Annotated in this window: 223 protein-coding genes, 1 tRNA gene and 1 pseudogene (1 of these 225 cut by a window edge); 156 read left to right on the forward strand and 69 right to left on the reverse strand. The window is 55.8% G+C overall.

Annotated elements, in window-relative coordinates; all coding sequences use genetic code 11:
• Positions 1-136: 136 nt before the first annotated feature.
• From CLV44_RS00010 to CLV44_RS00140, 27 genes are all read left to right on the forward strand, one after another.
• Positions 137-1291 carry an acetyl-CoA C-acetyltransferase gene (locus CLV44_RS00010; protein ID WP_106590051.1) on the forward strand — a complete coding sequence of 385 codons (1155 nt, stop codon included), beginning with the start codon at positions 137-139 and terminating at the stop codon, positions 1289-1291.
• A gap of 97 nt (positions 1292-1388) precedes the next feature.
• Positions 1389-2273 (forward strand): SDR family oxidoreductase, encoded by an 885-nt coding sequence (locus CLV44_RS00015; RefSeq protein ID WP_106590052.1) that lies wholly within the window; start codon positions 1389-1391, stop codon positions 2271-2273.
• 11 nt (positions 2274-2284) lie between these two features.
• Complete coding sequence (locus tag CLV44_RS00020) at positions 2285-3070, forward strand: SDR family oxidoreductase (protein WP_106590053.1); 786 nt, start codon at positions 2285-2287, stop codon at positions 3068-3070.
• A gap of 10 nt (positions 3071-3080) precedes the next feature.
• Positions 3081-3551, forward strand: a complete 471-nt coding sequence (locus tag CLV44_RS00025; RefSeq protein ID WP_106590054.1) for a MaoC family dehydratase — start codon at positions 3081-3083, stop codon at positions 3549-3551.
• A gap of 10 nt (positions 3552-3561) precedes the next feature.
• Positions 3562-4767, forward strand: coding sequence for an acetyl-CoA C-acyltransferase (locus CLV44_RS00030; protein WP_106590055.1), 1206 nt, complete (start codon positions 3562-3564; stop codon positions 4765-4767).
• An 86-nt stretch (positions 4768-4853) separates the two neighbouring features.
• On the forward strand, positions 4854-5609 hold the full coding sequence (locus CLV44_RS00035; RefSeq protein ID WP_106590056.1) for an SDR family NAD(P)-dependent oxidoreductase: 756 nt from the start codon (positions 4854-4856) through the stop codon (positions 5607-5609).
• A 36-nt stretch (positions 5610-5645) separates the two neighbouring features.
• Entirely contained in the window at positions 5646-6299 is a 654-nt protein-coding gene (locus CLV44_RS00040; protein ID WP_106590057.1) for a TetR family transcriptional regulator, read from the forward strand.
• The gene (locus CLV44_RS00045) at positions 6296-7948 is read left to right on the forward strand and encodes an electron transfer flavoprotein-ubiquinone oxidoreductase (RefSeq protein ID WP_106590058.1); all 1653 of its coding nucleotides are present in this window, start codon (positions 6296-6298) and stop codon (positions 7946-7948) included. The genes CLV44_RS00040 and CLV44_RS00045 overlap by 4 nt, the downstream gene beginning before the upstream one ends.
• Positions 7949-8395: 447 nt before the next feature.
• A complete protein-coding gene (gene mraZ, locus CLV44_RS00050) occupies positions 8396-8848 on the forward strand; it encodes a division/cell wall cluster transcriptional repressor MraZ (RefSeq protein WP_106590300.1) in 453 nt (150 codons plus the stop codon).
• A 21-nt stretch (positions 8849-8869) separates the two neighbouring features.
• Complete coding sequence (rsmH, locus tag CLV44_RS00055) at positions 8870-9808, forward strand: 16S rRNA (cytosine(1402)-N(4))-methyltransferase RsmH (RefSeq protein WP_106590059.1); 939 nt, start codon at positions 8870-8872, stop codon at positions 9806-9808.
• Complete coding sequence (gene ftsL, locus CLV44_RS00060; RefSeq protein ID WP_106590060.1) at positions 9805-10218, forward strand: cell division protein FtsL; 414 nt, start codon at positions 9805-9807, stop codon at positions 10216-10218. The genes rsmH and ftsL overlap by 4 nt, the downstream gene beginning before the upstream one ends.
• Positions 10205-11929 (forward strand): peptidoglycan D,D-transpeptidase FtsI family protein, encoded by a 1725-nt coding sequence (locus CLV44_RS00065; protein ID WP_106590061.1) that lies wholly within the window; start codon positions 10205-10207, stop codon positions 11927-11929. Before ftsL ends, CLV44_RS00065 begins: the two co-directional genes overlap by 14 nt.
• Positions 11926-13440, forward strand: a complete 1515-nt coding sequence (locus tag CLV44_RS00070; protein WP_106590062.1) for a UDP-N-acetylmuramoyl-L-alanyl-D-glutamate--2,6-diaminopimelate ligase — start codon at positions 11926-11928, stop codon at positions 13438-13440. Before CLV44_RS00065 ends, CLV44_RS00070 begins: the two co-directional genes overlap by 4 nt.
• Positions 13437-14810: a UDP-N-acetylmuramoyl-tripeptide--D-alanyl-D-alanine ligase gene (locus CLV44_RS00075; RefSeq protein ID WP_106590063.1), complete on the forward strand. Its 1374-nt coding sequence runs from the start codon at positions 13437-13439 to the stop codon at positions 14808-14810. Before CLV44_RS00070 ends, CLV44_RS00075 begins: the two co-directional genes overlap by 4 nt.
• Before the next feature lie 4 nt (positions 14811-14814).
• Positions 14815-15897 carry a phospho-N-acetylmuramoyl-pentapeptide-transferase gene (gene mraY, locus CLV44_RS00080; protein ID WP_106590064.1) on the forward strand — a complete coding sequence of 361 codons (1083 nt, stop codon included), beginning with the start codon at positions 14815-14817 and terminating at the stop codon, positions 15895-15897.
• 12 nt (positions 15898-15909) lie between these two features.
• Positions 15910-17268 carry a UDP-N-acetylmuramoyl-L-alanine--D-glutamate ligase gene (gene murD, locus CLV44_RS00085; protein WP_106590065.1) on the forward strand — a complete coding sequence of 453 codons (1359 nt, stop codon included), beginning with the start codon at positions 15910-15912 and terminating at the stop codon, positions 17266-17268.
• Entirely contained in the window at positions 17265-18491 is a 1227-nt protein-coding gene (gene ftsW, locus CLV44_RS00090; RefSeq protein ID WP_170069226.1) for a putative lipid II flippase FtsW, read from the forward strand. Before murD ends, ftsW begins: the two co-directional genes overlap by 4 nt.
• Positions 18488-19570 carry an undecaprenyldiphospho-muramoylpentapeptide beta-N-acetylglucosaminyltransferase gene (murG, locus tag CLV44_RS00095; protein WP_106590067.1) on the forward strand — a complete coding sequence of 361 codons (1083 nt, stop codon included), beginning with the start codon at positions 18488-18490 and terminating at the stop codon, positions 19568-19570. The genes ftsW and murG overlap by 4 nt, the downstream gene beginning before the upstream one ends.
• A 41-nt stretch (positions 19571-19611) precedes the next feature.
• Positions 19612-21024 carry a UDP-N-acetylmuramate--L-alanine ligase gene (gene murC, locus CLV44_RS00100; protein WP_106590301.1) on the forward strand — a complete coding sequence of 471 codons (1413 nt, stop codon included), beginning with the start codon at positions 19612-19614 and terminating at the stop codon, positions 21022-21024.
• Positions 21017-21961: a D-alanine--D-alanine ligase gene (locus CLV44_RS00105; RefSeq protein ID WP_106590068.1), complete on the forward strand. Its 945-nt coding sequence runs from the start codon at positions 21017-21019 to the stop codon at positions 21959-21961. The genes murC and CLV44_RS00105 overlap by 8 nt, the downstream gene beginning before the upstream one ends.
• A gap of 2 nt (positions 21962-21963) precedes the next feature.
• The gene (locus CLV44_RS00110; RefSeq protein ID WP_106590069.1) at positions 21964-22716 is read left to right on the forward strand and encodes a cell division protein FtsQ/DivIB; all 753 of its coding nucleotides are present in this window, start codon (positions 21964-21966) and stop codon (positions 22714-22716) included.
• Positions 22706-23995 carry a cell division protein FtsA gene (gene ftsA, locus CLV44_RS00115; protein ID WP_106590070.1) on the forward strand — a complete coding sequence of 430 codons (1290 nt, stop codon included), beginning with the start codon at positions 22706-22708 and terminating at the stop codon, positions 23993-23995. The genes CLV44_RS00110 and ftsA overlap by 11 nt, the downstream gene beginning before the upstream one ends.
• A 69-nt stretch (positions 23996-24064) precedes the next feature.
• Positions 24065-25249, forward strand: a complete 1185-nt coding sequence (gene ftsZ / locus CLV44_RS00120; RefSeq protein ID WP_106590071.1) for a cell division protein FtsZ — start codon at positions 24065-24067, stop codon at positions 25247-25249.
• Between the two features lie 105 nt (positions 25250-25354).
• On the forward strand, positions 25355-26269 hold the full coding sequence (gene lpxC / locus CLV44_RS00125) for a UDP-3-O-acyl-N-acetylglucosamine deacetylase (protein WP_106590072.1): 915 nt from the start codon (positions 25355-25357) through the stop codon (positions 26267-26269).
• Positions 26270-26478: 209 nt separating this feature from the next.
• Positions 26479-29238, forward strand: a complete 2760-nt coding sequence (secA, locus tag CLV44_RS00130) for a preprotein translocase subunit SecA (RefSeq protein WP_106590073.1) — start codon at positions 26479-26481, stop codon at positions 29236-29238.
• Positions 29239-29272: 34 nt separating this feature from the next.
• Positions 29273-30490 carry a bifunctional glutamate N-acetyltransferase/amino-acid acetyltransferase ArgJ gene (gene argJ, locus CLV44_RS00135; protein WP_106590074.1) on the forward strand — a complete coding sequence of 406 codons (1218 nt, stop codon included), beginning with the start codon at positions 29273-29275 and terminating at the stop codon, positions 30488-30490.
• Between the two features lie 3 nt (positions 30491-30493).
• On the forward strand, positions 30494-31429 hold the full coding sequence (locus CLV44_RS00140; protein WP_106590075.1) for a Nudix family hydrolase: 936 nt from the start codon (positions 30494-30496) through the stop codon (positions 31427-31429).
• 50 nt (positions 31430-31479) lie between these two features.
• Here CLV44_RS00140 and CLV44_RS17195 read toward each other — a convergent pair whose 3' ends face one another.
• Positions 31480-32109 carry a 4'-phosphopantetheinyl transferase family protein gene (locus CLV44_RS17195; RefSeq protein ID WP_146139962.1) on the reverse strand — a complete coding sequence of 210 codons (630 nt, stop codon included), beginning with the start codon at positions 32107-32109 and terminating at the stop codon, positions 31480-31482.
• A gap of 43 nt (positions 32110-32152) precedes the next feature.
• Entirely contained in the window at positions 32153-32593 is a 441-nt protein-coding gene (locus CLV44_RS00150; RefSeq protein WP_106590077.1) for an excinuclease ATPase subunit, read from the reverse strand.
• A gap of 172 nt (positions 32594-32765) precedes the next feature.
• Here CLV44_RS00150 and CLV44_RS00155 point away from each other — a divergent pair, with 172 nt between their 5' ends.
• The 18 genes from CLV44_RS00155 to CLV44_RS00240 all read left to right on the forward strand — a co-directional run bounded on the left by CLV44_RS00155 (position 32766) and on the right by CLV44_RS00240 (position 47956).
• Positions 32766-33509 (forward strand): beta-ketoacyl synthase chain length factor, encoded by a 744-nt coding sequence (locus CLV44_RS00155; protein ID WP_245912558.1) that lies wholly within the window; start codon positions 32766-32768, stop codon positions 33507-33509.
• Complete coding sequence (locus tag CLV44_RS00160) at positions 33499-34326, forward strand: lysophospholipid acyltransferase family protein (protein WP_245912544.1); 828 nt, start codon at positions 33499-33501, stop codon at positions 34324-34326. Before CLV44_RS00155 ends, CLV44_RS00160 begins: the two co-directional genes overlap by 11 nt.
• Entirely contained in the window at positions 34271-34534 is a 264-nt protein-coding gene (locus CLV44_RS00165; RefSeq protein WP_106590080.1) for a phosphopantetheine-binding protein, read from the forward strand. The genes CLV44_RS00160 and CLV44_RS00165 overlap by 56 nt, the downstream gene beginning before the upstream one ends.
• Before the next feature lie 5 nt (positions 34535-34539).
• On the forward strand, positions 34540-34785 hold the full coding sequence (locus tag CLV44_RS00170; RefSeq protein ID WP_106590081.1) for an acyl carrier protein: 246 nt from the start codon (positions 34540-34542) through the stop codon (positions 34783-34785).
• A 5-nt stretch (positions 34786-34790) separates the two neighbouring features.
• Positions 34791-35330 carry a COG4648 family protein gene (locus CLV44_RS00175; protein WP_106590082.1) on the forward strand — a complete coding sequence of 180 codons (540 nt, stop codon included), beginning with the start codon at positions 34791-34793 and terminating at the stop codon, positions 35328-35330.
• Complete coding sequence (locus CLV44_RS00180; protein WP_106590083.1) at positions 35327-37021, forward strand: ApeI family dehydratase; 1695 nt, start codon at positions 35327-35329, stop codon at positions 37019-37021. Before CLV44_RS00175 ends, CLV44_RS00180 begins: the two co-directional genes overlap by 4 nt.
• Positions 36999-37766, forward strand: coding sequence for a glycosyltransferase family 2 protein (locus tag CLV44_RS00185; protein ID WP_245912545.1), 768 nt, complete (start codon positions 36999-37001; stop codon positions 37764-37766). The genes CLV44_RS00180 and CLV44_RS00185 overlap by 23 nt, the downstream gene beginning before the upstream one ends.
• The gene (locus tag CLV44_RS00190) at positions 37759-38736 is read left to right on the forward strand and encodes a lysophospholipid acyltransferase family protein (protein ID WP_106590085.1); all 978 of its coding nucleotides are present in this window, start codon (positions 37759-37761) and stop codon (positions 38734-38736) included. Before CLV44_RS00185 ends, CLV44_RS00190 begins: the two co-directional genes overlap by 8 nt.
• Positions 38737-38748: 12 nt before the next feature.
• Positions 38749-39156: an acyl-CoA thioesterase gene (locus CLV44_RS00195; protein WP_106590086.1), complete on the forward strand. Its 408-nt coding sequence runs from the start codon at positions 38749-38751 to the stop codon at positions 39154-39156.
• Positions 39153-39716: an outer membrane lipoprotein carrier protein LolA gene (locus CLV44_RS00200; RefSeq protein ID WP_106590087.1), complete on the forward strand. Its 564-nt coding sequence runs from the start codon at positions 39153-39155 to the stop codon at positions 39714-39716. Before CLV44_RS00195 ends, CLV44_RS00200 begins: the two co-directional genes overlap by 4 nt.
• Complete coding sequence (locus tag CLV44_RS00205) at positions 39713-42052, forward strand: MMPL family transporter (RefSeq protein WP_106590088.1); 2340 nt, start codon at positions 39713-39715, stop codon at positions 42050-42052. The genes CLV44_RS00200 and CLV44_RS00205 overlap by 4 nt, the downstream gene beginning before the upstream one ends.
• Positions 42027-43259 carry an NAD(P)/FAD-dependent oxidoreductase gene (locus CLV44_RS00210; protein WP_106590089.1) on the forward strand — a complete coding sequence of 411 codons (1233 nt, stop codon included), beginning with the start codon at positions 42027-42029 and terminating at the stop codon, positions 43257-43259. The genes CLV44_RS00205 and CLV44_RS00210 overlap by 26 nt, the downstream gene beginning before the upstream one ends.
• The gene (locus CLV44_RS00215) at positions 43247-43801 is read left to right on the forward strand and encodes a DUF3261 domain-containing protein (protein ID WP_106590090.1); all 555 of its coding nucleotides are present in this window, start codon (positions 43247-43249) and stop codon (positions 43799-43801) included. Before CLV44_RS00210 ends, CLV44_RS00215 begins: the two co-directional genes overlap by 13 nt.
• Positions 43798-44967, forward strand: coding sequence for a beta-ketoacyl-[acyl-carrier-protein] synthase family protein (locus CLV44_RS00220; RefSeq protein WP_106590091.1), 1170 nt, complete (start codon positions 43798-43800; stop codon positions 44965-44967). Before CLV44_RS00215 ends, CLV44_RS00220 begins: the two co-directional genes overlap by 4 nt.
• On the forward strand, positions 44964-45416 hold the full coding sequence (locus CLV44_RS00225) for a hotdog family protein (RefSeq protein WP_106590092.1): 453 nt from the start codon (positions 44964-44966) through the stop codon (positions 45414-45416). The genes CLV44_RS00220 and CLV44_RS00225 overlap by 4 nt, the downstream gene beginning before the upstream one ends.
• Positions 45413-46138, forward strand: coding sequence for a 3-ketoacyl-ACP reductase FabG2 (locus tag CLV44_RS00230; RefSeq protein ID WP_106590093.1), 726 nt, complete (start codon positions 45413-45415; stop codon positions 46136-46138). Before CLV44_RS00225 ends, CLV44_RS00230 begins: the two co-directional genes overlap by 4 nt.
• Positions 46138-47364: a beta-ketoacyl-ACP synthase gene (locus tag CLV44_RS00235; protein WP_106590094.1), complete on the forward strand. Its 1227-nt coding sequence runs from the start codon at positions 46138-46140 to the stop codon at positions 47362-47364. The genes CLV44_RS00230 and CLV44_RS00235 overlap by 1 nt, the downstream gene beginning before the upstream one ends.
• A gap of 136 nt (positions 47365-47500) precedes the next feature.
• Positions 47501-47956 (forward strand): Sbal_3080 family lipoprotein, encoded by a 456-nt coding sequence (locus CLV44_RS00240; protein ID WP_106590302.1) that lies wholly within the window; start codon positions 47501-47503, stop codon positions 47954-47956.
• Positions 47957-48166: 210 nt separating this feature from the next.
• Here CLV44_RS00240 and nadC read toward each other — a convergent pair whose 3' ends face one another.
• On the reverse strand, positions 48167-49012 hold the full coding sequence (gene nadC / locus CLV44_RS00245; protein ID WP_106590095.1) for a carboxylating nicotinate-nucleotide diphosphorylase: 846 nt from the start codon (positions 49010-49012) through the stop codon (positions 48167-48169).
• Positions 49013-49115: 103 nt separating this feature from the next.
• On the opposite strand from nadC, the gene ampD reads away from it, so the two are divergent.
• The 18 genes from ampD to CLV44_RS17280 all read left to right on the forward strand — a co-directional run bounded on the left by ampD (position 49116) and on the right by CLV44_RS17280 (position 67041).
• A complete protein-coding gene (ampD, locus tag CLV44_RS00250; RefSeq protein ID WP_106590096.1) occupies positions 49116-49670 on the forward strand; it encodes a 1,6-anhydro-N-acetylmuramyl-L-alanine amidase AmpD in 555 nt (184 codons plus the stop codon).
• Positions 49671-49729: 59 nt separating this feature from the next.
• Positions 49730-50794 carry an ABC transporter ATP-binding protein gene (locus CLV44_RS00255; RefSeq protein WP_106590097.1) on the forward strand — a complete coding sequence of 355 codons (1065 nt, stop codon included), beginning with the start codon at positions 49730-49732 and terminating at the stop codon, positions 50792-50794.
• Between the two features lie 149 nt (positions 50795-50943).
• Positions 50944-54351: a hybrid sensor histidine kinase/response regulator gene (locus CLV44_RS00260; RefSeq protein WP_106590098.1), complete on the forward strand. Its 3408-nt coding sequence runs from the start codon at positions 50944-50946 to the stop codon at positions 54349-54351.
• Positions 54348-55259: a response regulator gene (locus CLV44_RS00265; RefSeq protein ID WP_106590099.1), complete on the forward strand. Its 912-nt coding sequence runs from the start codon at positions 54348-54350 to the stop codon at positions 55257-55259. Before CLV44_RS00260 ends, CLV44_RS00265 begins: the two co-directional genes overlap by 4 nt.
• Positions 55260-55999: 740 nt before the next feature.
• Positions 56000-57052 carry a ComEC/Rec2 family competence protein gene (locus CLV44_RS00270; protein WP_106590100.1) on the forward strand — a complete coding sequence of 351 codons (1053 nt, stop codon included), beginning with the start codon at positions 56000-56002 and terminating at the stop codon, positions 57050-57052.
• A gap of 1 nt (position 57053) precedes the next feature.
• On the forward strand, positions 57054-58355 hold the full coding sequence (locus CLV44_RS00275) for an ABC-three component system protein (RefSeq protein ID WP_211298034.1): 1302 nt from the start codon (positions 57054-57056) through the stop codon (positions 58353-58355).
• Entirely contained in the window at positions 58339-58878 is a 540-nt protein-coding gene (locus tag CLV44_RS00280; RefSeq protein WP_106590102.1) for an ABC-three component system middle component 1, read from the forward strand. Before CLV44_RS00275 ends, CLV44_RS00280 begins: the two co-directional genes overlap by 17 nt.
• Positions 58868-61999, forward strand: coding sequence for an AAA family ATPase (locus tag CLV44_RS00285; RefSeq protein WP_106590103.1), 3132 nt, complete (start codon positions 58868-58870; stop codon positions 61997-61999). The genes CLV44_RS00280 and CLV44_RS00285 overlap by 11 nt, the downstream gene beginning before the upstream one ends.
• Positions 62000-62315: 316 nt before the next feature.
• Entirely contained in the window at positions 62316-62648 is a 333-nt protein-coding gene (locus CLV44_RS00290) for a hypothetical protein (RefSeq protein WP_106590104.1), read from the forward strand.
• 43 nt (positions 62649-62691) lie between these two features.
• Positions 62692-63051 carry a gamma-glutamylcyclotransferase family protein gene (locus CLV44_RS00295; RefSeq protein ID WP_106590105.1) on the forward strand — a complete coding sequence of 120 codons (360 nt, stop codon included), beginning with the start codon at positions 62692-62694 and terminating at the stop codon, positions 63049-63051.
• Positions 63052-63252: 201 nt separating this feature from the next.
• Positions 63253-63525: a DUF6966 domain-containing protein gene (locus CLV44_RS17765; protein ID WP_483869512.1), complete on the forward strand. Its 273-nt coding sequence runs from the start codon at positions 63253-63255 to the stop codon at positions 63523-63525.
• Positions 63526-63755: 230 nt separating this feature from the next.
• Complete coding sequence (locus CLV44_RS00305; RefSeq protein ID WP_106590107.1) at positions 63756-64277, forward strand: hypothetical protein; 522 nt, start codon at positions 63756-63758, stop codon at positions 64275-64277.
• 29 nt (positions 64278-64306) lie between these two features.
• A complete protein-coding gene (locus CLV44_RS00310) occupies positions 64307-64729 on the forward strand; it encodes a hypothetical protein (RefSeq protein ID WP_106590108.1) in 423 nt (140 codons plus the stop codon).
• A 230-nt stretch (positions 64730-64959) separates the two neighbouring features.
• Positions 64960-65244 carry a hypothetical protein gene (locus CLV44_RS00315; protein WP_106590109.1) on the forward strand — a complete coding sequence of 95 codons (285 nt, stop codon included), beginning with the start codon at positions 64960-64962 and terminating at the stop codon, positions 65242-65244.
• Between the two features lie 229 nt (positions 65245-65473).
• A complete protein-coding gene (locus tag CLV44_RS00320; protein WP_106590110.1) occupies positions 65474-65932 on the forward strand; it encodes a hypothetical protein in 459 nt (152 codons plus the stop codon).
• 86 nt (positions 65933-66018) lie between these two features.
• Positions 66019-66363 carry a hypothetical protein gene (locus CLV44_RS00325; protein ID WP_106590111.1) on the forward strand — a complete coding sequence of 115 codons (345 nt, stop codon included), beginning with the start codon at positions 66019-66021 and terminating at the stop codon, positions 66361-66363.
• A gap of 21 nt (positions 66364-66384) precedes the next feature.
• Positions 66385-66831 (forward strand): hypothetical protein, encoded by a 447-nt coding sequence (locus CLV44_RS00330; protein ID WP_146139964.1) that lies wholly within the window; start codon positions 66385-66387, stop codon positions 66829-66831.
• A gap of 48 nt (positions 66832-66879) precedes the next feature.
• Complete coding sequence (locus tag CLV44_RS17280; RefSeq protein WP_170069218.1) at positions 66880-67041, forward strand: hypothetical protein; 162 nt, start codon at positions 66880-66882, stop codon at positions 67039-67041.
• A 13-nt stretch (positions 67042-67054) separates the two neighbouring features.
• Here the strand turns inward: CLV44_RS17280 and rlmF are convergent, their stop codons facing one another.
• Positions 67055-67981, reverse strand: a complete 927-nt coding sequence (gene rlmF, locus CLV44_RS00335) for a 23S rRNA (adenine(1618)-N(6))-methyltransferase RlmF (protein WP_106590113.1) — start codon at positions 67979-67981, stop codon at positions 67055-67057.
• A 265-nt stretch (positions 67982-68246) separates the two neighbouring features.
• Here rlmF and urtA point away from each other — a divergent pair, with 265 nt between their 5' ends.
• From urtA to CLV44_RS00410, 15 genes are all read left to right on the forward strand, one after another.
• Positions 68247-69533: an urea ABC transporter substrate-binding protein gene (urtA, locus tag CLV44_RS00340; RefSeq protein ID WP_106590114.1), complete on the forward strand. Its 1287-nt coding sequence runs from the start codon at positions 68247-68249 to the stop codon at positions 69531-69533.
• A gap of 65 nt (positions 69534-69598) precedes the next feature.
• On the forward strand, positions 69599-71215 hold the full coding sequence (urtB, locus tag CLV44_RS00345) for an urea ABC transporter permease subunit UrtB (RefSeq protein WP_245912547.1): 1617 nt from the start codon (positions 69599-69601) through the stop codon (positions 71213-71215).
• On the forward strand, positions 71212-72357 hold the full coding sequence (urtC, locus tag CLV44_RS00350; RefSeq protein WP_106590116.1) for an urea ABC transporter permease subunit UrtC: 1146 nt from the start codon (positions 71212-71214) through the stop codon (positions 72355-72357). The genes urtB and urtC overlap by 4 nt, the downstream gene beginning before the upstream one ends.
• Positions 72354-73187: an urea ABC transporter ATP-binding protein UrtD gene (urtD, locus tag CLV44_RS00355; protein WP_106590117.1), complete on the forward strand. Its 834-nt coding sequence runs from the start codon at positions 72354-72356 to the stop codon at positions 73185-73187. The genes urtC and urtD overlap by 4 nt, the downstream gene beginning before the upstream one ends.
• A complete protein-coding gene (gene urtE, locus CLV44_RS00360; protein WP_106590118.1) occupies positions 73184-73879 on the forward strand; it encodes an urea ABC transporter ATP-binding subunit UrtE in 696 nt (231 codons plus the stop codon). The genes urtD and urtE overlap by 4 nt, the downstream gene beginning before the upstream one ends.
• 10 nt (positions 73880-73889) lie before the next feature.
• A complete protein-coding gene (locus CLV44_RS00365; protein ID WP_106590119.1) occupies positions 73890-74777 on the forward strand; it encodes an urease accessory protein UreD in 888 nt (295 codons plus the stop codon).
• Positions 74778-74816: 39 nt separating this feature from the next.
• Positions 74817-75119 carry an urease subunit gamma gene (locus CLV44_RS00370; protein ID WP_106590120.1) on the forward strand — a complete coding sequence of 101 codons (303 nt, stop codon included), beginning with the start codon at positions 74817-74819 and terminating at the stop codon, positions 75117-75119.
• Positions 75120-75132: 13 nt separating this feature from the next.
• Complete coding sequence (locus CLV44_RS00375; protein ID WP_106590121.1) at positions 75133-75465, forward strand: urease subunit beta; 333 nt, start codon at positions 75133-75135, stop codon at positions 75463-75465.
• Entirely contained in the window at positions 75465-77171 is a 1707-nt protein-coding gene (gene ureC / locus CLV44_RS00380) for an urease subunit alpha (RefSeq protein ID WP_106590122.1), read from the forward strand. Before CLV44_RS00375 ends, ureC begins: the two co-directional genes overlap by 1 nt.
• 24 nt (positions 77172-77195) lie before the next feature.
• A complete protein-coding gene (ureE, locus tag CLV44_RS00385) occupies positions 77196-77645 on the forward strand; it encodes an urease accessory protein UreE (protein ID WP_106590123.1) in 450 nt (149 codons plus the stop codon).
• Positions 77620-78294, forward strand: coding sequence for an urease accessory protein UreF (locus CLV44_RS00390; protein WP_106590124.1), 675 nt, complete (start codon positions 77620-77622; stop codon positions 78292-78294). The genes ureE and CLV44_RS00390 overlap by 26 nt, the downstream gene beginning before the upstream one ends.
• 34 nt (positions 78295-78328) lie before the next feature.
• Positions 78329-78976, forward strand: coding sequence for an urease accessory protein UreG (gene ureG, locus CLV44_RS00395; protein WP_106590125.1), 648 nt, complete (start codon positions 78329-78331; stop codon positions 78974-78976).
• Positions 78977-78996: 20 nt separating this feature from the next.
• Positions 78997-79590, forward strand: a complete 594-nt coding sequence (locus CLV44_RS00400; RefSeq protein ID WP_106590126.1) for a HupE/UreJ family protein — start codon at positions 78997-78999, stop codon at positions 79588-79590.
• 36 nt (positions 79591-79626) lie between these two features.
• The gene (locus tag CLV44_RS00405; protein ID WP_106590127.1) at positions 79627-80547 is read left to right on the forward strand and encodes a LysR family transcriptional regulator; all 921 of its coding nucleotides are present in this window, start codon (positions 79627-79629) and stop codon (positions 80545-80547) included.
• 72 nt (positions 80548-80619) lie between these two features.
• Positions 80620-80952, forward strand: a complete 333-nt coding sequence (locus CLV44_RS00410; protein WP_106590128.1) for a DUF7352 domain-containing protein — start codon at positions 80620-80622, stop codon at positions 80950-80952.
• Positions 80953-81021: 69 nt separating this feature from the next.
• On the opposite strand, the gene CLV44_RS00415 is transcribed toward CLV44_RS00410, so the two are convergent.
• Positions 81022-83634 (reverse strand): DUF349 domain-containing protein, encoded by a 2613-nt coding sequence (locus CLV44_RS00415; RefSeq protein WP_106590129.1) that lies wholly within the window; start codon positions 83632-83634, stop codon positions 81022-81024.
• A 265-nt stretch (positions 83635-83899) separates the two neighbouring features.
• Positions 83900-84328 (reverse strand): YchJ family protein, encoded by a 429-nt coding sequence (locus CLV44_RS00420; protein ID WP_106590130.1) that lies wholly within the window; start codon positions 84326-84328, stop codon positions 83900-83902.
• Between the two features lie 88 nt (positions 84329-84416).
• On the opposite strand from CLV44_RS00420, the gene sbcB reads away from it, so the two are divergent.
• Positions 84417-85871 (forward strand): exodeoxyribonuclease I, encoded by a 1455-nt coding sequence (sbcB, locus tag CLV44_RS00425; RefSeq protein WP_106590131.1) that lies wholly within the window; start codon positions 84417-84419, stop codon positions 85869-85871.
• Positions 85837-86442 carry a hypothetical protein gene (locus tag CLV44_RS00430; RefSeq protein ID WP_146139965.1) on the forward strand — a complete coding sequence of 202 codons (606 nt, stop codon included), beginning with the start codon at positions 85837-85839 and terminating at the stop codon, positions 86440-86442. Before sbcB ends, CLV44_RS00430 begins: the two co-directional genes overlap by 35 nt.
• A gap of 21 nt (positions 86443-86463) precedes the next feature.
• Here CLV44_RS00430 and CLV44_RS00435 read toward each other — a convergent pair whose 3' ends face one another.
• A complete protein-coding gene (locus CLV44_RS00435) occupies positions 86464-89304 on the reverse strand; it encodes an insulinase family protein (RefSeq protein ID WP_106590133.1) in 2841 nt (946 codons plus the stop codon).
• A gap of 143 nt (positions 89305-89447) precedes the next feature.
• Between CLV44_RS00435 and CLV44_RS00440 the strand changes: the two genes are divergently transcribed.
• From CLV44_RS00440 to CLV44_RS00460, 5 genes are all read left to right on the forward strand, one after another.
• Entirely contained in the window at positions 89448-89831 is a 384-nt protein-coding gene (locus tag CLV44_RS00440) for a DUF6394 family protein (RefSeq protein WP_106590134.1), read from the forward strand.
• Positions 89832-89835: 4 nt separating this feature from the next.
• Positions 89836-91536 carry a potassium channel family protein gene (locus CLV44_RS00445; RefSeq protein ID WP_106590135.1) on the forward strand — a complete coding sequence of 567 codons (1701 nt, stop codon included), beginning with the start codon at positions 89836-89838 and terminating at the stop codon, positions 91534-91536.
• Positions 91536-92432, forward strand: a complete 897-nt coding sequence (locus CLV44_RS00450; RefSeq protein ID WP_106590136.1) for a DMT family transporter — start codon at positions 91536-91538, stop codon at positions 92430-92432. Before CLV44_RS00445 ends, CLV44_RS00450 begins: the two co-directional genes overlap by 1 nt.
• 9 nt (positions 92433-92441) lie before the next feature.
• Positions 92442-93305 carry a Tim44 domain-containing protein gene (locus CLV44_RS00455; protein WP_106590137.1) on the forward strand — a complete coding sequence of 288 codons (864 nt, stop codon included), beginning with the start codon at positions 92442-92444 and terminating at the stop codon, positions 93303-93305.
• A 205-nt stretch (positions 93306-93510) separates the two neighbouring features.
• Positions 93511-95661: a methyl-accepting chemotaxis protein gene (locus CLV44_RS00460; protein WP_106590138.1), complete on the forward strand. Its 2151-nt coding sequence runs from the start codon at positions 93511-93513 to the stop codon at positions 95659-95661.
• A 9-nt stretch (positions 95662-95670) separates the two neighbouring features.
• Here CLV44_RS00460 and yaaA read toward each other — a convergent pair whose 3' ends face one another.
• From yaaA to CLV44_RS00475, 3 genes are all read right to left on the reverse strand, one after another.
• On the reverse strand, positions 95671-96453 hold the full coding sequence (yaaA, locus tag CLV44_RS00465; protein ID WP_106590139.1) for a peroxide stress protein YaaA: 783 nt from the start codon (positions 96451-96453) through the stop codon (positions 95671-95673).
• Between the two features lie 74 nt (positions 96454-96527).
• Complete coding sequence (locus CLV44_RS00470; RefSeq protein ID WP_106590140.1) at positions 96528-96761, reverse strand: DUF2789 domain-containing protein; 234 nt, start codon at positions 96759-96761, stop codon at positions 96528-96530.
• Between the two features lie 85 nt (positions 96762-96846).
• Entirely contained in the window at positions 96847-97125 is a 279-nt protein-coding gene (locus CLV44_RS00475) for a hypothetical protein (RefSeq protein ID WP_106590141.1), read from the reverse strand.
• A gap of 164 nt (positions 97126-97289) precedes the next feature.
• On the opposite strand from CLV44_RS00475, the gene CLV44_RS00480 reads away from it, so the two are divergent.
• The 8 genes from CLV44_RS00480 to CLV44_RS00515 all read left to right on the forward strand — a co-directional run bounded on the left by CLV44_RS00480 (position 97290) and on the right by CLV44_RS00515 (position 104575).
• Positions 97290-98564, forward strand: coding sequence for a tryptophan--tRNA ligase (locus CLV44_RS00480; protein WP_106590303.1), 1275 nt, complete (start codon positions 97290-97292; stop codon positions 98562-98564).
• Between the two features lie 25 nt (positions 98565-98589).
• Positions 98590-99516: a Dyp-type peroxidase gene (locus CLV44_RS00485; protein WP_106590142.1), complete on the forward strand. Its 927-nt coding sequence runs from the start codon at positions 98590-98592 to the stop codon at positions 99514-99516.
• Positions 99517-99748: 232 nt separating this feature from the next.
• Positions 99749-100174: a DUF3010 family protein gene (locus CLV44_RS00490; RefSeq protein WP_106590143.1), complete on the forward strand. Its 426-nt coding sequence runs from the start codon at positions 99749-99751 to the stop codon at positions 100172-100174.
• A gap of 64 nt (positions 100175-100238) precedes the next feature.
• Positions 100239-100835, forward strand: coding sequence for a pentapeptide repeat-containing protein (locus CLV44_RS00495; protein WP_106590144.1), 597 nt, complete (start codon positions 100239-100241; stop codon positions 100833-100835).
• 27 nt (positions 100836-100862) lie between these two features.
• Entirely contained in the window at positions 100863-101081 is a 219-nt protein-coding gene (locus CLV44_RS00500) for a VF530 family protein (protein WP_106590145.1), read from the forward strand.
• A gap of 278 nt (positions 101082-101359) precedes the next feature.
• Positions 101360-103282, forward strand: coding sequence for a S8 family peptidase (locus CLV44_RS00505; RefSeq protein ID WP_106590146.1), 1923 nt, complete (start codon positions 101360-101362; stop codon positions 103280-103282).
• A 60-nt stretch (positions 103283-103342) separates the two neighbouring features.
• Positions 103343-104251: a patatin-like phospholipase family protein gene (locus CLV44_RS00510; RefSeq protein WP_106590147.1), complete on the forward strand. Its 909-nt coding sequence runs from the start codon at positions 103343-103345 to the stop codon at positions 104249-104251.
• Between the two features lie 111 nt (positions 104252-104362).
• Positions 104363-104575: a hypothetical protein gene (locus tag CLV44_RS00515; RefSeq protein ID WP_245912548.1), complete on the forward strand. Its 213-nt coding sequence runs from the start codon at positions 104363-104365 to the stop codon at positions 104573-104575.
• Between the two features lie 66 nt (positions 104576-104641).
• Here the strand turns inward: CLV44_RS00515 and cysK are convergent, their stop codons facing one another.
• Positions 104642-105610 carry a cysteine synthase A gene (cysK, locus tag CLV44_RS00520; RefSeq protein WP_106590149.1) on the reverse strand — a complete coding sequence of 323 codons (969 nt, stop codon included), beginning with the start codon at positions 105608-105610 and terminating at the stop codon, positions 104642-104644.
• Between the two features lie 175 nt (positions 105611-105785).
• On the opposite strand from cysK, the gene CLV44_RS00525 reads away from it, so the two are divergent.
• Positions 105786-106277 (forward strand): tetratricopeptide repeat protein, encoded by a 492-nt coding sequence (locus CLV44_RS00525; RefSeq protein ID WP_245912549.1) that lies wholly within the window; start codon positions 105786-105788, stop codon positions 106275-106277.
• Here the strand turns inward: CLV44_RS00525 and CLV44_RS00530 are convergent.
• The 8 genes from CLV44_RS00530 to CLV44_RS00565 all read right to left on the reverse strand — a co-directional run bounded on the left by CLV44_RS00530 (position 106267) and on the right by CLV44_RS00565 (position 113306).
• Positions 106267-107688, reverse strand: a complete 1422-nt coding sequence (locus CLV44_RS00530) for a DUF4139 domain-containing protein (RefSeq protein WP_106590150.1) — start codon at positions 107686-107688, stop codon at positions 106267-106269. The two genes, CLV44_RS00525 and CLV44_RS00530, sit on opposite strands and share 11 nt — an antisense overlap.
• 13 nt (positions 107689-107701) lie before the next feature.
• Positions 107702-109807 carry an SUMF1/EgtB/PvdO family nonheme iron enzyme gene (locus CLV44_RS00535; protein WP_106590151.1) on the reverse strand — a complete coding sequence of 702 codons (2106 nt, stop codon included), beginning with the start codon at positions 109805-109807 and terminating at the stop codon, positions 107702-107704.
• 82 nt (positions 109808-109889) lie between these two features.
• A complete protein-coding gene (gene kdsA / locus CLV44_RS00540) occupies positions 109890-110738 on the reverse strand; it encodes a 3-deoxy-8-phosphooctulonate synthase (protein WP_106590152.1) in 849 nt (282 codons plus the stop codon).
• Between the two features lie 35 nt (positions 110739-110773).
• A complete protein-coding gene (locus CLV44_RS00545) occupies positions 110774-111178 on the reverse strand; it encodes a hypothetical protein (RefSeq protein ID WP_106590153.1) in 405 nt (134 codons plus the stop codon).
• 76 nt (positions 111179-111254) lie between these two features.
• A complete protein-coding gene (locus CLV44_RS00550; RefSeq protein ID WP_106590154.1) occupies positions 111255-112181 on the reverse strand; it encodes a GIDE domain-containing protein in 927 nt (308 codons plus the stop codon).
• 6 nt (positions 112182-112187) lie between these two features.
• The gene (locus tag CLV44_RS00555; protein WP_106590155.1) at positions 112188-112760 is read right to left on the reverse strand and encodes a LemA family protein; all 573 of its coding nucleotides are present in this window, start codon (positions 112758-112760) and stop codon (positions 112188-112190) included.
• A gap of 60 nt (positions 112761-112820) precedes the next feature.
• Complete coding sequence (locus CLV44_RS00560) at positions 112821-113030, reverse strand: DUF2788 domain-containing protein (protein WP_106590156.1); 210 nt, start codon at positions 113028-113030, stop codon at positions 112821-112823.
• An 84-nt stretch (positions 113031-113114) separates the two neighbouring features.
• A complete protein-coding gene (locus CLV44_RS00565) occupies positions 113115-113306 on the reverse strand; it encodes a CopG family transcriptional regulator (protein WP_106590157.1) in 192 nt (63 codons plus the stop codon).
• A gap of 124 nt (positions 113307-113430) precedes the next feature.
• On the opposite strand from CLV44_RS00565, the gene dauA reads away from it, so the two are divergent.
• Entirely contained in the window at positions 113431-115185 is a 1755-nt protein-coding gene (dauA, locus tag CLV44_RS00570) for a C4-dicarboxylic acid transporter DauA (RefSeq protein ID WP_106590158.1), read from the forward strand.
• Here dauA and CLV44_RS00575 read toward each other — a convergent pair.
• Entirely contained in the window at positions 115172-117790 is a 2619-nt protein-coding gene (locus tag CLV44_RS00575; RefSeq protein ID WP_106590159.1) for an EAL domain-containing protein, read from the reverse strand. The two genes, dauA and CLV44_RS00575, sit on opposite strands and share 14 nt — an antisense overlap.
• A gap of 175 nt (positions 117791-117965) precedes the next feature.
• On the opposite strand from CLV44_RS00575, the gene CLV44_RS00580 reads away from it, so the two are divergent.
• A complete protein-coding gene (locus CLV44_RS00580) occupies positions 117966-119198 on the forward strand; it encodes an NnrS family protein (RefSeq protein WP_170069219.1) in 1233 nt (410 codons plus the stop codon).
• 37 nt (positions 119199-119235) lie between these two features.
• Here the strand turns inward: CLV44_RS00580 and radD are convergent, their stop codons facing one another.
• Positions 119236-121011, reverse strand: coding sequence for a DNA repair helicase RadD (gene radD, locus CLV44_RS00585; protein WP_106590161.1), 1776 nt, complete (start codon positions 121009-121011; stop codon positions 119236-119238).
• A 127-nt stretch (positions 121012-121138) separates the two neighbouring features.
• On the opposite strand from radD, the gene arsS reads away from it, so the two are divergent.
• From arsS to CLV44_RS00620, 7 genes are read left to right on the forward strand one after another with little or no spacing between them, the layout of a single operon-like run.
• Complete coding sequence (gene arsS, locus CLV44_RS00590) at positions 121139-122098, forward strand: arsenosugar biosynthesis radical SAM (seleno)protein ArsS (protein ID WP_106590162.1); 960 nt, start codon at positions 121139-121141, stop codon at positions 122096-122098.
• A 3-nt stretch (positions 122099-122101) separates the two neighbouring features.
• A complete protein-coding gene (locus tag CLV44_RS00595; RefSeq protein WP_106590163.1) occupies positions 122102-124249 on the forward strand; it encodes an FAD-dependent oxidoreductase in 2148 nt (715 codons plus the stop codon).
• On the forward strand, positions 124246-125061 hold the full coding sequence (locus CLV44_RS00600) for a sterol desaturase family protein (RefSeq protein WP_106590164.1): 816 nt from the start codon (positions 124246-124248) through the stop codon (positions 125059-125061). Before CLV44_RS00595 ends, CLV44_RS00600 begins: the two co-directional genes overlap by 4 nt.
• A complete protein-coding gene (locus tag CLV44_RS00605; RefSeq protein ID WP_106590165.1) occupies positions 125048-125821 on the forward strand; it encodes a TIGR04283 family arsenosugar biosynthesis glycosyltransferase in 774 nt (257 codons plus the stop codon). Before CLV44_RS00600 ends, CLV44_RS00605 begins: the two co-directional genes overlap by 14 nt.
• Complete coding sequence (locus tag CLV44_RS00610; RefSeq protein WP_106590166.1) at positions 125821-126450, forward strand: TIGR04282 family arsenosugar biosynthesis glycosyltransferase; 630 nt, start codon at positions 125821-125823, stop codon at positions 126448-126450. The genes CLV44_RS00605 and CLV44_RS00610 overlap by 1 nt, the downstream gene beginning before the upstream one ends.
• Positions 126447-127055, forward strand: a complete 609-nt coding sequence (locus tag CLV44_RS00615; RefSeq protein ID WP_245912550.1) for a sigma-70 family RNA polymerase sigma factor — start codon at positions 126447-126449, stop codon at positions 127053-127055. Before CLV44_RS00610 ends, CLV44_RS00615 begins: the two co-directional genes overlap by 4 nt.
• Complete coding sequence (locus tag CLV44_RS00620) at positions 127042-127230, forward strand: zf-HC2 domain-containing protein (RefSeq protein WP_106590168.1); 189 nt, start codon at positions 127042-127044, stop codon at positions 127228-127230. The genes CLV44_RS00615 and CLV44_RS00620 overlap by 14 nt, the downstream gene beginning before the upstream one ends.
• Here the strand turns inward: CLV44_RS00620 and CLV44_RS00625 are convergent, their stop codons facing one another.
• Entirely contained in the window at positions 127231-128328 is a 1098-nt protein-coding gene (locus CLV44_RS00625) for a tRNA-queuosine alpha-mannosyltransferase domain-containing protein (RefSeq protein WP_106590169.1), read from the reverse strand.
• 109 nt (positions 128329-128437) lie between these two features.
• On the opposite strand from CLV44_RS00625, the gene CLV44_RS00630 reads away from it, so the two are divergent.
• The 6 genes from CLV44_RS00630 (at position 128438) to CLV44_RS00655 (ending at position 138482) form a co-directional block, all read left to right on the forward strand.
• Complete coding sequence (locus CLV44_RS00630) at positions 128438-129136, forward strand: SDR family oxidoreductase (RefSeq protein WP_106590170.1); 699 nt, start codon at positions 128438-128440, stop codon at positions 129134-129136.
• Positions 129137-129201: 65 nt separating this feature from the next.
• Entirely contained in the window at positions 129202-132609 is a 3408-nt protein-coding gene (locus CLV44_RS00635; protein WP_106590171.1) for a GGDEF domain-containing phosphodiesterase, read from the forward strand.
• A 113-nt stretch (positions 132610-132722) separates the two neighbouring features.
• Positions 132723-135611, forward strand: a complete 2889-nt coding sequence (locus tag CLV44_RS00640; RefSeq protein ID WP_245912560.1) for a bifunctional diguanylate cyclase/phosphodiesterase — start codon at positions 132723-132725, stop codon at positions 135609-135611.
• A gap of 82 nt (positions 135612-135693) precedes the next feature.
• Positions 135694-136824 carry a hypothetical protein gene (locus tag CLV44_RS00645; RefSeq protein WP_106590173.1) on the forward strand — a complete coding sequence of 377 codons (1131 nt, stop codon included), beginning with the start codon at positions 135694-135696 and terminating at the stop codon, positions 136822-136824.
• On the forward strand, positions 136808-137716 hold the full coding sequence (locus CLV44_RS00650) for a metal ABC transporter substrate-binding protein (protein WP_245912551.1): 909 nt from the start codon (positions 136808-136810) through the stop codon (positions 137714-137716). The genes CLV44_RS00645 and CLV44_RS00650 overlap by 17 nt, the downstream gene beginning before the upstream one ends.
• A complete protein-coding gene (locus tag CLV44_RS00655; protein WP_106590175.1) occupies positions 137703-138482 on the forward strand; it encodes an ABC transporter permease family protein in 780 nt (259 codons plus the stop codon). The genes CLV44_RS00650 and CLV44_RS00655 overlap by 14 nt, the downstream gene beginning before the upstream one ends.
• On the opposite strand, the gene CLV44_RS00660 is transcribed toward CLV44_RS00655, so the two are convergent.
• Genes CLV44_RS00660 through CLV44_RS00675 form a run of 4 tightly spaced genes read right to left on the reverse strand, consistent with a single transcriptional unit; the run spans position 138443 to position 141498 of the window.
• Entirely contained in the window at positions 138443-139009 is a 567-nt protein-coding gene (locus CLV44_RS00660; RefSeq protein ID WP_106590176.1) for a DUF3299 domain-containing protein, read from the reverse strand. The two genes, CLV44_RS00655 and CLV44_RS00660, sit on opposite strands and share 40 nt — an antisense overlap.
• Before the next feature lie 16 nt (positions 139010-139025).
• Positions 139026-140282 (reverse strand): ABC transporter permease, encoded by a 1257-nt coding sequence (locus tag CLV44_RS00665; protein WP_106590177.1) that lies wholly within the window; start codon positions 140280-140282, stop codon positions 139026-139028.
• Positions 140276-140965, reverse strand: coding sequence for an ABC transporter ATP-binding protein (locus CLV44_RS00670; protein WP_106590178.1), 690 nt, complete (start codon positions 140963-140965; stop codon positions 140276-140278). Before CLV44_RS00670 ends, CLV44_RS00665 begins: the two co-directional genes overlap by 7 nt.
• Complete coding sequence (locus CLV44_RS00675) at positions 140962-141498, reverse strand: DUF2796 domain-containing protein (protein ID WP_106590179.1); 537 nt, start codon at positions 141496-141498, stop codon at positions 140962-140964. The genes CLV44_RS00670 and CLV44_RS00675 overlap by 4 nt, the downstream gene beginning before the upstream one ends.
• A gap of 183 nt (positions 141499-141681) precedes the next feature.
• On the opposite strand from CLV44_RS00675, the gene CLV44_RS00680 reads away from it, so the two are divergent.
• The 3 genes from CLV44_RS00680 to CLV44_RS00695 all read left to right on the forward strand — a co-directional run bounded on the left by CLV44_RS00680 (position 141682) and on the right by CLV44_RS00695 (position 147081).
• Positions 141682-143415 carry an autotransporter assembly complex protein TamA gene (locus tag CLV44_RS00680; RefSeq protein ID WP_106590180.1) on the forward strand — a complete coding sequence of 578 codons (1734 nt, stop codon included), beginning with the start codon at positions 141682-141684 and terminating at the stop codon, positions 143413-143415.
• A 5-nt stretch (positions 143416-143420) separates the two neighbouring features.
• A complete protein-coding gene (locus CLV44_RS00685) occupies positions 143421-146639 on the forward strand; it encodes a translocation/assembly module TamB domain-containing protein (protein ID WP_106590181.1) in 3219 nt (1072 codons plus the stop codon).
• A 196-nt stretch (positions 146640-146835) separates the two neighbouring features.
• Positions 146836-147081, forward strand: coding sequence for a Rho-binding antiterminator (locus tag CLV44_RS00695; RefSeq protein ID WP_106590183.1), 246 nt, complete (start codon positions 146836-146838; stop codon positions 147079-147081).
• Positions 147082-147091: 10 nt separating this feature from the next.
• Here CLV44_RS00695 and CLV44_RS00700 read toward each other — a convergent pair whose 3' ends face one another.
• The 3 genes from CLV44_RS00700 to CLV44_RS00710 all read right to left on the reverse strand — a co-directional run bounded on the left by CLV44_RS00700 (position 147092) and on the right by CLV44_RS00710 (position 150810).
• Positions 147092-148255 carry an HD domain-containing phosphohydrolase gene (locus CLV44_RS00700; protein WP_106590184.1) on the reverse strand — a complete coding sequence of 388 codons (1164 nt, stop codon included), beginning with the start codon at positions 148253-148255 and terminating at the stop codon, positions 147092-147094.
• Between the two features lie 194 nt (positions 148256-148449).
• Entirely contained in the window at positions 148450-149310 is an 861-nt protein-coding gene (locus tag CLV44_RS00705; RefSeq protein ID WP_106590185.1) for a universal stress protein, read from the reverse strand.
• Between the two features lie 9 nt (positions 149311-149319).
• Positions 149320-150810 (reverse strand): SulP family inorganic anion transporter, encoded by a 1491-nt coding sequence (locus CLV44_RS00710; protein WP_106590186.1) that lies wholly within the window; start codon positions 150808-150810, stop codon positions 149320-149322.
• A 263-nt stretch (positions 150811-151073) separates the two neighbouring features.
• Between CLV44_RS00710 and CLV44_RS00715 the strand changes: the two genes are divergently transcribed.
• The 7 genes from CLV44_RS00715 (at position 151074) to CLV44_RS00745 (ending at position 158227) form a co-directional block, all read left to right on the forward strand.
• Complete coding sequence (locus CLV44_RS00715) at positions 151074-151430, forward strand: metalloregulator ArsR/SmtB family transcription factor (protein WP_106590187.1); 357 nt, start codon at positions 151074-151076, stop codon at positions 151428-151430.
• Positions 151431-151455: 25 nt separating this feature from the next.
• A complete protein-coding gene (gene arsB, locus CLV44_RS00720) occupies positions 151456-152475 on the forward strand; it encodes an ACR3 family arsenite efflux transporter (RefSeq protein WP_106590188.1) in 1020 nt (339 codons plus the stop codon).
• 56 nt (positions 152476-152531) lie between these two features.
• A complete protein-coding gene (locus tag CLV44_RS00725) occupies positions 152532-153533 on the forward strand; it encodes an ArsJ-associated glyceraldehyde-3-phosphate dehydrogenase (protein WP_106590189.1) in 1002 nt (333 codons plus the stop codon).
• The gene (arsJ, locus tag CLV44_RS00730) at positions 153534-154778 is read left to right on the forward strand and encodes an organoarsenical effux MFS transporter ArsJ (protein WP_106590190.1); all 1245 of its coding nucleotides are present in this window, start codon (positions 153534-153536) and stop codon (positions 154776-154778) included.
• Positions 154778-156097: a permease gene (locus CLV44_RS00735; protein WP_106590191.1), complete on the forward strand. Its 1320-nt coding sequence runs from the start codon at positions 154778-154780 to the stop codon at positions 156095-156097. Before arsJ ends, CLV44_RS00735 begins: the two co-directional genes overlap by 1 nt.
• A gap of 10 nt (positions 156098-156107) precedes the next feature.
• Positions 156108-156338 carry a thioredoxin family protein gene (locus tag CLV44_RS00740; RefSeq protein WP_106590192.1) on the forward strand — a complete coding sequence of 77 codons (231 nt, stop codon included), beginning with the start codon at positions 156108-156110 and terminating at the stop codon, positions 156336-156338.
• 113 nt (positions 156339-156451) lie between these two features.
• Positions 156452-158227, forward strand: coding sequence for an SLC13 family permease (locus tag CLV44_RS00745; RefSeq protein WP_106590193.1), 1776 nt, complete (start codon positions 156452-156454; stop codon positions 158225-158227).
• Between the two features lie 54 nt (positions 158228-158281).
• Here the strand turns inward: CLV44_RS00745 and nhaB are convergent, their stop codons facing one another.
• Positions 158282-159787, reverse strand: coding sequence for a sodium/proton antiporter NhaB (gene nhaB / locus CLV44_RS00750; RefSeq protein WP_106590194.1), 1506 nt, complete (start codon positions 159785-159787; stop codon positions 158282-158284).
• Positions 159788-160170: 383 nt separating this feature from the next.
• Here nhaB and CLV44_RS00755 point away from each other — a divergent pair, with 383 nt between their 5' ends.
• Positions 160171-160623 carry an NfeD family protein gene (locus tag CLV44_RS00755; RefSeq protein WP_106590195.1) on the forward strand — a complete coding sequence of 151 codons (453 nt, stop codon included), beginning with the start codon at positions 160171-160173 and terminating at the stop codon, positions 160621-160623.
• 37 nt (positions 160624-160660) lie between these two features.
• Positions 160661-161521, forward strand: coding sequence for an SPFH domain-containing protein (locus CLV44_RS00760; RefSeq protein WP_211298036.1), 861 nt, complete (start codon positions 160661-160663; stop codon positions 161519-161521).
• Position 161522: 1 nt separating this feature from the next.
• On the opposite strand, the gene CLV44_RS00765 is transcribed toward CLV44_RS00760, so the two are convergent.
• Both CLV44_RS00765 and CLV44_RS00770 read right to left on the reverse strand, forming a co-directional pair.
• Complete coding sequence (locus CLV44_RS00765; RefSeq protein ID WP_106590196.1) at positions 161523-163775, reverse strand: putative bifunctional diguanylate cyclase/phosphodiesterase; 2253 nt, start codon at positions 163773-163775, stop codon at positions 161523-161525.
• A 187-nt stretch (positions 163776-163962) separates the two neighbouring features.
• Positions 163963-164046 (reverse strand) — tRNA-Tyr (locus CLV44_RS00770).
• A 441-nt stretch (positions 164047-164487) separates the two neighbouring features.
• On the opposite strand from CLV44_RS00770, the gene nrdA reads away from it, so the two are divergent.
• From nrdA to yfaE, 3 genes are all read left to right on the forward strand, one after another.
• Entirely contained in the window at positions 164488-166752 is a 2265-nt protein-coding gene (nrdA, locus tag CLV44_RS00775; RefSeq protein WP_106590197.1) for a class 1a ribonucleoside-diphosphate reductase subunit alpha, read from the forward strand.
• Between the two features lie 87 nt (positions 166753-166839).
• On the forward strand, positions 166840-167970 hold the full coding sequence (gene nrdB / locus CLV44_RS00780) for a class Ia ribonucleoside-diphosphate reductase subunit beta (protein ID WP_106590198.1): 1131 nt from the start codon (positions 166840-166842) through the stop codon (positions 167968-167970).
• Between the two features lie 11 nt (positions 167971-167981).
• Positions 167982-168248, forward strand: coding sequence for a class I ribonucleotide reductase maintenance protein YfaE (gene yfaE / locus CLV44_RS00785; RefSeq protein ID WP_106590199.1), 267 nt, complete (start codon positions 167982-167984; stop codon positions 168246-168248).
• A gap of 290 nt (positions 168249-168538) precedes the next feature.
• Here the strand turns inward: yfaE and nth are convergent, their stop codons facing one another.
• The 11 genes from nth to cysD form a co-directional block, all read right to left on the reverse strand.
• A complete protein-coding gene (nth, locus tag CLV44_RS00790; RefSeq protein ID WP_106590200.1) occupies positions 168539-169174 on the reverse strand; it encodes an endonuclease III in 636 nt (211 codons plus the stop codon).
• Between the two features lie 35 nt (positions 169175-169209).
• Positions 169210-170184, reverse strand: coding sequence for a GGDEF domain-containing protein (locus tag CLV44_RS00795; protein ID WP_106590201.1), 975 nt, complete (start codon positions 170182-170184; stop codon positions 169210-169212).
• On the reverse strand, positions 170184-171215 hold the full coding sequence (locus CLV44_RS00800; RefSeq protein ID WP_245912553.1) for a response regulator: 1032 nt from the start codon (positions 171213-171215) through the stop codon (positions 170184-170186). The genes CLV44_RS00795 and CLV44_RS00800 overlap by 1 nt, the downstream gene beginning before the upstream one ends.
• Positions 171216-171295: 80 nt before the next feature.
• Positions 171296-172000, reverse strand: a complete 705-nt coding sequence (locus tag CLV44_RS00805) for an electron transport complex subunit E (protein ID WP_106590202.1) — start codon at positions 171998-172000, stop codon at positions 171296-171298.
• Positions 171997-172653, reverse strand: a complete 657-nt coding sequence (rsxG, locus tag CLV44_RS00810; RefSeq protein WP_106590203.1) for an electron transport complex subunit RsxG — start codon at positions 172651-172653, stop codon at positions 171997-171999. The genes CLV44_RS00805 and rsxG overlap by 4 nt, the downstream gene beginning before the upstream one ends.
• On the reverse strand, positions 172650-173705 hold the full coding sequence (gene rsxD, locus CLV44_RS00815) for an electron transport complex subunit RsxD (protein WP_106590204.1): 1056 nt from the start codon (positions 173703-173705) through the stop codon (positions 172650-172652). The genes rsxG and rsxD overlap by 4 nt, the downstream gene beginning before the upstream one ends.
• 48 nt (positions 173706-173753) lie before the next feature.
• Positions 173754-175877: an electron transport complex subunit RsxC gene (rsxC, locus tag CLV44_RS00820; RefSeq protein ID WP_106590205.1), complete on the reverse strand. Its 2124-nt coding sequence runs from the start codon at positions 175875-175877 to the stop codon at positions 173754-173756.
• Positions 175877-176476, reverse strand: a complete 600-nt coding sequence (rsxB, locus tag CLV44_RS00825; RefSeq protein WP_106590206.1) for an electron transport complex subunit RsxB — start codon at positions 176474-176476, stop codon at positions 175877-175879. The genes rsxC and rsxB overlap by 1 nt, the downstream gene beginning before the upstream one ends.
• 13 nt (positions 176477-176489) lie before the next feature.
• Positions 176490-177071 (reverse strand): electron transport complex subunit RsxA, encoded by a 582-nt coding sequence (gene rsxA, locus CLV44_RS00830; RefSeq protein WP_106590207.1) that lies wholly within the window; start codon positions 177069-177071, stop codon positions 176490-176492.
• A 159-nt stretch (positions 177072-177230) separates the two neighbouring features.
• Complete coding sequence (cysN, locus tag CLV44_RS00835; RefSeq protein WP_106590208.1) at positions 177231-178892, reverse strand: sulfate adenylyltransferase subunit CysN; 1662 nt, start codon at positions 178890-178892, stop codon at positions 177231-177233.
• A gap of 201 nt (positions 178893-179093) precedes the next feature.
• Entirely contained in the window at positions 179094-180011 is a 918-nt protein-coding gene (gene cysD, locus CLV44_RS00840) for a sulfate adenylyltransferase subunit CysD (protein WP_106590209.1), read from the reverse strand.
• A 277-nt stretch (positions 180012-180288) separates the two neighbouring features.
• Here cysD and CLV44_RS00845 point away from each other — a divergent pair, with 277 nt between their 5' ends.
• From CLV44_RS00845 to CLV44_RS00855, 3 genes are read left to right on the forward strand one after another with little or no spacing between them, the layout of a single operon-like run.
• A complete protein-coding gene (locus tag CLV44_RS00845) occupies positions 180289-181947 on the forward strand; it encodes a nitrite/sulfite reductase (RefSeq protein WP_106590210.1) in 1659 nt (552 codons plus the stop codon).
• Positions 181931-182407 (forward strand): DUF934 domain-containing protein, encoded by a 477-nt coding sequence (locus CLV44_RS00850; RefSeq protein WP_106590211.1) that lies wholly within the window; start codon positions 181931-181933, stop codon positions 182405-182407. The genes CLV44_RS00845 and CLV44_RS00850 overlap by 17 nt, the downstream gene beginning before the upstream one ends.
• 14 nt (positions 182408-182421) lie before the next feature.
• Complete coding sequence (locus CLV44_RS00855; RefSeq protein ID WP_106590212.1) at positions 182422-183045, forward strand: phosphoadenosine phosphosulfate reductase domain-containing protein; 624 nt, start codon at positions 182422-182424, stop codon at positions 183043-183045.
• 86 nt (positions 183046-183131) lie between these two features.
• Here the strand turns inward: CLV44_RS00855 and CLV44_RS00860 are convergent, their stop codons facing one another.
• Positions 183132-183521, reverse strand: coding sequence for a universal stress protein (locus CLV44_RS00860; RefSeq protein WP_106590213.1), 390 nt, complete (start codon positions 183519-183521; stop codon positions 183132-183134).
• A 259-nt stretch (positions 183522-183780) separates the two neighbouring features.
• Positions 183781-184311 carry a phage integrase N-terminal SAM-like domain-containing protein gene (locus CLV44_RS00865; RefSeq protein WP_106590307.1) on the reverse strand — a complete coding sequence of 177 codons (531 nt, stop codon included), beginning with the start codon at positions 184309-184311 and terminating at the stop codon, positions 183781-183783.
• 236 nt (positions 184312-184547) lie between these two features.
• On the opposite strand from CLV44_RS00865, the gene CLV44_RS00870 reads away from it, so the two are divergent.
• From CLV44_RS00870 to CLV44_RS00910, 9 genes are all read left to right on the forward strand, one after another.
• Entirely contained in the window at positions 184548-185054 is a 507-nt protein-coding gene (locus tag CLV44_RS00870; RefSeq protein WP_106590214.1) for a hypothetical protein, read from the forward strand.
• Between the two features lie 97 nt (positions 185055-185151).
• On the forward strand, positions 185152-185784 hold the full coding sequence (locus CLV44_RS00875) for a DUF998 domain-containing protein (RefSeq protein ID WP_106590215.1): 633 nt from the start codon (positions 185152-185154) through the stop codon (positions 185782-185784).
• 75 nt (positions 185785-185859) lie between these two features.
• A complete protein-coding gene (locus CLV44_RS00880; protein ID WP_106590216.1) occupies positions 185860-186402 on the forward strand; it encodes a hypothetical protein in 543 nt (180 codons plus the stop codon).
• Positions 186403-186458: 56 nt separating this feature from the next.
• A complete protein-coding gene (locus tag CLV44_RS00885) occupies positions 186459-186893 on the forward strand; it encodes a hypothetical protein (RefSeq protein WP_010323070.1) in 435 nt (144 codons plus the stop codon).
• Positions 186894-186998: 105 nt separating this feature from the next.
• Positions 186999-187409, forward strand: a complete 411-nt coding sequence (locus tag CLV44_RS00890) for a DUF4279 domain-containing protein (RefSeq protein WP_106590217.1) — start codon at positions 186999-187001, stop codon at positions 187407-187409.
• Between the two features lie 103 nt (positions 187410-187512).
• Positions 187513-187914, forward strand: coding sequence for a hypothetical protein (locus CLV44_RS00895; RefSeq protein WP_106590218.1), 402 nt, complete (start codon positions 187513-187515; stop codon positions 187912-187914).
• Positions 187915-188043: 129 nt separating this feature from the next.
• Positions 188044-188625 (forward strand): hypothetical protein, encoded by a 582-nt coding sequence (locus CLV44_RS00900; protein ID WP_106590219.1) that lies wholly within the window; start codon positions 188044-188046, stop codon positions 188623-188625.
• Positions 188626-188937: 312 nt separating this feature from the next.
• On the forward strand, positions 188938-189405 hold the full coding sequence (locus tag CLV44_RS17680) for an HNH endonuclease (protein ID WP_106590308.1): 468 nt from the start codon (positions 188938-188940) through the stop codon (positions 189403-189405).
• A gap of 3 nt (positions 189406-189408) precedes the next feature.
• Positions 189409-190002: a hypothetical protein gene (locus tag CLV44_RS00910; protein ID WP_146139967.1), complete on the forward strand. Its 594-nt coding sequence runs from the start codon at positions 189409-189411 to the stop codon at positions 190000-190002.
• Between the two features lie 34 nt (positions 190003-190036).
• Here the strand turns inward: CLV44_RS00910 and CLV44_RS00915 are convergent, their stop codons facing one another.
• Positions 190037-190405 (reverse strand): transposase, encoded by a 369-nt coding sequence (locus CLV44_RS00915; RefSeq protein WP_425436387.1) that lies wholly within the window; start codon positions 190403-190405, stop codon positions 190037-190039.
• A 327-nt stretch (positions 190406-190732) separates the two neighbouring features.
• Here CLV44_RS00915 and CLV44_RS00920 point away from each other — a divergent pair, with 327 nt between their 5' ends.
• The gene (locus CLV44_RS00920; protein WP_106590221.1) at positions 190733-191149 is read left to right on the forward strand and encodes a VOC family protein; all 417 of its coding nucleotides are present in this window, start codon (positions 190733-190735) and stop codon (positions 191147-191149) included.
• A 33-nt stretch (positions 191150-191182) separates the two neighbouring features.
• A complete protein-coding gene (locus CLV44_RS00925; RefSeq protein ID WP_106590222.1) occupies positions 191183-192031 on the forward strand; it encodes a mechanosensitive ion channel family protein in 849 nt (282 codons plus the stop codon).
• Between the two features lie 203 nt (positions 192032-192234).
• On the opposite strand, the gene cspE is transcribed toward CLV44_RS00925, so the two are convergent.
• From cspE to minC, 5 genes are all read right to left on the reverse strand, one after another.
• A complete protein-coding gene (gene cspE, locus CLV44_RS00930; RefSeq protein ID WP_106590223.1) occupies positions 192235-192441 on the reverse strand; it encodes a transcription antiterminator/RNA stability regulator CspE in 207 nt (68 codons plus the stop codon).
• A gap of 286 nt (positions 192442-192727) precedes the next feature.
• On the reverse strand, positions 192728-194818 hold the full coding sequence (locus tag CLV44_RS00935) for a methyl-accepting chemotaxis protein (protein WP_106590224.1): 2091 nt from the start codon (positions 194816-194818) through the stop codon (positions 192728-192730).
• A gap of 203 nt (positions 194819-195021) precedes the next feature.
• Positions 195022-195270 carry a cell division topological specificity factor MinE gene (gene minE / locus CLV44_RS00940; RefSeq protein ID WP_106590225.1) on the reverse strand — a complete coding sequence of 83 codons (249 nt, stop codon included), beginning with the start codon at positions 195268-195270 and terminating at the stop codon, positions 195022-195024.
• Entirely contained in the window at positions 195270-196082 is an 813-nt protein-coding gene (gene minD / locus CLV44_RS00945; protein ID WP_106590226.1) for a septum site-determining protein MinD, read from the reverse strand. Before minD ends, minE begins: the two co-directional genes overlap by 1 nt.
• A gap of 33 nt (positions 196083-196115) precedes the next feature.
• Positions 196116-196865, reverse strand: coding sequence for a septum site-determining protein MinC (minC, locus tag CLV44_RS00950; RefSeq protein ID WP_146139968.1), 750 nt, complete (start codon positions 196863-196865; stop codon positions 196116-196118).
• 159 nt (positions 196866-197024) lie between these two features.
• On the opposite strand from minC, the gene CLV44_RS00955 reads away from it, so the two are divergent.
• Complete coding sequence (locus CLV44_RS00955) at positions 197025-197396, forward strand: glutaredoxin family protein (protein WP_106590228.1); 372 nt, start codon at positions 197025-197027, stop codon at positions 197394-197396.
• 100 nt (positions 197397-197496) lie between these two features.
• Positions 197497-198900 (forward strand): siroheme synthase CysG, encoded by a 1404-nt coding sequence (gene cysG / locus CLV44_RS00960; protein ID WP_106590229.1) that lies wholly within the window; start codon positions 197497-197499, stop codon positions 198898-198900.
• Between the two features lie 17 nt (positions 198901-198917).
• Here the strand turns inward: cysG and nhaD are convergent, their stop codons facing one another.
• Entirely contained in the window at positions 198918-200159 is a 1242-nt protein-coding gene (nhaD, locus tag CLV44_RS00965; RefSeq protein ID WP_170069221.1) for a sodium:proton antiporter NhaD, read from the reverse strand.
• 95 nt (positions 200160-200254) lie between these two features.
• Here nhaD and CLV44_RS00970 point away from each other — a divergent pair, with 95 nt between their 5' ends.
• Both CLV44_RS00970 and CLV44_RS00975 read left to right on the forward strand, forming a co-directional pair.
• Positions 200255-200536, forward strand: a complete 282-nt coding sequence (locus CLV44_RS00970) for a GIY-YIG nuclease family protein (protein WP_245912554.1) — start codon at positions 200255-200257, stop codon at positions 200534-200536.
• A gap of 48 nt (positions 200537-200584) precedes the next feature.
• Positions 200585-200881, forward strand: a complete 297-nt coding sequence (locus CLV44_RS00975; RefSeq protein ID WP_106590232.1) for a hypothetical protein — start codon at positions 200585-200587, stop codon at positions 200879-200881.
• A gap of 15 nt (positions 200882-200896) precedes the next feature.
• Here CLV44_RS00975 and purT read toward each other — a convergent pair whose 3' ends face one another.
• The 3 genes from purT to CLV44_RS00990 all read right to left on the reverse strand — a co-directional run bounded on the left by purT (position 200897) and on the right by CLV44_RS00990 (position 204943).
• Entirely contained in the window at positions 200897-202078 is a 1182-nt protein-coding gene (purT, locus tag CLV44_RS00980; protein ID WP_106590233.1) for a formate-dependent phosphoribosylglycinamide formyltransferase, read from the reverse strand.
• 193 nt (positions 202079-202271) lie between these two features.
• Positions 202272-204032, reverse strand: a complete 1761-nt coding sequence (locus CLV44_RS00985; RefSeq protein WP_106590234.1) for a DEAD/DEAH box helicase — start codon at positions 204030-204032, stop codon at positions 202272-202274.
• A 140-nt stretch (positions 204033-204172) separates the two neighbouring features.
• Positions 204173-204943 (reverse strand): hypothetical protein, encoded by a 771-nt coding sequence (locus CLV44_RS00990; protein ID WP_106590235.1) that lies wholly within the window; start codon positions 204941-204943, stop codon positions 204173-204175.
• Between the two features lie 226 nt (positions 204944-205169).
• Between CLV44_RS00990 and CLV44_RS00995 the strand changes: the two genes are divergently transcribed.
• Together CLV44_RS00995 and CLV44_RS01000 are read left to right on the forward strand one after the other, a co-directional pair.
• Complete coding sequence (locus CLV44_RS00995) at positions 205170-205883, forward strand: nucleotidyl cyclase domain-containing protein (protein WP_106590236.1); 714 nt, start codon at positions 205170-205172, stop codon at positions 205881-205883.
• Positions 205880-207970 carry a tRNA(Met) cytidine acetyltransferase TmcA gene (locus tag CLV44_RS01000; protein ID WP_106590237.1) on the forward strand — a complete coding sequence of 697 codons (2091 nt, stop codon included), beginning with the start codon at positions 205880-205882 and terminating at the stop codon, positions 207968-207970. The genes CLV44_RS00995 and CLV44_RS01000 overlap by 4 nt, the downstream gene beginning before the upstream one ends.
• Here the strand turns inward: CLV44_RS01000 and CLV44_RS01005 are convergent.
• On the reverse strand, positions 207967-209334 hold the full coding sequence (locus CLV44_RS01005) for a methyltransferase (protein WP_106590238.1): 1368 nt from the start codon (positions 209332-209334) through the stop codon (positions 207967-207969). The genes CLV44_RS01000 and CLV44_RS01005 overlap by 4 nt on opposite strands.
• Positions 209335-209450: 116 nt before the next feature.
• On the opposite strand from CLV44_RS01005, the gene CLV44_RS01010 reads away from it, so the two are divergent.
• A complete protein-coding gene (locus CLV44_RS01010) occupies positions 209451-210002 on the forward strand; it encodes a hypothetical protein (protein ID WP_106590239.1) in 552 nt (183 codons plus the stop codon).
• Between the two features lie 38 nt (positions 210003-210040).
• On the opposite strand, the gene CLV44_RS01015 is transcribed toward CLV44_RS01010, so the two are convergent.
• The 4 genes from CLV44_RS01015 to CLV44_RS01030 all read right to left on the reverse strand — a co-directional run bounded on the left by CLV44_RS01015 (position 210041) and on the right by CLV44_RS01030 (position 213887).
• Positions 210041-211441, reverse strand: coding sequence for a sigma 54-interacting transcriptional regulator (locus CLV44_RS01015; protein WP_106590240.1), 1401 nt, complete (start codon positions 211439-211441; stop codon positions 210041-210043).
• Positions 211442-211444: 3 nt separating this feature from the next.
• On the reverse strand, positions 211445-211948 hold the full coding sequence (locus tag CLV44_RS01020) for a hypothetical protein (protein ID WP_106590241.1): 504 nt from the start codon (positions 211946-211948) through the stop codon (positions 211445-211447).
• Between the two features lies 1 nt (position 211949).
• Complete coding sequence (locus CLV44_RS01025; protein ID WP_170069222.1) at positions 211950-213374, reverse strand: sensor histidine kinase; 1425 nt, start codon at positions 213372-213374, stop codon at positions 211950-211952.
• Positions 213375-213680: 306 nt separating this feature from the next.
• Positions 213681-213887, reverse strand: coding sequence for a dodecin (locus CLV44_RS01030; protein ID WP_106590243.1), 207 nt, complete (start codon positions 213885-213887; stop codon positions 213681-213683).
• Between the two features lie 196 nt (positions 213888-214083).
• On the opposite strand from CLV44_RS01030, the gene CLV44_RS01035 reads away from it, so the two are divergent.
• Positions 214084-214995, forward strand: a complete 912-nt coding sequence (locus CLV44_RS01035) for a hypothetical protein (protein WP_146139969.1) — start codon at positions 214084-214086, stop codon at positions 214993-214995.
• Between the two features lie 3 nt (positions 214996-214998).
• Here the strand turns inward: CLV44_RS01035 and CLV44_RS01040 are convergent, their stop codons facing one another.
• The 3 genes from CLV44_RS01040 to CLV44_RS17285 form a co-directional block, all read right to left on the reverse strand.
• The gene (locus CLV44_RS01040) at positions 214999-215487 is read right to left on the reverse strand and encodes a DnaJ domain-containing protein (RefSeq protein ID WP_106590245.1); all 489 of its coding nucleotides are present in this window, start codon (positions 215485-215487) and stop codon (positions 214999-215001) included.
• A gap of 51 nt (positions 215488-215538) precedes the next feature.
• Positions 215539-217257, reverse strand: a complete 1719-nt coding sequence (olsF, locus tag CLV44_RS01045) for a bifunctional ornithine lipid synthase OlsF (protein WP_106590246.1) — start codon at positions 217255-217257, stop codon at positions 215539-215541.
• A gap of 90 nt (positions 217258-217347) precedes the next feature.
• Positions 217348-217518 carry a hypothetical protein gene (locus CLV44_RS17285; RefSeq protein ID WP_170069223.1) on the reverse strand — a complete coding sequence of 57 codons (171 nt, stop codon included), beginning with the start codon at positions 217516-217518 and terminating at the stop codon, positions 217348-217350.
• A gap of 64 nt (positions 217519-217582) precedes the next feature.
• On the opposite strand from CLV44_RS17285, the gene dinB reads away from it, so the two are divergent.
• Positions 217583-218677, forward strand: coding sequence for a DNA polymerase IV (gene dinB / locus CLV44_RS01050; RefSeq protein ID WP_106590247.1), 1095 nt, complete (start codon positions 217583-217585; stop codon positions 218675-218677).
• On the opposite strand, the gene CLV44_RS01055 is transcribed toward dinB, so the two are convergent.
• Together CLV44_RS01055 and CLV44_RS01060 are read right to left on the reverse strand one after the other, a co-directional pair.
• A complete protein-coding gene (locus CLV44_RS01055; protein ID WP_106590309.1) occupies positions 218678-219034 on the reverse strand; it encodes a HopJ type III effector protein in 357 nt (118 codons plus the stop codon).
• 32 nt (positions 219035-219066) lie between these two features.
• A complete protein-coding gene (locus CLV44_RS01060; RefSeq protein WP_106590248.1) occupies positions 219067-220023 on the reverse strand; it encodes a ketopantoate reductase family protein in 957 nt (318 codons plus the stop codon).
• 109 nt (positions 220024-220132) lie between these two features.
• On the opposite strand from CLV44_RS01060, the gene CLV44_RS01065 reads away from it, so the two are divergent.
• From CLV44_RS01065 to CLV44_RS01080, 4 genes are all read left to right on the forward strand, one after another.
• Positions 220133-220453 (forward strand): DUF6482 family protein, encoded by a 321-nt coding sequence (locus tag CLV44_RS01065; RefSeq protein WP_106590249.1) that lies wholly within the window; start codon positions 220133-220135, stop codon positions 220451-220453.
• A 139-nt stretch (positions 220454-220592) separates the two neighbouring features.
• Complete coding sequence (locus CLV44_RS01070; protein WP_106590250.1) at positions 220593-221006, forward strand: hypothetical protein; 414 nt, start codon at positions 220593-220595, stop codon at positions 221004-221006.
• 70 nt (positions 221007-221076) lie between these two features.
• A complete protein-coding gene (locus tag CLV44_RS01075) occupies positions 221077-221637 on the forward strand; it encodes a YbhB/YbcL family Raf kinase inhibitor-like protein (RefSeq protein WP_106590251.1) in 561 nt (186 codons plus the stop codon).
• Between the two features lie 86 nt (positions 221638-221723).
• Positions 221724-222251 carry a M48 metallopeptidase family protein gene (locus CLV44_RS01080; RefSeq protein ID WP_106590252.1) on the forward strand — a complete coding sequence of 176 codons (528 nt, stop codon included), beginning with the start codon at positions 221724-221726 and terminating at the stop codon, positions 222249-222251.
• Between the two features lie 83 nt (positions 222252-222334).
• Here the strand turns inward: CLV44_RS01080 and metG are convergent, their stop codons facing one another.
• Positions 222335-224377, reverse strand: coding sequence for a methionine--tRNA ligase (gene metG, locus CLV44_RS01085; protein WP_106590253.1), 2043 nt, complete (start codon positions 224375-224377; stop codon positions 222335-222337).
• Positions 224378-224498: 121 nt separating this feature from the next.
• Positions 224499-224630 (reverse strand): annotated as a pseudogene (locus CLV44_RS01090) (class I tRNA ligase family protein); the annotation flags it as partial.
• A gap of 149 nt (positions 224631-224779) precedes the next feature.
• On the opposite strand from CLV44_RS01090, the gene trmA reads away from it, so the two are divergent.
• Entirely contained in the window at positions 224780-225865 is a 1086-nt protein-coding gene (trmA, locus tag CLV44_RS01095) for a tRNA (uridine(54)-C5)-methyltransferase TrmA (RefSeq protein ID WP_106590255.1), read from the forward strand.
• A gap of 40 nt (positions 225866-225905) precedes the next feature.
• The gene (locus tag CLV44_RS01100) at positions 225906-226349 is read left to right on the forward strand and encodes a DMT family transporter (protein WP_106590256.1); all 444 of its coding nucleotides are present in this window, start codon (positions 225906-225908) and stop codon (positions 226347-226349) included.
• Between the two features lie 35 nt (positions 226350-226384).
• Here CLV44_RS01100 and rlmE read toward each other — a convergent pair whose 3' ends face one another.
• On the reverse strand, positions 226385-227005 hold the full coding sequence (gene rlmE, locus CLV44_RS01105; protein ID WP_106590257.1) for a 23S rRNA (uridine(2552)-2'-O)-methyltransferase RlmE: 621 nt from the start codon (positions 227003-227005) through the stop codon (positions 226385-226387).
• A gap of 157 nt (positions 227006-227162) precedes the next feature.
• Between rlmE and CLV44_RS01110 the strand changes: the two genes are divergently transcribed.
• Genes CLV44_RS01110 through CLV44_RS01120 form a run of 3 tightly spaced genes read left to right on the forward strand, consistent with a single transcriptional unit; the run spans position 227163 to position 230396 of the window.
• Positions 227163-228791, forward strand: a complete 1629-nt coding sequence (locus CLV44_RS01110; protein WP_106590258.1) for an NAD(P)/FAD-dependent oxidoreductase — start codon at positions 227163-227165, stop codon at positions 228789-228791.
• A complete protein-coding gene (locus CLV44_RS01115; protein WP_106590259.1) occupies positions 228788-229510 on the forward strand; it encodes a TrmH family RNA methyltransferase in 723 nt (240 codons plus the stop codon). Before CLV44_RS01110 ends, CLV44_RS01115 begins: the two co-directional genes overlap by 4 nt.
• On the forward strand, positions 229494-230396 hold the full coding sequence (locus CLV44_RS01120) for a DUF1853 family protein (protein ID WP_106590260.1): 903 nt from the start codon (positions 229494-229496) through the stop codon (positions 230394-230396). The genes CLV44_RS01115 and CLV44_RS01120 overlap by 17 nt, the downstream gene beginning before the upstream one ends.
• Here the strand turns inward: CLV44_RS01120 and CLV44_RS01125 are convergent.
• Positions 230385-230686, reverse strand: partial view of an HD-GYP domain-containing protein gene (locus CLV44_RS01125; RefSeq protein WP_106590261.1) — the final stretch only. It continues 880 nt past the right edge of the window; 302 of the gene's 1182 nt are visible here — the last part of the coding sequence; the start codon falls outside the window, past its right edge; the stop codon is at positions 230385-230387. The genes CLV44_RS01120 and CLV44_RS01125 overlap by 12 nt on opposite strands.

The following is a 230686-nucleotide window of genomic DNA, read 5'->3' on the forward strand; positions in this document are numbered from 1 at the left end:
TGCAGATGTTCATGAAACGGACCTGGGCGCTGGAAGCCTCCTGGGGCGACCGTGGATTCCATAAGGCGCGCATCAGTGACGCCATCTTTGCTGACGACGCGCCGCTGGGCCCGGGTCAGACATTCGGGAGGTCATAATGGCTGAAGCTTATATTGTCGATGCTCTGCGTACGCCCACCGGGCGGCGCAAGGGCGGGTTGTCTCAGGTACACGCCATCGATCTGGGTGCGCATGTGCTCAAGGCGTTGGTCGAACGCAACGCCATTCCGGCTGACGAGTACGATGACGTCATCTTTGGCTGCGTCGATACCATCGGTTCTCAGGCCGGTGATATCGCCCGCACCAGCTGGCTGGCCGCCGGTCTGCCGCTGAATGTGGCAGGCACCACGGTAGACCGTCAGTGCGGTTCCTCACAGCAGGCGCTGCACTTTGCTGCGCAAGCGGTGATGAGCGGCACCCAGGATGTGATCGCCGTCGGTGGTGTACAGACCATGACTCAGATCCCGATCTCGTCGGCGATGCTGGCCGGTCAGCCGCTGGGCTTTACCACGCCCTTTGCCGAGAGCAAGGGCTGGCAGGCACGCTTCGGCGATGCCCCCGTCAACCAGTTCTATGCCGCTCAGCGCATCGCTGATCACTGGGGCATCAGCCGTGCCGACATGGAAGTGTTCGCGCTGGAAAGCCACCGTCGCGCCATCGCGGCGAGCGAAGCCGGTTACTTCGATCGTGAGATCGTGCCGCTGGAAGGGGTCGAGCGTGACGAAACGCCGCGTCAGACTACGCTGGAAAAAATGGCCGAGCTGGAGCCGGTTGATCCGGAATACCCGTCCATTACGGCAGCGGTATCGAGCCAGACCTGTGACGCATCGGCCGCAATGCTGGTGGTCTCGGAGCAGGCGCTCAAGCGTTACAACCTGACTCCGCGTGCCCGCATTCACCACCTCAGCGTCTGCGGTGATGATCCGATCTGGCATCTGCGTGCACCGATTCCGGCGACCGAAGCGGCACTGAAGAAAGCCGGTATGAGCATGGATCAGATCGACCTGGTCGAGATCAACGAAGCGTTTGCGTCCGTGGTCATGGCCTGGCAGCAGGAAACCGGTTACAGCCTCGACAAGATCAACGTCAACGGCGGCGCAATTGCTCTGGGTCACCCGTTGGGTGCGACCGGTGCACGTCTGATGACCGGCTTGCTGCATGAGCTGGAACGTCGCGGCGGCCGCTTTGGCCTGCAGACCATGTGCGAAGGCGGTGGCCAGGCCAACGTGACGATCATCGAGCGTCTGGGCTGAGTGTGACCCCGGGCACTCCATGTTTTGCCTGGGGACGATCCGAACTGAATTGACGGCTCGCGCTGCGGCGCAGCCATGACAGGTTGATGGGGAAGTTATGTCTATATTGGAAGGCCGAGTGGCCATTATTACCGGCGCTGGCGGCGGCTTGGGTGCTGCCCACGCAAAAGTACTGGCAGCTGAAGGCTGTGCGGTTGTGGTGAATGATATCAATGAAACCGCTGCACAGGCGGTGGTTGAAGAGATCACGGCGGCGGGCGGTAAGGCGGTGGTCAACACCTCTGACATCACCAACTACGAAGACAGCGCCCGCGCGGTGCAACAGGCGATCGATACTTTCGGTGACCTGCATGTCGTGTTGAACAATGCGGGCGTTAACCGTGACCGCATGTTTGCCTCCATGACCGAGCAGGAGTGGGACACCATTATGGCTGTCCACCTGAAAGGTCATTTCTGCATCACGTCCCATGCCGTGCATTACTGGCGTGATCAGGCCAAAGCCGGTAAAGCGGTCAGCGGTCGCATCATCAACACCACCTCCGGTGCCGGTTTGCAGGGTTCCATTGGCCAGTCCAACTATGCCGCCGCCAAAGGCGGTATCGCGGCACTGACACTGAACCAGGCGGCGGAGCTGGGTCGCTATGGCATCACCGCCAACGCTGTTGCTCCGGCAGCGCGTACCGGCATGACCACTGCGGTTGAAGCGATGGCTACCCGCATGGCCAAGCCGGAAGACGGTAGCTTCGATTACTGGGCACCGGAAAACGTCTCCACGCTGCTGGCCTGGCTGGCATCCGAGGAAGCGGGCGATGTCACCGGCAAGGTGTTTGAGTCTGAAGGCGGCCGCATCTGCATCTGTGACGGCTGGCGCACCACCGAAGGCGTCAACAAGAACGAGCGTTGGGAGCCGTCCGAGCTGGGCGAAGTGGTACACAAAATGATTAAAGACGCCGTTCCGGCACAAAAAGTCTGGGGCAGCTGAGGAGCACGCACATGAGCAAGATTCCGACATACGTTGAAGGTCACGGCCTGCTGAAGGGCAAGTCTGTACTGATTACTGCTGCGGCCGGTGCCGGCATCGGTTTCTCCGCCGCCAAGCGTGCGGCCGAAGAGGGCTGCCGGGCGTTGATGATCTCCGATATCCATCCGCGTCGTCTGGAAGAGGCCGTTGCGGCACTCAAGCAGGAAACCGGACTGGATGCCATCTACGGTCAGCTGTGTAACGTGACTGTAGAAGAAGAAGTACAGACCCTGATCGCCGAGGCGGAAGCCAAGCTGGGTGGTGTGGATGTACTGATCAACAACGCCGGTCTTGGCGGTCAGAAAACCGTCGTTGAGATGACCGATGAAGAATGGCATCGCGTGCTGGATATTACCCTCACCGGTACTTTCCGCATGACCCGCGCCATGCTGCCGCACATGCAAAATCGTGGTGCTGGCGTGATCGTTAACAACGCCTCTGTACTGGGCTGGCGTGCGCAGAAAGAACAGGCGCACTATGCCGCAGCCAAGGCCGGTGTCATGGCGCTGACCCGTTGCAGCGCACTGGAAGCGGCTGAGCATGGCGTGCGTATCAATGCGGTATCACCGTCAATCGCGCTGCATGACTTCCTCAAGAAAGCGTCCAGCGAAGAACTGCTGGCGCAGCTGTCCAGCCGTGAAGCGTTCGGCCGTGCGGCTGAAGTATGGGAAGTGGCCAACGTGATGATGTTCCTGGCCAGCGATTATTCCTCCTATATGACCGGCGAAGTGGTATCGGTCAGTTCCCAGCAGGCGTAAGGACTTCGAGATGGCGAACCAGATTTTTGCCAGTGCCGACGCACTGTTGGCGGCTCAGGGCATGGACCTGGGCTGCAGTGAATGGCTGGAGATCACTCAAGAACGGATCAACCTGTTTGCTGAAGCAACCGGTGATCACCAGTGGATTCACGTGGACCCGGTGAAAGCCGCTGACGGCCCGTTCGGCAAGTGCATTGCCCACGGCTACCTGACCCTGTCGCTGGTTAACCTGTTTCTGCCCCAGCTGATGGCGGTCGAGAACCTGCAGATGGGCGTCAACTACGGCTGCGACAAGGTACGTTTCCCGGCAGCCGTGCCGGTAGGCAGCCGCATTCGCGGCCGTGGCGAAGTGGTAGCTGTTGAATCGGTCAAGCAGGCGGTGCAGGCGACAGTCCGCGTCACCGTTGAGATCGAAGGCAGCGACCGTCCCGGTTGCGTTATCGACACCATCAGCCGTTACACATTCAATCCGGCTCAATAAGGAGAATAAGATGAGCGAAGCAGTCATTGTATCTACGGCGCGTACTGCGCTGACCAAGTCGTTCCGCGGCTCCTTCAACGATACCGAAGCCCCGGTGCTGGGTGGCCATGTGGTCCGTGCAGTCGTCGAACGTGCCGGTATCGAGCCGGAAGCGGTTGAAGACGTGATCATGGGCGCAGCGGTGCAGCAGGGTACCCAGGCCTACAATATCGGCCGTCTGTGCGCCTACACCGGCGGCCTGCCGGACAGCGTGCCGGGCATGGCACTGGATCGCATGTGCGCGTCCGGCCTGATGACCATTGGCGTTGCCGCCAAGAACATCATTGCGGGCGAGATGAAAGTCGCCATTGCCGGGGGCGTCGAGTCTCTGTCGCTGACCCAGACCAAGCACAAGAACACCTACCGTGCCCAGTCCGAGGCGGTCAAGGAGATCGCTCCGAGCGCTTACATCCCGATGATCGAGACCGCCGAGCTGGTCGCCGAGCGTTACGGTATCAGCCGTGAAGAGCAGGATCGCTATTCCCTGCAGAGCCAGCAGCGTACGGCAGCGGCACAGGAAGCGGGTCTGTTTGATGACGAGATCGTGCCGCTGACCGCTCAGCAGTTGGTGTTCGATGCCGATCGCAAGCCGGCCGGTCACAAGGAAGTTGTTGCCGACCGTGACGAGTGCAACCGTCCGCAGACCACCTATGAAAGTCTGGCAGGTCTGGTACCGGTCTGGAAAGACGGTCAGTGGATTGCCGAAGGCAAGCATGTCACCGCCGGTAACGCGTCCCAGTTCTCTGACGGTGCGTCTGCTGCGCTGGTGATGAGTCGCGAAGAAGCGGACCGTCGTGGTATCGCACCGCTGGGTGTCTATAAAGGTATCGCGGTTGCGGGCTGCAAGCCGGAAGAGATGGGTATTGGCCCGGTCTATGCCATTCCCAAGTTGCTGGAACGCTTCAACCTCAAAGTGGACGATGTCGGTCTGTGGGAAATCAACGAAGCTTTTGCCAGTCAGGTGCTGTATTGCCGTGACACGCTGGGCATCGCCAACGATCGCCTGAACGTGAACGGTGGCGCGATCTCTATCGGTCACCCGTTTGGCATGTCCGGTGCGCGCATGGTCGGTCACGCCCTGATTGAAGGCCGTCGCCGTGGCGTCAAGTATGTGGTCGTTGCCATGTGCATCGGTGGTGGTATGGGTGCAGCCGGTCTGTTTGAAGTCTGCCCCTGATGTGTAGCCTCTGACATGAGGCTGCAGCGGTGCTGCCGTTAAGCGCGGCACCGCCATTATCAACGCTCAAGAATAAGGACAATGACATGAGCCAGAAATTGTTTGAACTCGACGGCCAGGTTGCCCTGGTTACCGGTGCCGGTCAGGGCATGGGGTTGGGTGTCGCCCGTTCGTTGGCGACTCAGGGTGCCCGGGTTGTGGTCAACGACTACTATCCGGAACGTGCCGAAAGCGCCGCAGCCCAGCTACGCAGCGAAGGCTTTGAAGCCTGTGCCGCGCCGGGTGATATCACCTCGGCTGAGGTGCGTGACAGTATCGTTGCCACCGCCGAGCGTGAATTCGGTACGGTCAGCATTCTGGTCAACAACGCCGGTGTACCGCCGGGCATGCCGGACTCGCTGCGCCAGTTCAAGGATCTGGCGGATGAAGATTTCGAACTGCAGCTGGATCTGAACCTGCGCGCTATTCTCGGCCTTACCCGTCGTGTAATGGACGGCATGGTTGAGCAGGGTCATGGTCGTATCATCATTATCAGTTCCGAATCCTGGCGTACCGGCCTGCAGTTTGGCCTGACCAACTATGCTGCGGCCAAATCCGCCGCACTGGGCTTCATGCGCCACCTGGCACACGAAGTCGGCCGCAAGGGCATCACCGCCAACGCCGTCTCTCTGGGCACCATGAACAACTTCGGGGACTATGCCGAGTATGCCAAGGCAACGGCCGTTGGCCGTACCGGTACACCGGAAGATGTGGGCGCTGCCGTGGCCTATCTGGCCTCGCGTGAAGCGTCCTGGATGTCAGGCCAGGTGCTGCCGCTCAACGGTGGTTCAATCACGGCCTGATATCCAGGCACGGGTGGCGAGGAGGCGAGAAGCGATATGCGTCGAACCAAAGAAGAAGCCGAGCTGACCCGACAGGTGATTATGGGGCGCGGACTGGAACTGTTCGCTGAACAGGGCGTTGCCGCGACCCGCCTGAGCGATATTGCCAAGGCTGCGGGTTTTACCCGCGGCGCGATCTACTGGCATTTTAAAAACAAGTGGGATCTGTTCGATGCCATTTGTGAGTTTTACTCGCAGCCGTTCAAAACCCTCAGCGATGCCTGCCTGTCTGATCAGGAGCAGGACCCGCTGGGCAAGCTGCGTGAGCTGCTGGTACGCCTGTTGTGCAAGGTAGAGCAGGACCGCAATTTCTGTCGCATGATGTTGATGTTTATCCGTGAAAGCTCCGGTGTCACCGCCGGCGGCACGGCTGAGCCGGTGGCCCGGTTCATGGAGTATCAGCATCAGCGCCGCCTGGGTGTTATTCACAATGCCATTCGACGTGGCCAGCTGCCGCCCACGGCGGATGCTGAAGCCGCATCCTGGTTGATCAAGGCGATGGTAGACGGGTTCGTTACCAGTTGGCTGCAGCGGGCCGAGTATTTTTCGATTTCAAGCAATGCAGACGTGTTTGTGGATACGGTGATCGCCAGCCTGAGTGCGCTACAACCGGTTCCGGACTCTGTCGATGATGAGGTATGTGCAGTATGAGTCGTGAATCGATGGAATTTGATGTAGTGATCGTCGGCGCGGGCCCTGCGGGTTTGTCGGCGGCCTGTCGGCTGATGCAGCAGGCTGCGGCGGCAGAGCAGGAACTGACCGTCTGTGTAGTGGAAAAAGGCTCCGAGGTTGGCGCACACATTCTCTCGGGTGCGGTGATGGAAACCCGTGCGCTGGATGAGCTGTTCCCCAACTGGAAAGAGCTGGGCGCACCGCTGAACACGGCGGTGACCGAGGATCGGGTGGTACTGCTCAAAAATGCCGAGAGTGCGGCCAAGATCCCCAATGCGTTTGTGCCGAAGCCGATGCACAACGACGGCAACTACATTGTCAGCCTGGGTAATGTCACCCGCTGGCTGGCGGAACAGGCTGAAGGGCTCGGGGTTGAAGTGTTCCCCGGCTTTGCCGCCGCCGAAGTCCTGTTCAATGACGATGGCAGCGTCAAGGGCATTGCCACCGGTGACATGGGTGTCACCGCTGCAGGCGAGCAGGGTCCCAATTACATGGAAGGCATGGAGCTGCATGCCAAGTACACCATCTTCTCTGAAGGCTGTCGTGGTCATTTGGGCAAACAGCTGATCAGCCGCTTCAAGCTGGATCAGGATGCCGACCCTCAGCATTACGGTATCGGTATCAAGGAGTTGTGGGATATCGATCCGGCCAAGCACCAGCCCGGTCTGGTGGTGCACGGGTCCGGCTGGCCGCTTAGCGATGCCGGTGCCAGCGGTGGTTTCTTCCTCTATCACACCGATGACAATCAGGTTGTCGTGGGACTGATCACCGACCTGAACTATGCCAACCCCTGGCTGAGCCCGTTCGACGAGTTTCAGCGCATGAAGCACCATCCCGAGATCAGCCAGATTCTCGAAGGTGGCAAGCGGGTGGCGTACGGTGCCCGCGCCATTACCAAGGGCGGTTTCAATGCGTTGCCGAAGATGACCATGCCCGGTGCGCTGCTGCTGGGGTGTGATGCCGGTACGCTGAACTTCTCCAAGATCAAGGGCACGCACACGGCGATGAAGTCGGGCATGCTGGCGGCGGAAGCGATTACCGAGACTCTGTTCTCCGGTGATCAGGGCGGCCGTGATCTGAGTGGCTTTACCGACAAGTACAAGGCTTCATGGTTGTTCGACGAGCTGTATCGCTCGCGTAACTTTGGCCCGGCGATGCACAAGTTCGGTACCTGGGTGGGCGGCGCGTTCAACTACATCGACCAGAACTGGTTCGGCGGCAAAATCCCGGTCACTCTGCATGACCGCCACGAAGACCATGCTCAGCTGAAACCGGCCAGCGAGTGCGCGCAGATCGAATATCCGAAGCCGGACGGCATCTTGTCGTTCGACAAGCCCTCATCGGTGTTCCTCTCCAACACCAACCATGAGGAAGATCAGCCCTGTCACTTGCAGCTCAAGGATGCCAGCATCCCGATTGCGCATAACCTCAAACTTTATGCGGAGCCTGCGCAGCGCTTCTGCCCGGCAGGGGTTTATGAAGTGGTAGAAAGCGAGAGCGGCCCCCAGTTCCAGATCAACGGACAGAACTGCGTTCACTGCAAAACCTGCGACATCAAGGACCCGGCCCAGAACATCACTTGGGTGGTGCCGGAAGGGGCGGGCGGGCCGAACTACCCGAATATGTAAATATCGGCTGCGGTATGGTTATTCGTCATGACTCGAGTGCGAAACGCTCTTTTGGTCGAATATCCATGACGTTTTGAATATGCCACGACACAGGGTCGGCTTTCATGCTGACCCTGTGTCGTTTTGCGTTAGTGGCTGAGCGGGTGCTATCGGTCGACTTAAACGGGCATTTTAACCCACTGTTTCATTTATGAAACCAGGTCTGTTTCACCTGTTAAACATAGCTAGGCTGTTGCTCTCCTTACGACTTTTTTGTTTTGCCCTGTGTGTCGTTAAGTCCATGTTAAATAAAGATATTAACTGTTTTTTTCGAGCTTTTTAAAAGTGTCGGAAATTTGTCATGCCTGCTTTACATCACCTTGCATCTACTGTGCTTACTACCTATAGTGTCGCGTAGTGGGAAAAAGTGGATAAAAGTGGGTGAACTTGGGGGTTGCGGTGGGCGTCATGTTCCGCGGAGTCAATCCGATCAATCTCGATGCCAAAGGCCGCATGGCCCTGCCGGCTCGCTATCGCGAATCGGTGCGGGAGCATTCTGAAGGCCGCATGGTGGTGACGATTGATACGGAAGACCAATGCCTGCTGCTTTACCCACAGCCTGAATGGGATGAAATCCAGGCCAGGATTGATGCGTTGCCCAGTTTCAACAAGGCGGTGCGCCGTATTCAGCGCCTGCTGACCGGTCATGCGACCGATCTGGAGCTGGATACCAATGGGCGCATGCTATTACCGGCACCTCTGCGTGAGTATGCCGGACTGGACAAGAAGATCATTCTGCTTGGTCAGGGCAATAAATTTGAAATCTGGAGTGAAACACTCTGGAGCAGCACTCGAGACGCGTACCTGCAAGCGGATGATGGCGACGAGATCCCCGCCGAATTGCAGACGTTGTCGCTTTAACTGACAAGATAGCGGAGCAACATGAGTCAGACATTCAGTCACATTACAGTGCTGCTCGACGAAGCGGTTCGCGAGCTGGTTCACGATCCGGATGGGTTCTATATAGACGGTACGTTCGGACGTGGCGGTCACAGTGCTCTGGTGCTTGAGCAGCTGTCGGACAAGGGCCACCTGATGGCCATCGATAAAGATCCGGAAGCGGTCCGCCACGCGCACCAGCGTTTTGCCGATGAACCCCGGTTCAGTATCGAGCACGGCTCCTTTGCGCAGCTGCAGTCCTTTGTCGAAGAACGTGGCCTGATGGGCAAAGTCAGCGGTGTGCTGCTTGACCTGGGTGTCAGTTCCCCTCAGCTGGATGACCCTGAGCGCGGCTTCAGCTTCATGAATGACGGCCCGCTGGATATGCGGATGGATACCAGTTCAGGCGAAAGTGCAGCCGACTGGATCAATCGTGCCTCTGAAACCGAGATTGCCGATGTGATCTACCAGTATGGCGAGGAGCGTTTTTCCCGCCGTATGGCGAAGGCCGTTGTGGCGGAGCGCGAGCAGGCACCGATCACAACCACAGGGCGGCTGGCGAAAATCATTACCGAAGCCAATCCGCGCTGGGAAAAGGGTAAAAACCCTGCAACGCGCGCTTTTCAGGGTATCCGTATCCACATCAACCGTGAACTGGCGGATGTGGAAGCCTGTCTTGATCAAGCATTGGAAGTGCTGGCCCCAGGCGGCAAGCTGGTGGTGATCAGCTTCCACTCATTGGAAGACCGGATCGTTAAACGCTTTATTCGGCGTCATGTAAAAGGTGATGAGCACTTGCCGCAGGGAATACCGTTTACCGATGCAATGCTTAAACGCCGATTGAAGTCCGCAGGGAAAGCGGTGCGCGCAGGTAAGGATGAATTGGATGAGAACCCCCGGGCGCGCAGTGCTGTGATGCGTGCCGCTATCAAGCTGGCATGATACTCACCCGCTTCAGTATCGGTAAGGCCGACCTGCGTGCGGGCTGGTATGCGCTGGTTTCCAGGGTGCAGGCGCGGCTGCCGCAGCGAGCCGTGGTGCCGCAGCCGACTACGATGTTGAGCGGCGCGCAGCTGCTGGGTCCGATACTGGCGGTAACCATTCTGATGCTGTTGGTAATGGGCAGCGCGATGGCCGTGATCTCTTCGGCTTACGAATATCGCCGCTTGTTCAATCAGCATCAGGTGCTGGTGCGGCAGTGGGATGATTTGCAGGTCGAGTGGGGCCAATATCTGCTGGAGCAGAGCGTGTGGTCGGCACACCATCGCGTTGAGGCATTGGCGGCTGATCAAATGAGAATGGTAGTGCCTGCAACTGAAGCGATTGAGATTGTGCGCTATGAGCAGCCGTAAAAATACACGCAAAGACACAGATGCCCATGCGGCTCGGAGCTGGCGTATTTGGCTGGTTTTGTCTCTGCTCGTACTGATTGTTGCTGCCATCACGTCCAAGCTGTTTTCACTGTACGTAGACGATCAGGACTTCCTGCGCAGTCAAGGCGATGCGCGTGCGCTACGTACCATGCTGATCCCGGCACACAGGGGTGTTATTACCGACCGCAACGGCGAACCCTTGGCCGTGAGTGCCCCGGTGGCAACCGTATGGGCAGATCCGTTACGGACTGACCTGCAGCATGCTGCATTGCCGCGCTTGGCTCAATTGCTGGGACAGCGCCCTCAGGCGCTCATGGCCGAACTTGCCGCCAATCATGAGCGTCGCTTCCTCTATCTCAAACGTCAAATTACCCCAGAGCTGGCCGAGTCCATTGAAGCTCTGGGCGTTGCCGGTATTCACGTCGACCGAGAATACAAACGTTACTACCCGGCAGGTGAAGTCAGCACTCACCTGGTTGGATTTACCAATGTAGACGGTGAGGGTCAGGAGGGGCTTGAGCTGGCCTACAATCACAGCCTGCGCGGGGAGCCCGGGCGCAAGCTGGTGCTGCGGGACCGGGTCGGGCGCACCGTTAAACATATTCGTTCATTGCAAGATGCCAACCCCGGCGACGATCTGCAGCTGAGTATCGACCTGCGGGTCCAGTACATGGCTTACCGTGAGCTTAAAGCGGCGGTTGAAGTGCATCAGGCCGACTCCGGTTCGGCGGTTGTATTGGATGCCCGCACCGGTGAGGTGCTTGCGCTGGTGAATCAGCCGTCTTACAACCCCAATGACCGTTCTGGCCTCAATACCGGAGCCTTGCGCAACCGCGCCTTGACCGACCTGTTTGAGCCCGGCTCGGCAATCAAGCCGCTGACCATTTCGGCGGCCATGATGAGCGGCGACTACACCCGCGACTCCATTATCGACACATCGCCTGGCTACATCCGAGTGGCGGGTGCCAGCATCAAGGATCATCGCAATTACGGTGAGCTGGATCTGACCGGCATTATCACCAAATCGAGCAATGTGGGTGTCACCAAGCTGGCACTGGCGATGGAGCCGGATGCCGTGCGCAACCTGTTGCACAATGTCGGGCTGGGGCAGGATACCGGCACCGGTTTTCCGGGTGAGCGTAGCGGCGTGTTGCCCTACTTGAAAGCACGTCAGCATGTTGAGCGCGCCACGATGTCCTATGGCTATGGGCTGTCGTCAACCCTGCTGCAGCTGGCCCAGTCCTATCTGCCGCTGGCGGCCGATGGTGTGCTGCATCCGGTGACATTGCTCAAGCAGGATCAGCCGAGTGCGGGGGTTCGGGTGATGCCGCCGGGGATCGCGCCGCAGGTTCTGGAAATGCTGGAAACGGTTGTCGGTCCACGCGGGACAGGACGGAGAGCCGCGGTTGAGGGTTACCGCGTCGGCGGTAAAACCGGCACCGTACACAAGGCCAGTGGTGGCGGCTACGCCGATGACAAGTATGTATCGGTCTTTACCGGTGTGGCACCGATCAGCAAGCCCAGGCTGGTGATTGCCGTCATGGTGGATAACCCCAAAGGGCAGGAATATTACGGTGGACTTGTGGCGGCACCGGTCTTTTCACGGATTGCGGCAGGCTCTCTGCGCTTGCTCAATGTGCCGCCGGACCGCTGGCCTGAAACGTCTTCAACACAGGTGGCACGGAAATGAGCCTTTATACCCAGTCACTTCTGACCCTGTTGCCGCAAGCGGCCGCCACGCTGGCGGCACTGCCTGTTGATGCGCCGGTGACGATTTCCGGGCTGACCCTGGATAGCCGTCGGGTTGAGCCCGGCTATCTGTTCTTTGCTCGTAACGGCGTATCCAATCGCGGTGCGGACTTTGTCGCGGAGGCGCAGCGACGCGGTGCCACCGCCATTATGGTTGAATCAGGGGAGCTGACGCCTGCCGAGCGAGCATCGGTACAGGTGCCGCTGCTCGAGGTTTGCGGGCTTGATAAGGTGATCGGTGAAGTGGCCAGCCGTTTTTACGGCCACCCGAGCCACCATCTCAATGTAATTGGCATTACCGGCACTAACGGCAAGACTTCCTGCAGCAGTTATCTGGTGCAAGCACTCGAGCTGCTGGGGCATCGCGCCGCCATGATAGGTACTTTGGGCAACGGTTTTTTGAATGACCTCAAAACTGCCACGCATACCACGCCGGATGCGATTGCCCTGCAGGCCTTGCTGGCGGAGTTGCGTCAGGCCGGGGCCGATCATGTAGTGATGGAAGTGTCCAGCCATGCGCTTGATCAGCAGCGGGTCAGCGGGGTGCGTTTTGCTGCAGCCGGCTTTACCAACCTGACCCGTGATCATCTGGATTACCACGGCGACATGGCAGCCTACGGTGATGCCAAGGCCCTGCTGTTTACCGCGCATGCACCGGCATTGCAGGTGATTAATCTGGATGACGTCTTTGGTCGCGCATTGTGGCAGCGTCTGCAACCGATGCGCGCGCAGGTGCGCAGTTTTGCCCTCAGTGAGCCGGGGGCCGATGTGCGTGCCGATCATTTGGTGTTCACACCGGAAGGTGTCCGGTTCGAGCTGGTGACCGAAGCAGAGACTGTTGCGGTACAGACAACCTTGATGGGTGGCTTCAATGTCAGCAATCTGCTGTTGTGCGCGACCGTGCTGCAGTTGCTGGGTTATCCGTTATCAACGGTGGCTGATGTGCTGGGGCAGGTGCAGCCGGTTGATGGGCGCATGCAGGCGCTGCCCGCCGTGCCGAGCGCGCCGACGGTGGTGGTGGATTTTGCCCACACCCCTGATGCTCTGGCTCAGGCGCTGCAGGCGCTGCGTTTGCACCGCCCGGTGTCGGGACGCCTGATCTGTGTGTTCGGCTGTGGCGGTGACCGTGATGCCGGTAAGCGCCCTGAGATGGGGCGTGTTGTGGCCCAGTTGGCTGACCAGGTTGTTGTTACCAGTGATAACCCGCGTTCCGAATCGCCCGGTGCGATCATCAATGACATCCTTGCCGGTGTGCCGGAGACAGCGACAGTCCATGTGGAGTCGGACCGTGCTGCCGCGATCCGCTGGGCGCTGACGCATGCTTGTGCGGACGACATGGTACTGATTGCCGGCAAAGGGCATGAGCGTTATCAGGAAATAAACGGGGTTCGTGAGCCCTTTGATGACTGTCAACAGGCATGGCATGTATTGCAAGAAGGAGCTGAGGTATGATGCGCGCCTTTGAGCTGAATGAGCTTCAGCAGGTGCTGAACGCACGGCAGCAGGGTGATAACTGTACGATCCATCGGGTGGTGACGGACAGTCGTCTGCTGACGGCCGGTGATCTGTTTGTCGCGCTGCGCGGGCCGAATTTTGACGGTCACGATTTTGTCGGTGCTGCCGAGTTGAAGGGGGCTGCGGCGGTGGTGGTAGACCATCAGGTCGACACTCGTCTGCCGCAGTTGGTTGTCACCGACACCCTTACGGCGCTGGGGCAGCTGGGCGGTTTTAATCGCTCGCTGTTCCATGCTCCTGTCTTTGCTGTCACCGGTAGTGGTGGCAAAACCACGGTTAAGGAGATGCTGGCCAGTTTATTGGCAAGCAAGGGTGAGGTGCTGGCAACTGAGGGCAACCTCAATAACGAGATTGGCGCACCGATGACCTTGCTGCGCCTGGCACCGGAGCACCGTTCGGCGGTGATCGAGCTTGGGGCGAGTGGGCAAGGTGAAATTGCGCGCACGGTGGCGTTTACCCAGCCGGATGTGGCGGTGTTGAACAACGTCATGGGCGCGCACCTTGAAGGTTTTGGTGGCCTTGATGGTGTGGTTCGTGCCAAGGGCGAGATTTTTACCGGGCTCTGTTCCGGCGGTGTGGGGGTGGTCAATATGGACTCACCGTACGCATCGGTCTGGATCGAACGCCTGCACCGGTTGAAACGGCGCGTCTTTACCTTCGGGGTCGAAAACGGTGCGGCGGATATCAGTGCCAGTCTTTTGCAGATGAACGCTGACGGCAGTTGGCGTTTTGTGCTGGATGACGGCACTGATCAGTTGCCGGTCAGCCTGCAGGTGCTGGGTCGACATAATGTGGCCAACGCCACGGCTGCGGCGGCCGCGTGGGTTGCGGCAGGACAGCCGTTGACGCAGATTGCCGGAGTTCTGGACCGCTGTACGCCCGTGTCCGGCCGGCTCAGTCCGCACCCGCTGAGCAGCGGTGCGCTGGTGATTGATGACAGTTACAACGCCAATGCCGATGCGATCAAGGCGGCAACCGATCTATTGGCACAGCTGCCGGGCGAACGTGTACTGGTGCTGGGCGACATGGCTGAGTTAGGGGAAGACTCGCCCCGGCTGCATGCCGAGGTGGGTCATTATGCCGCCGAGCGCGGTATCGAACGGTTGCTGGCCACCGGGCCCAAAATGCAAGCGGCAGTGGATGCCTTTACTGCGCTCAGGGTTGGGGCGGAACACTTTACGGAACAAGCGACATTGATTGAACGACTGAAAACACTGCTGGCACCCGAGCTCACCGTACTGGTCAAGGGATCGCGCAGCGCGCACATGGACAGGGTGGTGACAGCCCTGATTGAAGGGGAACACTGACACCATGCTTTTGTTACTTGCAGACTACCTGTCCCAGTTCCATACCGGCTTCGGGGTGTTCCGCTATATCACTCTACGCGGCATTATGGGTATTTTGACTGCGCTGGGGATCTCCCTGTTCATGGGGCCCTGGCTGATCCGCCGCCTGAAAGAGAAGCAGATCGGCCAGGCGATACGTGATGATGGCCCGCAGTCGCACTTGAGCAAGGCGGGCACACCGACCATGGGCGGAGCCTTGATTCTGCTCTCAATCGCCATCAGTACCCTGCTGTGGAGTGACTTGAGCAGCCGTTACGTCTGGGTGACCTTGATTGTAACGTTGATCTTTGGTGCGGTCGGCTGGGTCGATGACTGGCGCAAAGTAGTGGAAAAGAACCCGCGTGGCCTACCGGCGCGTTGGAAGTACTTCTGGCAGTCGGTGGCAGGTATCGGTGCTGCTGTGGTGTTGTACATGACCGCGCAGTCGCCGGTGGAAACCCAATTGATCCTGCCGTTCTTCAAAGACGTGGCGATCGACATGGGAATCTTCTTCATTGTCTTCACTTATTTCGTCATCGTCGGCAGCTCCAATGCGGTGAATCTGACCGATGGTCTTGATGGGCTGGCGATCATGCCAACGGTGATGGTGGCTGCGGCTCTGGCCGTATTCGCCTATCTGAGTGGCCATCTGCAGTTCGCCAACTATCTGCAAATCCCGTATGTGGCCGGCTCCGGTGAGCTGATCATCTTCTGTGGTGCCATCGTCGGTGCCGGGCTTGGCTTCCTCTGGTTCAACACCTATCCGGCCCAGGTATTCATGGGCGATGTCGGTGCGCTATCGCTGGGTGCAGCGCTGGGTGTGGTGGCCGTCATTGTGCGCCAGGAATTGGTGTTGGTGATTATGGGCGGTGTGTTCGTGATGGAGACTGTTTCGGTCATTCTACAGGTGGCATCGTTCAAGCTCACCGGACGCCGCATCTTCCGCATGGCACCGATCCATCACCATTTTGAACTCAAGGGCTGGCCTGAACCGCGGGTCATCGTACGTTTCTGGATTATCACGGTGGTGCTGGTGCTGATTGGCCTGGCCACACTGAAGATTCGATAACAGGAGAGCAGGGTGAGTCTGATCACGACTGACAAACAGCGCATTATTATCGGTCTGGGCCAGACCGGACTCTCCTGTGCGCGTTATTTTCAGCGCGCAGGTGTTCGCTTTGCCGTGTGTGATACCCGTGAAGCACCAGCCGCAGCGGTGTCATTCCGCTCCGAGTTTCCAGGCGTAGATCTGCATCTCGGTGAGCTGGATGCCGACTGGCTGGCGCAGGCGCAAGAGCTGGTGATCAGTCCCGGTATCGACAAACGCCATCCGGCCATTGAGGCGGCAGTGGCTGCCGGTGCATCGCTGATTGGTGATATTGACCTGTTTTGCCGCGAAGCCGTGGCTCCGATTGTGGCCATTACCGGTTCCAATGCAAAAAGCACGGTAACCACGCTGGTGGGCTTGATGGCCGAGCAGTCGGGTATGGCGGTGGGTGTTGGCGGCAATATTGGCACGCCTGCGCTGGATTTGCTGATGCAGCCAGCCGAACTTTACGTATTGGAGCTGTCCAGTTTCCAGCTGGAAACAACCCATGAGCTGCGTGCAGCGGCTGCGACGGTACTCAACGTCAGCCCGGACCATCTCGACCGCTATACCGGCATGCAGGACTACACCCTGACCAAACAGCGCATCTACCGGGGGGCATCTGTTGTGGTTGCCAATCGCCAGGATCCGCTGACCCAGCCGCTGATGGCGCAGGGTGTCGAACAACGTACTTTCGGGCTGAATGCACCGGATTTGAAGCAGTACGGCGTGCTCGAACACGACGGCGAGGCCTGGCTCGCCTGCGGTCTTGAGCGGCTGTTACCGGAACGCGCACTGAAAATACGCGGACGACATAACCTGGCCAATGCGCTGGCGGCGTTGGCGCTGGCGGATGCAGTGGATGTTCCGCGAGAGGCATCCTTGCAGGCACTGCAGGCGTTTGCCGGTCTTGAGCATCGTTGCCAATGGGTCGCCGAGATTGATGGGGTCAGCTTTTTCAATGACTCCAAGGGCACCAATGTCGGTGCCACATTAGCGGCTCTTGAAGGGCTAGGGGCAACGTTGCCTGCAGGCAATCAACTGATCCTGATTGCGGGCGGAGTGGGCAAGGAGCAGTCCTTTGCCGGGCTCAACGCACCATTGAAGCGCTACAGTCGCGATCTGGTGCTGATGGGCCGGGATGCTGGCCTGATTGCGGCCGAAGTTGATGGGCCGAGTGTTCACATGGCGGCGTCATTGCCGGATGCGGTCATGCGTGCGCAGGCACTGGCCAGCGCAGGGGATATTGTGCTGCTGTCACCGGCCTGTGCCAGTTTCGACATGTTCAGTGGTTACACCGAACGCGGTGATGTCTTTGTTCAGGCCGTGGAGGGCATCGCCACGTGCGCATGAATTTCCGGTTGCCATTGCCGGCACTGCCGACGCGATTGCAGGTACCCACGGGCGTGGCCCCGGTAGACCCGCTGTTGCTGTGCTGTGCGCTGGCATTGATGTTGATCGGACTGGTGATGATCACGTCTGCATCAATGGATGTGGCAGCACGGGATTTTGGTTCGCCGCTGTATTTCATTGTGCGTCATGGCAGTTTCTTTGTATTGGCCCTGGTGGCTGCAGGTCTGGCGTTGATGGTGCCTGTGCGGGCCTGGAAGCAATACGATGTGGTATTGCTGCTCTTTGGCGCAGCGCTGCTGGTGCTGGTGCTGGTGCCCGGCATCGGGCGCGAGGTCAATGGCTCGCGGCGCTGGATCGGCCTCGGGCCGGTCAACCTGCAGGCATCCGAAATTGCCAAGATGTGCATGGTGATCTTTATCAGCGGCTATCTGGTGCGGCGTCTGGCCGAAGTACGCAGCAGCTGGTGGGGCGTGATCAAACCGGCATTGCCGATGGGCGTTTACGGTGCCCTGTTGCTGGCAGAGCCTGACTATGGCGCGCTGGTGGTGATGGTGGGAACTGTCGCAGGCATGGTGTTTTTGGGCGGCATGCAGTTTGCCCAGCTGGTCGTTGTTGTACTGGGTGGCGGAGGACTGATTGCGGTGCTGGCGTTTGCCCAGCCGTACCGCCTTGAGCGTCTGAAAAGTTTTACCGACCCCTGGGCGGACCCGTTCGGTGCCGGATATCAGTTGTCACAGGCGCAGATCGCATTTGGCCGTGGTGACTGGTTTGGTACCGGGCTGGGGAACAGTGTGCAGAAGCTGTTCTATCTGCCGGAAGCGCATACGGATTTTGTCTACTCGGTACTGGCTGAAGAGCTGGGGCTGGTCGGGGCGGTCCTGATCATCGGTCTGTACGTGCTCATGGTGGCGCGTACCTTTCTGATTGGTCGTCAGGCCGAGAAGCAGCAGCGGTTTTACATGGCATACCTGACCTATGGTTTCGGCTTCATCATTGCCGGCCAGGCTCTGATCAACATCGGCGTTAACGTTGGTGCGTTGCCGACCAAGGGTTTGACCCTGCCTCTGCTTAGTTATGGCGGCTCTAGCCTGTTGGTATGTGCCGTCATGATCGCAATCGTGTTGCGGGTGGATTACGAATTGAAGTGTCAGCGGTTAAAGGTGCAGCCGCGTGAGCTGCCCTGGCTGCGGCGGTTATTGAGACTTGAGGAGAAGGTGGCATGAGTATCCGGGGACGCAAGGTGCTGATCATGGCGGGCGGTACCGGTGGCCACGTGTTTCCCGCACTGGCGACGGCCGAGAAACTGCAGCAGCAAGGTATTGACGTTGAATGGCTGGGCAGTATGGCCGGTATCGAGAACGATATTGTGCCAGCAGCAGGTATACCTTTGCATAGAATTTCCGTGACCGGCCTGCGTGGCAAGGGGAGGTTAAGCTTACTGCTGGCACCCTTCCGGCTCGCTAAAGCGTTGGGGCAGGCGTTGGCGGTTCTGCGTCGGGTGCGCCCTGATGCCGTATTGGGCATGGGTGGTTTTGCGTCGGGCCCCGGTGGGTTGGCAGCCTGGTTGCTGCGGGTGCCGCTGGTAGTGCATGAGCAGAATGCCATTCCGGGCATGACCAACCGGACGCTGGCGCGGCTGGCGACACGGGTGCTACAGGCCTTTCCGCAAGCGTTTGCCGGTCGTTCGGGCGTTGAAACCACAGGTAATCCGGTACGTGGACCGATTTTAGAGCTGCCGGCACCGGAGCAGCGCTTATCCACGCATGAGGGCGCGCTGCGTTTGCTGGTAGTCGGAGGAAGTCTGGGCGCGTTGGCAATCAATACGATCATGCCGCAGGCGTTGGCCAAATTGCCATCCGAACAGCGACCGCAAGTGTGGCACCAGACTGGCAAGCGGCATTTGGATGTGACCCGGCAGGCTTATGCTGATGCTGGTGTGGACGCTAACGTGGTGCCGTTCATTGACCGGATGGATAAAGCGTACGGCTGGGCCGATCTGGTGTTGTGTCGCGCGGGCGCATTGACCGTCAGCGAGATTGAGATTGCCGGTCTGGGGGCGATTTTTGTGCCGTTTCCACATGCGGTAGATGACCACCAAACGGCGAATGCACAACATTTGCAGCAGGCAGGTGCCGCTCAAGTGATTCAGCAGAGTGAGCTCGATGCCGACCGGTTGGCTGAGTTGTTACAGACACTGAACGAACGAGAACAACTTATGGATATGGCGAAGCGTGCACGACAGCAGGCACGCCCTGATGCCAGTGACAGGGTAGCAGCGGTCTGCCTGGAGGTAATGAAGTGAAGGTGCTCAACCGCAGTGTAAAAGTGTACGAAGTGCCCGAGATGCGCCGAATTCGTCGCATCCATTTTGTTGGTATTGGTGGCGTGGGCATGTGTGGCATTGCCGAGGTGCTGCTGAATCAGGGGTATGAGATCTCCGGCTCCGATATCCGGCCTTCAGCAACGACCGAGCGGTTGCAGGCATTGGGTGCTGAAATCTTCATGGGTCATGCCGAAAGCAATGTGGCACGTGCCGACGTAGTGGTGACCTCGACGGCGGTCAAGGCAGAAAATCCTGAAGTTGCGGCGGCGCGGGAGTTGCGTATTCCGGTTGTGCGCCGCGCCGAAATGCTGGCCGAACTGATGCGCTATCGTCACGGCATCGCCGTGGCCGGTACCCATGGCAAGACCACGACTACCAGCCTGATGGCATCGATTATGGCCGAAGCCGGGCTGGACCCGACGTTCGTCATTGGCGGTCGGCTCAACAGTGCCGGTACCAATGCCCAGCTGGGAGGCAGTCGTTATCTGGTCGCCGAGGCAGACGAGAGCGATGCGTCATTCCTGCATCTGCAGCCCATGGTAGCAATCGTCACCAATATTGATGCTGACCATATGGAAACCTATGGCGGTGACTTCGGCAAACTGAAGCAGACCTTCATTAACTTCCTGCATAACCTGCCGTTTTACGGTCTGGCGGTGCTGTGTACCGATGATCCGGTCGTGCGCGAGATTTTGCCGCGGGTGAGCCGCCCAGTACTGACCTATGGCTTCCATGAGGGCGCAGACTACCGTGCCGTGGAGCTGCAGCAGGATGGCATGCTGACCCGCTTCAAGGTGGAGCGCCCGGGGACGCAAAAACCTCTGGATATCAGTTTGAACATGCCGGGCCGGCACAATGTACTGAATGCATTGGCCTGCATTGCTGTCGCCTCGGATGAAGGTATCGACGAAGATGCCATTACCCGTGCGCTGGCGCGTTTCGAAGGTGTGGGGCGGCGCTTCCAGGTGTTGGGGCAGCTGCCGATCGAAGGTGGCGAAGTCACTTTGGTCGATGATTACGGCCACCATCCGACCGAAGTGCAGGCGGTGGTCAAGGCGATCCGTGAAGGCTGGCCTGAGCGCCGTCTGGTCATGATTCATCAGCCGCACCGCTACACCCGTACCCGTGATCTTTATGAAGATTTCGTGCAGGTGCTGTCGGAGGTCGATCAGTTGCTGTTGATGGAAGTCTACCCGGCCGGTGAAGAGCCGATTCCGGGGGCCGACTCACGCAGTCTGTGCCGCAGTATCCGCCAGCGGGGCGTCGAGCCGATGTTTGTTGAAGGGCCGGACGGTGTGGTCGATATTCTGCGCAATATACTGCAGCCGGGCGACCTGCTGTTGACGCAGGGCGCGGGAAATATCACCAGCCTGGCACATCAGCTGGTTAACGAGTCCCTTCTGCGTGAAGGGGCAGCCGTACGTGATGAGTAACATGAAGGACACTATCGACATGACCGCATTTGGCCGCGTGGCCGTGATTATGGGGGGTACCTCCGCCGAGCGTGAAATCTCACTGCGCAGCGGCACTGCAGTGCTCAAAGGATTGCAGGTTGCCGGTGTCGACGCTTTTGCCATTGATCTGGGCGGCGACGGTGCGAATCCGGTTGCTCAACTGCTGGAAAGCACATTTGATCGTGCGTTTCTGATTTTGCATGGACGTGGCGGTGAAGACGGGACCATTCAGGGCGTGCTGGAGATGATGGGCAAGCCATATACCGGCAGTGGTGTGGCTGCGTCTGCACTGGGGATGGATAAATTACGCTGCAAACAGCTGTGGCAGGGTGCGGGTTTGCCGACACCGGCATTTGCGGTACTGGATGCCGAAGTGGATCTGCCTGCCGTGGCCGCTCAGCTGGGCTATCCGATGATGGTCAAACCGGTGCATGAAGGTTCCAGCATCGGCATGAGCAAGGTGCGAAATCTGGATGAGCTGGAAGCCGCCTTTGCCGCCGCCCGTGAATACGACAGCTGCGTTATTGCCGAGCAGTGGGTCAACGGTCCCGAGTTCACGGTTGCGCTGTTGAATGGTCGAGCGTTGCCGGTGATTCGTCTGGAAACGCCGCATGATTTCTATGATTTTGATGCCAAGTATTCGGCCGGTGATACCCATTACCACTTTGATACCCGGTTGACGCCAGCGCAAACCGAAATGCTGCAGGGACTGGCATTGAAGGCCTTCAGTGTGGCGGGTTGCCGAGGTTGGGGACGCGTGGATGTGATGATGGACGCAGCGGGTCATTTTCAGTTGCTGGAAGTGAATACGGCACCGGGCATGACCGACCACAGTCTGGTGCCGATGGCCGCACGCGAAGCGGATATCAGCTTCGAGCGCCTGGTCGTCGACATCCTGCGTACGGCTGAGGGGTAAGCATGACCGAGGCGTCGATGACAGCCGAAAGCGGACTTGACCGGCACTGGCGTGCTGTTGTCATTTTGACGTTACTGGTGGTCTTCGTAGGCATCGGCAGCTCGCTACTGCGTGAACTCTGGCACTGGCTCAACCAGCCGGTTGCCGAAGTACGTATCGCGGGCGCAACACGACATCTGGATAAAGTGGGGCTGGCGCAGCAGTTGGCGGCCGGACTGGATCGACCCCTGCTGCAGCTGGATTTGCAGGCACTGCAGGAACAATTGGTGCAAGACCCCTGGGTGTACAGCGCCAGTATTCGGCGGCAGTGGCCACCGGCGCTGGAGGTGCAGCTGGAAGAAGAAGTGCCGGTGGCACGCTGGGGTGACAAGGGGTTGCTCAATCATCAGGGCGACATCTTCTGGCCGGCGCTCAAGCCCGAGTATGCGGCCCTGCCCAGACTGACCGGCCCGGCTCATGAAACCGTGCGCATCATGCAGCAGTTCCATGACCTGAACCGAATGTTTTCGGCAGCCGGCTTGCACCTGACCGGCCTGGTGCTGGAATCGCGGGGGGCCTGGACGCTGGAGCTTGATAACGGCATTCGCGTGGTAGCGGGCCGTGAGCAACTGGTGCCACGACTGAAAAGGTTTATACGGATTTATCGCTTGAGTCTGGTGGATCGAGCCGATCAGATCGAGCAGGTTGATATTCGCTACACGAATGGCGTGGCAGTAAGCTGGCGCGCAGAAACAGGAAAAAACGATGCAGGTTAAGGGTGACATGACAGGCAACATGATTGTTGCACTCGATATCGGCACATCGAAGGTGGTGTGTCTGGTCGGAGAGTTGACACCTCAAGGTATAATCGAGATTGTCGGTGTCGGTTCCCAGCCGTCACGAGGGCTGAAGCGCGGCGTTGTAGTCAATATCGAGTCTACCGTGAGTTCAATTCAGCGTGCGGTGGAAGAAGCTGAACTGATGGCTGGCTGTAAGGTCCATGGTGTCAGTGTGGGGATTGCCGGTAGCCATATCAGCAGCCTCAATTCCCATGGCATTGTTGCCGTTCGTGACCGAGAAGTGTCGGACTACGATCTGGAGCGAGTCATTGATGCGGCGCGTGCGGTTGCGATTCCGGCGGATCAGAAAATTCTGCATATTCTGCCGCAGGAATACCTGATCGATAACCAGGAAGGCATCAAGGAACCGCTGGGCATGTCCGGTGTGCGCCTTGAAGCCAAGGTGCATCTGGTGACCGGTGCGACCAATGCGATCCAGAACATCGAGAAGTGCATTCGTCGCTGTGGTCTGGAAGTGGATGCGGTGGTGCTGGAACAATTGGCGTCAAGTTACGCCGTGCTTACCGATGACGAGAAGGACTTGGGAGTCTGTATCGTCGATATAGGTGGCGGTACCACTGATATTGCTGTATTTACCGGTGGCTCGATCCGGCATACAGCTGTAATTCCGATCGCAGGGGACCAGGTGACCAATGATATCGCCATGGCCCTGCGGACGCCGACCCAGCACGCCGAGCAGATCAAGATCAAATACGCCTGCGCCCTGGCACAGCTGGCGCAAGCGAACGAGATGATCAAGGTGCCGAGCGTGGGTGATCGCCCGGCTCGGGATCTGTCGCGCCAGGCATTGGCCGAAGTGGTCGAGCCGCGCTACGAAGAGTTGTTTACGCTGGTGCAGGCTGAGCTGCGACGCAGTGGCTTTGAAGATCTGGTCGCGGCAGGCATCGTGCTGACCGGTGGTACCGCCAAGATGGAAGGGGCAGTTGAGCTGGCAGAGGAGATATTCCATATGCCGGTACGCCTGGCCAAGCCGCAAGGCATCCGTGGCATGGAGGCCCAGCTGAGTAATCCGATTTATGCCACCGGCATCGGCCTGCTGCATTATGCACGCCAGGATCACGAAGTACCGATGGCTCCAACATCGATGGTAGCCACCCACTCGCGAGAGCTGGCTTTGGTGGAAGAGCGTGCGCCAAGACCGAGTCCGTCCGAGTATGTGAAGCGTTTTAAAGAGTGGTTGCAGGGCAACTTCTAAGAATTCATTTTAATGACAGTCGTCGGAAACGCCGGAAGGTAGTGGCAGGCGTCCGGAGAGGAGGGGAAAATGTTTGAACTGGTCGAGAGTGTAACGCAAAGTGCGCTGATCAAAGTGATTGGTGTAGGCGGCGGCGGCGGCAACGCCGTGCAGTACATGGTGGATCGTGAGGTCGAGGGCGTCGAGTTCATCTGCGCCAATACCGATGCACAGGCACTGAGTCGTAACGCGGCACGTACCGCGCTGCATATCGGTGGTGAGCTGACTAAAGGGCTGGGGGCGGGTGCGAATCCCGAGATCGGTCGTCAGGCGGCGCTCGAAGACCGTGAACGCATTGCGGAAACCCTGGCCGGTGCAGACATGGTGTTCATTACCGCAGGTATGGGTGGTGGTACCGGTACCGGTGCTGCACCGATCGTCGCTGAGGTTGCTCGCGAACTGGGTATTCTCACCGTTGCCGTGGTAACGCGTCCGTTCCCGTTCGAGGGACGCAAGCGCATGAAGATCGCTGAAGCGGGCATCGCCGAACTGCGTGATGCGGTCGATTCGTTGATCATCATCCCGAACGAAAAATTGATGCAGGTACTGGGCAAGAACTGCAGTCTGGTTAATGCATTCAGTGCGGCCAATGATGTGCTCAAGGGTGCCGTACAGGGTATCGCCGACCTGATCACCCGTCCTGGCATGATCAACGTCGATTTCGCCGACGTGCGTACCGTGATGTCTGAAATGGGCATGGCGATGATGGGCAGCGCGATTGCCAAGGGCGATAACCGTGCCGAAGAAGCGGCAGAAGCTGCAATCCGCAGTCCGCTGCTGGAAGATATCGATCTGCGCGGTGCCAGCGGTATCCTGGTGAATATCGCGGCGGGTGAAGACCTCAGCCTGGGCGAGTTTACCGAAGTCGGTAATATCGTTGAGCAGTATGCCGATGAAGATGCGACCATTGTGGTCGGTACCGTCATCGATCCGTCGTTGGGCGATAACCTGAAAGTCACCGTCGTGGCAACCGGTCTTGACCGTGCCCGCGCGCCGGAAATGGCTGTGGTGCAGGGCCATGCCAATAACGGTAGCCGCAAGCCGGATGGATCATTGAACCTGGACGAAATCGAACTGCCGACCATTTTGCGCCGTCAGCGTGAAGAAGCGCTGGTCGACAAGCCGAAACAGGATCTGAGCGGCGACAAGAGCGCGCAGAAAGATGATTACGGCAGTCTCGACATTCCGACCTTCCTGCGCCGTCAGGCTGACTGATAAGACTGACAAATAGTCAGTGCTTGGGGACAGTGCTCATTGATAGATTAGGGGCAGGTTTGTTAAAATTTCAAGATTATTGCAATTTTCAGGTTGGCAGAGCGGATGATCAAACAGCGAACACTTAAGAACAGCATCAAGGCCACTGGCGTCGGTCTTCATACAGGCCAGAAGGTGTACTTGACGCTGAAGCCGGCACCGGTGAATACCGGTATCGTGTTTCGCCGAGTAGATCTGGACCCGGTCTTTGAAATCAAGGCATTTGCCGACAAGGTGTTTGACACGACTCTGTCGACCAACCTGTCGCATGACGGGACACGTGTTGCCACCGTGGAGCATCTGCTGTCCGCATTGGCGGGTCTGGGCATCGATAATGCCTATGTCGAGCTTAGTGCCGAAGAAGTGCCGATCATGGATGGCAGTGCTGCGCCGTTCGTATTCCTGATTCAGTCGGCAGGGATCGAAGAGCAGAATGCACCCAAGGAATTTATCCGCATCAAGCAGGAAGTGAGTGTGACTCACGAAGGCAAGACTGCGACATTCCGTCCGTTTAACGGTTTTAAAGTCGGTTTCTGTATCGAATTCGATCACCCGGCCTTTGCCAACCGTAACATGGAAGCGGTTCTGGATTTCTCCAGCACGTCGTTCGTGAAAGAAGTCAGCCGTGCCCGTACCTTCGGCTTTATGCGCGATATCGAGTACCTGCGTTCGCAGAACCTGGTACTGGGTGGCAGCTTCGAGAACGCCATCGTCGTCGATGACTTCAAGATTCTGAATGAAGACGGCTTGCGCTACGAAGATGAATTCGTCAAGCACAAGGTGCTGGATGCGGTTGGTGATCTCTACCTGCTCGGCAAGAGCCTGATTGGTGAATTCTACGGTTACAAATCAGGGCATTATCTGAACAACATGCTGTTGCGCAAGTTGTTGGCAACTGAAGGTGCCTGGGAGCTGGTCACCTTTGAAAACGCGGACGATGTGGTACCCATTTCCTACCATCGTCCTGTTGCGGCAGGATAAGTTCTCCTCCGAAAGCCGGCTTGAAATAGCCGGCTTTTTCGTATCTGGTAACGTGATGCTGTAGCGGCTGCGGTACAGATCAAAATACTGATACGTTGACATTCTATTATCTGCCCCAATACAGGTAGAATGTCGTATCCATTTTTTCTGGCAAAGCCGGCATCCCGAGTGGGGCGTGGCTTTGCATTCAACCGGTTAAAAGTCGAATTATGCTGTCACTGTTCAAGAAGATACTGGGAAGTAAAAACGATCGTGAGCTGAAGCGACTGGGTAAGGTCGTCAAGCAGATCAACGAGCTGGAAGCGGGTTTAGAGGCGCTTTCTGACGCCGACCTCAAGGGACAGACGGTTGCTTTCCGTGAACGTCTTGAGCAGGGTGAAGCGCTGGACAAACTGCTGCCGGAAGCCTTTGCTGCGGTGCGCGAAGCGTCCAAGCGGGTCATGGGCATGCGTCATTTCGACGTCCAGCTGATCGGTGGCATGGTACTGCATGACGGCAAGGTCTCCGAGATGAAGACCGGTGAAGGTAAAACCCTGGTGGCAACACTGGCGGTTTACCTCAATGCATTGTCGAAACACGGTGTGCATGTTGTCACCGTGAACGACTACCTGGCCCAACGTGATGCCAACTGGATGCGTCCGCTGTACGAAGCACTGGGGCTGTCAGTCGGTGTGGTCTTCTCTGGCCAGGACTCCGAGTCCAAGCGCGCGGCCTATGCCGCTGACATCACCTACGGCACCAACAACGAATTCGGCTTTGATTACCTGCGCGACAACATGGCGTTCAGCATCCATGACAAGGTACAGCGTGAGTTCAACTTTGCGGTAGTGGATGAAGTCGACTCCATCCTGATCGATGAAGCACGTACGCCGCTGATCATTTCCGGCCCTGCAGAAGACAGCTCGGCCACGTATCACAAGATCAACCAGCTGATCCCTACGCTGCAGCAGTTCCATGGTGAGATCGATCCCAAGGATACGGCGCAAGTGATTGACGAGCACTTTGTGGTCGATGAGAAAAACCGTACGGTTGAGCTGACCGAAGCCGGTCACCAGCTGGTCGAAGACCTGCTGATCGAACATGAAATGCTGCAGGAAGGCGAGAGCCTGTACGCACCGCAGAACCTTAACCTGCTGCACCACGTGCTGGCAGGCCTGCGCGCGCACTATCTGTTCCAGCGTGACAAGGACTACATCGTTCAGGGCAGTCAGATCGTGATCGTTGACGAGCATACCGGTCGTATCATGCCGGGCCGTCGCTGGTCAGAAGGTCTGCATCAGGCGGTGGAAGCGAAGGAAGGCGTCCAGATCCAGATGGAAAGCCAGACGCTGGCGTCCACCACGTTCCAGAACTACTTCCGTCTGTACGACAAACTGTCCGGCATGACCGGTACAGCGGATACCGAAGCCTATGAGCTGCGCCAGATCTACGGTCTGGATGTGGTAGTGATCCCGACCAACCGCCCGGTTCAGCGTAAGGACTATAACGACATCATCTTCCTTACCATGGAAGAGAAATATCAGGCGATCGTCAAAGAGATCCTTTACTGCCGTGAACACGACCGCCCGGTGCTGGTCGGTACGGCATCGGTGGAGTCGTCGGAGCTGCTGTCGGCGCTGCTGAACAAGGAAAAGATCCAGCACAACGTATTGAACGCCAAGAACCACAAGGGCGAAGCCGGTGTGATTGCGGAAGCGGGCCGTCCGGGTGCGATCACGATTGCGACCAACATGGCCGGTCGTGGTACCGACATCATGCTGGGTGGCAAGCTTGAAGCTGAACTCGAAGCCCTTGGCGAAGATGCGACGGAAGCCCAGCTTGAACAGGGCCGTGAAGAGTGGCGCAAGCGTCATGAGATCGTACTGGCGGCAGGCGGTTTGCATATTATCGGTACCGAACGTCATGAATCCCGTCGTATCGATAACCAGCTGCGTGGTCGTGCCGGTCGTCAGGGTGACCCGGGTTCTTCCCGTTTCTTCCTGTCGCTGGAAGATGACCTGATGCGTATCTTTGCGTCCGAGCGTGTGCGTCAGTTCATGCAGGCCCTGGGCATGGAAAAAGGCGAAGCGATCGAGCACAAGATGGTCAGCAACGCGATCGAAAAGGCGCAGCGCAAGGTTGAAGGCCGCAACTTCGATATCCGTAAATCGCTGCTGGAATACGATGACGTCGCCAACGACCAGCGTACCGTGATCTATGATCAGCGCAATGAAGTGATGGCGGCGGACGATATTTCAGAAACCATCAATTCCGTGCGCGACGAAGTGATTGAGAACACCATCAGCGAGCATGTTCCGCCGCAGAGTCTGGAAGAGATGTGGGACATCCCGGCGCTGGAAACTGCCCTGGAAACCGAGTTCGCACTCAAGCTGCCGTTGCAGGAATGGCTGGATGCCGATGACAACCTGCATGAAGAGTCACTGCGCGAGAAGATCCGCACTGAAATCGTTCAGGCGTACCGTGCGAAGGAAGAAGCGGTCGGCGTGGAAACGCTGCGCATGTTCGAGAAGCAGGTGATGCTGCAGGTATTGGATACGCTGTGGAAAGAGCATCTGCAGACCATGGATCTGCTGCGTCAGGGCATCCATCTGCGCGGTTACGCCCAGAAGAACCCGAAGCAGGAATACAAGCGCGAAGCCTTTGCCCTGTTCCAGGACTTGCTGGAAAACATCAAGCGTGATGTCGTGCGTATCCTGAGCCATGTTCAGGTGCGTCAGCCGGAAGAGGTTGAGCGCATGGAAGACGAGCGTCGTGCCCAGGCTGAGCGCCAGCAGATGAACTTCGAACATGCCCAGAGCAGTGGCATGAAGCAGGAAGAGCCGGAGCGCGAACAGGCAGCTGCCGCAGCGGGCGAGCAGGACGAAAACGCCGAGCCTTATGTGCGCGAAACGCCAAAGGTTGGACGTAACGACCTGTGCCCGTGCGGTTCCGGCAAGAAGTACAAGCAGTGTCACGGTAAAATCAGTTAATCATTGTCAGTCAACGACTAAGGAAGACAGCATCATGGCAGTTGGTCCGGCTACTTTGCCTCAGTTACATCCGGTAAGCGGGTTTCGTCTCGGTATTGCATCGGCGGGGATCAAGAAACCGGGTCGACGTGATGTGGTGCTGATGGAGCTTGCCGAAGGCAGCTCCGTTGCTGGCGTGTTTACCTTGAATGCCTTCTGCGCGGCTCCGGTACGGATCTGCAAACAGCATCTGGCCGCTGCGCCTGCGCGTTACCTGCTGGTCAACACCGGTAATGCCAATGCCGGTACCGGTGAGCAGGGCATGGTGGATGCCATGACGTGTTGTGAAGCCGTTGCTGAGCGTTGCGCGGTACCGGTTGCAGCGGTGCTGCCGTTTTCCACCGGTGTCATTGGCGAGCCGTTGCCGGTCGAGAAGATCGTCACCGTGCTGAATGATGCCAAGGCCGACTTGTCCGAAGATAACTGGGAAGCGGCGGCGGTGGGCATCATGACCACGGACACGCGACCGAAAGCAGCCAGCGAGCAGATCGAGTATCAGGGCAAAACCATTACCCTGACCGGTATCTCCAAGGGCTCGGGCATGATCATGCCGAATATGGCGACCATGCTGGGCTACGTAGCAACGGATGCGGAAGTGCCGCAGCCGCTGTTGCAGCAATGGCTGAGCAACGTGGCTGACCGTTCGTTCAACCGCATCACCGTGGATGGCGATACGTCGACCAATGATTCCTGCATGCTGGTGGCCACCGGTGCCAGCGGCGTTGTCGTTGATGGCTCCGACTATGAACTGGCGACCCTGTTCAGCGATGCGCTGGAGCGCATCATGCTGGCGCTGGCACAGGCCATTGTCCGTGACGGCGAAGGCGCTACCAAGTTTGTTGAAATCTGTGTCGAGTCGGCCGGTACCAGCCAGGAAGCATTGGCCGTGGCCTACACCATTGCGCACTCGCCCCTGGTGAAGACTGCACTGTTCGCCAGCGATCCCAACTGGGGCCGCATTCTGGCCTGTGTAGGCCGTGCCGGTATCGACAACCTGGATCTGGATGCACTGCAGATCTATCTCAACGATGTCTGCATTGTCGAGAAGGGCGGTCGTGCGGCGAGCTACACCGAAGAGGCCGGTCAGGCGGTTATGGACGGCGAAGAGATCCTGATCCGCGTGGTACTCAACCGTGGTCAGGTGATCGAACGGGTCTGGACCACCGACTTGTCCCAGGAGTACGTCAGCATCAATGCGGATTACCGTAGCTGACCCATGCCGAAACTGATTCATGTTGCCGCTGCCGTCATTCGTGACCGCAGCGGCCAGATTTTGATTGCGCGCCGTCCCGACGATAAGCATCAGGGCGGCCTCTGGGAATTCCCCGGCGGTAAAGTGGAGCCCGATGAACCGGTAGCGACGGCGCTTGCGCGTGAGCTGCAGGAAGAACTGGGCATCCAGGTGACTGCTGCTCGTCCGCTGATTCGTATTCCACACCACTATCCCGACAAGTCAGTTCTGCTCGATGTATGGCTGGTCGATGGTTTTGATGGCGAAGCACACGGTGCTGAAGGTCAGCCGGTGCGCTGGGTCATGCCTGGGGCGCTGGATGATTACAGCTTTCCGGCTGCCAATGCGCCGATTTTGGCCGCGGCCCGGTTGTCACAGCGGCTGCTGATCACCGGCGCGGCGGCAACAGCTGATGAATATGCCGCACGTGTACAGGTGGCACTGAACAACGGCATTCGCCAGATCATGCTCAGAGCCAAGTCGCTGGATGACGCTGCCTTTGCCGAGTTGTACGGCCGGTTACAGCCGTTGTGTGAGCAGCAGGGGGCCGTGCTGGGTGTCAATGCGTCGGTCGAGCAGGCCAACGCGCTAGGCGTAGAACACCTGCATCTGACCTCGGCACGGTTGGCAACGCTGAGCGACCGTACGGCCTTCACGGGCCGCTGGTTGAGTGCATCCTGTCACGATGCGGCGCAGATTCGGATGGCGCAAGAGAAAGGCGTTGATTTCATCACCCTGTCGCCGGTGCTGGCGACTCAGTCTCATCCGGGTGAGCCTTCGCTGGGTTGGGAAGCCTTTGCTGAGCTGGTGGCCGAGTGTACGCTGCCGGTGTATGCGTTGGGCGGGGTGAGCGAAGCCGATCTGGCAACGGCGCAGACCTGTGGCGCTCAGGGAGTTGCGGCCATTTCAGCCTGGTGGTGAGTTCGCGATAGGTTGCGCTATGCAGAGCTTGTGATGTCGCCGGACGCTCTTTATAGGTTTTCAGTGTCTACAAAGTGCGTTGTTGTCACGACTGTGCGTAGCTGATTTTCGTATACAATTGCGACCTGATAGTCCTCCAACTTAAATTCGGAAAGTTGCCACTTAAACTGTCCATTTTTCAATTGAAGGTAAGATAGACTTGTCAAAGCTGTTGTGGATTGCTTAACCAAAGGTAGAGCCTTGTACAGGGCTTCTTTGGCACACCATAAACGGTAAAAATACTGATGTTGCTCGATATCAGTTTCCGGTAGTTGTTGTAGTTCACGGTTATTCATGAACAGCTCAGCCATTAATTTCACGTTCTTTCTGGGACGTGTTTTCTCTATATCAACGCCGATTCTAAGTGGGTTGAGGGTAAAACACATCAATTCATGGCTGTGGCTCAGGCTGATATGACCGGGAGTAGGCAGGTTATGAATAATGGGAGGGGAGTTTTCAGGCTCTTCAATTTTCCAGCTTGTGCTGGGGCGCTGGTAGTGTCGAGATAAAGCCGTACATATCAGGAGTCTGCTGTACAGATATTCCTGCCGTCGTTTATCTGATCTTAAGGAGTAGTAGCGCAGTTGTTGCCTCGGTGGCAGCAGATGCAGCTGTGCATCAGGGGGTCGTTGAGCGTTCACCCGGACTCTGGTATACCAGAGCCGGATGTGAGGATTCAGCTGCTTAGCGGGCAAGCTTGACCACTTCGCCGGTCAGTGCAACACCGGCCATGATCGCGCCAGCATGGCATTCATATTGTTTGCTGTTTATTACCTTGTTTTTCTTGTAGTAGCTGGCAATGTTGATGACAGCATTACCGCCTTCTTTCTTTGCGCGCTCCTGTAAGGTCAATAGGGCAGATAGCATTACCCAGCGGCACGCTTCCTCATCGCTTTTGTTGAAGGCGTTGGTCTTTTTGTTGGTCGAAAAATTTCCAAATGATTGCGAGATTTTTGGATGTTTCTGGCTACCAAAATAAAACCGGATACTCGGATCCAGTTTTTCTTTGAAATCCGGAGATTGCAGTGCCTCTTGTATAGATAACATATGTTTGGTGTCACGACTAAAGGCCTGAGGTGATACCAGAATAAGAAAGACTGAGAGGCATGCGGCGATTTTTTTCACGTTGTACTCCTTGTGTAATCAGATTCCTGAATGCCGCAGATTATAGGTATGGTAGGCCCATTTTTCAAACGACAGCTCTTTGCATTGACAGATTGTGCGGGTAGAATCCGCTTGTCCCTCAATAGGGACAAAGTTGTCAAGACTGGGATAGCGGGTCTGCTTGGTTTTGAGTGTGTGGCAGGCAGGAGTAGGGACGTTGTTGAGTTTTAAGTTGCAAGCATGGAATGCACAGGCACCAGGGTTGGAAAGCATCTCTGACTGGGGTCATTGGCTGGAACAGCCTTTCCCGTTATCACATGAGTTGCCTAAGCTCTCTCTGAAACAGATTCCTCCCATGTTAAGGCGGCGTTTTACCGAGCTTGGCCGCTGTGCTGCGGGGGCTGCCTTGCCTTTGCTTGAAGATGTTACTGCTATTCCAGGGGTCTTCGCTTCCAGGCATGGAGATACCCCGTTGACATTATCCTTGCTGGAAGGCATCGCAGATGGCGAGCCAATGTCGCCCACGGGGTTCAGCCTGGCGGTACATAATGCCGTGAGTGGGTTGCTGTCAATCGCCCGTAAAGATGTCAGTGAAGTCACCGCGATTGCAGCATTCGACAACCTGATTCCGCATGCACTGTTGGAAGCAGCGACTCAGTTGCAGAGTCGGGATAAGGTCTTGTGTCTTATTTACGATGTCCCCTTGCCAGAGCTGTACCAGGCCTATAGTCCTAGCGAACCTTTCCCTTTCGCCCTCGCCATGCTGCTCAGTCGCGATGAGGGCGTCGATATATCTATACAACAGCATCCGTCCGAGGATACTCAATCCCTCTCAAGTGACGTGCTTCGCATGATGCGTTTCATGTGTGGGCTTGATCGCCAGGTACATTTTGCCGGTAAGGCACACATGGGCTGGACTCTGTGTCGTGAAGCGTAAGATGCTCGCTCATATCAATCATGCCTGGCGCTGGTGTGGGACCGTATTCAGTTTCCTGGTGTTTGGTGTTGGTGGTTTATTGCTGCCGATTATTGCTATGCCTATTCTCTATGTTCTTCCGGGGAGTACAGAGCTGCGGGAACAAAGGGGACAGCGCGTGATTCATCATGCCTTTCGTTTCTATATCGGGCTGATGAAATTTTTGGGTGTGCTCAGCTATGAAGTGGAAGGCATTGAAAAACTGAGCAATGCTCGACTGATTTTGGCTAATCATCCGTCGTTGATTGACGTGATTTTCCTGATCTCCCTGATGCCCAACGCCAGTTGCGTAGTGAAAGGTAAACTGATTCGAAATCCCTTTACCCGCGGGCCTGTTAAAACTGCAGGTTACATTCTTAATGAAGAAAGTGACAAAGTGATCGCCGCTGCGGGCGAAGCCTTTTCTAAACGGCGTGCATTGATTATTTTTCCAGAGGGGACACGCACGACACCAGGAAAACCGCTGGTGCTTAAACGGGGAGCCGCTAATATAGCCATCCGTACTGCGGCAGATATTACCCCGGTATTGATTTCCTGCCGCCCTACCACATTGACCAAGGAAAATCGCTGGTATCAGGTGCCTGCATCAAAAGTACATATGCGCCTTAGGGTGGATGACCTGATCTCGGTGGCACCCTATTTGCGTGATAATACCCCCTCAGTAGCGGCAAGGCAGCTGACGGCTGATCTTGCTGATTATTTTGATAAGGAGTTAAGACTTTATGAGCAATCTGCACCAGGAAATAAAGCAGATGATTATCGATGCGCTCGATCTTGAAGATATTGAAGCGGCGGAAATTCATGATGACGAACCGCTATTTGTTGACGGGTTGGGACTGGACTCTATTGATGCCTTGGAGATCGGGCTGGCCTTGCAAAAGCATTACGGTATCAAGCTGAAGTCAGACTCTGAAGAGACGCGCCAGCATTTTGCCAGTGTGAATGCGTTGGCTGCACTGATTCAATCTCAATCTAACAATAAGTGATTATTATGTCAGGTCAGGAAAACACCTACCAGAAAATAGCACAGGTCCTTGTAGAACTGTTTGAAATCGACCCAGATGCTATTCATCCCGATGCAAACCTCTATGCAGATCTGGACATTGACAGTATTGATGCAGTCGATCTGGTTGTGGAATTGAAGAAAATGACCGGTAAAAAAATCAAGCCGGAAGACTTTAAGTCAGTGCGCACCGTGCAGGATGTCGTGACCGAAGTTGAAAAGCTGCTCGACTGACCCTGATGCTGATTCGAATGCTGGTTACATTGCTGACGTTGAGCTACCCATTTTTGGTGTACTGGGGACTGCAGCGTTTCGATGTGCTCGCCTTGTTACCCGTGCTGATAGTGGTATTGCTGCTGCGTTGGCTTGTGGGCGGGCACAAGCGTGATCGGCTGGTGATTATTGTCAGTGCGCTGGGTGTCTTAATCATCACACTGCTGTGGGATGCTCACCGGGGCCTCAAGTTTTATCCGGTGCTGGTTAATCTTGGCCTGCTGCTGGTGTTTGGCAGCAGTCTCTTTGCCTCACAGACGGTTGTCGAACGGCTTGCCCGAATCAAAGAACCGGAGCTACCGCCAGAAGGTGTGTGTTATACCCGCAAAGTGACGCAGGTCTGGTGCTTGTTCTTTGTGTTCAACGCCACCGTTTCGATGGCGACCATGCTCTGGGCCTCAGACAAAGTATGGGCGCTCTACAATGGTCTGATAGCTTACCTTTTTATTGGGCTTATATTGGCGCTGGAATGGATTGTTCGACAGCGTGTCAGGGGGCGGGTATGACTAACCTGGTAGCTTTGTCGAGCTGGTTGGTCCAGGCTCCCGATGTCCCCGTGGCTCTGGACGAAGCAGGGCTTATTTCCCGTTCAGACATCAGAAATCGAGTCGCTTACTGGTGCCAAAGGTTGCCAGCCGCGCCTGGGCAGCGTTGGGCTGTCTATCATCAGGATACAATTGAGTTTCTGGCCCTGTCGCTGGCTCTTTGGCAGTTGGGCTGTACCGTTTGTGTTCCCGGGGATAACCGCCCCGTAACCAATGAGCGCTTGCAGCGCAGAGTGGCAGGTTTTGCTGGTCAGTACCCCAAATCGCTAGTGCCGTACACCGAACGTTGTCTGACAACGGCAAAGTTACTGCGTTGGCGGCCTTTGCCCGCCGATTTTCCGGCGTTGGAGATTTTTACCTCTGGTTCGACGGGAGAACCTAAACCGATCCTGAAAACCTTTGCTCAGATAGAAGATGAGCTGGAGGCGCTGGAGCGGTTATGGCCCGAGCAGAAACAGGCAGTGGTTGTGACCACCGTAACGCATCAGCACTTGTATGGATTAACCTTCCGTTTGTTTTGGCCGCTCTGCAGGGGACAGGTTTTCGAGCGAAGTAATTGTCAATTCGCCGAAGATATCTTTACTAGAGCACAGCAGCATTCACGGTTTGTGCTGGTTTCCACGCCGTCGCATCTAAGCCGACTGAATCCGGCATTTGACTGGCAGAGCCTGCAACTATGCTGTGAGGGAGTGTTGTCGTCGGCAGCACCGTTACAACGTGCAGATAGCCTACAGGTATCGGAGCTGCTGCAGGCACCGGTACGTGAAATCTATGGCAGTTCTGAAACAGGAGCGGTGGCCTGGCGTGTACAGAACTCTGAAACTGAGGTCCGTTGGCAGCCGCTACCAGGGGTGGGTTGTACACTGACCCAGGATTCGACTCTTCAGGTGAGCGCGCCTCATGTGCAATGTGGCCGTCAAGTGCTGTCTGACCGAGTTGAACTGGCGCAGGATGGCAGTTTCCTTCTGCAAGGCCGCACAGACCGTATTGCCAAGATAGAAGGCAAGCGTATTTCTTTGGTGGAAGTGGAGCGGGTGGCTGAGCAACAAAGGTTGATCAAAACCGCAAAAGCACTTGTTCTGCACGGCCGCCGCACGGAATTGGCCATAGTGGCAGAGCTGACTCCTGAGGGTGAGCGGTACCTGAAAACAGAGAAGAAGAGAGCTCTAGTACATCAGTTACGTCAGGCATTCAGTCAGCATTTTGAACCGGTGGCATTACCCCGGCGGTGGCGTTTTGTTGAACGTATGCCTTACAACCCGCAAGGAAAAATTACAGTGGATTCATTGCAGGCAATGTTTCAGCAGGATGAGATTAAGTGGCCGCGAGTGGTAAGCCAAACCCGTGCCGATCAGGCCATCGAGCTAACGCTGAAAATACCGGGACAGTTGATCTATTTCAGCGGTCATTTTGCCGGCAACCCGATACTACCGGGGATTGTCCAAGTGCATTGGGCCGTACATTACGGACGCGAACTGCTTGGGGTCAAGGGGGAGTTTTGCCGCTTGGAAGCTACAAAGTTTCAGCAGGTCATTTTTCCCGAAGCAGAGGTGAATTTGCTGCTCGAATACTCGAAAGAGAAGCAAAAACTGACATTCCAGTATGTCTCGGAGAAAGGAGGCCATTCCAGTGGACGGATCTGTTTCAATTGAGCCGCGGTTCAGGGCTGCCATCGTCATACCGGTCTATAACCATGAAGAAGCCATAGGACCAACCTTGGCCAGCGTGCTCGAATACGGTTATCCGGTACTGTTGGTGGATGATGGTAGTAGCCCAGTCTGTCGCGATGTACTGATGAGTCTCGACCAGCAGTATGATGATCGGGTGCGGTTAATCAGGTTGGCACAAAACAGTGGCAAGGGTGCAGCGGTGAAAGCGGGGCTGAGGCATCTGTTGGCGTTGGACTATACCCATGCGGTTCAAATCGATGCGGACGGCCAGCATGACCTGACCGATCTGCCTACTTTTATGGCCACCGGACAACGCGAACCCGATGCGCTGGTGACTGGATATCCCCGTTATGACGAGTCGGTGCCTGCGCTGCGTTACTATGCCCGTTACCTTACTCATGTCTGGGTCTGGATCAATACATTGTCGCTGCGTATCAAGGACACCATGTGTGGCTTTAGAGTGTACCCCTTGGCCAAGGTGGTAGAGTTGCTGGATCAGGAACCCTGTGGCAATCGTATGGATTTTGATCCTGAAGTAATTGTGCGGTGGGCTTGGCGTGGTTTTGCGGTGGAAAATCTGCCTACCCAGGTGCGTTACCCAATTGATGGCGTATCTCACTTTAACGCGGTCAAAGATAACGTATTGATTTCGTTGATGCATGCCAGACTCTTTTTTGGCATGCTTGTGCGCCTACCGAAGATCTTGAGTAATCGTCGTCATGGCTGAAGCTGGCAAGCACTGGGCCGGTATTGGCGAAGCCGGTACCCTGCTGGGTATGAAGAGCCTGTTACTGGCCTATCGGTTGTTTGGTCGTACCGGTTTTCGGATCTTCCTCTTGCCTGTGATGGCCTATTTCTACCTGACGCGCAGCGAGTCTCGCCGTGCTTCCAAAGCCTATTTGCAGCGAATGCTCGACCAGTTGCCCCCAGAGCAACATTCGGGGTTGAGCCCATTCCGCCACTTCTGGTGCTTTGGTGAAATTCTGCTGGATAAGCTGCTGGTCTGGATGGGGCACATTCGCCACGAAGATGTGGTGTTCGAAACGCCTGACGCGTTTGATGAAATCGACAGGAACCGCAGCGGCGGTATTATCATCGTTTCTCACCTTGGCAATACAGAAGTGTGTAGTGCTCTGGCACATCAGTTGCCGGATGTCGGCGTAACCATGCTGGTTTACACCCGGCATGCCGAAAAATTTAATCGACTCATGAAGCAAACGAATGATACTGCCGCGATCAACCTGATGCAGGTAACCGACATGTCTCCTGCAACGGCCATGTTATTGTCGGAAAGGGTAGCGTCAGGGGAGTACATTGTTATCGCTGGCGATCGTACCCCGGTCCATGGAGGGGGGCGTACTTCAACGGTCAGTTTTCTCGGTGACGAGGCTGAATTCCCCCAGGGTGCCTTTATCCTCGCCAGCCTGCTGCGTTGCCCTGTATACCTGATGTTCTGCCTGAAGGAGTCGGACCGCTACCACCTTTATCTGGAACAGTTCAGTGAGCAGTTGTCGTGGCCGCGCAAAAGTCGAAACGAAGGTCTGCAGCGGGCGGTTCAGGATTATGCCAACCGGTTGGCTGAATATTGTCGCCGTGCGCCCCTGCAGTGGTTTAATTTCTTCCCCTTTTGGTTGGCCGATCAGGACAAAAACCGTTCATCAGAACATGAGTGTTCTCAGTCAAAAAAGCACTCATGAACAGGAATACACATGGTTAAAACTGCAGTCGAACTTGATATTCCCTTTCACGATGTGGATATCATGCGTATCGCCTGGCATGGGCACTATGCGAAGTACCTTGAAATTGCGCGCTGTGCATTGCTTGAACAGATTGACTATAACGTGCCGCAAATGGAGGCATCCGGTTATGCCTGGCCAGTGATTGATATGCGTATTCGCTACGCACAACCTCTGCATTTTCAGCAAAAAATCCGGGTGGAAGCGAGCCTGACCGAGTGGGAACACCGCCTGAAGATCGACTATATGATCAAAGATGCCGTGAGCGGAAAGCGACTGACAAAGGCCTACACGGTGCAAGTGGCTGTGGCGATAGAATCGGGTGAAATGCTTTACGCTTCACCTGCAGTCCTGCTGCAAAAACTGGGGTTGGAACCATGAGGTATTTTTTTGCGTTGTGGCTGGCCGTCCTGCTAGTGCCTCCAGCTCTGGCCGAACCGGGCTATCGAGCAGTGGAAGCACTGATGGAAGCACCGACCTCCCTTAATGGTCGTTTTGAGCAGAGCAAATATTTGGCCGCTCTTGAGACCGACATCGGCTCGTCAGGTCGTTTTTCCTATCAACAGGATATCGAAATCAACTGGCATACCCTGGCACCGATCGAAAACCTGCTGCGGCTGACACCAGATCAAATTACAAGTGAACAGGATGGCGCATTACTAACGCGGCTGGAAACCCGCAGTAACCCGGTTGTCGCGCTGTTTAGCGAGATCTTTTTTGGGGTTATGACGGCTCGCTGGGACAGGCTGGATGAGCATTTCAGGGCCGAGACCCACGTCAACGGGTCGGATTGGCAGGCGATTCTGGTGCCTCGGGAGGTTCGTGTTCAGCGGGTTGTGTCCAGAGTTGAGTTACAGGGTGACCACTACCTCAGGCAGGTGGTGTTGTACGAAGAAGGAGGGGACTGGACCCGTATCCGGTTCTACGATTTGCAGCAATGATTTCGTCCCGTTCAGGCAGAAAAGTAGCTGCATGGGTATGGCTGCTGGTTGTGCTGACACTCGGCTTTACCGCCCTGCGCCAAGGGGCTGTCATCGATACCAGTTTGATGGCGCTACTTCCGGCCAGTGAGCAGCAGCCCTTGATTAAACGAGCAACCGAGCAGCAGGCGGCGGCTTATGCTGACAAGTTGCTGCTGGTGATTTCGGCTGAGGACGAGCTGCTGGCGCGGACAGGCGTACAGTTGGCGGTTGATCGCTTGAAGGCGCTTGACACACAAACCCGCCTGACCTGGCAGGCTCCTGATTCAGAAACTGCAGTGGATGAACTTTATCCGTACCGTTTCACTCTGTTGAGCCAGGAAACCCGGACGCGACTGTCTACTGGCAACGGTAGCTTGCAGTACCAATTGGCACTTCAGCGACTGCTTAATCCGATTTCTGGCTTTGGGAGTGACCCGCTGCAAGATCCGTTTGGCCTCTATACTGACCTGATGCTTTCGTTGCAGTCAGACGTGCCTGTGTATTTTGACTCAGGGCTGCTGCGTCTAAAAGCCTCAGAGCAGCCAGCATATCTGCTCAGCCTGCAACTGCTGGAAGACCCGTTCAGCCTTTCAGTACAGCATACAGTTAATGCCGTGCTTGAGCCGTTGATGTTGGAACTGGCGCAGCAGGGAATCAGCCTGCATCGCTCAGGGCTCCTGCTGCACGCAGCAGCGGGTGCCGAGCAGGCCCGTACCGAAATGTCTACCATCGGGCTGGGTTCGTTGTTGGGTATCATTCTGCTGATTACATTCGTTTTCAGAAGCCCTCTGCCGCTGGTACTGGTGCTGCTGCCGGTCGCGACGGGTGCATTAATGGCCGTGGCAGCAACTCAGCTGTTGTTTGGCCGTGTGCATATGATTACGGTGGCCTTCGGCGCGGGCCTCGTAGGTGTGGCCGTTGATTATGCTCTGCACTTTCTATGTGAGGCTCGTGTGTTGCCGTTGGACAGGATCATCCGCAAGCTGTTCGCCGGGCTGCTGCTGGGCCTGATTTCCAGCGTACTGGCATATGCGGGGCTGGCGCTGGCACCTTTTCCGGGACTTCGCCAGATGGCAGTGTTTTGTGCGGTAGGACTCATTGCGGCATGGCTGACTGTGCTGTTCTGGCTGCCGGTGCTGAGTTGTAAAAATGCTACAGGTCAGCTACCAGCAGCGGTTTGGCTTAACCGTTGGCGCAGTTCCTGTCCTCGTATCAGTCAGTCGTCTTGGCTGGCTGGTTTGCTGCTGGTACTGAGCTTGGGGAGTATTGTCGTTATTTGGCAGGGTGAGGCCCGTGACGATGTGACTCTGTTGCAAACATCACCACACGCCCTGTTGCAGGAAGATCGAAGAGTACAGTCCCTGCTTGGGAATGGTAGCAGTGCAGCCTTTCTATTGGTGACGGGGAAAAATTTCGAGCAGGTATTGCAAACCGAGGAGCGCATACAGTCATCCCTGATGCGCCTCCGGGATGAAGCATCCTTGCAGGGATTCAAGGCACTGTCCCAAGTGTTGCCCTCACAGCAGCGCCAGATGCAAAGCGCACAGCGGGTTCGAGCGCTTTATGCGTCCCAATGGCCACGTATGGCCAATCTGCTGAAATTATCCCCGCAGCAGAGGGCCACCGCTCTGGAAAATATGCAACAGGCCGCCGGTACGGTGTTAACACCCAGAGAGTGGCAACAGCTGCTGCTGAGCAAGGCATGGTCGCAACACATTATTAGTGATGGTGCCGATGTGGCGACCGTGATCCAGTTGCAGGGGGATGTCAGCCAGTCGTTAAAACAGTCATTGATAAACCTGGCTGAGCAGGAGCCAGCTGTATACTTTGTCGACAGGGTGAGCGACATGAGTGACCTGTTGGCACGTTATCGAGCTGAAATAACAAGCTGGCTACTGCTGGCCTATGGCTGTGTGGTGCTGATGCTAGTGCTGCGCTACCGACAGCGTTGTTGGCGTATTCTATTGCCGCCTTTGTTAGCTTCCTTGATGACCTTTGCTGGCTTCCAGCTGTTAACCGACGGCTATAACCTGTTTAACCTGATCGCATTGATGCTGGTTTTGGGAGTGGGTCTGGATATGGGCATTTTCCTCAACGAAACCGGTGACAGCGATCATACCTGGCTGGCGGTCAGTCTGTCGGCGCTGAGCAGTTTGCTTGCCTTTGGGTTGCTGGCTTTGAGCCAAACCCCAGTACTTTATCATTTTGGTGTCATTATCCTGCCCGGTTTATTGCTGACCTGGCTGCTGGCAACCCTTATGCGCAACCCCTCTACAGGAGAAACAACGAATGGCAGAGTTACAGGGACGTTATGATGTAATTGTGATTGGTGCTGGCCCCTCCGGCTCTGTCGCAGCGACATCATTGGCGAACCATGGCTACCGAGTGCTGATTCTGGAGCAACAGCATTTCCCCCGCTTTTCCATTGGCGAGAGCCTTTTGCCCCAAAGCATGGAATTTCTGGAACAGGCTGGTATGTTACAGGCCGTGATTGAATCCGGCTTTCAGCACAAAAATGGTGCCGCCTTCTGTCGAGGTCATGAATATGACTACTTTGACTTCCGGCAGAAGTTTTCCGATGGATGGGGTACCACCTTCCAGGTGCAGCGTAGTCGCTTTGACAAGACGCTTGCCGATGTGGCTGAACAGCGTGGAGTCGTAATTCGTTACGGCCAAACGGTGACAGCAGTCGATCAGTGTGAGGGCGGGATCACCGTGGAGGTGAAATCCGAAGAGGGATCCGTCTACCATGTGACAGCAGATTTTTTGCTCGATGGAAGTGGTTTCGGACGCGTGCTGCCGCGACTAATGAATCTGGAAAAAGCATCCCAACTGGGCACACGTATTGCCTTGTTTACTCATATTGAGGATAACATCCGGGATAGTCGTTTTGATCGCAATAAAATCCTGATCACAGTGCACCCCGAAAATCCAGAAATATGGTATTGGCTAATCCCGTTCAGCGATGGTCGTGCGTCGGTGGGTGTAGTGCTGCCGCGGGAGCTGTTTGATGAAGCCAGCCAAGAGCAGAAGGCAACCCTACAGCGTTATATTAGTGAAGGCGGGATGCTGAGCGAAGTTTTGGCCAACGCAGTGTTCGATACTCCTGTACGGACATTGGGTGGATACTCCTGTGATGTGAAAAGCCTCTACGGTGAACGTTTTGCACTGCTGGGTAACGCCGGAGAATTTCTAGATCCAGTGTTTTCATCCGGTGTCACCATAGCGCTTAAATCAGCGACTCTGGCTGCTGCCACCGTACACCGTCAACTACAGGGACTTGAGCCTGACTGGGAACTCGAATACGCGGCCCCACTGAAAACCGGTATCGATACGTTCAGGGTGTTCGTGGAAGGCTGGTATGACGGCCGGTTGCAGGATGTAATTTTCGCTGGCAGCAAAAATGAGTCTGTGAAGGGAATGATCAGCTCTATTTTAGCCGGTTATGCCTGGGATACGCGTAACCCCTATGTCCGCGAGCCTGCGCGACTGAGCACGCTGGCCGAACTATGTCGTCTTTGATGCGTTACCTGTTGCCGGTGGTGTTCTGTTTGCTGTCAGGTTGCTCGCTTTTTCGTCCCGCTCCCGAGGTGCCCCCAATGCTGGCATTGCTACCACCGGTTGACGGTCCGGCACCGATGCTCTTGAAGCAGAAAGTAACCATGCAGGCACGGGGTGAGCGTTTCCAGTTTCTGATCGTTAGCCGGTTCGATGCCACACAGGCCCGGTTGGTGGCATTAATGCCAACCGGCCAACAATTGATAGCACTGGAATATGACGGTAAACAGCTACATCAAAGCGTTGCCGTTCCGGTGGAACTACCGGGCGAGGCGATTCTGGCCACGATACAGTTTGCTTTCTGGCCGGAAGCGTCAGTGCGCCAATATTACCCGCCAGAGCTGGGCTGGACCCTTCGTCTAGAGGCGAATCGGCGTCAGTTGTGGCATTATGACGCGCACTTTCTGGATATCGTTCAGGAGGCGGGTACCACGCGAGTGAAAAACTACCCGGGTGAGTATCAAGTAACCATCAAGACACTTGAACAAAAGGACCTGGAACAGTGACCCGGTGCTATTTAAATGCCCAGTCAATGGTAAGTGCCATGGGGAGCAGTTGCCAGGCGGCATCCGACCGTTTGAAAGCGGGTAAGGCCCGATTGGCGGTAACGGATCAGTTCAGTCCGGGAGTCTGCATGCCATTGGGCCTCTATTCCGGAGCCTTGCCAGAAGTGACACTGCCGGAACCGTATTGGCACAGCCGTAATAATCGCATGGCCTTGTTAGCCTTGAACCAGATAAGAGGCGCGGCTGAAGATGTCAGGCGACGCTTTGGTGCCCACCGTATCGGAGTTGTAATCGGTACCTCGACTTCGGGTATCAGTGACAGTGAAGCCTTTTTGAAACAGCGTGCCGCAACCGGTGCCATACCGAAAGAATATGACTACCGTTTACAGGAAATGGGAGCGACAGCGGCCTTTGTGGCCGCTGAGCTTCAGTTGAGCGGGCCAGTGTTTGGGATCTCCACCGCCTGCTCGTCCGGAGCCAAGGCCCTTGCTTCGGCACGAAGGCTGCTGCGAGCAGGGGTCTGCGATGCAGTGATTGCTGGTGGTGTAGATACGCTCTGTTACTTGACCGTACAGGGTTTTTCATCGCTGGAAGCGGTCAGCCAGCAGCCCTGCAATCCGTTTAGTGTTAATCGTAACGGCATCAACATTGGTGAGGGTGCCGGTTTGTTTCTGCTCAGTCGTGAAGAGGGGCCACAGGAACTTGCCGGTATTGGCGAAAGCTCTGATGCACACCATATCTCAGCACCTGACCCCAGCGGTGCCGGGGCAATGCGCTGCATGCAGGCCGCCTTGGCGGATGCTGGCATTGCGCCAGAAGCGGTTGGCTATATAAACCTGCACGGCACGGCTACGGCGCTGAATGATCAGATGGAAGCGCGAGCCGTTGCCGAGGTATTTGGCCGCACTGTGCCCTGTAGTTCAACCAAGCCCTTTACCGGCCACACGCTGGGGGCCGCAGGAGCAATTGAAGTCGCGATTTGTGCCCTTGCGCTGGGGGAGCGATTTATCCCTGGCCATGCCTGGGATGGGCAGCCGGATCCGGGCTTGCCACCCCTGAACCTTGCTGTTCGGCAGTCTGAAATTGCTGATTTCGAATATGCCTTAAGCAATTCTTTTGCTTTTGGTGGCAACAATATCTCCGTGATTTTGAGACGAAGCACATGAAACCTGAATTCAGTGTCGATGAATTGGTGCCCCATTCCGGACAGATGAGTTTACTGTCGGAAATTACGGGTTATGGCGAAGACTGGTTATCGGCGGCGGTCGATATCACGCCTGCCTCCATGTTCGCGGATGAGCAAGGTGTACCCGCTTGGGTAGGGCTGGAGTATATGGCACAAGCGATCGGAGCCTATGCAGGACTACAGGAACGACACAACGGAGGGGTACCCCGGGTGGGCTTCCTGCTGGGAACACGCAGGTACAGTATTCCCGTGCCTCATTTTGCACAGGGAGAGCGTGTCCATCTTAAGGTTATTAAAAATATGCAGGCAGAGAACGGCCTTTGTGCTTTTGATTGCGAGCTGATGGGAAATGGATATACAGCGACAGCCAGCCTCAATATATATCAGCCGGAAGATGCCGAGATGTTTCTACGGGATGCCAAACAATGACAGCAACAGTTTTAGTAACCGGTTCCAGCAGGGGCATCGGTAGAGGGATCGCGCTGCGCCTGGCACAAGACGGTTATGATCTCGTTTTGCATTGCCGCTCAGGCCTGAACGCTGTGCAAGCGGTAGCTGACGAAGTTGAAGCGTTGGGCCGCAGTGCACGCATTCTACAGTTTGATATTGCTGACCGAGAAGAGTGTCGCCAGGTATTGGAGCAGGACGTAGATGCTCATGGTGCTTACTACGGTGTGGTATGCAATGCCGGTATTGCTCGTGATAATGCTTTTCCGGCCATGCCTGAAGAGGACTGGGATATGGTACTCAGGACTAACCTGGACGGGTTTTATAATGTATTGCACCCGTTGGTCATGCCCATGATTCGGCGTAGAAAACCGGGTCGCATTGTCACACTTTCATCGGTGTCTGGTGAAATGGGTAATCGTGGACAGGTTAATTACAGTGCAGCAAAGGCTGGTATTATCGGTGCAACCAAGGCGTTGGCAGTTGAGCTGGCCAAGCGCAAGATAACTGTAAACTGTGTCGCTCCGGGACTAATTGAAACCGAAATGACCGAGCACCTGCCTATGGAAGAGGCGCTGAAAATGATACCCATGCAGAGAGTCGGCAGTGTCAATGAAATAGCCGGTACGGTCAGTTTCCTTATGTCGGAAGAGGCGGGGTACATAACGCGCCAGGTAATATCAGTGAATGGTGGAATGTACTGATGAAACGGGTTGTTGTAACCGGAATGGCCGGCTTTTCTCCAATCGGTAATGACTGGTCGACCATCAAAGAAAATCTGGCAGCTGGCCGCAGTGGTATTGTTAGAATGCATGACTGGGACCGCTATGAGGGGTTAAATACCCGATTGGCGGCGCCGGTTTCTAATTTCAAAATGCCCTCGTATTACAACCGTAAGGCGCTGCGCAGCATGGGGCGGGTTGCCCAGTTTGGTGTGTATGCGGCGGAGCGGGCACTTGATGATGCAAACCTGCTGGACTGGGAACAACTAGGTAATGGGCGTGTTGGCATTTCATTTGGTTCATCGGCGGGTGATACCAATGCCTTCGTGGACTTTGGCAACATGCTGATGAACTGCTCCTCAGATGGACTCAATGCCAACTCTTACATCAAAATGATGGCGCACACTGGACCTGTGAACATCAGTGTACGTTTCGGTATTCGCGGTCGCGTAATTACTACTTCAAGCGCCTGTACATCGGGTAGCCAGGGCATAGGCTATGCCTATGAAGCGATCAAATTCGGTACTCAAGATGTGATGGTCGCTGGCGGCAGTGAAGGTTTGTGCGCCACCGAGGCGGCCGTATTCGATACTCTTTATGCCACCAGTGTAATGAATGACATGCCGCACTTGTCACCTCGTCCTTTTGATCGAGACCGGGATGGCCTGGTTATCGGAGAGGGTGGAGGTGTGCTGATATTAGAAGAGCTGGAGCATGCCCGTGCTCGTGGTGCCAGAATTCACGCCGAAATCGTCGGTTTTGGTACAAACTCCGACGGCAGTCATGTGACCCAACCAAGTGCCGCAACCATGGAAGTCGCTATCCGTCAGGCGTTGGATAATGCTCAGGTGTCACCCGCTGAAATTGGTTATATCAGTGCCCACGGCACCGCCACTGATCGTGGTGACATTGCCGAAAGCCAGGCCACTCATGCTGTATTTGGCGCTTCGACCCCTATTAGCTCACTGAAAAGCTATACCGGGCATACCCTTGGTGCCTGCGGTGCTTTGGAGGCATGGACCGCAATTGAAATGATGAATGAAGGCTGGTTTTCACCTACGATCAATTTAGAAAATGTAGATCCCAATTGTGCCGATTTGGATTATCTAATGCATGAAGGTCGACGTATCGACACTGAATACGTCATGAGTAATAACTTTGCGTTTGGTGGTGTCAATACCTCTTTGATTTTTAAACATTGGCGCTAAGTGATCAGGATAAAAAATAGGGATATAAATAATTCACTACTGGAATTACTACTTTTGACTGTATAAGAACATAGTCGAAGTGGAAAGATACGCGAAGAAAATATTACTAACCTTTTTGTTAAAAATAGGCATAAAAATGTTGAAAAAAACTTGCACTGTTATTCTACTGGCGGCAGCTGTTTCAGGCTGCTCAATTAAACAGCATGTGGATACGGCTGAAATTGATCGCGGAACTACTCTCTGTGTGATAGAGAATACAGACGTACGTGAGGGCTTCTTGAACTCGATGAAGTCTGCATTGACAGAAAAAGGTGTACGGTATCAGGTAGTCAATCTCGATGCCATGCCAGCTGATTGTCGTTGGACAGCCAGTTATACAGCCCGCTGGAGTTGGGACATGGCGCTCTATATGTCTTTTGCCGAGATTCAGATCCACAAGGACGGTATGTTACAAGGTCAGGCCCTTTACGACTCTACTCATGGCGGTGCGAATATGGGTAAGTTTATTGATGCCGAAAACAAGATAAAAGAATTGGTGGGTTCGCTACTGACCGTTAAAACAGCCGCGATATTTAACCGCTTCTTCGGATAACTATTCGTCCTATGGCGCTGAGGGCTTAGGTAAAGTGCTCAGTTCCTGTCGCCGTTAATCAATACCTTTTTATGCATGGCGTACTTATTGTCTGCAATTATTTTGAGACCACTGCCAAGTTTGTGCTGGCAGATAAAATTCTAATTTTATCCACTGGAGGTGCCGACTTTATCGGCCCTCACAGCTTTTTAATATTAGTGGATGGTCGTCTTACTCTTCAATAATCCGCATCGACAGATCCACCGCCTGACAGTGTTTGGTCAGCGCGCCGATGGAGATGTAATCCACTCCCGTACGCGCATAATCAACCAGCGTTGCATCGGTGATATTGCCTGAGGCTTCCAGCTTGGCGCGTCCTGCGGTCTGGGCGACGGCCGCAACCATGCGCTCTGGACTGAAGTTGTCCAGCATGACGATATCAGCACCCGCTACCAGTGCGCGTTCCAGCTGTTCTTCGGTTTCCACCTCAATCTCGACCGGTTTGCCCGGATGATTGGTGCGTGCGGTTGTGATCGCCTGCTCAATGCCGCCACAGGCCATGATGTGATTTTCCTTGATCAGGAACGCATCATAGAGGCCGATACGGTGGTTGAAGCAACCGCCACAGCTGACTGCATATTTCTGTGCCATGCGCAGACCGGGAATGGTCTTGCGGGTGTCGAGCAGCTTGACGCCGGTAGCGGCGACACGCTGAGCGTAGTCATGGCTGACGGTAGCCGTGCCGGACAGGGTCTGCAGGAAGTTCAGGGCGGCACGTTCGCCGGTCAGCAATGAGCGTGCCGAGCCTTCAAGGCGGAACAATACCTGATCGCGTTCAACGCGGTCACCGTCTGCAACCAGCCAGTGCACCTGAACACTGGGGTCCACCTGGCGAAAAACTTCGTCGACCCAGGCGCGGCCGCAGATAACAGCGTCCTGGCGTGAGATGACCCGTGCTTTGGCCAAGTCGCTGGCCGGAATCAATTCGGCGGTGATATCACCGTTGCCGACATCCTCCAGCAGCGCGGTACGGACATTCTGTTCAATGATCGGTGTAAGCTCGGTCAGTGTCAGCATGGTGGCGGGCCTGTCCCTATGATGTACTATGGAGCGCGCATTTTAACGGAAATTGGACAGCCTGAGTATGCTGTCGTGGAACGTCTATTAAAGAGTACACGTATTGGACCCGAAACCGCTCGCCATTGTTGACCATCGTGTCACTGCCGCCCAGTTCATTCCTTCGCCCAACTGCAATGATCGTCCCGCAGGCGAAGTCTCCCTGTTGGTGATTCACAATATCAGTTTGCCACCGGGCCAGTTCGGCGGCGGCCATATCGAAGCTCTTTTTACCAACCGGCTCGACGCGACAGCGCATCCGTACTTTGCCCGCATTGCGGCACTGGAAGTGTCGGCGCACCTGTTGATTGAGCGTACTGGCGCGATGATTCAGTTTGTACCCTTTGATCGGCGGGCCTGGCATGCGGGACAGTCCTGTTTTGAAGGGCGTGAAGCCTGTAACGACTTCTCCATCGGCATCGAGCTGGAAGGCGCGGATGATATCGCCTACACCGATGCGCAATATGCAGCGTTGAGTGCCGTCACCCATGCCCTGCTGCAGACCTATCCGCAGCTGAGCCGTGAACGGATTACCGGCCACAGCGATATTGCCCCCGGCCGCAAGACCGACCCCGGCCCAGCCTTTGATTGGGAACGTTTTCTCGACACGCTTGGATGATTTGAGAATGGTTTTCAATTATCATATGACCCCCGATTTTCTTCCATCCCGAGGACAGCATGGCCGCTTTGCTCAGTATTGAAGGTCTCAAATGTGCGTATCAGTCGCAGCTGGTACTCGATGACGTTGCGCTCTCGATAGAGCAGGGCGAAATCGCCTGTCTGCTGGGCCCCAGCGGGTGTGGCAAGACCACGGTCCTGCGCGCGATTGCCGGTTTCATTGCGCCGCTGGCGGGCACGATTCGCCTTGGCGAGCAGATCATCAGCAGCCATGAACAGGTCGTGCCGCCGGAAAAACGCGGCATGGGGATGGTGTTTCAGGATTACGCGCTGTTTCCGCACCTGAGCATTGCCGACAACATCGCCTTTGGCCTTGGCAACCTGAGCCGGGCGGACAAGCGCAAGCGCATTCAGGATGTGCTTGATCTGGTCGAGCTGCCGGACCTCAGTGACCGTTACCCGCACGAACTCTCCGGCGGGCAGCAGCAGCGTGTCGCTCTGGCACGTGCGCTGGCCCCTGATCCGCGTTTGCTGCTGATGGACGAGCCGTTTTCCAATCTGGATACCGACCTGCGTCGCCAGCTGTCACAGGAAGTCCGCGACATCCTCAAGCAGCGTGGCATTGCCGCCATCATGGTGACTCACGACCAGCAGGAAGCCTTCACCATCAGTGACAAGATCGGCATTCTGTCAGCCGGTCGAGTACAGCAGTGGGGCGCACCGGAAGAGCTCTATTACCATCCGGCCACCCCTGAAGTGGCGGCGTTTGTCGGCAAGGGCGAGCTGTTCAACGGTTGTGTCACCGAAGAGATGGCGGTGGACACCGAACTGGGTCTGCTGGATTTTGCCGAGCCGCTGGGGGTTGAAGCCGGTGGCAAGGTACAGCTGTTTCTGCGTCCGGGCGATCTGTACCTCAGCCACGAAGGCGGCATGCAGGGGGAGATTCTCGGCTCTGAGTTTCAGGGCAGCCTGACCCTGTACCGCATCCGCCTGAGCAGTGGCCGTGAAGTGGAAGTACTGGAACAGGGCTTATGCCGCTACCCGGAAGGGGAACCGGTCCGTGTGCATGTGACCGCGCACCGCCCCATCGTATTCTCTGACACTGTGTCTGCACGTCACGCCTGAGCTGACGGCTGGCACAGTTCCTGCAAGTTACCTGCTGAAGACCCGCACAGGGTCATTTTTCCTGCGGGCGGCACTCTGGTAGTGCATGATCCTCGGGGTCGTGTACGCACGCACAATTTTGGTGCGCGTGCCCAGCAGGAATAGTGGCCATGGGTGCTTCCCAGCGAATCTACAAAGTACGTCGACGATATAACAAGTGGGTAGCCGACCAGACCCTGGAAGACTACGCCTTGCGGTTTACTGCGCGTAGCGGACGCACGATGAGCATCGAGCGTGTGGCGATGACGGCACTGGGCGCTACGGCCTTTCTGGCGCTTGAGAGCATCGCCGCCGCCGTCACCCTGACCTACGGCTTCACCAATACCCTGATTGCGATGCTGGTGGTGTGTACCCTGCTGTTCATCACCGGCTTTCCGATTGTCTATCACGCCGCCCGCAATGGCCTGGATATCGACCTGCTGACCCGTGGGGCCGGTTTTGGCTATCTCGGCTCCACCATTACCTCACTGGTCTACGCCAGCTTTACCTTCATCTTTTTTGCCATAGAAGCGGCCATTCTGGCGGCGGCCCTGCGTGCCCTGTTCGGGATTCCACTGGCGTTGGGGTACCTGCTCAGTGCGCTGGCGGTGATCCCGATCGTAACGCACGGGATCAAGGCGATCAGCCGCTTTCAGCTGGGCACGCAGCCACTGTGGTTGCTGTTGCAGGTGAGCGCGTTGGCGGTCGTTATCGTCCATGAGTCCGCCCAGTATGAGCACTGGACCGGCTTTGTACCTGAAGGTCTGGACGGGGGCGGGCAGTTCAACCTGATGCTGTTCGGGGCGGCGGCCTCGGTGTTCTTCGCCATGGTGGCCCAGATTGGTGAGCAGGTGGATTACCTGCGTTTCATGCCGGAAAAAACCACTGAAAACCGCCGCCGCTGGTGGTTCTGGCTGGTGCTGGCGGGGCCGGGCTGGGTGTTCATCGGCATGATCAAAATGCTGCTGGGCTCGTTTCTGGCCTATATCGCTCTGTCGGAAGGTGCCGGGTTTGCGGTGGCCACCGACCCGACACTGATGTACCAGCGCGTGTTCGGGTATCTGACCCATTCCGACGGGCTGGCGCTGCTGCTGGCCGGGGTGATGGTGATCGTCTCGCAGATGAAGATCAACGTCACCAACGCCTATGCCGGTTCCATCGCCTGGTCCAACTTCTTCTCCCGGCTGACCCACAGCCATCCGGGGCGGGTGGTGTGGCTGGTGTTCAACGTCACCATCGCGCTGATCTTGATGGAGCTGGGCATCTATGAGGCACTGGAAGCCATTCTCGGGGTGTTTGCCATTGTTGCGGTGAGCTGGCTGGGCTCGCTGTCCGCCGAGTTGCTGATCAACAAACCGTTGGGGCTGAGTCCGCCGGGGATCGAGTTCAAACGTGCCCACCTGTATGACGTTAATCCGGTGGGTGTCGGCTCGATGATGATGGCGGTGCTGGTCGGGATGCTGGCCTATCTGGGCGTGCTCGGTGACGAAGCACAAACCCTGAGCCACTTCATCAGCCTGGGCTGCTGCTTCGTGATGATGCCGCTACTGGCCTGGCTGACGGGCGGGCGCTTCTACCTGGCGCGGCCGACCGGTGAACTGACCTTGCTGGAGGTCGATTCAGCGCATGATCAGCAGCGTTGTGGGGTCTGTGAAAACCGATTTGAAACCGAGGATCTGAGTTACTGCCCCGCCTATGATTTGCCGATCTGCTCGCTGTGCTGTTCGCTGGATGCCCGCTGTCTCGATAGCTGCAAACCCCATGCACGCTTTTCCCAACAGGTGGTGGACTTCCTGCGGCTGTTTTTCCCGCAGTCACTGGTCAACCGCATCAACTCCAGACTGGGTCGCTTTGTCGGCCTGTTGCTGAGCATCAATCTGCTGCTCGCCGGTCTGCTGGCCGTGGTTTACCGCCATATGCATCCCGGCACGGCAGAGGGCAGTGCCTTGTTGGGCCAGACCCTCTGGGCGCTGTTTTTTGTGTTGTTGATCGTGTCGGGTGTGATGGCCTGGCTGTTTCTGCTGGCGCATGAAAGCCGAGTGGTGGCGCAGCAGGAGTCCAACCGGCAGACGCGAAAACTGCTGCAGGAAATCGAAGCACACAAGGAAACCGACCGTGCGCTACAGGCCGCCAAGGAGCTGGCCGAGCGCGCCAGTGAGGCCAAGAGTCGTTATATGTCGGGCATCAGCCATGAACTGCGTACGCCGCTGCAGTCGATCATCGGCTACGCCCAGTTGATGCAGGGGCGTGACAGCCTGGAGCGCAGCGACCATGAAGGGCTGAAAATCATTCATCGCAGCGGTGAATATCTGGCCGACTTGATCGAAGGGTTATTGGACATCTCCCGCATCGAAGCCGGGCGGCTGGAGTTATGCCGAGGGGCCGTGGCATTGCCGGAGTTGATCACTCAACTTGAGCAGATGTTCAGTTTTCAGGCGGCACAGAAGCGGGTCAAATTCATATGCGAACTGCCGGAGCGCCTGCCTGCCGTGGTGATGACCGATGAAAAACGCCTGCGCCAGATCCTCATCAACCTGCTCTCCAACGCGGTGAAGTACACGCTTGAAGGCGAGGTGCATTTCCGTATCCGCTACCGTAATCAGGTGGCGGAATTCTGCATTGAAGACACCGGCATCGGGATCAACACGGCGGATCTGGAACGGATTTTCGACCCCTTTGAACGGGTGCGTACCGCCGATACGCCCAACCTGCCGGGGACCGGATTGGGGCTGACCATCGTCAAGCTGCTGACCGAAATCATGGGCGGCGACCTGCAGGTGGAAAGTACACCGGGGCAGGGCAGCCGGTTCCGCGTGTCGTTGATGCTGCCCTGGGCAGACGGGGCACAGGTGCGTACCGACGTGCAGCAGCCGATCATCGGCTATGCCGGTAACGAACGCCAAATCTGCATTGTGGATGATGATCCTGTACTGCGGGGCCTGTTGTCGGATCTGTTGATGCCGCTGGGGTTTCGTATTCTGGAAGCCCGCGATGCGCAGGCTTGCCTTGAGCTGGTCGCCCAAACGCAGCCTGACCTGTTCCTGCTCGATATCTCCATGCCGGGCATGGACGGTTTGACGCTGGCGGGCGAGCTTCGCCGCAGCGGGCATCGGGCACCGATCCTCATGCTCTCGGCCGATGTACAGGAACAGCGCCGTCAGCCGGTGGGCGAGGCCATATATGACGAATATCTGGTCAAACCGATCAGCAATCACCTGCTGGTGGAACGGGTGGGGCACTATTTGAATCTGGACTGGGAACGCCAGCCGCCACGTTCAGCCCCCACGGACGCCGTCATTGCCGCGCCGGTCGCGGTGGTCACCGACGCCAATGCCCCCCGTGATCCCTTGCCGGCCCACCCCTTGCTGCGCGAGCTCAAAGGCTGTGCCGAGATCGGCTACCGGCGCGGCGTGTGTGACGTGATGCAGCGGCTGGAGCAGGCCGAAGTGGTGACGGGCGAGGTAATGGCACACCTGCAAGCATTAACGGACGGCATGCAATTCAGTCAGTTGGCCGAATATCTGGAGAGGCAGACATGAAACAGGACGCGATAAAACGGGATTTGGTGCTGGTGGTGGATGACTCCCCGGATGCTCTCAGCCTGATCAACGATGTGCTGGAAGCAGCCGGCATGGACGTATTGGTGGCGCTGGAAGGCCGCCAGGCGCTGAGCATTGCCGCCCGTATGCCGCCCGATATCATCCTGCTGGATGCGGTGATGCCGCACATGGATGGTTTTGCGACCTGTGAAGCGTTCAAGCAAGACCCCGCGCTCTGTGCCATACCGGTCATTTTCATGACCGGCCTGACCGAAACGGAGAATGTCGTCCGTGGCCTTGATGTGGGTGGAGTCGATTACCTGACCAAACCGATCCGCCCGGATGAGTTGCTGGCGCGAATGCGGGTGCATCTGAACAATGCCCGCCTGACCCAGAGCGCGCATTCTGCGCTGGACACCACCGGCCAGCACCTGCTGACCGTAGCGCCGGAAGGCCTGTTGCAGTGGGCCACGCCCCAAACCCACGCCTTGCTGGCGCGGGCCAATGCCGACGAACTCTGGATTACCCAGTCACTACAGCCGCAGCTGGCCGATTGGCTGCGCCGCAAACCGGCGGTGAATGACCAAGTGGCGCTTAAAGGGCTGGAATATGCACTGTCGGTCCGCTTGCTCAGCCACCAGAGCAACGGCGATTACCTGTTCAAACTGGTAGACGAACAGCGGGGCACCGGCCCCGCGTTACTGCAGGCACAACTCGACCTGACCGCCCGTGCCGCTGAAGTGCTGTACTGGATCGCCAATGGTAAAACCAACAAGGATATCGGCGAGATTCTTGGCATGAGCCCACGCACCGTCAACAAACACCTGGAGCAGGTCTACCCGGCGCTGGGCGTCGAAAACCGCACCGCCGCCGCCGGTGTGGCACTCAGGATTATGGTGCGGGAATAAACGTTTTTGACCCTGGGTGAAAATGCCCGCCTTTCTAACTCCTACAGCCCTACGCCTATTTGCGACTGGAATAAGCGACTGAAATGGGGCAGTATCGAAGCATTAAGGACATAGTGCTGCGAGATACTGCTCACAACCCTGCATTACGCACATGCTTAGTTTTCAGCGGAGGAAAATGGCAGTGACTCATCACTTCTTCAATATATACAGTTAGTTAGTCGCCTTTCAATGCCTCTTTGCTTGAGCAAAAATCCACATGCGTAGTATTAAAATAATGAAATAGGTGCCCATCATATACTGCTAGTTGGTAGCAATGGCAAACAAGCTGGCACGTATAGCATGGGCATTATTGAATAAATGGCAGCGGTACATAGAACCGGCTGCTGAATAAACCAATGACAGGAACGCGCTGAGGTTTGCGTGGGCAGAACTTGCTGATGACAGACAGGTAGAGCCGAGACTGGATAAAGCTGCGACTAACATCGTTCGTACAGAGAACGTTAAAATGATTAGCATCCAGTCAGCGGAATTCATCAGGGATAGAGGTTAATACCTCTTAAAAATCCGGATAGATGGCTGCAATACCTTTATGTCACGAAATGTTTTACTTGCACAAAACGGGGCGTCCATAGATGTTATACGAAAATTAAGGGGGCAGAGTTGTTGAAAATGGTTCTATTGATAAATCAACTACTCTGACATACCTTGATCGGTGTTGCGGCTAAATTTAAGGAGTATTTATGGGAATTACCGTAAGAGTCCTTGAAGCAAATCATGGAGATTGCATTTTAGTCAGTCATGAGGGTGCTTCTGGTACTGTCAATATTTTAATTGACGGGGGGACATCAGCGACTTTTAGACATGGGCTGAGGCAGCGTTATAACGGAGCACTTTGCCAAGCACTAGATGATATCAAAAGTAAAGGGCAGTACGTCGATCTTGCGGTGCTGACTCATATTGATGACGACCATATTCATGGCTTGATAAAAGCTTTTGAAACACCTGGTTACCTATGTGAACTCGTCAAATCTATTTGGTTTAACTCATCCCGTTTGATTACACAATATTTTGATGCCCCTGAGATTCCGGAAAATAATATTCTACTGACCGACGATTCTGCTCAAACAAGTGTACGTCAGGGAAAAGAGCTTGAAACACTACTTGATGAAATTGGTTGTAACCGAGCTCCTCTCATAATGGCTGGGAAATACTATACTGTTGGTCCGTTCACATTGACAGTATTGTCTCCCGAGCGAAATCAGCTAGAGCGGTTATTGCATAAATGGCCTTCTGAAGTTGAGGCAGGTGCTACAGCAGCTCATGATAATGATTACCAGCTTTCTCTAGAAGAAATTTGGGCAGCAGACGAATTTGAGTCAGATTCATCCGTTTACAATGGCAGTTCAATCGCATTTTTGTTGGAAGTCGATAATACAAAAATGCTCTTTCTTGGAGACGCTCATGACCAAATCGTAGTGGAAAATCTCAAAGAACTAGGCTTTAGTGAGACAAATAAGCTTAACCTTGACCTTGTTAAGGTTTCACATCACGGCAGCCAATACAATACCAGTTCTGAGTTTCTTTCTATACTCAAGTCATCTCGTTACGTAATTTCGACCAATGGTACGAGACATGGTCTTCCAAACAAGAGAACAATCGCAAGAATTATTAAGGAAACTGATGGTCAGATTTTCTTCAATTACAGTGAAGTAATTAAGCCGTTGCTATTAGATCATGAAGTTGAGAGCTATGCCTCTCGTCTAGAAACGTTGGATGAGGATATCCGTCTCTAACATGACAGTCTCTGAAATCATGCAGTCATACTGCGTTAAAGTGAATGGTGGTAGTGGCGTACTAGTAAACGCAATGACACGAGATTATTCTTATGTACTGACTGCTGCTCATGTAATTTTTGAAAAACGGGATGATATCGTTGTCCTTGATTACCAAGAGACTCCACTTGGCGTTTTATCTGTGCACATCCCTCCAGAGTGGATAGACTCAAAATTAGAGCGTTATGATTTTGCAATTTTAAAAGTTGATTATCAGGAACGAGTGGCACAAAGCAGTCTTACTGCTTCAGACTTAATTTACCGTTCCCCTCTTACTCTTGTTGGGTTCCCCGAAACAGAGAGAGATTCCTCGGATCCTATTAAAGAATATATAGGGCATAAGATTAGTGTGGCTAATGAACTTGTTATTATGTCTCTTGATGGTGGACCTGGAACAACAACGATTAGAGGCATGTCTGGTGGTGGTGTTTATAATGTTCAAGGTGAGAAAGCTTTACTCATCGGTGTTGAGTTTCAAATGGATGGAACTGGTCGTGAGCAACAGTATGGACGTGTTCAATGCCACAGTCTTGCAAGGTTCGAGGAATTAATTATAGCGAATTCAAGCGCACCAATGATCCCCGCCTATTTGGAGTGTTTTTCAAATATGCGGGACAGGATATTCTCGTTTAATGTTGTTGAACCAAATAACGTATCTAATCTTAAACTGGAACTTAAAAACGCAGCCGATTATTTAATCGAAAATGGCTTGCTTCCACCTTATAAAGTAATGGAGCAATATCACTCAGAACTTTTAGTCGATCCTACAAAGCTTGGGGATCTTAAAACCTATGAATTGTGGGTGGCATATTTGGAGTTCTTAGTGATTAGTGTATTGATTGACCAATCAGGGAGTGCAGATGATAGTTATCTGAAAGGTTTAGAGCGGAAACGTCGGTTAATATATACAAGCGATGGTACTAATTGGATCGGTCACTTGGAAGACTTACTTAAAACTGCTCGTAGGCTTTTAGATAAAGATGGGACTTTGATAGTTGCTTCTCCTGAACCAGCAGCAAGAGTATTGCCGCAAACATTTCGACTAGAAAAGGTTATAAGCAACATTTCTGTTGTTCCAAATAAAGGGCCATTCCCTGTTATTGATTCATCTGAAAGCGCGATCTTTAAAAGCTTTAAATTGACCCACTTAGAAGGTCTTCGCAATAAGTGCGTAGTAGATATTGAAGATGAATATCCAAGCTTACAAGCAGGTAAGTTGCAATCGGATTTACTGAGAGAAAAGCTAAGTGAAATTATTAATTAAAGGAATTGACCTAGAATTTTTATCTGGACAATATGAAAACATAAAGTTTCATATGCTTCGTTCTGATGATCGTCTTTCTTTTATATCTTGTATTGTATGTGTATGTGAAACGGCATGTGACATCGTAGATAATTGGCGATCTATCCAGAATATGGTGGCTGTTTATTATCAACATTCAGGTGGCTTTGATGCTTGGAACATGTATTTGGCATTTGCTTCTGTTGAAAAAATTCCTGTATGGGAAAAATATGAAATCGAAAATAATAAGTTTTCTGCGCGTAAAATAGTATTGGATGATTTTCAAGAAATACCAAATATTGGAGAGTTAATTACTGAGCTAGATAAACAGTTATTGGGTTCAGATCTAACACTCGAAAGTCGATCATGCCAGCTAGAGGAAGGTGTATCGTATCTAGAAAACTACTATCGTGGCGCTCCTTTAGATTCTAAAACTGAGTCTAGAGAAAAACGAGCATTGATGCTCGATAAAATAATTCAAAGTTTGAACAGTAATGAAAATTAAAAAAGTTGAGATCGAGGCATTTCGAGCCTACCAATCAAAGTCAGATGGAACTTTTGATTTTACACATGATGGAGAAGAGCCTGCTAATTTTGTTGCACTTTATGCTCCAAATGGCTTTGGGAAAAGTTCTTTTTACGATGCAGTAGAGTGGGCTGTTACCAATCATTTAGAAAGGCTTGGTGGAGAATACAATAAATCAAACAATCAAAGCGCAGCTAAGTCGACTAAGAGTCCGAATGAAGGGCTAAAAATTCTACGCAACAAGTACGCAGACGAAAGAGTAGACACCACAGTTGTAGTGTCCACCAAGGGTAAGAGTACCTTTGAACGTAAGCTTCCGAAGCCCCGTAGGAATCAGATCGACATTCGGATAGGGGATTATAAAAAACGAGAAAATGATTACTTTCGGCGTGTCATTCTTAGCCAAGACGAAATTGATAGGTTCCTTCGAGAAGCAAAGCCACAGGAGCGCTACTCGAAGTTCATGGAAAGCTTTGGTAGCGATATTGAGACTGCTCGCAAGGAACTGTCCGCACTTATAAATGATAACAAGTCGGAGCTAAGTGACCTTGCTAAAAAACGTGAATCTCTGCTTGAGGAATTGAAGGAACCAATTGATCTTTCGATGTTTGAGCAGTTCAATTCGGTTGCGACTGAACTTAACTCGTTGGGTGAGAGTATTGTATTACCTGATGAAAATATTTCATCTCAGAGCGTTCATAAACTTAATGCTAACCTTGTGTCACGACGGCATGAATTGAATACATCAATCCATGCTAATAGTGAAATTCTTGAAGCATTGTCAGAACGTTTAAACAAAATGCCCGAAATAGAGCTTCATGTGAGATATGAAGTAGAGCAAAAAACTAAGCTTTCTCGGCTTTTGAAAGGTGTTATTGACGCTGAAAAATATAAAGGGTTATTAGACTCATACGAAAAATGTGTAGAGGATCAGAAACAGGCGAATCTGCGCCTAAGTCATCTGATTGAAATAGCTGAAAGTGCGGAGTTTTTTTTAAAAACAGATTTCCGTCTTAAAGAGATAACTAAAACTAAAAATGATCTCACGGAAGAGTACTCCAAACTAAATGCTAAATTAGCCGGCTTTCAGGAAAACTTAAAAGAGTTAAACTACAAGCTTAAGATTGATGACGACAGAGCTTCCTTTCTAAGAAGTTCGTTGGATAGCTCTGGTCCAATTTATGCCGAGCTATCGAACAATCGGAAGCGGTTCAACGAATTAAATCAGCAAATAACTGATAAAAAAAATGAGATCCAAGCAGGTAGTACCCAGCGAGAAAAAATTAGTAGTGAATTGAAAGAATTATCTGCTTTAAAGGTTACATCTAGTTTGTTATTAGCTGGAAATATGGGAGCCATGACTTTCGAAAAAGAAAAAATAGAACAGCTAGCAAAATGTCACGCTGATCTAGATCTTCTCGAAGTACATACGCAGACTTTGCATTCTACTCAGAAAGCTTTAACAGAACAAATGGAATTGCATGAAAGGTTGATTTCCATAGGCTTGGATTATCTTAGTGTTGAATCCTCACATATTTGCCCTTTATGTACAGCTTCTCATCAATCTCCTGGAGAGCTTATAGATAAAGTTCAGAGCCAAAATTTGCTGTCTGAGCTGAGTCAAGAAAACTCTAGAAAGATCTCACAGTCTTCAGCTCGTCAGAAGGAACTTAGAGATGAAATTCAAAAAATTACTCAGCAAGCAGTAGAGTCACAGGCTCAACAACTCACCGGCCTTCGCAGTAATCTATATGAAATTGGAGCTAAACTTGCTAAAGCTGATCAGGATATAAATACTTTTGCAGGAAAGTGCAAAGACTTAAATGAAAGAAATTCTGAACTAGAGAGCTCTGTTTGGGGACTTTCAAGTCAAGAGCTTGTAACTAGAGTCGAAGCCGAGCTTAGCCAGTTATCCTTAAAGCGGCCTAATCTTATCCAGCAACAAGCAAACTTAACTTCTCAAATTCAAGTGGCTACTGAGTCGCTTACAGCCAAGCGCGTTGAGTACGGTGCGCTAGAGTCTGAAATGGAGACTAAAAGTAGTGCTCATGTTTATGTCACAGTATTGACATATCTAAATGAAAATTCTATTTCTTCTCAAGATATAAACAAGCACTGCAAAATTAAAAAAAATGAACTTGAAGCAGTTTTGCAAGGATATAGAAATTCATGTGAATCTCTGGTTAGTCAGCGCCATGATTTAAAACAAACGATGATAGTTGATGGTACATGGGTGGACTTTTCACTGTTGAGAAAAGAAAAAGAATCCTTAGATGTAGCCCTCACCAATACTCAATCAGTTATTAATGCGTTTTATAATAGTTTATCCAACATCGTGAACACTAACTCTGAGGAAACATTAGAGCAAGTAAAAGTGAAAGTAACAGCTAAGATCGACGAATGCCAGGTTCGTGCTCATGAGCTAGGAAAATTGCTAAATGGTGTTGAGCTGCTCTTAGCATTAATGACTTCATTTACGCCTTACATAAAACATATATCTACTCAGATAGAACTGGATGCCTTAGAGCGGCAGCTAGAGCAGAGAAATAAAGTTGACGAGGTTTTAGTTGCAGAAAGGACGGTCATAATAGAAAAGCTAGAATTGATAATTAATAAATTTTTCTTCGAAGACCTTATCAACTCTATTTACAAGAAGATAGACCCACATCCTACATTCAAAAAAGTAGAGTTCAAAGTTAGCTTTGAGACAGAAAAGCCAACTTTAAATATTTTGGTAAGTGATGGCGCCGGTGGAATGATATCCCCAATTCTCTATTTCAGTGCTGCCCAAACGAATATTCTAAGCTTGAGTGTATTCCTAGCGAATGCGCTCCACGCGACAGATGATGAAGGAAATTCTATTAATGTTATTCTGATCGATGACCCAATCCAATCAATGGATTCGATTAACGTCCTTTCAATGATAGACCTTTTACGTAGCATATGTTTGCAGTTTGACAAACAGCTCATAATATCGACACATGATGAAAATTTCTTTGGGCTACTCCAAAGGAAAATACCTTCGGAAGTTTTTGGTTCAAAATTTCTTCAATTGGAAAGATTTGGTGTTGTTTCGCCAGTAGAGCCGATCCTAAATTAGTTGAATGGAAGCAGTAATTAAAAAATGAATCAAGAGGCTAATCAAGGGGGCAGATTTTTTGAAACTACCACCCCCTTGACGTTAACCGCAGAAGAACAATTACTCTGCCCCATGTTCGTTCCACTCTTAGGCGGCTCAACTGAATATGCTACGGAGTTCCGCGGGCAGTTTACCTAATTCAATATCCGCTGATGGCCGGACTTGGAGATAGCCGTTAGATGGTGCAGATCACGTATAACAAGAGCAAGCACTCGGAACAAATTTTCGCTGCGTTACAATTTGTCCGATGTTGCGGGCATTACACGATGTAAATAATATGAATTTATTCTTTATCCGTCCGGGTTATGAATCAGATCATGATCTAATCGAATTTAGCGGTGATCACCGATCTGATGATTTTACTTCTGTTTTTCCCATATTGGAAAATGCTCTAAAGCCATCAAGAATTACACTGGAAGACTTTGTAACGGATGATTATGTTTGGGAATTCGAATTTGAGAGCGGGATATTCGAATTAAATGATGATTGGGGTGGCTTGTTTATCATTACTAAAACTAATCATGAAAATGTAATCAATCAGATTTCAAAAGCACTCGTGTCTTCAGGCTATTTTAAGGAGATTAAAGTTGATACAAGCCAGTACACATAACAAGGTTATGTGTTCCAAGTAAAGCTGAAAACCAGGAGTAACAATGCCGACACTATTCTCATACGGAACACTGCAACAAAAGGAAGTTCAAATTGCCAATTTTGGCCGTGAGCTTTTGGGCAAGAAAGACATGCTGCAAGGCTATATTGTGGGTGAGATTGAAATTACCGATGAGCGAGTGCTTCGGGAAAGTGGCAAAGCGATTCACCCGATCTTGCGTTTCACTGGCAATGTGGCAGATGAGGTGAGTGGTACGGTATTTGAGATTACGGATGTAGAGCTTGCGCAAGCCGATGACTATGAAGTTGATGATTACGTGCGTACGCTAGTAAAACTTCAGTCTGGTCAAGAGTGTTGGATTTATGCAGCGGCAACCGATGCAGGCAATGATGGTGGACGCTGAGAGTCAGCTGGCTGCAAAGGTTTGCCATGTGGCACCTGCTTGCTTATGTGAGAGCGAGTCAGCCTACAGCCAGTCAGGTTCTCTTGTCTAAATCCAAGTGTGTCAGTTGATATGGGAATCCAGGCTTTGCTGAAGAGCTGGCTTACCCGATACACAAGCTGGAAAAGCCGACGCCTTAACCTTGGGATTTTACCGCAAGCCATGACTTTAAATGACGAAATAAATGCCCTTAACGGCCTTTTGGTTAAGTATCAAGAGCAAAAGTGGCGGCTGCCCACCGTACAGGGGAAGCAGGATGCCACACGGATATTGAGCAAAATGGCTGGCATGGGCAGCCTAAATGATCTGTATATTAGCGCCGCTAACGGCCACAACATAGCGCCCTCGGAAGAAGACGCCGTTAATCATCTGCTTAGAACGCATTTAGCGGCGATACGTCACGGCTGTGATAGCCTGTTGTCTCAGCAAGGCTGATGATTCACGCATAGCGTTACCGTCATTGGGGTGCGTCTCAGATAAGGTAAAGGGATGTACGGTATGAGGTCTTTTATAAAATGGTTTCTGGTTTTGGTCGCAGTGCTTTTTCTGCTCGTAAACCCGGTTATTTCCATGATTCTTCTTTTTATAGCGTTCTTGATTTGGAAATAATACGTCATGCTTAGCAAAGAGCCTGTACCAAGATACTGAAGCGAAGGACGATCACCATGAATGACAATACACGTTTTACCGAGGCCAGATCCAGAATGTTGCCGCTGGGGCGGGCTGAGCACTCGTATGATCTGCTGATGTCGCATTTTGCCGGCTGTTATCTCGATATGCAGAATGCTGGCTACGATAATCTGCCTGATCTAGAGGTGCTGCATACCTGGCTGCGGGAGCTGAACTTTGTCATTCGCCCGAACCTGATTGAAGCCTGGAAACTGATGGCGGAACATTTCGGTTTTTCACTGGGGCAGAAGGTTAAGCTTGAGGGGACTCTGTTCTATCCGGTGCGGGCTTCAGTTTACCCCCATGAGCACGTTGTCACCTTCACGGGCTTTGCGGCGCTTAAAAGTGGTAAACCCGGTAAAACATCGGTTTGCGTCGAAGCGGAGGCCTCTTCGGTAGTCGAAGTATTTGACCAGCACCTTGAGGCCGAAGAGCTGCAAGCGCTCTTTTTTGAAAACATTACCCGCAGAAACCCGGTGCGATCCTTTCTGGATACAGAGCTGGCAATGTTGTCTTGAGAAAAAGGCACTTTTCACAGGAAAACGCTATGACGGGTAAAGAGTCTCAGGCAAACAAAAGCATGCTGGAATGTCTGTTTAAAGCGGTGTTCGGCTGCAGTTTTCTTATAGCGCCTGTGCTGTATTTGGTGATGCTCTCGGCTGATTTTCAATCGCTGGGTGATGAGAACGGCGAACATGCCTACGACCTGATCCGCGCGGTCATCGTGATGACCTTTTATACCAGCATGGTTTGTTTTGTTATCGCAGGCTCTTACGGTTTGCTGCTGTATAAACTGCTGACCCTGCTCCGGCTGAATAACTATCTGTTTTCTTTTCTGGTCGGCGCTTTTCCGGGGGCCTTATTGGTGTACCCCACGGCACCTAATCTGGGTATTGTGACGCTGACGCTGGGGATAGCCGTGGCGATTTCTTTTCATTATCTATTCAATCAGCCGCCCAGTAACGGCTGACAGTTGCGATTAAATAGGCTTATTGACTACGATGGTGCTTAAATTATTGACGGTTGCCGCGCTTACCGTTTTTTCGGTCTGTGCCGTCTGATCAGTGTTGCTGATGCTTCTTACTTGGTATATTGCCTGTTTTCAGCATATTTTTTGCAGCGTGATGTAGAGTTGGGCTGAATCAGGTGATCCCACAGGTAGCGTCCGCTGTCTGTTTACTGTCAAAAGGAGTTAACACGTTGGATCTGTATACGGGCACGACTCATGTGTGCTTCACCTTCCTTTTGTTTATGTCAGCCGTTTGGACGTTCTTTGCTTGGGGATTTGGACTGCTGGCGTCTAAAAAGCACTGGAGTGTCGCTTGGGGGCAGGTAGGGGATCTCTGCTGGTATGCCTTATTCGTCATGCATGGGGTGCTGTTTTATGTCCTTTGGTTTGAAACCGTGCCGGTGAGTAGTCAGTTGCTACTGCTGATAGGCCTGCATGTTGCGTTTAGATTATTGTTCATTAAGCCTGACCGCTAGGTTACTGTTCCGCGAAGGATACCGGTCAATTATCCTGGTAAAGACAGCATTGGATGTTGGCTCTTTGTGTGTTGAATCACAGAATAGTAGTGTGTCTTTTTAATACGCTGATTTTGGCAAGGGCAATCTGAAACATATCTGTCGGGAACAGTTGGATCGTTTGGATCTGCTGAGCTTACATTTATACTGAGCTTTTTACACGGCTAAAGCAGTAACCAAGGAGTGAATTTTGAGCAAGTATGTAACGGATTATCTGGAAAAATATGAGGCTGCACTTGTCTTGGTGGATTACGGGTCACCTGATAAGCGCAGAGATGTCGCTTTTGCGATGATCTGGCTGATGGTAGAGGAGCGTTCGCTGACGCGCACGATCAAGCATGACATCCTGCTGGCGTTGGCAGAGCGGGTTTTTAAAAATGAGTCCCTGCTGGATAACCTGACACAGGCAGTTTCTGAGTCTACCGTCCTGATGTTTAATTACTCACCGTTTTCGCATCTTCTGATCAAACTGAGTGCTAGTGGTCTGCTGAACATGGACACGGTTCAGCATATATTTGATCACCTGAATACAGAGTACAAGAAATACAGCGGTGGTTCCTGCATGCAGGATTCCGTTTATAACGTGCCGTTTTATGGCTTTAACTGTGCCGCTTTAAACCGTTGTCTTCTAGCAGCAAAACCGACCTGACAGTGCGGTATGACCGGTTGTCGTATTCAGGTTGCAGACCGTTAAGACGGTATCGGTTTTAGGCTGATACTTCAGAGGATATTCGTATGCAATGGATCGCTATTCTGGCCGCTGTAGGCTGGTGTTTTTTGCAGGCTTTTTTGTTGTTTTTCTCCGTGCAGTGCATGTTTGGGCTGGTTGATTTTGAAAGGCATCGTTCGCGCTTTCCGTGGCTGGATGAGATGTTTTCGTCTCTGGTGATGCTGATGTTTTACGCCTTGCTGTTACTGCCGTTTATCTCCTGTGCGGTGTTTATCTATGGCGTCATGGGTATTACCGACTGGCAACAGCTGATGCCGGGTGTGTGGGTGTCTGTGGGCTGGCTGGTCACTCTGGTACTGTTTTTTGTCGGGCTGACCGTTAAAGAGCAGTTGCAAAGGCGGTGGCCTTAAATACGAAAGAAGGACGATATTGTGCACTTTATGGACCCTTTCCCGGCCCGGTGCGAGTTTTGTCAGTATCTGGCCTATTATCCGCTGGAGCCGCTTAAAGCTGAAAAAGCCGGCTGTTTGTCCTGTGGTAAGGTGCTGCGTAAAGCTGCACGGAGTATGCGGCACACGCTGAGAGAGCACGGTATTGAGATTTGGCGCCATGCGCTGGTCTTTGAGTTGATGCTGAAAGCTGATGTTGACCTGGATCTGGTGTCCGATGAGGAGTTTGATAACGCCACCACGCTGTCGGCGGTTATCGCGCTGTTGCAGCAGGGGGCGTCAGCGATGACTCCCCGTGAAGTGCTGGATTTTGAGATGCTGGATTATCTCCGCACAACTCTGGATGAAGCACAGTTGCTGAGTCTTGATCTGAAAGCACTGGCTCGGTTGGCGTACCCTGAAGATCCTGAGCCGTACGACATGTTCTAGCCTGTCAGAACCCGCCGAAAACCCGAAAACGATCACGATAAGAAGCCTATGAACCAAAATCTCGCAGACCAGCTGATCAATATGATGAACGAGGATCAGCGTTTATGGCGCAGTGTGTCGGCTTGCTTGAAGAGGCCGTTGGCAGAGCACCTGGCGCAAATGCTGGAGCAAGAGCGGACGCGCCGTGCCAATGTCGACAAGACGCGTTAACCCCGCGTGGCCGTTACATAAACGTCCACGCCAATATACGGGTGATTTTATTGCCCTGTTTCATCTCGATTTCCCGCACATCAACCGCGCCCAGCTTGCGGATCAGCTTGGTTGCAGGCTTCACGTTTTCCGCTTTCGACACCAGGCTGCTAAACCAGCGGCATTGTGTTGAAAAAGCCTGGCTTTCTTTAATCATCTTTTTAAGGAAAGCCTGCTCGCCACCCTTACACCAGAGTTCCGCTGCCTGGCCGCCGAAGTTCAGCGTGGCCGAGCGGGTGGCTTTCTCACCGCGATTACGCGCCAGGTTACTGAGTTTACGCTGGCTGCCTTTGAGTGCTTCATCTTCAGAGGCATGAAAGGGCGGGTTGCATACGCTCACATCAAAAAACTCGCCGGGCTGAATAATCCCCTCAAAGATGTGATTTTTGTCGTGTTGCCTGCGCAGGGTGAAGCGCTCTTTCAGGCTGGGATTTTTGGCGATAATCGCGGCAACATTGTCCAGTGATTGCGTATTGATATCACTGCCCACGCATTGCCAGCCGTATAGCTGGCAGGCGAGTAGCGGGTAGATGCCGTTGGCCCCGGTGCCGATATCCAGCAGGGTGACGTGGGTCGCCTTAAGCCCAGGCAGGTCTGCGATGTAATGGATGTAGTCGGCTCGGCCAGGAATGGGCGGGCACAGCGCACCTTCAGGAATATCCCAGTCCACAATGTTGTAATGCTGCTTCAACAGCGCGGCATTCAGGGCTTTTACCGCCAGCGGGTCGGCGAAGTCGATGGACAGGTTGCCGTACGCATTCTGGCTCACATATTGGGCGAGCGGCGGGTAGCTGTTGATCAGCGCGGGAAAATCATAGCCGTGCGCGTGCAGATTTCTCGGGTGCAGGCCTTTGCGATCAGGTTGGTTCGGGCTTTTTTCTGTAGGACGGCGTGGGCGCACAGCAGTATATCCGAGGGTCAGGCTTTAACCGGTGAGTGATATCGGGTGAGGGCGTGATTATAGCCCTAGTCCATTAGCTCGGTATACCTGGCCCGTGCCTACGTCATTTGACGTATCCCCCTGCGTCATTGCGCGCATACCCCTGGTGCCTTGCCTTCTGAATAATCAATCGGGCACTGAGTTGTTTTCCCGGTCCTGTCAGGGCCGACCGATAACGAAGGTTGTGCGGGGCTGGAACCGCTGCGCAACCCAAGGGGGTACTGCAATGAAGATCAAATCACTGGCTGTCGGCGTGGCGCTGGCAATGGGCGCATCCTCACTCTCGTTCAGCGTACTGGCGGCCGATACCATCAAGGTGGGTGTGCTGCACTCGCTGTCGGGCACCATGGCGATCAGCGAAACCACGCTGAAAGACACCGTGCTGATGATGATTGAAGAGCAGAACAAGAAGGGTGGTCTGCTGGGCAAACAGCTGGAACCGGTGGTGGTAGACCCTGCTTCCAACTGGCCGCTGTTTGCCGAGAAGACCCGTGAGCTGCTGACACAGGAAGACGTGGACGTGATCTTCGGTTGCTGGACGTCGGTATCGCGCAAGTCCGCGTTGCCGGTGCTGGAAGAGCTGAACGGCCTGATGTTCTATCCGGTGCAGTATGAAGGCGAAGAGTCGTCCAAGAACGTGTTCTACACCGGTGCCGCGCCGAACCAGCAGGCGGTTCCTGCGGTGGATTACCTGATGAACGAGTTGGGTGTCGAGCGTTGGGTGCTGGCCGGTACGGATTACGTTTACCCGCGCACCACCAACAAGATCCTCGAAGCCTACCTGAAAGCCAATGGCGTGGCCGAAGCGGACATCATGATCAATTACACCCCCTTCGGTCATTCCGACTGGCAGTCGATTGTTTCCGACATCAAGAAATTCGGTGGCGAAGGCAAGAAGACAGCGGTTGTGTCCACCATCAATGGCGATGCCAACGTGCCGTTCTACAAGGAGCTGGGTAACCAGGGCGTCTCCTCTGAAGATATCCCAGTGGTCGCGTTCTCTGTGGGTGAAGAGGAGCTGTCTGGTATTGATACCGCACCGCTGGTCGGCCACATGGCCGCCTGGAACTATTTCCAGAGCGTTGATACCGACCTGAACAGTGAATTCATCCAGAAGTGGCACGCCTTTACCGGTGATGACTCACGCGTCACCAACGACCCGATGGAAGCAACCTATGTCGGCTTCAACATGTGGGCGCAGGCGGTGCAACAGGCGGGCACCACCGATGTCGATGCGGTCGAGCAGGCGATGATCGGCCAGGAAGTACCCAATCTGACCGGCGGCACGGCGCTGATGAACAAGAACCACCATCTGAGCAAGCCGGTACTGATCGGTGAGATTCAGGATGACGGCCAGTTTGAAGTGGTCTGGGAAACCGAAGGCGTTGTGCCCGGTGATGCCTGGTCCGACTTCCTGCCGGGGTCCATGGATCTGATCGCTGACTGGACCGCGCCGATCACCTGTGGCAACTACAACGTCAAGACCGAATCTTGCGGTGGTCAGGCCAACTGATCGATGCCCGGTGTGACCCTGCCTGCGGGCGGGGTCGCCTGTTGTCATTCGACGGAGTACATCCTGTGAAACATTTACTCGCAATGCTCGGCTGCTGGCTGGGTCTGCTGCTGGTCACGCCGGTGGTACAGGCCGCGAACACGCCGCTGCCGCCTACACTGGAACCGCTGCTTGAAGCGCTGGTTGATGCCAAGTTGAGTCAGGCCGCGCCAGTACTGACGAGGCTTGAAGCCGAGGGCGGCGAAGCAATACTGCCCCTGTTTCGCACCATGCTGGCAGGGGATCTCTACTACATCAAAGCGTCAAAGCGAGTGATTGCGGTGACCGAAATGGCGGGTGAGGAAACGCAACTCGACCTGCTCAGCGGTGCCCCGATCGACCGCTTGTCCAAACGCGAGATCAGCAAGATCCGCGTCAATAACTCATTGCGTGGCCAGCTGCGTGATGCCATCTCCCGTTTGCAGTTGGGGTCTGTCAGTGCCTCGGTGCGTGAAGCCGCCGTGCGTGCGCTGCTGTCGGATCTTGCCCCCGGCACGCTGGACGCGATCCGTGTTGCCCGTCTCAATGAAGGGTCTGCTGACGTGCGCGAGGTGATGGATATGGCGCTGGCGCTGAACCGCCTGAACACGGCCACTGAAGCCGCTGACCGTATTGAAGCCATTGCGCAGCTTGAGGGCAGTCTTGAAGGCCCGGTGCGCAATGCCCTGAACCGTATTGCCGACAGCGACCCTGTGCCTCAGGTGCAGCAAGCGGCGCAGAAGGCGCTGGTCGGTATTGAGCAGAGGGTGGAGTTCTACGCCTTTATTGATCAGCTGTTTTTTGGTTTGAGCCTGGGCTCGGTGCTGCTGCTGGCGGCGATCGGTCTGGCGATCACCTTTGGTGTGATGGGCGTGATCAACATGGCCCACGGCGAGATGATCATGTTGGGCGCGTACACCACCTATGTGGTGCAGCTGCTGATGCCCAACCATATCGACTATTCATTGTGGGTGGCGATCCCGATGGCGTTTATCGTCGCCGGTTTGGCGGGTGTGCTGCTGGAACGTCTGGTGATTCGTCACCTGCACGGTCGGCCGCTGGAAACGCTGCTGGCCACGTTCGGTGTCAGTCTGGTGCTGCAGCAGCTGGTCCGCACCGTGTTTTCGCCGCTGAACCGTCAGGTGGCCTCACCTGAATGGATGAGCGGCTCCTGGGAGATCAACCCGGTACTGTCGCTGACGCTGAACCGGCTCTACATTCTGGCGTTTGCACTGCTGGTGTTCTTTGCCCTGATGCTGCTGTTGAAGAAAAGCTCGCTCGGCCTGAACGTGCGTGCGGTGTCGCAAAACCGTGATATGGCCCGTTCCATGGGTATCCGTACCGGTTGGGTGGATGCCATGACCTTTGGCCTGGGGTCCGGTATTGCCGGGATTGCCGGGGTGGCACTGAGCCAGCTGACCAACGTCGGCCCCAATCTGGGTCAGGCGTACATCATCGATTCGTTCATGGTGGTGGTGTTTGGCGGTGTCGGTAACCTCTGGGGCACGCTGGTGGCAGCTTTCTCGCTGGGGATCGCCAACAAGTTCCTGGAGCCGGTCACCGGCGCGGTGCTGGCCAGCATTCTGGTTCTGGTCTTCATCATCCTGTTTATCCAGAAGCGTCCCAAGGGACTCTTCCCGCAGAAAGGGAGGGCGGCTGAATGAACTGGCTGACTCAGCTGTTTGCTGCCGGGCGTACCCCCGGCAACCGGGTGCTGCCGTTCGTGACGGTGCTGTTCGCCGTCACTGCGCTGGCCTCCATGGCCAATCTGTTACTGCCTGAAACCTCGCCGCTGCACGTGAGCACCTACACCATCACGCTGCTGGGCAAGTATCTCTCCTACGCGATGCTGGCGTTGGCGGTGGATGTGATCTGGGGCTATTGCGGCATTTTGAGCCTGGGCCACGGTGCCTTCTTTGCCCTCGGCGGTTACGCCATGGGCATGTACCTGATGCGCCAGATCGGTGATCGCAGCGTCTACGGCAACCCGGACTTGCCCGATTTCATGGTGTTCCTCAACTGGGACAGTCTGCCCTGGTACTGGCTGGGCATGGATCAGTTCTGGTTCGCCATGCTGATGGTGCTGTTGGTGCCCGGCGTGTTGGCCTTCGTGTTCGGTTGGCTGGCGTTCCGCTCGCGGGTGACCGGTGTCTATCTGTCGATCATGACGCAGGCGCTGACCTATGCCTTGATGCTGGCGTTCTTCCGTAACGAGATGGGGTTTGGCGGCAACAACGGCCTGACCGACTTCAAGGAGATCCTTGGCTTTGATCTGCAATCCGACGCCACCCGTGTGGCCCTGTTTGCCATCACCGCGCTGCTGCTGGGGCTGATCTATGTGGTCAGCCACCTGATCCTCAAGTCCCGCATGGGCAAGGTGATTGTGGCGATCCGTGATGGTGAGTCCCGCACGCGCTTCCTTGGCTATCGCACCGACCGTTACAAGGTCTGGCTGTTTGTCTACTCGGCGCTGATCGCGGCGATCGCCGGGGCCATGTATGTCCCTCAGGTCGGCATCATCAATCCGGGCGAGTTCTCGCCGCTCAACTCCATCGAAGTGGTGGTCTGGGTTGCGGTTGGTGGGCGCGGCACCTTGTATGGCGCGGTCATCGGTGTGCTGCTGGTCAACTACGCGAAAACCCGCTTCACCGCGATCATGCCGGAAGGTTGGCTGTTCGCACTGGGTCTGCTCTTTGTGCTGGTGACGCTGTATCTGCCCAAGGGGCTGGCAGGCTTGTGGGGGCAGCTGACAGCGGGCCGTCAGCGCAAGGCTGACACGGCATTACCACAGGAGGCTCACCCATGAATGCACTGGATAACGCCCGTGAACTGATGCGCCCGGATCGGGTCTGGCCCTTCCTGGTGCCGCCCGCGCCACCGATCGATGTGTCCAAGCAGGTGCTGCTGTACGTGGAAGGGCTGAGTGTCAGCTTTGATGGCTTCAAGGCGCTGAATGATCTCAATCTGTATATCAATGACGGCGAGCTGCGCTGCCTGATCGGGGCCAACGGGGCGGGCAAAACCACGCTGATGGATGTGATCACCGGCAAGACGCAGTGTGATCAGGGCAGTGTCTATTTCGGCCAGACCCTCAATCTGTTGGAAAGAAGCGAGCCGGAAATTGCCCAGCTGGGAATCGGCCGCAAGTTCCAGAAGCCCACAGTGTTCGAGGCGCATACGGTACTCGATAACCTGGAGATGTCGCTGAAAACGGCCAAGGGGATCTGGCAGACGCTGATGGCGCGGCTGTCGCCCGGCGAGATGGATCGCATTGATCACGTACTGGGGATCATCGGCCTTAAAGCGCAGCGATTCAGGCTGGCCGGGGCGCTGTCGCACGGGCAGAAACAGTGGCTGGAGATCGGCATGCTGCTGGTTGCGGAGCCACGCCTGTTGCTGATCGATGAGCCGGTTGCCGGGATGACCGCTGAAGAAACCGAGCGCACCGCCGAACTGCTCACCTCCTTGGCAGGCGAGCATACCGTGGTGGTGGTCGAACACGACATGGAGTTCGTGCGCAGCATCGCCCGTACCGTCACCGTGTTGCATCAGGGCTCGGTTCTGGCCGAAGGCACCATGGAGCAGGTGCAGAACAACCGTGACGTGATCGAAGTATATCTGGGGGAAGACGCATGATCTCGATCCGACAAGTGAATCAGCTCTACGGTGGCACCCGCATTCTCTGGGATCTGGAGCTGGAGATCGAAGCCGGTTCCTGTACCTGCATCATGGGCCGCAACGGCGTCGGCAAGACCACTCTGTTGAAATGTCTGATGGGGCTGCTGCCGATTGAGAGCGGTGAAATTCTGCTGCAGGGCGAGCCGCTGCACAGCCGTCCGGCGGAGTATCGCGCCCGCGCCGGGATCGGCTATGTACCCCAGGGACGCGATATCTTTCCGCTGTTGACGGTGGAAGAAAACCTGCGCATCGGGCTGCCGGTCCGCAAGGATGGTGCGAAGGCGATTCCCGACAAGATCTTCGAACTGTTCCCGGTGCTGGGCGACATGATGCATCGCCGTGGCGGTGATCTGTCGGGCGGACAACAGCAGCAGTTGGCGATTGGGCGGGCGCTGGTGATCGACCCCAAAGTGCTGATTCTGGATGAACCCAACGAAGGCATACAGCCCAATATCGTCAAACAGATTGGTGACGTGATCCTCAAGCTGAACGAAGAGGAGGGGATGACCGTGATCCTGGTGGAGCAGAAGCTGGGCTTTGCCCGCCGTGTGGGTAAGGAGTTTCGCCTGATGGAGAAAGGCCGCATCGTCGCCGCGGATCGCATGGATAACCTCAATGATGAGTTGATTCGCCAGTATCTGGCGGTCTGAGGATGATCGGATGAATATGCCGCTGACTTCACCCCCGTTGACCTCGGCCCCGGATGTAGAGCCTTCCCGCTGGCATGCGCGCCTGTCATTGGGGCTGAAGCGCACGGCACGCGGGACGCGGGTGGCCAGCGCCGAACGTTTCGGGCCGCTGCATCTGCAAAAACCGTTTTACCCGGAAGGGCCGGACCTGGCGCATCTGTACCTGCTGCATCCGCCCGGCGGCATGGTGTCCGGTGATCTGCTGGAGATTGAAGCCCGGTTGGACGCTGACACGGCGGCGCTGATCACCACCCCGGGTGCCGGGCGTGTGTACCGTGCCCGCCCCGACCGCACTCTGCAGCATCAGCGGGTCACGCTGGAGGTGGGTGCCGGCAGCTCACTGGAGTGGCTGCCGCTGGAAACCATCCTCTACCCGAACGCCCGCACCCGGCTGGAAGTGGAGGTGGCGCTGACAGGCGATGCCCGTTTTATCGGCTGGGAAGTGACCAGCCTTGGATTACCGGCCTGCGGTGAGGATTTTGCTGCAGGCGAGCTGCACCAGCGTCTGCAGATTCGCCGCGACGGTCGGCTGCTGCTGCGCGAACAGCTGCTGCTGGATGAACACAGCCACGCCGTGCTGACCGGCAAGGCGGGTCTGCAAGGGCAGCCGGTGACGGGATTGATGGTGGCAGGGCCGTTCACGCCGGAACAGGTCGAACCGTTGCTGGAACCGCTGCGCGCATGCTGTGAGCAGGATGAGCTGTTGGCCGGAGTCAGTTTGAGTGGTGAATTTCTGCTTATCCGCACCCTGGGACGGTGCTCTGAACAAGCCCGGCGCTGCCTTGAACAGTGCTGGGGCTTGATCCGCCCGACCCTGATCGGCCGTGAGGCCTGCGCCCCCCGAATCTGGGCTACCTGATTGCAACCGGTCTGCGGCTGCAGACCGAAGGAGATATCGATGGAATTGCTGCCAAGAGAGAAAGACAAGCTGCTGATTTTCACCGCCGCGCTGCTGGCGGAACGCCGCCTGAATCGCGGCCTGAAGCTGAATTACCCGGAAGCGGTGGCCTACATCACCATGGAAATCATCGAAGGTGCCCGTGATGGCCGCACCGTGGCCGAGCTGATGGGCTTCGGCAAAACCCTGCTCAGCGCCGATCAGGTGATGGACGGGGTGCCGGAGATGATCGATGAGGTGCAGGTGGAAGCCACCTTCCCCGATGGCACCAAGCTGGTCACCGTGCATCAGCCGATTGTTTAACGAGGAGAGTCCGATGATTCCCGGAGAAATTCAGAGCGCCCCCGGCGATATCGAGCTGAACCTGGGTCGCAAGACCACTCGGCTACGGGTGGAAAACCACGGTGATCGGCCGGTACAGGTCGGTTCCCACTACCACTTTTACGAGGTCAACCCCGCGCTGGTGTTCGACCGTGACGCCACCCGAGGCTTTCGCCTCAATATCGCCTCCGGCACCGCCGTGCGGTTCGAGCCTGGGCAGGGGCGTGAGATTGAGCTGGTGGAATATGCCGGTAGCCGCACCATCTATGGCTTCCGTGGTGAAGTGATGGGGCCGCTGGATGCACCGGCAGCAGGGGAGGACAGCTGATGGCCAAAATGGACCGACACAGTTACGCGCAGATGTTCGGCCCCACCGTGGGCGACCGCGTTCGTCTGGGTGATACCGAACTCTGGATCGAGGTCGAGAAGGACTTCACCACCTATGGCGACGAAGTGAAGTTTGGTGGCGGCAAGGTGATCCGTGATGGCATGGGGCAGAGCCAGCTCACCAACGAGGTGGCGATGGATCTGGTGATCACCAACGCCCTTATTCTGGATCACTGGGGCATCGTCAAGGCGGATGTGGGCATCAAGGCCGGGCGCATCCACACCATCGGCAAGGCGGGCAACCCGGATATTCAGGACAACGTCGATATCGTCATCGGGCCGGGCACCGAAGTGATCGCCGGTGAGGGGGCGATTCTCACCGCCGGCGGCATTGATGCCCATATCCATTTCATCTGCCCGCAGCAGGTGGAAGAGGCGCTGATGTCGGGCGTCACCACCATGATTGGCGGCGGCACCGGCCCGGCCACCGGCACCAAGGCCACGACTTGCACGCCGGGGCCCTGGTATCTGGGCAAGATGCTGCAATCCACCGACGAAATGCCGATGAACCTCGGCTTTCTCGGCAAGGGTAACGCCAGCCAGCCCGAAGCGCTGCGTGAGCAGCTGGATGCCGGAGCCTGTGGCCTGAAGCTGCACGAAGACTGGGGTACCACACCGGCCTCGATCGACTGCTGCTTGAGCGTGGCGGACGCGTACGACGTACAGGTGGCGATCCATACCGATACCCTGAACGAGTCCGGCTTTGTCGACGATACCATCGGTGCATTCAAGAACCGCGTGATCCACACCTACCACACCGAAGGGGCCGGTGGCGGTCATGCGCCGGATATCATCCGCGCCTGTGGTTACCCGAACGTGCTGCCATCGTCTACCAATCCGACGCGACCCTACACGGTCAACACGGTGGATGAGCATCTCGACATGCTGATGGTCTGTCACCATCTGGACAGTAATATCCCCGAAGATGTCGCGTTTGCCGATTCCCGTATCCGCAAGGAAACCATCGCCGCCGAAGATATTTTCCATGATCGGGGTGCATTCAGCATGATCTCCTCCGATTCGCAGGCGATGGGCCGCGTCGGTGAAGTGGTTACCCGTACCTGGCAGACCGCCCACAAGATGAAGCTGCAGTTTGGTCTGTTGCCGGAAGATGCCGACCTCGGTGCGGACAACTTCCGTGCCCGTCGCTATATCGCCAAGTACACCATCAACCCGGCCATTACCCATGGCATCGCCCATGAAGTGGGCTCCATCGAGCCCGGCAAACTGGCCGATCTGGTGCTGTGGAAGCCCGCCTTTTTCGGCATCAAACCGGCGCTGATCATCAAGGGCGGCATGATTGCGGCTGCGCCGATGGGTGATCCCAACGCCTCGATTCCGACACCTCAGCCGGTGCACTACCGGCCGATGTTCGGGGCGCAGGGGCGGGCGGCTGCGGAAACTTCGGTGACCTTTGTCAGCAAGGCTGCGCTGGATTCGGGCCTGCGCGAGCAGCTGGGGCTGACGCGTCGTTTGGTGGCGTGTGGCAATACGCGCACCCTCACCAAGGCCAACATGGTGCTGAATGACTGGCTGCCCGAGATCAGTGTCGACCCGCAGACCTATGAAGTGCGGGCTGATGGCGAACTGCTGACCTGCGAACCGGTCGATGTGTTGCCGCTGGCGCAGCGTTATTCATTGTTTTAAAGGCACTGTTTAAGGAGAACAACCATGTTCGAAGTACATGAACGTCTGGGGACGCATTGTCATGCACCGGTCGCGGCAAAAGTGGTGCTGACCCATGATCAGCGTGATCGGGGACGGCTGAAATTGACCAGTGATACCGGTGAGGAGGTCCGGGTATTTCTGGAACGGGGCAAGCCGCTGTTGGTGGGGGAATATCTCAAGGCGGTATGTGGGCGGCATCTGCAGGTTGAAGGTGCGAAAGAACCGGTACTGGAAGCGCGCTGTGATGACTGGAACACCTTCGCCCGTGCCTGTTACCACTTGGGTAATCGCCATGTGCGTATTGAAGTAGGGGATCGCCTGCTCCGAATCAAGCCTGACCATGTGCTGGAAGAGATGTTGAATCTGCTCGGGCTTGAAACCGGTCTGCACGAGGCTGTGTTCATGCCGGAATCCGGAGCCTATGCCCATGGCCAGCACCATCACGACCACTGACCACGCCCTGTTGCGGCTGCTGCAACTGAGCAGTGTCAGCCTGCCGGTGGGAGGCTACGCCTTTTCGCAGGGGCTGGAATACGCCATCGACACCGGTTGGGTGAGCAAGGCCGATCAGATCGCCGACTGGCTGGAGCTGCAGCTGCTGCACAGCGTAGCCCGCACTGACCTGCCGCTGTTGCGGTTGGCGATGCAGGCCGACACAGAGCAGCGTTGGCAAACGTTGAACGACCTGTCACTGGCCTGCCGTGAAACCCGCGAGCTGCGCCTGACCGACAGCGCCATGGGCGCGGCGTTGCGTCGGGTGCTGAAGAACCTCGGTATTGAGGTGCCCGAAACACTGCGCAAGGAGGTCAGTTTTATTGTGCTGTTCGCCTTTGCGGCGCGTTATTGGCAGATCAATGGCGAGTTGGCCGCATTGGGTTTGGGCTGGTCGTGGCTGGAAAATCAGGTTGCGGCAGCCACCAAGCTGGTGCCGCTGGGACAAACCCAGGCACAGCAGCTGCTCAATGATCTGCAACCGCTGCTGCCGCAAGCGTTCGAGATTGCCAAGGGCGTTGATGAAGAGGCGATCGGTGTTGGCCTGCCAACACTGGCGATCGCCAGCAGTCGCCATGAAATTCAGTATTCAAGGCTGTTCCGTTCCTGAACGGGGAGCCGCCAGTCACAAGAGGAAATACGCGATGAGCAACCCGAAACAGACATTGAGAGTGGGCGTTGGTGGGCCGGTCGGTTCCGGCAAAACGGCACTGTTGCGCTCGCTCTGTGCCGCCATGCGCGATTATTACGATATCGCCGTGGTGACCAATGATATCTACACTCAGGAAGACGCCAAGTTTCTGACTGAACATGAGGCACTGAGTGCCGACCGTATTATCGGGGTCGAAACCGGAGGCTGTCCGCATACGGCGATCCGTGAAGATGCATCGATGAATCTGGCGGCGATTGATCAGCTGGTCGAGCGCCACGGTGCGCTGGATGTGGTGTTTGTCGAGAGTGGCGGTGACAACCTCAGCGCAACCTTCAGCCCCGAGCTGTCCGACCTGACCATCTATGTGATCGACGTTTCAGCCGGTGACAAGATTCCGCGCAAGGGTGGCCCCGGCATCACCAAGTCGGATCTGCTGATCATCAACAAGATCGACCTGGCCCCGCTGGTTGGTGCATCGCTGGAGGTGATGGATCGGGATGCGCGCAGGATGCGCGGCGAGCGTCCGTTCATCTTTGCCAATCTGAAAGCGGCACAGGGGCTGGATGACATTATCGGCTTCATCATCAGCGAAGGGATGCTGGACGCCAAAACCCTGCCACCCGCCAAGGCGGTGGTGTGATCATGTTCAAGGAGAACGTTATGCGTACATCATTTGTTGTGGCTGTCACCGCTGTCACCGCTGTCACCGCTGTTGCGCTGTTGCCGGGTGCGGCGCTGGCCCACACCGGCCATGAAGTGTCAGGGTTTGTCAGTGGACTGGCGCATCCGGTGGGGGGGGCCGACCACCTGCTGGCCATGCTGGCTGTCGGCTTGTGGGCAGCGCGTCTGGGCGGTTGTGCCCTTTGGCTGGTGCCACTTACGTTTGTGACCACCATGGTGTTGGGCAACGCGCTGGCACTGTCGGGCGTATCGCTGGCGCTGACCGAGCAGGGTATCGGTGTTTCTGTGGTTGTGCTCGGGCTGTTGCTGGCTTGTGCGGCACGTTTTGCGACCCCGGTGTGCATGGCCATTGCCGGCGGCTTTGCTCTCTTTCACGGTCTGGCGCACGGGGCTGAAATGCCGTTAACTGCCACTGGCTTCACCTATGCGGCGGGCTTCACTCTGGCAACGCTGGGCCTGCACCTGCTCGGTATGCTGTTGGGTAAGGTGGGGGACGAGGCGCGCGCACGGTTGTTCAGTCGTGTGACCGGGGGCGCGATTGCGCTGACCGGTGTGGCACTGCTGGCGGCCTGAGGTACACTGTTCGGCATCTGAGCAGGGGAGTGCTGGATGCTGAACAGACTTAACTTTCGCCACCTGTACCATTTCTGGGTGGTCGCCCGTGAAGGCACCATGGCGCGCGCCAGCCAGGTGCTTGAGCTGGCACCGCAAACCCTGAGCAGTCAGGTGTCGGCACTGGAAAGCGAGGTCGGCGGCCTGCTGTTTCGTCGCGAAGGGCGAGGCCTTAAATTGACCGACCTGGGCCGTACCGTACAGCGCCATGCCGATGCGATCTTTGAGGCGGCCGAAGCGCTGCAGCAGGTGTTGCAGACACCGGCTGAAGATCGCCCGCTGAACCTGTCGGTCGGGATTTCGGCATCGATTCACAAGCTGATCGCCTGGCGTCTGATCGAACCCGCGCTGCAACTGGACCGTGAGCTCAATCTGAGCTGTGAAACCGGCCGCACCCCCAATCTGCTGAACGACCTCAAACGGCGTGATCTTGACCTGATTCTGACTGATCGGCCACCTGCGCTCGAGCCTGACTCGCGCTTGTATCTGCATGATCTGGGTAGCTCGCCGATGAGTCTGTTTGCCGCGCCCGTTTTAGCCGAGGCACTGCGTGAAGACTTCCCCCACAGTCTTAATGGCCAGCCGTTTCTGGCCAATGCAGTCGATGCGCCCTATGTCAGCCAGCTGATGCAGTGGTTTGATGGTGCGGGCGTCGAGGTGTCGATTCGTGCCCAGGTGGATGACAGTGCGTTGATCAAGGTGTTTGGCCATCATGGCATGGGGGTCTTTGCAGCACCGGGGGTGATTGCCGATGAAGTGTGCCGGCAGTATCAGGTCGAGGTGATCGGGCAGGTTGAGTCGGTACGTGATCAGCTGTACGCGATTACGCGGGGTGCGCATCCCCAGCATGCGGCGGTACAGGCAATCTGTCAGGGGCGGGTAGATGACTCATCGAAAAAAGCTGATGATAAAGATTAATAAACCTGCTTTTTTCTTTTGTTTGTATTGCCCATGATGAAAGCCTGATCAAACGAGACGAGGAGTCCGATCATGAAAGCGATCCATAAATACCGTCTTGAGGCGTCCGATACCGTCAATACACTGCATCTGAAAGCAGGATATCGGGTGGTGCGATTTGAGTACCTGATAGCGGAAAAAGGGCTCTTCATGTGGGTGGAAGAACCGTTGCGTGCCGATGTTCCGGTGTGTGGGGCGTCATTCCGGGTAGCGATGACCGGGAAACCGGTCGCCATGGACTATGAGTACATGGATACGGCTCTGGACCCCTTTGGCCCCGAGGCATACCACCTGTTCCGGGTTGACACCGAGTTGAGTCAGCCGCTGATGCCTGCACCGGAGCGGATCAACCACGCCGCTGCCTGATCAGAATCTGGCAGCCACATACAGAAAAGCCGGATGGCGTTATCGCTATCCGGCTTTTTCATGCCTGTATCAGGCTGACTGCAGTTGCTGCACAAAGCGGTCGTGCAGTTCACCGAACTGCCAGGCGAAGGGCAGCGTCAGCCATTCCAGTTCCAGAGCCTGCAAGGCGGCTGGCGTGGGCTCGTCGTCCTGCTGGGCCAGTGCCTGGCTCAGACGCTCCATCTGGTATTCCATGCGCAGGGCTTCGTCCTCTTCAGGGGAGGCTAGGCTCAGCAGGATTTCCAGGCGGATACAGAGCTCACGTGCCTGGCGTTCAGATATAGCCAGTTGTTGCTCGATACTGCGGGTACCCGCGCTGATCAGGCGGATCGCTTCCAGACGCACGCCGATACGCTCGCGCCAGTGTTCGCCCGGTGACGGACCGGTGATCGCTTCTGTCAGCAGTGTCGACAGGGTCTCGCTGCTGCCTTGGGTCACCAGCTCTTCTTCCGATTGCTCGGCCAGCAGGGCCAGTCGTTGCAATGCCTCAATGGCCATATCGGGGAGCATGGCTTTCTGAGTCTGTGCCTGTTGCCGTTCCTGGCTGGCCTGAGCCTTGCGCTGTTCCTTGAGGCGGGCAAAAATCAGGTCGCACTGCTCTCTGAATGCTTGCCAGAGCGCGCGCTCACGGCTACGGAAGGTCGGTCCTGCATTCTTCCATTGTTGCTGTAGCTGCTTGGCGGCGTCGGCGGCAGCGGAGACATCATCGGCGGTCGCCAGTTCAGACGCTTGGGCGATCAGCTGTTCCTTGATCTCACCGCAGTGCTGACGATGCTGCTTGACCTGCTGATCCAGTTCCCGCAGCAGCGCATTGAACTGCTGCTGCAACGGTTTGCCTGGGGCACGGTCGACCGGTGTGTATGTACGCCACTCTTCCCGTGCCGTGCGGCTGATCGCTTCAACGGCGGTCCAGTCGGCCTGGTTCCAATCCATCTGCTTCAGATAAAGCTCAAGCTGGTCACAGATTTGCTGACGCTGTGTCAGGTTGAATTCGCGTTGTTTGCGCTGCGAGCCAAACCACTGTTGGCACGGGGTATACGCCTTTTCACCTGCTTCATGAAAGCGTTTCCACAGTTTCTGTGAATGCAGTGGGTCGTTGGCATCGACCTGCTTCCATTCTTGTTGCAGGTTCCGAATCTGGTCAGCCAGCGCCTGAGGTGCCAGTTCGACTCCGATCAAGGCTTCCATTTGGGCGCACAGAGATTCCTTCTTGCCGCTGACCGCAAAGCCTTGCCAGTCCTGCAGTTCAGCCAGACGGGCATGCAATTGACGGAAGCGTGCTTCCAATGCGTCAGGCAACAGTGTGCCCAGCTGCTCCATGCGTTTGCTCAAGGCCTGCTGCAAACGGTCGGCATCGATCACATTGCCGCTCTCGATCGCCTGCTCCAGCTGATCAACCTGATGGCTGATTTCGGCGGTTTGCTGGCGCGCTTCTGCGCTAAGGTCAGCCTGTTGCTGCTTCAGCGTATCGGCCAGGGCAGTCAGTTGCAGCAGTCGTTCAGGTGCAGGTGTCTGAGCGGGCCAGTCAATTTTGCCGATCAGCTGCTGGACCTTGCGCAGCCGTTGCGGCAACGGTTGCTGGTCGTCGGTCAGCAGGCGTTCTAGCTGTTCGTCATGCTGGTCCAGTGCCACCAGTGCGGCCAGAGTTTGCTCAACAGCTTGCGTACCTTTTTGCCACTGGCTTTGCTGCCGTGCGGACAGCGTGCCGCTCAGTGTTTGCCACTGTTGTTGCAGCGATGCCAACTGTTCGGCGGCAGTGGTAGCCGCACCATGGGTCGGCGTCAATGCGGCCAGCTGTTCCAATAGTGCCTGTGCCTGTTGCTCACGAGCCTGCTGTGCTTCACGTTCGCGGACCACGGCAGCCTCTGCGTCAGCTCGCTGCTGCAGGCGCTGTTCGATGGTCTGTTGCAGGTCCGCGAATTGCTGTTGTTCAGCTCCTGCCGAACCGAGCTGTTGCCATTCCTGGTACAGCGCCTGCGCACGTGCCTGCAGGTACTGGGTATCGTGGGTGACGGCGAGCTGCTGCAGTTGAGCCAGCAGCTGCTGACGGCGCTGGTCGGTTTCAGTTGCCTGACGGGCCTGTTCGCGCAGGCTATTCAACTTGTCGCGGCTGATCCGGTGAACGGTTTTATCGCGCCCCCGTGATGCGCGTTGAATCTGCTCCAGCAGCTCGGTACTGTCGATGCGCTGTGCCGCTTCCTTACGGATATTGGCCAGTTTTGCATTCAGGGCGATCTGCATCAGTACCGCTTCATCGCGGATGCTGTTGAGCGTATCGGTTTCCAGGTGGGTGCAGCTGGTATGAATAATGATACGAGTGCGGGTTGCGTCGTCATCAATCCGCTCGAGCAGCTGGTGCAGGCTGCCCTGACTCTGATTGTCATCGAAGCACTCGCTGACCCGCACGCCAGCCTGCTCGCGAATTTCGGGATCACGTGATTGCTGCAACACGGTGAGCAATGATTCCGTATCGGACAGACGGCGAACCGCACGCAGTCGTACATTTTGGTTACTGTCATTCAGAGCAAGCTGACACAGAATAACGGCCTGCTCGGGGTGGTCCGGGTGCAGCTTGCCTATCGCGCAGGCACGAACTTCCGGATCCGAATGACGCCACTTGGGCTTGAACAGGTTTGCAAACATCAGTCACCACTACCAGAGGAGAGTCCCGACATCCATGTACCGTGGATGAACGGGGGGGCCGCTATTCTAACGGGCCGTTGAGTCCAAGGAAAAGCCTTGACAGAGGCTGAATCGGGATTAAGTACCGTTACATGACGGTGAACCGGGGATTCAGGGTATCGAGATCAGGCAGTTGCACCCTACAGCCATCGTCTGAACGATGATAGGGCGAATCCAGAGCAATGGATCACCACGGGTGTTTTTGGTCATATTTTTCGTGTCGGGCTTATGTCGGGAGCACGCTGACATCCCCGTCGGTGTAAACCCATTCGCCCTGTTCGCGTTCAAAGCGGGAGCGTTCATGGAGGATGGCGCTGCCTTCCGGGCTGTCGAACGAGGCCTTGAACTCAACGATGCCATTCTGGTTGTCGGCTGAACCGGCTTCGGTGTCGACTATTTCCAGTCCTGTCCATACCGTGATCTGGGTCTGTTCGGCCAGCAGTTCGGCATCTTGAGGGGTGCGTTTGCGTGGTGCTGTGGTCTTGATCAGGTAGTCGATGGCACCCAATGCAAATGCAGTGTAACGCGAGCGCATCAGAGCCTCGGCAGTGGCTGCCGGTTTGCGGCCGGTGATGGCCGGTTCACAGCAGAAACTGAATGGTTTGCCCGAGCCACAAGGGCAGCGAGTGTCCAAATCCTGATTGTCGATCAGCATACGGATGATCCCTGGGGGTTGAGATGTTAATCTGAAGGTTGAAACCGATCTAACCATTCCCCTTACAAAAAGTCGAGACATACTCCAAATGGCGGGCGCGCAGAACGAAACCTTTTACTGGCATGATTACGAAACCACTGGCATCGATCCGGCGCGGGACCGGCCGTTGCAGTTTGCCGGTATCCGTACTGACGCCGAGTTCAACATCATTGGCGAGCCGCTGATGCTGTACTGCCGTCCGTCTGAAGATGTACTGCCGCATCCGCAGGCCTGTCTGGTTACCGGCATTACGCCGCAGACAGCGCTGAAAGAGGGTGTCTGCGAGGCGGAGTTTATTGCCCGTGTCCATGCGGAACTGGCGACGCCGGGTACCTGTGCGGTGGGGTACAACAGTATTCGCTTTGATGATGAGGTGACGCGCTACACCCTGTATCGCAACTTCTTCGACCCTTATGCCCGTGAGTGGCAGAACGGCTGTTCTCGCTGGGACATCATCGACATGTTGCGACTGACTCGCGCCTTGCGTCCAGAGGGTATTGTGTGGCCCGAGTACGAAGATGGCCGTCCCAGCCTGCGTCTGGAAGATTTGACCAGGGCCAACGGTATCGACCATGGCAACGCGCATGATGCGCTGTCCGATGTGTACGCGACGATTGCCGTGGCCAAACTGGTCAAGGAACGTCAGCCCAAGCTGTTCGATTATGTGGTGCGCAACCGGGGCAAGCGGGCGATACAGGCCCAGCTGGATGTGGCCCGGATGAAACCGGTGCTACATGTCTCCTCGCGCTACCCGACCGAGTGGGGCAATGCCGCGATTGTGGCGCCGATTGCCAACCACCCGAGCAACCGCAACAGCACCCTGGTCTGGGATCTGCGTGAAGACCCGACACCGCTGTTCGAGCGTGATGTGGCCGAGCTGCGCGAGTTGATCTATACCCGGCACGATCAGTTGCCCGCGGGCGCGCCGCGTATTGCCCTCAAGCAGGTGCTGGCCAACAAGTGCCCGATCATTGCACCAGCAGGCATGTTGACCAAGGTTGAGGCCAGTCGGTTGTCGATCGACGGCGATGTCTGCCGCCAGCATTTGCAAATGTTGCGAAATGAAACTGGATTGGCAGCCAAAGTGGCCGATATCTTCAATGACGCCGGTCGACCGGCTGACGGAGATCCTGACCATATGCTCTACAGCGGAGGCTTTTTCTCCGACCATGATCGGGCGCTGATGGAACAGGTGCGCACTGCCGAACCGATGGCGTTGGCCGAGCTGGACCTGCCGTTTCAGGATGCGCGCCTGGAAGAGATGCTGCTGCGTTACAAGGCGCGCAACTTTGAGTACACGCTGACCGAAGACGAGGCCGAGCGTTGGGAAGAGTACCGCAGCCGCAAGTTGCTGCAGGGAGAGGCTGGCTGCTACAGCCTGCCGCAGCTGTTCAAGGACCTGAACGATATTGCTCAGGATCCGCAATTGCCGGATCGCGACCGCCACATACTCGAGGAGTTGGCACTTTATGCCGAGTCGATCTATCCGGGAGAGTATTTCTAGATTTCGCCGAAAAGGCCTGCTGCTGGCATGGTTGTCCGGTGCCTGTGTAGCCACGACCGTGCTGGCGGAGGAGGCCATTCCTTACGGCGTAACGGCCGTGGATAGCTATGCGGCCGGGCGTGGGCATGGGCGCGATGCGTATGAAGGGCTGGAGCGCGGTGATCGTGACCGGGAATTGATGCGTGAGGTGCCGTTTGCCGATCATCAGCAACCGCCACCGCAGGTATGGGTGGTTCATCCATCCGCGCCGCCGCCGGTGTTTCAGGTCGAGGTGCGGGCAGAGCCTGTAGTGGCACTCAAGGGCGAGGATAAGGTTTTTGACCAGATTCGTCTGGATATCGATATCCAGCGCTGTGTGTTCCAGAATATCTGTACCGATGAGGTGAAGGCGATTCCGGGTGTTTACTTGGGTGATGAGCAGTCAGGTGATGCCGACTGGACCGGCCGGTCTGACGGTCTGGAAGTGATCACGGAAAACGAGCCTGCCGTGACCCCCTCCGCCCCGATACTCCAACCCGGCAACGGTGCGCCGGGGCGGGTCTTCGTCGAAGAGCCCGCGTCGGCTCCCTGAGCAGGGTTGCCGGTATCCCGCTCAGGAGAGGGGGATACCCAGCTGTTCATGTTTCAGGGTGTTCAGGCGTGCATCGTCATCTGCCAATGCCTGCTGTTTCACCTCGTCGGTGACCGTGGTACCGAAGTTGCGGATCAGCAGCTGGCGCGCCATCAGGCTGTCCAGCATCCTGCTCAACTCCTCACGGCTCAGGTCTCGGGTGTGCTCGCTCAGCTGTTGGCGGGTATCGAAGGCGAGATTTTCGCGGTCCAGTTCATGCCAGTAGCGGCTGGTGCGGCTGCTCAGGTCGGTATCCCGCTGATTGATACGTGACAGCAGACTTTGCTGATAGCGGGTCAGTTCCTCTGTACTCATGTTGTCGAGCCGCACCGACAAATCCTCCAGGAAAGCGGTGTATTCGGTCGCGAGCACGAACGGGTCGGTGTTGGGCGATTGCACCACCAGCGCCAGACCGGCACGTTCACGGATCGGCATGAAGTTGGCGAAGACGATGTAACCGTACTGTTTCTCGGTGCGCAGGCGCGAATAGAAGGGCGCGGAGATCATCTCGCTGAGCAGGGCCACGGCAGCGCGTGCGCGCAGGCTTTCATCCGGTCCCTGCAGGTAAAGCAGGGTGGAGGCATCGCCATGCTCGGTGGCAAAGGTGTCGATCAGTGGTTCGTTCTCGGGCAGTGACAACACATGCGGCAGTTCTGCTACCCAGCCCAGTGTTTGGGGCTGCAGGGTGGTGCGTACCTGTTGACTCATGGCAACTGCAGTATCGGCACTCAGATTGCCGTGGGCGAGCAGGCGCAGGCCCGCTGGTTCCAGCAGCTGAGGGTAAAAGGCCTTCAGGTCGGCCAGGGTGATGGTCTCCAGTGCGGCCAGTTTCTGCTCGGTACTGCCGCTGCCCAGCAAGTGGGTGTAGAGATGATTGAATGCCTGGTTGTAGGGCTTGTCCTGAAAGCTGTTTTCCAGTTCTTCGCGCAGTTGCGTCTTGATGCGGGCAAAGCGTTCCGGTTTCAGTTCAGGGGTACGCATGGCCGTGATCAGGGTGTCCAGTAACAGCGGCTGCTTGTCACTGAAGCCTGACAGCTTGAGACTGATGCCCTGCAGATGGGGATATAGGCTCGCCGACAGGCCTGCCAGCGCGGCATCGTACAGTTCCTCATTCAACTGATCCTGCACCATGCGGGTGTACAGCCCGGCCAGCAGCGACTGTCGGGGCGACTGGTTGGCGACCGGCGAGAGCAGGGTCAGGTAGAAATCGGCTTTGGGGCGTTTGAACTCGTTGTCCGGCAGATACCAGAGCACGGCTCCGGGCTTGGACCAGATCGCTTGCGGTCGTGTCTGCTCGGCGGCAGTGATCAGATTAAGGTTTTCGGCAATGAAGGGGTTACGCTTGCGCACATGCAGGCGGGCATCGATGATCGGTGCCTGCCACTGGGTCAGCCGCTCGGCAGCGATGGGCTGCACCGCATAGGGCGTCTGATAGCGCGGCTCCATGCGGTCGGTTGGCAGTGCCTGTCCTTCCAGCGTGAGCAGCAGGTTATCCGGGCGCATGGCGTCCAGGTAGGCATGAATCAGCGCGCCATCAAACGTGCCAAAGTGGTAGTCGGCCTTGAGCAGGTACGGTGTCGGGTAGTGCTGCAGTGCCTGGGACAGGCGCATGACGTCGTGTACCGGGTTGCCGGACATGCGGAAGCGGAACTGCACTTCGGCCAGTTGGCGCTCTTCGGCAAAGAGTTCAGCATTCACGCCCTGCCGGCGCAGGGTCTCGATGAAGGCGAAGGTATCGGCCGTGATCGAGTCGATCTGCTGCCAACCGGCTTCGGTCAGCTCCATCTGGATGCTGAACATTGCTTGCCCGGGCAGGTCCATCGCTGGTGATGCCGCCAGGCTGCGCACCCAACCCTTCTCCTTGAGCAGCGACAACAGGCTGCCACTGCCTTCATAACCGATCAGACTGCTGAGGTAATACAGCGGCTTCTGCTGCCAGTGCTCCCGAATCGGTGGCAAGGGGAAGCTGAGGCTGAGCAGGCGGGTCTCACGCAGGGTCTCGATATTCAGCTGGGCAGGGAGGCTGTTGTCGGTGAATAGCGGTGCCTGATCAACATAGGCGGTCGCCTTGCGGTTCTCGACTGCCGTGAAGTGCTTGCGCACCAGCGTTTCCAGCTGGTCCAGCGGCTGTGGGCCAATGACGGAAAGGGTCATCAGGTTGGCGGAATAGTAACGCTGGTAGAAGCGGATCAGCTCGTCCCGAATCTTGCTGTCATCGGAGTTGGACAGGGTCTCCAGACTGCCCACGGCAAAGCGGCTGTAATGGTGTTCCGGATTGAAGACCTGTTTCCGGGCTTCGAAGCTGCGGCGGCCATCATCGCGTAGCTTGGCCTGGTATTCGGAATGGACGGCGTGGCGTTCACGGTCAACATATTCGGCGCTGAACAGTGGCGCAACAAAGAATTGGGCGAAGCGGTCTACAGCCTCCGGCAGGGCACCGGCGTCCACATCGAAAAAGTAGTTGGTGTTTTCATAGGCGGTAAAGGCATTGTGGCTGCCGCCGTGGGAGCTGATGAACTGCTGGTAGTCACCGGCCTCGGGGTACTTTTCGGTCCCCAGGAACAGCATGTGTTCGAGAAAATGGGCCAGCCCCGGGCGTTCTGCCGGATTGGCATTGGAGCCGACGGCCACATTCAGGGAAACGGCGGCCTTGTCGGCGCGGGCGTCGGATACCACCACCGCACGCAAGCCGTTGTCCAGCTGCAGGTAGCGGTACTCCCGCGTATCCAGGGGGCTGGTGATGATCTCGGCCCGCAGTGGCAGCGCCAGGCAGGACAGTAGTAACAGCAGGACGAAAGCCAGCGGGTGACGTAAATGCAGCATATTCCCTCACTTGGTGTTGCACAGTCTTGGAGACGACATACGACCCCGGTTACGACCGGCAGTTCAATTTTGACCACTGTGGGTGCAGAGGACGCGTACAGTCGATACAATCAGCCAGAGTTTACAGGATAGGGAACGGACGGATGAACCGCGAGAAAGTGATCTTTGCGTTTTTCATTGTATTGGCACTGACGCTCAACTTCGGCTTTGTCCTCGGAGAGCTGGACAACGCTGCCCATCATGACGTGTTTGAACTGTTTGCCGCGCTGGTCATCAGCCTGGTGTGTACAGTGCTCAAATTTGGCGATCGTACCCACTTGGGCGCATTGATGCTGGCAACCAGTCTGGTGGCGGATCTGCAATTGATACTGGCCGCTGTTTTCTGGGGCTATGGCGAGCAGGTGGCGGCAACTGGCATGACGCCGAAGATGATGGCGAGTGTGGTCTCGTTTGCTGCCGGAGCATTGGTGGCGAATGTCATCTCGGTCATTCTGCTGGTGGTAGAAACCGCGCTGGTACGGCGCTAACCGCATGAATAACCTGGTGTTCCTGTTCATGCGGCGTCTGCGGGCGCCGCTGATCACGCTGATCACGGTCTACGCCATTTCAGTGTTCGGCATGACGCTGATTCCCGGGCGCGATAACGACGGCAACCTGTGGTACATGGATTTCTTCCATGCCTTCTACTTCGTGTCCTATATGGGTACCACCATCGGTTTTGGTGAGGTGCCCTACGAGTTTACCGATGCCCAGCGCATGTGGGTGACACTGTCGATCTATGCCACCGTGATCAGCTGGCTCTACGGGATCGGCCAGACATTGGCGGTCCTGCAGGAACCGATGTTCGGCCGCCTGATGCGCCTGCGCGGGTTTACCTCCCACGTGAGCAACCTGCGTGAACCGTTCTATCTGGTGTGTGGCTACGGCGTGACCGGCAGCATTGTGGTCAAGCGGCTGATCAACCGTGGCATCCGCGTCGTCGTGGTCGATATCGAACAGGATCGCATTGATGCCCTGGAACTGGACAATCTGGTGATCCCGGTGCCGGCGCTCTGTGCCGATGCGTCATTGCCGGACATTCTGGACCATGCGGGTCTGCAGCATCCTCAATGCATCGGTGTGCTGGCGCTGACCAACAATGACAACGTCAACCTGTCGATTGCCATCGCCAGCAAACTGCTGGCACCGCGGCGGCAGATGATCACCCGTACCAATTCCGAAGTGACCACCGCCAACATGGCATCCTTTGGCACTGACATGATCGTCGACCCGTTCCGCGCCTATGCCGACTACATGGCTCTGGCCGCACGTGCACCGCACAAGCTGCTGGCGTATGACTGGTTGATGAACCCCCGCCACCGTACTCTGTCCAGTGCGTACAAACATGCACCGGGGCGTTGGATCATCTGCGGTTACGGGCGCTTTGGCCGCGCACTGGCGCTGGCGTTTGCGGATGAAGCGATGGAAATGACCATCATCGACCCCAGCCCCGGTCAGCTGGCACCGCTGAAGAACGGTGTGGTTGGCGTTGGTACCGAGGCGCATACGCTGCTGGAAGCGGGGGTCGACAGTGCTGTCGGCATCATCGCCGGCACCGGCAACGATGCCGACAACCTGTCGATTATCATGACGGCCCGAGAGCTGAATCCCAAATTGACCACCGTGGTGCGGCAGAACCTGCACCAGAATGCGCTGATCTTCCGCAACAGCCGTTGTGACTTCGTTATGGAGCCGGGGCGGATTATTGCCAACCGCATACTGGCACAGCTGAAAACACCATTGTTGCCGCTATTCTTGGAGCAGTTGCAACAGCAGGATGATGTCTGGGCACACACCTTGATCAATCGCATGAGTCGAGTTGTCGGGGATCAGGAGCTGGATAGCTGGGCCGTGACAATAACCCCTGAAACGGCACCAGCGGTTACTACGCTGCTGGCTGAGCGGCCTGTTACTCTGCGTTATCTGAACAAGGACCCACGCCAGCGTGATCGCCTGTTGCCCTGTTTTCCGCTGCTGTTGAGTACGGCAGAGGGCATTCATCTGCTACCGGGTGAGTTGCATGAACTGCAGACAGGCGACGAAGTGCTGTTCTGTGGACTGGGCACTGCCAAGCGGCAGATGGAGTGGAGCGCGAACAATTACAACGTCCTGTATTATCTGTTGACCGGTGAAGACCCTCCGCATACGTTGCTGGCCCGACTGCTGCGCCAGCACGATCGAGCCAGCGCCTGATGCCGTATTTACTGTTGGTGCTGACCACGCTGTTCTGGGCAGGCAACTTTGTGTTGGCCCGTGCGATTCATCTCGATATGCAGCCATTTACGCTGGCGTTCTTGCGCTGGTCTTTGGCCTTGTTGCTGATCGCACCTTGGTGGCTGCCGCGCGCATGGCGCAGGCGGCAGACGCTGACAGCGAACCTTCCTGTGCTCTGTCTGCAAGGGTTTCTCGGCGTCGCCTGCTTTAACACGCTGGTATATATGGGGGTTCAATACACACAGGCCTCCAATGCCATGCTGATGCAGTCGGCTGTGCCGTTGATGATTCTACTGCTGGGTGCCCTGTTTCTGGGTGAGCGGGTCGGGGCGCGGCAATGGCTGGGGGTCGGGTTGTCATTTAGTGGCGTATTGGTGCTTATCAGTCGTGGCCAGTTGGAAACACTGACCGGCTTCGCGTTCAATCGTGGCGACTTGTGGATCTTCATGGCAATGCTGAGCTGGTCGTTTTATACCCTCAGCCTGCGCTGGCGCCCGGCGGGTCTTGATGGCCTTACCTTTTTCGGCTTTTCGGTACTGGTCGGAGTCGTGATTCTATGTCCGTTAATGCTCTGGGAGCAGGGCGGGCACTTTACGCTGCCAACGACGGAACCCTTTTTGATGACCGTACTCTATATGGCCATATTTCCGTCGATTCTGGCGTTTCTGTTTTGGAATCGTGCAGTCGAACGATTAGGCGCACCGACGGCAGGATTGTTCATTCATCTGATGCCGATGTTCGGGTTGCTGCTGGCAACGATTTTTCTGGGCGAACGCCTGGGGCTTTACCATGTGGTAGGGGTTTTGCTGATCTTTACCGGACTCTACATCGCAATACTGGCACAATCCCTGCGCCGGTTAGGCGATACCCATTAAGGAGATAAGATGCGAACACTGATGACAACCTGTTTTGCCCTGCTGTTGGGGTTGGTACTGATGCCTGATATGGCTGAGGCCAAGCGTTTTGGTGGTGGTTCCAGCGTTGGCAAAAGCTATTCAGCCCCGAAACAAACAACACCGGCCCCAAGTCGCGAGCAAACGGCAGCCAAGACATCAACGAACAGCACTAGCGCGACCAAGTCCAAAGGTTTTGGCGGCATGCTGGGTGGTTTGCTGGCCGGTGGTCTGTTGGCGGCGCTGTTCATGGGTGGCGCATTTGACGGTATTCAGATCATGGATATCCTGCTGATTGCGGTAATCGGCTTTGTCCTGTTCAAGCTGTTTACGCGCCGTAAGGTGCAGCCCGCGCAACCGTCCTATGCCACGCCCGACGGTGGCATGATGCGCCAACAACCTGAGCCCGAGATCGCACCGCAGCCGGCTGCGCCTGCATTCGGTACCTCCGCAGGCAATGTCGGTCTGGCTGCAGCTAAGCTGAACCTGCCTGGCTGGTTTAATGAGAAGACGTTCGTTGATGGTGCTCAACAGCACTTCATCCACCTGCAGAAGGCATGGGATAACCAGGATTGGGGCGACATGCGTGAATACCTGTCGGATGAGATGTTTACCTTGCTACAGCAGGAGCGCGCTAAACTTCCGGCCGAGCAGCATACTGAAGTCGATTCGGTGATGGCTGAGCTGATCAATTTCATTGACGAAAATGATCATGTTGTAGCAAGCATCCACTTCTATGGCTGGATTTCCGATTCCGGCAAGCCGACCAGTGAATTCAGTGAAGTCTGGCACCTGAGCCGTGATATGGCTCAGGATAATGCCGACTGGAAGATCGTCGGTATCGAACAGTCTTGATGCGCTGAACAGACCGGACAGTCGTGACCCGTTCACGGCCGTCCGGCTCTTTTTCAGTGCAGACGCCCTTATTGATGACGGTAGGTTGCACAGTTCCGGTGCATCCTTGGCTCGAACACACTCTCCGCGTTTAAAATATCCCCGTATTACAAGCCTTGGCGCAGTTATTGCTTAGTCATCGGTAACACACCGATGGAGAAAGCTTATGCCTGCGTTGAACAGCCCCCCGATGCAGTTGTCCCGCGCGGAGCGTCACGGATTACCCTGGTGGGGACCTGTCGGTAAACTGGCCATGCGCAAAGCCTGTTGGCTGAACCGTGAGCGCCGCCCAGTCATTGAACAAACCTTCGAGAGTGTTGCTGCCATTCGGGTGCGCCTGCTGACCGAGTGGGCGCAGGCGCAGTGGGAGTTATTGGCCGCACTGGCCGAACAGGTGGATGCAGCGGCTCCTGCTGATGCGGCAATCCTGTTTAAGCATAAGCTGCGTCAGGCTGCCGATGTGTCGGAGTTGGCCTATCTCGACCTTGCTGGCCGGGTGCTGTATTCAACGGCCGCTCAACGGGTCGGGGCAAGGGATCTTGATTCAGCTGCCGTGCAGGCAGGCTGTACGGCACCCTTCCTTTATGGCCCGTACATCGACCCGGTGACGTTACAGCTGGGGCCGAGTTCATCGCGTTTTCATGATGCGGTGACGCTGATGTTTCTGCAGCCGGTCGAGCGTGATGGACAGACGGTAGGGCTGATTGCGGCCCGCGTACCCAATGACGTACTGGGTGATCTGATCCAGCGAGAAGCGGGGCACATCTACCCAGAGTCCGGTGATAACTATCTGTTCATGGTTGAATCCCGCTTCGATCCGGCCATTAAGCCGGGTACGGCCCTGTCCCGTTCGCGCTTCGAAGACGATACCTTTTCCCACGGTGAAAATCTGAAAAGCGGCATCCATACCCGCTGGGGCACGGTCAAGGTCAACCGGCATACCGAGTTTGAAATCCACTTCACCGATCCGGCGACGGGACAGCTGCATCCGGGGGTGCGAGAAACCATTCGCAAGGGTGACAACCTGTATGTGGATTACCCGGGGTATGCCGACTATCGCCATATCCCCGTGATCGGCAAGGGGGTTACCTTCAGCCTGCCCGGTTCGCCCGATCGCTGGGGTATGATGTGCGAAGCGGATCTGGAAGAGGTCTACCGTCGCCGTTCACTGAGCATACGCATGTTCAGCGGCCTGGCCGGGACGTTGTTGTTGGGGCTCGGGTGCAGCTACGGCGTACAGTATGGTCTGGCGTTGCCGCCGTTGCCGGGCATGCTGCTCAATTTCATTTTTGTCACCTTATCGGTTTTGCTGTTCTGGCGGCTCGGCATCAGGCCACTGTCTCGGCGTTTGGATGAGATGACCGAGGTGATCCGCAATCTGGCTGAAGGACAGGGCAATCTTCGTCAACGGCTCGACAGTCGCAGTATGGTGGCGGATGAGACCGGGGATCTGGCGCGCTGGATCAACAGCTTCGTGGATAACCTCGATGCCATAGTAGCGCAGGTAATTCGGGCGGCCGATGACGTGGGCGATAACAGCCAGTTGATGCAGGCCCGCAATCAGGTGGCGCTGGAAGCCGCTGCGTCGGTAGAAGAGGCTACCGGGCACATGCTGGGGCTGGTGGAAGCACAGCTGGAAGGGATCGGGCGGGCATCGTCGACGGCGGAGGTGATGAAAGCGGCGATGGAGCAGGTGGTCGAGCAGGCGCGTGAACAGTATGAATCGGTACGCGCAGGCACACAGGCGATTCGAGACATTGTGCAGACCTCGGCGCAGCGGGTGCAGGCACTGAATACACGCACCGACGAAATCGATGAGATTATTACCCTGATCACTGACATCACCGCCCAGACCAACCTGCTGGCGCTGAATGCGGCGATTGAGGCGGCGCGCGCCGGAGAACACGGGCGCGGCTTCTCGGTCGTTGCGGATGAGGTGCGAGGGTTGGCGGCGCGGACGGCGGCAGCGGCACAGGAAATCGGCGCGCGGGTCGAGCGGATTCAAACCGAGAGTGAAGAGGCGGTGCGCTTCATGGAAACCGGTGTCGAAGGAGTGGACCGCAGTCTGATGCTGGCGGAGCACTCCACTTCAGACAACTCGGCGCTACACGATCTGGTGGCTGAAATGTTTGACATCATCAAGCACATTGACGAACACAGCCAGGCGCATGGCGGCCATGCCCGCTCGGTCGCCACGATCACCACGCGCATGAATGCCGCCGTCAACGAGCTGCAGCTGAGCTCTGACCAGGTCAAGGGCACCGCAGTCAAATTACAGCAGCTGGTCGGTGCGTTTGAGGTCAGTACGGTCAAGTAACCGGACGTGTTACTTGACTGGCGGCGCGTCGCGTAAAAAGACCCAGGTATCACCTGAGCTGTGTTCGGCGCTCAGGTAATAGCCTTCCAAGTCGAACTGTTTCAAGGCTTCGGGGGTGTCGATCCGATTTTCGATGATGAAACGGCTCATCAGGCCACGGGCCTTTTTGGCGTAGAAGCTGATGATCTTGTACTGGCCGTTCTTGAAGTCCTTGAACACCGGGGTGATCAATCGGGCGTTCAGAGCCTTGGGTTTGACCGCTTTGAAATATTCGTTGGAGGCCAGGTTAACGACGACATCCGCGTTCTGCTCGGCCAACTCCGCATTCAGTGAGTCCGTGATCAACTGGCCCCAGAACTGGTAGAGGTTGTCGCCACGCGGGTTGGCCAGCTTGGTACCCATTTCCAGGCGGTAGGGTTCCAGCAGATCCAGCGGCCGCAACACACCATACAGACCCGACAGAATGCGCAGGTGCTGCTGGGCAAACTCAAAATCGGCCTCGGTAAAATGCTCGGCATCCAGACCGGTATAAACATCTCCCTTGAATGCCAGAATCGCCTGTCGGGCATTGTCCGGTGAATGTTCGGCCTGCCAGCTCTCGTAGCGTGCCACATTCAGACTGGCCAGCTTGTCACTGAGTTTCATCAGTTCGGCAACATCCTGCACCGACTGTTTGCGCAGAGTGTCGATCAGCAGTTGTGCATGCTCGGTAAAGCGGGGCAGCGTGTGCGTGTGGGTGGCCAGAGGCGATTCGTAATCAAGGGTCTTGGCGGGTGAAACCAGTGTGAGCATCTGGAGAAATACCTTGGTCCGGAGACAAATGAAAAAAGCGGGCCAGCATGCCCGCTCAATTAAGACGGATCATATCAGGCGTGCAGGCTGTTGTTCAGCTCATCGACCACTTCTGCCCAGTCGGAATCGTTGGTGATGGCATCGCGCAGGAATGCGGCCTGGGAGTCGTTCCAGAAGGATGCTTCGTGCAGCAATACGTCGTCACTGAACAGCTTGTGGGTGTTGATGAACTGCTCGATGGCTTCGTGGCTGCTGGCCAGACCGAGCTGCTCGAACAGCGCCGATAATGTGTGTACCGATGTATCCATGACAGGCTCCTTGTGTAACGTGGGGTCGGGCACTTGGTCTGGTTCTATTATGGTCAAGGTAATGACGTTGTCAAAACCGACGCTTTCAGTCGGGATTGAGCAGGCGTTGGCACGCGGTGCGCAGACTCAGGCCCAGCAATGCACCGACCAGTACCAGCGTAGCACTCAGCAAGGGATGCGTGATGGTGGGAATCAGATAGATCAGCAGTGCCGAGAACAGCAGGCCGCCCAGCATGCACAGGCCTGCAATCACCAACAGATAGCTGATGGTTGCCAGGTCACGGGTGTTTTCTTTCAGAATCAGGATCACCGCCGGCACAATAAAGCCAGCTAACGTAATCCATGAAGGCAGATAGTCGTCCATGTCGTGTACTCATCCTTTTATTGCAATGGGTGCTTTGCGGTGTATCAGTTGGGCATTACACTGGGACAGCCGCTTGGCAATCTGTATCATAGCCCTTTGATCAGAGCGGGGTCACCTATCATCTGCCACGACCCCTGCAGGATGAAACGACTGACGAGTGAATGATGAGTAAAAAAACAGTTCTTACCGGTATTACCACCACAGGCACGCCGCATATCGGCAACTACCTCGGCGCGATCAAACCCGCCATTGAAGCCAGCGAAAACCCGGCCTTCAATAGCTTTTTTTTCCTCGCCGACTTCCATGCCCTGATCAAGTGTCATGAGCCTGAGCGCGTGGCCCAGTCCACCCGTGAAATTGCTGCCACCTGGCTGGCATTGGGTCTGGATACCGACAAGGCGACATTTTACCGTCAGACCGACATTCCCGAAATCACTGAGCTGACCTGGATCCTGACCTGCCAGACTTCCAAAGGTCTGATGAACCGGGCCCATGCCTACAAGGCATCAGTTGATGCCAACCGCGAAGCGGGTAATGAAGATCTGGACGATGGCGTGACCATGGGTTTGTTCAGCTACCCGATTTTGATGGCGGCGGATATCTTGATGTTTAACGCCGACATTATCCCGGTGGGCAAGGACCAGATTCAGCATATCGAAATGGCCCGCGACATTGCCGGTCGCTTCAACCATCAGTTTGAAAACCTGTTCACGCTGCCATCGGCACAGGTGGATGAGGAAACGCAGCTGATTCCGGGACTTGATGGTCGCAAGATGTCCAAGAGCTACAACAACACCATTCCGTTGTTCAGCTCCACTGACGAACTGCGCAAACTGATCAACCAGATCGTCACCGACACTCGGATGCCGGGTGAGCCCAAAGACCCGGATAATACCCTGATGCACCTGTACCGCTGCTTCGCCAACGAGGCGGAGAGCAATGCCATGCGTCAGCGCTTCATTGAAGGGATCGGTTGGGGCGACGCCAAGACGGAACTGTTTGAATACATCGACAGCAAGCTCAGCTCACCGCGCACCCGTTATAATGAATTGATGAACGACCTGGGTGCGGTGGAAGAGGTGCTGCATAAGGGTGCCGAGCGCGCACGTGAGCATTCGGCTCCGTTCCTCGACAAGGTGCGTCATGCCGTCGGCATCCGCTCCCTGACCGACACCACCCGTACGCAACAGAAAGTGGTGAAAGAGAAGGAGAAAAGCGGTGCAGAGATCGCCCGTGCCGAAGAAGGGCGTCGCCGCGCAATCCTGATGCAGATCCGCCCGTTACTGGATCGCGTCGAGCAGGCCGAAGACAAGGCTGCGGCGGCACAGACACTGATTGCAGAGAAAACCGCTGAAGTTGAAGCGCTGAAGAAAAAAGCCCGGCAGAAAGCCCAGAACGAACTGGATCTGCTGACCGAAGAGCTGGCCGCGTTACTGTAACCGGCCCGCGTAACAGGAGAAAGCCATGCGAGACACCTTCCAGTCCGGCGTGATTGCTGAAGTCAGCAAGGATGCGTTGTTCCTGACCTTCAACCAGACCCATGAACCGAATGCCGTTACCGTTATTCGCAGCGTACTGGCCAGCATGCCGGCCAAGTTGCGGGAGTACCGCCAGCACTATCCGGATGCGGGCTTGCACATGACGGTTGCGATCGGTTCCGCCTATTGGGATCGCCTGAATCCGGAGGAGCGCCCAGCTTTGCTGCGTGCCTTTCCGGCCCTGGAAAACGGCGAGCGTGTGGCACCTTCGACACCGGTTGACCTCTTGTTCATCATCCGTGCCGAACAGCATGATGCCGTGTTTGAGCTGGCCGCCGAGATCAGCGACAGCCTTAAGGACATGGCGGAACGGGTGGACGAAGTGCATGGCTTCCGTTACCGCGATACGCGTGATTTGACCGGCTTTGTCGATGGCACAGAAAACCCTGTAGGCGACGACCGCCTGGAGGTTGCGCTGGTCGGTGATGAAGACTTCGAATTTGCCGGTGGCAGCTACCTGCATCTGCAGCGCTACGAACATGACCTGACCGCCTGGCAGCGTCTGCCGGTGAAGCAGCAGGAAGATGTGTTCGGGCGTACCAAGGCGGATAATGTCGAGTATCCGGGGGATAAGAAGTCGCCCCATGCGCATACCAAACGGACATCACTGAAGGATGCCGAGGGCCAATCCCTGGAAATCCTGCGCCAGAGCATGCCTTACGGCGACAGCGAACGTAAGGGGCTGATGTTTGTCAGTACCTGCCGCACCCCTGAGCATTTTGAATTGATGCTCGAAAGCATGGTGCAAGGGGATGAGGAGGGGCATGCCGATCGCCTCCTCGAATTTACCCGTGCCGTCACCGGTGCCGCATTCTTCGCCCCTTCCAGTGCCTGGCTGGAACAGCTGGCCTGATCCTGTTGCAGGTACGTGTCCCCCAGGGGGGGCAGGTGCCTGCATGTCTGATCCATTCCCTGTCAGTTGAAGCTGACGGAATGCACGCTACAAATGCTACACTTGGCCAACTTTCTGCCACGTGGCACGGTGCTGTGGGTGCCGTATCACGTTACTTGGCGCAGATGAACTGTCAGCCGCTGCCGAGTACAAAACGCGGAATATACAATCGAGAACTTTTTAAGGAATACAGATGATCATTTGCGGTGTTGAACTGACGGGCAGCGATGCTGTTGTGTGTTTGCTTCATTTGGAGCATGGGCAGTTTCTGGTGCCTGATTGTCGAGTGCGTAAAGTCACACTCAAGAAAGGGCATACACGTGAAGATCTGCAGCAGTTCCAGTTCTCGTTTGCCAAGCTGATGAGCGATTACAGTGTCGATAAAGTCGTGATACGCGAGCGCATGCCCAAGGGAAAATTCGCCGGTGGAGCGATCAGCTTTAAGCTGGAAGCTGCCATTCAGCTGATCGCCGAGTTGGATGTCGAACTGTTCTCGGCCGCCCAGATCAAAACCGCATTGGCGGAAAATCCGTTGCCGGTACCGTTCGCAGAAACCGGTCTGAAAGTCTTCCAGGAACCTGCATTCACTGTTGCATACGCAGCGCACATGCTGAAATAAATGTGTTCTTGGAGGTGCCTCCGGGTTACCCCGAACGGCGTTTAGGCGAATGGAGAAGCCGGTGATGAAAGTGGACAATGACACGCATTACTTTGAAGTGTCTTTTGACAAACAGGTACAGATACCATCGACGCTGAACGGCGCGGAATTTGAAGCCTGCACATTCACGGAATGTGATTTCTCATCGGCAGTATTTACGCGTTGCAAGTTTATAGACTGCACGTTTACCCGCTGCAACCTGAGCCTGCTCAGCATTCCATATTCACGCTTTTTTGAGGTGAATTTTATCGAGTGCAAGCTGGTCGGGGTTGACTGGACGCGGGCCGATTGGCCGTCATTCAACCGGGATGCAGAACTGGTCTTCCGCCGTTGCATCCTGAATGACGCATCGTTTTTCGGTTTGACGCTGCATGGATTGAAGCTGGATGCATGCAAGCTGCATGAAGTGGACTTTCGTGAAGGCGATTTTACCGGCGCAGCAATGACGCACTGTGATTTCAGCCAGAGCCTGTTCATGCATACCAATCTGCGTGCCGTCGATTTTACCGAGTCATGCCATTTCAGTATTGATGTGCTGGAAAACCAGCTGGCCAAAGCCCGGTTCTCGCGGCATGAGGCGTTGGGGCTGCTGGATAGTTTGAACATAGAGCTGGTCGACTAACCACCGACATGGCCGGAGATATTTACCATGAGCAATGAACAACCGAACAACCCTTTGCACGGGCTTACGCTGGAAAAGGTACTGACCGAGCTGGTGGCGCATTATGGCTGGGATGAACTGTCCTTGATCATCAACGTCAACTGTTTCAAGAATGATCCATCCATCAAGTCGTCTCTGAAATTCCTGCGCAAAACACCCTGGGCACGTGACAAAGTGGAAGCCCTCTATCTTTCTACCTTTCAATAAGCGGCTGTGCGCGTCTGGATGACGGAAGCTTCTGATCTGATGCGTCATCCGTACAATATTTCATGATTCGGTAATCTTCTTCCCGTAGCTATGCCAGTTGATTGATTTTCCATTGTATTTTCCCTCCGTTGTACCGTTTGGATAACAGTTTTAGCCGAGAGCGTCAGTATGCGCTGACAGCGGTACTGACCTATATCTGAATCAGTCACATTCCATTGGCAACGATTTCAGGCCTCGCATCATGCCCCCATGTTGGCCGAATATGAGGAGGGCATGTCATGCTTTATCGATTGTGTGCAGCAGTGTTGGTGTTGTGTCTTGGTCTGTTGTCCATACCGGCCCACGCAGGTCCATTGAGTCTGCAGGCACTGACTGCCGCGCCTTATATGCCTGACCGTGTGCTGGTGAAGTTTCGCCCGGGCGTTGCGGCAATGGCCAGGGGGCAGGCGCATCACGCTGCCAATGGGTACCTGCTGTCCACGCTGGAAGCGATCGATGTTCAGGTGATTCAGATTCCCGATGGTACGGTGCGTGCGGCGCTGCAGGTCTATGCTTCCAATCCCAATGTGCTGTATGCCGAGCCGGACTACTATCGGGTACTGAGGGTGCCGGTGGAAGAGCCAGGGCCGACTCTGGCGGGTGGTGCAAACTACTTCAGTGAACAGTGGTATCTGCATAATACCGGGCAGGACCATACCTATGTGCGGACGACCCTTTTTGGCGGTGAGCTTGCCACCACACGCGGTACCGACGGTGCCGATATCAATGCGCCTGAAGCTTGGGATATCACCATCGGGCGGGCGACCCTTGATCCAAATGCACGGGATACGCCCAAGGTGGCGGTGCTGGACAGCGGGGCAGACTGCAATGCGCTGGAGTTGCAGGGAAAGTGCCTTGAGCAAATGAATCTGGTCGGGTTGTCTGTAGGGTATTTTGACATCTGTTCGAGCGATGATCCTGCCTGTGACAACCTGGGTCATGGCACCTTCGTCAGTTCTGAAGTGGCGGCCAATACCGATAACGGTGAAGGCATTGCCGGTGCGGGTTGGGATGTCGGCGTGGGGATTTTCAAGGTGTGTTATAACGAGCTGGTAGTCGATAATTTCGGTAACTTGTTAACGGTCGGGCTGTGCCCGGTATCCGGCTCGGCAGCGGCGATCGCAGCCGCCTCGAGTGACCGGTTTGATAGCAATGGCCAGCAGGTACGCAGCCGTTATCATGTCATCACCATGAGCTATGGCAGTGACTGGGTAGATGAAGCCGGCAACATCTTGCCGACCGGGCCATCCAATGCGGAATGTGACGCCATTGAAGCGGCCTGGAACCAGGGCGTTGTCATCGTTGCTGCCGCCGGCAACAATGGCGATAGCGGCCGCGTCTACCCGGCGGCCTGCACTGATGCGGCGGGGGCCTCTACGGTGATGGCCGTGGCGGCCTCAGACCACAATGATGACCGCGCCGGCTTCTCGACCTACAGTGTGCCGGTGGACCCATGGGTGTCTCTGGCGGCTCCGGGGGAAGCGATCATCGGCGTCTTGCCGGACGCCGCGTGCGGGCTTGTTGCGGGTACTGACAGCTGTGTCGATTGGTGGAGCGGTACCTCAATGGCCGCGCCCTTGGTCGCGGGTAGTGCCGCTTTGGTGTGGACTGACCTGTACGCCGACCACCCGGCGCTGGCAACGCTTGAGGATTGCCGTTTGGACAGCGTACCGTGCAACCGAATCGTGCGTGATCGCTTGCAGAACAATGCGGCCACCGTCGGTGCTCGCGGGCAGGATATGCTGGGCTGGACGCGTTACGGCCGGTTGGATGTCGTGGCTGCACTCAATGACCAGGCACCACCACCACCGCCGCCACCAGAACCGGCACCTGTGATCGCCGCATTCAGTTATACCTGCACGGGCTATGTATGTGCCTTCAATGCTGCCGACAGCACCGGCAGTGGCAACTTGCGTTACAGCTGGGATTTCGGTGTGGCGGGGGCAGGCTCGACCGCACAGCAGGTCATCTTTGATTACAACAGCAGTGGGCGTTACACCGTGACACTGACGGTGTTTGATGAGACGGATACCGGTTCGACCATCTCGGCGACGCTGAATTTGAAGCGCAGCAACCGCACGGTCAGTGGTAGTGTGTCTGCGGCGGGGAGTGATTCCGGTGGCAACTGTCCGCCGAAGAAACAGGATCGAGGCCAATGTTGATATCGACAGAGCTGATGCTGCAGTCAGTACATTCAGAGTAACCAACAGCAAGGAGTGGCAATGTCAGCTGGAAATGGAAAAACGGTATCACTGGTGCTGGGCAGCGGTGGCGCACGGGGGTTGGCGCATATTGGGGTTATCCATTGGCTGGAGGAGCACGGCTACACGATAAGCTCCATTTCGGGCTGCTCCATCGGTGCGCTGGTCGGCGGTATCTATGCAGCAGGCAAGCTGAAAGAGTATGAGCAATGGGTACGTTCAATTACACGCATGGACATCATGGCCTTGCTGGACCTGACCTGGGAACGGGGCGGACTGGTCAGGGGGGACCGACTGATCGAGACGCTTACAGAGCTGGTAGGGAATGTCCGCGTCGAGGATCTGCCGATTGCATTTACTGCTGTAGCCACTGACCTGGAGCGCCAGAAAGAGGTCTGGATCAATTCGGGACAGTTGTTGAATGCCATACGAGCTTCCGTCGCCATTCCTTTGCTGTTTACACCGTTCAAGCACAGGGGGTTGACGCTGGTGGACGGTGGCGTTTTGAATCCGGTTCCGATAGCTCCGACCTTTCGGGATGAAACCGATATGACGTTGGCGGTTAACCTCAACGGCACGTCAACGGCTGACGGGATACAGGTATTGCAGGAAGAACCGTCAGATGAGCCGGATTCGCCGTTCCGCAACAGCATTAATCGCTTTATCTATCGCCTTCAGCAGAGCGTCGCCGGTAACGGCAAGCGGGACTGGGCAGCATACGAAGTGGCCATTCAGGCATTCGATGCGATGCAGAGTACGATAGCGCGGCAGAAGCTGGCGGCTTACCCGCCGGATAATGTCATTGAGGTGGCGCGTAATGCCTGCCAGATGCTTGAGTTCAACCGTGCTGACGAGATTATTGCGCTGGGTTACCGAAAGGCGGATGAGTTGCTGGGAACGGTTGCGAAAAAGGCGAATAAAAAGGCGTAGTCTCCTGTCATCAAATGACAAAGAAGCCCTGCTACCCTTGTTATATTACGTAATTGAGCTATGCTTTATGTAATAAAACTACATAATTAGATATACTGGCAGAGTGTGGAGATGAAAAATATGGATGTACAGGCTACATTGCGTGAGCGTGCTATTGCGATACTGGGCGTGGATGGTGAGAATTTCGAGGTCAGTGGTGTCTATCAGGGCAGTGCGCGTAAACCGAGTTCCTATATCCTGACCCGCACCGGCGACAAGTCGGTTGCAGTTCGTGATTTGAGCAGCTTCCCGAGCCACCAGCAGGTACGTGAGCTGATGAGCTGATCGCCTGTTCGGGCGATAACAAAAAACAGCCGCTTATGCGGCTGTTTTTGTATCGACCATATCTGTTTACTGCACGTTTTCGTTGTTCGTAAACATGCCTTCGAACAGAGCGGTCGACAGATAGCGTTCACCCGAATCCGGCAGAATCACGACGATCTGCTTGCCTGCATTTTCCGGCAATTGTGCCTGGCGCAGGGCCGCAGTCAGTGCGGCACCGCAGGAGATGCCGCAGAGAATACCTTCCTTCTGCATCAGCTCGCGCGCGGTGTTGATCGCGTCATCATTACTGACCAGCTCCACGATATCGACCAGATCCAGGTCCAGGTTACGCGGCACAAAACCGGCACCAATCCCCTGAATCTTGTGCGGAGCCGGCTGTACGGTGTCACCGGCGAGTGTCTGGGAGATGACGGGCGAGTCTTCCGGCTCAACCGCAACACTGGTAATCGCCTTGCCTTCAGTCTGTTTGATGTAGCGGGATACACCGGTCAATGTGCCACCGGTGCCGACACCTGCCACGAAGATATCAACGCCCCCATCCGTGTCGCGCCAAATTTCGGGCCCGGTGGTCTGCTCATGAATGGCCGGGTTGGCCGGGTTTTCAAATTGCTGCAGCATCAGGTAGCTGTCGGGGTTCTCATCTGCCAGTTGCTGGGCCTTCTCGATCGCACCCTTCATGCCCTTGGCCGGTTCGGTCAGCACGATATCGGCACCCAACGCCTTCATCAGTTTGCGGCGCTCCAGTGACATGGATGAGGGCATGGTCAGGGTTAGATTATAGCCTTTGGCGGCAGCGACAAACGCTAGTGCAATGCCGGTATTGCCACTGGTCGGCTCGATCAGTGTCATGCCCGGTTTGAGACGTCCTTCCTGCTCGGCAGCCCAGATCATGTTGGCACCAATACGGCACTTGACCGAACCGGCGGGGTTGCGGGATTCGATCTTGGCGAACAGGTTGCCTGCCGGCCACAGGTGCTTCAGGCGCACCAGAGGTGTGTTGCCGATGGTCAGGGCATTGTCTTCAAAGATGTTCATCTGCGGTAAACTCCAAAGCTGCTCTATGAATAGGTGAAACAGTAAGGTGTCGGAACGGACTTATGTCTCCTGCTTAACAGCAGGTATAGTCAGTATGTTCAGTGATACGCTACCATGCTGAATATTTTTACCATATTGTTATAAAAATTACAGGCTTTATTGCTGGGGGGTATATGTGAATTGGTTGATGCAGCGTATTGCACCACTGATTAATGGCGTCGCCGGGCAGTTGTTTCATCTACCCTGCTTGCGCGCTTCCCGTCGCCGTCACCGTTTGGCCATGCGCCTCTATCGCTGGGCCGCCGAGCACGGCAACCGTGCGGCACTGTCGACTTATGGCCATCTGTTGCACTTTCGCGGTGAGGATGTGGCCAGCCGTATTCAGGGTGGGATCTACCTGCAGCGCGCAGCGGACTTGGGGGATGCCAAGGCGCAGTATCAAATGGGGCGGATTTTTGAACAGGGCTTCGAGCACTACTTTCGAGCCGATCCGATCAAGGCGCTGGCTTACTACCGTTTGGCGGGCGAGCAGCAGCATCCGCTGGCGGTCAAGCGGATGATTGCCGTGTATGACGAGGGGGCTTTAGGGGCCGTGATTGATCCGGCACGGGCAGAGTGCTGGCGCAATCGCCAGACACCGCTGCCCGTTCCTGACGTCAGGACTTGATCAGTTTGGCCGTAAAGGTCAGTTGCATCTCTTCACCGGCTTTCAGGTCGAAGGTCCAGTCCAGTGTCGATGCAGTGGTTGCTTCAGGCTTGATACTGGCATCTTCAAGGGTGAACGGCATTGGCATCAAGGCGCTCAGGTTGAACGGCTTGATGCTGTCTGAACGGTTGCTCAGCTGTACACGGTAGCTGACTTCATAACCGTCGAATACCTTGCGAAACGCGGTCTGCGTATATTCCACACTCACATCAAAAGCGTCGCCCAGCTCTAAGCGTGCGGTGTCGCCGGTTGCCGTGGCCACCAAATGACTGCCACCGATGAACTGCATCTGGCCTGAAGGATCGGGCCTGAATACACGGGCCTGGCCTGCAGGCAACGGTGTTTTGGCACCCATTACCTCGGGCGCGTCGAAGGTCAGGTGGATGCGGGCCTTGCGTTGTTGTGGCGGCAGCTGCTGGTGGGCGGCGACCTGAATCTGCTGGTGGTAGCGGATCTCGGCCGGAATCTGTTCGCGGTTGATCAGCGGGATCTGCTTCTGTTGCTGATCATTGAGCGTCAATGGAGTGTCGATGGTGTAGAGGTGATAGTCCTGAACGCTGCTCGGTGCGTTCTGGCCACCAGCCTTGTCCATGGCCATTGCTGCCCGCATGACCCCTTCTGCCTGAGGATAGTGTGCAGGCTGATTGACCTTGCCCGCAAGCAGTTTGACATGTGCGTTCGGCCACGCCTGACCGCTCTGGTTGTTCAGTGTGGCCAGCCCTTGCAGGCTGAGCGTTGTGCCATCCGTGTCCAGATTGATGACATAATCCATGTCCCAGCTCAGGCCGTTGGTCAGGTAGCGCAGTTGGGCTGAACCGGCCGTATTCAGGCCCTCACTGACAAAGGACAGTTGGGGCTTGAGCTGGTAGCCATCTGCTGGTGCGGGGAAGATGAAACGCCAGCCACTGTGATTCAGCGGCAGGGTTTCGATCTGACCCTCTGCATTTTCGATCAGCGCCTGCTGACCTTCCGCCTTGAGCAGGCGTACCTGCTGCAACGTCTCGGTGCCGGTGACACTGTTGAAGCGTGCCAGGGTGACGGTTTTGCCGCTGTGGCGACGCAACAGATCGCCGAGGCTCAGCAGGTTCTGTTCCAGGTTTTGCTCGATTACGGTACCGGCTCCGGCAATTTGCAGGGTTTGCGCCTGCATCTGCGGGCTGACGCCTTGCAGTACGACGCGGCTGTTGGCGTCAAGGCGAGGGATGCTCCGCTGTTCTTCTACCAGTGCCAGATTCTGCTGATAGAGTGTCAGGGTCAGATGTTGACGGGTGCTTTCGTCCAGATAGTGCTCGGACGTGCTGGCTCCGGCGAAAGGCGCTGTCAGCAGCGCGAGGCTAAGCCCCAGGGTCTGTGTGTGTCGTGTATTCAGCATTGAAACGCTCTCCTTAGTGCATGCTGGCTGGCAGATCGAGTGCGACCCGGAATCCCCAGCTGTTGCGTGAGCTGTCCGCCGGATGCCGATAGCGGCTGGCCGGTCGGATCAGTCGCGGAATATCGAACCATGAGCCCCCGCGCATGACGCGCTGGTTGCAGCCACTGGCCTGCTCGGCACTGCCGTCCTTCGGTGCGTAACGGTAGTCTGCCTGATAGCAGTCCTGCACCCATTCATCCACATTGCCGCTCATGTCATACAGTCCCCATGGGTTGGCGCGCACACTGCCGACGGGGGCGGTTTGCTGGCCGTCCCAGGGCGATTGGCAGCCATCGCATACGGCAAAACCCTCCATGACCGTATCGCCCCACCAGAAGATTGACTCGGTGCCGGCGCGTGCGCTGTATTCCCACTCGGCCTCGGTTGGCAGGCGATAGGGCTGTCCGGTCTGCTCGCTTAACCACTGGGTATAGGCCTGAGCCGCTTGCCAGCTGATGTTGATGACGGGGCGCTGTTCGCGTCCCCAGCCCTCATCGTCGGGCAGCTTGCGACCGGTACTGCGGGCAAAGTGATCATATTCGGCAAAGGTGACTTCGTGGCGCGACAGGGCAAAGCTGTGTGCAATCACCACTTCATGTACGGGTTGCTCGTTATCGTCTCCCAGGCCGTCAAGGTCGCCCATGCGAAAGCGCCCGGGAGGAATAATCACCATCTGTGGACCGCGTATACCCTCGACAAGTTCATCCTGAAATACGGTTAAATTGGCCGCTGGCTGACGGGCTTCCCGCAGGGCGTCGGCTGCTTCAATCCGCTGCTCCGAAGGTGCTGTAGATGCAGGCGGTACAGGTTCCGCAGAGCGTGCCTGCAGCTCACGTTGCAGTTGCTCATGGGCCTGCTCCAGGGACTCGAACGCGGCCCGCAATTCACGGTTGTTCTTCACTTGGCTGAGTGCCTGACTGCTGACTGTATCCAGTTGCCCCTGAAACAGCAGCATGGCAGCCCAGGCACCGGCAACAAAGCCAACGATAAAGATCAGGCTGGCCAGCAGCCAGCGCCGCAGACGTGCGTTCAGCCATTGCAATGGATTGGGGAAGCGGCGTTTGTCGGGCACCGCTTCGTCTGCCCCCAATGGCTGTGCATCCGTGTTACTGCCCGGTTCGGTTGTCTGGGTGGCCACTTTGTCCGACGACGGCTCGGCAGCAGGCGACTCGGCTTGCTCGGTGGTCGAGGTATCCAGTGCGGCCACATCCGCGTCCGTCTCGGTGTCGGTCTCCGGCGTATACAGTGCCCGGATCAGGGCGATGGCACTGGTATAGCGTTGCTCGGGGTCAGGGTTCAATGCAGTACGCAGGGCGCTCCACTGACGCTTGTCCAGTCCGGAAGGGGCCTTGAGTTCACGTTGGTAGCGAGAGGCTTCGGTATCATCGGCCTGGAACGCGGGTTTGCCGCTGTAAATCTCCCAAGCGATAACGGCGAGGGCATAAACATCAGCCTGCACGGTCAGCGCTTGCGGATGGAACGCCTCGGGAGCCTGGTAGCGTACATACTCCGGAGCCTGCGGCAGCAGTGCGTGCAGCGGTTCAATCAGATCTCTGAGGCCCTGCCCCAACAGCTTGACCCCGCCGCCGGTATTGAGAAAGACCAGATCAGGTGCCAGCATGCCGTGAGGAATACCTGCTTTGCGTTGGCTGTTATCCAGCGCTTTGGCCAGTTGAGTCAATAGTCCCTGTTTCTGTGTCGGGCTGAGCCGGACCGCCTGTTTGCGGCTCATCAGCTCGGACAGGTTTTGGCCGTTGAGGTGTTCGTAGGACAGGAATTCCAGGTTGCGCCAGCTGAAATAGCCATAGCAGGCTGCGATGTGCGGGTGCTGCAGTGCTGGCCGTAATCGAATGATGCGTTTACGGATCTTATCAGTGAGACCCGGGTGGCGGATAAGCTCAGGTCTCAGAATCAGCAGGCTGACTTCGGTCCGTGCGGCCGTGGAAATATCTTCAGCCAGCCAGATCGCGCCCAGAAAGTGCGTGCGCTGTAGCTGTACCAGCTGAAAACGGTGGTGTTCAGGGCCGATCACCAGCTCTTCCGTGAGTGCGGCGTAGGCGTTGTCTATCGGTGTTGTCATGAGTCCAGTTTTTCCTTCTCCTGCTGACGACGACCGCAGTGCCTGCCGGCAGTCATGCGCAGCAGGCGGGCTGTGCGTCAGGTCAGGCGCTGGTGTCCAGTGCCGGGAAGGACTTGACCAGTTCGTCGACGGCTTTCATCTGTGCCAGGTAAGGCTCCAGCTGTGCCAGCGGCAGAGCGCAGGGGCCGTCACACTTGGCGGCTTCCGGATTGGGATGTGCTTCAAGGAACAGACCGGCAATGCCCTGTGACAGGCCAGCGCGGGACAGCTGGGCCACGAGGGCACGTCGTCCGCCGGCGGAGTCTGCGCGGCCGCCGGGCATCTGCAGTGCATGGGTGGCGTCAAACATGACCGGATAGCCGAACTCTTTCATGACGCTGAAGCCAAGCATGTCGACGACCAGGTTGTTGTAGCCGAAGCTGGTGCCGCGCTCACACAGAATCAGGCGATCATTACCGGCTTCTTCGCACTTGTGCAGGATGTGTTTCATCTCCTGCGGTGCCAGGAACTGGGCTTTCTTGATGTTGATGATGGCTCCGGTTGCAGCCATCGCCGCGACCAGATCGGTCTGGCGCGACAGGAATGCCGGCAGCTGAATGATGTCACAGACTTCCGCTACCGGTGCGGCCTGATGCGGTTCATGTACGTCAGTGATCAAGGGTACATTGAAGGTATTCTTCACTTCTTCGAGAATTTTCAGGCCTTCATCCAGACCCGGTCCGCGGAAAGAGGTGAGCGAAGAACGGTTGGCCTTGTCGAAGGAGGCTTTGAATACATAGGGAATGCCCAGGCGCTGGGTCACTTCGACATAATGCTCGGCGATGCTGAGCGCCAAATCACGAGACTCCAGTACGTTCATACCGCCAAAAAGCACCATCGGCTTGTCATTACCGATCTCGATGGATCCGGCGCGCACGACTTTCTGCTGCATATTAACCTCTCGTCACTGGCTGTATAAAAGCGTGATTATAAGTCATCTGACGGAAAATGTGCCGCCTCGGCGTCAATCCATTCTAGAGCGCGTCGGTCGCGTTCCTCCTCGGGTGTCTGGTGCTGGTAAATACAGATCTGGCACAGTTGCTCCAGCATGCGAGCCCGGAACAATTGCTCCTGATCCGGGAAGGACAGCTGCAGTCGATATTGGCCTGGGCCATCGCGGTTACAGTCGACGACGCGGGCATCGATACTCAACTCATCGGTCAGAGCAGGTGCCTGAATGCGCAGCCATTTGCCGATAGGATAGTAGTGATGGCAGTGAAGGCTGAGGCCAAGTGAAAGGGAAGAGTCTGATGCCGAGGGTGCATTGATCAGCGGGCTTAATTCAAGTTCAATCTGTTCCGGGTGCTGCAAATAATGTTGTGGACCAATCATAATCCCAACCTCAAACGCGCAAATGACAATAGATACAGGTGTCGGCGTTTATGTTTATAGCTTGAGTGCATTTGACTCAATTCGCCAGCAAAACTTCCAGAAATAGCCAGAAAAAGAGCAATGTCAGGCTGAATCCTCCAGCGGAAATCCAGCGATAGCGCGCTATCAACCGGGTTTCATCATGGGTCGATAACAGGTACGGCATACGGGTTGTCTGCGGATCAGCCAACACGTTCATGCTGGGCAGTTGATGCAGTGCCTGTTGCTGTGACAGGGCTTCCTGCTCGGCGGCCTGACGTGCGGCTTGCCATTCGTCAGCACTTATCTTGCCATTGCCGTCGTGATCAAACCGGGCCAGTAGTTGTTCCGGGTTCTGTTTCCAGCTGCGCAACAGGTCGCGTACGGTGCCGTTCATGTCCAGTTGGTCGCGGCCGCCTCCCACTGTCTGAAACTGTCCCAGTCCATAGAGCTTTTCGTGTTCGAAAATCAGTCTCTCGGTGAAGCGATAGCTGCCGTTGCCCGTCTGCATGCTGAAGAGTGCCGCCATGCCTTGAGCGTTCAAACTGCGCAGGTCTGGCATGGCGCTATGTCCGCGCCAGGTTTGTTTGTGTTCCGTGCTGACTTCAGCGGCTTCCGGATCGATCAGGCAGGTGCCGGTGCCGTCGTTGATCTGGAACCAGTGGCTGGAGCGGCCGCTACGCACAGGGCGCCAGCGTTTACGCTCACCGTCGTCCAGTTCTTCCACTTTGTAGTCATACCAGACGCAGGGGCGCCCGGACAGCGGTGCGCTCAGCAGGCCATCCTCACCGGCAATGACATGGCCAATCAGCTCGACATACCCCTGAGGCGCTGAGCGAATACGGGCAGTGGGGGTATCGGCAATCAAACGGTAGCGGGCCATGCGGCTGAAGACGAACCAGAGAGCAGCCATCATGGCGGCCAGGCAGATGAGTGAAAACAGCAGCTTCTCACCGAAGGCGAGGGGGGCCAGATCCAGGAACATGGGGGATCAGCCGAACAGCTGCTGCATATCGACATCAGCCTTTTCGGCGTCCTCGAACTCCAGCAGTTCGGCAGCCTTGAAACCATAACGCCTGGCAATGATGACATCGGGGAACTGTTCGATGCGGACGTTGAGGTGGTTAACCGAGTCGTTGTAATACTCGCGTCGGTCGGCAATACCCGACTCAAGACCGGTGATACGGCTGCGCAGGTGATGGAAGCTGTCACTGGCGGTCAGGTCGGGGTAGTCCTCGGCGACGGCAAACAGGTTGCCCAGGCCAACGCGCAGTTGAGTTTCAGCACGCCCGAGTGCGCCAACATCGCCCTGTTCGCGGGCCGATGCCACGGCCGAGCGCGCCTCGATCACGGCTGTCAGGGTTTTCTGCTCGTAGCCCATGTGCTGTTTACAGGTTTCCACCAGCTTGGGTAGCTCATCATGGCGCTGTTTGAGCAGAACATCGATATTGGCCCAGGCGCGGGTTACACCGTGCTTGAGCCGGATCAGATGATTGTAGAGGGAGATGAAGTAGAGCGCGGCGACAACGATTACCGCCAGCAAAACGATCAGAGTGGTATCCATGGGCACCTCGACAGAATCCTTGCAACACTATATCGCGTTAATCTGACCGCGTATGGCGGTTCAGATACCGCCGCCTTCGATCATTTCGACCACCAGCGTTTTGATCAGGAATGCCGCCAGCCCAAGCCCTAAGGCAAAAAACAGAATGAACGTGCCGAAGCGGCCTGCATTCGACTTCTTGGCCAGATCGTAAATGATGAAAAAGATGGCACCGGCGAATACGGCCAGGCCCACATTAAGCATGATGGCTTCCATCTCGGCGAGACGCATTGAAAAACCTCCTGATTAAATGGCGAGCAGATAATACCGCAAACGGCGGGTGACACCTACTGCTCGTTAGTGGGGGGCGCTGATTCAGCGCAGGCTGTCGTCCTTGCCGAAGACCTCATCCTGCCATTCGGAGCCGAGCTCCGTTTCAATGAAGTCGCGGATGAATTTACGCACCATCTGTGAGGGCGTGACATCGTGCTGGTTGCACAAGCGCTCGAATACAGCCTTTTTTTTCGGGTCGATCAGCAGGGTCAGGCGTGCAGTACGGTTTTCCATGAAGCTCCCTCAGAACAGGTAAATCGGTGTGACATTCAACTATATGTTAATAATATTAACATTGAATCATATATGATCAACCGTTAATGTACATTGTCCCCGTACACGAACAGGATGGTTCATCATGTCCAGGCAGGCTCGGTTACACTCGCTTTCCTTTGCCAGTGCGCTTCGCGAAGTGTTTCGGGAGGGGTATCGCCGCCGCGACCTGCTTCAGGATGTGATGGCAGGTTTGAGTGTTGGCATCATTGCCATCCCGCTATCGATGGCGTTGGCAATTGCTAGTGGTGTCAGGCCTGAATACGGCCTCTATACGGCGATCATCGCCGGCTTTCTGATCGCGCTGACAGGCGGCTCGCGGTACAGCGTATCGGGCCCAACGGCCGCATTTGTGGTGATTCTCTATCCGGTTGCCCAAACCTACGGTTTGGCGGGCTTGTTACTGGCAACGTTGATGTCTGCCGTGATTCTGATCGGGCTGGCGGTTGCCCGGTTGGGGCGTTTGATCGAATACATTCCCGAATCCGTGACCCTTGGTTTCACTTCCGGCATCGCCATCGTGATTGCCACCCTGCAGGTGCCGGACCTGTTCGGTCTGGCGCATGAGGGGTTACCCGAGCACTGGATCGAGAAGGTGGGTGCGTTGGTTCAGGCGCTGCCAACACTGGACCCGGCGGCTACGGCCGTTGCCGGGGCAACGTTAGCGGTGTTGATCGTCTGGCCACGATTGCGGATTCCCCTGCCGGGCCACTTGCCAGCACTGCTGGTGGGGTTGGCTGTGGCCTGGATTGCCGGTGGGTTCGGACATTCAGTAGAGACCATCGGCAGCCGTTTCAGTTATCTGTTGCCGGACGGTTCCAGCGGGGCGGGCATTCCGCCGTTTTTCCCTGAGCTGGCCTGGCCCTGGGAGCGCCCCGGACCGGAAGGTGCGCCGCTGGAGCTGAGCTGGTCGCTGGTACGTGAATTATTGCCGGCCGCCTTTTCCATCGCCATGCTGGGCGCGATCGAATCATTGTTGTGTGCAGTGGTACTGGATGGCATGAGCGGCAAGCGCCATCACGCCAACGGCGAGCTGCTGGGGCAGGGGCTGGGGAATCTGGTGGCACCGTTTTTCGGCGGTTTTACCGCGACGGCGGCATTGGCCCGCTCGGCGGCTAACTACCGTGCCGGTGCGCGTTCGCCGGTCGCGAGCATGATTCATGCGCTGGTGGTGTTGGCCGGTTTGCTGGTGTTGGCCCCTGCCTTGGCGTATCTGCCCATGGCCAGCATGGCGGCGCTGCTGCTGATGGTGGCCTGGAATATGAGCGAAGCGCCCAAGGTGGTACGCCTGCTGCGCCGTGCCCCGCGCAGTGATGTTCTGGTGTTGCTGACGTGCCTGCTATTGACCGTGTTGTTCGACATGGTGATCGCGATTTTTGCCGGTATTCTGCTGGCGTCGTTGCTGTTCATGCGCGAGCTGGCTGGCATGACCCGTTTTACTGATATCAGCCGCCAGGCCAAGCACGTACCGGGCGAGTTGGCTGCGGGCTGGAAAGTATACAAGCTCAGCGGCCCACTGTTTTTTGCCGCAGCCGATCGTGTCTTTGATGAACTGCTGCAGGACAGCACTGAGGCGCGGGGCGTCGTCCTGTATATGGATGCAGTGTCATTGCTTGATGCGGGTGGGCTCAGTGCGCTGGAGCATTTCATCGCGGTGTGTCGACAGCGCCAGGTATCGCTGGTGATTGCGGATCTGCAGTTTCAGCCGCTGCGGACTCTGGCACGTGCCGGTATGGCACCGGTCGAAGGTGTGCTGACGTTCAGTTCAACACTGACGGAGGCTCTGCAGCCTTTGCTGATCGGGCCTGTTGTAGAGAATGCTGGCGTCAAGGCTCCATGATGCAGGGCGAGGGCCGATACTCACGCAGCCACTGCTTCAGTTGGGCTGCGGGCAATGGCCGGCAAAACAGGTACCCCTGCATGTAGCAGCAGCCTTGGCTGACCAGGGTCAGACGCTGTTTGTCGGTTTCCACACCTTCGGCAATGAGTCGCAGCTCAAGGCTGGCGGCCATGGAGATGATGGCGCTGACCAGTGAATCGGCATAACGGTCCGTATTCAGGTCGCGGATGAATTCGCGGTCGATTTTCAGCGTGTCCACCGGGAAGCGTTTCAAATAGCCAAGCGATGAATAGCCGGTGCCGAAATCGTCGATAGCCAGCGATACGCCGAGTGCCTTGAAGCCTTCGAGCCAGGTAACGGTTTCTTCACTGTCCTGCAGCAGCAGGCCTTCAGTAATTTCGAGCAGCAGCCATTCGGGCTTCAGATCGTGATGTTCAAGGACAGCACTGACAGCATCGGCATCCAGCCCCAGGTCGCGTTGACGCTCGGAAATATTGACAGACAAGTAGAGCGATTGGCCCTCCTTGTTGAGACGGCTGACCTGCGCGCAGGATGTTTCCAGAACCCATTCACCAATACTGCCGATCAGGCCGGTTTCCTCGGCCAGCGGGATAAACTGGTCTGGCGGGATAAGACCCCGTTCGGGGTGGTGCCAACGCAGTAGTGCTTCCACGCCCTGTACGTGGCCACTGTTGCCCGCAATAATCGGCTGGTAATACACTTCCAGCTCATCCCGCTCGAGTGCATGGCGCAGATCCTGTTCCAGCGTCATGCGCTGGTTGGCGTGTTCCTGCATCATGGCGGTAAAGAAATGAGCCTGGTTGCGGCCGGACTGTTTTGCCTTGTACATTGCCAGGTCCGCGTTGCGGATCAGGTTTTCGGCAGTATCGGCATCACCGGGGTGCATGGCGATACCGATGCTGGCACCGATGATGATGTCACGCTCGGCCAGGGTAAAGGGTGTGCTCAGGGATTCAATCAGTTTGTAGGCGACATAGGCGGCGTCAGCTTCAGACTTGATGTTGTGCAGCAGGATCACGAACTCGTCACCACCGAAGCGGGCGACGGTGTCGGTGTCACGGACGCATTCGTTAAGTCGGGTAGCGACCTGTTTAAGCAGGTCGTCACCGTACTCGTGCCCCATGGAGTCGTTGACGTATTTGAAGCGGTCGAGGTCGACGAACAGCAGGGCGATGACCTGCTCATCCCGGTCAGCCGTGGCGATGGCCAGATTCAGACGGTCGGACAGCAACGCACGGTTAGGCAGTTGGGTAAGATCATCGTAATAGGCCTGACGGACAATCTGGGCTTCGTCGTTTTTGCGTTTGGTGATATCGGAGAAGACCGCGACATACTCACTGGGCTCGCCATTGTCGTCGAGGACAACGGAGACCGATAGCCATTCAGGGTAGACGCTGCCGTTTTTGCGTCGATTCCAGATTTCACCGCTCCAGGAACCTGCCTGTCTGATCTCTTGCCACATGTCCTGATAAAAAAGAGGCTCGTGCCGGCCCGAACTCAACATGCTGGGATTGCGGCCGACGACTTCTTCCAATGTGAAGCCGGTGATGCGGGTGAATGCCGGGTTTATGGTTTTGATCAGGCCATTCCGGTTGGCCACCATGATCGCCTCACTGCTGGTACGGAAGACCGCCTCAATCATTCTCAGCTGTTCTTCCGCTTCTTTCTGCTGGGTGATGTCTTCCTTGACTGCAATGTAGCTTTGGGTATGGCCGTTTTCGTCACGTACTGCTGAAATTGAGGCCGATTCCCAGAATAGAGTGCCATCCTTGCGTCGGTTCAGCAGTTGGCCATGCCACTCCTGCCCCTGCTCCAACGTCCACCAGAGGTCTTTGTAGATATCGTCTGACATTTCTCCCGAACGTAGCAGATCGGCTTTTTGCCCCAGTGCTTCGGAGAATGAGTAGCCGGATACCTCACAGAATTTAGGGTTAACGTATTCAATAACACCCCGGGTGTTGGTGATCATGACGGAGGCGGGGCTCTGCTCCATGGCGCGGCCCAGATTGCGCAGTTTCTGTTCTATTTTTTGGGTGTGGGTAATATCGGTGCGCACACATGCGAGGCCACCTTCGCGGGTACGGCTGTCGCTGGCCAGAATGGCATGGCCACTGTCCAGGTGTTCGATATGACTGTTGGTATTAGGCTGTTCGCTGTCGACCGCTTCCTGTCGCAGGATGTGCGGTTGCAGCTGTTGCTGGAACAGGTCCCAGCGGTCGACTTCCAGTGTATCCAGCCAGGGATATACCTGGCGCCAACGGCTGTTGCATAACAACAGCTTGCCTCGGGGACTGTAAAGCGCAAAGGCTTCTGGCAGGCTTTCAACGGCATCATGCATGCGGTCGCGTGCCGAGTCAGACTGTTTGCGCAGCATGATGAAGCGGCGGATCAGATCGACCATCAGCAGAAATATCAGGGAGAAAACAAAAAACAATGAGACGCCGACCACGCGGGTATCAATATTGATGGCGTTGGTTTCAGACCCTGGCGCTGCCCCGTTCCACATGATGAAGAACAGCACAAACAGGTTGACGCCTGTGAGTAGCAAAATCAGCTTCAAGGTGCGGTTCGAGAGCTTAATCATTTGTTTGGAAAGACTGTTTCAAGGTTTTGGGGGAGATGGAGTGTAGCGTGTTGACGACTCATTGCTATAGTCATTTCATAGTAGATCGTCATATCGATATGCCTATAGATCTATATCAGATAAGTGTAATAATCCCTTTATTATAATGCATCAGCTCTACATTAAAGGTGACCCTATGTCCGTAATCAATCTGGAGACGCTGCCTGATAGCCGCGCGGGCTGGGTTTTGAGCAACGGCTTTCGTCCATTGTTCGTCTTGGCAACGCTGCAGGCTCTATTGGCGATAACAGCCTGGTTGGCTTTCTGGAGTGGCTGGGCCCACCCGCCGCAGTCGATGCTGTCGCCTGTGCTGTGGCACGGTCATGAAATGCTGTTCGGTTTTGTCGGGGCGGCCATGGGTGGTTTTCTGTTGGCAGCGGTAGCCAACTGGACCGGACGCAAGCCGGTGTCAGGTGTGTCACTGGTGCTACTGTCACTGGCTTGGCTACTGGCGCGCATTGTGGCCATAGGCGGCGGTAACTGGCCAGATTGGCTGAATGCGTTGGGGGCGGTCAGCTACTGGCTGCTGTTGGCTTTCCTGTTCGGACGTGAGCTGATTCTGGCCGGTAACCGGCGCAATCTCAAAGTGCTGGTGATCATTGGCCTGTTTGCAGTGTTGAGTCTGGCATTCCATCTGCGCTGGTTGGCAGCACTGGACGTGCTTCACTTGGCGCTGGTGCTGGTCTTGATGTTGTTGACCCTGATCGGTGGTCGAATTATTCCGGCATTCACCCGCAACTGGCTTAAAAGGCTGGCAATCGACGAGACTCGCATGCCGTCGGTCTTTGGTCCAGTGGATAGTGTGGCGATGGTGCTGACCCCGCTGGCGGGCATAGTGTGGACATTCCGGCCGGAGGGGTGGGCTGCAACCATGTTGTTGGCGTTGGCTGGCGCAGCCCAGCTGCTGCGGTTGACCCGTTGGCAGGGCTGGCAAACGCGATCCGAGCCGTTGCTGTTGGTGTTGCATATCGGTTATGCCTGGCTGGGCGTGGGGTTGTTGCTGTTGGCAGGAAGCAGCGCCGGGCTTTGGATGCCCAGTGCCGGACTGCACGCACTGACGATCGGTGCCATGGGCGGCATGATCATGGCGGTGGCCTCGCGTGCGGCATTGGGCCATACCGGCCGTCCGCTGGTGGCCGGAGCCATATTGACACTGGCATTCATGACTCTGCATCTGGCGGCGCTGGCGCGTGTGCTGGCGGCACTGTGGCCGTCGGCAATGATGACGCTGGTTCTGGTGTCGGGAGGCTTGTGGTTGCTGGCGTTTGGTCTGTTTGGCTGGCGCTATCTGCCGATCCTGTTGGGGCCATCGTTAAGTTTCAGTGAGCGGCTGAAAGCGGAACAGGGGCGGCAGCCGGGGACGAAATAGGATGTTTCCAGGCATGTCGCGCTTAAAAGGAGCGAACTCACATCGTGTTGGCCTTGCGATAAGCGCCCTGATAGTCGAACAGCCGCTCGCGTACCTGCCAGTATCCCCCCGAACCCTGACGCCCCTTCTTGCCTGCCTGCTTGGCGATGACGAAGTCCGGTGCCGGCAGCAACATTTCGGCGGCAAGCACTTCAGCCACCGTTTTGAATTGTCGGGGGGATTCGCCATTGCCACAGCGGCGGCCGAACAATTTGTTGAACAGGGTACGCTGGGCCGGTCGGTCCAGATAAAAGCGTTCGCGCAGCTCTTCGCCCTGTTCTTCATGATAGATGACACTCAGACATTCACCGTTGGCGCTGAGGCTGATGCCGGCACAGCGGATCACCCGTGCGTCTTTCAACTGCAGCGCACGCTTGAGCAGCTCGTCCGGGTCGATGATCGCTTCGCGGCAGGTCTGGCAGTAGCGGGCGGCAATATCGTTTTCGGCCCCGCAGTGTGGGCACTCCTTGAAGCGGAAACGGTAGTCGCACTGCTGCGGCTTTTCCCCTTCCATCTCCAGTAGCCCCTGACAGCGGCGGCCGAAGTGTTCAATGACCTGGCCATTGCTGTCGGTCTTGCCCCAGAAAATATTGGCGAAGCCGCAGCCGGGGCAGAACACCTGTACCGGCTCGGAGTCTGAATTCGGTTTGGGCGTGCCGACCTCGGGGTGGTGCAGGTTGAAGCTGTTACCGGCGTAATCGATCACCAGGCAGTTGGCCTTGCCTTCATTGAGGCGCAGGCCGCGGCCGACGATCTGCTGATAAAGACTGACCGAGGCGGTAGGCCGGAGAATGGCAATCAGGTCAACATGGGGCGCATCGAAACCGGTGGTCAGGACGGCTACGTTGACCAGATACTTCAACTCCTGAGCCTTGAAGCGTTGCAGTAGCTGTTCCCGTTCATCGCCCGGAGTTGCGCCGGTAATCACGGCGGTTGCGTGGGCAGGCAGGTAGCCGCCGATCTCGTGCGCATGTTCTACGGTGGCGGCAAACACCATTACACCCTTGCGGTCCTGTGACAGTTCTTCAATCTGTTCACAGATGGCACGCGTGACCCGTGGATGTTTGGCCAGCAGGCTGTTCAGTTCCCGTTCCGGATAGTGGCCGCTGGCCGATGGCGTCAGCGATGCAAAATCGTAGTGGGCAATAGCCGCGTCAATCACTTCCGGCGGGGTCAGGTAGTGATGGCGGATCATATGGCTCAGTGGCAGTTCGAAGATGCATTGCTCAAATACACGTGGCTCTTCGCTGCGGACGAAGCCGCGATAATGGGTGCGATAGATCCAGCCGTAGCCGAGGCGGTAGGGGGTTGCGGTGAGCCCCAGCACCTTGAGCCCGGCGTTGTGTTTACGCAGGTGGGAAATGACCTGCTGGTACTGACTGTCTTCGTCCTCACCGACTCGGTGGCATTCATCAATGATCAGCAGTGAAAAGGCATCGGCAAAATGCTGCAGATTACGCGCGATCGATTGCACACTGGCAAATGTGACTTGATGCGTAAACTCCTTGCGCCCCAGTCCAGCCGAGAAAATACCCGCTTCCAGCCCCAGCGCGGCATACTTGGCGTGGTTCTGTTCGACCAGTTCACGTACATGAGTAATCACCAGAATCCGTCGCCGTGCCAGTCGTGCCAGTTCGGCAATTACCAGGCTCTTGCCTGCACCGGTAGGCAGCACAATGACGGCCGGATCGGCACTGGCGCGGAAATGCTTCAGTGTGGCATCCACGGCATCCTGTTGGTAGTCGCGCAGGGTAAAGGGCAGGGGCGGCGGCATGGTAGACAAACAATCCGGTTTTGCGAATGAGTCGGCATGATAAAGTGCCACGTATACAGGAGCAACGGGTGTAAGGAATCACCTGTTCAAGCGACTAAGCTGTAACACGACGACTGGAGACCCCGCCATGCACGAGATGTTGCCCCGCCTGATCGCCACCGACTTTCCGCCGCTGCGCCGAGGGCGGTTGACCACCTTACAGGCCAATATCACTTACCGGTGTAACCAGTCGTGCCTGCATTGCCATGTGGCCTCCAGTCCTCGCCGGACCGAGGAGATGAGTCGGGACACCATGCTGCAACTGCTGGCGCTGATTGATCAGCAGGGGATCGAGACGCTTGATTTGACCGGTGGCGCACCGGAGCTCAATCCGCATTTTCGTGATCTGGTAGGTGCCGCCCGCCAGCGCGGCCTCAGGGTGATCGACCGCTGTAATCTCACCATTTTGAGTGAGCCAGGCCAGGAGGATCTGGCAGCGTTTCTGGCTGAACAGCGGGTAGAAGTGGTGGCTTCCCTGCCTTGTTATCTGGAGGACAATGTCAACGTCCAGCGCGGCGATGGTGTGTTTGCTGCCAGCCTTGACGGCTTGCGTCAGCTCAATGCGCTGGGCTATGGCGAGCCGGGCACGGGCTTGATGCTGAATCTGGTTTACAACCCCCAGGGGCCCAGCCTGCCACCGCCTCAGGCTGAACTGCAACAGGCATACCAGCGTGAACTGCTGCAACGCTACGGCATCCGCTTCAACGAGCTGTTCACGATTACCAATATGCCGATTCAACGTTTTGGCAGTACGCTGGTTTCCAAAGGCCAGTTTGACAGCTATCTGCAGCTGTTGAAGGCGCAGTTCAATGCTGACAGCCACGATAACGTGATGTGCCGCAGTCTGCTTTCTGTTGATTGGGATGGTCGCGTCTATGACTGTGATTTCAATCAGCAGCTGCGGCTCAATCTGGGTAACCGGCACCAACCGGTCCACCTTGATGAGCTGTTGCAGCGCAACCTTGAAGGGGAGCCCATTGCCGTTGCCGATCACTGTTATGGCTGCACGGCCGGGCAGGGATCAAGCTGTGGCGGCGCGCTGGAGTAGATGATGAATAAACGCTGGCTGTTGCTCATCGTGCTTGTTGCCTTGGCAGTGCTGGCTTGGCAGTCAGGCTGGCTGGAGCAGTTACAGCTGGCCAACCTCAAGCAACATCAGGCTGAATTGATCTTTTGGCGTGATGCCAACCCCGGGCTGGCCAGTTTGCTGTTTTTTATCTTTTACGTGACCGTTGCTGCTCTGTCGCTGCCGGGCGCAGCCGTGATGACGCTGGCAGCCGGTGCGCTGTTCGGGCTTTGGTGGGGGCTGTTACTGGTCTCGTTTGCCTCGACGCTGGGGGCGACGCTGGCGATGTGGGTGGCGCGTTATCTGGTGCGAGATCAGGTGCGCCACCGTTTCGCCCAGCGGATGCAGACCCTGGATGAGGGCATTCGGCGTGACGGACCGTTTTACCTGTTTACCCTGCGGCTGGTGCCGATCTTTCCTTTTTTCGTAATCAATCTGCTGCTGGGCCTGACGGCCATGCCGACGCGTACCTTTTGGTGGGTTAGTCAGCTCGGCATGCTGCCGGGCACCCTGGTATACGTCAACGCCGGAACTCAATTGGCACAGATCGATGCCTTGTCGGCCATTTTTTCGCCCGGCCTGATCGGGGCTTTTGTCATGCTTGGCCTCTTTCCGTTGCTGGCACGCAAGCTGGCGGACGGTGTGCGTACCCGTCGAGTCTATGCCCGCTGGAACAGGCCTGCACGGTTCGACCGTAATCTGGTGGTGATCGGGGCTGGCAGTGCCGGTTTGGTCAGTGCGTACATTGCCGCCACGGTGAAGGCCAGGGTAACGCTGGTGGAGCGGGACCGGATGGGCGGTGATTGCCTCAATACCGGCTGCGTACCCTCCAAGGCATTGATTCGTGCCTCGCGGGTGGCGCATGAGGTTGCCCATGCCGACCGTTACGGTCTCCGGGCTGAACCACCACAGGTTGATTTCGCACGCGTGATGGCGCGGGTGCAAGAGGTGATTCGCGATATTGAACCACACGACTCCATCGAGCGTTATACCGAGTTGGGTGTAGACGTGTGTCAGGGGCGTGCGCGACTGATTTCGCCCTGGGAGGTTGAAATTGAAGCCGCCGATGGCAGTCAGCAGCGATTGACGACCCGCTCGATCATCATCGCCAGCGGTGCCCGGCCTCGGGTGCCGGAGCTGCCGGGGCTTGCCGCAACCGATTACCTGACCTCCGATACCCTGTGGCAGCTGACCGCACTGCCCAAACGGCTGCTGGTGCTGGGCGGCGGTCCTGTTGGCTGTGAACTGGCGCAGGCTTTTCGGCGTTTGGGTGCCGAGGTGACGCTGGTACAGCGGGCAGCGCAGTTGCTGCCACGGGAGGATGGGGACGTGGCCGAAGTGGTGCTGCAACGTTTTCAGGCCGAAGGTATCAAGGTTCTGCTGCAGACCGAAGCCGTGCGGGTTGACGGGCACGGCACGCTGATCGTGCGCAGTGAGGCGGGTGAGCAACCGCTGGCGTTTGATCGTATGCTGCTGGCGCTGGGCCGCGTGGCCAACACGGACGGGCTGGGGCTGGACGCGCTGGGCATCGAACCGGAGCCGGGACGCACGCTGGCAACCGATCCGTTTCTGGCGACCCGTTTCCCCAATATATTCGCCTGTGGCGATGTGGCGGGTCCGTGGCAGTTTACCCATACGGCATCGCATCAGGCCTGGTATGCGGTGGTGAATGGGCTGCTTGCGCCGCTGAAGCGTTTTCGGGTCGAATCCCGCGTAATTCCCTGGGCGACCTTTACCGATCCTGAAGTGGCAAGGGTCGGGTTGTCCGAAGCCGAAGCTCGGCAGCAAGGTATCGCCTATGAGGTGACGCGCTATGCATTATCGGACCTGGACCGTGCCATTGCTGACGGTCGCACGGCCGGCTTCGTCAAGGTACTTACGCCACCGGGCAAGGACCGTATCCTCGGTGTGACTCTGGTGGGGGCGCAGGCCGGCGAGTTGATTGCCGAGTGGGTGCTGGCGATGAAACACAATATCGGTTTGAACAAGCTGCTCGGGACGATCCATATCTATCCGACGCTGGCTGAAGCTAACCGTTTCACGGCTGGGGAGTGGAAGCGGAACCATGCGCCTGCCTGGGTGTTCCCTTGGCTGGCGCGTTACCATCGCTGGCGGCGGAAGGAGGGTACATGACGTATGAAGTGATCCTGCGCCTCGGGGTGTTTGTAGTAATTCTGGGCGGTTGTGCCCTGCTGGAATGGCTCCGGCCGCGTCGCCGCTGGCGCTGTGCCAAGCGGCCACGCTGGGTGGCCAATCTGTCATTGACGCTGCTCAGTACGGTCCTGGCTCGGCTGACCCTGGGGGCGTTTGCAGTGACGGCAGCCGTGTGGGCCGGCGAGCATGGAGTTGGGGTGTTCAACTGGCTGGACGTGCCGGGCTGGATGGCGTCAGGTCTGGCACTGGTGTTGTTGGACGGTGCTATCTGGCTGCAGCATTGGTTCAGCCACCGTGTGCCACTGTTGTGGCGGCTGCATCGGGTCCATCATACCGACCCGGAGCTGGATGTGACCACGGCACTGCGTTTCCATCCGCTCGAGATCGGTCTGTCATTGCTCTACAAGGCGAGCTTTGTGGTGTTGTTGGGCGTCCCTGTTGCGGCGGTGGTGCTGTTCGAGTTGCTGCTGAATGCGTCGGCCCTCTTCACGCATGCCAATATTTACATCCCCCGTTCGCTGGATCGTCGCCTGCGCTGGCTGTTCTGCACCCCGGACATGCACCGTATCCACCATTCCGTGATCGCTGAGGAAACCAACAGCAACTACGGTTTCTGTTTGTCGATCTGGGATCGGCTGTTTGCGACCTACCGTCAGCAGCCACAAGTGGGCGTGGAATCAATGCAGCTGGGGCTGCGCGAGTTTACGGATCCTGATCAGTTGGGTGTTCTGCCGCTGCTGGTGCAGCCACTGAAACAGGTCGAACAGAGGTGTCGTCATGTTGCCGACTGAAATTCGACCGCTCAAGCTCAGCGTGATTGTACCGGTGCTCAACGAAGCGATGATGATCGAACCTCAACTGCGCGCGTTGCAGTGGGTACGCACTACCGGTGTGGCAGAGCTGATTCTGGTAGATGGTGGCAGTACCGATGCAACGGCCGTGCGCGCCTTGCCCTGGGTTGACCGGCTCGTCACGAGTGTACCGGGGCGAGGGCTACAGATGAATGCCGGTGCTCGGCAGGCGCGTGGTGAGGTATTGCTGTTTCTGCATCTTGATACCGACCTCCCGGTTACGGCACCGCTGCTCATGGATGGGTTGGATGCCTCAGGCTGGGGCCGGTTTGATGTCCGCATTCGTGGCCGTCATTCGATGCTGCCCGTGGTTGCCGCGATGATGAATCTGCGCTCGCGACTGACCGGCATTGCTACCGGTGATCAGGCAGTGTTTGTGCATCGGGCCCTGTTCGAACGGGTCGGCGGCTTTCCCGAGCAGCCGTTGATGGAAGATATCGAGCTGAGCAAACGGCTGAAACGGATCAGCAGACCCCGCTGCCTGCGCGCCAAGGTGATGACCTCCGGGCGGCGTTGGGATCAGCATGGCCTGTGGCGCACGATCAGGTTGATGTGGTCGCTGCGTTTTGATTACTGGCGCGGGGTCAGTCCGGCGGTGCTGGCACAACGTTACGGTTACACCGAAGCCAGTCAGGCGCAGGCGGTGAAGCCGGTGCAGTCAGCGACCGGTCGTCCGCCAACGATTGGCAGTGGGCACTGATGGTCGCGCTGGCGATCATGGCCAAGGCACCGGTGCCGGGGTTCTGCAAGACCCGCCTGATGCCTGCTTTGGGTGCAGAAGGTGCGGCACGGTTACAGGCCTGGCTGCTGCAACATAGCCTGGCAGTGGCCCGTGCCAGCGGGTTACGGCCTTTGCAGCTGTGGGCTGCGCCGGATATTGAGCATCCGCTGTTTCAGGCCTTGGCGCGGCCGGGTGATGTTCGGTTGCAGGCGCAGTTTGGCCATGACTTGGGTATGCGCATGTTATATGTCTTTACCCGGGCGCAGGGTCCGCTATTGTTGATCGGTACTGACTGCCCGCCGCTGACGCCAGCACTGTTGCTTGAGTGTGCAGCCTGTCTTGAGACCCATGATGCGGTGTTCCTGCCCGCTGAGGATGGCGGCTATGCACTGATCGGTTTGCAGCAACCGCAGCCTGAGCTGTTTGTCGGTATCGACTGGAGTACGGAGCGGGTGATGGCACAGACCCGTGAACGACTGACGGCCTTGGGCCTGCGCTGGCAGGAGCCTGCAGTTGTCTGGGATCTGGACCGGCCTGAAGACTTGCAGCGATTGCCGCCTGGGCTATTGACGGCCGCGCTGGAATCGCCATTGGAGACTGAATGTTGAGTGAGAGTACAAACCGAACACCGCTGAGCGAGGATGACGTGCAACAACGGCTGCATGCACTTCGTCCCAGGCTGCAGGCGTTTGCCCGGTTGCAACTGGGAGATGAGACGCACGCGGAAGATCTGGTGCAAGAGGCGCTTATAGCCGCCTGGGAAGGGCTGGAGCGTTTTTCCGGCAACGCTAAGCTGGAAACCTGGGTGTTCGGCATTCTGAAACACAAACTGGTGGACGAAATCCGCCATCGCCGTCGTGAGCAGACTACCGGCTTCGATCCCGATGACCTGCCCGAGATCGACGGCCTGTTCAATTCCCGTGCCCACTGGCTACCGGCGGCACGACCACAAAAATGGCATGACCCCGAGCAGGCCTGTCTGCAGGATGGCTTTTGGCAGGTATTCGATTTCTGCGTGCTACACCTTCCCAACAGTACTGCTCGGGTATTTTCCATGCGCGAGTTGATGGGGCTGGAAACGGCCGAGATCTGTGCCGCACTGGATATCAGTGAACAGAACTGCTGGGTCATGCTGCACCGTGCCCGGCTCAAATTGCGTGCCTGTCTTGAAAACGGCTGGTTCGGCAAGGAGGAAAACAATGCAGTCGTGTAAACGTGCTACCGAACTGATGTCACAGCAGCTCGACCGCGAGCTGTCAGCCAGTGAAAAACTTGGCCTGAAGATGCACCTGCTAATGTGCCGTCACTGCCGCAAGTGTGAGCAGCAGCTGGGCATCATCCATCAACTCTGTGCCCGTCGTGGCGATACGCCGCCGGACGGGGAGTGATCAAACGCGGGGAGCCGCCAGCGTATACGTCATCGCGTGGCGATAGGTTGAGGTGAGGGACGACCACCCGAGTGCGCTGATGTCGGGACAGGGGAGTGGCTGGCCTGCCGCCTTGCTTGAGGCCAGTGCAGCGATCTGCTCGGCCAGTGCTTCGGCCTCATTGTCAGTGGCATAGCGATACTCGGCGGCAAACAGCTCGGTGTAGGCCAGCCGGTCCGGCACTACCGGTGTACAGCCTGCGGCGACCCCTTCCAGCACGGCAATGCCTTGATAATCATGCAGCGCCGTTGACAGTACTACATCCCCCTGTTGCAACAGCCTGCGATAGTCGTCCACGGACTCGATATGGCCCCAGTGTCCCAGGTTATCACCTTGCTGTAGCTGGGCACGAATATGATCGAACAGGTCCGGGGTGTGACGGAACTGCTGGCCGACCACATGCAAGGTGAATGCAATTTGGCGCTGCTGCATGGCCGTGATTGCCGCCAGCAGTTGTTCGGGGCCTTTATCGAACTCCCAGCGGTGGTTCCAAATCAGCTGCAACGGCCCGTTTTGCGGTGTGTGTGGCAGAAAAACCTGGTCCGGCAGCGGCACCGGCACCACCTGCGAGCGCGCCTCTATTCTCTCCACCAATCCAGTGGGTACTTGATCCGGTAATTTACGTAGCAACGAGCGGGCTCCGTCGAGCAGGGTGCGGCGGTTGAAGTCGGAATTGAACAGTACATGATCGGCCGCCAAGGCGTTGTACAGGTTCAGCATCTGTGGCTCGACGCTCTTGAATTCACGGCCCGACGCCGGGTAGGCAAACTGGTTTTCGTGGAAATAGACCAATGTCGGAATTGCCGCTAGGGTGGGCACCAGGCCTCGCAGGCCGGTCAGATCAACCATTGAAGTGGCGATGACCAGATCGTATGAGGCTTGCAGTGTTGCCCGCTCGTTGAATGCCCAGCTGAGACTGTTGCCACGAATGCGCCAGGCAAAATAGCGGGGAGGGAGCGTCAGTGTGGTCCAGTCGTGATCTGGAAAGGCGTTGACCAGTCCCTCACGCCAGTAACGGTGGCTGACGGCGTCGTAGGCGGACAAAAGCAGAATGCGCATGTTACAGGCTCCCGGAATCGAAGCGCGGATTGTGCCAGAGAGTGGTGGAACTTGTCAGATGCACACGGGGCTGCTTGACTGAGGGTAATCCTCACTGGGAGTACGTCAGATGTCAGGAACTGTTTTGATTACCGGCTGTAACCGGGGCCTGGGTCTCGAATTTGCCTATCAATACGCCCGCGATGGTTGGCAGGTTCATGCCTGTGCGCGTGACCTGGTGCATGCCGAAGACCTGCAGGCGCTTGAAGCCCGTTTTCCCGATCTCGTACATTTGCACACACTTGATGTGAACAAGGATGGTCAGATCAAGGCGCTTGACCGGGTGCTGGGTGATGAAACCATTGACCTGCTGATCAATAATGCCGGTTATTACGGCCCCAAAGGGGTGTGCTTTGGCAAGGTTGAGCGTGAACTCTGGCGTCAGGTGCTGGAGACCAACACCTTGAGCCCATTGATGATGACGCAGGCGTTCTACCCGCGTGTGGCCACCAGCCGTTTGAAAACGGTGGTGTTTATGAGCAGTAAGGTTGGCAGTATCAGTGATAATCAGTCCGGTGGCGGTTATTACTACCGCAGCTCTAAAACCGCACTTAATCAGGTGGTGAAAAGCCTGGCGATTGACCTCAGTGGTGCCGGTATCAAAGTGGTTGCGCTGCATCCGGGCTGGGTACAGACGGACATGGGTGGGGAGAATGCGCTGATTACGCCTGAACAGAGTGTCAGTGCCATGCGTCAGTTGCTGCAGGGCTTAACGCTGGAGCAGAGTGGCGCGTTTCTGAACTATGAGGGCACCGTGATCGATTGGTAGTGTCCCCCTTCAGTCTGGAGTAAAGTGATTGTATCCAGGAAGGAACGCACACGGAGTCAAAGTGAATGATGCCCCCTAAACAGTTTCAGTCCGTTCGCTATGTCATGCTGTATCTACTGTTCGGGCTGCTGTGGATCCATGGATCGGATACGATTATTGCTCTACTGGTCTCGGATGTAGATGCTTTCGAGTGGATCAGTCGCTTGAAAGGCAGTGTATTTGTTGCCATCAGTGGCGGCTTTTTATATCTGGCGCTGGTGAGGTGGCCCGCGCCGGTTGATCGCCTGTTTTTACAGGGGCGTGCCCAGTGGTGGATCGTGCTCGGCCTATTGCTGCTGGTGTTTATCATGCCGTTGGTGGGTGGTGCTCTGGTGCATTGGTTCGACAGTGCTCAGGCAGTGGATGGCCATCACCTGCCGTTGTCCCTGTTGGCCGGTGTTGCTGCAATGGTGCTGTCCGGCCTGCTTATTACGCTTTATCGTCGCCAGCTGCAGTATCGCTTTTCTCGCCTTGCGGCCCGGGAAACCTTACGCCGCGAGGAGTTGCTGGCTCGATTTTTCGATATGCCCTTCATGGGGATGGCATTAACCGACCCCGGCAATGGCAAGTGGTTAAAGGTTAATACCAGTCTTGAAGCGTTGCTGGGTTATGACGCCGACACCTTGTATCAGCGCGATTGGCAAAGCCTGACTCATCCGGATGACCTGCTGATTGATGAGGCCGAGTTTCACCGCTTGATCAGCGGTGATATCAATGCCTATCAACTGGAAAAACGTTTTATTCATGCCAATGGTCATGTTGTACCTGTCCGTATTTATATCAAACTGTTACGTGACAGCGTCGGTGCTCCCGAATACAGTATTTGCATGGTTCAGGATCTGACCCGTGAGCGGGCGGACCGGCAGGCGTTGCAGCGGCAATCTGATCTTTACAATATGCTGTCGCGCATTAACCAGTTGACCTTGTACAGCCGCTCCATTGATGAAGTATTGCAGTCAGCCTGCCGGATTGCGGTTGAAGAAGGTAAACTGCGGTTTGCCTGGATTGGCCGCTGTGACGAACAATCCAGGCTGGTTGAAGCGATTACCTATGCCGGTGATACAGCAACCGCAACCGGTTTTGATCAGCTGTTCACGATCTTTGCCCGCAACCCCGGGCAGGGGCTGAGTGAGCAGGCGGTCATGAACGGGCGCACGGAGGTGATCAACGACAGCTTGCAAGCCAGCCAATACCAGCCGTGGCATGACTTTTCCCGCCGCTTTCAATGCCTGTCAGCAATCGCGCTGCCGTTACGTCACAAGGGGCGCATTTTTGCCAACCTGACGCTCTATGCCGATACGGTCGACTTCTTCACACCGGCATTGGTGAATACGCTGGAGGAAATGGCCGGTGATATCGGTTTTGCGCTTGATACCATCACCCGTGATGAAGCACTTGAAGCGGCGAATCAGGTGATCAATTCAAGTCCGTTTGTGTTGATTCGCTGGCAGAACTCACCGGGCTGGCCGATTTTGTTTGTGTCCGACAATATTCGCAGCTGGGGCATAGAGCCGCAAACGCTGGTGGAGCATAGTGGTACCTTCGAAGCCTTTATCCACCCTGATGACCAACTGCAGATCGCCGATGATGTACACAGGTTTCTGCAGCAGGGCGAAACCACCTATACCCAAACCTACCGCCTCATCCTGCCGCAGAACGATACGGTTATCTGGGTAGAAGACAAAACCCATGTGTTACGGGATGCAAGCGGTGAGGTCGTTGGCCTTGAAGGTGTATTAATCGATATTACCGAACGGCGGCAGCAGGAAAGTCGTTTGCAGCAGGCCGTCGCTGTGATTCAGAGCACGCGTGAAGCGGTCCTGATAACAGGTGAAGATCAACAGATCGTTCAGGTGAATCCCGCATTCAGCGAGATGTTTGGCTGGTCAGAGGAAGCTCTGTCCGGCAAGACCCCTGCCGTGCTGCGCTCGGGTTGTCATGATGCCCGTTTCTACCGTGAGCTGTGGCAGCAGGTGAGTGCGCGCGGTCATTGGCAGGGTGAAATTATGAGCCGCCGACGCTCGGGTGAGGTCTTTCCAGCCCTGCTGAGTATCAGTCGCGTGTGCAGCGATACGGATGAGGTTACTCACTATGTGGGTGTCTACACTGATCTGTCACGATTGAAAGATAGCGAGTCTCGTCTTGAGCACCTGTCGACACATGATGCATTGACCGGCTTGCCCAATCGCAAGGCCTTGTTTCATGAGCTGGAATACTGTGGTCAATACAATCGGCGTCATGCACGCCTGTCAGCCTTGTTGATGCTTGATCTAGATAATTTCAGGGATATTAATGACAGTTACGGGCATTTGGAAGGTGATCGTCTGCTGTTGCAACTGGTTTCACGTCTGCGTCAGGGGCTTGATAAACATACGCATCTTTACCGGCTGGGCGGCGACGAATTTGCCGTGCTGTTGGAGGAAATCGAACATAGCAGTGATGCTGCACATGTCGTGACTGAACTGATGCGACAGCTGGCACCGGTCTTCCGTTTGGATGAGGGGTCCGATATCCGTGTCAGTGCCAGTTTCGGTATCAGTTTGATCGATACCACAGAGATGTCGCCCCAGGTGATTTTGCAGCAGGCCGATGCGGCCTTGTTCAAGGCCAAGGAGCAACGTGGCAGTCTGAGTTTCTTCAGCGATGACCTGACTACGGCTGTGCGGCGGCGGTTGGAGCTTGAGCAGCGCCTGCGGCGTGCGCTCGAACGGAAAGAGCTATGTCTGTATTACCAACCGCAATGGTCGATTGATGGTGCAGAGATGACCGGGGTGGAGGCCTTGATACGCTGGCAGGACCCTGAAAGGGGAATGATCCCGCCGGTGGAGTTCATTCCTGTTGCCGAGCAAAGCATCCTGATCGGTATGATTGGTCGGTGGGTGTTACATGAGGCGAGTGCACAGATAGCAGCTTGGCAGCGACAGGGGTTGGCAGTCCCGCGTGTAGCAGTCAACGTATCACCCCAGCAGCTACGCTATCATTACCTGCCGGATGAAGTGGCGGAGGTGCTGGAACAGACCGGTATTGCACCTGACCTTCTGGAGCTTGAACTGACGGAAAGTGCCTTGATGGCACCGGGCCAGGATACCGAAAAAATGCTCAATGCACTGCGGGCGTTAGGTGTGAGGCTGGCGATTGATGACTTTGGTACCGGTTATTCATCCTTGGCGTATTTGAAGCGTTTTCCGCTGGACCTGTTGAAAATTGATAAGTCGTTTACGGATGACTTGTTGGAAAGCAGCCAGGCACGGGCAATCGTTGAAACCATTATTGTGCTCGGCCATAAGTTGGGTCTGGGGGTGCTGGCTGAAGGCGTGGAATATGAAGCCCAGCGCTGTGAGCTGGAGCGGTTGGGCTGCCACCAGTTTCAAGGGTATCTCAAGAGTCGGCCGTTGTCGGTTGTCGAGCTTGAAGCCCTGCTCGCGGCAGATTGATCACGCCAAAGGTGTTGATCTGTAGCAAGATGAAGGAAGTCGGTCCAAGATTTGCCATCATGATGGCTGGGATACGGGCAGGTTTCGTGTACGATCAAATATTCGGCAAACTGATGTTTGATCCTTACAAGAGTACGTCCCCCATCGTGAGACGAGTCCCGTTGTTAATACCCCTCCATCCGGTAAGTGCCAATATCCTCTTGGCACTGGGTTATGTTTTGCTGGGGTTAGCCTGTTTACCAACAGGAATACATGAGCAGATTGTGCCGCTGTGGCTGCCTGCCGGGCTGGCGTTGGCTACTCTGTTGCGTGGTGGGCTGAAGTTCTTGCCGGGTGTCTGTTTGGGCAGTTTCATCGTTAATCTGATTATCCCTTCGTTGCATGGCCCTGTGGCATTGAACCATGTGCAGAGTGCCATGTTGATCGGCTCGGGCGCTGCCACGCAATCGGCACTGGCATATCTTTTGCTTAGGCGCTTTGGTGCCGACCCACTACTACCCACGCGTGAAAAGTGGATGTTGCCTTTTGTACTGTTCAGCGGGTTGTTGGTGTGTACCCTGAATGCAGTTTTCGGTACTTGGGTAGTGCAATCATTCAATCATTCCGGGGGCAGTCTTGGTTTTCTGCTTGATGCGACAAGCTGGTGGCTGGGTGACAGTTTCGGAGTCATTCTGGGCACTCCGTTGTTTCTATCCATCGCCAGCGTCTTTCGTAGGCAGTACCGACAACGCTCATGGCTGCTGCCGATACGTTTGAGCGGTGCGCTATTGGCGGTTGCCTTGATCAATCAATATTATCTTGCGCACCTGTCAGGGTTGCTGCAGCAGAGTTTCACTCAGGATGTGCAGTTGGTGGAAGCGCGCATCCAAGCCATCATTCAGCAGAACCTGCGTGAATTGTCCCGCCTTGGGCAGGCCTTGTCCGAATCTTCTGAACTGACACCGGCCACGTTTCATGATCTGGTCATGCCTGCATTTGCCAATAATCCGGCGCTTAGAGCCTATTCCTGGGATCCTCTGATTCCGAGTAGCCAGCGCCAGGCCTTTGAGCAGCATACGCGGCGTCTGCTGCAGTGGCCGGAATATCGAGTCTATGGCGAATCGCCAGACAGTCAGAGCATGTTGATTCCGGTACAGTTTGTTGAACCACTGGAATCGAATCGTCCGGCTCTGGGGTTCAACCTCTACTCTTTGGAAGACCGTCGGCGCTGGGTCGTATTGGCTCAGGCGCGAGGAGAGGCCGTAGCCACCGAAGTCTTGGCGCTGACGCAAGCGCCGGATGAGCCAGGTTTGTTGATCATGCAGCCGGTCTATCGCCTTGTTGGTGACGACCTATTGCAAAGTCAGCGCAAATTACACGGCTTTCTCGTTGGGGTGTTTACCGTCAGTCGGTTGCTGGATACCGCAATGACGAATCCCGGCAGTCGCAATATCGAACTCAGGGTCGCCGAAGCAGGCAAGTCGCCGTTTTACGATACATTGACGGCTGGTCGTTCCAATTTACATTTGCAGGACCAGTTCAAGGTATTGATTGCACAGCAGGAGTGGCGGGTCGATGCGGTTGCGGGGCCGGATTATCTGGCTGCTCATCCGGTGAGCCAAGCGCAATACCTGCAGGTATTGCTGGTGAGTATCGGTTGTCTTGGTGCCTTGTTGGTGCTGTCCATGCACAACCGCGAGCGCTTGCTGGAAGCGCGGGTGCAGCAGCAGACCGAGGACCTGGCCTGGCAGGCGCAACATGACGATCTGACCCGCTTACAGAACCGCAAGGGGCTTCAGGGTGCATTGGAAAGCTATCTGCAGGGTTCGGCTACTCCATTCGCCATGCTGTTTATCGACCTGGACCGCTTCAAACTGATTAATGACAGTCTGGGGCATCAGGTGGGTGATGGGCTACTGCAGACGCTCGCGGCTGAGTTGCAGCATCAGTTGCCTGCCGATACCCGGCTATTCCGCATGGGCGGGGATGAATTCATTCTGTTGGTGCCCGGCGATCAGTCGCGCGCGTTTACCGAAGCTCAACGCGTACTGCGGGTGGCGTCACAGTCGTTTGCGGTGGCAGAACACCAGTTGCAGGTGACCGCCAGCATCGGGATCAGCCTGTATCCGGAACATGGTGATACGGCCGACAGTCTGGTCAAGCATGCCGATACGGCCATGTACCGAGCCAAGGGACGAGGTAAAAACCGTTACGAATTATACACCGCAGAGTTGACCACAGATGCATTGCAGCACTTTTTGATTGAACAGCACCTACGCCAGGCGTTGCAGAAGAAACAGCTGATTTTGCACTATCAGCCGCAATATCGGCTGGACGATAAGCAACTGTGCGGGTATGAAGCGTTGGTGCGGTGGCAACATCCAGTGCATGGCTTACTGGGGCCTGACAAATTCATTCCACTGGCCGAAGAAACGCAATTAATTGTGCCTCTGGGCTGGCAAGTGATTGATATGGCTTGTCAGCAGTTGGCCATTTGGCTGCGACAGGGCAAGCATGTTCCGATTGTTGCCATCAACATATCACCACCTCAGCTGCTGCAGGCAGACTTTATTCAGCGTCTCAATCAGACGGTTGCCATGCATGGCCTGGAGCGTCACAGGCTGGAGCTGGAGGTGACCGAATCAATGATTATGCAGGATCCTGATTTCATCATTCAGCAGCTGCAACGTTTGCGATTATCCGGCTACCACCTGGCGCTGGATGACTTCGGCACGGGCTACTCTTCGCTGGACCGTATCAAACATTTGCCACTGCACCGACTCAAGATAGACAAGAGCTTTATTCGTGACATCGGCCGTAACCCCAAGGATGAGGCAGTGGTGATCACCATCATTGCGCTTGGTCGCAGTCTTGGGGTTGAAGTGCTGGCTGAAGGGGTGGAAACGGCGGCCCAGAGTGAGTTCTTGCGCCAGCATGGCTGCGCTAGTGTACAGGGGTATCTGTTTGGGCGGCCGCTTTCGGTTGAACAGTTGATGGTTAAAGAGGAGCAGGTGGCGGGATAGGGCTAAGTGCTCGCTCTGTTGATGTTATGTTATAACAAAGCTATCATGTTTGTTATATTGTAACCAAAGGCAGTAGTACATCATGACAAAAACGTCCCTTCGCTGGTTTATCCCACTTGCTTTTCTGGCCAGTACTCAAGCTCAGGCTGAGCTTCAGGCCCCTGACATCAGCCTTACGCTTGATGCCTATCACAAGTCCGACAGTACGGCCCTGGGTGGGCGCGTCGAAGGTTGGGGGCTAAGCCATACCGAGCTCGGTATTAGCCAGCAGTTTGGTTCTTTTGCCCGAGGCAAGTTCACCGCTGTGGCTGAGTCGAACAAGGAAGAAACCGATTTCAGTATCGAAGAAGCCTATCTGCAGTCATTGGCGTTGCCTGCGGGCCTGACTGTGCGAGGTGGTCGTTTTCTGGCCGATATAGGCTATCTTAATGGCCAGCACCCACATGCCGACAGCTTTACTGAGCGTCCGCTGCTGTATCGTGCCTTTCTGGGTGGGCACTATTATGATGATGGCCTGGGCTTGAGTATGGTCATGCCAACTGACCTGTACTGGCGTATCAGCGCCGAGGCATTCAAGGGCGATGAACTGGGTGAATTTGAGGCTGACCCGACCATCGGCACCTGGGCGTTGTCGACGACTGTTGGGGGGGATCTTTCTGCTACCCAAAGCTGGCAGGCCGGGTTCAGCTATTTGCGTAACCGCATGCTGGCCGAGGGCGAAGAAGAGCATGGACATGACCATGCCGACGAGCACGCGGGCCACAGCCACGGCGCTGAATACACCGGTAAGCATCTATATCTGGCAGATCTGGTGTGGAAGTGGGCACCGAAAGGCAATAACCGTGACCAGCAACTGACGCTTTCAGCCGAATATGCGCGGGTTAATGATCTTAATGAGTATGCCTCCGGTGATGACTACCACGAAGGCTGGTATGGTTCGGCGGTGTATCGTTTTGCACCGCAATGGAGCGCGGGTGTACGTCATGGACGCGTGGATCTGAAGCTTGGTCATGGTGACCATTTCCATGATGGTGCGTTGGAAGAAACGGTCGCCATGCTGGCCTGGAGCCCCAGCCATAGCCAGACAGTGCGTGTGCAGTATAGCCATCAGGATGCGGTGGAAGACTGGCATGGTACGTTCGCCGGAGCCGACAACGCCGTCACTTTGCAGTACATCATCAGTTTTGGTGCCCATGATGCGCATACCTTCTAAACGGGTTATGCCACTTGTGCTGGCGGCGGTTTTGCCGCTGCCGGCACAGGCGCTGACGCTGTTTGCCTGTGAGCCCGAGTGGGCGGCACTGGGGCAAATATTGGCACCGCAGGCTGATATCACCAGTGCGACCCATGCCTATCAGGATCCACACTATATAGAAGCCCGCCCCAGCCTTATTGCCCGGTTGCGTCGGACGGATCTGGCCATATGCAGTGGTGCCGCACTGGAGGCGGGCTGGTTGCCGGCACTGCAGCAGCGCGCCGCCAACCCGGTGGTACAGCCGGGTCGAGAGGGGATGCTGTTTGTGGCCGAACAGGTGGAGACCATCAATCAGATGGACCAAGTACCATTCGGTGCGGGTGATGTTCATCCTGAAGGCAATCCACACCTTCATCTGGACCCCGAGCGTCTGCGTCAGGCCGGTGCGGCGATGAGTCAGCGGTTGGCACAGGTTGACCCGGAAAGGGCCGCGCAATACCGCAGTCATTATTTGCGTTGGTCCATACGCTGGCAACAGCGGCTGGATGACTGGCATCAGCGTGCCCAACCTCTGCGCGGACAGATGATCGTAGTGCAACACAGTACCTTTGATTATTTCTGGCGCTGGCTTGGGATCGAGGTGATTGCCGATCTGGAACCCAAGCCTGGCGTACCGCCGACTCCCGGCCATCTGGCTGATCTGGTGACCCGCCTTGACGGCCAACGGCCATTGGCGATCGTTCACAGCTGGTATCAGAACCCGCAGAGTGCCCGGTGGTTGTCCGAACGCACGGGTATTCCGGTACTGGCCTTGCCTTCGACCATGGCGCCTGATGATGGTGTGGTAACGCCGGAGCAATTGTTCGATCACTTGCTGGATCGCCTGCTGGCGCAACATGATGCCCGTTGAATTTGCTGTTCTGCTGCCGCCTCTGGCTGCAGGGTTGTTGGTATTGAGCAGTCACCTGTTGCTGGGTGAGCAGGTACTTAAGCGAGGCATCCTGTTTATCGATTTGGCGGTAGCCCAGTTGGCTGCACTGGGCAGTTTGTTAGCACAGCAGTGGGGTACAACGTTAGCGATGGCCCCGCTGGGTGGTGTGTTGTTGGCAGTATCTGGAGCCGTGCTGATTGGTCACTGGGCGAGGATGTTTCCACAGCAACGTGAGGCTATTATCGGTTTGGTGTATGCCGGAGCGGCATCGGTATTATTGTTAGTGCTGGCCGCAGACCCTCATGCCGGGCACCGGCTTTCACGCAGCCTGAATGGTGATATTCTCTGGGTGGGCTGGTCTGAAATGTTGCCACTGGCACTGCTGACGCCGGTCTTCCTGCTGTTGTGGTGCCGGCGTGGTCACTGGCTGGCAGGGCGTGCATTTTATCCCTGTTTTGCACTGTTGGTCAGCCTGTCGGTACCGTTGCTCGGTGTTTATCTGGTGTTTGTCACTCTTATTGCTCCGGCCTTGGTTGGACAGTTGAGTGGCGGAGGCCGCAGTGCGGCGGTGCTGACTGGCGGCCTGGGGTATACGGCAGGTTTGGTTTGCGCCTGGTGGTTGGACTGGCCAGCGGGCGCCACCGTTGTGCTGGCCATATTAGCGACCAGCTGCAGTGGACTCATATTGGACCGCTTGTATCGCGGCTATTCGGCCGTCGGCTCTTCGTACTCGGGCAGTTCGTAAGGCGCTATCCGGTAGGCTTCCAATCGGTAGCCTGCCGTGCCTACCTCATGATTGAACACTTCAGTAGTCAAGAGGCCGCTGACCATTACGGCATCATAAAGGCTATCTACCCGTGTCCCGGGTGCATAATGCACGTCGATCATCTGGTTGGATGGGGGTGGCGGTACATGAATACAGGCACCGAAGTAGGGTACCAGAAAGAAGCGGTCAACCCGTTCGCCTTCTCCCTCCAGCGGCACCACGAAGCCTGGAATGCTGATCATGCGCCCATGCAGGGTTTCCACCACAGGTGCCGACGCCAACGATTGCAACAGCTCGTCATACATCCGCTGTGCCTTGTCGCTGTAATCATCCAACTGATCCAATTCCGGGTTGTTGTACATCTTTTCCAATGACAGTACATAATCTGCCGGCATCAGTACATCCCACTCTAGCTCAGGTGCTGTTTCACCGTTGACTATGACGTCATTGGCATGCACTGGCGGCAGGATTAGTAGAGCTGACAGCAAGAGAGTGAGTCGTTTCATTCGTGGGTCTCGATATTCAATAGCGTCGAATCAAGCGGCTGGCCGAGGCCAGCCGCCAAGCGAAGAGTGCGGGCAACATGCCACTGATCAAGCCCAGAACCAGAATCAGGGCACACAGCTGCCATTGCAGGGGGGACAGTGCGCCTAAAGATAACAGCAAGCCGAATTGACTCAGCAACGGTGCTTGCAGCAAGGCCAGACCGCCCTGTAACAAAACGATCCCCAGGACCAGCCCGCCCAAAGTGAGCAATAGGCTTTCCAGCAATAGTAGCAGGGCGATGCGCAACGGTGAGCAGCCCAGTGCCCGCAGTACGGCAATCTCATGCTGCCGTTGTTGAGTGGCTGCCAGCAGAACGGCCAGCATGCCGATGATTCCGATCAGCAGGGCCGTTCCGGACACGGCCATTAAAGCCTGCTCGGCTATCCCGACCACTTGCCAAAGTTCTTGCAGAGCGACGCCCGGCAGTACAGCGGTCAGTGGATCATCCCGACGGCTGTTCAGTTCGCGTTGCAGGTGAAAAGTCTGCAGCCGTGACTTTAGACCGACCAGCACTGCGGTCACGTCACGTGGTGTCAGCGTTTGTTGCCGCGCCTGCTCGGGCGTCACTTGCAAGCCGGGCAAGGGTACGCCCGCACGCCAGCCCAGATGAATTGCTTCCAGCCCTTCCAGTGACACCAGTAGCGCCTGATCCAACGGTGTTCCGGTTGGAGCCATAATACCGCTGACCATGAACGGCATCTGTTTGTGCTGGACGAAGCTGGTGTTGCCGGTGCCATGAGCGAGAGTCAATGCGTCGCCAAGCTGATAGCCGAGCCGGGTGGCCACCTCGGCCCCGAGTACTACCGAAAAAAGGTCGGCAAACGTTGTGCCTTGCGCCATTTGCAGTGATCGCTGATCACCGTAGCGGTAATGTTTGAACAGGTCGTCATGGGTTCCAACCACGCGATAGCCTCGGTGTGAGTCACCCAGGGAAAGAGGAATAGTCCACTGAATACGGCGGTCGTTGCGCAGGGCTGCATAACTGCTCCAGCTGATATTGCTGGTGGCAGAGCCGATATGGAATAGTGAGTAGAGCAGTAGCTGAACCGGTCCCGAACGGGCACCCACAATCAGATCGGTGCCAGACACTGTGGCCATGAAGCTCTGTCGGCTCTGTTCGCGGATTTGCTGTATTCCCAGCAACAGGGCAGTGCTCAGGGCAATGGTGAGCAGCGTCAATAGTGCCGTAGTGCGACGGCTGCGCAGGCTGTTCCAAGCCAGGCGGATTAACATGATGGCATTCTCCCGAGATTGAGCGTGTGCGGGAAGTGGTTGGCCAATGCAGGATCATGGCTGACCATCAATAAAGTGCTGCCACTATGTTGCAGCTCCTCGAACAGGAGCGTCATGAAGTGATTACGGTTGGTATGGTCCAGGGCGGAAGTAGGTTCGTCGGCGATGATGAGTTCCGGGCAGCCGATCAGCGCACGTGCGGCCGCCACCCGCTGCTGTTGGCCTATCGACAGTTCGGCGACGGTGCGCTGATGAAATAGCGCCGGGTCCAATTGCAGTCGAGTCAGCAGGCGCTCGGCTTCTTGTGCCGGGGTAAGACCCTGATGGCTGGCAGCGGCACGGCGGCGGTTGGAAAGCATGCACGGCAAGGTTACATTATCGACCAGACTCAGGTACGGCAGCAGGTTGAACTGCTGGAACAGCAGACCCATATGGTCAGCACGCAAGCGATCCAGTGCTCGCGATGACTGCTGTACCAATGAGTGTCCAGCGACTTCCAGCGTGCCGCCATGACCGGACTGCAACCCTGTGATCAGATTGAGCAGTGTGGTCTTGCCGCTACCGGAAGGCCCCTGAATCAGCAGGTGCTCACCGGGCATAAGCTGTAGCCGGTCAATGTGTAATAGTGGGGCTTGATGAGGCCAGGCGAAGCTCAAGGCGTCCAGGCGTAATACCGGAATCATGGCAGTTGCAGCTCCGTCTGGCCCTGTGTCAGTGTGCTTGAGTGTTGGCCGGCAGGTGTGATCAGTTGTACGTTCAACCGTTCGATTGCCGGAAATGCCGGTAGCAGCGGTAGGACCAACTGTGTAATAGCGGTGCTATTGGCGCATAAATACAGGTACTCGGCCATCAGGTCGGCATGTTGTGGATGGTGGGCGTCCGTGGTGTGCCGGTGATCATGTTCACCTTTATCTGTCGTAAAGGGCAGATGAAGATCGACGCGACTCAGGCTGCAGTCGGCATGCGCTGGTAATTGAATGAGAGCATCGGCGTTTTTGAGTTGAGCCAGCAACCGAGACCATGCCTGTCGTTCTTCGGCACTGACTGGTTGGTGCTCGTAGCCGTTCAGATTGGCCAATGGTGAACTGAAACCGATTGCCAGCATCGGTGGCTCCAGCACCAGATCCAGCTGGGCAACACCATGTTGATGCGTGCTCGCGGCCTGTAGCAGTGTAAGCGGTGTCAGTGTAAACAGTAAAAGTATCAGTGTGCGCATGACATTTCCCTGAGTGAAAACCAGATTGTTATGTTACTACATAACAGATATTTATGAGTGTCAGTTGTTTGGTTTATCGTTCTGGTTCCGGGTAAATAATTTGTGGTGTATTGCTCAGCTGCGAGGACTTCACCCCCAAGAGCAAGTTAGAATGAACAAGACTCAACCGAAGGAGCCGTCTGAGTGCCTGTGCTGTTTTCCCTCCGCCCGCTGACGTTCTGTTTATTGTTATTCAGTGCGCAGCTTTCTGCGGCTCAGTTCACCTTGGAGGGTGTTGAAAATGAGCTGGCTGACAACGTTCGTGCACTGTTGAGCATTGATGATGCACTGGAACGACAACCTCTCCCTACGGTCAGTCGCTTGCGCTACCTGCATCGCAAGGCACCCAAGGAGATCCGGTTGGCGCTTGAGCCTTACGGCTATTACCAACCCACCCTGACGCTGCGTTTGGATCTGGAAGGTGAGCCTGAGCGTTGGCTGGTTGCCTATCAGGTCGAGCCCGGGCCGCAAATGCAGATCCGCAACGCCCGCCTGGTGCTTGAAGGTGAAGGCAGCACTGACGAGGCGTTACAGCAAGTGATTGCAGATTCGCCGGTCAAGCCCGGGGCGGCGCTACGCCATTCCGATTACAGCGCGCTGAAAAGTGCGCTGCAGTCACGCGCGGCCGAGCGTGGTTATTATCAGGCAGGTTTCCGCAGCAGTGAAATTCGCGTCGACGTAGCCGCCAATCGAGCGGATATCGAGTTGGTATATGCCACGGGCCCCCGCGCTCGTATTGGCGAGATCCGGCTTGACCCGGCACCGGTTTCTGAATCCCTGCTGCGCCGGTATCTGCCGTTTCAGTCTGGTGATCCGGTCAATACTGCACGGTTGATCGAGTATCAGCGCAACCTGATTAACAGCAACTATTTTGCCGATGTCGAAGTGCGTCCGCTGCTGGATGAACTGACCGATGCCGAATTGCCGGTGGCGGTCAAACTGACTCCGCAAAAACGCAGCCTGTATCAGGGCGGTTTCGGTTACGGTACTGATACTGGTGCCCGCATGCAGCTGGGTCTGACCCGGCGCTGGGTCAACCATCAGGGACATACGCTGGATACCCGTTTGCGGGTATCGCAGATTCGTCAGCAGTTCACGACCAGTTACCAGATACCGGGCTTCCAGCCGACCACTGACCGCTTTGCATTCAATTTTCAGTTGGAGGATGAGCAGTCCGACACTATTGATGCGCAGACTCTCAGTGTTGGCGGCAGTTGGCAGAAACAGTTGGGCGACTGGGAGCGGCGGCTGGCGCTGGACTGGCAACAGGAAACCTGGACTTTCGAAAATGAAGAACAGGATTCGACGCTACTGATCCCCAGCGCCCGTTTCAGTCGTACACAGGCAGATAACCGGCTTAACACCACACGTGGCCATCAAATCAGTTTCGGTGTTGCGGCGGCGGCCAAAAGTTTACTGTCCGATACTGATCTGTTGCAGCTGGATGTGCGCGGCAAGCGCGTCGACACTCTGTCGGATCGCTGGCGTTTGCTTACCCGTGCTGAAGTCGGGATGACACTGATTGATTCGGTGGATGATCTGCCGGCCAGTCTGCGTTTCTATGCCGGGGGCGACAACAGTGTGCGTGGCTATGACTACCAGTCACTGGGTCCGAAAGGGGATGATGGCGAGGTGATTGGCGGGCGTTACCTGGTTGCCGGCAGCGTTGAGGTTGATTATCTGGTCCGTGATAATTGGCGGGTAGCGGCGTTTGTTGATACCGGCAACGCCTTTGACAACACCGATACCGAGCTGAAAACCGGTGCCGGTATCGGCGCTCGCTGGCAGTCACCGGTAGGGCCGGTACGACTCGATTTTGCCGTACCGCTGGATGAAGATGGCTGGCAAATACACTTCACTTTGGGACCTGATTTGTGAGACCGATGTTGCGTTGGGGGCTGGGTACACTGCTGGCCCTGCTGTTGGGTGTACTGTTACTGTTGTCAGCGGTGTTGTTTCTGCCTTCGGGCACCCGTTTTGCATTGAATTTCACCGCCTCGCTGTTGCCACAGCTTGAGCTCGACGGGGTCGACGGTACGCTGGCCTCGGATCTGCGTATTGAACGCCTTCGTTTCCAGCAGGATGAGTTGAGCATTGAACTTGCCCAGTTGCGGTTGCACTGGAACCTGTGGGCTCTGACCGAGCCGCGCCTCGCAATCCACCAGCTCAGTGCGGCCAGGCTCGATCTGCAGCTGCCAACCGGCACGGATACGCCGGAACCTGAAGCTGAATCAGCCCCGCTTCAGTTGCCTGAACTTCCCTCAATCGAATTGCCGTTGCCGCTGGAGCTTAGCCAGGTCGCACTGGGGCATATCCGCGTGGCTCAGGGTGAACAGACCTTGGTGGATGAGCTGAAGGTTAGCCTTGCCGTACGCTCGCAGGAGCAATTACTGCTGATCGAGCCGCTGCAGGTGGAGCAGCCCGGGAGTCAGGTGAGCCTTAGTGGCTGGGTTGAGCCCGCACGCCAGTTTCTCACCCATCTGGAACTTCAGGGACAGACCGATCTCACCCGTTGGGTAAGGCTGGAACACTGGCCCGAGAGCCTGCCGCTGAGTGCGGATCTGGTGCTGGATTTCGATGGCGCCGAGCGCATCGTCACCTTGGCTCTGGATGCGGAGCAGGGTGATATGCGGATACGCCTGCAGTCACAGATTGAGGGTGAAGCAGGAGTGATGATCCGGTATCAGCTTGCTGCCGAGGGGCTCAATCCCGCCTTGGGGGCTCCCGACTGGCCCGGAACCTTGGCGCTGGATGCCCACGGCGAGGTTGCGCTGGGCGGAGAGCTGCCGCAGCTGTCGCTGATGTTGAGTCAATTGCAGGGGCAGCTGCGCCAACAGGCGATCAGCGGAAATGCCCAGCTCGCCGGAGACACCCGCAGCTGGCAGATTGATGCTCTGAATCTACGTTATGCCGGTGCAAAGGTAGAAGCGAAAGGGGTCGTGAGTGAACAGCTGGCGCTGGAGTGGGCGCTGGCTGCACCCAACCTGACGCGCTTGCTGCCCGACGCACGTGGGGCGCTTGAACTCAAGGGGCAACTCAGCGGGCCCATGCAGCAGCCTGCGATCCAGGCACGCATTCGCGCCAGCCAGCTCGGCTACGCGGATCAGGGTAGTCTGGAACGGCTCAGTGGTGATGTTGCACTGGACCTGTCTGGTGACAGCGACTGGTCAGTGGATCTGCAGCTGGACAATGCCACGGCGGCAGGGCAGACGCTTGATCAGGTTCGGCTGGCGCTTAATGGTACACCGGCACAGCATCGACTGATCGTGCGCGCCAATGGCAGCCCCGGAAGTGTTGAGCTTGAAGCCAACGGTGGCTGGACCGCTGCGGCACAGCGCTGGAGGGGGGAGCTTGGCCGTCTCGACCTCAAGCCAGCACCGCTGAGCCATTGGCAATCGACGGCGGCAGCCGCACTGCAGGTATCCCCGGAAGGATACCTGCTCGACCGTTTCTGTCTGGATGAGCAAAGCGCCGGTGGCCGCTTGTGCGTGCAGGCGCAGGGCAGCTTTGCCGGCCGTACGGTTGCCAAGGTCACGCTGGATGAGTTGGTGCTGGGGCTGCTGACGCCGTTGCTCAATGGCATGCAGTTGACCCCGACACTCTCGGCCGACATCGCTTTCAGTCAGCAGCCGGGCGGAACGCCGGTAGTGGATGCGACGTTGAACACCAGTGCCGGCGAGCTCACGCCTGCACAAGCGGATCAATCGTTGCCGCTGGCCCCAATCACCGCCAGGGTTGGGTTGGCAAATGACAACCTGAAGATAACCGCGCAAACGCTGCTGGAGTTCCTTGCGGGCGAGTTGGATCTGGCGCTGGATGTGCGAGGCCTGTCGGGGCGTCAGCAGTTGCAGGGCGAACTTCGATTGAGCGCGGAGGATCTCGGCCTGGTATCGGTATTGGTGCCGGATCTGCAAAACATGCAGGGCCGTATTGGCGGTCAGCTGAGCCTTGGCGGCACGGTTGCTGAGCCTGAGCTGACAGGGGAGCTGAGCTATCTTGAAGGCGGCGTGGAGCTGCCGGCGCTGGGGCTGGCGATTGCACCCATCGAGGTGCGCCTGAATCAAAGCGGGTTGCCGGGGCAGGCGCGCTTTACCGCCTTGGCGACTTCCGGAGAGGGTACGCTTAATCTGGCGGGTGATTATGATCTGGCCCGGCGGGAGGGACAGCTGGCCTTGAGTGGCGAAAACTTTACGGCCATGAATACCGCTGAAATACAGGCGCTGATCAGCCCGGATTTAACGCTGCAGCTGGGTGCGCGAGAGATTCGTCTAGGCGGCATTCTTAAGGTTCCTTATGCGCAGATATCACCGCCAAAGATCCGCGAAAGCGCTGTTCAACCGTCGGCTGATGTTGTGCGGGTTGAAGCGGGCAAGGTCGTTGAAAAAGAGCCAGTCGTTCCCGTCTACGCTGACCTGCGGATCGAGCTGGGGGACGATGTGCGGGTGGATGCGTTGGGCTTCAAGGGCCGTTTGCTGGGTGCGCTGCAGATCGAAGAAACGCCGGGGCAGACCACCCGTGCCACTGGCAGCATTCAGGTCGAAAGCGGTGAATATCGCCTTTATGGTCAGGACTTGGACATTCGGCGCGGCAGTCTGGTGTATGCCGCCGGTCCCGTGGACAACCCGGGTTTAGACTTGCGGGTCGGACGGCAGGTAGACGAGGTGGTTGTGGGTGCAAACGTCAGCGGTACCCTGCGTGAACCGCGTATGGATCTCTACGGCGAACCCGCCATGCCGGACAGCAGTGTATTGTCCTATTTAATGTTGGGTAAGGCACCTGGCGAAAGTTCGGCGGGTGAGCAACAGCTGATGATGCAGGCGGCACTGGCCTTGGGTATGAGTCAGGGTAACAAGATCACCGGCAAGCTACGTGAAAACCTGTCACTGGATGAATTCGGCTTTGATACCAGCGCCAATGATGAGTCCGCTTTCTTTATCGGCAAATACCTGTCACCACGCCTCTATCTGCGTTACGGCATCGGCGTGCTCGATGCCGTCAATACGTTAAGCCTAAAATACAAGCTCAGCGAAAAATGGCGGGTTGAAGGGCAAAGCAGTGAGCTGGGCAGTGGCGCAGATATTCTGTATACACTGGAACGGTAAGGAACACTGTTTTCCTGCTACTCAGATGGAATGCTGATCATAGGGGCGATCGGTTTCATCCGAGTTTATCCCTCTTTTTTCCTGTCAGCTTCAGAGTCTGTCTATGATCAGGGGTATGAACTCCCCTTGGCGGCTATTGTCTTGAAGCAGAATAAACGCTTCATGTTCAGTACCGAAAGCGAGAAGGAACAATGGCATGATGAGCTGTGAAGAGCATGACTATATCGAGATAGCCTGTACCTTCCAATACCCGGTCAGGTTAATACTGACGTCCGGCGTGATCATCGAAGGCAGGGCGCTGGATACCCAGCGTAACGGCGCACGTGACGAGTGCATCAAGATTGAGGTTGCAGGTGTTGAGAGTCTGGTGCTGCAAAACGACATTGCCCGTATGGAGGCCCTGGCGGATAACCCGCATTTTCAGGTGGTCTTATTTTCCTAGGTGGACGTACTCAGTTTTCCAAAGCTGTCACTGCTCGTGGTTCAACGGCGCCCATTTTTTCGTCCCGGAATTTGATCACGATCTGCGTCATTTTTTCTTGCTGCTTTTTTAATGCAGCCACACAGGCAGGGTCCAGTTTGCCTATTTCTGCCATCCGTTCAAGTTCTGCAATCGCTTCGTGGACTTCCCAGGGTGTTTTGTAGGGGCGGTTGCTGGTAAGGGCATCGAAAATGTCGGCCACGGTCACGATCCTGGCTTCGACGGGTATCTGGTCTGCCTTGAGTCCGTTGGGGTAGCCGGTACCGTCCAGAAATTCATGGTGGCAGGCGACGATGTTGAGCATGACCTTAGCGTCGTTAAGGTGGCCCAGTTGGTAGTCTTCCAGTACCTTTTGAATGATTTGAACGCCCTTGTGGACATGCCCCTGCATGATCACGCGTTCGTCTTGATCAAGACGGCCCTGCTTGAGCAAAATTTTGTCAGGAATGCCGATTTTGCCGATGTCATGCAGAGATGCGAACAGGTAGATGTGCTCGATCTTTTCGTCGCTAAGGCCGTAGTGCTCCGCAACTTCCTTGGCAATCAGCCGTGAAAACTGTGCCATACGCGTCAGGTGCTTGCCTGTCTCAAAGTCACGAAGGTTGGCGAATTCACGCACGGCCTGAGCGGTGGCCAGGAGTGCTTGTAAAGCGGAAATTTCGGTGGCAATGGTCATGGTGATCGTGTTGCAAAACATGACCAGGTCCCGCTGTACAGCGTCAGTAAAAACGCCGCATCGGTTACTGTCGACAAAGATGAAGCCCAGAAGCCGCTGATCGTTGAACATGGGCAGGGTAAAGGAGGAACTGTAGCCTTGCTCAAGCAGCCAGTTTGAATGAGCGGTGCCGGCCGAAACCTCTTCGGCGATGTCATCGATAATACGGTAGGTGCCGCTTTTCGACATCTCCAGCAGCGAATGACTTTCCGAAAGGGGGTACTCGTATGAGACGATGGCATGCCCCGTATGCGTGCTATTGATGAAGGTTTTCAGCAGGTCGGTATTAGGGTCGTAGAGGGCACAGGCAATCCTGGCGATGCCGGAAACACTTTCAAGGATCCTGCCGTGGAGCTGGTTTAACCGGCCGGTAAGAGAATCAACATTGCCAAATAAAGGTATTCCATTGAACTTGGGCATAAGGGCCTCAACAGGTCAGTCCATTGTGTTGCTGTTTGGCGGCATAAAAATTTTGGTGCTGAGTGTCTCGGTTTAGTCTCAGGCAGTTAGGGGGATTGTGGCGCAAAAAAGAATAGATTGAAATTGTACTATATACGAGAGAACCCGACCTTACGGCCGGGCTCTGTTTACTCCAGATTAGGCGGCAGGGGTTCTCAGCGCAACAGCAACAGAGGAACGGGGCTGTTGTGCAGCATCCAGTTGGTCATGCTGCCGACCAGTAGCTGGCGGATACGTGAATGGCCCCAGGCTCCCATTGCCAGTAAATCGATGCCGTTGTGCTTGATGTACTCCACCAGTGCCGGGCGCACCTCGTCCTGCTCCAGCGTCACGGTGGTGACGTCAAAGCCATGGCCCTGCAGCATTTTCTCGGCGTTGGCCAGCTGTTCGCGCTGGCGCTCGACACGCTTGCCGGCCATCACCAGGTGACAGTGAGTGCCCTTTAGTAGCGGGCTTTGCGCAATCTGGCTCAGGGCCTGATTGGCGGTGGCGCTGCCGTCATAGGCCAGCATGAAGCTTTTGGGTGCGCTAAAGCCATCCAGTGCAACCAGCATGGGTTTGTGCAGAGTGCGGGTCACGTTCTCCAGATGGCTGCCGACCGCGCTGGCTGCGCGGGTATGGGCCTCACCCTGGCGGCCCATGATCAGCAGGCGGGTATCTGCCTCATTTTCTCTCAGGGTGTCGACCAAGGTGTCGTGGCGCTGCAGGCGCTCGATCTGTTCGGCAGGCACACCAGCCGTCTCGATCTGCTTCTGTGCTTCCTGCAACATGAAACGGCCCTGTTCCAGCATCAGACGGCTGCGCTGGTTATCCAGTTCGACCAGTTCCTCAAGCAGATGCTCACGGGTGCCCAGGCCGATATTGCCGCTCATGTCACTTTCAGTCGGATAGTCGCTTTTTTCCAGTACGTGCAACAGCTGCAGCGGGGTGTCCAGCTGTTGCTGGGCCCAGGCAGCAGCATCACAGACGGCGAGTGCTGCCTGTGAACCATCGATACATGCAATGATTTTGCTCATGTTCGCTCCTTAGTGCCCGGCCGTAGAGTTGGCAATGGCTTCCGGCTTGTCGTGCTGAGCCATCTTGTCGACGATGGTGCGGCTGGCTTCGTTGAGGCCGATGATCTCGACTTCGACGCCTTCGCGGCGGAACTTGAGTACCACCTTGTCCAACGCGGCCACCGCACTGATATCCCAGAAATGGGCTTCGCTCAGGTCTATTACGACCTTATCAAGCACTTCCTTGAAGTCAAAGGCTGCGATGAATTTCTCACAGGAGGTGAAGAACACCTGACCGACGACCTGGTAGGTACGGGTCTCGGTATTGGCGTCCTTGCGGCTGCGGATGACCATGTGCTGGCCGACCTTGTTGGCGAAGAACAGTGACGCCAGCAAGACACCGACAAACACGCCGATCGCCAGGTTGTGGGTGGCAACCACCACGCCAACGGTGGCAATCATGACAATGTTGGTGGACAGCGGGTGCGTGCGCAGGTCACGGATCGACTCCCACGAGAATGTGCCGATAGACACCATGATCATCACTGCGACCAGTGCTGCCATCGGAATCTGGCTGATCCACTCATCCAGGAAGACCACCAGGATAATCAGGAACAGACCGGCAACAAAGGTGGACAGGCGGCCGCGGCCACCGGATTTCACGTTGATGATCGACTGGCCGATCATGGCACAACCGGCCATGCCACCGAGCAGGCCGGCGCCGATGTTGGCGACACCTTGACCCTTGCATTCACGGTTGCGATCACTGCTGGTGTCGGTCAGTTCGTCAACGATGTTGGCAGTCATCATCGACTCCAGCAAACCGACGACGGCCAGGCCCAGTGAGTAAGGCAGGATGATCAGTAGCGTTTCCAGGTTCAGCGGCACTTCCGGCCATAGGAAGATCGGCAGGGTATCCGGCAGGTCACCCATATCACCGACGGTACGGATATCCAGTCCCATCATCATGGCGATAGCGGTCAACAGAACAATGCACACCAGCGGCGAGGGCAGGTTCTTGCCCAGCACGGGGATATAGGGGAACAGGTAAATAATACCCAGGCCCGCTGCTGTCATGGCATAGACATGCCAAGTGACGTTGGTCAGCTCCGGCAGCTGTGCCATAAAAATCAGGATTGCCAAGGCGTTGACGAAGCCGGTGACCACCGAACGCGAGACAAAGCGCATCAGGTCACCGAGCTTGAGGAAGCCGGCAATAATCTGGAAAACCCCCGTCAGCAGGGTAGCCGCCAACAGGTATTGCAGGCCGTGATCCTTGACCAGCGTAACCATCAACAGTGCCATGGCACCGGTGGCGGCTGAGATCATGCCTGGGCGGCCACCGAAAAAGGCGATGATCACGGCGATACAGAAGGACGCATAGAGGCCGACCTTGGGGTCGACGCCGGCGATGATGGAAAAGGCGATCGCTTCAGGTATCAGGGCCAGTGCCACCACCGTGCCCGACAAAAGGTCGTTGCGGGTGTTGGAGAACCACTCCTGTTTCATTCGTTGCAGCATCTACAGCTCTCTTGCTTGAGGTGTATGAGTATCGGGAGTTGCCCAGCGCGTTGGTGCCGGGGCGTGTCTACGGCTGTCCCTGATGTATTGGTATCAGTGCAGCAAGGGTAAGGCACCAGAAGCAGCGCAATGGCTCCTGTGGCAATTAAGGCGGGAAATTATACAGAAAACTCAGCCTTCATGCAGCTTGATAGGCAGCTGCAAGCTTGCATATATGTATAGCCATATATATGATTTTTCATATAAATAGGAGGAGCCACGAAATGATACCCCTGGAGTTGTTTAAGGCGCTGGCGGATGAAACACGGCTGCTGAGTATCCTGTTGATTCAACAGGAAGGGGAGCTATGCGTGTGTGAACTGGTGACAGCTTTGGCCAGTTCTCAGCCCAAGATTTCCCGCCATTTGGCGCAGCTGCGTACGTTGGGGTTATTGGCTGATCGGCGACAGGGACAGTGGGTGTTTTATCGCTTACATCCGGACCTGCCGGGGTGGGTGCGTGAAGTGATGGCCAGTGCGGCAGCGCAGTCGGATATGCAATTGGCCCAGCCGTTGGCCCGTCTTGAGGCAATGGCTTCGCGTCCTGCTGTGGGTGGCAATGCCTGTGGTTCGGCGTGCTGATATCGAGTCTGAATGGAGAGCTGAAGTGGGAATTTTCGAGCGGTATATGACCCTCTGGGTTGGGTTGTGCATTTTGGCCGGTGTGGTGGTGGGCAATTGGGTGCCAGACTTTTTTGCTGTCATTGCGCGCTTGGAGTTCGCCCATGTAAACCTGGTGGTAGCGGTTTTCATCTGGGTGATGATCTACCCGATGATGGTGCAGATCGATTTCAGCTCGATCAAGGATGTGGGCAACAAACCGAAAGGTTTGGTGCTGACGCTGGTTGTCAATTGGCTGATCAAGCCGTTCACCATGGCGGCATTGGGTTGGCTGTTTTTCCGCGTGATTTTTGTCGACTGGGTAGATCCGCACAGTGCAGGCGAATATATCGCCGGTATGATTCTGTTGGGCGTGGCTCCCTGTACGGCGATGGTATTTGTCTGGAGCCAACTCACCAAGGGTGATCCCAACTACACACTGGTTCAGGTGTCCGTCAACGATGTCATCATGATTTTTGCCTTTGCGCCGATCGCCGCGTTTCTGCTGGGTGTTAGTGATATTCATGTGCCTTGGGAAACGCTGCTGTTATCGGTGGTGTTGTATGTGGTGTTGCCGCTGGTGGCTGGAGCGTTGACGCGCCATTGGCTGGAGCGCAAGAGTGGGGGGCGTCTGGACAGCTTTCTGCATGTGCTCAAGCCTTGGTCGATCCTTGGCCTGTTGGCCACGGTGGTACTGCTGTTTGGTTTTCAGGCGCAAACCATCATAGCGCAGCCGCAAACCATCGGCCTGATCGCTATTCCACTGCTGATCCAGACCTACGGTATTTTTATTATCGCCTACGCCGCAGCGTATTGGTTGCGACTGCCGCATAACGTGGCGGCACCGGCCTGCATGATCGGAACCTCCAATTTCTTCGAGCTGGCGGTTGCGGTTGCAATTTCGCTGTTCGGATTGCACTCGGGCGCTGCGCTGGCCACGGTAGTGGGCGTGCTGGTCGAGGTGCCAGTGATGCTGTCGCTGGTGGCGATCGCCAACCGTACCCAGCACTGGTTTGACCGGTCTTGATACACCATGGCTATTGTTATTTCTATATGTGATCACCGTTTTTGAGGAATTAAACCATGACCATCAAAGTGGGTATAAACGGCTTCGGGCGCATGGGACGGCTGTCCCTGCGTGTGCTCTTTGACCAGGCCGACGTTGAGATCGTACAGATCAACGATCCAGCGGGTGATGCGGCAACCCTGGCTCATCTGCTGAATTTCGACTCAGTACACGGGCGTTGGCAGCATGAGGCGCATGCCGACGGCGCGACGATGCTGATCAATGGCCAGCGCATAGCGGTCACCGCCAACAAGGCGATTGCCGAGACCGATTGGTCCGGCTGTGATCTGGTGCTTGAAGCGTCCGGCAAGATGAAAAGTAAAGCCGTGTTGCAGGCCTACCTTGATCAGGGTGTACAGCGCGTGGTCGTCACTGCTCCGGTCAAAGAGGAAGGTGTGCTCAATGTCGTCATGGGCGTCAACGACGACCTCTACGACCCGGCACAGCACCGTATCGTCACCGCCGCCTCCTGCACCACCAACTGCCTTGCGCCAGTGGTGAAAGTGATCCATGAGCAACTGGGTATCAAGCATGGATCAATGACCACGATTCACGATATCACCAACACCCAGACCATTCTGGATGCGCCCCACAAGGATCTGCGTCGCGCCCGTGCCTGCGGTATGAGCCTGATTCCGACCACGACCGGCTCGGCCACAGCGATCACTCACATCTTCCCGGAATTGAAGGGCAAGCTGAACGGTCATGCCATTCGGGTGCCGCTGGCCAATGCCTCGATCACCGATTGTGTGTTTGAGGTGGCGCGTGAAACCAGTGCCGAGGAGGTGAATGCACTGCTGCAAGCTGCTGCCGAAGGCGAGTTGCAGGATATTCTGGGCTATGAAGAGCGACCGCTGGTATCGATCGATTACCGGACTGACCCGCGCTCCAGCGTGGTCGATGCACTGTCCACCATGGTGGTTAATGGCACGCAGGTGAAACTCTACCTCTGGTATGACAATGAATGGGGCTATGCCAACCGCACGGCGGAACTGGCGCTGAAGGTGGGTCGTGCCTGAATGTTCAGCCAGTTAACCCCCGCCATTCGCCAGTATTTGGTCGTTACCGGCAACTACTGGACCTTTACCCTGACCGACGGCGCCTTGCGCATGCTGGTGGTATTGCATTTTCATGGCCTGGGTTATGCGCCGCTGGAGATCGCGTTGCTGTTCCTGTTCTACGAGATCTTCGGTGTAATCACCAATCTGGTCGGTGGCTGGCTGGGGGCGCATCTGGGGCTGAATCGCACCATGAACATCGGACTGGGTCTGCAGGTGGTGGCGCTGGCGATGCTGCTGGTGCCGCCTGTCTGGCTGACGGTGCCTTGGGTAATGGCGGCGCAGGCACTGTCGGGGATCGCCAAGGATCTCAACAAGATGAGTGCCAAAAGTACCATCAAGCTGCTGGTGCCTGCCGATGCTCAGGGCACACTGTATACCTGGGTAGCGATCCTGACCGGGTCCAAAAATGCACTCAAGGGCGTGGGTTTCTTTCTGGGCGGTGCGCTGTTGATGGTGTTGGGCTTTACCGGTGCCGTCGCTGCGATGACGGTGGTGCTGGCGTTGGTCTGGCTGCTGAGCCTGGTGTTGCTGAAGCAGGATTTGGGCAAGGCGAAGCACAAGCCGAAGTTTCGTGACATTTTCTCCAAAAGCCGTGCCATAAATATTCTGTCTGCCGCCCGTATGTTTCTGTTCGGCGCGCGGGATGTCTGGTTCGTGGTGGCGTTGCCGGTGTTTCTGTCGCAGACGTTGGGCTGGAGTCATGGCCAGACCGGTGGTTTCCTTGCTCTGTGGGTCATCGGTTATGGCCTGGTGCAGGCATTGGCTCCACGGATCACCGGCAAGGCGGCTGGGCGGGTGCCGGATGGCAGAGCAGCAACTCGTTGGGCGGCTGTTCTCGCGGTGCTGCCGCTGCTGATCGTGTGGGGGCTTGCTGCGGGTCTGGATGCAGCCGGGGTGCTGATTGGCGGGTTGCTGGTGTTCGGGGCGGTGTTCGCAATCAACTCTTCACTGCACAGCTATCTGATCGTCAGCTATGCTGGCAGTGACGGTGTGTCTCTGGATGTGGGTTTCTACTACATGGCCAATGCATTGGGACGGCTGCTGGGTACACTGCTGTCGGGCTGGATATTCCAGCTGGCGGGCCAGGGTAGCAGTGGGCTTCAGGCCTGTCTCTGGATCTCGGCAGGGATGTTAATACTGACCGTGCTGATTTCACTGGGACTGCCATCAACCTCCGCTAGCCATGATAAAGAGGCTGCTTGATGTATACACGACTACTGGGCCTTTACCGCAACAACCCGCGTGAAGGACATGTGCTGCTTTTCATGTTGGTTGCGTTTCTGCTGATCTACTTTATCCCGGCTGGAACCGAACGCTTTGATAACGCGGTGCTGGAGGCGGTGCGGTTAACCAACTGGTATGCCCGTGAGCATGTGATCCTCTGCCTGCTGCCCGCTTTTCTGATTGCGGGAGCGATGGCCGTCTATATCAGCCAGGGGGCGGTGATGCGTTTTCTGGGGCCTGATGCATCCAAGCCGGTGGCGTTTGGCGTGGCATCGGTATCGGGCACTTTGCTGGCGGTATGTTCCTGCACCGTGCTGCCGTTGTTCGGCGGTATCTATAAGCGGGGGGCCGGTCTTGGTGCTGCAATCGCTTTTCTTTATTCAGGCCCCGCAATCAACATAATGGCGGTGGTGGTGACGGCCAAGGTGCTGGGAGCCGAGATCGGCATTGCACGGGCTGCAGGCGCTATCCTGTTCGCGCTGGTGATCGGTACGTTGATGCATCTGTTATACCGTCGTGAAGAGGCCGAGCGCACGGTCACCAATAAGCGGGGGTTCACGGGCGGCGAAGCCGGTCAGCCCTTTGCTGCGATCTTTTCATTTTTTGCTCTGTTGGTGGGGATGTTGGTGTTCGCCAACTGGGCGGCGGCTGACAGCGTGGTCTGGATGCAGGTGTACGCCTGGAAATGGTCGATTACTGCAGTATTGGCAGCGGCCTTTGCCGGGTTGCTGGTGTGGCGCTGGCAATGGCCCTGGCAATCGGTGCTGGGGCTGGCCGTGGTAATTCTGTTGCTGACATGGATGGTGCCGGGCGTACCCGAGTTGCCCTTTGCAGCGGGCATTGTCGGCCTGATGCTGATCGCCGCGCTGCGAGAGCAGGATCGGGAGTGGTCGCAGCAGAGCTGGGACTTTGCCAAGCAGATTTTGCCGTTACTATTGGCTGGCGTGTTTGTCGCCGGTTTTGCTTTAGGGCGTCCCGGTCATGAGGGCATCATTCCCTCGCAGTGGGTGGCGGCTGCGGTGGGAGATAATTCGCTGGCATCGACTCTGATCGCGTCGGTGTTGGGCGCATTGATGTATTTCTCCACCTTGACCGAGGTGCCGATCGTGCAAGCCCTGATGGGGGCTGGAATGGGCAAGGGACCGGCGCTGGCGCTGCTGCTGGCAGGGCCGGCATTGTCGCTGCCGAATATGCTGGTGATCCGGACAATTCTGGGTACCGAAAAGACACTGGTTTATTGTGCGCTGGTGGTGGTGATGGCGACAATAACCGGTTATATCTATGGCAATGTCTGGTAAGGAGGCGGTAATGAAATTGACCATCTATGGCAGCGGCTGTGCCAAGTGTCGCCAGCTGACGGCGAATGCGGAAGCGGCAGCCCACGCATTGGGGCTGGAGTACGATGTTGAGAAAGTAACCGATGTGAATACCATCATTGCCGATGGTGTCATGCATACGCCAGCACTGGCGGTTGATGGAACGATCATCATAGAGGGCAAGGTTGCTGCTGCTGAAGAAATAGAGGCTCTGATTACATAGTATGGCAAGAGTCTTAAATACCATAAAGGAATAAACCTGTTAATATTTATTCTTTTATGGAATCAAAATAACCCTGTATCGTAGTGGTTTTTCAACGGATACGGGTTAACGCTGTGGAGTGGCAAGGCTGGTTCGCACTGAGTTTAATGGTCGCCGCATTGGCTGTTCTGGTCCTGACACGGACAGGGCCGCACATCGTGATGATGGCGGTACTGGCGTTGCTCAGCATCAGTGGTGTGCTGTCGCCGTCCGAGGCGCTTGCCGGTTTTGCCAACTCGGGTTTGATCACCGTCGCCTGCATGTTTGTGGTCGCGGCCGGCATCCACTCCTCCGGTGGTGTCGACATGCTGGTGAACAAGGTGCTCGGACGACCTGACAGCGTGCGTGGTGCCATGGGACGCATCTTTGCGCCGGTGGTGCTGCTCAGCGGTTTTCTCAACAATACCCCGGTAGTGGCAACCATGATTCCGGCCATCCACGCCTGGTCGCGACAGATCAATATCCCTGCGTCCAAATTGATGATTCCGCTCAGTTACAGCGCCATTCTGGGGGGAACTCTGACCCTTATCGGCACCAGTACCAATCTGGTGGTCAACGGTCAATACCAGGAGTTGACCGGTGAGCCGGGCCTGTCTTTGTTCTCGATTACGGCGGTGGCGTTGCCGGTGGTACTGGTCGGTTTGTTGTTCATCTGGCTGGTGTTTCCGCGTCTGCTCCCGGATCGCAGCGACAAGCGTGCCTTTGCCAACCTGCGTGAGTTCACCCTTGAAGTTGCGGTTGCGCCGGGCGGACCGCTGGTGGGGCAAAGTGTCGAGCAGGCGGGGCTGCGCAGCCTGGATCGGGTCTATCTGGTCGAGATCGAACGTAATGGCAATATTGTTACCGCCGTATCGTCCGAAGAAAAACTGCGTGACGGAGATCGGCTGGTGTTTGCCGGTGATACCGAAGCGATATCTGATCTGCTGCGGATCAACGGCATACAGCCGTCGCCGGAAAACGGCCATTCCGATACGCTCAATCTGGACCGTGCCGAGCGCTGTCTGGTGGAAGCGGTAGTATCGCCGCACTGTGATGCGGTCGGGCATGCCATCCGCGATGCCCGCTTCCGTGACCGCTATGGTGCCGTGGTGCTGGCAGTGGCGCGCAGCGGCGAACGGGTGCAGGGCAATCTGGGCAATATCCGCCTGGAAGCGGGTGATACGTTGCTATTGGAGGCACGTCCGGCGTTTGTTAGCCGTCAGCGCTATAACAAGGACTTCCTGCTGATCAATGATCTGGACAAGACCCAGCCACGGCATGAGCGCGCTTGGCTGGCGTGGGGCATTTTGGCGGCGCTGGTGCTGGCGGCAGGTACCGGACTGACCAGTATGCTCAATGCGGCGCTGGTAGGGGCCGGGCTAATGGTGGTAACCGGTTGCTGCAATGTGGTGCAGGCGGAGAAAAGTCTGGACCTTACCGTGATCCTGACCATTGCCGCGTCCTTCGCTCTGGGCGCAGCCCTGCAGAAAACCGGTGTTGCGACCTTCTTGGCCGATGGCATTGTGGAGCTGAGCAGTGGTACGCCCTGGTTGTTGCTGATTCTGACGTATCTTGCGGTATCAGTGCTGACTGAAATGATCACCAACAACGCTGCAGCGGTGTTGATGCTGCCGATCGTGCTGGAAGTGACCGATAAGGCGCAGCTCAGCCACGAACCCTTCATCTTTGCCATTATGATCGCGGCGTCTGCCAGCTTTGCTACCCCATTGGGGTACCAGACCAATCTTATGGTCTATGGGCCGGGTGGCTACCGCTTCACTGATTTTCTCAAGGTAGGGGTACCGATGAACCTGCTGGTCGCGGCCGTTACCCTGACGACACTGCTGTTGGGATGGCCGCTCACACGCTGAGTAACCGGGGCGGTTATGCCCCGGTAAACCGCTCGGCAGTGCTCTGTTTCCTGTTCAGGTAAACATAATTACCGATGCCAGACCGACGCTGCCCAGCACTACGGTGTAGGGTAGGGCCATGATCACCATGCGGCCGTATGACAACCGTACCAGCGGCGCAATCGCTGAGGTGAGCAGGAACAGAAACGCGGCCTGACCGTTGGGTGTGGCGACGCTGGGCAAGTTGGTGCCGGTATTGATGGCGATTGCCAGCTGGTCAAAGTGCGCACGGGTGATGTCGCCGGCATCCAGTGCCTGTTTGACTTCGCCGATGTATACGGTGGCCACAAACACATTATCCGAAATCATCGACAACACGCCGTTGGCAATAAAGAACATGCCTGGCTGCTGCTCGGGTGGCAGCGACAGAACCCAGGTGATGATCGGCGTGAACAGATGCTGTTCGTGAATGACGGCGACAATGGCAAAAAACACCACCAGCAGTGCGGTGAAGGGCAGTGCTTCTTCGAACGCCTTGCCAATCTGGTGCTCATCGGTGACGCCGTTGAACGAAGTGATCAGAATGATGACCAGCAAGCCGATCAAGCCTACTTCAGCCAGATGTAATGCCAGGCCGACGACCAGAATGGCCGCCGCGATCGCCTGTACGATCAAGGCGGCTTTCTGGTTGGGTGTACGCTTGGCGCGCTCGGCTTCGGCGAATTCCTTCAGTACCAGCAGCACCGGTCGCGGCAAGCGCGCGCCGTAACCAAACAGTTGCAGCTTCTCCAGGACTACGCAGGTCAACAGACCGGCGGCCAGTACCGGCATGGATACCGGTGCCATCAACAGGAAAAACTCGGCAAAATTCCAGCCGGCAGTCTTGGCGATCAGCAGGTTTTGTGGCTCGCCGACCAGAGTGCAGACGCCGCCCAGCGCGGTACCAACGGCACTGTGCATCAGCAGGCTGCGCAGAAAGGCGCGGAATCCTTCCAGGTCTTCACGGTGCAGATCGATTACTTCATGGTCGGACACATGGTTGTGGCTCTTGTGCTGGTGGCCCTTGCCTGAGGCAACCTTGTGATACACCGAGTAGAAGCCGACTGCTACGCTGATGATTACGGCGGTGACTGTCAGGGCATCGAGGAAAGCCGACAGCAGGGCAGCGGTCATACTGAACAGTAAGGCCAGCAGATACTTGGAGCGCACATGCAGCAGGATATTGGTGAACGTCACCAGCAGCAGGCTCTTCATGAAGTAGATCCCGGCGACCATGAACATCAGCAACAGAATCACCGGCAGATTGGTTTCGACCTCGTGATAAAGCGCCTCGGGCGTGGTCATTCCCAGCAGCAGAGCTTCAGTGGCCAGCAGGCCGCCGGGCAGCAGCGGGTAGCACTTGAGTGCCATGGCCAGGGTGAAAATGAACTCGCCGATCAGCAGCCAACCGGTGGCCTGTGGTCCCAGAGCCCAGAGTGCAATGGGATTGATCAACAAGAAAAGTACAATGATCTGCTTGTACCAGGCAGGGGCGGAGCCCAGAAAATTGTGTGCAAAGGCACCAATACTGGTGGAGGGCATAACATCGGTCTCGTGTAACCGCCAAACGGGCGGTGGTATTGTTATTGGAGGTGAAACCGGCACGCGGGCCGCTGTGGCCGCGCCAATATGGACGGCCTGTTCCGATACAGGCCGAGGAGGCACCCGTCAGGGCATGCTCCAACGCTGGGGGCGAAGGGACGGTGTAGCAGGGTGTATCAAGCGTGAGAGCGTTGATCAACCTGAAGCCTGTTGCGGAAGTGCGCGACTTTATCACAGGCAGGAAAGTGCAATCCAGAACGTGGGGTGACAAGGGTACTTATGAAGTAGCTGTACCCTGCTGAGGTGGTGTATATGCCTCCGGATCGACCTGAACACAATACTGCTTCATAATCTTCAGAGCGCATATCACACAGGGAGATGGCATGGAATTTCAGATCGAATACTGGCACTGGGTCGTGTTCGGCATGTTGCTGATCATGGCGGAACTGGTTGTGCCCAGTTTTACTATTTTCTGGTTCGGCCTGGCCGCGTTGCTGATGGCCGCACTGGTCTGGCTGGTGCCGGATGTTAGCTTGAGTGTGCAATTGCTGGCATGGGCCATTGGCTCCAGTCTGTTTGCGCTGGCCTGGTTCAAGTTGCTGCGTCCGCTGATGGTGGATCGTACCCAGGCGGGGATCGCACGTGAGGCGGTGTTGGGCGAGAGCGGGCAGGTGATTCTGGCACCACAGCCGCCACGGCGTGGTCAAGTCCGCTTTTCAACACCGGTGCTGGGTGATGATGAATGGGAGTTTATCTGTGAAGAGCCGGTGGTCATTGGTGATCGGGTCCTTATCACTGAAATCTCGGGTAATACCTTAATTGTCAAAAAGCGCTGATAGCGTACAACTGATATCTACATGAAAGGATAAAAAGATGATGATCGACGGATTGAGTATGGCAGGTGTATTCCTGGTGCTGGTAGTGGTAACCCTGTTTCTGGGGGTCAAAACGGTACCGCAGGGCAGCAAGTACGTGGTTCAGAGATTGGGTAAATATCACCGTACGCTGGGGCCGGGTCTGAATGTGATTTTCCCTTATATCGATACGGTGGCCTACAAGATTACCACCAAGGACATCGTGCTCGACATTCCTTCCCAGGAGGTGATTACCCTCGATAATGCAGTGATCATCGCCAATGCGGTTGCCTACATCAACATCGTCTCGCCTGAGAAGGCGGTTTACGGGGTGGAGGATTACAGCTTTGCGATCCAGAACCTGGTGCAGACCTCACTGCGTTCGATTATCGGTGAGATGAATCTGGATGATGCGTTGTCCAACCGCGATCAGATCAAGGCCAAGCTCAAGGGTGCGATCTCGGATGATATTTCCGACTGGGGTATCACATTGAAGACCGTCGAGATTCAGGATATCAACCCGTCGCAGACCATGCAGATGGCGATGGAGGAGCAGGCAGCGGCCGAGCGTCAGCGCCGTGCCACGGTGACCCGTGCCGGGGGTGAAAAGGCGGCTGCAATCCTGGAAGCGGAAGGGCGTTTGGAAGCGTCCCGCCGCGATGCTGAAGCCAAGGTTGTACTGGCTGAGGCCAGTCAGGCCGCAATCGAAAAAGTGACATCAGCCATTCAGGGCAATGAACTGCCGGTGATGTATCTGCTGGGTGAGAAATACGTCGAAGCGATCAAGGACATGTCACAGGGCGAAAATGCCAAGATCGTGCTGCTGCCTGGCGATATCCCGGCTGCCGTCCGTGGCATCATGGGTGGGTTCAGCAAGTAAATCAGATCGTGTAAGACTCGGAGGCTGTCGGCTGATGTTGCCGGTAGCGCCGAGTCAGCTCGTCGGCAGGAAGCGGGCGGCTGAACAGGTACCCTTGGTACTGATGGCAACCGAACTCTGCCAGCTGGTTGAGCTGGTCGACTTCTTCCACGCCTTCTGCCGTTACCGTCAGGTTCAGACTGTTGGCCATTGAAATAATGGTGCGGCAGATGACGGCATCATCCGGATCAATACAGATTTCACGTACAAACGACTGATCAATCTTGATCGTATCCAGCGGGAAGCGTTTCAGGTAACTGAGGCTGGAATAGCCCGTGCCGAAATCATCGACGCTAAGGTACACGCCCAGGCGATCGAGCCGGTTGAGCAGGTCAATGGTGTGGTCGACATGTTTCATCAGCATGCTTTCCGTCAGTTCCAGTTCCAGCTGCTCAGGTTGCAGGCCGTGGCGTGACAGGCAATCCTCCAGTTGATCGTAGAATCCGGGGTCATCCAGTTGTATTGCTGAAAGATTTACGGCGACCCGCAAATCGATACCCGCTTGTTGCCACTTTTTAAGTTGTGCGCAGGCCTGCTCCAGTACCCAGCTGCCGATCTCATTGATCAGCCCGCATTCTTCTGCCAGCGGGATGAAGCAGGCGGGTGAGATCATGCCGTGATCAGGTCGGTGCCAGCGAATCAGAGCTTCCACGCCCGTAATTCGGTTCTCGGCGACATCCACCTGCGGTTGGTAATACAGTTCGAACTCCTGATTGCGCAAGGCCTGGTGCAGCGCGTTTCTGAGGGCAAGGCGTTCGTGCTCTTCACGGTCAATTTCATGGTTGTAGAAATGGAAGCGATTGCGGCCATTGGCCTTGGCGCGGTACATGGCGGTATCGGCATGCTTGATCAGTGTTGTCGAATCCACGCCGTCCTGCGGGAAGATGGCTGCGCCGATGCTGGAGGATACGTTGAATTCCTGCACGCCGACTCTCAATACGGGTTGCAGAGTCTTTTGCAGACGGCTGATCAGCTGTTCAATGTGCTCACTCGATTCAACGTTGTTCAGCATGATAACGAATTCGTCGCCGCCGATGCGGGCCAAAGTATTGTCGTGCCCGACTGTCTGGCGCAGACGCTCGGCCAGGCTGCGTAGCAGCAAGTCGCCTTCGTGGTGCCCCAGAGAGTCATTGATGTGCTTGAAGTGATCCAGATCGATAAACAGTACGGCCAGCTGCCTGTTGTGTGCGGTCGCAGTTTCGATCTGTTGTTCCAAGCGCTGTTCAAACAGGGAGCGGTTGGGGAGCCCGGTCAGGCCGTCATGCTGGGCGAGGTGGCGGATGCGTTCTTCCGCCATTTTGCGTTCTTCAATTTCGCGGTGCAGGCTGGCGACCACGGTTTCGAGTGCCTGAGTGCGTTCGATCACGCGTTGTTCCAGTGCTTCCTGGGCGCGTAGCAGTTCCTGGTCGTGGCGTTTGCGCTCGGAGATGTCCATCATGATCCAGATGGAGCCCTGCTCCAGATCAGTTGGGTCAATTGCTTTGCTGCGCAAGTCGCACCAGATGGCGCTACCGTCTCGGCGGCGCAGCTGCAGTTCTGTGCTAAAAGCCTTGCCGCTGGCCAGTACCTCTCGGTGTATGCGTCCGGCTGCCTCCCACTCAGCGGATGAGTAATAAAACGCAGCAGTACTCAGGCCATGGATCTCTTCGAGAGTATATCCGAGCATATCGGCCATGCGGCTGTTGCAGTGGGTTACGCGGCGTTCATGCAGAAAGGCGATGCCAACCATGGCATGGTCGAAAATCAACTGCTGCTGGTGGTGTAGGGCCTGCAGGGCGGCATCATCGTGACGTTGCTGGTCGATGTCCTCAATAATCCAGATTGAGCCCTGTTCAACCGCGTCGGGGTTGATGAGCTTGCCGGTTACTCGGCACCAGAAGAGGGTGCCGTTGCGCCGTATCATCTGGATTTCGGCAGTGTAACGCTCGCCCCTGATCAGGCATGGGTAGGCATTGGCACCCAGTTGGCGGAAGTCGTCTTCGTTTTGATAGAGGCATTTGCTGCTGGAGCCGACCATCTCTTCCGCAGAAGCGAAGCCGTAAATAGTGGCAAACTGCTGGTTGCAGCGTTGAATCAGGCGATCACGGATGAAGCTGATGCCAACACCGGCGTTATCCAGAATAACCTGCTGTTCGTTGAGGAGTAGCTGGGCAGCATCGAGAGGCTTGGGCGAGTCTTTAGTGGAGACGATGTCATTTTTATTGTTAGTGGTCATTGTTGCAACAAGCCGTTGTTTAAAAGAGTCCTTTTGCGCCAGCGTAACATGATCCATACCTCATGGGCATAGCACTAAACATGATGTGTATATAAGGAAATTACGGAGGGCAGAGGACGAGGTAGTGCTGCGGAAGGTGTATATGAAAAAGCCCCGCGGATGAGGCGAGGCTTGTTCACAGTATTCATGGTGGTGGGAGGTGGATTCGAACCACCGAAGCTTGCGCGTCAGATTTACAGTCTGATCCCTTTGGCCACTCGGGAACCCCACCAACGGAAGCGCATTCTATTCATCGGGCGGCGAGTTGTAAAGGGTCTTGGCGCCACAGTATCGACTCTTATCATCTATGTAATATTTTCGTGAGTTTGAGTTTTAACATGAAAAAAAGTCTTTGAAAAAAGGGAATGGAAAAAGCAGCGCCAAGCCCTCATAATGCGCGGCTTTCAGCGTAAGCGACTCGTCGAGCTACACTTGATGAGGCGATAAATCAATATTGAAATCTTTGCGCCAATATCTATATTTAGTGCCCTGTAAGCGGCTGCGTACTACATCTTGTGCTTTACCCAATAACTGACCACATTTGGCGTTTTCTTCGTATCACGCCTTTTTGCTTTGGTTTCAGACGGTTGCACAGTAAGGGCGAGGTCGGGCAATAACTGGACTCGCAAGGGTTTCAAGTTTCATCAATGACAGAACTGGAAGAGCGTGCACAATGCAGCAAGATCTGATGGTTACCAAACGCGATGGTCGGCGTGAACAGATCGACCTGGAAAAAATCCATCGTGTAATTATCTGGGCCGCCGAAGGGCTGGAAAATGTATCGGTATCACAGGTTGAGTTGAGTGCGCATCTTCACTTCTACGATGGCATCAAGACCTCCGATATTCACGAGACACTGATCAAGTCTGCTGCGGATCTTATCTCCGAAGATGCACCGGACTACCAGTACCTGGCAGCACGTCTGGCCGTGTTCCATCTGCGCAAGCGTGCGTTCGACAGCTTCGAACCGCCACACCTGTACGATCATGTCACGCAGATGGTCAATGACAATCGTTATGATCGCCACCTGCTTGAAGACTACAGCCGCGACGAGTTTGAACAACTGAACGAGTTCCTGGATCACGGTCGTGACATGAATTTCAGTTACGCCGCCGTCAAACAGCTGGAAGGCAAGTACCTGGTGCAGAACCGGGTGAGCGGCAAGATCTTCGAAAGCCCGCAGTTGCTGTACATGCTGGTTGCCGCGTGCCTATTCGCCAACTACCCGCGTGAAACCCGTCTGGGCTACATCAAGCGGTTTTACGATGCGACCTCGCTGTTCAAGCTGTCGCTGCCAACGCCGATCATGGCCGGTGTACGTACGCCGACACGCCAGTTCAGCTCTTGCGTACTGATTGAAGCGGACGACAGTCTGGATTCCATCAACGCGACAGCGTCTGCGATTGTGAAGTATGTGTCCCAGCGTGCCGGTATCGGTATCAACGCCGGCCGTATTCGCTCTATCGGCAGCCCGATCCGTAACGGTGAAGCGTTCCATACCGGTTGTATCCCGTTCTACAAGCACTTCCAGACTGCCGTTAAATCCTGTTCGCAGGGCGGTGTGCGCGGTGGTGCAGCCACCTTGTTCTACCCGCTGTGGCATCTTGAAGTTGAGTCGTTGCTGGTATTGAAGAACAACCGCGGTGTTGAAGAAAACCGTGTGCGCCACATCGATTATGGCGTACAGATCAACAAGCTGATGTACCAGCGTTTGATCAAGGGTGGCAATATCACCCTGTTCAGCCCGCACGAAGTGCCGGGTCTGTACGATGCTTTCTTTGCCGATCAGGAAGAGTTCGAGCGTCTATACACTCAGTACGAGCAGGACGAATCGATCCGCAAGAAGAGCATCAAGGCGGTTGAACTGTTCGGCCTGATGATGTCCGAGCGTGCCTCCACCGGCCGTATCTACATTCAGAACGTGGATCACTGCAACACTCACAGTCCGTTTGACCCTGCCGTTGCACCGGTGAAGCAGTCCAATCTTTGCCTGGAAATTGCGCTGCCGACCAAGCCGCTGAAGGATGTGAATGATCCGGACGGCGAAATCGCGTTGTGTACGTTGTCAGCCTTCAACCTGGGTGCGCTGGATAACTTGGATGAGCTGGAAGACCTGGCTGATCTGATCGTGCGCGCGCTGGACAGTCTGCTGGATTATCAGGATTACCCGATTCCGGCGGCCCGCAACGCGAGTATGGCACGCCGTACACTGGGTGTGGGTGTCACCAACTTTGCCTACTATCTGGCCAAGAATGGTGTGCGTTACTCCGATGGCAGTGCCAACGGGCTGGTACACCGCACGTTTGAGGCGATTCAATATTACCTGCTCAAGGCATCCAACCAGTTGGCCAAGGAAGTGGGTGCATGCTCCAAGTTCAACGAAACCAATTACGCCAAGGGTCTGCTGCCGATCGACACCTACAAGCGTGATGTCGATGGTTACTGCGAAGAGCCGTTGCACTACTTCTGGGAAACGCTGCGCGAGGACATCCGCGAGTTTGGTCTGCGCAACAGCACATTGACGGCGCTGATGCCCTGCGAGACCTCTTCACAGATCACTAACTCCACCAACGGTATCGAGCCGCCGCGTGGTTTTGTTTCGGTCAAGGCAAGCAAAGACGGCATCATGAAACAGGTGGTGCCGGAATACCTGGAACTGAAACAGCAATATGAGCTGCTGTGGAGCATCCCGAACAACAATGGCTACCTGCAGCTGGTTGGTATCATGCAGAAATTTGTCGATCAGTCGATTTCGGCCAACACCAACTATGACCCGGCCAAGTTCGCCAGTGACAAAGTACCGATGAAGCAACTGCTCCAGGATCTGTTGACTGCGTACAAGTATGGCGTGAAGACGCTGTACTATCACAATACCCGTGATGGGGCATCTGATCAGGCAGATGATGGCGGCTGTGAAGGCGGCGCCTGCAAGCTCTGATCGTCGTTCACTTCGGTTTATTGTCAACGCGCCTCCCCGGCACTGTTCGGGGAGGATCGGTATGTTTTATTCAGGAAAAAGGTACTCATGTCATACTCTACTTTCAGTCCGAGTAACCACGATGCAACGCGCGAACCAATGTTTTTCGGTCGTTCTGTCAATGTGGCCCGTTATGACAAGCAGAAGTATCCGATCTTCGAAAAGCTGATTGAGAAGCAGCTGTCCTTTTTCTGGCGTCCGGAAGAGGTCGATCTGACCAACGACCGCAAAGACTTCATGGATATGCCGGACCATGAAAAACACATCTTTCTCAGCAACCTGAAATACCAGACGTTGTTGGATTCGGTGCAGGGACGTTCGCCTAATGTGGCGTTTCTGCCGGTGGTGTCGTTGCCTGAGCTGGAAACCTGGTTTGAGACCTGGGCGTTCAGCGAGACGATCCATAGTCGTTCCTACACGCACATTATTCGTAACATCATCACCGAGCCGGCCGAGGTGTTTGACACCATCGTCACCAACCCCGAGATCATCAAGCGGGCAGAAACGGTCACCCGACTGTATGACGAGTTTATCCAGCTGGTGAGTGTGTACAGTATTCACGGACCAGATGTGCATCTGATCAACGGCGAGCGCTTCGATGCAACGCTGTATAACCTGAAGACGAAGCTGTATCTGACCCTGGTATCGGTCAACGTGCTGGAGGCGATCCGTTTCTATGTGAGTTTCGCCTGTTCGTTTGCGTTTGCCGAGCGTGCATTGATGGAAGGAAATGCCAAAATCATCAAGCTGATTGCCCGTGATGAAGCGTTGCACCTGACCGGCACTCAGCACATGCTTAACCTGATGGCATCCGGTACCGATGATCCCGACTTCAAGCAGATTGCGGTCGAGTGTGAAGAGCAGGTCTACGAGATCTTCCGTGAAGCGGCTGAGCAGGAAAAGGAATGGGCCGGTTATCTGTTCAGTGAAGGCTCAATGATCGGTCTTAATGCGCGCATTCTGGGTGATTATGTCGAATACATCACCAACGTGCGCATGAAGGCGCTGGGCTTGAATGAAATCTTCCCGGCACGCCAGAATCCGCTGCCCTGGATGAATGGTTGGCTGGTCAGTGACAATGTTCAGGTTGCGCCTCAGGAAGCCGAGATCAGTTCTTACCTGGTTGGCCAGATCGACAACGATGTCGGCACGGATGATTTTGACGGTTTCGATCTGTAACAGAGGTGCTCATGTCGGGTATTCCGCGTATCAAGGTCAACAACTACCACACCTTCTATTACCAGTATGAAACATCACTGCTGGATGCGCTGGAAGCACAGCGCATACCTGCGCCTTATAGTTGCCGTGGCGGCTACTGCGGATGTTGTAAAGTGCGGTTGCTGGAAGGTGAAGTTGGTTATTTTCAGGAAAGCCTGGTCGACCTTAAGGAAGATGAGGTTCTGGCCTGCTGTTGCCGTCCCAAAAGTCATATCGAGATTGAATTGCCGGATAGTTGAAGCCGGTCATATAGACTCGAACAAATGTGTGAAGCGCCTTGACAGGGCGCTTTTTTTTTGAACTTGTACACACGTATTGGGCAGTCTTCTCGGCGGCGGTGCATAACCATGAATGAAACCTTTTTGAAATGGTATTGACATAAATAACCTATTGTTTTTTATAGTTTTTTACAAAAACTGGTTATTTTTTTACCAATTCGCTGAAGGCCTTGAAATACGCCGCTTGGCGTCAGTATTCCAAACTCTATCCACTATTTTATCCACAGATTCTGTGAGTAAGCAGGGCGGCCTCAGTAGTCGGTTTTTTCCTTGAATTCGCACAGGTCTTCGATGATGCAGGCGCCGCAACGGGGCTTGCGTGCAGTGCATACATAGCGGCCATGCAAGATCAGCCAGTGGTGGGCATCGAGCAGAAATGGCTTGGGCACAAAGCGCATCAGCTTCTTCTCTACTTCCAGTACGGTCTTGCCTGGCGCAATGCGGGTGCGGTTGGCGACGCGGAAAATATGGGTGTCGACAGCCATCGCCGGTTGGCCAAAAGCGGTGTTGAGGACCACGTTGGCGGTCTTGCGGCCAACGCCTGGCAATTGTTCCAGTGCTTCACGGGTTTGTGGCACTTCGCTGTTGTGCTGCTCAATCAGGATGCGGCAGGTCTTGATGGTATTCTCGGCCTTGGTGTTGAACAGGCCGATAGTCTTGATATGTGCTTTGACACCATCAACGCCCAGAGCCAGTATGGCCTCCGGTGTATTGGCGACAGGGAAGAGCTTACGGGTGGCCTTGTTGACGCTCACGTCAGTGGCCTGGGCAGACAGCAGAACTGCGATCAGCAGCTCAAAGGGAGAGCTGTACTCAAGCTCGGTTTCGGGGTTGGGGTTCTGTTCCTGTAATCGGCTGAAGATCTGGTATCGCTTGTCTGCGTTCATGGCTCTGAGTATACGGCTCTATGGGTGAGCGGTAATTATTCCAGATCCTCGGCCAGGGTGGTACGGTTGCGGCCGGTTGTTTTGGAGTGGTAGAGCGCCCGGTCGGCATCGCGTATCCAGTCTTCATGGGACTGGTGCGAGTTATTCAGTTGGGAAATGCCCATGCTGACGGTGAATTGAATCACATGTGGTCCGTGCCGTACCGTTAAGGCCTCTACGGCGCAGCGTACACGCTCTGCGAATATGAGGGCGTTGTCTTCGGACGTGTTGATTAGAAGCACACCAAACTCCTCGCCACCGTAGCGTCCGGGTGTGTCGGTTGAGCGTGCATGTTGGCGCAGCAGATTCGAGAGTACGCGGATGACTTCGTCGCCGGCCTGGTGGCCATAGGTATCGTTGACCCTTTTGAAGTGGTCCACATCCAGCATCACCATGCTGGAGGTACTTTGTGTGCGTCGGAAACGTTCGTACTCCTGACGCAGACACTCTTCCCAATAGCCACGGTTGGCCAGTCCGCTGAGCTTGTCAGTACGGCTCAGTAGGGCCAGCTCGGCGTTGGCAGCACTCAGCGCTTGCTTGTTGATGGCGACAGCGGTCATGTCGTAGACCATAATGCCGACGTGTTCGATCTCGCCATTGGGTGAGGATAGCGGTATCAGGGTTATGTTCTGGTACATGAATTCAGCCGCACCGGTAATGGGGTGGTGTGGCTTGAAGCGGAAAAGGTAAGGCCGCTCTTCCCAGGTAATAAAGGCGCGGTTACGCAGTAGAAATACGCTGTCGAGCTTGCGCTTGAACCACTCGATAGGCAAAGAGCCAAACAGTTGATCCACGCATTTGCCGCGTGCGGTCGAGTCACGAATGCCGGAGTGGTTGGCCATGAAGCTGTTCCACATCACCACGCGATGACGGGCGTCCAGTACAATCAGGCCGACATCCAGATTTTGCAGTAGTCCGAGTTGCCAATGGAACTCGTCCATGGTCAGTACTTGCTCTGGGGGATTAATCATTACAAGTGACTCGCCAGTTCATTGAGTGTGGGCAGGGAATCTTCCGTGAACAGCAGGAGTAAATCACAGCTGATGGCCAGCCCCTCGATTCGATAGCTGATGTCGATGCTCAGTATTCTGTCAGGTTGACCGGTATTGACCATTTGGCTGTGTCCCGGCAAAAACTCCAGCACCTGCGGCGAACTTTGACTGAACGCCAGGTCCAGCTGTTGCCCCAGGCCGTTAAGAAATGCACCAATGAGTACATTGGCGATATCCAGAGTCAGTTCGCGCTCAACCTGTTCGGTGATGTCGCCGACATGGTTGAGCAGCGAAGCAAGTTGACTGGTCTCGGTGTCGCTGAGCATCAAGAGGGCTTCACCCGAAATGCCGGGGGCTATAAAGCCCTGGCGCACGGTATTCATGGTGGGTTGGCTAACCGACTGCTGCAGTGCCATCTCCAGCTCGCATGACTCGATCAATTGAATGCTGGGGATGGGCAGTTCGACAAAGGTGTCCAGCAGCTGTGCCAGCAGGTTGGCCGCCTGGCCCATGGCGACATTGGCCAGTTCCTGATAGTGCTCGGTCAGCATCAGGGTTTGCTCGATGGAGCTGATACCGGAGACAGTGGGCGTGTCGGTCGGGTGTGTGGCAGGAAGAGGGGTCGCCTTGTGCTGGAGTTCCTCCAGCAGGCCGAAGGCGCGCAGGGAGCGCCCCAGTTGCTCGACATCGATCGGTTTGCGGATGAAGTCCAGCGCCCCGAGTTGACGCACGCGGGTGTGTGCTTCCGGCTGGATGTCGCCGGAGACGACGATGGTCAGTGTTTGCAAATCCTGGCTGCGGATGCGTTCCAATACCTGATAACCATCCAGGAGTGGCATGTTCAGGTCCAGAAACAGTAACTCACCTTTGCCGGCCCGGATCGCTTCCAGTGCTTCCAGGCCTTGGCTGGCGTGAGTGATGTCGAGATTCCACTGTGACAGCGCGCGTTCCATCTGCTTGCGCGCCAGACGCGAGTCATCACAGATAATGACCGGTATAGGCTTGCCCACCTTGGCTCCTGCTACTCGTTAATACATTAAATTTCGAGAGTAGACAAAAGAGCCAGCGGTTACAACCGCTATGGGTTATATCAGCCAGTAATGCGTACGCGCTTGCTGCCGGTCAGTTCTGTCGGCTTTTGTAGCATGCGTCGACGTTTTTCGGCACGAGCATCAATCACGTTTTTCAATGCGATCAGCAGCCCCAGACCTACGAATGCACCGGGCGGCAGAATGGCAAACAGGAAGCCTGGGTAATCGGTCAATACGGTCAGTTCCCAGTTACGGGCAGCTTCGCCAAACAGCAGGTGCATATTGCTGAACAGGGCACCGGTACCAAGCAGTTCACGCATACCGCCGAGCAGGACCAGTACGACCGTGAAGCCGATACCCATCATTAAGCCATCGAGTACGGAGGCACGAACGGGGTTTTTGACGGCAAATGCATCGGCGCGGCCCATGATGGCACAGTTGGTCACGATCAGCGGGATGAAGATGCCGAGGATCAGATAGAGCTCGTAGGTCAGCGCCTGCATGACCAGCTCAATCGCGGTCACGAATGAGGCGATGATCATGACGAAGATCGGCAAGCGTACGGTTTCCGGTACCAGTTTGCGGAACAGGGATACGGTCAAGTTGGAGCTGACCAGTACCAGGGTGCTGGCAAGGCCAAGGCCCATGGCGTTGACCACGGAGGCGGTAACGGCCAACAACGGGCACAGGCCGAGCAGCTGGACCAGTGCCGGGTTGTTGTGCCAAAGGCCGTCCAGGGTGATTTTGCGGTAATCGACACTCATTCTGACACTCCTGCAGCAAGCGGCTGCGCCTGGGTGGTCACGGGGGTGAGCAGGCGCTCGCGGTGGGCGCGGAAAAATTCGATCGCGCGGGCGGTGGCACCGACGATGGCGCGGGGAGTGATGGTCGCGCCGGTAAATTGGTCAAAGCGCCCGCCATCCTTTTTGACGGCCCAGCTGTCGTCGCCGCTCATCGCCATTTCGGCGTTGTCGAAGGTCAGAATCCAGTCGGACTTGCTCAGCTCGATCTTGTCGCCGAGTCCAGGTGTTTCCTTGTGGCTGAGTACGCGGACGCCTGCGAGGGTGCTGTCGGCATGGATGCCGATCAGCAGCTCGATATCACCGCTGTAGCCATCGGGTGCGATGACGGGCAACAGCACCGTTACCACGCGGCCGTCCTGAATGGCCTGGTAAATATCGGCCGGTGCATCCAGGCCCAGCTCGGGTGCCTGCAGCTGCAGTTTATGATTAACCAGCTGCGGATCGACCTGCTCGGGTACGATCTCGAACAGGGCGCGTGCCTGGAACTCGGCCTTGTTGAGGCTGATCTGCTCACGGGTTGCCAGTTGGGTAAAGGCGATCACCGCCGAGGTCACGATGGCAAACAGACCGATGGCGACAGCATTGTTGCGGATGGCCGTGATGATCTCGTTCATGCCTTGCCTCCCTGTCCCTTATTGGCCTTGCTGTGGCCATAACTGCGTGGCTGGGAATAGATGTCGATAAAGGGTGCAGCCAGATTCATCAACAACACGGCAAAGGCGACGCCATCGGGGTAGTTGCCCCAGGTGCGGATGATGAAAATCAGCACGCCGATGCCGGCACCAAAAATGATGCGGCCCCGGTTGCTGGTGGCGCTGGAAACCGGGTCAGTGATGATAAAGAACGCTGCCAGCATGGTCGCACCGGTACTCAGGTGGAAAAACGGGCCAGCGTAGTTATCCGGATCGTAGCCGTAGAACATGGCGGAACAGATCGCCAGTGCCAGTAGCATGGAGATCGGCGCATGCCAGGTGATGATCTTGCGGTAAAGCAGGAAGATCCCGCCCATCAACCAGGCAGCACTGACCGCGTGCCAGGCACCAATGCCTTCAGACAATACAACCGACTGCCGCCAGGCTTCTTCATTGGTGAGGCCACCGCGATGGCGCAGCTCGTCCAAGGGGGTCGCCCCGGTAAAACTGTCATACCAGACGCTGTCGACAGAGCCAAAAATGGCACCCAGCGTGTCGAAAAACGACGCTACCGGCCAGCCTTCGCCGTTGAGCACGAAGGGGGCACTCCAGCGAGTCATCTCAACCGGGAAAGAGATCAGCAGCAGGGCATAGGCGACCATCGCCGGGTTGAACGGGTTCTGCCCCAGGCCGCCGTATAGATGCTTGGCGATCACTATGGCGACAAAGATGCCCACGGCCGTGACCCACCAGGGGGCAAAAGGCGGAATGGCGACGGCCAACAGCAGAGCCGTGACCAGCGCGCTGCCATCACTCAGATAAAAGCCCAGCGGACGGCGGCGTATCTTGAGAATGATCGCTTCGAAGGCGACGGCCAAGGCACCGGCCCACACCAGCTGGATCAACGTGCCCCAGCCGAAGAAGACGGTCATGGCGATAATGCCGGGCAGGGTCGCCAGCAGCACCAGCCGCATTACGTTTGCGGTCGTGTTGGTCTTGTAGACGTGAGGTGAACTCATCCGGATCAGAGACATGATCGATTCGATCCCGTTAATAAAGAGTAGGCCGTTACAGTCATGGCGTCAGGCTGGCTCATGCTGTTTCAGCGTGTTGTTCAGGGTATCGGCCTTGGCGCGGGCAATGGCCAGCTCGGCCTCCAGTGCTGCCCGAGCTTCGTCCTCTTCGGTTTTGGCCAGGCTGCGCTCCAGCTTGGTCACGGCGGCGCGGGCCATGGCGGCATCGATCTTCAGTTTCTTGAGATCGACTCCCTGAGCGGCAGCGGCATCAATCTGTGCCTGCTCGGCAGCCTTGAACGCCTTATCGGCTTCTTCATGACGCTGACGCAACGTGCTCAAATCCTGCTCTGCCTGCGCACGTGCTTCGCCATCCAGTTCGGCCAGCGCGGTTTCGGCCTTCTTGATCTTGGTGCGCATGATCGAAACCTGTTGCTTCAGCGTTTTCAGATCTACGGCCGGTGCGGCGGCCTGTTCCGGTACGGTGCTTGCTTCCGCATCCTTGTACGCCTGATCAGCCGCATCCGCTTTCTGTTCCAGCGTGGTTACGGTTATGCGCAGGGTGTCGATGCCATCAAGCCCCTTATCTTCCGCGTTTTTCAGTGCCGTGCGTGCTTTTTTCAGCTTGGTGCGGGCCACGGCTGCGGCGGTTTTCAGTGCTTTTACATCGACAGGTGCAGCGGTTACTGCGGCCGCGCTGCCGGTCTCGGCAACAGGTGTTTCACTTGCGGTCTTGCGTGCCTGTTGGGCACGAGCGGCTTCTTCGGCGCGGGCCTTGCGGCGCGCTTCTTTCTCAGCTTGCTCACGTTCCAGGCGTGCCTGGCGGGCTTCAAAACGCTCGCGGGCGTGGTCGGCTTTGCGTTGCTCGGTTTCTTCGGTGCGAATTTCCGATTTGGCGAAGCGATAATACTGCACCAGCGGGATGCTGCTGGGGCAAACATAAGCGCAGGCACCGCACTCAATGCAGTCAAACAAGTTGTGGTTCTTGGCCTTGTCGAACTCGCGGCCCTTGGCGAACCAGTACAGCTGTTGCGGCAAGAGTTCGGCCGGGCAGACCTGCTCACACATGCCGCAGCGGATGCAGGGCTGTTCCGGTGGTGCCGGGGGCATCTCGTCGGTTGAGGCGGCGATGATGCAGTTGGTGGTTTTGATCACCGGAATCTGGTCGTGTTCAACGGTCACGCCCATCATGGGGCCACCCATGACCAGTCGATAGAGCTTGTTTTCGTAGACGCCACTGGCGTCCAGCAGGTCGGCAAAGGGGGTGCCGATCAGCACATTCAGGTTCTGTGGCTGGGCCACGGCATCCCCGGTCACGGTCACGACGCGGGAGATCAGCGGCTCGCCGAAATGCACTGCGCGATAGATGGCAGCGGTGGTGCCGATATTCTGGCAGACGATGCCGATATCCGCCGGAATCCGGCCGCTGGGGACTTCGATACCGGTCAGCAGTTTGATCAACTGGCGTTCGCCACCGGAGGGGTACTTGGTAGGTACCACGCGGATATCAATGTTCAGCTCGCAGCCTTTGAGTGCCGCTTCCAGAGCATGAATGGCCTGGGGCTTGTTATCCTCTATGCCGATCATGATATGGCTGGGCTTGAGCAGGTGACTGATCACCTTGATGCCGCCCAGAATTTCGTCGGCACGTTCGCGCATCATCATGTCATCGGCGGTGATGTAGGGCTCGCATTCGGCCGCGTTGATCACCAGCGTGTTAACGATGTGGTTGTCGCCCAAGTGCAGTTTGACGTCGGTGGGGAAGCCTGCGCCGCCCATACCGGCAACGCCACACTGGCGGATATGCTCAATCAGTGTGCCTGGCTCCAGGCGGGTGTAGTCCTCAAGCCCGTGATGCTCGACCCACTCTTCCTTGCCGTCGGTTTCGATGCAGATGCAGTCGGAATCCAGTCCTGAGGCATGTGGCACCGGATGCGGGCCGATGGAGCGAATGATGCCTGAGGTCGGGGCGTGCAGCGCAGCGCTGATACGACCAACCGGTTCGGCAATCATCTGTCCTTTCAGGACGCGGTCGCCAATATTGACCACCGGGCTGGCAGCGATGCCGATATGTTGCTGCAGCGGAATATACAGCACCTTCGGCAGCGGCATGTCGCGGATCGGTGTACGCGTCGACTGCTTCTTGTTCTCCGGCGGGTGAATACCGCCGTGGAATGCGAATACCTTGCCCATCAGTGCGCCTCCTGCTGTTGTTCCTGGCCGCGGCCCAGATCGGTGGCAATCAGGCGTGTGGTATCGGTCGGTGATGGCCACTTCCAGTTGGCGATGGTGGTTTCAATCGGGATCATGTCGATACAGTCTACCGGGCAGGGCTCCACACACAGGTCGCAGCCGGTGCACTCATCAGTAATGACGGTGTGCATCTGCTTGGCGGCACCGAGGATTGCATCCACCGGACAGGCCTGAATGCACTTGGTGCAGCCGATGCATTCGTCTTCACGGATGAAGGCAACCGTGCGCACCTGCTCTTCGCCGTGTTCAGCGTCCAGTGGTATGGCTTCCACGTCGAGCAGGTCGGCCAGTGCTTCAATGGTGCTTTGGCCGCCGGGCGGACACTTGTTGATGGCATCGCCGTTGGCAATTGCTTCGGCGTAAGGGCGGCAGCCGGGGTAGCCGCACTGGCCGCACTGGGTCTGAGGTAATATGCTGTCGATCTGGTCGACGATGGGGTTGCCCTCAACCCGGAAACGGATGGAGGCATAGCCCAGAATGATGCCAAACACCACGGCCAGGCCAAACAGGATCAGAATTGCTGTAATAACAGTGGTCATTGCACACTCCGCCTCAGAACTGCACGAGGCCGGCAAACCCCATGAACGCCAGTGACATCAAACCGGCCGTGACCATACCAATGGCGGCACCGCGGAAGGGCACGGGCACATCGGCAACCGCAACCCGTTCACGGATGGCGGAAAACAGGATCAGGGCCAGCGAGAAGCCTACTGCGGCACCAAAGCCGTAGGCGATGGATTCAAGGAAGCCGTTCTGCTTTTTAATGTTGAGCAGGGCCACGCCAAGCACGGCACAGTTGGTGGTGATCAATGGCAGAAAGATGCCCAGCAGCTTGTATAGCAGGGGGCTGGTTTTATGTACCACCATCTCGGTGAACTGCACCACAACGGCGATCACCAGAATGAAGGAGATCGTCTGCAGGTATTCCAGTCCAAACGGCTGCAGCAGTGTCGAATACACCAGATAACTGCAGACGGATGAGAGTGTCAGCACAAACGTAGTTGCCAGTGACATGCCCATGGCTGTTTCCAGCTTGTTGGACACGCCCATGAAGGGGCAGAGCCCCAAGAACTGTACCAGGACAAAGTTGTTCACCAGTACGGTGCTGATCAGGATGAGCAGAAAATCAGTCATAGCCCCTGTCATTGCCTCGACCCCTGCAGGAAAACCCCGCAAGGTGTATTAGATTCTGCTGAATTTTACCGGATTTATAACCTCAGGGTATAGATCAGCTTGCTGATGTCTGGCAATTGCTGAACAAGAGGCCGATATTATACCGGCCCCGGTGCCCCGTTAGATCAACTCGGCTTGCGCGATCTGCTCCAGCAGTGCATTTACCTGCGCCGCTGGCGTTTGAGTCTGCAGCGCGTCCAGTGTCAGTACCAGATCGGCTTGCAGTCCGTCGTGATCGGTTAGCAGCAGCAGTCCTGCCGCTTTCAGGGCGTCGACCTGTTCGTCGCTCTGATCGGTCAGTGCCAGCGGCAGACGACCACGGTTGAACAGCTGTTGCTCCAGTGTGAACAGCAGTGAGCTGCGCAGGGCATCATCGCCGCCGGTCAACTGGATTAGAGCGGCGGTCTGGCCGCAACGACGGGCGCGCAGCTCAGTGCTGATCGCCGAGCGATCCTGCAGTTCAATGCTGGTGTCGGTCTCGGTGTCGGCCTGGATCATGCCGGCGGCTACGGTTGCATTGGTCAGGCGGTCAACGACGATGAATGAGCCGGTGCCTTTGTGGCGGCGATAGTCATCGGCCACGACCGGGCGTTCAAGCGTCACTTCAACCTGGGCGATTTCGTTCAGGCTCAGGGTGGCTGCCGGAGACTGTTCCAGTGTGTTCACGTCGATGCGGTGACGGATGGCATTGATGCGACCCGCCGTGCGGGTGCTGGCCAGTTTGATCTCATAGCCGCGTCCCGGTATCAGCTCCTGCTCTGACATCCAGACCAGATGCGCCGTGAATGACTGCGTTGATTCCGGCACCTGCTGGCTGTGTACAATCAGGTCGCCACGGGAGATGTCGATCTCGTCTTCCAGTGTCAGTGTTACGGACATGGGCGCGAAGGCTTCCTGCAGCTCGCCGTCGAAGGTGACAATGGATTTCACCTTGCTGGACTTGCCTGAAGGCAGCACGGTGACTTCATCACCCGGGCGCACGATACCGGCGCTCAGGGTGCCGCAATAGCCACGGAAATTCAGGTTCGGGCGGTTGACGTACTGTACCGGGAAACGCAGCTCTTCAAGGTTGGCGTCACCTGCGATCTCCACGTTCTCCAGTGTCTGCATCAGCGAGCTGCCGGTGTACCAGGGCATGTGCTCCGACGGGTTGACCACGTTGTCACCCTTGAGCGCAGAGATCGGCGCAAAGTGGATGTCTTTCAGGCCCAGACCCTTGGCAAATTCGAGGTAGTCCTGTTTGATCTGCTCAAAGCGCTCCTCGCTGAACTCCACCAGATCCATCTTGTTAATGGCAACGACGGTGTGTTTGATGCCCAGCAGTGAAACGATGAAACTGTGGCGACGGGTCTGTACCTGCACGCCGTGACGGGCATCAATGAGAATGATCGCCAGATCACAGGTGGATGCCCCGGTGGCCATGTTACGGGTGTACTGTTCGTGTCCCGGTGTGTCGGCAATGATGAACTTACGCTTGGCGGTCGAGAAGTAGCGATAGGCGACATCGATGGTGATGCCCTGTTCGCGCTCTGCCTGCAGGCCATCCACCAGCAGGGCGAGGTCGATCTCTTCGCCCGTGGTACCCACTTTTTTACTGTCGGACTGGATCGCGGCCAGCTGATCTTCATAGATCATTTTGGAGTCGTGCAACAGACGGCCGATCAGAGTGGATTTGCCGTCGTCGACGCTACCGCAGGTCAGAAAGCGCAACAGTTCCTTGTTTTCGTGCTGTTCCAGATACGTGTCGATGTCGGTAGCGATCAAATCAGATTGGTGTGACATGGTTATCTCTTCCCGTGTGCTGTACTGGGGCGGTTAAAGTCGCCCTTGTCGTAGGAGCCTGCTCGGCAGGCGGCTGTCGCGATGTATGTTCTTCGCTTGCAGGCAAGCTCCTACCGGTAACGTTTATCGTAGGAGCCTGCCTCGCAGGCGATTATTAAGGTGTCGCGCTATTCCGCTCGCTAAGCCAGTTCCTGCAATGTGTTAGAAGTAGCCTTCGATCTTCTTCTGTTCCATGGAGCCGGCACCGTCATGGTCGATGGCGCGCCCCTGACGCTCTGACGTGGTGGCCAGCAGCATCTCCTGGATGATCTCCGGCAGCGTATCGGCATCAGACTCTACGGCACCGGTCAGCGGGTAGCAGCCCAGAGTACGGAAGCGGATGTTCTTCATCATCGGCACTTCACCGTCGGCCAGCGGCAGACGTTCGTCATCGACCATTATCAGCATGCCGTCACGTTCGACGACCGGGCGTACAGCCGAGAAGTACAGCGGCACCAGCGGAATGCTTTCCAGGTGGATGTACTGCCAGATGTCCAGTTCGGTCCAGTTGGACAGCGGGAAGACGCGGATGCTTTCGCCCTTTTCGACACGGGTGTTGAATGTGTTCCACAGCTCGGGACGCTGGTTTTTCGGGTCCCAGCGGTGATATTTGTCGCGGAAAGAGAAAATACGTTCCTTGGCGCGTGATTTTTCCTCATCACGGCGCGCACCGCCGAAGGCTGCGTCGAACTTGTATTTGTTCAACGCCTGCTTCAGGCCCTGCGTCTTCATGATGTCGGTATGCTTGGACGAGCCGTGTTCGAACGGGCTGATACCCATCTCAACGCCTTCCGGATTGATATGGACGATCAGATCCATGCCGGCTTCCTGCGCCATCTGGTCACGGAACTGGATCATTTCCTTGAACTTCCAGGTCGTGTCCACGTGCATCAGCGGGAAAGGTGGTTTACCCGGATAAAATGCCTTGCGGGCAAGGTGCAGCATCACGGATGAGTCCTTGCCGATGGAGTAGAGCATGACCGGGTTGTCGAACTCGGCAGCCACCTCGCGGATGATGTGAATGCTTTCAGCTTCGAGCTGCTTAAGATGGGTCAGGCGGTGTTCCGGCAACAGATTCATCGTGTGACTCTTTCAGTTGAATTAGTACCCAAAGCCCGGACGTGGGGCTCATAACTGGATGGCATTATGTCGAAGAGTTTATAAATTAAAAAGGAATATATATGAATTCTTATATAACCTAAAAGAATAAAAGGTGGCGAAGATTACGAATCTCAAGCCATACCGCCAAATTCCAAAAAAGAATAACAAGATTATCAATTAGTATTTTACGTTATAAAAGGGGCGGGGTAACATGGCGGCCTGTTTTTATGACGCTCAGTAGAAAGGTTGAACTGACATGTACCAGTACACCGAAGTGGATCAGAAGCTGGTAGACGAACGGGTGGAGCAGTACCGCGACCAGACCCGTCGCTACCTGGCAGGCGAGCTGCCGGACGAGGAGTTTCGTGCCCTGCGCCTGATGAACGGCCTGTATATACAGCGTCAGGCGCCGATGCTGCGCGTGGCCATTCCCTATGGCCTGATGTCCTCGACCCAGCTGCGCAAGATGGCCGAGATTGCCCGTACCTATGACAGAGGCTACGGCCACTTCACCACGCGTACCAATATCCAGTACAACTGGCCGACGCTGGAGTCTGTGCCCGATATTCTGGCGGAGCTGGCGAAAGTGCAGATGCACGCCATTCAGACATCGGGCAACTGTATCCGTAACACCACCACCGACCCGTATGCCGGTGTGATCGCCAGTGAACTGGAAGATCCGCGCCCCTGGTGCGAGATCATCCGTCAGTGGTCTACATTGCACCCGGAATTTGCTTATCTGCCGCGCAAGTTCAAGATCGCCGTTACCGGTGGTCCTGAAGACCGTGCCGCGTCCCAGGTACACGATATCGGCCTGCATCTGGTCAAGAATGAGCAGGGCGAAGTCGGCTTTGAAGTTCTCGTCGGTGGCGGCTTGGGCCGTACGCCGGTGATCGGCAAGCAGATTCGTCCCTTCCTTGAAGGGCGTGACCTGCTGTCCTATCTGGAAGCGATCCTGCGCGTGTACAACCTGAATGGCCGCCGTGACAACAAGTACAAGGCGCGGATCAAGATTCTGGTCAACGCCATGGGCATCGACACCTTCCGCGAACAGGTGGAAGCCGAGTGGGCGCACATCCGCGAATCCGATCTGCGTTTGTCGCAGAGCGAGATCGATACTGTCAAAGCGCAGTTCACGCCGCCGGCTTATGAAGCACCGGCTGCAGACAGTGCGCTGGATGCCCAGCTGGCGGAAAACGAAACCTTCCGTATCTGGTATGAGCGCAACACTGTCGAGCATAAGGTTGAGGGTTACCGGATTGTCGTGGTGTCGTTGAAGCCTTATTTACAGGCACCGGGCGATATTACCGATATCCAGATGGAAGCTGTGGCTGATCTGGCTGATCGCTTCTCCTTTGGTGAAATTCGCGCCACGCACCACCAGAACCTGGTGTTGGCTGACGTGAAGCAGAGCGACTTGCTGGAAGTCTGGAAGATTCTGGACGGCAATAGTCTGGCCCGCCCGAACATCGGCACCCTGACCGACATGATTGTCTGTCCCGGTTTTGATTTCTGCAGCCTGGCCAATGCGAAAACACTGAACATTGCCGAACAGATCAACGAAAAGTTTGAGCATGTCGATTATCTGCATGATATCGGTGACGTGCGCCTGAACATGTCTGGTTGCATCAACGCCTGTGCGCATCACCACGTAGGCCACATTGGCATCCTCGGCGTCGACAAGAAAGGCGAAGACTGGTACCAGTTTACGCTGGGCGGCTCTTCTGAAGCCGATGCCTCTCTCGGTAAGGTGCTGGGCAAGTCCATTGCTGCCGATGAAGTCGCGAACACCATTGAAAAGATTTTGCTGGCGTATATCGACCTGCGCGAATCCGAAGCGGAAAGCTTCCTCGACGTGGTCCGCCGTGCCGGCCTGAACCCCTTCAAGGAGGCTGTGTATGCCGCTGATCATTGATCGCACTCTGGTAGCTGAAGACAAGTGGACCACCGTGGCAGAGGATCAGGCGATCCCTGCTGATGGTGCCATTATCCTGCCGCTGGCGCAGTGGCTGGAACACCACGACGCCTTGAAGGGCCGTGAAGTGGGTGTTCAGGTCAACGGTGACGATAACCTGGATCAGGTGCTGGCACTGAATGGCCAGGTTGAGCTGATTGTCGTCGATATTCCGGCTTTCACCGATGGTCGTGGTTTCAGCATCGCACGCCTGCTGCGCCGTGCCGGTTACGCCGGGCAGCTGCGCGCGGTGGGTGATGTCACCCGTGACCGTCTGGCCCACCTGGAACGCTGCGGCTTCGATGCCATGCTGGTTCCAGATGATCGCTTTGAATCAGAGACGCTGAATGCATTCGACGAAGTGAGCGTTCGGTATCAGGGCGGTGCATCCGTAACGCGCCCGGCGTACCCGCAAAGCTGATAAGGAGAACAGGAATGAGCATCGATCTGGCTGCCGCCAACGCTGAGCTGGCGGGTAAAACGCCGCAGGAGATCGTCGCCTGGGCCATCGCCCATAGCGACAAGCCACTGGTAACCACCAACTTCCGCCCCTATGAGTCGGTGATCCTGCACATGGCGGTGCAGGCCAAGCCTGACATCAAGGTGCTGTGGGTGGATTCAGGCTACAACACCTCGGCGACGTACCGTTTCGCGGAACAGTTGATCAAGGATTTGAGCCTGAACATCGTCACCTACATTCCCGAGATGAGCGCCGCACGTCGCAACGTGCTCATGGGCGGTATCCCGGATGTTGATGATGCTCAGCATGACGAGTTTACCCGTCAAGTGAAGCTGGAACCGTTTCAGCGCGCACTGGCGGAGCTGAAACCGGATCTGTGGCTCAACGCCATCCGCAAGGATCAGACCGAGTTTCGCCAGTCACTGGATATCGTCTCGGCAAGCAAGGACGGCATCATTAAGGTGGCCCCGCTGTTCAACTGGACAGAAGCGGACATGGACGCCTATCTGGCTGAGCACAACCTGCCCAATGAACACGACTACTTCGACCCGACCAAGGCGCTCGAAACCCGTGAGTGCGGGTTGCATACGCAGTTGTAAGCGTATCCTGTCGTTGTCTTTAAAAGCCCGCCGTGTGCGGGTTTTTTTATGGTTGTAGCGGTCCTCGTGGGGACTTATCGAGTGTGTTAAGAGCCGAGATCGACGATCAGCAAGTCAGTCTTTACGTTGTTGACGAGTTTGGGTACTGAACTGAATATGCGGCTAATCAGGTTGTGGTGGTGGCCACAGACAACCAGATCAACATCACTGGTTTCGACCAAACCGGCCACCTTCATATGTAAATCACCTATAACCGACAAAGTCTCCGTGACCGGGTAACCACATCCATCAGCAAGCTTTTGCAGTTGCGCCTGTATGCGTATCTCCTCTTTTGGATACTCCCTCAGACGATCCGTTTCGACATACACAATCGAAAGCTTGCTGTTAGCCGGTTTGGCTTGCTCGATGGCTTTATCGATAAGTGTTTTACTGGCATCGGACAGGTCCACGGTGACCAGAACATGTTGGTAGCTCATTACTGTTCTCCTACTTAAAGGATTAGGCACTTTTACAAGCTTAGCAGGTCGGGGGAGGCGGGGGGTATTCGGTTGCTGCCTGTCCGGAAGTGCGGGCAATACCCTCTACTCACGCAGTATGATATTGCTTCAAACAGACATTTTGGGCAAAGTAGAAAAAGTGCCAGCAGGGAGTTAGCGGGCTGATTCAGAATCCGGGCGCATGCCGGGCAGCAGGGACGCAAGAATGCCATCCAGATGTATGCAGCATCTTTATATCTCAGCACCTCAGCACAGCCGTGGCTGTCATCAGCGGCTGCTGCCAGCCCTTGTCGTTAATCACCCGAACTTGCCTGTAGTCGAAATCGACATCCTTGACTCTAAGGCGTACCAGTTCAATGCGTCGCAACCCCGAACCGTACAGCATGGCCGTCATCAGATAGTGGACACCCGTCAGTTGACTAAGCAGAGCAGCCACTTCCTTGCTTGTCAGTACAACGGGCAGTTTGCGTGGTTTGCGGGACGGGCGAAATCCGGACAGGTCGCCCACCGTTTGTCCCAGGAATTTGGTTTTAAGAAAAACGATGGCATTCAAGGCAAGTGCCTGGGTAGCAGCCGCGACGTTGCGGTCGGTGGCAAGAAAAGTCAGAAACCGAATGATGTCCTCATCATGCAGCTGACTTGGGTGGCGCTTGCCGCTATACAGAATGAAATACTTGATCCAGTAAAGATATGTGCTGATCGTCCGCCGGCTGTAGCGTTGGACCTGCATAAAGTCCTCAACGGATTTGAGAAAGGGAGAGCTCGACATGTACCACACCTCATCCATGAAATGTATGCAGACCGTTATACCCGCTGGGTGATGTGATGTCGAGAAAAGCACCTTTTTTTCTGGGTACTTTAGTACGAAGTTATTGTATTTCAATGAATTATGAAGCGGTTGTCAGGATTAAAAGGTATACCCGCTAATAATTATTATGAGGTCGCAGACCTCATAAATAGACTGTTATGCACTAATGCTCAGCTAGGAGCACATAGGAGAGAAAGATGGATTTTGACAAGCTCGCATACCCAGAAACATTGACTATCGCAGGCACGGAATACAAAGGGAAACGCAACATGTCCAAAGGTCAAGTTCTGGTGCCATACACAGATGAACCAGATGTAGGTATTGGCGATGTTATTACTCAGAAATCAGGTAAGCGTGAAATACATCTCAAAGTTATAGATGCTTCATTCCTAGAGGACGGATCTTTAGGGGTAGGTACTACGCATCCTCACATGCTGACTCTTAAAGTCGAAAACACAACTGCACAGCCTCATGTTACTAAACACGGTGATTCAACTTTCAATATTGGATCAATAAATGGCGAAAATGTACAAGTTGGTAACAGTAATACATTGACAACTAATGTCACCATTCAGGAGTTAGCGGAAAAGATCGCTAAAAGTGATGATCCTGAGGCCAAATCAAAACTGAAAGAGTTTTTACAAAACAGCACTGTTGGTAGCCTTATTGGTGCAGGTGCTTCAGCTTTGATAGGCATATTGTAAGTGCATAACAAAGCCAGCCAATTCGCCAGCAAGCTGGCTGGACTCGTTTCACTCGCCATTGCTGGCAGGCGTTAGCTGTCACGAAGGAATCGTAGTAATGAATGGAAGTTTAAATCGCTGGTACTATTTTTCAGGATTATTAGCCCCAATTTGGTTACTTCTTGGGGTGGTAATTGCGGGAAGCCTTTATCCAGAATATAGCCATTACAATCAGGCTATGAGTGAGCTTGGTGCTAAAGGATCACCAACGCATATACTTTCCCCGATTATTAATAATTATCCATTGAGCGTGCTATTCATGCTTTTTGGTATTGGTATTGTCAAAACATTTACCACTTCAAAATTGGCTCGCATTTCTGGAGTATTGATTATTATTCATGGGTTAAGCAGTTTTTCAGCAGGCTTTTTCTCGTGTGATGTTGGTTGTTCTCTAGAGTCACCATCAAGAGAACAAAATATACATAATATTTCTGGCTTAATACTGTTTTTTAGCCTCTTATTTTCAAGTTTGATATGGATATTTATATCTAATCGTTGTTTGGGAGTGAAATGGTTTGGCTGGTTTTCACTAGCGTGCTCTCTTGTTGCTGTAGCGTTATTACCGCTTATGGCAGGAGCAGTAGAATCAGGAGAGGGTTTTGGTTTATATCAACGGCTTAACTATGGCTCTCAAGCTTTGTGGGTTTTCGTATTCTCATTGATTTTACTGCGGCTCAAGGTAACCAGCTAACAAGCAAAGGCAGGCGGATGCTGCGCACCGCTGCTTTGGGCGTTAACTCTATAAACTCAACAAAAAGGAAAACACATGAAAATTTTAAAAACCTTATCAATTGCAGGCGTCGCTTTTTACACTGTTGGCTGCACACATATGACAAGTAACTATGGAGCCTCTCCAGATAACGTAGATAAAATAAGAAACTCCGGTATTACAGAGTTATCAGTAGGTGAGTTTGTTTCAAAGAATAGCGATACCACTTCAATAACCTGCAGAGCAGCGGGTCCGGTGAAAAACCAGAATAATGTTAGCTTCGAGAACTATATTGAAAACGCAATTAAAAACGACTTAGAAATGGCCGGTGTGTACAAAGAGAGCTCTAATATTAAAATCTCTGGCGCTATAGAAAAACTAGATTTTAACTCCAATATCGGTGCCGGGAAGTGGATGATAAATGCAACAATTTCATCGCCTAAATCACAAGGGTACACTGTACAGAGCACGTATAATTTCTCTACAAACTTTGTTGCCGACAAAGCTTGTCAACAAGTTGCTCAAGCGTATGAACCAGCCGTTGAAAATTTTATTAACCAAATTGTGACTCACCCAGAATTTTCATCATTAGCAAAATAATTATTATGAGGTCGCAGACCTCATAACTAGACTGTTATATTTTTTGAGAGATTATCATGGAACGAAAAAACTCAATATTTGGAATAGTCGGTATCCTCTTGGGTAGCATTGCTTTATTACTCTCACTTACTCATTTCTGGGCAGGTCCTTTTTCTCCACAACCAACTATCGAAACTGTAGTAGCAGAGAAGGCTGCATCTATTCGTAGTGCGGCTCTAAGTGCATTGAAGGGTGAGGAGCCGATCCAGGAGTACCAAACCTCAAGCTGGGATTTAGATAGGGCAACTGAGGTCATAACAGCTGTGTTAGGTGGGTTAGCATTCATCCTGAGTATCGTTGGCTTTGCCAGGCATGAGCCTAAACGTGTTGTCGGTGGTGCTGCAGCATTGGGTATCAGTGCTGTCGCATTTCAATTCATTGCAATGTATGCAATGGCACTACTAGTCGTAATCTTAATTGCAGCCGTATTATCTGGGTTAGGTGTTGGGTAAAAAATATAACAAAGCGTTGAAAATCGTTCGCTTTGCTCACTGGGACCTCAAAAGCTACGCTTTTTCGTCCCTTTAACGAAGCGTTAGCTTTTCCGGAGATACTACATGGAAGACAACGAATGCCGGGTTTATTTTGGTCTATATGGAGACGATTTTGACCCAAAGGAGATAACGAGCATTCTAGGAATAGATCCTACCTCTACAAAACGGAGAGGTGAAAATGTACCCAATAGTGTTCCAAAATTTAGTTCTTGGACTCTCTCTACTGGTAATGCTGCTGGGGATTCTGCCGATGTATACGAACTGTTTTCAGAGATAGTCAATAAACTTCAGCCAAAGAAGGACCTAATAATTGAAGCAATGAGAAGATTCAGTGCTTTTTCAAAGCTACAAGTCGTCTTATCTATCTCTATAAAAGAAAATGTGTCGACACCAGGAATAGGATTCGATGTAGATACAATAAAATTTTTTGGGGAAATCGGTGCTTTCATCGATATCGACACCTACAAAGAGTGAAGCTAACAAAATGGTGTTGTTCGCCGCTGTCGCGGCTGGGACCTCCACTACGCTGGCGCTTCGTTCCGGCCCCAAACCACGGCGTTAGCTTTAAGGAATAACTATGAAAGGATTGACCAATAAACTCCAAACACCATCGGACTTGTTAAAAAAGCTAAAACATGACTTTAATCGATTAGAAAATAGTCCCGGTGATGTTTATGTTGCTTTTGATTTCTTTGTTACTGCAGAGCAGATGCCTGACTGGATAGATGATAGAAGTATCAGGAAAAAACATAATGTATTGACGATATTGTCTCATATCGCTAACTGTGCTAAACACTTTAAAGTAGATAGACATCAATCAGTTGAATATACTACATCATACTCATCTGAGAATTTGGATAAAATAATGATAAAAGTTATTGGAAATAATGAAGATATAGAAAGTGAAGAAATAGAAGCAGTTGCGTTCGCAAAAGAAGTATTAAATTTTTGGGAAGAATTTTTATCCGAAGAGGGCTAACAAATTGCAGCACGTGGACCCACGTTACGCGGCTCAAATTTATGGCTCGCTGCGCTCACCTTACCATAAATTTGGACCACTCTACGTGGTCCAGTGTGCAAGGCGTTATGCATCTAGGTAGATGGAGCAATGGAAGCGAGACCTAATAAATCCGAAGAGTTATTCCTCAGTCTTGGGTACAACCGGTTTTACGACTTGTTCGATGAGATCATGATGGATGATTTCTGGGCCAAAGAGGATTGCTATAGGTTTGGCAAAGTGTCGAGCATCTTTGCGGTTTATGCCGAGCTTTTAGCTTATGAGCCATTCAAGCATGTACTTGAAGCCCTAAAGACACAGCGTCCTCCGATGGAATCTGAGATTGGAGGCCCTCTGTTTAAGTTCGTGCGCAACATACTCGCTCATTTTCCCGTATTTGAAACATGGGATGAGGTGTGGGTGAGTAAGGAGCTAGTAAATTGGCAGAGAGAAGGCCTGACGATTGACCGCTTCCTAAAGAAGTATGCAGGCCACGATGAAGTGAAGTATCGCTTCTGGGAAGCAGATAAAAAACGGATGACCTATATGAGTATTCGTTTTCCCAAAAAATATGACGACAACAAGATATATCTTAAGGATATGATCGAAGAAAAAGACGGAGTGAAATTTTCACTCATAATGATGCGCCAGATACTTAATACACAAGTAGAGTCAGTTGGTGAGAAGGCATAACAAACAAAGGCAGCGGACGCCAAAAAGCGGCGCTCGCTGCCTTTGTTTGTTATGCGCCTGACTAGGAAGTTAGCCGAGGATATTATGTGTAGGAAACAAAAAAACTGCGTCGAACTTGGCACGGACCCAAACTTATGGAATCGTCGCGCACCTTTGCCTGTACCCGATTGGTTCCACGATGAGCTTATAAAATTTGTAGCGGCGGTATCTGAGGCCGCGAATGGCAAGGTATCGGAGTCCATTCGTCTGCTTGGTGAGGTCCGGGATTCAGACTTGAGACAATGGTATGTCGAACACGGCCAGCTGTCTGGCATGTATAGAGCAAACTACTTTGACCTTGCTGTTCCTAAATCCCCTGAAGTCCCTCTTGATCCGATTCGCTCACCTGACCGGCATGCTAAGGAAGTTCTTTCACGTGACGGCTATAGGTGTAGGTACTGTGGCTTGAGGGTGGTACCAAAGAATGTGCTGGCCGCCTACAGCGAAGCTGTCGGTTCTGAAGTTTTTCGCGTGACAGGAACTAATGCTCAACGTCATGGAGTCGTTCTCGCTTTTCGCGCCAATGTCGACCATGTGGTTCCCTGGAACCTCGGCGGTAGGACAGTCCCGGAAAACCTTGTCACGGCATGCTGGGCGTGTAACTACGGGAAATCTGGGTACACTCTGGAACAAATAGGCCTTGAAGACCCGCGGGCGTATCCACCTGAAGTTGATAACTGGGACGGACTAACCAGCTTACGTGTTCCGCTGCGGGCAGTCACCCGTGCAGAAAGCGCATAACCAGTGAATCAAGCCGACCGATTTTCCGCTGCCGCTCCAAATCAGCGGTTTATTCAAGGCGTTATGCCTCGTGAGGAATCGATGACAGAGCACGTATTTACAGTTCCAGCTGACTATGGATGTTTAGCAATACTCGATCCTGAAAAATACGTTGGTTTCGTATCTGAAGATTGGGCGATTGAAGGTTTAAAGAAACACTTCATCAATCAAAACAAGAATGGGTCTCTAATTTCTTGGGGCTGTAGCTACGGAAATTGGATTATAAAATTGGCTATTGGTCCATCGAATGATGCTGGCTATCGATCATTTGTATCTGGCTTTAAAACCAATGGTAAAGTACTTCTAACAACGTACGAAAGCCTAACGATGGCCGCCCAATTTGAAGATGTTACGCTACCTGAAGCGCATGAAATAAAGCAGGTTGTAGAGGTACAGCCAGGAAACTATAAGGTTACTGTGACTCAGCTGTTTCACACTGATCAAGCAGAATCAGATGAGGTATTTAATCAAAAAACACCTCACTATCTAGTTTCACTAGAGCCTGCAAATGAAGAGGTAGACCCAGTAATGGAGGTGCCGTGGTTCGAGGGCTACTAAGGCTAACAAGTGACTGTGGTGTCCAGTTAAATATTTAAGCCATATTTTCGCCCCAGCGTGTCTCGTTCTTGAGCATGGTGTTGAGCACCACGATCAGCTTGCGCATGCAGGCAATGATGGCAACCTTGGGCAGTTTGCCCTGAGCTTTAAGGTGTTCGTAAAAACGTTTGAACACGGGGTTGCACTGGATGGATGACAGCATTGCCATGAACATGACCGTGCGGATACGGTGACGACCTCCTCGGATGCGTCGTTTGCAGTTCCAGGAGCCACTGTCACGGTTCATCGGTGCGACGCCGACGAGAGCTGCAATTTCCTTACGGTTGAGTTTGCCCAGTTCTGGCAGTTCACCGATGAGGGTGTACGCCAGCACTTTTCCAACACCGAGGATGCTGGTAAGAATCTCGACTTTGGTACGCTAGTGTTTGACCTGCATGACCGCTTCATCAACTTGGCGAGTGATGGTATCGATCGGTTTTTGCAGTGAACGCAGCAAGGCTTTGATCGAACGGTGCAGCGGTTTAGGCGAGCACACCGATGGCCTGGGCGTAACGCCGTCGACACCGACGTCGATATCGGTTTGGCTTTCGCTGATGTTGATAATAAGCTGACTTTGCCTTGCTGTGAGGGCTCAGGGCCTCAGTGACTGTTCGAGTTATCGTTCTCGCACAAGATCCACCAAGCCTCGGTTGGCCTGCGCGGTGTTATGTGTCCGAAGGAGTGAATTCCGATGAAACCCAGAATTAGCATGATCACGCTCGGCGTGCATGACCTCGAGAAAGCAATAAAATTCTACGAAGAGGGTCTTGGTTTTCCACGTATGGAATCTCCGCCTTCCGTCGCCTTTTTTACGTTAAATGGTACATGGTTGGGGTTGTATGGCTGGGACGACCTGGCTGAAGATGCTCAAGTGCCGGCGAATGGTGAAGGCTTTTCCGGTTTCTCTCTCGCGCACAATGTACCTTCTGAAGCGGAGGTGGATTTGGTTATAAGCCAGGCGTTGGCTGCGGGTGCGGAGGTTGTGAAAAAGCCCCAAAAAGTATTCTGGGGTGGCTACAGTGGTTATTTCAAAGACCTGGATGGCCACCTATGGGAGGTTGCTTATAACCCCCTATGTTGGGTTGGTCCGGTAGATGAAAATACATGATAATCGCAATATGTTGGAAAATGGAGTCAAGGTATGGATGAGACGGTAAAGCAGGAGTTGATGCAGTTTCAGGAGATCTACACTCTGGTGGTAGAGTTCTTCGTCAATTACAGCTTCCAGATACTCGGTGCGATTATCATTCTGTTGCTGGGGCTCTGGGTCGCCAGCAAGGTGTCCAGCTGGTCGCTGGCGTTGATGCAACGACACAATCTGGATATCACGTTAAGTCGTTTCATCGCCAGCTGCGTCAAGATTCTGGTGATCGCCATGGTAGCGGTGGTGGCGCTGGGCAAATTGGGTGTCAGCGTAACGCCGCTGTTGGCGATGATTGGTGCTGTCGGTTTGGGGGCAGGGCTGGCGGTTCAAGGATTGTTGTCCAACTACAGTGCCGGGCTTACCATCGTGCTGACGCGGCCGTATGTGGTGGGGGATACCATTACTGTGCAGGGCGTGACCGGGCTGGTGAAAGAGGTGCATCTGTCGCACACGCTGCTGACCAATGAGGATGGGGTCGAAATCCTCATACCCAACAAGTACGTTGTCGGTGAGATCATTCACAATTCCCACGCCAATACATTGGCCGAAGTATCGATCGATATTGCCTACAGTGCTGATCCTGAGCGGGCGAGCACTTTGCTGAAGTCGGCGCTGGCTACTTTTGGGGATGAGATCTGTCTGGATCCTGCGCCGCAGGTTGGCATTGAGGCGTTTGGTGAAAGTGGTATCACTTTGGGTGTGCGGGTCTGGATACCGACCGAGCAGTACTATGATCTACTGTACCGCATCAACCTGGTGCTGTTTAACGCGTTGAAACAAGAAGGGATTGAGATTCCGTTCCCGCAGCGTGAAGTACGGTTGCTGAATACAGCTTCGGCGGCCTGATAGCGATTTTATGTTTGTAGGGCTCTGCCGTCTTCGTCAGGGCCTTTTCTTTCTTCATGCGGGTAAGCGTGTTGTTTTTGTAGAGGGGGCTCTGGGGAGCAGGGTTGATAGGATGGTGATCCAGAAGGTCGGGTGTGAATTTAGGGCATAAAAAAACGAGCCACATGGGCTCGTTCTTTTTGTCAGCTTACTAAACGCAAGGTTTAGAGAGCGACGATGTTCTCAGCCTGAGGACCTTTCTGGCCCTGAGTAACTGTGAACTCGACCTTCTGGCCTTCAGCCAGGGTCTTGAAGCCTGAACCGGAGATAGCGCTGAAGTGAGCGAAAACGTCCGGGCCATTTTCCTGTTCGATGAAACCGAAACCTTTAGTTTCGTTGAACCATTTTACTGTGCCAGTAGTTGTAGACATAATATTAATCTCGATCTGAGTATGTTATATGAACCCTTGGGCGTATGCTGTCCAGGTTCGGATAGTGCTTAGGTAATTTTGGTACTTATGAAAACAGAACGAGGTACTTACTACTAGGCAGGACGTCGAAATGGTGCATAAATTCTTGTTTTACTCTTAAGCCCGTTCAGAATACACCAGCTGGCGCTGACGTCAAAGCTTTATTTCATTTTAGTTGGATTTATTTGCGTACAGAAGGCGGGTATTCAGGTGTCAGAGCAGCCCGAGAGGGGCTGCCCTGATGGGGTCAGACTTTGAAACGTCCCAGCTGCTGGTCCAGTCGTGCGGCGCTGTCAGACACTTCCTGGCCCAGTAATGTCACCTGGGTGGCGGCCTCGGCAAGGGTGTCGGCGGCATCGCCAATGCTGGTGATGTTGCGGTTAATCTCTTCGTTCACCATGCTCTGCTCTTCGGCAGCGGTGGCTACCTGGGTTGTGTTCTCAGAGATAGAGGTAATACGGTTGGAGACGCCTTCCAGCCGTTCGTAGCTGTTGCGGCTTTCTTCGACTGTCTGGCTGGCGCGGCTGCGGCATTGCTGCATTTGCTCGACGCTGCCGTCCACATCACGCTTGAGCGCAGAGATCAAATTGTCGATCTCGCCGGTGGCGTCCTGGGTGCGGCTGGCAAGGCCGCGAACTTCGTCGGCGACGACGGCAAAGCCACGGCCCTGATCGCCTGCCCGGGCAGCCTCGATGGCGGCGTTAAGGGCTAACAGGTTGGTCTGTTCCGCGATGCCGCGAATGGTTTCGATGATCGAGTAGATCTCGTCGCTGCGCTTGGCCACGCTACCAATACTGTCGGACGCGTCATTCAGTGCGCTGGACATGCTGTCGATTTCGTCGACGGTGGCACGTAATGTCTTGCGGGTGTCACCAATCTCGGTATCGGCACTATGCACGTCTTGTGCTGTTTGACCGGCGAGGTTAGCGACTTCAGTCGCCGTTGATGTCATCTCATTAGTAGCGGCGGCGACCCCTTGCAGCTGTTTCTGCTGATCTTCAGTCGAGGCGCGTGTTTGCTGTGCCGTGGTGGCCAGGTTGGTTGCGCTCTGCTGTAGCTGACCGGAGAGTACGATCAGTTCCTGAATCAGTGCGCGGATTTTGCGCGCAAAGCTGTTGAAACCATCGGCAACCGCGTTCAGTTCTGCATGATTGGAAGGTTCCAGTTCGTGTGTCAGATCGCCTTCGGCACCGCCCAATGCCTGCATGCGTTGGCCCAGTTGTGCCAGCGGCTTGGTAATACTGGAAATGAACAGGTTTACGGCCACCAGCGTTACCAAAAGGATACCTGAGGCAATCATCAGCAGGTTCCGTGTGGTGCTTTCGCGATTGCTCTGCATGGAGGCTTCCAGTTCGTTCAGTTCGGCAAAGGCCACGCTGCGTGGCACTTCAACCACAATGCGCCAGCGGGCATCGGCAATCTCCATTGGTTGTTCAAACAAGATGTTATCTGATGTGTCGGACTGTGCCTTCAATTCCTTGAGCAGCCGAGGGGCGGCAGTACTGACGGGCTGACCTGCACTGCCTGGGTAGCGGCTGGAGGCGATGATCTGATTGTTCGTGCTCAACAGGGTGATACCGGCCTCACCCTTGTACAGGGTGCGGGACAGTTCTTCGGCCAGCTGCTGCAGGGCAGGCAGGTTGACATCGGTGCCGGCAACGCCAATAAAGCGACCGGCATGCATGATGGGAACCGTCAATGAGGTCATCAGAATGGAATTGCCTGCAGATATTTCGTACAGGTAAGGTTCCAGCATACAGTTACGTTTGGTGTCACGCGGGCAGAGGTACCATTCAGACTTGCGGGTACCATTGGCGTTGAGGGTGGTGTCGTACTTGCTGGACGGGTCTTCAGTCGGGTAGAAAGTGATGTCGCTGCCTTCGCGAACCCAATACAGATCCAGCGTGCCTTCATTCGAGCTGTGTTGCAGGTCACCCTTGAACAGACTGTCGAACATGTCGTAACCGTTGGGCTCGAACTGGGCATACATGGAATTGACGTTGTTGTTGGATTCAAGCTGTGCTCGAACCAGATCGCGGGCCGACTGGCGCGAAATCATCTGATCAGTATTGGCTGTGGAGCCCATGAATGTTGCCAGCGCTAAAACGGAGTCGAAGCCGCTCTGCAGGCGTTGGCGGATATCCACTTCAATCTGGTCGGCGGTCAGGTGTAATTGCTCTTTGACGCTGCGCTGGATGATATCTGTAGTGTCTTCGACAGCCGTATCGATAGATGTTTGGTAGGAGCTTAGTGCCAGGTAAATCACGACGCCGAGGGACAATAAAATGGCGCAAGCCGATCCCGCGAGTAGTTTGAAACGTATGGAGAGGTTAGTCATCGTCCGTGCCTTGATATGTAATCAGCGGAGGAGATGGGTCGTGCATTCCGGCGCGACTGTTATCTCGAGAGGTCTTAGGCATGCATCAGCTCCTGTGATGGCATGCATGAATCTATGTATAGGTAACGAGAGGGGAGTTGTCGAGAGTGATTATACTGGCAAAAGGTGAAACGGGGATGACAAATCCCCGTTCAATGTTACTTTTATCCCTTTTCGGGCAAGGTAACGTTTAGTTCGAGAATGGAGCAGTCTTCATCCAGGTTGATCTGGATGTCTTCGGTTGAAACGTCAACATATTTGGCGATTACTGCCAGTATTTCCTGCTGCATTTGCGGCAGGTAATCAGGCTGAGTACGCTGGTTGCGCTCGTAGGCAACGAGGACTTGCAGACGTTCTTTGGCGACGCTGGCGGATGTCTGTTTGTTCGATCGAAAATAGTTCAGAATGCCCATTAGCCCTTCCGTCCAAATACCCGGCTGAGGAAACCTTTGCGTTCCACGTTGAGGAAGCGATGTTCGCGGTCTTCGCCGAGAAAGCGTGCAATGGCATCATCGTAGGCTTTGCCGGCATCGCTGTCGGCGTCCAGAATGACAGGAACGCCCTGGTTTGATGCCTTGAGTACCGCTTCTGACTCTGGCACGACACCCAGCAGCGGGATAGCCAGGATCTCTTTGACGTCTTCGACGCTGAGCATTTCGCCGGCATCAACCCGTGCAGGATTGTAGCGGGTCAGCAGCAGATGTTCCTTAACGGTGCCGCCCTGTTCGGCTTTGCGAGACTTGCTCTGCAATACGCCGAGAATGCGGTCCGAGTCACGTACGGAGCTTACTTCCGGGTTGGTCACAACAATGGCGGTATCGGCAAAGTAGAGTGCCAGCTGTGCACCTTTCTCAATACCGGCAGGGGAGTCGCAGACAATGTAGTCGAAGCTTTCAGCCAGTTCGTTGAGAACGGTTTCAACGCCTTCAACACTCAGTGCATCCTTGTCGCGGGTTTGGGAGGCCGGCAGGATGTAAAGGTTCTCGGTACGCTTGTCGCGGATCAACGCCTGGTTGAGCGTAGCTTCCTTGTTGATGACGTTGACAAAGTCGTAGACCACGCGGCGTTCGCAGCCCATGATCAAATCGAGGTTGCGCAGGCCTACGTCGAAGTCGATTAGAACGGTTTTAAAGCCCTTAAGGGCCAGACCAGTACCGATCGCGGCGCTGCTGGTGGTTTTGCCAACGCCCCCTTTACCGGATGTGACAACGATTATTTCAGCCATGCATCTGTATCCATCAATCTGGGAAGCGGTTAATTAAAGTGGAACTGTATCCAGTCGAGAGCCGCGGAGCAATGCCTGAATGGGCTGTTGCCAGCATTCGGCGTGCAGATCTTCGCTGGTTTTGAAATAGCCGGCGATGGAAATCAGCTCGGCTTCCATGCTTTGGCAAAAAATGCGGGCGTCAGTATTGCCATCGACACCGGCCATGGCGCGTCCACGCAAGGGGCCATACACATGGATATTACCGTCAGCGATCACTTCTGCACCGGCGCTGACGGCGGCCAGAATAATAAGGTCAGAGCCACGTGCGTAGACCTGCTGGCCTGAACGTACCGGTGTGGTAATGACCTTGGTCGCCGCAGCGGGTGCTGGCTGTTCCGGTTCCGGTGTGACGGGTGTGGCTTCTGCAGGGGCGCTTTTGGGCGCACGGCGCTGGTGGCTGAAATCAGCCAGATGCAGCGTTTCGCAGAGGGCAACGGAGGTATCGGGATCGGCTTTTAGGCCAACAGGAACCAGTGACAGCTTACGACACAGGCTCAATAGTTGGTTGAGCGTGTCGGTGTCAGGTGTGCTTTCCAGCTGCTGCAAGTTGACGATGACTGGCATGTTACTGAACAACATAGGAACTTTGGCAGCATGTGCAGCCAGTTGAGGAGCCAGCAAGTCGGGGTCGCTGGCGGTCAGAATCAGTTCGTTGAGCGAGGCTCGTGTACTTTTGAACTGAAAACAGAGGGCGTTAGGATCCTGATTCTCGGCTTGGGCCATGGCGATTGTCTTGCTCACAGAGATGTCGTTGAGAAGGAACGTGTCACGGGTCTTAATAAGGTAACCATATCATGTAACCACTTATGGCCGACAGGTATCATATTGGGTCGCTCAGTTTTTTGATCCTGGTCATTGTAGTACACTGCGCCATCATTCTTGAACGGGAGCTGAAGTCACATGAAAGCTGTTCGCTGGGTCTTGGGCCTGATTGTTATGGGTCTGCATTATTTGACACTGCCGCGTCGCGGAAAGCGTTCCCCGCAGGAGCAGCAGCAAGTTGAGTCGGCGCTGGCCGACTACAAGCTCTATCAGCTGCCGACCTGTCCTTTTTGCGTCAAGGTGCGCCGTGCGATGCGCCGCTTGAACTTGCCCATTGAGCTGCGTGATGTGCGTGCCGACGGTCGTCATCGTCAGGATCTTACCAATGACGGTGGCAAAATGAAGGTGCCATGTCTGCGTATCGACCATGCGGATGGTCACAGCGAATGGATGTACGAGTCCAGTGAGATAGTTGCCTATCTCGAGCGCCGTTTTCCATTGCAGAAATAATTCGTCATATCTCTTAAAGTCATAATAAAAATATTTTTTATTACTTAAAAAGTGACTATAGTATCCCGGTATCAAGCTGTGCCGTACTGGAGTCACAACGATGGATTACCTGCCGCTTTTTTTTGACCTCAAACAACGCCCCGTCCTGATGGTGGGCGGTGGCGATATTGCCCTGCGCAAAGCCCGCTTGCTGACGCGTGCGGGTGCGCACATTACCGTGGTAGCTCATGCGGTACTGCCGGAGCTGCAGCAGATGCTGGATATGCATCATGGGCAGGTGTTGATCGGTGAATATCATCCAGAACTGATCGACGGCAAGGTGCTGGTGCTGGCGGCAACCGATGATGATGGCCTCAATGAACGGGTCCATTATGATGCGGTGGCGTGCAATGTTCCGGTCAATGTAGTTGATAATCCCAAGCTCTGTACGTTCGTATTTCCGGCGATTGTAGACCGTTCACCCATCGTGATCGGGATCAGCTCGGGCGGTCAGTCGCCGGTATTGGCCCGGTTGCTGCGAGCCAAGCTGGAAACCTGGATTCCGACCGGGTATAGCCGTCTTGGTCAGTTGGTCGGCCGTCTGCGTGACAAGGTCAAGGCGCGCTTTGATACGGTCAATGAGCGGCGCGTGTTCTGGGAGTCGGTACTGCAGGGGCAGGTCGCGGAGCGGGTTTTTGCGGGTCAGGAGGCCGAGGCCGAAGCCTTGCTGGAAGAGCAGATTAAAATCGGCAATGCATCACACCAGGTCGGTGAGGTTTATCTCGTGGGTGCCGGTCCCGGTGATCCCGAGTTGTTGACCTTCAAGGCACTCAGGCTGATGCAGCAGGCGGACGTTGTGCTGTATGACCGCCTGGTCTCTCCGGACGTGCTTGATCTGTGCCGTCGTGATGCGGATTTGATTTTTGTGGGCAAGCAGCGTGATAACCATGCGGTGCCCCAGGAAGGTATCAACCAGCTGTTGATTGACCATGCCCTAATGGGCAAGCGGGTTGTGCGCCTGAAGGGGGGCGATCCGTTTATCTTCGGGCGTGGTGGTGAAGAGTTGGCCGAGCTGAAGAAGGCCGGTATTCCGTTTCAGGTGGTGCCGGGCATTACGGCTGCCAGCGCCTGCTCCAGCTATGCCGGTATTCCGTTGACTCATCGTGATTATGCCCAGTCGGTGAAGTTCGTTACTGGGCAGCTGAAAAACCGTACTACCGAGCTCAATTATGCCGAACTGATACAGCCCAATCAGACGATCGTGTTCTATATGGGGCTGCACACGCTGGATTTGTTGTGTGCCGGGCTGGTTGCCCATGGCAAGCCGGCCGATACACCGGCAGCGATCGTGTCCCGAGGCACGTCCAGAGATCAACAGGTATTGGTCGGAACGTTGGCTACGCTGGCGCAGCAGCAGGCCGAGGCGCAGTTGCCTGCGCCGGCCTTGGTCATTGTAGGTGAGGTAGTCGAGCTGCAATCGCAGCTGTCCTGGTTTGGCGAGGAACGCTCACCCGTCAGTACTTGACCGGTGAGCGGGGCAGGTCAGTGCAGCGCCTGCCCGACCAGATAACTGCCGGCAAAGCCGCAACTGTATGCAACCAGGATAACTCCCGAATAGCGCATGAAGCTGATGAAGGTGATCGCTTCCACCTTGCTCATGGCGACAATGCCAGCGGCAGAGCCGATCACCAGCAGCGACCCTCCGACACCCACGGCATAGGTCAACGTCAACCAGTTGGCGGCATCCATATCGATGTCCGACTTCAACAGTGCAGCGGTCAGCGGTACGTTGTCTACCAGCGACGAGAGCAGTCCCATCACAAAGTTGGCACCGGTTGTGGGCAACAGTTCATAGACCTTCACCAGTGAATCCAGTACGCCGATCTCTTTCATCATGCCGACCAGCAGCAATATACCCAGGAAGAACAGCAGGGTATCGAACTCGATGACGCGGATGTAGTCGAGCAGGCTTTCACGTTCATCATCCCGGTAGCACAGGCGTCCGATCAGGAACATGATTGACAGCCCGAACAGGAAGGTCAGCAGGGGCGGTACGGAGGCGATGACGTTGAGGATGATGGTCGAGATGATGGTCAGCAGGAAGATGAACGCAATCATCATGCCGACCTTGTCATCGCGGCGCGGACTGGGGCTGATGACCACTTCGCCGCTGAGCTTTAACGACATCAATCCGGCCAGCAGCATGACGCTGGCCAGTGCCGGTAGGCTGAGCCAGAGTAGATCATCGATGGCCACTTTCTGCTGCATGAAAATCATCAGCGTGGTTACATCACCGGTAATCAGCGCGACCCCGCCCGAGTTCACCGCAAATACCACCATGACCGCAAAGCGGACCGTTTTCTTGGCATCCAATTTCAGCGACAGGACCAGGGCAATGGAGATGAGTGTGGCGGTGATATTGTCGGAGAGCGAGGAGAAAAAGAAGGCAAAACCCGCGACCAGGAACATCAATTTACGTTCGCTGAGCCGTTTTGGCAGGACTTTGTAGATAAGTGTTTCGATCAGGCCCTGGTGGTTAAGAAAGGCTACGAAGGTCATGGCAGCCATCAGAAAGAGCCAGAGGCTGGCTATTTCGAGAATGTTTTCGTCCAGTTTTTCCTGAATCAGGTGGCTATCGGCACCGTGTGGCGGGAATAAAAAGAGCAGTAACCAGGCAAGTGTGCCGAGAAAAAGTGTCGTTTTCGCCTTGTTGATGTGTACCACATCTTCCAGCACGATCATCAGGAAGGCGAGGCCTGCGATCGCTAATAATAGTGTTTGCATCGGCTTTACCGAGCCCCCAGAATTGTTTGAAAGCGCGATTTTACGCCTCTGCCGAGTGCGGCAACAGGGGCAGAATGCAAGTTGGTGCCAAAGCAGTGAAAAAAGACTGGTCGGTTTATATCCTTAAATGCAGTGATGGCAGTTTGTATACCGGTGTAACCACGGATACCGCCCGTCGTCTGGCGGAGCATAATGGTGATCATCCGGGGCGTGGTGCGCGTTATACCCGTGCGCGCCGGCCGGTTCAGCTTGTATGGCAAGAGGCGGGCCATGATCGGGGCTCGGCGCTCAGGCGCGAGTATGCCGTGAAGCGGCTGCGTCGCAGTCAAAAAGAACAGTTGCTTGCGGCTATGGTGTCTTCATTGGCAGACATGTAGGTGTTACTATTGTGAAACACTTATTTCATTTTCAGGTTTTGATGCGGTATGTTCAAAATCAACAAGCTAAAACTGTTCCCGACCAATAGCCACCCACAAGGCCGTGGCGTATTGCCATGGTATGAATGTGTGGGGCAGAAAGTGTTTCGCAGTTACGGCCATCCGGAGGGAGCCTCCACAGAGGCTGAATTCCTGGTGCAGGCGGATCGACTGATCCCGCTGTTGCAGCGAGATGCGGAGTTGCCGGGTGCGCCCTGGTTTATACGGCGCGAAGACCGGTTCTATCCGGGCTATGGCCACCCGCAAGGGGGTGGCCGGCTACCCTGGTTTGAAATCAGGCACTGATCAGGACTCGATTGATCAGAACTCTACACGAACCGTTTGTGCACACAGGCGGGCCTTTTCACGCGCAGTGTCGATATCATCAGCTCGGGCAAGCGCGACGCCCATGCGTCGGCGGCCATGAATTTCCGGTTTGCCGAACAGGCGCAGGTCCGTGTCCGGCACGGCCAGGGCCGCCTGTAGGTGGGCAAAGCAGGTTTGGCGCGATTCACCGGTTGGCAGCACAACGGCGGATGCGGACGGGCCGTGTTGACGGATCAGCGGGATAGGCAGATTCAGTATGGCGCGGGCGTGCAGGGCAAATTCTGACAGATCCTGTGAAATCAGCGTGACCATGCCGGTGTCGTGTGGGCGCGGTGATACTTCACTGAAGATCACGTCATTGCCGCGGATAAACAGTTCGACGCCGAAGAGCCCGTGTCCACCCAACGCGGCAGTAACCTTGCTGGCCATCTCCTCTGCCGCCTGACGTGCGGCAGGAGTCATGACCTGAGGTTGCCAGGACTCGCGGTAATCACCCTCTATCTGAGTATGACCGATCGGTTCACAGAAGCTGGTGCCGCCAATATGGCGTACGGTCAGCAGCGTGATCTCGTAGTCGAATTCAACAAACCCCTCGACGATGACGCGTCCGCCACCGGCACGGCCGCCTTCTTGCGCATACTCCCATGCAGCCTCAATCTGATCGACGTCTTTGATCGTGCTCTGGCCTTTACCGGATGAGCTCATGATCGGTTTGACGACACAGGGCAGGCCGATGGTTTCCACGGCTTGTTTAAAGCTTTCCAGATCACCGGCAAAGCGGTAGGGCGAGGTTTTCAAGCCCAGTTCTTCGGCGGCCAGGCGACGGATGCCTTCACGGTTCATGGTGAGCTGGGTGGCGCGTGCGTTGGGAATGACGTTGAAGCCTTCCTGTTCCAGCTCTGCCAGAGTGTCGGTGGCGATCGCTTCGATTTCGGGCACGATATAGTGAGGTTTTTCCTGTTCGATAACGGCCCGCAGGGCATCGCCGTCCAGCATGGATATAACGTGAGAGCGATGGGCAACTTGCATTGCCGGTGAATTGGCATAACGGTCGACAACAATGACTTCAACGCCCAGGCGCTGCAGTTCGATTACAACTTCTTTGCCAAGTTCGCCGCCGCCGCACATGAGAACGCGGGTCGCCGAAGCGGATAAGGGGGTGCCCAAAGTGGTCATGGCCAGACGCTCCAAATTGAAAAAGATTCACGCATTATAGGGTGGCGTGGGAGGTAAAGGCTAATGTGCTGGCTATACTGGGGAGAATGAGAGGAGTTCTTCGCTCCATACCTTCAGGTATGGTCTTGATCGGGCTGAGAAGCCCAGTCAGGCTGCCCATTGCGGGCAGCCTTTTTTCTGTGCGTACTACTGATCAGCTTTTGCGCGGTGCCGGGCGACGCGCAGGTGCTTTACCGCTGGGAGCCTGATTGCGCGGACGGCGAGGAGTTGATGACTCCTGCCAGGGGCGCAGGTCCAGACGCTGACCACAGACGCGCGCACGCTTCAGGGTCTGCAGCTGGCCGGCTTCCAGATCTTTCGGCAGGTCAACGCAGCTGAATTCATCAGCGATGTTGATACGACCGATCAGGCGGCTTTCAATGTTGGCTTCATTGGCGATGGCGCCAACGATGTTGCCCGGCTTAACGCCATGCAGGTGACCAACACCGATCCAGTAGCGTTCCATGCCTTCGGACACAGGATCCTGGCGCGTAGCAGCACCACGACGGGGGCGTTCGCCACCGCGCTCACCGCCACGTTCGTTACGTTCCGGGCGCTCGCGTACCTGACGGTTCGGGTCCTGCTCGTTTTCGTTCATCCACAACGGCTTGTCGGCGTGCATCAACGCCAGTGTTGCGGCCATCAGCTGTTCTGGTGACAGTTCCGATTTTTCCTGCAGAGCAGCAATCAGCGGCTCATACTCGCTCAAGTCGGCTTTTTCAGCAGCGGCCAGGATCTTCGTCTGCAGGCGCTCGGCGCGCAACAGGTTGATCTCTTTGGCGGTCGGCATCTGCAGTGTTTCCAGCGGCTGGCGCGTGGTGCGTTCAAGCTGCTTGAGCAGACGCTGTTCGCGCGGTGCTACGAACAGGATTGCATCACCACTACGGCCAGCACGGCCAGTACGGCCGATACGGTGGATGTAGGATTCGTTATCGTAAGGGATGTCGTAGTTGATAACATGACTGATACGTTCAACGTCCAGACCACGGGCAACAACGTCAGTAGCGATAACGATATCGAGCTCGCCTTTCTTCAGTTTGGAGACGATGCGCTCACGCTGTACCTGCGCGATATCGCCGTGCAGAGCTGCAGCCGGGAAGCCCGCGCGGGTCAGTTCGTCTGCCAGGGTTTCGGTCGCAGTTTTGGTGCGTACGAAAACCAGGGCTGCTTCATGTTCGTGCTGTTCCAGGACGCGGGTCAGTGCCTGGGTTTTGGTCATGCCACGCACGGTCCAAACGCGCTGGCGGATAGTGCTGGCCGTTGCGGTCTGAGCCTGAATTTTGATCAGGGCCGGATCGTTCAGGTAGTTTTCCGCGATGTGACGGATCGCCTGCGGCATGGTGGCCGAGAACAGGGCGATCTGGCGCTGAGCGGGGGTGTGCTGCAGAACCCATTCGACGTCGTCGATGAAGCCCATGCGCAGCATTTCGTCGGCTTCGTCGAGGACCAGAGCCTGCAACTTGTCCAGCTGCAGTGTGCCGCGACGGATGTGGTCCATGACGCGGCCCGGAGTGCCGATGATAACCTGTGCACCACGACGCAGGCCGCGGATCTGGCTGTCATAGCCCTGACCACCGTAGATGGACAGCGTGCGCAGTCCCGGCAGGTGCTTGGAGTACTTTTCACAGGCAGTCGCCACCTGCAGAGCCAGTTCGCGCGTCGGCGCAAGAATCAGCATCTGCGGATGGTTAGCTGCGGTATCGATGCGCTGCAACAAAGGCAGTGCGAATGCGGCTGTTTTGCCAGTACCGGTCTGAGCCATGCCCAGCAGATCTCGCCCCTCAAGCAGCGGAGGGATACTCCGAGCCTGGATCGGCGATGGAGTTTCGTAGCCAACGTCGGCCAGAGCGTTGAGAATAGGGGCGGACAGTCCCAAATCGCCAAAGGTGGCGGGGCTGGTATCAGTGTTGGACATGCTTTGAGTTATACCTGGGTCTTAAGAGGAGGAGAAAGACTGCGATATACACTTACAACTGCAGTTCTTTCTAATAATAAGCGTCAAATTATACGCACCTTGAAAGGCTGCGTCCACCTAAACCGTTATTGGCGGCACGCTTAGCGCGCATCCGCCCGGGTGAAATGGTTATAAATACTGATGAGTTCGTCCTCGCTGAAGCGCACGATGACCAGCTGTTGGCCGGGATAAATGACATCCGGGTTGTGCCCCAGAAGTCCCTGCTGATAGTTGAAAACCCAGGTGTCCTGGACTTTCCGTTTCAGCAGGTGACCGAGCCAGGAGCTGCGCTGATCAGCCAGAGGCTCGTCGGCATCGGCGGGAATTTGAGCGCTTAGCAGGCGTGAACGGTCTTCGATACGGATGCCGCGGGTGAAGGTTTCGATCAGGCCCTGATGGATGATTCCCCATAGCCCCTGTGCGTCCGCATTGCCAACCGAATGAACGTAGAATATCTCGTCGGCAGCCTGGTCCGGGTTATTGAGCAGTTCTTGCAGGCGCAAGCGGTCTTGAGGTGTCAGGTTGTACGGTTGTGCGGTTGTCGGCGTATTACCAGGCGGCAGGTCGGCTGCATAGCTGGTGGCATTGCCGTTCTGTGTAGGTTCCAAACCTGCCGAGATTGCGTTTTCCTGTGCGGGAGGCGGGAGCTGTAACAACTGGCTACCGGTTACAAAATGGTCGGCCTGGGTGATGTCGAGAGTGTCATCAGCGGCTTGCCGAGTCAGGCTTTTGATATGCTGGCGCGCCTCTGTCCGTGTGTGCTCCGAAATGGCATCGGGTAGCGGGCCGGATGGCATCTGTTCGGCGGGCATAAAACGGTATAGCGCCAGGGCGGCCACTATAATGGTGAGCAGGATGACCAGACGTTGCATAAGGGCGCTACCTGAATGTTTGCGAACGATAGGAATACCTTAGTTGAGAACGCATTGAGGTAAAAGCGTTCAATTCAATCGAGGTTGGCCAATGCGCCGCCAGCCGGGCCTGGCAGTTCAGCTGAATGGACACTGCATCGCCGTTGCGTGTTGATTAAGGTTCGATTGCATTGCTTATGAAAAATCGTTTTACTGACACCATCAACAGGGTAAAGGAAAGCCGACTATGAACTCCGTGTTCGTCGAACAGTTGAAACGTATCCGTCATCTGGCGGTATTTTTGCTGTTGTTGAACGTTGTGGCCTTGGCACTTGCTGCCGGGGGGGACTCGAGCGTAGTACTGGTGGCTCTGCTTGTCGTATTGCTACTGACTACGTCGGGCTTGCTGTTTGTATTGCGTAACCGCAGCATGACATGGGCAGCGACTCAGGAGCACGAGCCGTTGCTGGCGATTGACCCCAACACGGGTATCGCCACGGAGTATTGGTATCATCATATGCTGGCGCTCGAATGCCGTCGTGCTGTGCGTGAATTCTCACCCTTGACGGTGTTGTGCATCGACCTGGGCGAGAAGGTAGAGCGCCGCCACCTGCTGGAGTTGGTGCGTGTGCTGGGCGAGGAATTTTCACGTCCGGGTGATCTGATCGGATGGAATGCGGACCGGGCGATCGGTGCCGTGCTGCCATCCACGAATGAAAATGCCAACCAGCTGGTTAAACGTTGCTTTGAGCGCATCAAGGGGCACGAAGCCACAGCCGATCTGCCGTTGCATATCGTGGGTAAAACCTTTCAGCCGCGTGGCGACCTTAACCTCGGTAAAGTGCAGCAGCAGCTGGATTTGCACCTGCAGCATGCCTTGCAAGACGAGCCCGGCGTTTATTTTCATGCGGAAGATGTCACCGACCCCGCCACCCCGGGCATAACCTATACGGATTCATGACTAGTATCGATTCGGCACTGACCGCCTTCAGACGGCGATTGAGTGCGTCCCGTCAGCGTGTATTGATCTGGGTTTGTGGCGAGCTTGAATGGTGCCGTGCGCAACTTGCCGGACCGTTGGCCGAGTGCGTGCAGGGGCGCGGAGTGTTGCTAAGCGATCAGTCGGTCGCGGGGCTGCAGCCAAACAGTGCCCGCCAAGCGGCGGAAAGATTGGGGCAGACGCTGGATTTTGCCATTGTCGACGCGTTTTCCGGTTTCAATCCTAATGCATTTGGTCAGCTCTGTGGCGCGGTTGAGGGCGGTGGTTGCCTGATATTGATGACTCCTGAGCCGCAACAATGGATGCAGTTTGCCGATCCGGAATATGCATCCCTGTGTGTAGAGCCTTACCGGCCCGAACAGCTGGAAGGGCATTACTTGACGCACCTGGTACAGATGCTGCGACACTCTGAGCAGCGGGTGTTGTGGGCGCAAGGGTGTGATCCTGTCTTCCCGGCGACGTTACCGCCGGTATCCATGTCTGCGGCTATACCTTACCCCTGCCGCAGTTCTGATCAGGCGGATGCGGTTGCACATATTCTGCGTGTCGCCGGTCATCGGCATCAACCTCTGGTGCTCAGCGCGGACCGTGGGCGCGGCAAAAGTGCTGCCCTGGGCATAGCGGCCGCTCAATTGCTGGGTGAGGGCAAGCGTGTTGCAGTAACCGCAATATCACGACAGGCGATTGCGGCGCTGTTGGAGCGAGTGGCAGAGCTGGCACCGGAGGTTGATGGGCAGCTGGTCTATTACCGCCCGGATGAGTTGCTGCAGGCGCAGATTGAAGCGGACGTGTTGCTGGTTGACGAAGCCGCTGCCATTCCGACACCAGTGCTGACTCGGTTGCTGCTACGGTATTCTCGTGTTGTGTTCGCCACGACTCTGCATGGCTATGAGGGCAACGGGCAGGGCTTTGCATTGCGCTTCTTGCGTCTGTTGCGTAAGCGTTTCCCCAAGTGTCAGGAATATCGCCTGACGATACCGATCCGCTGGGCCGGACCTGACCCGCTGGAGCAGCTTAGTAACCGTATGCTGCTGCTGGATGTTGATGTGGCGATGCCGGTGGGCGATACGTCGCCAGCCGAAATCGAGCGTGTGCCAGCTTCCGTGCTGGCGACAGACACTGCCTTGTTGCGCAGTGTGTTCGGTCTGTTGGTATTGGCGCATTACCGTACAACCCCCGGCGACCTGCGTATTCTGCTCGACAGTCCCAATGTGATGATCTACGTGATGCGCCGTGCCGGAGTTCCAGTAGCCTGTGCGCTCATAGCGCGAGAGGGACCACTGGCGAAGGCGTTGGCTGATGCCGTTTGGGAAGGACGTCGACGCCCGCGCGGGCACCTGTTGCCGCAGACGTTGATTGCGCAGGAAGGTTGGTCTGAGGTGGCGCCCTGGCGTGCTTGGCGCGTTGTCCGCATTGCCGTGCATCCGGATCTGCAGCAGCAAGGCCTTGGGCAGCAATTGTTGCGGCAGATTGAGCAGGATGCGTGCGCAGAGTGCGTGGATTACCTGGGGGCAAGCTTTGCTGCCAGTGAGGATCTGTTGCGCTTTTGGCAGGGCAGCGGGTTTGTACCGCTGCGCCTGGGCGAGCAGCGTGATCCGGTGGCAGGGACGCATGCGTTACTGGTGCTGAAGCCATTGTCCGCGGCGGTAGTGGCATGGCTGCCAGAGGCCCGTAACTGGTATCGTCAAAGCGTATTGCAGCGGTTGCCGGTTGCACTGCAGGATTTGGAAGCGGAGCGCCTGCCTGCATTGTTGCACGGTACGGTGGCTGCTGTTGAACTGTCAGCGCCGTGGCGTGAACGTGTACGTGGTTTCACCCGAGCGCAGCGCACACTGGAAAGCAGCCTGCTACCGTTGACGACGTTGCTGCAGGCCAGTGTTCATCATTGGGATCGGTTATCATTGGCGCCCGCTGATCAGCGCCTGTTGTGTGGCCGTATCCTGCGTCAGCAACCGGTGGCAGCCATCACCGAACCCGCCGGCAGGCGTGCGCAGCTGGAGCGGCTGCGCCATCTGTGTGACATACTGCTGAGCTGTGTGACGGACTAGTACTGTTGCAGAATCACCATCAACCCCGTGATCGTTTCGTCATTCTCCAGACGCAGGGGGAATGCCTCCAGCAGTCGTATCTGTAACCTGTAACGTTCTGCCAGGGTTTCGATATGGCTACGGCTGTGGCGGTAGCGTCCAGAAGAGTGCAGGCTGACGTCATTGTCATACGTGGTGTGCTCGACCGTGAATGCAAACAGACCGCCGCTATTCAGTACGTTGGGCATCTGTGCCAGTATGGGGTCAAGGTTGCCGGTATAGATGAGGACGTCGGTGGCGGTAATCAGATCGACTGCGGTCATGTCCGACAGATAATCCGTCAGCGAGCGGCATGCCAGTTCATCATATACCTGCTTGTCGGCCGCCAGTCGCAACATCTGTTCCGACAGATCGCAGCCGCTGAGTCGGCGGACAGAGAGTTGCTTGCGCAGTTCAATGCCACACAAGCCGGTGCCGCAACCCAGATCGACAGCGTCAATGTGTGTGCCCCCCAGCAGCGTTGCCAAGTGTTGGCAAAGCTGCTGAGGTGCTTGATAGGCCAGGCGGTCCTGCAGGCGGTGCTCAAACTGGTCGGCATGGGTGTCATAGAGGCTGCGCACATAGCTGGGCGGTGCGGCTGTTGTGCAAGTACCGTTGGCGGCATCCAGCAGGTGGCGCAGGCTCAGGTTTTCCGGATCGGCATGTGCGGCGACCTTGTAAAGTGGAGTGGCTGCCTGCGGATAACCTTCTTCGGCAATATAGTCTGCGCACGCTATCAGCTGGCCAGCGTCAGCTCCTGACTGTTGCCAAGTGGCGATGACCGTATCGCTGTGCCCCAGCAGGCATTGATTCAATGCGTATTCATGCAGTCCTTCTATACTTTCATCAGAGACGTGCAGCATATCCAGGGCGTCCTGATAGCGGCCGAGGTGGCGCAAGGCAACGGCGTGAAAGAGCTGAGCGTCGTCTTGAATGGCCAGCTGTGGCGTATGCTGCAGGTGGGCTATGATGGCCTGCCACTGTTGTTGTTGCTCCATCAGGCTCAACAGATTCAAATGAAAGGCGGCCTCGTCCGGCTGCAGTTCGACTGCCTTATGGCATGCCTCCAAAGCTTGCTCAAGCTTGCCCCGAGCCTGCAGAACCAGTGCCAGATTGTTCAGCGCTTGTGCTTTGAATCGTGGCTGCCGGGTTTGTTGTACGGCCTTGTTCAGCTCTTTGGTAGCGACCAGCAAATTGCCGCTCTTGAAGAGAATCAGGCCCAACAGATGGCGAGCATTGAAATCATCCGGCCGGTGGGCCAGGTGCTGTGTGCAGATGGCGCGAGCGGCGCTCCACGCGCCCTGATTCATCAGGGATAATGCTTCACTCAGGCTGGGTAATGACATGGCAGACTCATCAAACAGAACACAAGAGCAGAGGATACTAGTCAAGACGGGACGAAATGCCAATGCGTTTGCTGTAGTGGCGACGTGATGATCATTGAGCGGGAGAGGGAATAATAATGAAGATTGCAATCATCGGTCTTGCGCTTAGCGTGATGGTGGCGCCCGCTTGGGCGGACAAGCCGGAATGGGCGGATAAATCCAAAGAGAAGCAAGAATACCGCAAGGGTGAACACAGTGATCGTGATGACCGGGAGTATCGTGGTTCCGAACGCCATGAGACACGCACGGATGCGCGCCGGCTGTCATCGTTGACGGAGCGGGAGCGGTATGAACTGCGTGATATCGTGCTTCGGGAACACTATGGCGTACGTCCTGAAGGTGGGCACTATCGAGGGTTGCCGCCAGGATTGCAGAAGAAACTGGAGCGTGGCGGGCGTCTGCCGCCGGGCTGGCAGGACAAGGTTCGGCGTGGCGAGGTATTGGATGCAGAGTTGTATCGTTCGGGTGAACGCTTGCCTCGAGAGTATCTTGACCGTCTTGGGCATGGTTCGGAAGCTGCAGAGCTGATTCTGTTGGGTGACCGCATTGTGCGGGTTGCCGAGGGGCGGGGAACGGTATTGGATGTTGTTGAGTTGACGGACAAGGCAATGGATTTGCTGGGCAACTAAGTACGGTTGGCACTCAGTTACCCAGTCAGGGCAGGTGTTTAGCCTGCCTTTCTTTTCTTCTCGGCCAGCTTGAGCACTTCTTGCTGCGCAGCCAGCGCCGCTTTTGCACTGGCTTTAAACTGAGCCGCTTCCAGCTCATGTTTGTTCAGCAGTTTGTAGAAGTCGGTCCGATTGCGCTGCGCAATACGTGCCGCATGGGTCACGTTGCCTTCGGTGATCTGCAGTACCTTGATCAGGTAGCGGCGTTCGAAGTCGGCGCGGGCTTCGTTAAAGGACGGAATGACCTGCTCCTGATTGGTCAGCGCCTTGGATACCAAGCCTTCTGGAATGATTGGAGAGGGGCTCAAAGCCACAACCTGTTCCATCACGTTTTCCAGTTGGCGAACGTTGCCCGGCCAGGCCGCCTGAGCCAGCAGGTGCAAAGCGCCGGGAGAAATGCCACGGACCTTGCGGTTGTGCTTCTGTGCCGCCTGGGACAGAAAGTGCCGTGCCAGCAACGGAATGTCTTCCGGTCGCTCGCGCAGGGGTGGCAGTTCCAGATTGACGACGTTGAGGCGGTAATACAGGTCTTCCCGAAACTCCTGGCTCAGCATCGCTGATTCCAGGTTGCGATGCGTTGCGGAAATGATGCGTACGTCAATGGGCGTGCTTTGCGTCGAGCCGACCGGACGAATGGTACGCTCCTGAAGTGCGCGCAGCAGTTTGACCTGCAGGGAAACCGGCATGTCACCGATCTCGTCGAGGAACAGTGTGCCACCCTGTGCTGCCCGGAACAGGCCTTCGTGTTGATTGACTGCGCCGGTAAAGGCACCTTTGGTGTGGCCGAACAGCTCCGATTCAAGCAGCTGCTCAGGCAGGGCGCCGCAGTTGATAGCAATGAACGGCTTGTCGCGGCGTGAACTTACCTTGTGAATAGCCTTGGCGACCAGTTCCTTGCCGCTGCCACTGGGGCCGGTAATCAGGACGCTGACGTCGGATGCCGCTACGCGCTGGGCCTGGTCAAGTACCTGTTCCATGCGGTCGCTGTGGCTGATAATTCCGGCGCGCCAGCTCTGATCGCGATTGCGTTGTGAGCTATCCAGTGCGGCCCGCACTGTATCCAGCAGATGCTGTTTGTCGATCGGCTTGGACAGGAAGCCGAATACGCCTTTCTGGGTCGCTTCGACGGCTTCTGGGATCGAGCCATGGGCGGTAATGATAATAACAGGCAGGTCGGGCTGCTCTTGCTGAATACGGGAAAAGAGCGTCAGGCCATCCATGCCATCCATTCGCAAGTCGGTGAGTACAAGATCAAAGCTGTGTTGACGAATCAGGGCAAGTGCCTGGTCTCCGCTTTCGGCGCAATTGATTTCGTAGCCTGATGCCTGTAGCCGCATTTCCAGCAGCCGCAGCAGGGCGGTATCATCATCGACCAGCAGAATGTTGGGGTTTGACGTCATCTGTCAGTGCTCCTCACGCTGTCGCGTTATTTGTCGTTCCAGGTCCGTCAGGGCATCGACCTGACGCTGTAGTTCATCTACTTTCAGTGTTTGCGTATCCAGTTGTTCCAGTTGTTCCAGCTGGAGCTGTAGTTGGCGAGTACGCAAATACAGGTACTGGCTGGTACTGCATGACGCAGGACCGGTGTTCAATTGAATCAACAATTCATGTGCCCGCTTCAGCTGCTCCGGTGATTGCCCGGGAGTGCTGATAAGCAGTGCGTGCAGTATTGTTTGTTGTCTGCGCTCTGCGTCAATAAGGAGCTTGCGCTTATCTTCAAGTGTAGACGAAATGTAACGGTGTTCAAAACGTAACCATTCACTTAAATGCTGCTCATCAAAGGTACATGCCGGTGTCGGCATCGCCGCTGTACGCGGGACATCAGGCAGTGTCTGCCCGATACGCTCAATAAGCTGGCATCCGGCAAGCAGTGAAAGACTGAGGCCGAGTAAAAGTTGTCGTATCACGTCAGTGTTCCAGAGTCGGTAAAGAAAGGCTGAAAGCGACCCAGCCGTCACTGTTACGGCTGATGTGCAAACGTGCCTCCAGTGCATTGCTTGCCTGTGCTGCAATGCTCAAGCCGATGCCAGACCCTTTCAGCGGGCCGCGACGTCGGTTACGCCCTTGATAAAAGGGTTCGAACAGCAGCGGGATATCATCGTCTGGAATAAGAGGGCCGGTATTGGCGACCTGCAGTTCCAGTACAGCACCCGTTCGACACGCATTGATGCATAAAGTGCCACCCTGATCAGAATAATGTACGGCATTGGAAATCAGGTTGGACAGAATGCGTTGAAGCATATGTGCATCAGTATACCAATACTCGATATCATCGAGTTTAATCTCCAGTTGCAGTTGTTTTTGTTCAATCTGCAACTTGAACGGCGCAATTATACGCTGCAACAGAGATGGTAATGCAACCTTTTCTTTTTGCAAGCGGTGGGGTTGTTGCAACTTGTTGTAATCTAACAGTTGTTCGATTAACTCCTGCAAGGTAAGACTATTTTGTTGCAGTAGTCCGGTAATCTCGCGTTGATTTTTAGTCAGGGGGCCTGCCAGCTCTTCGGATAAAATATCGGCACCTTCGCGTAGCGTTGTTAAAGGCGTTTTTAATTCATGTGATATATGCCGTAAAAAGCGAGCCTTGTCTTCTTCAAGTGCCTGCAGGCGTTCAGCCAGCCAATTGAGTTGCTCGTTAACCTGTGCCAGTTCCAGTGGTCCAGACAATGTGGGTGAGGGGGTGCGCTGGCCTTCGCCCAAATCACGGATGTGGCGAATCAAATGCTGTACCGGTCGACTGATACGGGTACTGAAAAACAGGATCAGGACGGTGGAGGCGAACATCAGCAGGATGGCTTGCCAGGTAGTGCGCAGCTGTTCCGCCTTGACCTGTTGTTCCAGCTCGGCCAGGCGGACGTTGAACTGCTCATCGATACTTCTGATCAGCGCCAGTGTGCTGGTCATCAGCTTGTCCAGCTGTGCCGGGTCAAAGCGCGAAGGTGTTGCAGACCTTGACTGAGTATCAATGCTGTCCAGTGCTGCGTGTAGGGGTGCTGTCGCCGAGGATAATGCACCTGCACCCGGCAGCTGGAGTTGCTGCAGCAGAGTGCGGTAAGCCTGTAGCTGGTTCTGTAATCGGTCCCGTAACTCGGAGCGGTTGACGATCTCATACTGACGGGCAGCGCGGGTTATATCTTCTGCCAGAATGCGCAGCTCTTCCGTGTGTTGGCTGCTTTGCAACATTTCACGGGCGAGGCTGCGGGCGCGCTCTGACTGGGCTACCAGGGCATTGCCTGATTGAAAAATCAGAATGGCAAGTGGGACGGTAGCCAGGAAAAAGGCCAGTAGTACCAGTTGCTTAAGTGAATGAGTGTGCCATTTCAAGCGGGTCATCGTAGCCTGCATTACTGAGAAAAGACGCGATTATTCCATTAAACAGACTCTCAGTCAGGTCGAGGCAAGCGTGAGCGATGACATCCGAGTGTCGGTCAGACAATTCAGTGCGGGACTAGCACAAAGTGAGCCATTTTTCTGATTGGCCTTTGCTATCAATTAGTTATTGATTTTTCTAATCAGAAATATCTCTGTTGCCATAGGATATCCATAAAAAGTGTCTGCTAAAATGATACAAAAGTAGGCGTTATTCTTGAGTTTCCTTATCTATCAATCAGTTACAGTGTCTCTTTTTGGATAATTTGCCTACTCAAGACGGAAGCCTACCCGGATGACGACTTGGAAATGGGCGATCTGACCATCTGTGATGTGTCCGCGCATCTCTTTGACCTCGTACCAGTTCAAGTGCTGCACTGTTTCGGCGGCCTTGCTGACGGCAGTGCGGATGGCGTCATCGTGGCTTTGGGTAGAAGAACCGGCCACTTCAATGATTTTATATACATGGTCATTCATGGCAGAAGCTCCTGTGTCTGCAGTTTGGTTGCCTTGAGTCTAGCCGTGGATCCGGTTGTTCGCCCATAATGTCCGCGCTGTGGATTTATCTAAACATGAGTTTAAAAAACACTAAGGGTTTTGCGGGATGCGGTTTAAATGGATGTATGCACTTTCTATGGTGACGTCGGTATTGTTGAGTGGATGTATGGGGGCTGTGCTGAAATCTGATCCATCCAGTCAATTTGTACGCGGTACCTTGAGCCGACAGGAAGATGGTTTCTGGTTCTCGGCTTGCGGGACTGCGACGTCAATGCGTGCAGACGTTACATCCGCGTTGTTACAGGCAGAGTTTGACGCGCACAGTGTGGGTGATGGTTGGCCGGTATATGTAGAGGCCCGTGCGAGTATGGCAATGAATCCTGTTGTATTGCAGGAGCCGCTGGTAATTGGTGGCTCGTTGGCAGCCTGTGAGCATACTCTGCCCGGTATCGAGTTGCGCGCTGTGACTGCTGAAGGTGATGTTGTATTTGATTTGCGTGAGCAGCAGGTTCGGGTGCAATACCGTGATCGTTTGTTACAGCTGGGCTTTGAGCGGCCAGAGGTCAAGCGTCTTGCGCGTGAGCGTCGCTGGGAGCAGACAATGGGTGGCGGGGGTAAGGATCACCGGTTACTGTTTTCCATTGAACCCCAGCCGTGCCGTACGACTTCAGGTGCCTGGTATGCCTTGAGTATGGTCGCGGAAGTGAACGGTACGGACTATCGTGGCTGTGCCCGTCTGGGTGATCTTGAGCATTGGCCGCTGCGGGCGGCCTATGTGACGTCGGACAGTATGACCACGCGCAAGCTGCGCCTGTCGCTGGGTCGTGATCAACGCTTCATGCTGGCGGAAGACTATATGAATGATCAGCCGATCATTGAATACCCTGGCCGCTGGTCGCGGGTATCGGCGGACCAGCTGCGTCTGGAACCGGATGATCGGGACATGCAGCCGATTGATTTCCAAATCGGAGCTGACGGCACGCTTGCTTTGGGCACATTTCATCCGGCCTATGGCCGCGTGCTCACGCTGCAGCCGTCGGCGCGGATGCTGCGTGCAGACAGTGGCGAGCTGGACTGGTGGGACTAGGCATTAGCCGTTCAGCAGACGGTCGCGGGCTTCGTTAACCCGCGCGGCCAGGTAGGCACTGCCATGACGGTCGGGGTGCAGCTTCTGGATCAGATGACGATGCGCACTGATAATCTCTTCGCGGCTGGCGCCGGGTTGCAGGCCCAGAATGTCGAGCGCTTCGGCTTCTTGCAGTGGGCTGTTATGTCCGCGGCGCTGCTTTTGTTGCTGGCTCTGGTTCTGTTGTCGTCTTGACTGCCACCATCGGGCCAGTGCCGGGAAGGTGCGCAACAGCAGCGGCAGCAGTTTTTTAATGAACGGTAAGCTCAGCGCAACGATGGCCCCCAGCCAGTGTAGGCGGCCGGTAATGGCCAGATAGAGCAGGCCAAGCGTGACCAGCAGCAGAATAATCTTGCCGCTGGCGCTGCGGCGCTGATTCAGTGGCTGGCGTAGCCACCAGTATCCGCTGCCCAGCGCGATAAGGACAAACAGTACCAATCCCAAGGGGTGCATTGTGGCTCCTGAACATGATTAGGAACCGGTACTGTACCGCAGCCGTGTCATTTATGCATGACTGCCGATGTAGCGTTCACGCTTGCGTGTCTTGACCTTGTGCGTGTCGACCAGCACCAGCCCGTCAATGCAATAGTTGAAGTCGGCATCAACGCCAAAATCAAGAAAGCTGACGCCTCCGGGTTCACAGAGTTCACTGTACTGTTTGTATAGGGTCGGTACGGAGACACCCAGGAAATCGAGCTGCTCGCGCAGACGACTGAAGTCTTCACGGTAGTTGTCACCGCTGAACAGTTGGGTGATGGTGCTGTCGGCATCACTGTCCAGCCGATAGGGGCTGTTGGCCCGTGCCAGCCAAGCGGTGTCGGGGAAATAGTGGCGGTAGAACCAGACCAGCAGATCGCGTGCACGTTTGGGGTAGCTGTTGCTCAGGCTGACCGGGCCGAACAGGTAACGCACCTCCGGGTGGCGGCGCAGATAGGCACCGATGCCGTACCACAGATAATCCAGTGAGCGTTTGCCCCAGTAGCGTGGTTGCACGAAGCTGCGCCCCAGCTCGACGCCGTGTTCAAAAATGGTATCCATCTGTTCGCTGTAGTTGAACAGGGATTCGCTGTAGAGCGGATATTCGTGACTCTTTATACGCCGATGGCCTTCACCGATGCGGTACGCACCGGCAATTTCCAGATCCTCTTCGTCCCAGAGAATCAGGTGGCGGTAGTGCTGATCGTAACGGTCCAGATCACGCTTTTCGCCGGTACCTTCGCCTACGGTGCGAAAGGCAATTTCACGCAACCGGCCGATCTCCTGCATCACCACCGAGTCGGGATGGTAATCGAACAGGTAGATTTTCTTGCCATCGGCGGTTTCGCCCAGCAACTCAGCCTGTTTCAGCTCCTGTTTGATGGTCTGGCGGTTTTGTGGATGGGCGATGGTTTTCTCGGTCAGGAACAGCGGCGGTTTGTTACGTGCGATGCGGTACAGGTGCTTCTTCAGCAACTTGGCCTTGTCGCGATTGGATACCGGTAACGCATCGAGCTGGCCGAACGCGATTGGCTCGCCAATACGGACCGGCAGCGTGACCGAGTGTTTGTTGAACATCTCGCGCGCCAACATCAGGGTCGACATTGACTTGTTGATATAGGAAAGGCCATAGAACAGTGGTGAGTTCTTGCCGCCCAGATAAACGGGTAGAATCGGTGCGTTGGCCTTGCGGGCAAAATGGATAAAACCGCTGTTCCATTTGCCATCCTTGATACCTGTTAACCCCGCACGGGAGACTTCGCCAGCGGGGAAAACGATCACGGCCTCGTCATTTTGCAGTGCGGCTGCGATGCGGGCGATGTTGTCTTTGCGGGTGTTTTTGCCCAGATTGTCGACCGGCAGGAACAGGTTTTGCAATGCATCAAAATGCATCAACACGTCATTGGCGATAATGCGGACATCACGGCGTACCTCGCCGATCAGTTTCAGCAGTGCCAAACCGTCCAGTGCGCCCAGGGGGTGGTTGGCAACGATCATCACCCGGCCCGAGGACGGGATATTCATTCGCTCCTTGTGGCTGAGGGTGTAGCTGAAATTGAAGTAGTCCAGTACCTGATCGATAAACTCGAAACCGCTGGCGTGCTGGTGGATTTCAAGAAAGCGGTTGATCTCTTGCTCGCGCACCAGTCGACGCAGGCAAAACAGGGTAGAGCGCCTAACTGGCGCGGGTTTACGGACAAACGCAGGATATTTGTTGACCAGTACCTGTTCGACATCGATCTGCATGTTCAGTCACCTCCATCATCTGTCTCATACACTATGGCGATGCGATGACGGAGGGGTGACGGCTATGTGACGGACAGGTGACAGGTTGAGTCAGTCATTGAGGTTTTTCTGCCAGGGATCCTGGTCTTCTGTGCGGCGTCCGCGGTTTTTACGGCGATCCTGCTTACCTGGCTCGAAACGGATCTCTTCACGTCGGTCGGATGACTGGCGGCGATCGGAGGTGTTGCGCCGTTCACGGCCGTTCCATTCCTGTGCGGGCATATACTTGCTCCCCTGATGGTTTCGTGCGTGAATACGTTATTAATCTAGATTAGATATGGCCCTAATGGAAACTGCGGTAGTTGATACACCCCAATCGGATAAGCATCGAAAAATCATTCACTTGGACTGTGACTGCTTCTTTGCGGCGGTCGAGATGCTGGCGCACCCCGAGTGGCGTGATGTGCCATTGGCTGTTGGTGGCGCTGCCACCCGGCGTGGCGTTATTGCGACCTGTAATTACCCGGCTCGTCGTTTTGGTATTCACTCGGCCATGCCGACGGCCAAAGCGCTGCAGCTGTGTCCGCATCTGGTGCTGGTGTCCGGCAATATGGCACATTACCGTGAAGTGGCGGAGCAGATCTTTGCCATCTATCGCCGCTTCACCCATCTGATCGAGCCGGTCTCGATTGATGAAGCCTACCTGGATGTCACCGATAGCACGCTGCTCGGTGGCAGTGCCACCCGTATCGCCGAAGCGGTACGCCAGCAGGTGCGTGAAGAAACCGGTATTACCGTTTCGGCCGGGGTGGCGCAGAACAAGTTTCTGGCCAAGGTGGCCAGTGACTGGAACAAGCCTGACGGCCTCTGCGTCATTACGCCTGAGCAGCAGGCTGAGTTCATGGTGCAGCTGCCAGTCAAGAAAATTCCTGGCGTTGGGCCGCGTACCCAGGAAAAGCTGATGGGGCTGGGCGTGGGCACCTGTACTGAATTGCAGGCACTGTCGCTGGTTGAGTTGCAAAACCACTTTGGCCGTTTTGGCGAGCGCCTGTGGCAGCTGTCGCGCGGAGAAGATACGCGTGAAGTGCGTACCCATCGTGAACGTAAATCCGTCAGTGTAGAGCACACCTACAGTCAGGACCGGCCGGACTTGGCCAGCTGTATGGATCAGTTGGAGACCTTGATGGCTGATCTGGAGCAGCGGTATGAACGCCACCGCGAGTCGCGGCAGATACTTGGGTTGGTGGTGAAGGTGAAGTTCAACGATTTTAATCAGACCACGGCAGAATGTCGTTCTGAACATCCGCATCAGGGGCTGTTTGCATCGTTGCTGGAGGAGGCCTGGCAGCGTGGCTCAAGGCCAGTGCGTCTATTGGGTGTCGGCTACCGGCTGGGGCCGAAAGAGGAAGAGGCGGAAGCCGAGCAGCTCCCGCTGTTCTGATCAGCTGGCCTTGCGGCTTAGCGGCTGACCTTCGAACACGATCCCGTCCCAGCCGTTTACCATGAAGCTGCGGATGTTGCCGTGATCGGTGCCTTCCGGCGTGTTCAGCACGTCGCGGTAAAAGCGGCCGAAGCAGGCGAGCGTTTGCGCCTGATCCAGTTGCATCAACTGAGCAAAACCGAAAATCTTGCATGAACCTTCATTCTGGCCAGCTTCGTTGAATACAGCCTGATCACCGAGACCGTTGCGGAAAGCGCAAGGGGTGTAATCAAAATACTCGCTGATGATGGCCATGGTCTCTTCGAAATCCAGGCTGTCATCCTGTCCCAGGCGGGCAATAAATGTATCAAGTGTCATAAACAACTCCTGCAGGTAGGTGATGGCGCGCATTATGCCGTTAGCGGCTGCCATTGCACAGGGCGGATATCCAGTTGCAGCAATCGCTGCACCAGCTCGGTATTGGGCGCGGACTCACCCAGTTGCAGGCAGCGGCGTATCACCGTTCCGCTGATATCATCCAGTTCCAGCGGGCGGCCTTTTTCCCGGTCGACCAGCATGGATGTCTTGATCGCATCGAACTGGCTGATCAGGGTAAACATCTCGTCTACATCACTTTGGGTCAGCTCAACCTTATCGGCGCGAGCAGCGACGGCCGTTTCCTGCATCATTGCGTAGACCGTTTTGCCCAGAGCCGGGTCTGCCGTGAGGCTGCGGGTGTCGAGACCGGTCAGCGCGCTGAGTGGATTGACGCCGTTGTTGATCAGCAGCTTCTTCCACAGCTCATGACGGATGTTATCGGTCAGTCGAGTCGGGATCTGGGCAGCGTTCAATGTTTCAACCAGCTGACTCAGCGTGGCGTCGGGGGCATCGACCTGCGGCCAGCGGCCCATGACCACCTGAGCGGGGCCTTTGGCTTCGATGTGGCCGGGCGCGAGAATATGCCCGCCGATCCGTACAGCCAAACCGCCCAGCGTACGCTCGACACCGATGGCCGAGGCGATCAACGGCTCGTTATCAACCCCGTTTTGCAGTGACAGCACCGGCGTGTTTGCCGGTTGCAGCCACTCGGCACAGGTATCCAGCCAGTCACGGGTTGCCCCGGATTTGAGTGCCAGCATGATCAGGTCATAGTCGGCACATGTGTGTTGAGCCAGAAGCTGCTCCATCGACAGAGCCTCCACCGGGGCGCAGAAGTGCAACGCTTCATGTTCAACGGTCAGTCCTTGTTGCTGCATGGCCTGCAGATGTGCGCCGCGGGCCACAAACGTGACCGGGTGCCCGGCATTGAGCAAACGAGCGCCATAGTAGCAACCGATTCCGCCGGCACCGATAATCAGAACCTTCATCCTGCACCTCCGTTATTCAGGAGTGATCGGTTTTACCTTAAAACGCCTTGAGGATAAACCGTATGCTCTGGGATCACGTAGATGCATTAATGCAACTGGAGGCACAGAGATGAAAATTGCACTGAATGAAGTCAAGAAACAGCTGGGGCAGGTAGAGCGCCTGGTGCTACGGGCATTTGAAAGCAGCATGTATCTGGTACAGGTGCAGTTGAAGCATGGCGAGGAATTGCTCAACGTCTGCGACGATAAAGGTACTATTTTACGCTTCAACAGTCAGCTGGATGCCAAGTTTCCGTTCAAGGGCCTTGGCATTACCGACACGGTACTGGTTCACGAAAGTCCCTATAACGAAATGATCGGTATGCCTGCTGCAGCGAGTCCGGCACCGCTGGAGGTGAAGTTGGCTAACCCTGATCAGGATTACTCGTAAGTTGTACAGAGGTGTTTTGTTTGCAAAAGTCCTTATACTGACCGCCAAACCCACGCGGTACCGATGCCTGCTATGACTCTGGTAACGCTGGAAGGTTAAACACCAAACGTTTTATAGCTATCGGGTTCATGGAGGATGTATGGGGTTGGTATTAGGGCCGTTGGTGCTGTTCTGGTTTGCGGCAATGATGTTTTCACTGCGTATGGGTTACGTGGTGTTGAGTGGCAAGGGATTTTTTCCATTTATCATCGTTGTTGTGGCGGTCGCGGTAATAGTGGCATTGGCCTATGTCAGTGTCGGCCTGTTCAAGTTCATGGGTAGGGAAACGCTGTGGGCGTTTGAGATACCGTTCTTCTTTGCGGCCAACAAGGTGTCTATTGCCCTGTTCCTGTCTGCGGCATTGGTTTATCTGTTTGCGCTTCACCACATTGAACAGGATGTGGTGAAAGCACTGCTGTTTGTGGTCCCCTTCTCTGTCTCAACGGCTACCCTGATGGGTATCTTTAGTTCGGATACCTTTATCGAGACGTACAACATCACCCGCACGTACTAGGGTTTATCCAGTCAATCGGACTGAACACGGCGATGGCTCTTTTTTCACATAACAGGTTATGGGGCATGACATGCGACAGTTTAAAACCTCCGTCCTTGTTTCACTGACATCAATATTCCTTACCGGCGCGGCCTACGCGGATTCTCTGACGCTGAGCAGTAACGATATCGCCCATGGCGAGTTCATGAGCAAGGCACAGGAGTTTAAAGGTTTTGGCTGTGATGGTGGTAATGTATCACCGCAGTTATCCTGGTCGGGTGCGCCGGAAGGCACTCAAGCCTTCGCGGTTTTTGTCTACGACCCGGACGCGCCCACGGGCAGTGGTTGGTGGCACTGGCAAATTGTTAATATCCCCGCTGATGTGAATAGTTTGCCTGCGGGCGCGGGCACGCCGGGCAGCGGTAGCATCCCCCAGGGCAGCATCCAGATCGACAATGATTACGGTACCAAAGGCTTTGGCGGAGCCTGCACACCGAAAAAGAACGGTGCTCACCGTTACCAATTCACGGTACATGCGCTGTCGCAAAAACTGGAACTGCCGGAGAATGCCTCGGGTGCGTTGACCGGCTATATGGTGAATGCTCATTCATTGGCGTCCAGTACGATACAGGCCTTGTATAAGCGCGATTAGTCGAGTGAATGTTCAAGCAGACGCGCAGGTGCGCGTTTGGCTTGGCAGCATGTGCCCGAGTTCTTCACACGTCAGTATGGTTATCCATGAGTCAGCCTAAAAAACCGAACTACCTCAGCGGGTACAGTCCAGATGTTCAGCAGCAGGTGCAGGCGTTGCTGGAGAACAATACATCCGGTGCCTGGTTGCTGAAGAAATATCCTCAGGCGCATGAGTTGGCGTCGGAAAAGGCGTTGTATGCCTATGCCCAAGGTATCAAAAATCAGTTTATGCGCAGTTCAGCGCCGATCAGCAAGGTCATTTACGATGACAAGATTCACATCATCAATAATGCCTTGGGTCTGCATACGTATGTGTCACGGGTGCAGGGCAATAAGCTGAAAGCGAAAAACGAGGTGCGGATTTCGTCCCTGTTTCGCAAGGTGCCTGAGCCATTGTTGCGGATGATTCTGGTGCATGAACTGGCGCACCTGCGCGAGAAGGATCACGACAAGGCGTTTTATAAACTCTGCTGTTATATGGAGTCGGATTACCACCAGCTGGAGTTTGATCTGCGTGTGTACCTGTGTCACCGAGATCGTTTTGGTGATTTGTGGGGCAGGTCGGTGGATTAACCACGGCGGTTAGCCGGCCGTAAGCGGAGTATACAAGGCTGGGTATACAAAATAGCCGGCACTAGGCCGGCTATTGTCACAGATTACTTGATTCGCATGCCGGGCTGTGCGCCTGCGTGCGGTTCCAGAATCCACAGATCTTCACCGCCCGGGCCAGCGGCCAAGACCATGCCTTCGGACATGCCGAACTTCATTTTGCGCGGTGCCAGGTTGGCAACCATGACGGTCAGTTTGCCTTCCAGATCTTCCGGCTTGTAGGCGGATTTGATACCGGCGAAAACGTTGCGGGTCTCGCCGCCCAGGTCCAGCGTCAGTCGCAGCAGTTTGTCGGCACCTTCCACATGTTCAGCCTTGGCGATTTTGGCGACACGCAGGTCAACCTTGGCAAAGTCCGGGAACTCAATGGTTTCGGCAACCGGTTCCTTGCTTAGCTCGGTTTCGGCAACGGGCGTTGCAGCGGCAACTTGCGGCTGGGCCTGCAGGCTCTGTTTGGAATCTTCGATCAGCGCTTCGATGGTGGTTTCGTCAACACGCTGCATCAGCGGTTTGAACTTGTTGATCTTGTGATCCAGCAGCGGCTCCTTGACGGCATCCCAGGCCAGGGTGTCGATGTTCAGGAACTCGCACGCCTGTTCGGCCACTTCCGGCAGTACCGGTGCCAGGTAGCTGATGATCACGCGGAACAGGTTGATGCCCATGCTGCAGCATGCCTGTACTTCCGCTTCCTTGCCTTCCTGTTTGGCCAGTACCCAAGGCTCGGCGGTATCGATGTACTGGTTGGCCTTGTCGGCGAGATGCATGATTTCACGCATGGCGCGGCCGTATTCGCGCTTCTCGTAGGCGTCGGCGACCACGTCACCCAACGCTACCGCTTCCTGATACAGGGCTGCATCAGCCAGGGTACTGTCGAGCTGGCCGTCGAATTTTTTCTTGATGAAGCCGGCGCAGCGGCTGGCGATATTGACGACCTTGTTGACCAGGTCGGCGTTCACGCGGAAGCGGAAGTCTTCCAGGCTCAGGTCGATATCGTCGATGCCGGAACCCAGTTTGGCGGCGAAGTAATAACGCAGGTACTCTGGACGCAGGTGGTTCAGGTAGGTCTCGGCCATGATGAAGGTGCCGCGTGACTTGGACATCTTCTGGCCGTTGACGGTCAGGAAGCCGTGGCAGAATACGCCGGTCGGGGTGCGGAAGCCTGCGCCTTTAAGTTCGGCGGGCCAGAACAGGGTATGGAAGTAGGCGATGTCCTTGCCGATGAAGTGGTACAGCTCGGCGTCGGAGCCTTCTTTCCAGTACTCGTCAAAATCGACATCGTTCTTGTCGCACCAGTTCTTGAAGCTGGCCATGTAACCGATCGGCGCGTCCATCCAGACGTAGAAGTACTTGCCCGGTGCGTCCGGAATTTCGAAGCCCCAGTAAGGCGCGTCGCGGGAGATATCCCATTCCTGCAGGCCGGATTCGAACCACTCATTGAGTTTGTGGATCATCTGGGTCTGTACGTGTTCGTTGACCCAGGTCCGCAGAAACTCTTCAAAATCACCCAGTTTGAAGAAGTAGTGCTCAGACTCCTTCTCGATTGGTGTGGCACCGGAGATGGCGGAGTAGGCGTTCTTCAGCTCGGTGGGCTGATAGGTTGCACCACAGGCTTCGCAGGAATCGCCGTACTGGTCCTTGGCGCCACACTTGGGGCAGTCGCCCTTGATGAAGCGGTCCGGCAGGAACATGTTCTTCACCGGATCGTAGGCCTGGGTGATAGTGCGACGGCTGATGTGGCCGGCGTCACGCAGGCGCTCGTAGATCAGCGCGGAGAAGTGGCGGTTTTCTTCGGAGTGGGTGGAGTAGTAGTTGTCGAAGTTGACCATAAAACCGGCAAAGTCGCGCTGATGCTCGGCGCTGACCTGGTCGATCAGTTCCTGCGGGTTTTTGCCCATCTGGTCGGCCTTGAGCATGATCGGCGTGCCGTGTGCGTCATCGGCACAGACATACGTGCAGTTATGACCACGCTGCTTCTGGAAACGAACCCAGATGTCAGTCTGGATATACTCGACCAGATGGCCCAGATGGATGGGGCCATTGGCATAGGGCAGGGCACTGGTGACGAGAATCTTGCGCTTGCTGTCGGACATCGTTGGCTCTGAGTCGGTTAAGTATAAAAGAAGGCAGCTATTCTACGCCGGATTGATCTCTGAATGAAGGCTGAGGGCGGCTGTGCTAGAATCCGCCGCCCGATAGACCCACAGCCCGATTATGACCACGCTGCTTCTGGAAACGAACCCAGATGTCAGTCTGGATATACTCGACCAGATGGCCCAGATGGATGGGGCCATTGGCATAGGGCAGGGCACTGGTGACGAGAATCTTGCGCTTGCTGTCGGACATCGTTGGCTCTGAGTCGGTTAAGTATAAAAGAAGGCAGCTATTCTACGCCGGATTGATCTCTGAATGAAGGCTGAGGGCGGCTGTGCTAGAATCCGCCGCCCGATAGACCCACAGCCCGATCGATCACTTTAGAGTACAGAGGTTAGCCGATGGCCCTTCCCCGCGTGGAACCGGAACAGTACGATGCCTTGCTGGCAGCGAAACAAGCCCGCATCGAAACACAGTTTGCCGAGTTCGACTTGCCCGATATCGAGGTATTCACCTCGCAGCCGGAACACTATCGCCTGCGTGCCGAATTCCGTACCTGGCATGAGGGGGATGATCTCTACTACGTGATGTTCGAGGGCGACAAGCGGACGCCCGTGCGGCTGGACAGCTGCCCGATGGTGTCGAAGCGCATTCATGACATGATGTTTGAACTGATAGAGGTGATTCGCCTCGATCCGGTGCTGCGCTTCAAGATGTTTCAGGTCGACTTTCTCAGCACTCTGTCCGACGAACTGCTGGTCAGCCTGATTTACCATCGCAAGCTCGATGACGAGTGGATCGAACATGCACGCCCGCTGCGCGAGCGATTCAACATCGACGTTATCGGCCGTTCACGCAAGCAGAAGATCATCATGGACCACGACTTCGTGGTGGAAACGCTGAACATCAAGGGCCGTGATTACCGCTATCAGCAGACTGAGAACGGCTTTACTCAGCCCAACGGCCATGTCTGCGAGAAGATGATCGAGTGGGCGATCGATTCAACTGCGCAGGCTGGCGGTGATCTGGTCGAGTTCTACTGCGGTAACGGCAACTTCACCCTGCCGCTGGCGCAGAACTTCCGCCGTGTAGTGGCCACCGAGATTTCCAAGGTGTCGGTGCGTTCGGCCGAGTGGAACATCGCCGAGAATGGTATCGATAATATTGATGTGCTGCGCATGCCGTCGGAAGATCTGTCGCTGATCCTGAAAGGTGAAAAGACCAGCCGAAAAGTGCAGGATCTGGCGCTGGAAACATGCGAATTCTCGACGGTGTTGGTAGACCCGCCGCGTGCCGGTCTGGATGAGCATACCGTGGAGCAGATCTGCGAGTATCCGCATATCCTGTACATTTCCTGCAACCCGGATACGCTGCATGCCAATCTGGAGCAGATCAGCAAAACCCACAAGCTGGAGCGGTTTGCGATCTTTGACCAGTTTCCCTATACCGATCACCTGGAGTGCGGCGTCTACCTGACTCGCCGTTGAGTGATCCGAGCAGAGTTTTTTGACCATGAAAGGAGGCTATATGCTCTATTTCTGGCTGGCGCTGGCGTTTGTTGCAGGCATGATGATGCCGCTGCAGGCGGGGGTAAACAGCACGTTGGCCCTGCACAGTCAGGGGGCGATCTGGGCGTCCTGGATCTCGTTCATGGTGGGGACGGCAGCCCTGTTAGGTGTGGTGTTGGCGATGCGTTACGAATGGCCGGTCATTGCTGACATGAAACATGCCCCCTGGTGGGCCTGGACGGGTGGCTTCATGGGGGCGCTGTTTGTGGCAACCGGCGCCTTTCTGGCACCGCGCATTGGCGCGGCGACCATGGTGGCGTTACTGGTGGCCGGGCAGTTGATCGCCTCGCTTATCCTGGACCACTTGGGCTGGGCCACTTTTCCGCAGCACAGCATTAATCTGGGGCGGGCACTCGGGGTGGTGTGCCTGCTGGCGGGCGTGGTACTGATTCGCATGAACTGATTGCCCCGCCTGCATCGCTGCGGGCGGGACGAGTGTTAGCCCTTGAAGCCCTTGCCGACCACGTACACTTCGCGCGAGCGCGCACGGGAGGCGTCCGGTTTACGGATGACCACGGTGTCGAAGTGGTTGCGCACTTCCTTGACGAAGTCTTCGTAGCCTTCACCCTGAAATGCCTTGGCCACAAAGCTGCCTTTGGGCTTGAGCACCTGCTGCGCCATGTCCAGCGCCAGTTCGATCAGGTAGATCGAAGCGACCTGATCGGCGGAAGCCACGCCGCTCAAGTTGGGGGCCATATCGGAGATCACAACGTCCACCGGGCGGTCGTCGATCACCTGCATGATCTCGTTGAAAACGCTCTCTTCGGTGAAGTCGCCCTGAATGAACTCCACGTCGGGCAATGCATCCATGGGCAGAATATCGGAAGCGATCATCTTGCCCCGTTCACCGACCATGCCGGATGCGACCTGAGACCAGCCCCCCGGTGCCGAACCGAGGTCGATCACCAGCATGCCGGGCTTGATCAGTTTGTCTTTCTCGTTGAGGGCCAGCAGCTTGTAACTGGCACGGGAACGGTAGCCATCTTTCTGCGCCTGTTTGACGAAGGGATCGTTGACATGTTCCTTGAGCCAACGGGCGCTGCTTTTGGATCGGGCCATAACTACACTGCAACCATCTGTTGAAAACGCCTATTGTACGTGGCCGAGTCATGGTGCGCCAAGGCAGTCATCGGTGTTGCCTGACTTTATATCGGGTGGCGGGTATAATTTGCGCTTTACAGTCCCTTTGCCGGGTTGACCGGCCGGAACCTTACTCATGATTCGTTTGTCCGAACTTGCACTCCCCCTCGATCATCCCGAAACCGCCCTGCGTGAAGCGATTCTGAAGCGTCTGGCGCTGGCGGATGATGCGTTGATTTGTTTTACCGTATTCAAGCGCAGCTATGACGCCCGCAAGAAAAATACCGAGATCAAATTTGTATACATCATTGATCTCGAGGTGCGTGACGAAGCCGCAGTACTGGAACGGTTTGCCAAGGATGTGCATGTCGGTCCGGCACCGGACACCGCATACTACCCGGTCGCCACGGCCCCTGAAGGTCTGAAAGAGCGTCCGATCGTCATCGGTTTTGGTCCCTGTGGTCTGTTTGCCGCGATGATTCTGGCGCAGATGGGGTTCAACCCGATCGTGCTGGAACGCGGTCGTAATGTGCGTCAGCGGACGCAGGATACCTGGGCGCTGTGGCGCAAGAATACGCTGATGACCGAATCCAACGTGCAGTTCGGTGAAGGTGGCGCGGGCCTGTTCTCGGACGGCAAGCTCTACAGTCAGGTGAAAGACCCCAAATTCTATGGTCGCAAGGTGATGCATGAGTTTGTGCAGCACGGCGCGCCGGACAACATTCTGTACGTCAACAAGCCGCATATCGGCACCTTCCGTCTGACCAGTGTTGTGGCCAAGATGCGCGCCGAGATCATTGCACTGGGCGGTGAAATTCGGTTCGAGTCCAAGGTGACAGACCTGTTGCTGGAAGATGGCGAGGTTACAGGTGTCGAACTCGACGACGGCAGTCGCTTGATGAGTCGCCATGTCGTGCTGGCGCTGGGTCACAGTGCCCGTGAAACCTTCCGCATGTTGCATGCACGGGACGTGCATATCGAGCCCAAGCCGTTCGCCGTCGGTTTCCGTATCGAACACCCGCAAACGATGATCGACAAGGCCCGTCTGGGCAAATACGCCGGTCATGAAGAGCTGGGTGCAGCGGACTATAAACTGATCCATCACGCCAAGAATGGCCGTGCGGTCTACAGCTTCTGCATGTGCCCCGGTGGGCAGGTGGTCGCAGCGACGTCTGAAGAGGGCCGTGTGGTAACCAACGGCATGAGCCAGTACTCGCGCAAGGAGCGCAACGCCAACGCCGGTATCGTGGTGGGTATCCACCCCGAGCAGGACTTTCCGGGTGGGCCGCTGGCGGGCGTGGAATTGCAGGAACGGCTGGAAGCGGTGGCTTATCAGTTGGGTGGCTGTGACTATCGCGCACCGGCTCAGCTGGTGGGTGACTTCCTGCGCGGCAAGCCATCCGAACAGTTGGGCGAGGTGGAACCGTCCTATCAGCCGGGTGTGAACCTGTGTGACCTGGCCGAAGCGTTGCCGGATTACGTGATCGAAGCGATCCGTGAAGCACTGCCGGCGTTTGGCAAGAAAATCCGCGGTTTTGATCGTGAAGATGCGGTGTTGACCGGTATCGAGTCACGGACCTCGTCACCGGTACGCATTACCCGTGACACGCAAACCCTGCAGAGCCTTAACGTGCGCGGCCTGTACCCGGCCGGTGAGGGGGCCGGTTACGCGGGGGGGATCCTTTCGGCCGGAATCGACGGCATCAAGGTGGCAGAAGCATTGGCACTGGATATGGTGCGTCAGTGGGAAGCGGGCCAGGCATGAATCTGGACTCGATCAAGAAACTGCAGCAGAAAAAGTACCGCAGCGAGCTGGGGTACTGCCTGGTAGAAGGTGAGCATCTGGTGTTGGAGCTGCAAAACGCAGCCGTGCACCAGCCTGGCCTGAAGGTCGCCGAGCTGTATCTGACCGATCACTATGCCGAGTGGCAAAGCGACTTGGCGATGCATACGGTCAGCAGCAAGCAGATGAGTCTCATCAGTGCGACCAAAAGTCCTCAAGGTATTGTGGCCGTTCTGCCGATGGCGGCGATACAGCCGCCGGTCGCCGAGCGTGAAATCGCCATCTATCTGCACGAGATTCAGGACCCGGGCAATCTGGGTACCATTCTGCGCACACTGGCCTGGTTTGGCGGCTATCGCTGTCTGCTCAGCCCTGGCAGCGTTGATCCGTTCAATCCCAAGGTCATCCGTGCCAGCATGGGCGCGATTTTTCATGTACCGCTGGAGCTGGACGTATCGCTGGATAGCCTGCAGGGGCGCTTTCAGCAGATCGGCTGCCTCGACATGAACGGCGAGCCGCTGAATACGGACGCGTTCAAGGCCTGTGACTGCTATCTGTTCGGCAATGAAGCGCGGGGCGTGCCTCGTGATCAGCTCGACCGGCTGCAGGCCCACGCTTTCACTATACCCGGTGCGGGACTGATCGAATCGCTTAATCTGGGCACCGCCGTCAGTCTGAGCGTGTATGAGCGCCAACGCTGAGCAACCCCGTTTTCAGCAGCCGGTGATGCGTCATCTTGCCTGGCTGTGTTCGGCTCCTCAGTTATATCGGGGGGCCGAAACCTTCGATCCGCTGAACTATCTGCCAGCGGATTACCTGGCCCGTCTAATCTTCTGGGATCGTCATCCCGAACATATGCCTGCGTGTTTGAGGCAGCCTGCGCCGCGTCGTCTGGGCCTCTATTTCGAGCAGCTGTATGCCTGCCTCTTGAGTGATGTGCTGGAGTGGCCGCTGTTGGCCCGCAACCGGCAAATCATGGATGGCAAACGTACGCTGGGTGAACTCGATTTTCTGGTGCGCAATCCACTCAGTGGAGCCGTCGAGCATCACGAAATCGCGGTCAAATTCTACCTTGGTTACCTGGCCCCGGCAGCGGAGCAAACGCTCTGGTACGGCCCCGACAGCCGTGATCGGCTGGATCTCAAGACGGCGCGGCTGCTGGGGCATCAATCCGGCATGGCCGCACGACCGGAAGCGCGGCCGCTGTTGGCAGAGTTTGGACTGACAATGCCGCCACGGCCGCGCATCTTCATGCCCGGCTACCTGTTTTACCCCGAACAGTCTGCGCTGGATGCGCCCGCGCAGACTGATATGGCTCACGGGCGCGGCCAATGGTGTCATGTCAGCCAGCTGGCCGGCCGCGATGCAAATGGCTGGGTCGTACTGCGCAAGCCGCATTGGCTGGGCGTCTGGGAGCAGGCATCGGCACCGGCGGCCGATACTCTGATCACGGCTGCCGATGAAGTCTGTCAGACGGGGCAGCCGCGGCTGTTGGCTCGATTGGCTGTGAGCTCGGCGGGATGGCAGGAAGTTGAGCGATTGTTCGTAGTGCCGGACGCATGGCCCGGCAGACCCTCAACAGGCTGACGGAATCGGCGTCATCGCAGGCCAGACGTCACCCAAAAGTGCGATCAGCTCGGCATGATCCTGAATGCGCAATACGGCACTGATCTCGCGGTTATCTTCCAGAGTAAAGGCTTCAGGTTGCTGCAGGCATACACCCAGGCGGTTGCTGATCAGCGCCAGGGTCGGTTGATTCAGTGATTTACCGCGCCCGGTAATCAGTGCAATCTCGCCGTTGGTCAGTTTGACCAGCGTACCAGGGGCAAAGATGCCCATAACCTCAATGAACAGGCGTGCCAGTTCGGCGTCAATGG

Origin of the sequence: Marinobacterium halophilum, assembly GCF_003014615.1 — a bacterium.
GTDB classification, from domain to species: domain Bacteria; phylum Pseudomonadota; class Gammaproteobacteria; order Pseudomonadales; family Balneatricaceae; genus Marinobacterium; species Marinobacterium halophilum.

Excerpts from the sequence above, each read along its gene's own strand:
- CLV44_RS00010 (WP_106590051.1), top strand. The coding sequence starts at position 137 with ATGGCTGAAGCTTATATTGTCGATGCTCTGCGTACGCCCACCGGGCGG.
- CLV44_RS00015 (WP_106590052.1), top strand. The coding sequence starts at position 1,389 with ATGTCTATATTGGAAGGCCGAGTGGCCATTATTACCGGCGCTGGCGGC.
- CLV44_RS00020 (WP_106590053.1), top strand. The coding sequence starts at position 2,285 with ATGAGCAAGATTCCGACATACGTTGAAGGTCACGGCCTGCTGAAGGGC.
- CLV44_RS00025 (WP_106590054.1), top strand. The coding sequence starts at position 3,081 with ATGGCGAACCAGATTTTTGCCAGTGCCGACGCACTGTTGGCGGCTCAG.
- CLV44_RS00030 (WP_106590055.1), top strand. The coding sequence starts at position 3,562 with ATGAGCGAAGCAGTCATTGTATCTACGGCGCGTACTGCGCTGACCAAG.
- CLV44_RS00035 (WP_106590056.1), top strand. The coding sequence starts at position 4,854 with ATGAGCCAGAAATTGTTTGAACTCGACGGCCAGGTTGCCCTGGTTACC.
- CLV44_RS00040 (WP_106590057.1), top strand. The coding sequence starts at position 5,646 with ATGCGTCGAACCAAAGAAGAAGCCGAGCTGACCCGACAGGTGATTATG.
- CLV44_RS00045 (WP_106590058.1), top strand. The coding sequence starts at position 6,296 with ATGAGTCGTGAATCGATGGAATTTGATGTAGTGATCGTCGGCGCGGGC.
- mraZ (WP_106590300.1), top strand. The coding sequence starts at position 8,396 with ATGTTCCGCGGAGTCAATCCGATCAATCTCGATGCCAAAGGCCGCATG.
- rsmH (WP_106590059.1), top strand. The coding sequence starts at position 8,870 with ATGAGTCAGACATTCAGTCACATTACAGTGCTGCTCGACGAAGCGGTT.
- ftsL (WP_106590060.1), top strand. The coding sequence starts at position 9,805 with ATGATACTCACCCGCTTCAGTATCGGTAAGGCCGACCTGCGTGCGGGC.
- CLV44_RS00065 (WP_106590061.1), top strand. The coding sequence starts at position 10,205 with ATGAGCAGCCGTAAAAATACACGCAAAGACACAGATGCCCATGCGGCT.
- CLV44_RS00070 (WP_106590062.1), top strand. The coding sequence starts at position 11,926 with ATGAGCCTTTATACCCAGTCACTTCTGACCCTGTTGCCGCAAGCGGCC.
- CLV44_RS00075 (WP_106590063.1), top strand. The coding sequence starts at position 13,437 with ATGATGCGCGCCTTTGAGCTGAATGAGCTTCAGCAGGTGCTGAACGCA.
- mraY (WP_106590064.1), top strand. The coding sequence starts at position 14,815 with ATGCTTTTGTTACTTGCAGACTACCTGTCCCAGTTCCATACCGGCTTC.
- ftsW (WP_170069226.1), top strand. The coding sequence starts at position 17,265 with ATGAATTTCCGGTTGCCATTGCCGGCACTGCCGACGCGATTGCAGGTA.
- murG (WP_106590067.1), top strand. The coding sequence starts at position 18,488 with ATGAGTATCCGGGGACGCAAGGTGCTGATCATGGCGGGCGGTACCGGT.
- murC (WP_106590301.1), top strand. The coding sequence starts at position 19,612 with ATGCGCCGAATTCGTCGCATCCATTTTGTTGGTATTGGTGGCGTGGGC.
- CLV44_RS00105 (WP_106590068.1), top strand. The coding sequence starts at position 21,017 with ATGAGTAACATGAAGGACACTATCGACATGACCGCATTTGGCCGCGTG.
- CLV44_RS00110 (WP_106590069.1), top strand. The coding sequence starts at position 21,964 with ATGACCGAGGCGTCGATGACAGCCGAAAGCGGACTTGACCGGCACTGG.
- ftsA (WP_106590070.1), top strand. The coding sequence starts at position 22,706 with ATGCAGGTTAAGGGTGACATGACAGGCAACATGATTGTTGCACTCGAT.
- ftsZ (WP_106590071.1), top strand. The coding sequence starts at position 24,065 with ATGTTTGAACTGGTCGAGAGTGTAACGCAAAGTGCGCTGATCAAAGTG.
- lpxC (WP_106590072.1), top strand. The coding sequence starts at position 25,355 with ATGATCAAACAGCGAACACTTAAGAACAGCATCAAGGCCACTGGCGTC.
- secA (WP_106590073.1), top strand. The coding sequence starts at position 26,479 with ATGCTGTCACTGTTCAAGAAGATACTGGGAAGTAAAAACGATCGTGAG.
- argJ (WP_106590074.1), top strand. The coding sequence starts at position 29,273 with ATGGCAGTTGGTCCGGCTACTTTGCCTCAGTTACATCCGGTAAGCGGG.
- CLV44_RS00140 (WP_106590075.1), top strand. The coding sequence starts at position 30,494 with ATGCCGAAACTGATTCATGTTGCCGCTGCCGTCATTCGTGACCGCAGC.
- CLV44_RS00165 (WP_106590080.1), top strand. The coding sequence starts at position 34,271 with ATGAGCAATCTGCACCAGGAAATAAAGCAGATGATTATCGATGCGCTC.
- CLV44_RS00170 (WP_106590081.1), top strand. The coding sequence starts at position 34,540 with ATGTCAGGTCAGGAAAACACCTACCAGAAAATAGCACAGGTCCTTGTA.
- CLV44_RS00175 (WP_106590082.1), top strand. The coding sequence starts at position 34,791 with ATGCTGATTCGAATGCTGGTTACATTGCTGACGTTGAGCTACCCATTT.
- CLV44_RS00180 (WP_106590083.1), top strand. The coding sequence starts at position 35,327 with ATGACTAACCTGGTAGCTTTGTCGAGCTGGTTGGTCCAGGCTCCCGAT.
- CLV44_RS00190 (WP_106590085.1), top strand. The coding sequence starts at position 37,759 with ATGGCTGAAGCTGGCAAGCACTGGGCCGGTATTGGCGAAGCCGGTACC.
- CLV44_RS00195 (WP_106590086.1), top strand. The coding sequence starts at position 38,749 with ATGGTTAAAACTGCAGTCGAACTTGATATTCCCTTTCACGATGTGGAT.
- CLV44_RS00200 (WP_106590087.1), top strand. The coding sequence starts at position 39,153 with ATGAGGTATTTTTTTGCGTTGTGGCTGGCCGTCCTGCTAGTGCCTCCA.
- CLV44_RS00205 (WP_106590088.1), top strand. The coding sequence starts at position 39,713 with ATGATTTCGTCCCGTTCAGGCAGAAAAGTAGCTGCATGGGTATGGCTG.
- CLV44_RS00210 (WP_106590089.1), top strand. The coding sequence starts at position 42,027 with ATGGCAGAGTTACAGGGACGTTATGATGTAATTGTGATTGGTGCTGGC.
- CLV44_RS00215 (WP_106590090.1), top strand. The coding sequence starts at position 43,247 with ATGTCGTCTTTGATGCGTTACCTGTTGCCGGTGGTGTTCTGTTTGCTG.
- CLV44_RS00225 (WP_106590092.1), top strand. The coding sequence starts at position 44,964 with ATGAAACCTGAATTCAGTGTCGATGAATTGGTGCCCCATTCCGGACAG.
- CLV44_RS00230 (WP_106590093.1), top strand. The coding sequence starts at position 45,413 with ATGACAGCAACAGTTTTAGTAACCGGTTCCAGCAGGGGCATCGGTAGA.
- CLV44_RS00235 (WP_106590094.1), top strand. The coding sequence starts at position 46,138 with ATGAAACGGGTTGTTGTAACCGGAATGGCCGGCTTTTCTCCAATCGGT.
- CLV44_RS00240 (WP_106590302.1), top strand. The coding sequence starts at position 47,501 with ATGTTGAAAAAAACTTGCACTGTTATTCTACTGGCGGCAGCTGTTTCA.
- nadC (WP_106590095.1), bottom strand. The coding sequence starts at position 49,012 with ATGCTGACACTGACCGAGCTTACACCGATCATTGAACAGAATGTCCGT.
- CLV44_RS00255 (WP_106590097.1), top strand. The coding sequence starts at position 49,730 with ATGGCCGCTTTGCTCAGTATTGAAGGTCTCAAATGTGCGTATCAGTCG.
- CLV44_RS00260 (WP_106590098.1), top strand. The coding sequence starts at position 50,944 with ATGGGTGCTTCCCAGCGAATCTACAAAGTACGTCGACGATATAACAAG.
- CLV44_RS00265 (WP_106590099.1), top strand. The coding sequence starts at position 54,348 with ATGAAACAGGACGCGATAAAACGGGATTTGGTGCTGGTGGTGGATGAC.
- CLV44_RS00270 (WP_106590100.1), top strand. The coding sequence starts at position 56,000 with ATGGGAATTACCGTAAGAGTCCTTGAAGCAAATCATGGAGATTGCATT.
- CLV44_RS00275 (WP_211298034.1), top strand. The coding sequence starts at position 57,054 with ATGACAGTCTCTGAAATCATGCAGTCATACTGCGTTAAAGTGAATGGT.
- CLV44_RS00285 (WP_106590103.1), top strand. The coding sequence starts at position 58,868 with ATGAAAATTAAAAAAGTTGAGATCGAGGCATTTCGAGCCTACCAATCA.
- CLV44_RS00290 (WP_106590104.1), top strand. The coding sequence starts at position 62,316 with ATGAATTTATTCTTTATCCGTCCGGGTTATGAATCAGATCATGATCTA.
- CLV44_RS00295 (WP_106590105.1), top strand. The coding sequence starts at position 62,692 with ATGCCGACACTATTCTCATACGGAACACTGCAACAAAAGGAAGTTCAA.
- CLV44_RS17765 (WP_483869512.1), top strand. The coding sequence starts at position 63,253 with ATGACTTTAAATGACGAAATAAATGCCCTTAACGGCCTTTTGGTTAAG.
- CLV44_RS00305 (WP_106590107.1), top strand. The coding sequence starts at position 63,756 with ATGAATGACAATACACGTTTTACCGAGGCCAGATCCAGAATGTTGCCG.
- CLV44_RS00310 (WP_106590108.1), top strand. The coding sequence starts at position 64,307 with ATGACGGGTAAAGAGTCTCAGGCAAACAAAAGCATGCTGGAATGTCTG.
- CLV44_RS00325 (WP_106590111.1), top strand. The coding sequence starts at position 66,019 with ATGCAATGGATCGCTATTCTGGCCGCTGTAGGCTGGTGTTTTTTGCAG.
- CLV44_RS17280 (WP_170069218.1), top strand. The coding sequence starts at position 66,880 with ATGAACCAAAATCTCGCAGACCAGCTGATCAATATGATGAACGAGGAT.
- urtA (WP_106590114.1), top strand. The coding sequence starts at position 68,247 with ATGAAGATCAAATCACTGGCTGTCGGCGTGGCGCTGGCAATGGGCGCA.
- urtC (WP_106590116.1), top strand. The coding sequence starts at position 71,212 with ATGAACTGGCTGACTCAGCTGTTTGCTGCCGGGCGTACCCCCGGCAAC.
- urtD (WP_106590117.1), top strand. The coding sequence starts at position 72,354 with ATGAATGCACTGGATAACGCCCGTGAACTGATGCGCCCGGATCGGGTC.
- urtE (WP_106590118.1), top strand. The coding sequence starts at position 73,184 with ATGATCTCGATCCGACAAGTGAATCAGCTCTACGGTGGCACCCGCATT.
- CLV44_RS00365 (WP_106590119.1), top strand. The coding sequence starts at position 73,890 with ATGAATATGCCGCTGACTTCACCCCCGTTGACCTCGGCCCCGGATGTA.
- CLV44_RS00370 (WP_106590120.1), top strand. The coding sequence starts at position 74,817 with ATGGAATTGCTGCCAAGAGAGAAAGACAAGCTGCTGATTTTCACCGCC.
- CLV44_RS00375 (WP_106590121.1), top strand. The coding sequence starts at position 75,133 with ATGATTCCCGGAGAAATTCAGAGCGCCCCCGGCGATATCGAGCTGAAC.
- ureC (WP_106590122.1), top strand. The coding sequence starts at position 75,465 with ATGGCCAAAATGGACCGACACAGTTACGCGCAGATGTTCGGCCCCACC.
- ureE (WP_106590123.1), top strand. The coding sequence starts at position 77,196 with ATGTTCGAAGTACATGAACGTCTGGGGACGCATTGTCATGCACCGGTC.
- CLV44_RS00390 (WP_106590124.1), top strand. The coding sequence starts at position 77,620 with ATGGCCAGCACCATCACGACCACTGACCACGCCCTGTTGCGGCTGCTG.
- ureG (WP_106590125.1), top strand. The coding sequence starts at position 78,329 with ATGAGCAACCCGAAACAGACATTGAGAGTGGGCGTTGGTGGGCCGGTC.
- CLV44_RS00400 (WP_106590126.1), top strand. The coding sequence starts at position 78,997 with ATGCGTACATCATTTGTTGTGGCTGTCACCGCTGTCACCGCTGTCACC.
- CLV44_RS00405 (WP_106590127.1), top strand. The coding sequence starts at position 79,627 with ATGCTGAACAGACTTAACTTTCGCCACCTGTACCATTTCTGGGTGGTC.
- CLV44_RS00410 (WP_106590128.1), top strand. The coding sequence starts at position 80,620 with ATGAAAGCGATCCATAAATACCGTCTTGAGGCGTCCGATACCGTCAAT.
- CLV44_RS00415 (WP_106590129.1), bottom strand. The coding sequence starts at position 83,634 with ATGTTTGCAAACCTGTTCAAGCCCAAGTGGCGTCATTCGGATCCGGAA.
- CLV44_RS00420 (WP_106590130.1), bottom strand. The coding sequence starts at position 84,328 with ATGCTGATCGACAATCAGGATTTGGACACTCGCTGCCCTTGTGGCTCG.
- sbcB (WP_106590131.1), top strand. The coding sequence starts at position 84,417 with ATGGCGGGCGCGCAGAACGAAACCTTTTACTGGCATGATTACGAAACC.
- CLV44_RS00430 (WP_146139965.1), top strand. The coding sequence starts at position 85,837 with ATGCCGAGTCGATCTATCCGGGAGAGTATTTCTAGATTTCGCCGAAAA.
- CLV44_RS00435 (WP_106590133.1), bottom strand. The coding sequence starts at position 89,304 with ATGCTGCATTTACGTCACCCGCTGGCTTTCGTCCTGCTGTTACTACTG.
- CLV44_RS00440 (WP_106590134.1), top strand. The coding sequence starts at position 89,448 with ATGAACCGCGAGAAAGTGATCTTTGCGTTTTTCATTGTATTGGCACTG.
- CLV44_RS00445 (WP_106590135.1), top strand. The coding sequence starts at position 89,836 with ATGAATAACCTGGTGTTCCTGTTCATGCGGCGTCTGCGGGCGCCGCTG.
- CLV44_RS00450 (WP_106590136.1), top strand. The coding sequence starts at position 91,536 with ATGCCGTATTTACTGTTGGTGCTGACCACGCTGTTCTGGGCAGGCAAC.
- CLV44_RS00455 (WP_106590137.1), top strand. The coding sequence starts at position 92,442 with ATGCGAACACTGATGACAACCTGTTTTGCCCTGCTGTTGGGGTTGGTA.
- CLV44_RS00460 (WP_106590138.1), top strand. The coding sequence starts at position 93,511 with ATGCCTGCGTTGAACAGCCCCCCGATGCAGTTGTCCCGCGCGGAGCGT.
- yaaA (WP_106590139.1), bottom strand. The coding sequence starts at position 96,453 with ATGCTCACACTGGTTTCACCCGCCAAGACCCTTGATTACGAATCGCCT.
- CLV44_RS00470 (WP_106590140.1), bottom strand. The coding sequence starts at position 96,761 with ATGGATACATCGGTACACACATTATCGGCGCTGTTCGAGCAGCTCGGT.
- CLV44_RS00475 (WP_106590141.1), bottom strand. The coding sequence starts at position 97,125 with ATGGACGACTATCTGCCTTCATGGATTACGTTAGCTGGCTTTATTGTG.
- CLV44_RS00480 (WP_106590303.1), top strand. The coding sequence starts at position 97,290 with ATGAGTAAAAAAACAGTTCTTACCGGTATTACCACCACAGGCACGCCG.
- CLV44_RS00485 (WP_106590142.1), top strand. The coding sequence starts at position 98,590 with ATGCGAGACACCTTCCAGTCCGGCGTGATTGCTGAAGTCAGCAAGGAT.
- CLV44_RS00490 (WP_106590143.1), top strand. The coding sequence starts at position 99,749 with ATGATCATTTGCGGTGTTGAACTGACGGGCAGCGATGCTGTTGTGTGT.
- CLV44_RS00495 (WP_106590144.1), top strand. The coding sequence starts at position 100,239 with ATGAAAGTGGACAATGACACGCATTACTTTGAAGTGTCTTTTGACAAA.
- CLV44_RS00500 (WP_106590145.1), top strand. The coding sequence starts at position 100,863 with ATGAGCAATGAACAACCGAACAACCCTTTGCACGGGCTTACGCTGGAA.
- CLV44_RS00505 (WP_106590146.1), top strand. The coding sequence starts at position 101,360 with ATGCTTTATCGATTGTGTGCAGCAGTGTTGGTGTTGTGTCTTGGTCTG.
- CLV44_RS00510 (WP_106590147.1), top strand. The coding sequence starts at position 103,343 with ATGTCAGCTGGAAATGGAAAAACGGTATCACTGGTGCTGGGCAGCGGT.
- CLV44_RS00515 (WP_245912548.1), top strand. The coding sequence starts at position 104,363 with ATGAAAAATATGGATGTACAGGCTACATTGCGTGAGCGTGCTATTGCG.
- cysK (WP_106590149.1), bottom strand. The coding sequence starts at position 105,610 with ATGAACATCTTTGAAGACAATGCCCTGACCATCGGCAACACACCTCTG.
- CLV44_RS00530 (WP_106590150.1), bottom strand. The coding sequence starts at position 107,688 with ATGCTGAATACACGACACACACAGACCCTGGGGCTTAGCCTCGCGCTG.
- CLV44_RS00535 (WP_106590151.1), bottom strand. The coding sequence starts at position 109,807 with ATGACAACACCGATAGACAACGCCTACGCCGCACTCACGGAAGAGCTG.
- kdsA (WP_106590152.1), bottom strand. The coding sequence starts at position 110,738 with ATGCAGCAGAAAGTCGTGCGCGCCGGATCCATCGAGATCGGTAATGAC.
- CLV44_RS00545 (WP_106590153.1), bottom strand. The coding sequence starts at position 111,178 with ATGATTGGTCCACAACATTATTTGCAGCACCCGGAACAGATTGAACTT.
- CLV44_RS00550 (WP_106590154.1), bottom strand. The coding sequence starts at position 112,181 with ATGTTCCTGGATCTGGCCCCCCTCGCCTTCGGTGAGAAGCTGCTGTTT.
- CLV44_RS00555 (WP_106590155.1), bottom strand. The coding sequence starts at position 112,760 with ATGGATACCACTCTGATCGTTTTGCTGGCGGTAATCGTTGTCGCCGCG.
- CLV44_RS00560 (WP_106590156.1), bottom strand. The coding sequence starts at position 113,030 with ATGCGTCTCGCCGAGATGGAAGCCATCATGCTTAATGTGGGCCTGGCC.
- CLV44_RS00565 (WP_106590157.1), bottom strand. The coding sequence starts at position 113,306 with ATGGAAAACCGTACTGCACGCCTGACCCTGCTGATCGACCCGAAAAAA.
- dauA (WP_106590158.1), top strand. The coding sequence starts at position 113,431 with ATGTCCAGGCAGGCTCGGTTACACTCGCTTTCCTTTGCCAGTGCGCTT.
- CLV44_RS00575 (WP_106590159.1), bottom strand. The coding sequence starts at position 117,790 with ATGATTAAGCTCTCGAACCGCACCTTGAAGCTGATTTTGCTACTCACA.
- CLV44_RS00580 (WP_170069219.1), top strand. The coding sequence starts at position 117,966 with ATGTCCGTAATCAATCTGGAGACGCTGCCTGATAGCCGCGCGGGCTGG.
- radD (WP_106590161.1), bottom strand. The coding sequence starts at position 121,011 with ATGCCGCCGCCCCTGCCCTTTACCCTGCGCGACTACCAACAGGATGCC.
- arsS (WP_106590162.1), top strand. The coding sequence starts at position 121,139 with ATGCACGAGATGTTGCCCCGCCTGATCGCCACCGACTTTCCGCCGCTG.
- CLV44_RS00595 (WP_106590163.1), top strand. The coding sequence starts at position 122,102 with ATGAATAAACGCTGGCTGTTGCTCATCGTGCTTGTTGCCTTGGCAGTG.
- CLV44_RS00600 (WP_106590164.1), top strand. The coding sequence starts at position 124,246 with ATGACGTATGAAGTGATCCTGCGCCTCGGGGTGTTTGTAGTAATTCTG.
- CLV44_RS00605 (WP_106590165.1), top strand. The coding sequence starts at position 125,048 with ATGTTGCCGACTGAAATTCGACCGCTCAAGCTCAGCGTGATTGTACCG.
- CLV44_RS00610 (WP_106590166.1), top strand. The coding sequence starts at position 125,821 with ATGGTCGCGCTGGCGATCATGGCCAAGGCACCGGTGCCGGGGTTCTGC.
- CLV44_RS00620 (WP_106590168.1), top strand. The coding sequence starts at position 127,042 with ATGCAGTCGTGTAAACGTGCTACCGAACTGATGTCACAGCAGCTCGAC.
- CLV44_RS00625 (WP_106590169.1), bottom strand. The coding sequence starts at position 128,328 with ATGCGCATTCTGCTTTTGTCCGCCTACGACGCCGTCAGCCACCGTTAC.
- CLV44_RS00630 (WP_106590170.1), top strand. The coding sequence starts at position 128,438 with ATGTCAGGAACTGTTTTGATTACCGGCTGTAACCGGGGCCTGGGTCTC.
- CLV44_RS00635 (WP_106590171.1), top strand. The coding sequence starts at position 129,202 with ATGATGCCCCCTAAACAGTTTCAGTCCGTTCGCTATGTCATGCTGTAT.
- CLV44_RS00640 (WP_245912560.1), top strand. The coding sequence starts at position 132,723 with ATGTTTGATCCTTACAAGAGTACGTCCCCCATCGTGAGACGAGTCCCG.
- CLV44_RS00645 (WP_106590173.1), top strand. The coding sequence starts at position 135,694 with ATGACAAAAACGTCCCTTCGCTGGTTTATCCCACTTGCTTTTCTGGCC.
- CLV44_RS00650 (WP_245912551.1), top strand. The coding sequence starts at position 136,808 with ATGCGCATACCTTCTAAACGGGTTATGCCACTTGTGCTGGCGGCGGTT.
- CLV44_RS00655 (WP_106590175.1), top strand. The coding sequence starts at position 137,703 with ATGATGCCCGTTGAATTTGCTGTTCTGCTGCCGCCTCTGGCTGCAGGG.
- CLV44_RS00660 (WP_106590176.1), bottom strand. The coding sequence starts at position 139,009 with ATGAAACGACTCACTCTCTTGCTGTCAGCTCTACTAATCCTGCCGCCA.
- CLV44_RS00665 (WP_106590177.1), bottom strand. The coding sequence starts at position 140,282 with ATGTTAATCCGCCTGGCTTGGAACAGCCTGCGCAGCCGTCGCACTACG.
- CLV44_RS00670 (WP_106590178.1), bottom strand. The coding sequence starts at position 140,965 with ATGATTCCGGTATTACGCCTGGACGCCTTGAGCTTCGCCTGGCCTCAT.
- CLV44_RS00675 (WP_106590179.1), bottom strand. The coding sequence starts at position 141,498 with ATGCGCACACTGATACTTTTACTGTTTACACTGACACCGCTTACACTG.
- CLV44_RS00685 (WP_106590181.1), top strand. The coding sequence starts at position 143,421 with ATGTTGCGTTGGGGGCTGGGTACACTGCTGGCCCTGCTGTTGGGTGTA.
- CLV44_RS00695 (WP_106590183.1), top strand. The coding sequence starts at position 146,836 with ATGATGAGCTGTGAAGAGCATGACTATATCGAGATAGCCTGTACCTTC.
- CLV44_RS00700 (WP_106590184.1), bottom strand. The coding sequence starts at position 148,255 with ATGCCCAAGTTCAATGGAATACCTTTATTTGGCAATGTTGATTCTCTT.
- CLV44_RS00705 (WP_106590185.1), bottom strand. The coding sequence starts at position 149,310 with ATGAGCAAAATCATTGCATGTATCGATGGTTCACAGGCAGCACTCGCC.
- CLV44_RS00710 (WP_106590186.1), bottom strand. The coding sequence starts at position 150,810 with ATGCTGCAACGAATGAAACAGGAGTGGTTCTCCAACACCCGCAACGAC.
- CLV44_RS00715 (WP_106590187.1), top strand. The coding sequence starts at position 151,074 with ATGATACCCCTGGAGTTGTTTAAGGCGCTGGCGGATGAAACACGGCTG.
- CLV44_RS00725 (WP_106590189.1), top strand. The coding sequence starts at position 152,532 with ATGACCATCAAAGTGGGTATAAACGGCTTCGGGCGCATGGGACGGCTG.
- arsJ (WP_106590190.1), top strand. The coding sequence starts at position 153,534 with ATGTTCAGCCAGTTAACCCCCGCCATTCGCCAGTATTTGGTCGTTACC.
- CLV44_RS00735 (WP_106590191.1), top strand. The coding sequence starts at position 154,778 with ATGTATACACGACTACTGGGCCTTTACCGCAACAACCCGCGTGAAGGA.
- CLV44_RS00740 (WP_106590192.1), top strand. The coding sequence starts at position 156,108 with ATGAAATTGACCATCTATGGCAGCGGCTGTGCCAAGTGTCGCCAGCTG.
- nhaB (WP_106590194.1), bottom strand. The coding sequence starts at position 159,787 with ATGCCCTCCACCAGTATTGGTGCCTTTGCACACAATTTTCTGGGCTCC.
- CLV44_RS00755 (WP_106590195.1), top strand. The coding sequence starts at position 160,171 with ATGGAATTTCAGATCGAATACTGGCACTGGGTCGTGTTCGGCATGTTG.
- CLV44_RS00760 (WP_211298036.1), top strand. The coding sequence starts at position 160,661 with ATGATGATCGACGGATTGAGTATGGCAGGTGTATTCCTGGTGCTGGTA.
- CLV44_RS00765 (WP_106590196.1), bottom strand. The coding sequence starts at position 163,775 with ATGACCACTAACAATAAAAATGACATCGTCTCCACTAAAGACTCGCCC.
- nrdA (WP_106590197.1), top strand. The coding sequence starts at position 164,488 with ATGCAGCAAGATCTGATGGTTACCAAACGCGATGGTCGGCGTGAACAG.
- nrdB (WP_106590198.1), top strand. The coding sequence starts at position 166,840 with ATGTCATACTCTACTTTCAGTCCGAGTAACCACGATGCAACGCGCGAA.
- yfaE (WP_106590199.1), top strand. The coding sequence starts at position 167,982 with ATGTCGGGTATTCCGCGTATCAAGGTCAACAACTACCACACCTTCTAT.
- nth (WP_106590200.1), bottom strand. The coding sequence starts at position 169,174 with ATGAACGCAGACAAGCGATACCAGATCTTCAGCCGATTACAGGAACAG.
- CLV44_RS00795 (WP_106590201.1), bottom strand. The coding sequence starts at position 170,184 with ATGATTAATCCCCCAGAGCAAGTACTGACCATGGACGAGTTCCATTGG.
- CLV44_RS00805 (WP_106590202.1), bottom strand. The coding sequence starts at position 172,000 with ATGAGTGTCGATTACCGCAAAATCACCCTGGACGGCCTTTGGCACAAC.
- rsxG (WP_106590203.1), bottom strand. The coding sequence starts at position 172,653 with ATGAACGAGATCATCACGGCCATCCGCAACAATGCTGTCGCCATCGGT.
- rsxD (WP_106590204.1), bottom strand. The coding sequence starts at position 173,705 with ATGTCTCTGATCCGGATGAGTTCACCTCACGTCTACAAGACCAACACG.
- rsxC (WP_106590205.1), bottom strand. The coding sequence starts at position 175,877 with ATGGGCAAGGTATTCGCATTCCACGGCGGTATTCACCCGCCGGAGAAC.
- rsxB (WP_106590206.1), bottom strand. The coding sequence starts at position 176,476 with ATGACCACTGTTATTACAGCAATTCTGATCCTGTTTGGCCTGGCCGTG.
- rsxA (WP_106590207.1), bottom strand. The coding sequence starts at position 177,071 with ATGACTGATTTTCTGCTCATCCTGATCAGCACCGTACTGGTGAACAAC.
- cysN (WP_106590208.1), bottom strand. The coding sequence starts at position 178,892 with ATGTCACACCAATCTGATTTGATCGCTACCGACATCGACACGTATCTG.
- cysD (WP_106590209.1), bottom strand. The coding sequence starts at position 180,011 with ATGAATCTGTTGCCGGAACACCGCCTGACCCATCTTAAGCAGCTCGAA.
- CLV44_RS00845 (WP_106590210.1), top strand. The coding sequence starts at position 180,289 with ATGTACCAGTACACCGAAGTGGATCAGAAGCTGGTAGACGAACGGGTG.
- CLV44_RS00850 (WP_106590211.1), top strand. The coding sequence starts at position 181,931 with ATGCCGCTGATCATTGATCGCACTCTGGTAGCTGAAGACAAGTGGACC.
- CLV44_RS00855 (WP_106590212.1), top strand. The coding sequence starts at position 182,422 with ATGAGCATCGATCTGGCTGCCGCCAACGCTGAGCTGGCGGGTAAAACG.
- CLV44_RS00860 (WP_106590213.1), bottom strand. The coding sequence starts at position 183,521 with ATGAGCTACCAACATGTTCTGGTCACCGTGGACCTGTCCGATGCCAGT.
- CLV44_RS00865 (WP_106590307.1), bottom strand. The coding sequence starts at position 184,311 with ATGTCGAGCTCTCCCTTTCTCAAATCCGTTGAGGACTTTATGCAGGTC.
- CLV44_RS00870 (WP_106590214.1), top strand. The coding sequence starts at position 184,548 with ATGGATTTTGACAAGCTCGCATACCCAGAAACATTGACTATCGCAGGC.
- CLV44_RS00875 (WP_106590215.1), top strand. The coding sequence starts at position 185,152 with ATGAATGGAAGTTTAAATCGCTGGTACTATTTTTCAGGATTATTAGCC.
- CLV44_RS00880 (WP_106590216.1), top strand. The coding sequence starts at position 185,860 with ATGAAAATTTTAAAAACCTTATCAATTGCAGGCGTCGCTTTTTACACT.
- CLV44_RS00885 (WP_010323070.1), top strand. The coding sequence starts at position 186,459 with ATGGAACGAAAAAACTCAATATTTGGAATAGTCGGTATCCTCTTGGGT.
- CLV44_RS00890 (WP_106590217.1), top strand. The coding sequence starts at position 186,999 with ATGGAAGACAACGAATGCCGGGTTTATTTTGGTCTATATGGAGACGAT.
- CLV44_RS00895 (WP_106590218.1), top strand. The coding sequence starts at position 187,513 with ATGAAAGGATTGACCAATAAACTCCAAACACCATCGGACTTGTTAAAA.
- CLV44_RS00900 (WP_106590219.1), top strand. The coding sequence starts at position 188,044 with ATGGAAGCGAGACCTAATAAATCCGAAGAGTTATTCCTCAGTCTTGGG.
- CLV44_RS17680 (WP_106590308.1), top strand. The coding sequence starts at position 188,938 with ATGTATAGAGCAAACTACTTTGACCTTGCTGTTCCTAAATCCCCTGAA.
- CLV44_RS00920 (WP_106590221.1), top strand. The coding sequence starts at position 190,733 with ATGAAACCCAGAATTAGCATGATCACGCTCGGCGTGCATGACCTCGAG.
- CLV44_RS00925 (WP_106590222.1), top strand. The coding sequence starts at position 191,183 with ATGGATGAGACGGTAAAGCAGGAGTTGATGCAGTTTCAGGAGATCTAC.
- cspE (WP_106590223.1), bottom strand. The coding sequence starts at position 192,441 with ATGTCTACAACTACTGGCACAGTAAAATGGTTCAACGAAACTAAAGGT.
- CLV44_RS00935 (WP_106590224.1), bottom strand. The coding sequence starts at position 194,818 with ATGACTAACCTCTCCATACGTTTCAAACTACTCGCGGGATCGGCTTGC.
- minE (WP_106590225.1), bottom strand. The coding sequence starts at position 195,270 with ATGGGCATTCTGAACTATTTTCGATCGAACAAACAGACATCCGCCAGC.
- minD (WP_106590226.1), bottom strand. The coding sequence starts at position 196,082 with ATGGCTGAAATAATCGTTGTCACATCCGGTAAAGGGGGCGTTGGCAAA.
- CLV44_RS00955 (WP_106590228.1), top strand. The coding sequence starts at position 197,025 with ATGAAAGCTGTTCGCTGGGTCTTGGGCCTGATTGTTATGGGTCTGCAT.
- cysG (WP_106590229.1), top strand. The coding sequence starts at position 197,497 with ATGGATTACCTGCCGCTTTTTTTTGACCTCAAACAACGCCCCGTCCTG.
- nhaD (WP_170069221.1), bottom strand. The coding sequence starts at position 200,159 with ATGCAAACACTATTATTAGCGATCGCAGGCCTCGCCTTCCTGATGATC.
- CLV44_RS00975 (WP_106590232.1), top strand. The coding sequence starts at position 200,585 with ATGTTCAAAATCAACAAGCTAAAACTGTTCCCGACCAATAGCCACCCA.
- purT (WP_106590233.1), bottom strand. The coding sequence starts at position 202,078 with ATGACCACTTTGGGCACCCCCTTATCCGCTTCGGCGACCCGCGTTCTC.
- CLV44_RS00985 (WP_106590234.1), bottom strand. The coding sequence starts at position 204,032 with ATGTCCAACACTGATACCAGCCCCGCCACCTTTGGCGATTTGGGACTG.
- CLV44_RS00990 (WP_106590235.1), bottom strand. The coding sequence starts at position 204,943 with ATGCAACGTCTGGTCATCCTGCTCACCATTATAGTGGCCGCCCTGGCG.
- CLV44_RS00995 (WP_106590236.1), top strand. The coding sequence starts at position 205,170 with ATGAACTCCGTGTTCGTCGAACAGTTGAAACGTATCCGTCATCTGGCG.
- CLV44_RS01000 (WP_106590237.1), top strand. The coding sequence starts at position 205,880 with ATGACTAGTATCGATTCGGCACTGACCGCCTTCAGACGGCGATTGAGT.
- CLV44_RS01005 (WP_106590238.1), bottom strand. The coding sequence starts at position 209,334 with ATGTCATTACCCAGCCTGAGTGAAGCATTATCCCTGATGAATCAGGGC.
- CLV44_RS01010 (WP_106590239.1), top strand. The coding sequence starts at position 209,451 with ATGAAGATTGCAATCATCGGTCTTGCGCTTAGCGTGATGGTGGCGCCC.
- CLV44_RS01015 (WP_106590240.1), bottom strand. The coding sequence starts at position 211,441 with ATGACGTCAAACCCCAACATTCTGCTGGTCGATGATGATACCGCCCTG.
- CLV44_RS01025 (WP_170069222.1), bottom strand. The coding sequence starts at position 213,374 with ATGACCCGCTTGAAATGGCACACTCATTCACTTAAGCAACTGGTACTA.
- CLV44_RS01030 (WP_106590243.1), bottom strand. The coding sequence starts at position 213,887 with ATGAATGACCATGTATATAAAATCATTGAAGTGGCCGGTTCTTCTACC.
- CLV44_RS01040 (WP_106590245.1), bottom strand. The coding sequence starts at position 215,487 with ATGCACCCCTTGGGATTGGTACTGTTTGTCCTTATCGCGCTGGGCAGC.
- olsF (WP_106590246.1), bottom strand. The coding sequence starts at position 217,257 with ATGCAGATCGATGTCGAACAGGTACTGGTCAACAAATATCCTGCGTTT.
- CLV44_RS17285 (WP_170069223.1), bottom strand. The coding sequence starts at position 217,518 with ATGCCCGCACAGGAATGGAACGGCCGTGAACGGCGCAACACCTCCGAT.
- dinB (WP_106590247.1), top strand. The coding sequence starts at position 217,583 with ATGGAAACTGCGGTAGTTGATACACCCCAATCGGATAAGCATCGAAAA.
- CLV44_RS01055 (WP_106590309.1), bottom strand. The coding sequence starts at position 219,034 with ATGACACTTGATACATTTATTGCCCGCCTGGGACAGGATGACAGCCTG.
- CLV44_RS01060 (WP_106590248.1), bottom strand. The coding sequence starts at position 220,023 with ATGAAGGTTCTGATTATCGGTGCCGGCGGAATCGGTTGCTACTATGGC.
- CLV44_RS01065 (WP_106590249.1), top strand. The coding sequence starts at position 220,133 with ATGAAAATTGCACTGAATGAAGTCAAGAAACAGCTGGGGCAGGTAGAG.
- CLV44_RS01070 (WP_106590250.1), top strand. The coding sequence starts at position 220,593 with ATGGGGTTGGTATTAGGGCCGTTGGTGCTGTTCTGGTTTGCGGCAATG.
- CLV44_RS01075 (WP_106590251.1), top strand. The coding sequence starts at position 221,077 with ATGCGACAGTTTAAAACCTCCGTCCTTGTTTCACTGACATCAATATTC.
- CLV44_RS01080 (WP_106590252.1), top strand. The coding sequence starts at position 221,724 with ATGAGTCAGCCTAAAAAACCGAACTACCTCAGCGGGTACAGTCCAGAT.
- metG (WP_106590253.1), bottom strand. The coding sequence starts at position 224,377 with ATGTCCGACAGCAAGCGCAAGATTCTCGTCACCAGTGCCCTGCCCTAT.
- trmA (WP_106590255.1), top strand. The coding sequence starts at position 224,780 with ATGGCCCTTCCCCGCGTGGAACCGGAACAGTACGATGCCTTGCTGGCA.
- CLV44_RS01100 (WP_106590256.1), top strand. The coding sequence starts at position 225,906 with ATGCTCTATTTCTGGCTGGCGCTGGCGTTTGTTGCAGGCATGATGATG.
- rlmE (WP_106590257.1), bottom strand. The coding sequence starts at position 227,005 with ATGGCCCGATCCAAAAGCAGCGCCCGTTGGCTCAAGGAACATGTCAAC.
- CLV44_RS01110 (WP_106590258.1), top strand. The coding sequence starts at position 227,163 with ATGATTCGTTTGTCCGAACTTGCACTCCCCCTCGATCATCCCGAAACC.
- CLV44_RS01115 (WP_106590259.1), top strand. The coding sequence starts at position 228,788 with ATGAATCTGGACTCGATCAAGAAACTGCAGCAGAAAAAGTACCGCAGC.
- CLV44_RS01120 (WP_106590260.1), top strand. The coding sequence starts at position 229,494 with ATGAGCGCCAACGCTGAGCAACCCCGTTTTCAGCAGCCGGTGATGCGT.